173 protein-coding genes, 1 tRNA gene, 1 other RNA gene, 3 pseudogenes and 1 other annotated feature are annotated in these 195731 nt (G+C 55.9%); of the genes and pseudogenes, 76 read left to right on the top strand and 102 right to left on the bottom strand.

All coding sequences use genetic code 11. From position 1 onward, the window contains the following. Positions 1-135 precede the first annotated feature (135 nt). The 5 genes from ACOTZP_RS08225 to budA form a co-directional block, all read right to left on the bottom strand. Positions 136-834, bottom strand: coding sequence for a GNAT family N-acetyltransferase (locus ACOTZP_RS08225; RefSeq protein ID WP_271074490.1), 699 nt, complete (start codon positions 832-834; stop codon positions 136-138). 107 nt (positions 835-941) lie between these two features. Beyond that, positions 942-1415 (bottom strand): cold-shock protein, encoded by a 474-nt coding sequence (locus ACOTZP_RS08220; protein WP_022647360.1) that lies wholly within the window; start codon positions 1413-1415, stop codon positions 942-944. A 130-nt stretch (positions 1416-1545) separates the two neighbouring features. Beyond that, a complete protein-coding gene (locus ACOTZP_RS08215) occupies positions 1546-2316 on the bottom strand; it encodes a (S)-acetoin forming diacetyl reductase (RefSeq protein WP_022647359.1) in 771 nt (256 codons plus the stop codon). A 20-nt stretch (positions 2317-2336) separates the two neighbouring features. After that, positions 2337-4058, bottom strand: coding sequence for an acetolactate synthase AlsS (alsS, locus tag ACOTZP_RS08210; RefSeq protein WP_416347027.1), 1722 nt, complete (start codon positions 4056-4058; stop codon positions 2337-2339). Next, entirely contained in the window at positions 4030-4809 is a 780-nt protein-coding gene (gene budA / locus ACOTZP_RS08205; protein WP_088581799.1) for an acetolactate decarboxylase, read from the bottom strand. The genes alsS and budA overlap by 29 nt, the downstream gene beginning before the upstream one ends. A gap of 105 nt (positions 4810-4914) precedes the next feature. Here budA and ACOTZP_RS08200 point away from each other — a divergent pair, with 105 nt between their 5' ends. After that, positions 4915-5811, top strand: coding sequence for a LysR family transcriptional regulator (locus ACOTZP_RS08200; protein WP_023305644.1), 897 nt, complete (start codon positions 4915-4917; stop codon positions 5809-5811). Between the two features lie 226 nt (positions 5812-6037). Here the strand turns inward: ACOTZP_RS08200 and cspE are convergent, their stop codons facing one another. Further along, on the bottom strand, positions 6038-6250 hold the full coding sequence (gene cspE / locus ACOTZP_RS08195; RefSeq protein ID WP_022647355.1) for a transcription antiterminator/RNA stability regulator CspE: 213 nt from the start codon (positions 6248-6250) through the stop codon (positions 6038-6040). Between the two features lie 702 nt (positions 6251-6952). Between cspE and ACOTZP_RS08190 the strand changes: the two genes are divergently transcribed. After that, a complete protein-coding gene (locus ACOTZP_RS08190) occupies positions 6953-7408 on the top strand; it encodes a hypothetical protein (RefSeq protein WP_063146550.1) in 456 nt (151 codons plus the stop codon). A 225-nt stretch (positions 7409-7633) separates the two neighbouring features. Further along, the gene (locus ACOTZP_RS08185) at positions 7634-8611 is read left to right on the top strand and encodes an HNH endonuclease (protein WP_063146551.1); all 978 of its coding nucleotides are present in this window, start codon (positions 7634-7636) and stop codon (positions 8609-8611) included. Between the two features lie 134 nt (positions 8612-8745). On the opposite strand, the gene ACOTZP_RS08180 is transcribed toward ACOTZP_RS08185, so the two are convergent. The 8 genes and pseudogenes from ACOTZP_RS08180 to ACOTZP_RS08145 all read right to left on the bottom strand — a co-directional run bounded on the left by ACOTZP_RS08180 (position 8746) and on the right by ACOTZP_RS08145 (position 18388). Further along, positions 8746-9795, bottom strand: a complete 1050-nt coding sequence (locus tag ACOTZP_RS08180; protein ID WP_271074487.1) for an HNH endonuclease — start codon at positions 9793-9795, stop codon at positions 8746-8748. A 195-nt stretch (positions 9796-9990) separates the two neighbouring features. Further along, entirely contained in the window at positions 9991-10836 is an 846-nt protein-coding gene (locus ACOTZP_RS08175; protein ID WP_271074486.1) for a hypothetical protein, read from the bottom strand. A 271-nt stretch (positions 10837-11107) separates the two neighbouring features. Continuing rightward, positions 11108-11770: a P-loop NTPase fold protein gene (locus tag ACOTZP_RS08170; protein WP_271074485.1), complete on the bottom strand. Its 663-nt coding sequence runs from the start codon at positions 11768-11770 to the stop codon at positions 11108-11110. Further along, positions 11757-12001 (bottom strand): annotated as a pseudogene (locus ACOTZP_RS08165) (tyrosine-type recombinase/integrase); the annotation flags it as partial. The gene ACOTZP_RS08170 and the pseudogene ACOTZP_RS08165, both read right to left, overlap by 14 nt. Positions 12002-12168: 167 nt before the next feature. Beyond that, entirely contained in the window at positions 12169-12714 is a 546-nt protein-coding gene (locus tag ACOTZP_RS08160) for an SMI1/KNR4 family protein (protein WP_271074484.1), read from the bottom strand. Continuing rightward, a complete protein-coding gene (locus ACOTZP_RS08155) occupies positions 12708-16925 on the bottom strand; it encodes an RHS repeat-associated core domain-containing protein (protein WP_421633687.1) in 4218 nt (1405 codons plus the stop codon). The genes ACOTZP_RS08160 and ACOTZP_RS08155 overlap by 7 nt, the downstream gene beginning before the upstream one ends. Positions 16926-16942: 17 nt before the next feature. Then, the gene (locus tag ACOTZP_RS08150) at positions 16943-17380 is read right to left on the bottom strand and encodes a DcrB-related protein (protein ID WP_048965638.1); all 438 of its coding nucleotides are present in this window, start codon (positions 17378-17380) and stop codon (positions 16943-16945) included. 117 nt (positions 17381-17497) lie between these two features. Beyond that, on the bottom strand, positions 17498-18388 hold the full coding sequence (locus ACOTZP_RS08145; RefSeq protein WP_271074482.1) for an oxidoreductase: 891 nt from the start codon (positions 18386-18388) through the stop codon (positions 17498-17500). A gap of 105 nt (positions 18389-18493) precedes the next feature. Here ACOTZP_RS08145 and ACOTZP_RS08140 point away from each other — a divergent pair, with 105 nt between their 5' ends. Beyond that, positions 18494-19615: a YbdK family carboxylate-amine ligase gene (locus ACOTZP_RS08140; protein WP_271074481.1), complete on the top strand. Its 1122-nt coding sequence runs from the start codon at positions 18494-18496 to the stop codon at positions 19613-19615. Here ACOTZP_RS08140 and ACOTZP_RS08135 read toward each other — a convergent pair. The 3 genes from ACOTZP_RS08135 to ACOTZP_RS08125 form a co-directional block, all read right to left on the bottom strand. Continuing rightward, positions 19545-22700: an efflux RND transporter permease subunit gene (locus ACOTZP_RS08135; RefSeq protein ID WP_421633686.1), complete on the bottom strand. Its 3156-nt coding sequence runs from the start codon at positions 22698-22700 to the stop codon at positions 19545-19547. The two genes, ACOTZP_RS08140 and ACOTZP_RS08135, sit on opposite strands and share 71 nt — an antisense overlap. Before the next feature lie 9 nt (positions 22701-22709). Further along, the gene (locus ACOTZP_RS08130; RefSeq protein ID WP_271074479.1) at positions 22710-23774 is read right to left on the bottom strand and encodes an efflux RND transporter periplasmic adaptor subunit; all 1065 of its coding nucleotides are present in this window, start codon (positions 23772-23774) and stop codon (positions 22710-22712) included. A gap of 111 nt (positions 23775-23885) precedes the next feature. Then, positions 23886-26594, bottom strand: a complete 2709-nt coding sequence (locus tag ACOTZP_RS08125) for a cation-transporting P-type ATPase (protein WP_271074478.1) — start codon at positions 26592-26594, stop codon at positions 23886-23888. A gap of 488 nt (positions 26595-27082) precedes the next feature. On the opposite strand from ACOTZP_RS08125, the gene ACOTZP_RS08120 reads away from it, so the two are divergent. Continuing rightward, positions 27083-27331, top strand: a complete 249-nt coding sequence (locus ACOTZP_RS08120; protein ID WP_003858875.1) for a DUF1158 domain-containing protein — start codon at positions 27083-27085, stop codon at positions 27329-27331. On the opposite strand, the gene ACOTZP_RS08115 is transcribed toward ACOTZP_RS08120, so the two are convergent. Continuing rightward, the gene (locus tag ACOTZP_RS08115; protein WP_421633685.1) at positions 27317-28885 is read right to left on the bottom strand and encodes an alpha/beta hydrolase-fold protein; all 1569 of its coding nucleotides are present in this window, start codon (positions 28883-28885) and stop codon (positions 27317-27319) included. The genes ACOTZP_RS08120 and ACOTZP_RS08115 overlap by 15 nt on opposite strands. A gap of 123 nt (positions 28886-29008) precedes the next feature. Here ACOTZP_RS08115 and ACOTZP_RS08110 point away from each other — a divergent pair, with 123 nt between their 5' ends. After that, positions 29009-31153, top strand: coding sequence for a TonB-dependent siderophore receptor (locus ACOTZP_RS08110; protein ID WP_146877025.1), 2145 nt, complete (start codon positions 29009-29011; stop codon positions 31151-31153). A gap of 106 nt (positions 31154-31259) precedes the next feature. On the opposite strand, the gene ACOTZP_RS08105 is transcribed toward ACOTZP_RS08110, so the two are convergent. Both ACOTZP_RS08105 and ACOTZP_RS08100 read right to left on the bottom strand, forming a co-directional pair. Further along, entirely contained in the window at positions 31260-31601 is a 342-nt protein-coding gene (locus ACOTZP_RS08105; RefSeq protein WP_017694370.1) for a RamA family antibiotic efflux transcriptional regulator, read from the bottom strand. 32 nt (positions 31602-31633) lie between these two features. Next, positions 31634-32737 carry a RomA family MBL fold metallo-hydrolase gene (locus ACOTZP_RS08100; RefSeq protein ID WP_146877024.1) on the bottom strand — a complete coding sequence of 368 codons (1104 nt, stop codon included), beginning with the start codon at positions 32735-32737 and terminating at the stop codon, positions 31634-31636. A 192-nt stretch (positions 32738-32929) separates the two neighbouring features. On the opposite strand from ACOTZP_RS08100, the gene ACOTZP_RS08095 reads away from it, so the two are divergent. The 3 genes from ACOTZP_RS08095 to nfsB all read left to right on the top strand — a co-directional run bounded on the left by ACOTZP_RS08095 (position 32930) and on the right by nfsB (position 34652). Beyond that, a complete protein-coding gene (locus ACOTZP_RS08095; protein ID WP_271086587.1) occupies positions 32930-33520 on the top strand; it encodes a TetR/AcrR family transcriptional regulator in 591 nt (196 codons plus the stop codon). Continuing rightward, complete coding sequence (locus ACOTZP_RS08090; protein ID WP_022647330.1) at positions 33510-33878, top strand: MmcQ/YjbR family DNA-binding protein; 369 nt, start codon at positions 33510-33512, stop codon at positions 33876-33878. The genes ACOTZP_RS08095 and ACOTZP_RS08090 overlap by 11 nt, the downstream gene beginning before the upstream one ends. 120 nt (positions 33879-33998) lie before the next feature. Beyond that, positions 33999-34652, top strand: coding sequence for an oxygen-insensitive NAD(P)H nitroreductase (gene nfsB, locus ACOTZP_RS08085; protein ID WP_003858884.1), 654 nt, complete (start codon positions 33999-34001; stop codon positions 34650-34652). 27 nt (positions 34653-34679) lie between these two features. On the opposite strand, the gene ACOTZP_RS08080 is transcribed toward nfsB, so the two are convergent. Both ACOTZP_RS08080 and ACOTZP_RS08075 read right to left on the bottom strand, forming a co-directional pair. Next, on the bottom strand, positions 34680-35282 hold the full coding sequence (locus tag ACOTZP_RS08080) for a hypothetical protein (RefSeq protein WP_421633684.1): 603 nt from the start codon (positions 35280-35282) through the stop codon (positions 34680-34682). A gap of 153 nt (positions 35283-35435) precedes the next feature. Beyond that, positions 35436-36305 carry a helix-turn-helix transcriptional regulator gene (locus ACOTZP_RS08075; protein ID WP_022647328.1) on the bottom strand — a complete coding sequence of 290 codons (870 nt, stop codon included), beginning with the start codon at positions 36303-36305 and terminating at the stop codon, positions 35436-35438. A 107-nt stretch (positions 36306-36412) separates the two neighbouring features. Between ACOTZP_RS08075 and ACOTZP_RS08070 the strand changes: the two genes are divergently transcribed. Both ACOTZP_RS08070 and ACOTZP_RS08065 read left to right on the top strand, forming a co-directional pair. Continuing rightward, positions 36413-37849: an MFS transporter gene (locus ACOTZP_RS08070; RefSeq protein WP_045307906.1), complete on the top strand. Its 1437-nt coding sequence runs from the start codon at positions 36413-36415 to the stop codon at positions 37847-37849. Between the two features lie 67 nt (positions 37850-37916). Beyond that, entirely contained in the window at positions 37917-39161 is a 1245-nt protein-coding gene (locus ACOTZP_RS08065; protein WP_022647326.1) for a mechanosensitive ion channel family protein, read from the top strand. Here the strand turns inward: ACOTZP_RS08065 and ACOTZP_RS08060 are convergent, their stop codons facing one another. From ACOTZP_RS08060 to ACOTZP_RS08015, 10 genes are all read right to left on the bottom strand, one after another. Continuing rightward, positions 39162-40133 (bottom strand): LacI family DNA-binding transcriptional regulator, encoded by a 972-nt coding sequence (locus ACOTZP_RS08060; protein ID WP_045621287.1) that lies wholly within the window; start codon positions 40131-40133, stop codon positions 39162-39164. Between the two features lie 75 nt (positions 40134-40208). Continuing rightward, positions 40209-41351 (bottom strand): Gfo/Idh/MocA family protein, encoded by a 1143-nt coding sequence (locus ACOTZP_RS08055; RefSeq protein ID WP_271074477.1) that lies wholly within the window; start codon positions 41349-41351, stop codon positions 40209-40211. Next, positions 41344-42369 carry a sugar phosphate isomerase/epimerase family protein gene (locus ACOTZP_RS08050; protein WP_332976451.1) on the bottom strand — a complete coding sequence of 342 codons (1026 nt, stop codon included), beginning with the start codon at positions 42367-42369 and terminating at the stop codon, positions 41344-41346. Before ACOTZP_RS08050 ends, ACOTZP_RS08055 begins: the two co-directional genes overlap by 8 nt. Before the next feature lie 15 nt (positions 42370-42384). Further along, positions 42385-43620, bottom strand: coding sequence for an MFS transporter (locus ACOTZP_RS08045; protein WP_023299501.1), 1236 nt, complete (start codon positions 43618-43620; stop codon positions 42385-42387). A gap of 316 nt (positions 43621-43936) precedes the next feature. Further along, the gene (pheP, locus tag ACOTZP_RS08040) at positions 43937-45322 is read right to left on the bottom strand and encodes a phenylalanine transporter (protein ID WP_023305623.1); all 1386 of its coding nucleotides are present in this window, start codon (positions 45320-45322) and stop codon (positions 43937-43939) included. Positions 45323-45424: 102 nt separating this feature from the next. After that, complete coding sequence (locus ACOTZP_RS08035) at positions 45425-47398, bottom strand: PhoX family protein (protein WP_271074475.1); 1974 nt, start codon at positions 47396-47398, stop codon at positions 45425-45427. 127 nt (positions 47399-47525) lie between these two features. After that, positions 47526-49709 (bottom strand): TonB-dependent receptor, encoded by a 2184-nt coding sequence (locus ACOTZP_RS08030; RefSeq protein WP_045621281.1) that lies wholly within the window; start codon positions 49707-49709, stop codon positions 47526-47528. A 199-nt stretch (positions 49710-49908) separates the two neighbouring features. Further along, entirely contained in the window at positions 49909-50184 is a 276-nt protein-coding gene (yahO, locus tag ACOTZP_RS08025) for a DUF1471 family periplasmic protein YahO (RefSeq protein ID WP_022647318.1), read from the bottom strand. A 149-nt stretch (positions 50185-50333) separates the two neighbouring features. Further along, positions 50334-51053, bottom strand: a complete 720-nt coding sequence (locus tag ACOTZP_RS08020) for a lipopolysaccharide core heptose(II) kinase RfaY (RefSeq protein WP_171932198.1) — start codon at positions 51051-51053, stop codon at positions 50334-50336. A gap of 10 nt (positions 51054-51063) precedes the next feature. After that, complete coding sequence (locus tag ACOTZP_RS08015) at positions 51064-51492, bottom strand: glycine zipper 2TM domain-containing protein (RefSeq protein WP_045621279.1); 429 nt, start codon at positions 51490-51492, stop codon at positions 51064-51066. A 308-nt stretch (positions 51493-51800) separates the two neighbouring features. Between ACOTZP_RS08015 and ACOTZP_RS08010 the strand changes: the two genes are divergently transcribed. Beyond that, on the top strand, positions 51801-52091 hold the full coding sequence (locus tag ACOTZP_RS08010; RefSeq protein WP_022647314.1) for a hypothetical protein: 291 nt from the start codon (positions 51801-51803) through the stop codon (positions 52089-52091). Positions 52092-52220: 129 nt separating this feature from the next. Here ACOTZP_RS08010 and ACOTZP_RS08005 read toward each other — a convergent pair. Continuing rightward, positions 52221-52297: transfer RNA gene (locus ACOTZP_RS08005), tRNA-Arg, on the bottom strand. 303 nt (positions 52298-52600) lie between these two features. Between ACOTZP_RS08005 and ACOTZP_RS08000 the strand changes: the two are divergent. The 3 genes and pseudogenes from ACOTZP_RS08000 (at position 52601) to fimZ (ending at position 55443) form a co-directional block, all read left to right on the top strand. Further along, positions 52601-53263: pseudogene (locus tag ACOTZP_RS08000) on the top strand (EAL domain-containing protein). A gap of 24 nt (positions 53264-53287) precedes the next feature. Beyond that, positions 53288-54004 (top strand): response regulator transcription factor, encoded by a 717-nt coding sequence (locus ACOTZP_RS07995; RefSeq protein WP_023305615.1) that lies wholly within the window; start codon positions 53288-53290, stop codon positions 54002-54004. Positions 54005-54810: 806 nt separating this feature from the next. Beyond that, positions 54811-55443: a fimbria biosynthesis transcriptional regulator FimZ gene (gene fimZ, locus ACOTZP_RS07990; RefSeq protein WP_022647311.1), complete on the top strand. Its 633-nt coding sequence runs from the start codon at positions 54811-54813 to the stop codon at positions 55441-55443. A gap of 50 nt (positions 55444-55493) precedes the next feature. Here fimZ and sfmF read toward each other — a convergent pair whose 3' ends face one another. From sfmF to fimA, 6 genes are all read right to left on the bottom strand, one after another. Next, positions 55494-56015, bottom strand: coding sequence for a fimbria assembly protein (sfmF, locus tag ACOTZP_RS07985; RefSeq protein ID WP_023299488.1), 522 nt, complete (start codon positions 56013-56015; stop codon positions 55494-55496). 9 nt (positions 56016-56024) lie between these two features. Then, the gene (fimH, locus tag ACOTZP_RS07980; RefSeq protein ID WP_022647309.1) at positions 56025-57032 is read right to left on the bottom strand and encodes a type 1 fimbria D-mannose specific adhesin FimH; all 1008 of its coding nucleotides are present in this window, start codon (positions 57030-57032) and stop codon (positions 56025-56027) included. Further along, entirely contained in the window at positions 57025-59583 is a 2559-nt protein-coding gene (locus ACOTZP_RS07975) for a fimbrial biogenesis usher protein (RefSeq protein WP_032624720.1), read from the bottom strand. The genes fimH and ACOTZP_RS07975 overlap by 8 nt, the downstream gene beginning before the upstream one ends. A gap of 14 nt (positions 59584-59597) precedes the next feature. After that, positions 59598-60290 carry a type 1 fimbria chaperone FimC gene (fimC, locus tag ACOTZP_RS07970; RefSeq protein ID WP_022647307.1) on the bottom strand — a complete coding sequence of 231 codons (693 nt, stop codon included), beginning with the start codon at positions 60288-60290 and terminating at the stop codon, positions 59598-59600. A 34-nt stretch (positions 60291-60324) separates the two neighbouring features. Further along, positions 60325-60867 (bottom strand): type 1 fimbrial protein subunit FimI, encoded by a 543-nt coding sequence (gene fimI / locus ACOTZP_RS07965; protein WP_421633683.1) that lies wholly within the window; start codon positions 60865-60867, stop codon positions 60325-60327. 69 nt (positions 60868-60936) lie between these two features. Further along, positions 60937-61500 (bottom strand): type 1 fimbrial major subunit FimA, encoded by a 564-nt coding sequence (gene fimA / locus ACOTZP_RS07960; protein ID WP_022647305.1) that lies wholly within the window; start codon positions 61498-61500, stop codon positions 60937-60939. Positions 61501-61810: 310 nt separating this feature from the next. Between fimA and folD the strand changes: the two genes are divergently transcribed. The 5 genes from folD (at position 61811) to ACOTZP_RS07935 (ending at position 66325) form a co-directional block, all read left to right on the top strand. Continuing rightward, positions 61811-62677 (top strand): bifunctional methylenetetrahydrofolate dehydrogenase/methenyltetrahydrofolate cyclohydrolase FolD, encoded by an 867-nt coding sequence (gene folD / locus ACOTZP_RS07955; RefSeq protein WP_008499332.1) that lies wholly within the window; start codon positions 61811-61813, stop codon positions 62675-62677. A 2-nt stretch (positions 62678-62679) separates the two neighbouring features. After that, positions 62680-62892 (top strand): ribosome-associated protein YbcJ, encoded by a 213-nt coding sequence (ybcJ, locus tag ACOTZP_RS07950; protein ID WP_022647303.1) that lies wholly within the window; start codon positions 62680-62682, stop codon positions 62890-62892. 235 nt (positions 62893-63127) lie between these two features. Continuing rightward, positions 63128-64627 carry a PTS transporter subunit EIIC gene (locus ACOTZP_RS07945; RefSeq protein ID WP_003858916.1) on the top strand — a complete coding sequence of 500 codons (1500 nt, stop codon included), beginning with the start codon at positions 63128-63130 and terminating at the stop codon, positions 64625-64627. Positions 64628-64710: 83 nt separating this feature from the next. Next, positions 64711-65727 carry a Mal regulon transcriptional regulator MalI gene (gene malI, locus ACOTZP_RS07940; protein ID WP_271074473.1) on the top strand — a complete coding sequence of 339 codons (1017 nt, stop codon included), beginning with the start codon at positions 64711-64713 and terminating at the stop codon, positions 65725-65727. A gap of 73 nt (positions 65728-65800) precedes the next feature. Next, positions 65801-66325, top strand: coding sequence for a metal-dependent hydrolase (locus ACOTZP_RS07935; RefSeq protein ID WP_271074472.1), 525 nt, complete (start codon positions 65801-65803; stop codon positions 66323-66325). Positions 66326-66410: 85 nt separating this feature from the next. Here the strand turns inward: ACOTZP_RS07935 and cysS are convergent, their stop codons facing one another. Continuing rightward, a complete protein-coding gene (cysS, locus tag ACOTZP_RS07930; protein ID WP_022647300.1) occupies positions 66411-67796 on the bottom strand; it encodes a cysteine--tRNA ligase in 1386 nt (461 codons plus the stop codon). Positions 67797-67971: 175 nt separating this feature from the next. Between cysS and ppiB the strand changes: the two genes are divergently transcribed. The 5 genes from ppiB to mnmH all read left to right on the top strand — a co-directional run bounded on the left by ppiB (position 67972) and on the right by mnmH (position 72039). Beyond that, a complete protein-coding gene (gene ppiB, locus ACOTZP_RS07925; protein ID WP_000256009.1) occupies positions 67972-68466 on the top strand; it encodes a peptidylprolyl isomerase B in 495 nt (164 codons plus the stop codon). A 3-nt stretch (positions 68467-68469) separates the two neighbouring features. Beyond that, positions 68470-69192: a UDP-2,3-diacylglucosamine diphosphatase gene (gene lpxH / locus ACOTZP_RS07920; RefSeq protein WP_022647299.1), complete on the top strand. Its 723-nt coding sequence runs from the start codon at positions 68470-68472 to the stop codon at positions 69190-69192. 118 nt (positions 69193-69310) lie between these two features. Continuing rightward, the gene (purE, locus tag ACOTZP_RS07915) at positions 69311-69820 is read left to right on the top strand and encodes a 5-(carboxyamino)imidazole ribonucleotide mutase (protein ID WP_006809824.1); all 510 of its coding nucleotides are present in this window, start codon (positions 69311-69313) and stop codon (positions 69818-69820) included. Further along, a complete protein-coding gene (gene purK, locus ACOTZP_RS07910) occupies positions 69817-70884 on the top strand; it encodes a 5-(carboxyamino)imidazole ribonucleotide synthase (protein ID WP_271074471.1) in 1068 nt (355 codons plus the stop codon). Before purE ends, purK begins: the two co-directional genes overlap by 4 nt. An 84-nt stretch (positions 70885-70968) precedes the next feature. Then, a complete protein-coding gene (gene mnmH / locus ACOTZP_RS07905; protein ID WP_271074470.1) occupies positions 70969-72039 on the top strand; it encodes a tRNA 2-selenouridine(34) synthase MnmH in 1071 nt (356 codons plus the stop codon). A 122-nt stretch (positions 72040-72161) separates the two neighbouring features. On the opposite strand, the gene ACOTZP_RS07900 is transcribed toward mnmH, so the two are convergent. From ACOTZP_RS07900 to ybbA, 3 genes are all read right to left on the bottom strand, one after another. Then, positions 72162-73307, bottom strand: coding sequence for a porin (locus tag ACOTZP_RS07900; RefSeq protein ID WP_022647296.1), 1146 nt, complete (start codon positions 73305-73307; stop codon positions 72162-72164). A 182-nt stretch (positions 73308-73489) separates the two neighbouring features. Continuing rightward, a complete protein-coding gene (ybbP, locus tag ACOTZP_RS07895; protein WP_271074469.1) occupies positions 73490-75904 on the bottom strand; it encodes a putative ABC transporter permease subunit YbbP in 2415 nt (804 codons plus the stop codon). Beyond that, the gene (ybbA, locus tag ACOTZP_RS07890) at positions 75901-76587 is read right to left on the bottom strand and encodes a putative ABC transporter ATP-binding protein YbbA (RefSeq protein ID WP_271074468.1); all 687 of its coding nucleotides are present in this window, start codon (positions 76585-76587) and stop codon (positions 75901-75903) included. Before ybbA ends, ybbP begins: the two co-directional genes overlap by 4 nt. On the opposite strand from ybbA, the gene tesA reads away from it, so the two are divergent. Genes tesA through ACOTZP_RS07875 form a run of 3 tightly spaced genes read left to right on the top strand, consistent with a single transcriptional unit; the run spans position 76558 to position 78893 of the window. Next, positions 76558-77190, top strand: a complete 633-nt coding sequence (gene tesA / locus ACOTZP_RS07885) for a multifunctional acyl-CoA thioesterase I/protease I/lysophospholipase L1 (protein WP_271074467.1) — start codon at positions 76558-76560, stop codon at positions 77188-77190. The genes ybbA and tesA overlap by 30 nt on opposite strands. Further along, the gene (locus ACOTZP_RS07880; protein WP_271074466.1) at positions 77171-77980 is read left to right on the top strand and encodes an SDR family oxidoreductase; all 810 of its coding nucleotides are present in this window, start codon (positions 77171-77173) and stop codon (positions 77978-77980) included. The genes tesA and ACOTZP_RS07880 overlap by 20 nt, the downstream gene beginning before the upstream one ends. A gap of 58 nt (positions 77981-78038) precedes the next feature. Continuing rightward, complete coding sequence (locus ACOTZP_RS07875; protein ID WP_022647291.1) at positions 78039-78893, top strand: co-chaperone YbbN; 855 nt, start codon at positions 78039-78041, stop codon at positions 78891-78893. Between the two features lie 49 nt (positions 78894-78942). On the opposite strand, the gene fetB is transcribed toward ACOTZP_RS07875, so the two are convergent. Further along, positions 78943-79725, bottom strand: coding sequence for an iron efflux ABC transporter permease subunit FetB (fetB, locus tag ACOTZP_RS07870; RefSeq protein WP_108367263.1), 783 nt, complete (start codon positions 79723-79725; stop codon positions 78943-78945). Then, positions 79718-80389: an iron efflux ABC transporter ATP-binding subunit FetA gene (gene fetA, locus ACOTZP_RS07865; protein WP_023305606.1), complete on the bottom strand. Its 672-nt coding sequence runs from the start codon at positions 80387-80389 to the stop codon at positions 79718-79720. Before fetA ends, fetB begins: the two co-directional genes overlap by 8 nt. A gap of 142 nt (positions 80390-80531) precedes the next feature. Between fetA and ACOTZP_RS07860 the strand changes: the two genes are divergently transcribed. The 3 genes from ACOTZP_RS07860 (at position 80532) to ACOTZP_RS07850 (ending at position 82904) form a co-directional block, all read left to right on the top strand. Further along, on the top strand, positions 80532-81386 hold the full coding sequence (locus tag ACOTZP_RS07860) for a hypothetical protein (protein ID WP_271074465.1): 855 nt from the start codon (positions 80532-80534) through the stop codon (positions 81384-81386). Positions 81387-81540: 154 nt separating this feature from the next. Beyond that, positions 81541-82455, top strand: coding sequence for an SPFH domain-containing protein (locus ACOTZP_RS07855; protein WP_003858941.1), 915 nt, complete (start codon positions 81541-81543; stop codon positions 82453-82455). Continuing rightward, positions 82452-82904 (top strand): NfeD family protein, encoded by a 453-nt coding sequence (locus ACOTZP_RS07850; protein WP_032624729.1) that lies wholly within the window; start codon positions 82452-82454, stop codon positions 82902-82904. Before ACOTZP_RS07855 ends, ACOTZP_RS07850 begins: the two co-directional genes overlap by 4 nt. Here ACOTZP_RS07850 and cueR read toward each other — a convergent pair. Beyond that, the gene (gene cueR, locus ACOTZP_RS07845; protein WP_017383222.1) at positions 82901-83311 is read right to left on the bottom strand and encodes a Cu(I)-responsive transcriptional regulator; all 411 of its coding nucleotides are present in this window, start codon (positions 83309-83311) and stop codon (positions 82901-82903) included. The two genes, ACOTZP_RS07850 and cueR, sit on opposite strands and share 4 nt — an antisense overlap. A 108-nt stretch (positions 83312-83419) precedes the next feature. On the opposite strand from cueR, the gene copA reads away from it, so the two are divergent. The 3 genes from copA to ybaK all read left to right on the top strand — a co-directional run bounded on the left by copA (position 83420) and on the right by ybaK (position 87494). After that, positions 83420-85918 (top strand): copper-exporting P-type ATPase CopA, encoded by a 2499-nt coding sequence (copA, locus tag ACOTZP_RS07840; protein ID WP_032624730.1) that lies wholly within the window; start codon positions 83420-83422, stop codon positions 85916-85918. 103 nt (positions 85919-86021) lie between these two features. Further along, positions 86022-86816 carry a TraB/GumN family protein gene (locus tag ACOTZP_RS07835; RefSeq protein WP_421633682.1) on the top strand — a complete coding sequence of 265 codons (795 nt, stop codon included), beginning with the start codon at positions 86022-86024 and terminating at the stop codon, positions 86814-86816. Between the two features lie 198 nt (positions 86817-87014). Then, the gene (ybaK, locus tag ACOTZP_RS07830) at positions 87015-87494 is read left to right on the top strand and encodes a Cys-tRNA(Pro)/Cys-tRNA(Cys) deacylase YbaK (protein ID WP_010428207.1); all 480 of its coding nucleotides are present in this window, start codon (positions 87015-87017) and stop codon (positions 87492-87494) included. A 121-nt stretch (positions 87495-87615) separates the two neighbouring features. On the opposite strand, the gene ushA is transcribed toward ybaK, so the two are convergent. Beyond that, a complete protein-coding gene (ushA, locus tag ACOTZP_RS07825) occupies positions 87616-89268 on the bottom strand; it encodes a bifunctional UDP-sugar hydrolase/5'-nucleotidase UshA (RefSeq protein ID WP_023305601.1) in 1653 nt (550 codons plus the stop codon). Between the two features lie 164 nt (positions 89269-89432). Between ushA and ACOTZP_RS07820 the strand changes: the two genes are divergently transcribed. Then, complete coding sequence (locus ACOTZP_RS07820; RefSeq protein WP_022647282.1) at positions 89433-90653, top strand: MFS transporter; 1221 nt, start codon at positions 89433-89435, stop codon at positions 90651-90653. A gap of 232 nt (positions 90654-90885) precedes the next feature. Further along, positions 90886-92562: a YbaL family putative K(+) efflux transporter gene (ybaL, locus tag ACOTZP_RS07815; protein ID WP_022647281.1), complete on the top strand. Its 1677-nt coding sequence runs from the start codon at positions 90886-90888 to the stop codon at positions 92560-92562. A 106-nt stretch (positions 92563-92668) separates the two neighbouring features. Here ybaL and ACOTZP_RS07810 read toward each other — a convergent pair whose 3' ends face one another. The 9 genes from ACOTZP_RS07810 to ACOTZP_RS07770 form a co-directional block, all read right to left on the bottom strand. Continuing rightward, positions 92669-93973 carry an inosine/guanosine kinase gene (locus tag ACOTZP_RS07810; RefSeq protein ID WP_271074464.1) on the bottom strand — a complete coding sequence of 435 codons (1305 nt, stop codon included), beginning with the start codon at positions 93971-93973 and terminating at the stop codon, positions 92669-92671. Positions 93974-94035: 62 nt separating this feature from the next. Next, complete coding sequence (hemH, locus tag ACOTZP_RS07805; protein WP_017383216.1) at positions 94036-94998, bottom strand: ferrochelatase; 963 nt, start codon at positions 94996-94998, stop codon at positions 94036-94038. Between the two features lie 124 nt (positions 94999-95122). After that, entirely contained in the window at positions 95123-95767 is a 645-nt protein-coding gene (gene adk, locus ACOTZP_RS07800) for an adenylate kinase (RefSeq protein WP_022647279.1), read from the bottom strand. 229 nt (positions 95768-95996) lie between these two features. After that, on the bottom strand, positions 95997-97871 hold the full coding sequence (gene htpG / locus ACOTZP_RS07795) for a molecular chaperone HtpG (protein WP_015571245.1): 1875 nt from the start codon (positions 97869-97871) through the stop codon (positions 95997-95999). A gap of 110 nt (positions 97872-97981) precedes the next feature. After that, positions 97982-98587 (bottom strand): recombination mediator RecR, encoded by a 606-nt coding sequence (recR, locus tag ACOTZP_RS07790; protein WP_006809843.1) that lies wholly within the window; start codon positions 98585-98587, stop codon positions 97982-97984. Continuing rightward, the gene (locus ACOTZP_RS07785) at positions 98587-98919 is read right to left on the bottom strand and encodes a YbaB/EbfC family nucleoid-associated protein (RefSeq protein WP_003858972.1); all 333 of its coding nucleotides are present in this window, start codon (positions 98917-98919) and stop codon (positions 98587-98589) included. The genes recR and ACOTZP_RS07785 overlap by 1 nt, the downstream gene beginning before the upstream one ends. Before the next feature lie 53 nt (positions 98920-98972). Beyond that, the gene (gene dnaX, locus ACOTZP_RS07780) at positions 98973-100901 is read right to left on the bottom strand and encodes a DNA polymerase III subunit gamma/tau (RefSeq protein ID WP_023299467.1); all 1929 of its coding nucleotides are present in this window, start codon (positions 100899-100901) and stop codon (positions 98973-98975) included. Then, positions 99579-99643, bottom strand: a sequence feature (DnaX frameshifting element). (Overlaps the previous gene by 65 nt.) Before the next feature lie 88 nt (positions 100902-100989). Next, positions 100990-101541, bottom strand: coding sequence for an adenine phosphoribosyltransferase (gene apt / locus ACOTZP_RS07775; protein WP_000127359.1), 552 nt, complete (start codon positions 101539-101541; stop codon positions 100990-100992). Between the two features lie 151 nt (positions 101542-101692). After that, positions 101693-102070 carry a DUF454 family protein gene (locus ACOTZP_RS07770; RefSeq protein WP_023299466.1) on the bottom strand — a complete coding sequence of 126 codons (378 nt, stop codon included), beginning with the start codon at positions 102068-102070 and terminating at the stop codon, positions 101693-101695. A gap of 50 nt (positions 102071-102120) precedes the next feature. On the opposite strand from ACOTZP_RS07770, the gene priC reads away from it, so the two are divergent. After that, positions 102121-102648 (top strand): primosomal replication protein N'', encoded by a 528-nt coding sequence (priC, locus tag ACOTZP_RS07765; protein WP_058646028.1) that lies wholly within the window; start codon positions 102121-102123, stop codon positions 102646-102648. 12 nt (positions 102649-102660) lie between these two features. Further along, a complete protein-coding gene (gene rsmS, locus ACOTZP_RS07760; protein ID WP_022647275.1) occupies positions 102661-102855 on the top strand; it encodes a pleiotropic regulatory protein RsmS in 195 nt (64 codons plus the stop codon). A 33-nt stretch (positions 102856-102888) separates the two neighbouring features. On the opposite strand, the gene mscK is transcribed toward rsmS, so the two are convergent. Continuing rightward, entirely contained in the window at positions 102889-106266 is a 3378-nt protein-coding gene (gene mscK / locus ACOTZP_RS07755; RefSeq protein ID WP_271074463.1) for a mechanosensitive channel MscK, read from the bottom strand. Between the two features lie 113 nt (positions 106267-106379). Continuing rightward, the gene (gene acrR / locus ACOTZP_RS07750; protein WP_032624732.1) at positions 106380-107033 is read right to left on the bottom strand and encodes a multidrug efflux transporter transcriptional repressor AcrR; all 654 of its coding nucleotides are present in this window, start codon (positions 107031-107033) and stop codon (positions 106380-106382) included. A gap of 141 nt (positions 107034-107174) precedes the next feature. Between acrR and acrA the strand changes: the two genes are divergently transcribed. The 6 genes from acrA (at position 107175) to ACOTZP_RS07720 (ending at position 114039) form a co-directional block, all read left to right on the top strand. Beyond that, on the top strand, positions 107175-108368 hold the full coding sequence (gene acrA, locus ACOTZP_RS07745) for a multidrug efflux RND transporter periplasmic adaptor subunit AcrA (protein ID WP_022647272.1): 1194 nt from the start codon (positions 107175-107177) through the stop codon (positions 108366-108368). A gap of 22 nt (positions 108369-108390) precedes the next feature. Beyond that, a complete protein-coding gene (acrB, locus tag ACOTZP_RS07740; RefSeq protein WP_023299464.1) occupies positions 108391-111537 on the top strand; it encodes a multidrug efflux RND transporter permease subunit AcrB in 3147 nt (1048 codons plus the stop codon). Positions 111538-112046: 509 nt separating this feature from the next. Beyond that, positions 112047-112421, top strand: coding sequence for an Hha toxicity modulator TomB (gene tomB, locus ACOTZP_RS07735; protein WP_006809850.1), 375 nt, complete (start codon positions 112047-112049; stop codon positions 112419-112421). Between the two features lie 28 nt (positions 112422-112449). Beyond that, positions 112450-112668: an HHA domain-containing protein gene (locus ACOTZP_RS07730; RefSeq protein WP_015571250.1), complete on the top strand. Its 219-nt coding sequence runs from the start codon at positions 112450-112452 to the stop codon at positions 112666-112668. 235 nt (positions 112669-112903) lie between these two features. Next, positions 112904-113455, top strand: a complete 552-nt coding sequence (gene maa, locus ACOTZP_RS07725; protein ID WP_023305596.1) for a maltose O-acetyltransferase — start codon at positions 112904-112906, stop codon at positions 113453-113455. Positions 113456-113571: 116 nt separating this feature from the next. Further along, positions 113572-114039: a YlaC family protein gene (locus ACOTZP_RS07720; RefSeq protein WP_022647269.1), complete on the top strand. Its 468-nt coding sequence runs from the start codon at positions 113572-113574 to the stop codon at positions 114037-114039. Here the strand turns inward: ACOTZP_RS07720 and ACOTZP_RS07715 are convergent. Next, complete coding sequence (locus ACOTZP_RS07715) at positions 114011-115471, bottom strand: PLP-dependent aminotransferase family protein (protein WP_023299463.1); 1461 nt, start codon at positions 115469-115471, stop codon at positions 114011-114013. The two genes, ACOTZP_RS07720 and ACOTZP_RS07715, sit on opposite strands and share 29 nt — an antisense overlap. Before the next feature lie 102 nt (positions 115472-115573). On the opposite strand from ACOTZP_RS07715, the gene ACOTZP_RS07710 reads away from it, so the two are divergent. Beyond that, the gene (locus ACOTZP_RS07710) at positions 115574-116284 is read left to right on the top strand and encodes a GNAT family N-acetyltransferase (protein WP_271074461.1); all 711 of its coding nucleotides are present in this window, start codon (positions 115574-115576) and stop codon (positions 116282-116284) included. Here the strand turns inward: ACOTZP_RS07710 and ykgO are convergent. Both ykgO and ACOTZP_RS07700 read right to left on the bottom strand, forming a co-directional pair. After that, entirely contained in the window at positions 116281-116421 is a 141-nt protein-coding gene (gene ykgO, locus ACOTZP_RS07705; RefSeq protein WP_003859006.1) for a type B 50S ribosomal protein L36, read from the bottom strand. The two genes, ACOTZP_RS07710 and ykgO, sit on opposite strands and share 4 nt — an antisense overlap. Before the next feature lie 2 nt (positions 116422-116423). After that, on the bottom strand, positions 116424-116684 hold the full coding sequence (locus ACOTZP_RS07700; RefSeq protein WP_015571255.1) for a type B 50S ribosomal protein L31: 261 nt from the start codon (positions 116682-116684) through the stop codon (positions 116424-116426). Positions 116685-116897: 213 nt separating this feature from the next. Here ACOTZP_RS07700 and ACOTZP_RS07695 point away from each other — a divergent pair, with 213 nt between their 5' ends. Further along, on the top strand, positions 116898-118457 hold the full coding sequence (locus ACOTZP_RS07695; protein WP_058676947.1) for an EAL domain-containing protein: 1560 nt from the start codon (positions 116898-116900) through the stop codon (positions 118455-118457). Positions 118458-118508: 51 nt separating this feature from the next. On the opposite strand, the gene ACOTZP_RS07690 is transcribed toward ACOTZP_RS07695, so the two are convergent. The 3 genes from ACOTZP_RS07690 to ACOTZP_RS07680 all read right to left on the bottom strand — a co-directional run bounded on the left by ACOTZP_RS07690 (position 118509) and on the right by ACOTZP_RS07680 (position 123459). After that, positions 118509-121598 (bottom strand): beta-galactosidase, encoded by a 3090-nt coding sequence (locus ACOTZP_RS07690; RefSeq protein ID WP_421633681.1) that lies wholly within the window; start codon positions 121596-121598, stop codon positions 118509-118511. A 103-nt stretch (positions 121599-121701) separates the two neighbouring features. Beyond that, the gene (locus ACOTZP_RS07685; protein WP_271074459.1) at positions 121702-122772 is read right to left on the bottom strand and encodes a LacI family DNA-binding transcriptional regulator; all 1071 of its coding nucleotides are present in this window, start codon (positions 122770-122772) and stop codon (positions 121702-121704) included. A gap of 75 nt (positions 122773-122847) precedes the next feature. Then, positions 122848-123459, bottom strand: a complete 612-nt coding sequence (locus ACOTZP_RS07680) for a YczE/YyaS/YitT family protein (RefSeq protein WP_271074458.1) — start codon at positions 123457-123459, stop codon at positions 122848-122850. A gap of 84 nt (positions 123460-123543) precedes the next feature. Between ACOTZP_RS07680 and ACOTZP_RS07675 the strand changes: the two genes are divergently transcribed. Beyond that, positions 123544-124965: a PLP-dependent aminotransferase family protein gene (locus ACOTZP_RS07675; RefSeq protein ID WP_271074457.1), complete on the top strand. Its 1422-nt coding sequence runs from the start codon at positions 123544-123546 to the stop codon at positions 124963-124965. Positions 124966-125035: 70 nt separating this feature from the next. Here ACOTZP_RS07675 and ACOTZP_RS07670 read toward each other — a convergent pair whose 3' ends face one another. The 3 genes from ACOTZP_RS07670 to ffs all read right to left on the bottom strand — a co-directional run bounded on the left by ACOTZP_RS07670 (position 125036) and on the right by ffs (position 125843). Further along, positions 125036-125251, bottom strand: coding sequence for a hypothetical protein (locus ACOTZP_RS07670; protein WP_006809861.1), 216 nt, complete (start codon positions 125249-125251; stop codon positions 125036-125038). Continuing rightward, entirely contained in the window at positions 125248-125499 is a 252-nt protein-coding gene (locus ACOTZP_RS07665) for a hypothetical protein (RefSeq protein ID WP_022647261.1), read from the bottom strand. The genes ACOTZP_RS07670 and ACOTZP_RS07665 overlap by 4 nt, the downstream gene beginning before the upstream one ends. A gap of 247 nt (positions 125500-125746) precedes the next feature. Beyond that, an RNA gene (ffs, locus tag ACOTZP_RS07660) (signal recognition particle sRNA small type) lies at positions 125747-125843 on the bottom strand. Between the two features lie 170 nt (positions 125844-126013). Here ffs and ACOTZP_RS07655 point away from each other — a divergent pair. Then, complete coding sequence (locus ACOTZP_RS07655) at positions 126014-126325, top strand: MGMT family protein (protein ID WP_271074456.1); 312 nt, start codon at positions 126014-126016, stop codon at positions 126323-126325. A 37-nt stretch (positions 126326-126362) separates the two neighbouring features. Here ACOTZP_RS07655 and ACOTZP_RS07650 read toward each other — a convergent pair whose 3' ends face one another. After that, entirely contained in the window at positions 126363-126890 is a 528-nt protein-coding gene (locus tag ACOTZP_RS07650; protein ID WP_022647259.1) for a YbaY family lipoprotein, read from the bottom strand. A 203-nt stretch (positions 126891-127093) separates the two neighbouring features. Here ACOTZP_RS07650 and tesB point away from each other — a divergent pair, with 203 nt between their 5' ends. Continuing rightward, positions 127094-127954 carry an acyl-CoA thioesterase II gene (gene tesB, locus ACOTZP_RS07645; protein WP_022647258.1) on the top strand — a complete coding sequence of 287 codons (861 nt, stop codon included), beginning with the start codon at positions 127094-127096 and terminating at the stop codon, positions 127952-127954. Between the two features lie 93 nt (positions 127955-128047). Here tesB and amtB read toward each other — a convergent pair whose 3' ends face one another. From amtB to ACOTZP_RS07620, 5 genes are all read right to left on the bottom strand, one after another. Further along, a complete protein-coding gene (amtB, locus tag ACOTZP_RS07640) occupies positions 128048-129334 on the bottom strand; it encodes an ammonium transporter AmtB (RefSeq protein ID WP_271074455.1) in 1287 nt (428 codons plus the stop codon). A 35-nt stretch (positions 129335-129369) separates the two neighbouring features. Then, positions 129370-129708: a P-II family nitrogen regulator gene (glnK, locus tag ACOTZP_RS07635; protein ID WP_006809867.1), complete on the bottom strand. Its 339-nt coding sequence runs from the start codon at positions 129706-129708 to the stop codon at positions 129370-129372. A 211-nt stretch (positions 129709-129919) separates the two neighbouring features. Continuing rightward, positions 129920-131701 carry a SmdB family multidrug efflux ABC transporter permease/ATP-binding protein gene (locus ACOTZP_RS07630; protein WP_032624739.1) on the bottom strand — a complete coding sequence of 594 codons (1782 nt, stop codon included), beginning with the start codon at positions 131699-131701 and terminating at the stop codon, positions 129920-129922. After that, on the bottom strand, positions 131694-133448 hold the full coding sequence (locus ACOTZP_RS07625) for a SmdA family multidrug ABC transporter permease/ATP-binding protein (protein ID WP_045307882.1): 1755 nt from the start codon (positions 133446-133448) through the stop codon (positions 131694-131696). The genes ACOTZP_RS07630 and ACOTZP_RS07625 overlap by 8 nt, the downstream gene beginning before the upstream one ends. 30 nt (positions 133449-133478) lie before the next feature. After that, complete coding sequence (locus ACOTZP_RS07620) at positions 133479-133937, bottom strand: Lrp/AsnC family transcriptional regulator (protein WP_022647254.1); 459 nt, start codon at positions 133935-133937, stop codon at positions 133479-133481. A 115-nt stretch (positions 133938-134052) separates the two neighbouring features. On the opposite strand from ACOTZP_RS07620, the gene ACOTZP_RS07615 reads away from it, so the two are divergent. Beyond that, on the top strand, positions 134053-135099 hold the full coding sequence (locus ACOTZP_RS07615; RefSeq protein ID WP_023299455.1) for a PLP-dependent cysteine synthase family protein: 1047 nt from the start codon (positions 134053-134055) through the stop codon (positions 135097-135099). 41 nt (positions 135100-135140) lie between these two features. Here ACOTZP_RS07615 and cof read toward each other — a convergent pair whose 3' ends face one another. Beyond that, positions 135141-135959, bottom strand: a complete 819-nt coding sequence (gene cof, locus ACOTZP_RS07610) for an HMP-PP phosphatase (RefSeq protein WP_023299454.1) — start codon at positions 135957-135959, stop codon at positions 135141-135143. A gap of 101 nt (positions 135960-136060) precedes the next feature. Here cof and ACOTZP_RS07605 point away from each other — a divergent pair, with 101 nt between their 5' ends. Beyond that, the gene (locus ACOTZP_RS07605) at positions 136061-137761 is read left to right on the top strand and encodes an SgrR family transcriptional regulator (protein ID WP_271074454.1); all 1701 of its coding nucleotides are present in this window, start codon (positions 136061-136063) and stop codon (positions 137759-137761) included. Between the two features lie 66 nt (positions 137762-137827). Next, positions 137828-138523: a 7-cyano-7-deazaguanine synthase QueC gene (gene queC, locus ACOTZP_RS07600; protein ID WP_271074453.1), complete on the top strand. Its 696-nt coding sequence runs from the start codon at positions 137828-137830 to the stop codon at positions 138521-138523. Positions 138524-138585: 62 nt separating this feature from the next. Here the strand turns inward: queC and ACOTZP_RS07595 are convergent, their stop codons facing one another. The 9 genes from ACOTZP_RS07595 to bolA all read right to left on the bottom strand — a co-directional run bounded on the left by ACOTZP_RS07595 (position 138586) and on the right by bolA (position 148950). Further along, a complete protein-coding gene (locus ACOTZP_RS07595; protein ID WP_017694410.1) occupies positions 138586-138984 on the bottom strand; it encodes a YbgC/FadM family acyl-CoA thioesterase in 399 nt (132 codons plus the stop codon). A 97-nt stretch (positions 138985-139081) separates the two neighbouring features. Next, a complete protein-coding gene (locus tag ACOTZP_RS07590) occupies positions 139082-139462 on the bottom strand; it encodes a helix-hairpin-helix domain-containing protein (RefSeq protein ID WP_038415510.1) in 381 nt (126 codons plus the stop codon). Between the two features lie 148 nt (positions 139463-139610). Further along, positions 139611-141482: a peptidylprolyl isomerase gene (gene ppiD / locus ACOTZP_RS07585; RefSeq protein WP_023299452.1), complete on the bottom strand. Its 1872-nt coding sequence runs from the start codon at positions 141480-141482 to the stop codon at positions 139611-139613. A 212-nt stretch (positions 141483-141694) separates the two neighbouring features. Then, entirely contained in the window at positions 141695-141967 is a 273-nt protein-coding gene (gene hupB / locus ACOTZP_RS07580) for a nucleoid-associated protein HU-beta (protein WP_002444653.1), read from the bottom strand. 210 nt (positions 141968-142177) lie between these two features. After that, a complete protein-coding gene (gene lon / locus ACOTZP_RS07575; RefSeq protein WP_006809878.1) occupies positions 142178-144532 on the bottom strand; it encodes an endopeptidase La in 2355 nt (784 codons plus the stop codon). 184 nt (positions 144533-144716) lie between these two features. Further along, positions 144717-145991, bottom strand: coding sequence for an ATP-dependent protease ATP-binding subunit ClpX (gene clpX / locus ACOTZP_RS07570; RefSeq protein ID WP_006809879.1), 1275 nt, complete (start codon positions 145989-145991; stop codon positions 144717-144719). Between the two features lie 127 nt (positions 145992-146118). Next, positions 146119-146742 carry an ATP-dependent Clp endopeptidase proteolytic subunit ClpP gene (gene clpP, locus ACOTZP_RS07565; protein ID WP_006809880.1) on the bottom strand — a complete coding sequence of 208 codons (624 nt, stop codon included), beginning with the start codon at positions 146740-146742 and terminating at the stop codon, positions 146119-146121. A gap of 260 nt (positions 146743-147002) precedes the next feature. Further along, a complete protein-coding gene (tig, locus tag ACOTZP_RS07560) occupies positions 147003-148301 on the bottom strand; it encodes a trigger factor (protein WP_006809881.1) in 1299 nt (432 codons plus the stop codon). 331 nt (positions 148302-148632) lie between these two features. Continuing rightward, complete coding sequence (bolA, locus tag ACOTZP_RS07555) at positions 148633-148950, bottom strand: transcriptional regulator BolA (RefSeq protein WP_003859051.1); 318 nt, start codon at positions 148948-148950, stop codon at positions 148633-148635. Positions 148951-149253: 303 nt separating this feature from the next. Between bolA and ACOTZP_RS07550 the strand changes: the two genes are divergently transcribed. From ACOTZP_RS07550 to cyoE, 7 genes are all read left to right on the top strand, one after another. Further along, the gene (locus ACOTZP_RS07550) at positions 149254-149832 is read left to right on the top strand and encodes a lipoprotein (RefSeq protein ID WP_022647246.1); all 579 of its coding nucleotides are present in this window, start codon (positions 149254-149256) and stop codon (positions 149830-149832) included. 45 nt (positions 149833-149877) lie between these two features. Further along, positions 149878-151353: a muropeptide MFS transporter AmpG gene (gene ampG, locus ACOTZP_RS07545; protein WP_022647245.1), complete on the top strand. Its 1476-nt coding sequence runs from the start codon at positions 149878-149880 to the stop codon at positions 151351-151353. 478 nt (positions 151354-151831) lie between these two features. After that, the gene (gene cyoA, locus ACOTZP_RS07540; protein ID WP_006809886.1) at positions 151832-152779 is read left to right on the top strand and encodes a cytochrome o ubiquinol oxidase subunit II; all 948 of its coding nucleotides are present in this window, start codon (positions 151832-151834) and stop codon (positions 152777-152779) included. A 16-nt stretch (positions 152780-152795) separates the two neighbouring features. Beyond that, entirely contained in the window at positions 152796-154787 is a 1992-nt protein-coding gene (gene cyoB, locus ACOTZP_RS07535) for a cytochrome o ubiquinol oxidase subunit I (RefSeq protein WP_006809887.1), read from the top strand. Next, positions 154777-155391, top strand: a complete 615-nt coding sequence (locus ACOTZP_RS07530; RefSeq protein ID WP_022647243.1) for a cytochrome o ubiquinol oxidase subunit III — start codon at positions 154777-154779, stop codon at positions 155389-155391. The genes cyoB and ACOTZP_RS07530 overlap by 11 nt, the downstream gene beginning before the upstream one ends. Continuing rightward, entirely contained in the window at positions 155391-155717 is a 327-nt protein-coding gene (locus ACOTZP_RS07525) for a cytochrome o ubiquinol oxidase subunit IV (RefSeq protein ID WP_006809888.1), read from the top strand. Before ACOTZP_RS07530 ends, ACOTZP_RS07525 begins: the two co-directional genes overlap by 1 nt. Before the next feature lie 11 nt (positions 155718-155728). Further along, the gene (gene cyoE / locus ACOTZP_RS07520) at positions 155729-156616 is read left to right on the top strand and encodes a heme o synthase (protein ID WP_022647242.1); all 888 of its coding nucleotides are present in this window, start codon (positions 155729-155731) and stop codon (positions 156614-156616) included. A gap of 40 nt (positions 156617-156656) precedes the next feature. On the opposite strand, the gene fucU is transcribed toward cyoE, so the two are convergent. Genes fucU through fucI form a run of 3 tightly spaced genes read right to left on the bottom strand, consistent with a single transcriptional unit; the run spans position 156657 to position 160309 of the window. Further along, positions 156657-157085, bottom strand: a complete 429-nt coding sequence (gene fucU / locus ACOTZP_RS07515) for an L-fucose mutarotase (protein WP_271074452.1) — start codon at positions 157083-157085, stop codon at positions 156657-156659. After that, the gene (fucK, locus tag ACOTZP_RS07510) at positions 157078-158481 is read right to left on the bottom strand and encodes an L-fuculokinase (RefSeq protein ID WP_271074451.1); all 1404 of its coding nucleotides are present in this window, start codon (positions 158479-158481) and stop codon (positions 157078-157080) included. Before fucK ends, fucU begins: the two co-directional genes overlap by 8 nt. A 49-nt stretch (positions 158482-158530) precedes the next feature. Continuing rightward, the gene (gene fucI, locus ACOTZP_RS07505; RefSeq protein ID WP_271074450.1) at positions 158531-160309 is read right to left on the bottom strand and encodes an L-fucose isomerase; all 1779 of its coding nucleotides are present in this window, start codon (positions 160307-160309) and stop codon (positions 158531-158533) included. A gap of 407 nt (positions 160310-160716) precedes the next feature. On the opposite strand from fucI, the gene ACOTZP_RS07500 reads away from it, so the two are divergent. From ACOTZP_RS07500 to ACOTZP_RS07470, 7 genes are all read left to right on the top strand, one after another. Then, positions 160717-162216, top strand: a complete 1500-nt coding sequence (locus ACOTZP_RS07500) for a sugar ABC transporter ATP-binding protein (protein ID WP_404348941.1) — start codon at positions 160717-160719, stop codon at positions 162214-162216. Positions 162217-162218: 2 nt separating this feature from the next. Then, entirely contained in the window at positions 162219-163202 is a 984-nt protein-coding gene (locus tag ACOTZP_RS07495; protein ID WP_022647237.1) for an ABC transporter permease, read from the top strand. A gap of 46 nt (positions 163203-163248) precedes the next feature. Continuing rightward, on the top strand, positions 163249-164199 hold the full coding sequence (locus ACOTZP_RS07490; RefSeq protein ID WP_000858088.1) for an ABC transporter substrate-binding protein: 951 nt from the start codon (positions 163249-163251) through the stop codon (positions 164197-164199). A gap of 11 nt (positions 164200-164210) precedes the next feature. Then, positions 164211-165800 (top strand): FGGY-family carbohydrate kinase, encoded by a 1590-nt coding sequence (locus ACOTZP_RS07485; protein ID WP_032624754.1) that lies wholly within the window; start codon positions 164211-164213, stop codon positions 165798-165800. 60 nt (positions 165801-165860) lie between these two features. After that, positions 165861-166856, top strand: coding sequence for a LacI family DNA-binding transcriptional regulator (locus ACOTZP_RS07480; protein WP_023299444.1), 996 nt, complete (start codon positions 165861-165863; stop codon positions 166854-166856). 28 nt (positions 166857-166884) lie between these two features. After that, a complete protein-coding gene (gene fucA / locus ACOTZP_RS07475; RefSeq protein ID WP_017383181.1) occupies positions 166885-167532 on the top strand; it encodes an L-fuculose-phosphate aldolase in 648 nt (215 codons plus the stop codon). 114 nt (positions 167533-167646) lie between these two features. Then, on the top strand, positions 167647-169008 hold the full coding sequence (locus ACOTZP_RS07470) for an MFS transporter (RefSeq protein ID WP_022647234.1): 1362 nt from the start codon (positions 167647-167649) through the stop codon (positions 169006-169008). A gap of 32 nt (positions 169009-169040) precedes the next feature. On the opposite strand, the gene ACOTZP_RS07465 is transcribed toward ACOTZP_RS07470, so the two are convergent. Next, complete coding sequence (locus ACOTZP_RS07465; RefSeq protein ID WP_022647233.1) at positions 169041-169532, bottom strand: YajQ family cyclic di-GMP-binding protein; 492 nt, start codon at positions 169530-169532, stop codon at positions 169041-169043. A gap of 125 nt (positions 169533-169657) precedes the next feature. Between ACOTZP_RS07465 and panE the strand changes: the two genes are divergently transcribed. Together panE and yajL are read left to right on the top strand one after the other, a co-directional pair. Next, on the top strand, positions 169658-170569 hold the full coding sequence (gene panE / locus ACOTZP_RS07460) for a 2-dehydropantoate 2-reductase (RefSeq protein WP_032624757.1): 912 nt from the start codon (positions 169658-169660) through the stop codon (positions 170567-170569). After that, positions 170532-171122 carry a protein deglycase YajL gene (yajL, locus tag ACOTZP_RS07455; protein ID WP_271074447.1) on the top strand — a complete coding sequence of 197 codons (591 nt, stop codon included), beginning with the start codon at positions 170532-170534 and terminating at the stop codon, positions 171120-171122. The genes panE and yajL overlap by 38 nt, the downstream gene beginning before the upstream one ends. An 87-nt stretch (positions 171123-171209) precedes the next feature. Here the strand turns inward: yajL and thiI are convergent, their stop codons facing one another. Further along, positions 171210-172658, bottom strand: coding sequence for a tRNA uracil 4-sulfurtransferase ThiI (gene thiI / locus ACOTZP_RS07450; protein WP_271074975.1), 1449 nt, complete (start codon positions 172656-172658; stop codon positions 171210-171212). Positions 172659-172836: 178 nt separating this feature from the next. On the opposite strand from thiI, the gene xseB reads away from it, so the two are divergent. From xseB to ACOTZP_RS07430, 4 genes are all read left to right on the top strand, one after another. Next, on the top strand, positions 172837-173079 hold the full coding sequence (gene xseB / locus ACOTZP_RS07445; protein WP_003859094.1) for an exodeoxyribonuclease VII small subunit: 243 nt from the start codon (positions 172837-172839) through the stop codon (positions 173077-173079). Next, positions 173080-173979 carry a (2E,6E)-farnesyl diphosphate synthase gene (gene ispA, locus ACOTZP_RS07440; RefSeq protein WP_038415485.1) on the top strand — a complete coding sequence of 300 codons (900 nt, stop codon included), beginning with the start codon at positions 173080-173082 and terminating at the stop codon, positions 173977-173979. 24 nt (positions 173980-174003) lie between these two features. After that, a complete protein-coding gene (dxs, locus tag ACOTZP_RS07435; RefSeq protein WP_022647228.1) occupies positions 174004-175866 on the top strand; it encodes a 1-deoxy-D-xylulose-5-phosphate synthase in 1863 nt (620 codons plus the stop codon). 62 nt (positions 175867-175928) lie between these two features. After that, positions 175929-176903, top strand: coding sequence for an aldo/keto reductase (locus tag ACOTZP_RS07430; protein WP_271074976.1), 975 nt, complete (start codon positions 175929-175931; stop codon positions 176901-176903). A gap of 69 nt (positions 176904-176972) precedes the next feature. Here the strand turns inward: ACOTZP_RS07430 and thiL are convergent, their stop codons facing one another. From thiL to nrdR, 5 genes are all read right to left on the bottom strand, one after another. Then, complete coding sequence (gene thiL / locus ACOTZP_RS07425; RefSeq protein WP_126291275.1) at positions 176973-177944, bottom strand: thiamine-phosphate kinase; 972 nt, start codon at positions 177942-177944, stop codon at positions 176973-176975. Between the two features lie 77 nt (positions 177945-178021). Beyond that, positions 178022-178441: a transcription antitermination factor NusB gene (nusB, locus tag ACOTZP_RS07420; protein ID WP_006809908.1), complete on the bottom strand. Its 420-nt coding sequence runs from the start codon at positions 178439-178441 to the stop codon at positions 178022-178024. Between the two features lie 21 nt (positions 178442-178462). Further along, complete coding sequence (gene ribE, locus ACOTZP_RS07415) at positions 178463-178933, bottom strand: 6,7-dimethyl-8-ribityllumazine synthase (RefSeq protein ID WP_003859098.1); 471 nt, start codon at positions 178931-178933, stop codon at positions 178463-178465. Between the two features lie 87 nt (positions 178934-179020). After that, positions 179021-180124 carry a bifunctional diaminohydroxyphosphoribosylaminopyrimidine deaminase/5-amino-6-(5-phosphoribosylamino)uracil reductase RibD gene (ribD, locus tag ACOTZP_RS07410; RefSeq protein ID WP_045307868.1) on the bottom strand — a complete coding sequence of 368 codons (1104 nt, stop codon included), beginning with the start codon at positions 180122-180124 and terminating at the stop codon, positions 179021-179023. 4 nt (positions 180125-180128) lie between these two features. Then, positions 180129-180578, bottom strand: a complete 450-nt coding sequence (gene nrdR, locus ACOTZP_RS07405; RefSeq protein WP_003859099.1) for a transcriptional regulator NrdR — start codon at positions 180576-180578, stop codon at positions 180129-180131. 152 nt (positions 180579-180730) lie between these two features. Between nrdR and ACOTZP_RS07400 the strand changes: the two genes are divergently transcribed. Further along, entirely contained in the window at positions 180731-181270 is a 540-nt protein-coding gene (locus ACOTZP_RS07400; RefSeq protein WP_003859100.1) for a DUF3251 domain-containing protein, read from the top strand. Between the two features lie 268 nt (positions 181271-181538). Further along, positions 181539-182423 carry a nucleoside-specific channel-forming protein Tsx gene (locus tag ACOTZP_RS07395; RefSeq protein WP_032621817.1) on the top strand — a complete coding sequence of 295 codons (885 nt, stop codon included), beginning with the start codon at positions 181539-181541 and terminating at the stop codon, positions 182421-182423. An 88-nt stretch (positions 182424-182511) separates the two neighbouring features. Here ACOTZP_RS07395 and ACOTZP_RS07390 read toward each other — a convergent pair. The 6 genes and pseudogenes from ACOTZP_RS07390 to queA all read right to left on the bottom strand — a co-directional run. After that, positions 182512-182622: pseudogene (locus ACOTZP_RS07390) on the bottom strand (DNA-binding transcriptional regulator); the annotation flags it as partial. Between the two features lie 71 nt (positions 182623-182693). Next, positions 182694-183665: a protein translocase subunit SecF gene (gene secF, locus ACOTZP_RS07385; protein WP_003859105.1), complete on the bottom strand. Its 972-nt coding sequence runs from the start codon at positions 183663-183665 to the stop codon at positions 182694-182696. A 10-nt stretch (positions 183666-183675) separates the two neighbouring features. Next, on the bottom strand, positions 183676-185523 hold the full coding sequence (secD, locus tag ACOTZP_RS07380; RefSeq protein WP_032621613.1) for a protein translocase subunit SecD: 1848 nt from the start codon (positions 185521-185523) through the stop codon (positions 183676-183678). 27 nt (positions 185524-185550) lie between these two features. Continuing rightward, positions 185551-185883, bottom strand: coding sequence for a preprotein translocase subunit YajC (gene yajC, locus ACOTZP_RS07375; protein WP_003859109.1), 333 nt, complete (start codon positions 185881-185883; stop codon positions 185551-185553). Positions 185884-185905: 22 nt separating this feature from the next. Further along, positions 185906-187033 carry a tRNA guanosine(34) transglycosylase Tgt gene (gene tgt / locus ACOTZP_RS07370; RefSeq protein WP_003859110.1) on the bottom strand — a complete coding sequence of 376 codons (1128 nt, stop codon included), beginning with the start codon at positions 187031-187033 and terminating at the stop codon, positions 185906-185908. A 53-nt stretch (positions 187034-187086) separates the two neighbouring features. Beyond that, positions 187087-188157, bottom strand: a complete 1071-nt coding sequence (queA, locus tag ACOTZP_RS07365) for a tRNA preQ1(34) S-adenosylmethionine ribosyltransferase-isomerase QueA (RefSeq protein ID WP_022647221.1) — start codon at positions 188155-188157, stop codon at positions 187087-187089. Positions 188158-188249: 92 nt separating this feature from the next. Here queA and acpH point away from each other — a divergent pair, with 92 nt between their 5' ends. Both acpH and ACOTZP_RS07355 read left to right on the top strand, forming a co-directional pair. Further along, positions 188250-188831, top strand: coding sequence for an ACP phosphodiesterase (gene acpH, locus ACOTZP_RS07360; protein WP_022647220.1), 582 nt, complete (start codon positions 188250-188252; stop codon positions 188829-188831). Positions 188832-188958: 127 nt separating this feature from the next. Next, complete coding sequence (locus ACOTZP_RS07355; RefSeq protein ID WP_003859113.1) at positions 188959-189561, top strand: peroxiredoxin C; 603 nt, start codon at positions 188959-188961, stop codon at positions 189559-189561. A 49-nt stretch (positions 189562-189610) separates the two neighbouring features. On the opposite strand, the gene ACOTZP_RS07350 is transcribed toward ACOTZP_RS07355, so the two are convergent. The 3 genes from ACOTZP_RS07350 to malZ all read right to left on the bottom strand — a co-directional run bounded on the left by ACOTZP_RS07350 (position 189611) and on the right by malZ (position 195504). Next, on the bottom strand, positions 189611-190990 hold the full coding sequence (locus tag ACOTZP_RS07350; protein ID WP_271074978.1) for a DUF3999 domain-containing protein: 1380 nt from the start codon (positions 190988-190990) through the stop codon (positions 189611-189613). Beyond that, a complete protein-coding gene (locus ACOTZP_RS07345; RefSeq protein WP_271074979.1) occupies positions 190987-193596 on the bottom strand; it encodes a DUF2339 domain-containing protein in 2610 nt (869 codons plus the stop codon). Before ACOTZP_RS07345 ends, ACOTZP_RS07350 begins: the two co-directional genes overlap by 4 nt. Before the next feature lie 90 nt (positions 193597-193686). After that, a complete protein-coding gene (malZ, locus tag ACOTZP_RS07340) occupies positions 193687-195504 on the bottom strand; it encodes a maltodextrin glucosidase (protein ID WP_271074980.1) in 1818 nt (605 codons plus the stop codon). Positions 195505-195731 lie beyond the last annotated feature (227 nt).

Here is a 195731-nt window from a genome sequence, read left to right as displayed (position 1 = left end):
GCCTCAGCGATTTACAGCCGGACCAGGGCATCGCTGACAGCCCTCAGTCATTTAGAAAGCACCTTTATTGCTTCTGCATAAAAAAATTACTGGGGATCCCTCAGCCCTTTGGGAGAGGGTTAGGGTGAGGGGAAATTATTTTCGAAATTCCTCTAACCGCCTGACCTGCCGCCCTTCCGCGTCAAAATTCTCCGCCGCCAGCCACGCGCGCAACGCCGCGTCCCTTTCCGGCCACTCGCCGTCAATAATAGAGAGCATGTCGCTGTCGCGGTTGCGCCCTTTACGCACCAGCCTCTGGCGCAGGCGCCCTTCCCAGACAAACCCCAGCCGCTCCGCCGCGTTGCGTGAGGCGGTGTTCATCGAATCGCATTTCCACTCCAGCCGACGATATTTATGCTCAAAGGCATTTTTCAGCAGTAGCCACACCGCTTCGGTACCCACGCGGGTGCCTTTCATCTTGCGCGACCAGGTGACGTGGCCAATTTCCACCGATCCCAGAAAGCGTTCAATCGCCATATAGCTCACCAGCCCTACCGCCTTTTCGGTGCGCAGATCGATAACGGCAAAGGGCACCAGGTCGTCATCCAGCACCTTTCCGAGCACCCAGTGCGCAGTAGCCTCAACGCTCACAGGCTGGGTGCTGGCAAGCCACGTCCAGTCGCTGTCATCGCCCAGTGTGTAAGCTTCAAACAGATCCGCCGCGTGGCGTTCTGCGTCCAACGGTTCCAGACGACAATACTGGCCGGTTAGCGGCGTGCGAGTTAGCGCTCGGGCACATTTCCAGTCGGGGACGATATCGTTAACGGTTTGACCATGTTGATTGATTTCGGGCACGGCGGTGACTCCCTGCAAGGTAAGGAGTTTGTTATAGCAGGTTAAAAAGCGGTCGAAAAGGAAGAACGTGCAGGCCGGGTAACGCGTAGCCGCCACCCGGCATAAAATTACTTCAGCAGCTTAACCGTCGCGTCGATGTCGATTTCATCTTCGGTGAAGATCATCGTCGTGTTCTGGAAGGTGGTGATCGCCAGCTTCTTCACCGTGCGCATCTCGCCCGGTTTTTTCTCACTTTTTGGCTTGATGCTGTTCATCAGTAGCCCCACCGACAGCACCGCGTTCTCTTTGTCGATTTTGGTCTCAACGGGCTCTTCTTCGCTGAACACCACGAAGGATTTGATCGAGGTGAGCTTCACGCGCTCGCCCGCGATATAAAGATGCTTGCTCTCCGGGATCACCTTCACCGCATACGCGGAAAGGCCTTTGGTGTTTGTGGTGGGTTCGAAGGTCACCGCAGCGTCTTTCTTAATCAGATCAGGGTTGGCGACCTTAATCACGTGAAAATAGCGGTTGTCGCCGTTTTCATCTTTGATAAATCCGAAGCCTTTATCTTTAAACCACGTTGTGATTGTACCGTTCATCGCTGTTACCGCCTGTCAAATCTTAAGACTAAAGTTTTGCAGCGCGCAGTGTAATGCACAATGGCTGAGGAGACAAAAAAAAGCCCCTGCACGGGAGCAGGGGAAAGTTCATGTCAGAGCTTATTAGAATTTAGTTGAACACCATCCCACCATCAATCAGCAGCGACTGACCGGTCATGTAGTCGGAGTCTGGTCCGGCGAGGTAAGAGACGCAGGCGGCCACATCTTCCGGTTCGGACAAACGGCCAAGCGTGATGCGTTTGGCAAAGGTTTCCGTTCCGTAGCCGAGCGGTTTACCCGCCGCCTCGGAGACCTGACGGTCGATTTCCGCCCACATCGGCGTTTTGACGATGCCCGGGCAATAGGCGTTAACGGTGATCCCCAGCGGCGCGAGATCCCGCGCGGCGGTCTGGGTTAAACCGCGCACCGCGAACTTGCTGGAGCTGTACACCGCCAGTTCCGGGTTGCCGGTATGGCCCGCCTGGGAGCAGGCGTTAATGATCTTGCCGCCGTGCCCCTCTTTACGAAACGCGTCAATCGCGGCCTGAATGCCCCAGATCACCCCTTTCACGTTGATGTTGTAGACCTTGTCGACAATTTCCGGCGTGATGGATTCGATAGGGGTAGACGGCGCCACCCCGGCGTTATTGACGATGACGTTGAAGCCGCCCAGCGCGGTGCGGGCTTTTTCCACCGCCGCAAACACCTGGTCGCGGTCAGAGACGTCCACCTTCACGGCGACGGCTTTCCCGCCGTTGCGGGTGATCTCATCCGCGACCGCTTTCGCCGTCTCTTCGTTGTAATCCGCAATAGCGACGGCAAAGCCGTCCTTCACCAGGCGAAGCGCGATCGCTTTGCCAATCCCCTGGCCGGAGCCGGTTACGAGAGCCACTTTTTGCATTTCTCTGTCCTTATATTGATTCACAAAATCTGGCTGAGATGGAGCTGGCCCATCAGCAGCGGGTTATCGCTGTAGTCGACGGGAATGGCCACCACGGCCGGGCCATCGACATCCATTGCGGCACGCAGCGTCGGTTCGAGCGCGTCGGCGCTCTCGACGGCAAAGCCTTTCGCACCGAAGGCGTCGGCATAGGCTTTAAAATCGACCGGGCCAAACTCCACGCCGGAGAGACGCTGGTATTTTTTCTCTTCCTGGATCGCCACCATGTTGTAGGCGTTATCCACCCAGATGATGTGCAGCACGTTGGCATTGAGGCGCACAGCGGTTTCCAGCTCCATGCTCGACTGCAAAAATCCGCCGTCCCCGGAGACCGACACCACCTTGCGCCCCGGGTTGACCAGCCACGCGCCAATCGCCCACGGCAGCGCCACGCCCATGGTCTGCTGACCGTTGGAGATCATCACCTGACGCGCGCGGAAGCTGTAGAGGTAGCGGGCGATCCAGATGTGGAAGCTGCCCATATCGACGGTGAGCGTTACGTCGTTATTCACGATGTCCTGCATGGCGCGCACGATGCGCAGCGGATGCAGGGCAAACTGGTTTAGCGATGCGCCGCGACGGTCGAGGAGGTCACGCTGATGCTGGCGATCGACAAGAATTTCCGAGGCGCGCTGGCTGAGTTCAAGTTTGTGCTCGATTCGGCTGGCAAGCAGATTCAGCGTGGCGGCAATATCCCCGACCAGTTCCAGATCGGGAACATACTTGCGCTCCTCATAGGCGGGCAGCACGTCAATGTGCACCAGCGTCGCGTCGCCGCTGTTCCACATGGACGGCTCGTATTCCACCGGGCTGTAGCCGATGCAGATAATCAGATCCGCCAGATGCAGCAGCCGATCTCCGGCCTGGTTGTTGAACAGGCCGACGCGTCCGGCGAAGCGGGTGAAGTGCTCCTGATTCACCGCCCCGGCGGCCTGATAAGTGCTGGTGACCGGAATGCGGCTTTTCTCCAGCAGCGTGCGCAGCGCGGCGCTGTTGGCGGGCTGGCTGGCCATCAGGCCGAGTAAAATGACCGGGTTTTTGGCGTTCTCAATAAGCTTCGCCACGTCGTTAATGGCGGACTCCGGTGCCGGGCCCATCAGCGCCGGGCCGCTGGCGGGTAAAATCGCCCCCATGGTGGGCTGGTCGACAATATCCTGCGGCAGGCTGACAAACGCCCCGCCCGGCCTGCCCTGCTCGGCAGCGCGAAACGCGTTCGACACCACCTCGGCAATCGCGTCCGGGGAGTTCACTTCTACGGCGTATTTGGTCACCGGGCTGAACATGGCGACAGTGTCCATGCTCTGGTGCACCAGCTTGGCTTTATCCGCCCGCTTCACCGCCCCGCCCAGCGCGACGACCGGGTCGCCTTCGCTGTTGGCGGTGGCGATGCCGGTGATCAGATTGGAGCAGCCCGGCCCGGAGGTGACCAGCGCGACTCCGGCCTTGCCGGTTAACCGCCCTACCGCTGCCGCCATAAACGCCGCGTTCGCCTCGTGACGCACCGGGATGATCTCGAGGGAGGAGTCCAGCAGAGAGTCAAAGACCTTGTCGATCTTAGCGCCCGGGATCCCGAACACCTGCTTCACGCCCTGCGCTTCCAGCTGGCCGACAACCATATCGGCGCCGTGCGCCCACTGACGTGACTGTTTCTCACTGTTCACGGTAGTTCTCCTGTTAGTTTTCGACGGCGCGGATAGCCGCATCAAGGTTGCTGGGGTGCAGGTTGGCCTGTAAAAACGCGCTGTCGGCGGGCAGGTCAATCATCAGCTTGTGGATTTCGCCAAAGGTGAGCACGCCGCTCTCCAGCTGATAGTCGAGCAGATGGCCGCCGCCCTGACGGTCGTCGGTGATAAAGTGCTCGTGATAGCCCGCCACGTTGATGCCCTGCATATGCTGCGGGGTGCGGAACCCGACCAGCACGCCCTCGCGCTGGTTAAAGCGGAACACCGGCTGGTCGTCCAGCACGTCGGTCATCGCCCGGTACGGCGGCGTCTGGCGCGGAACGGTGCGGGTATGCGCATGGCGGAAGTTGCCATCGATGCGCAACGCGCAGAACAGGTTATCGGAGGGGATCTGCTGGTCGATCACGTCGTGGATCTGCTGACGGCTGACCGGACCGTTAAAGGTTTTGCGGTACTGCGGCTGGAACCAGGTCATCACCGCGAACGGCGTTTTTTGCTCCGGCTTCGCGGCGCGGGCGCTGCCGTCGGCGCGCAGCTGGTACACCTGGCTGCTGAAGGCAATCATTTCACCGTCCAGCTCGTTAAAGGTGCCGAGACCAAAATCACCGTGTGCCAGCAGGTCGGCGATCGTCGTCTCCCCTTCGTAGACGCCGCTTAGCAGGGCGCTCATTAGCGATGTCTGATAGATCACGCTGTCAGGATGCTGAGCCGAGAACCCACGCAGGGTCTCACATAAACTCGCCTCACAGTCGCATGCAGATGAATGCATCATCATGCCCGTCCTCTTCAACTTTATTTATAAAGGTTAAATAAATGTTGACCCGATTCAGCAGAGAGTTCCAATATAGAATCCATGCTGGTTTGAGACGTTTTTGATATGGAACTTCGTTATCTGCGCTATTTTGTCGCGGTTGCACGCGAGCGACACTTCACCAGGGCGGCCAAAGCGCTGGGTATTTCACAGCCTCCACTGAGCCAGCAGATTAAACGGCTTGAGGAGGAAGTGGGCACACCGCTGTTCAGGCGCCTGACGCGGGGCGTGGAGCTGACCGAGGCGGGAGAGGCCTTCTATGAGGACGCCTGTAAGATCCTGGCGCTGAGCGACGCCGCGCTGGAGAAAGCCCGGGGCATCGCGCGCGGCCTGAATGGCAGCCTGTCGATTGGCATCACCAGCTCCGACGCCTTTCATCCCAAAATTTTCGCGCTGATTCGTCAGTTTCAGGTGCAGAACATGGCGGTGCAGGTTCACCAGGTGGAAGCCAATATGTCTTCGCTGACGACAATGCTGGCGGAGGGTGAACTGGATATCGCCTTTGTGCGCCTGCCGTGCGAAAGCAGCAAGGTGTTCGAGTTGAAAATCCTCGACCGGGAGCCGATGGTGGTGGCGCTGCATCGCGATCATCCTCTGGCTGCGTGCGATTCGCTGGCGTTAGAGCAGCTTCGGGATACACCGGTGGTGCTGTTCCCCCAGGAGGTCGCGCCGGGACTGTATGACCGCGTTTACGGCAGCTGCGAGCGGGCCGGAGTCGATATGCAACACACGCTGCAATCTTCACAACTTTCCTCTTCTCTGAGCATGGTCTCCGCTGGCGGCGGGTTCGCGCTGGTGCCGAAATCGATGGCCGCTATTTCTCCGCCGAATGTCACCTACCACGCGCTGAGCTCACCGGAGCTTTATACCGATATCGCGCTCTGCTGGCGGCGCTTTGAACGCTCACGGACGGTGAAACGGTTTCTGGCGATGATGAGCGAGGGGGAACGGGAGCAGGGATGAACCTTTTCAGAAACTGCGGACTGTATTGATGCTCAATTTATTGCGAAGCAGTTTTTGAGGCTGAATTTGAAGGGAGTATGGGCAGGCTGCCATATAAAACTCAGTACCATTACCCTTTAAAAATAAAAAACCCGCACAGGTGCGGGTTAATTTTTATCAGTACAGCTTAACTGCTCGGACTATTGTCTTCATCGCTATCGTACGCCGCACTGATATTTAGCGCGGGTTACAGTGGAGAAACGTTTCCAGCTGCTGGACCTTTTGCGCCATTCTCAATGGTAAAGGAAACTTTCTGACCTTCATCAAGCGTTTTGAAGTTGTCGCTCTGAATTGCAGAGAAATGTACGAATACATCTTTGCTGCCGTCGTCAGGGGTGATAAAGCCAAAACCTTTATCTGCGTTGAACCATTTTACTAAACCAGTCATTTTATTAGACATAGATAAATCCTTAATTTATGAGCCACTTAAGCGCGGCGATGATGGCCTGTATTTCGAGAGTTACTTATTTGGCACTTAGGAGGAGGCTCACGAAGAAGGAGTATCTACTGATAACACCTGAACTGAGGACTGCTTTACTAAAACTGCTTTCATAAGGTCTGTATTCCAAACCGATGACGCTATTAAGACACAGCGAAATTTATTGCGCAATGATTATTATTATTTATTTTAACCATTTAAACGCCCGGATGGCTGGTCGCGGTGCCAGACATCGTTCTGGCTTGAGGTCTACCATGTACTACAAAATGTCTACGCTTTCACTGTGCCGGGAGTTTGGGGTGTTTTGTTCACAGGCGGGAAAATCCTCCCGCGCGACGCAGACATCATTAGAAGGGATGCTCAAAATGAAAAGGTCTGCGTAAGACGTAACCGCAGTGCAAACTGTGCCCGGGGGCGCTGCGCTTGCGCGGGCCTACGGGTCGTATCGCGGTGGTTTTGGAGGCCGGGTCGGGCGTAGCCGCCACGCGGCAATCCCCTTCTGGAAGCCGCCTCGCAAACCTGCAAGCAACCTTATGTAATTCAGGGGTATCCCTTTTCATCCTTTCTTCGCGGTTTTAAAGTGCCTGCGTTGCGGCACATCCGCAGCCGGGCGTAGGAACCCGTTAGCATAACATGACATTTTTTGGACAACGAGGATGCTAAATGGCGACTACCCCTGGATTTTCATACGTACACGCTGAAGAAAGCGCTCTTCATCACCTTCTTCATCTGCAACTTCCCTATTCTGCGGATCTCTTTGAACTGGCTGACACCTGTGCGGCATACGTGAGCGTACTGGTGGACACGGACGATGCGGTGAAATTTGCCACGCTCTGTAAGCAACTGCTGGCAGCGCTGAAGCGGCTGCGGGAATGCTGCGATGCCGAACTGCCTTCGTATCTGGTTGAACAGCTGATCGCAGGGGAAAAGATCGCCTCCTGTGTGCCGGACTGCTGGCAGGATACGGCGTTGCAGGTGGACTATGCCGTAGCGTTAACGCTGGCGGTGATGGGCGGGACGTTGCCTGTGAGCGTGGCGAAAGAACTCACCGGGCTACTGCATGATATGGTCTGGCTGCTGGCGGAGTTTGTGAAAGAGCCTTACATAACGGCGCACTGAGGCGGGTGATGGGAGGCCGGAATACTGCTGGGTGAGAAGCGGGATTTCGGCCTTATGCAAAGGACAACGTTGTTTGATAAATGTCCATTAGGAGCGAGGAGCAGACATTAGAAGCTATCATCTATAGTTGAAGTGCTACAGAAGATCATAAACTGTACACCTTGTTTTCAACACTCCATAATTGCTTTATGATTCAATTGTAATTTTTATGATGGAATCAAACGGATGAATCAGAAAGCATGGTCTTTTAAAGCAATAGGTAATGATGATCTCCGGTACTTTGGGAATAATGGTTATCACGATGACTCAACTAGTTTTTACCAATATGACAACTTTGTCCCAAATCATAAGCAAGTCAAAAAAGGTGATATTGTCATAGTAACTGATAGGAATAACGTTCTGGGAATATCAGTTATAGATAATTTAACATGTACCTCGTATCTAAAATCTCGTAACCGATGCCCATATGAGAATTGCACACCAGCAAAGTTGACCCTTCGAAAATCAAAAAATCCAAAGTGGCGATGCAGCAATGATCATGAATTTGAGCAGCCTAAAGTAGAAAACGTGCCGGCACTCAAATTTAAAGCTGAGTATAAGCAAAACTTTATACCCATTACTTCTATCTCCCTGATGGATTTAATATCTCACACCCCGCGTTACAACGTTCAAAGTTCAATTCAAGAAATTGATTTTGAATGGGCGAGTAGCCTATTCAATGGCATCATTCAGTTGAAGCCTTCTGAAGCAGACACTGATGATACTCCCTTCGATGTAGATGATCAGCGTAAGGCGGTTCTACGGCAAATTAAGCAAAGGCGCGGGCAAAAAAGTTTCCGTGACAATTTGTTAAATCAAGAAGCAAAATGTGCAGTAAGTGGCTGTGAAATCGTTGATATCCTCGAAGCGGCACATATCACTGCATACAAAAACGATACACATAATCATGTAAGTAATGGACTATTGTTGCGTTGTGATATGCATACTCTTTACGATCTGGACCTATTTGCAATCGAACCGGATTCCTTCGTAATTTACTTCGCCCCACAGATCAAAGATAAAGAGTACGTAAGATATCATGGTAAAAAGCTACATGTAACCTATAAAATTAACCACGGAGCTCTTGTCGAAAGATGGAAAAGGTTTACTAAAAAATTTGATTTGAATGAAGTGAGCTCGCTAAATTTTATCATACATAGTTAAAAAACAATCTCACAAATTTTATATTTAATTAAGCAATTATCATGCTTATAGTCCACTCTTAACCAAGAGTGGACTTGATTTAATTCCATCAATTCCGCAAGGAGCGAGGAAGGTACGTTTCTGGATTAAGTGCATCAACCCTCATTATATTTATCACTCCAATATTGCCGATGATTTTGCAAATGAGTGATTAACGGCCAGTCTTTCTTATCTTTTGGTAATCTTAAGTACCTGCCATCTAACCCTGCATATTCCGTCCCAGTCAGCTGTTCTGATATGCTTATTTTTAGTTCGTCATCAATCCAGAGCAAACCACGATCAAATAAAGTATGAATATCTGTTTTCAATAATAAACCATGCTGGGCGCGGGTATGCCAGGAACCGGCATAAGGTGTTATATGAGCAGCCTCTAGTAACACCTGGATAGAACAACCTGTTACCGCACATCTGCCGTCATAAGCTTCGATTAGTTTTCTTCTAAATGCGGGTTGTCCTTCCCGAATAATAACTTCACGTAAAGCCTTTAGACGGATGTCGTCTTCATCCTCCGGCGACTCCGTGAATAATTCATCCTTCATTTCAAGTACTAACCGATCATATGGCCTTGGGACAGCAATCTGAACTGGCGTTTTCCCATCATCACCAATATCCCATATACCGTGCAGTTCTTGGATATACAGTTCATACCGTGTATTTCGTAGGTTTCCTGTACGAAACAACACGTCGTATGGATTGCCTTGGTCAGTACGTGCGTTTTTACGGCTACCAAGATATCGATACCGTGAATTGCTATTAACAGTTAATGCATCCAATTGAATGCGAATCTCGGTTTCTTTCAGAGTGGCGTTGCTGTTACGGATCCACTTAACAATATTTGCAGCAGAGGCGGAACCGAGTTGTGTCACGGCATACCATACACGTAGGTATTGTGGATAGTGCATTTCTTCAGGGATGATACCCGGCTCACTAGCAACAAATGTTGAGAAATTATGATGGCGCATCCACTCTCCCCATTGGCGAGAATGTGTACTAACACCTATGCGATGTGGTTCACGTTTACCAATTTCGTCATTAAATTCCTGGCGGGAGGGGGCTCGGCCTAGTTTCTCATAAAGTTCATCACAGCACTCCCATACAGCCCGTACCAACGGACCTTGTGGATATCCATCTTTGCGCAGATTCAAAATTATTCTCCGTCAATAAACATATCTTGATATAAGTGATATCCAACTCTGACATACAACTCGCAACAATTCATCAGACTTCTGTGAGCAAGAAGACGACTAACCCGATCAGTGCCTACCTGTCACCTTGATTTAATAAACGAGTCTCAGGAAGTCGCTTCAACACTTTGCGACATTTTTTAAGAGGGACCTAATTTACAGCCCCATCAACAATCTTGAAATTCTCAACTTGTCGATACCAGTTCCCTTAGATGCGCGATATCTAAGATTCATTTTGACAAACTTTAGCCATCTTCCCTCGTCCTCTAAATCACCATGCAATGATCCGCCAGAGTATCGATTTATTAAGGCTGTTCTAACACTATGCCATTTTGACATATCAATACTAAGCCAGAGATCAACAAATTCATGAGGTTTGAAACTTGCCAAAATCGGAATATAACCATATATATTTATCTCTCTGAGGCCATTTCTAGAAATTTGTTCACAAAACTTTCCGGTATCTTCCTTTAAATTTATTTTCAGCTCACCTCTAAAAAGTGGATATTTTTTTCTTAAGGATATTTGTCTATGCTCCATTAATATCTTGTACAATTTCGCTGAGTATTGTCTATAAGAATCATTTATCCAAAATCCATATCCATAAGCTGAATCACGAATTGGATCATATTCTGTGAAGAGATCAGCAGGTAGGAATTTATCATTAGATTGTAATTTTTTAACGTAATCTAAAAAAAATGAATATATTTCATCAAAACTTTTATCAATATGTTGAGCATCTGATAATAAAAACAATACATTAATGGAATGCTGGATTTCACCGTTTTCGACTAACTGCATATTCTCAAAGCGAGCATAAAGTTCTTCTAACGCTTTATCTACCTCTTCCGTTTTGCATGAATCGAAGCTCAAGATAGTAAACCAAGGTCCATAGCTCTCTGGTTTCATAAAATGACGACTTTTACTTATGCAGTCATGGATTTGCTCTTTAATATATACGCCATTAATAATCGTATTGATTAAAATTTCATTTGAAATCAAATCACTTTCAATATTTAAGAGGACTTCGTTTTTTTATAATTCTCTTTTATTGTATCAAATATGTCTTCTGTATTTTTGTCCTTATTCATGTAATAATAAATAGAGTTTCTTGATTCAATGTCTTTATCTCTTAGTTGGCCTAGCCTAAAGTTTATATCTATTGCGGTAAATAAGATAAATAATTCTGACAGTAATCTTTTATCATTATATAAGGATTCAGGAATACAAGGTAGGAATCTTGCACAATCATTAATTACGTAATCTAATACTCTTAATGATTTACATTGCGAAGCAATAAAAGATTTATAAATAATGTCTTTAACCCTTTCAAAAGCTTTTGGTGCCTTGCTTCTTTTGATAAATTGATTAAAGGCGTCCTGAATACTGGTGAGACTTTTAGAATTTGCCCGAAGATTTTCTCTTTTTTATCTGTCAAACCTTCCTGTAATTTTTTATCATGCGCAATTACAATCACTTTGCATTGATGGTGTTCGATGTATTTATTTATTGCACCAAATATATCTTCCTGATCTATTTTACACCTTTCCAAATCATCAAAAATGATTGATTTGGAGTTATCAACTTTTTCTTTTATAAGAGCATTTGCTATGTTTCCGACTAATGGTCCTAATGCGAGTGTTAAGTCATTAGCTTTCATACTGGAGTTTCCAAACCAGTTGAAGAATTTCCTAATCCGAGATCTATTGGGATACATTTTAACAAAAACTGCTGAGTGTACTTCTGGTATTGTTGTTAATCCAAATAAACTTACATAAACGTTTGGTTTTTCTTTGAAAATTTCATTGATAAGATGGGTTTTACCTACCCCCCACTCACCATCAACTAGCACAGCATACTTGGGATTTGTTAAGCCAGTATAATACTCAAGGTATGTTCTCAAATGTTCATTAAGGGGTTCATCATTTTTTGTCATCTTTTTCACCATAATAATTTAATAGCTTTAACTTTAACGCTTCTTCAAGATTATTAGGTGCACAATGAGCGTATCTCATCGTCATTTTTATATTGGTATGACCGAGTTTTTTTGCAACATCCATATATTGTCGTCATTCATCTCAAAATGAGAAGCAAAGGTGTGCCTAAGTACGTGAGTTAACTGTCCAGCCGATAATTCAATCCTAGCTCTCCCTAGTACAGTTCTGAAATCAGAATCACTTATGATGGAAAAGATCTCCATTATTTCTCTTTAAAAGCAAAATATATATTTCTTGCATAGCGAAGCGGCTGTTGATGCTGTGATATGCTGCACCAGCTACACCCACCTTACAGCAATAGATGGGCTTCGCCAGGTTCACCGCAAGTACACTTTTATTAAAAATCAAGATCGACTTTAACTACCCCTGATGCATCTATTTTATCATCCTGAGTAGTAAGCATATCAACAAACTCGTCGAAGGAGTTTGCTATTTTCGTCAGCCCGGAGGTCACTACCGAATCATTGAATATTGGATCAGACTCGTGATCCCAAAACCAGATCTCTCCCGACATACCTCCCTTGAGGCAAAGACAGATTTGATTATCACCAGACGAGGCTCCTATCGGTAACCATTGATCGCGAAAATCACTCCGGTATGTATCAGCCATTTCAAAGACAGTATATTCTTTACCCGATTCTGCAAGGCCGTACAAAGACTCAAGCGTATCATTTCCTTGCTCATCAGACCACGGAGATGGTTGTAACGCCTTGAAAACAATATTTACATCAAAAAGAACAGAAACGCCAAAATGAAGTAAATAGGCACGATAACTTTCAGGAATAGGCCCTATTGATGTTTCTAATGTATTTAAATTTTTTTTCAGTTCATCTAATGGTAATGATGTCGGTTTCGCTCCAAAGCGCTCTAATTTTTTCAACATTTTCCTTTCCTCCTCATATCTGATGCGGAGCCAATATGTGGCACATTGCCATGAAGATCTCTTGGGACAAGAATTATAGTATTCGCACTCAGATGATGTGGAGTAAGCATTTTTTCCCTTAACAAATTCTGAGCCGCTTTCTGTGTAATGCCTTTTTTCTCTGCAATGGCACTATATACTTTTGAAAAATCTTTATCCGTCCCATTCAGCACACCATCTTCGAAAGTAAGTGTACCTTTTGACCACGCAGAAAAATCAGGCCTTCCTTCACTGAAAGGTATAGGCTGGTTCGATGTAACTGCATTAACTTTGTCATTATATGAATACCAGTTACTTTCTCCTGGTATACCGTCCCAATGGCCATTATTTCTTGGGAGCCTGACACCTGCTAACCCCCACGGATCAATCCACCCCAACGGATTCGGCGCATACTGATAAAGGTTCCACCCGCCATTCAGCCCAATCGGATCCTGCACAATAAACCGCCCGACCTGCGGGTCGTAGTAGCGGAACAGGTTATAGTGCAGTCCCGTCTCACCGTCAGCGTACTGCCCGGCATAGCGAAGCGGCTGGTGTGCCATCGCCGTGCGATTCACCAACCGTGAGAACCCTTCGCTCTGATGGCGCACTTCGCCAAAGCTGCCGTACTGGCCGCTCCAGCGCACCGCGCCGCGCTCGTCGGTCACCTCCAGCGGCGCGCCGTTCAGATCGGTATTGAACCAGTAAATCTCACCGCTGCTCTGGTCACGAAGGTGATCCACCCGTGCCAGCGGGCTCCAGGCCTCATTCGGGTCGTAGATATAGGTGCTGCGCAGCCCGCTCTCCTGCTGCTCCTGCAGCAGGCGGTAGCCCTGCCACAGGAAGCGGGTGTTGGTGGTGCCGTGCGTCGTGGTGACGATTTTGCGCGTGCGGCGGCCCAGCGCGTCGTAGTGATAGCGCGCCTCAAACCGTCCTTCCGGCCCGGTTCCCCGGGCGGACACCAGACGGTTCTCGGCGTCATACGCGTAATGCTGCTCATACAGCCCGTTGCGGCGGCTGACCAGGTTGCCCCAGTGGTCGTATTTCATAAACAGCGCCTGCCAGTGCTGCAGGCGGTTATCCGTGACCGGTGCCGCAGCGTCACTGGCGGCGAGGTTATCCGCGGCGTCGTAGCTGAACTGCGCGCGGCTGTGTCCCTGTCGGGCCTCGTAGTGCTTCAGCAGACGCCCTTCGGCGTCGTAGCCGTAATCCACCTCACCGCGCAGGGTGTCGCTGACGCCGGAAAGCTCGCCGCGTGCGGTGTAACGATACAGGCGTTCCAGTAGCGCCTGCTCCGGCAGGGTCACGTCCGTGCTTAGCTCGCTGCGCTGCAGGGTGCGTCTGCCGAGGCTGTCATACTGGCGGAGCTGCTCGCGCGCGCCCTGAGTGCGGCGTACCTCACGGTGCAGGCGGTCGCGGGTGAACTCGGTCACCAGCTGCTGCCCGAAGCGGATGGCGCTGACGTGGCCGGAGCCGTAGTGCAGCCAGGCCAGCTTTTGCCCGCCGGGCAGCGTCAGGCCGGTCAGGTTGCTCAGGGCATCCCATTCGTAGCCCACCGCGCCGTTAATGCCGGACTCGCTCAGCACGCGCCCGGCGGCGTCGTGGCGGTAAGCGATCTCATCGCTTTCGATACCCAGGGCAACGCCTTCGGCCGTCGGCGTGCGGCGAATGCGGGTAATCTGGCCGCTCAGGTCGCGGAAGTAGCGGTACTCCGCGTGGCGCTGAGTGCGCCCGATCAGCAGCCCGCTGTCGTCATAGCTGAACTGCTGGACGCGACGGGCGATACCGCCGTCGGCGGCAGGCCGGCCGTTTTCTTCGAGCGCGCAGAGGAACCCTCGCGCGTCCCATTCCATATGGCGCACGGTCTCGTCCGGGCGCGTTTCGCTGAGCGGGCGGCCCACGGCGTCATAGGTGAAGCGGTATTCCGCCCCGTTGCCGTTATCGAGTCGCAGCAGGTTACCGCGCGGGTCGTAGCGCCACTGGCGCACGCGGCCAATACGGTCGGTAAGGCTGACCGGGAGGCCGAGCGCGTTATAGGCCCAGCTCACCTCGCTTTCCAGCGGGTCGCGCCAGCCCGTGAGCTGGCCGCGTTCGTTCCACACCAGCGACTCGCGGCTGCCGTCCGGATGGATCACGACGCTCAGCAGCCCGGCACGGCTCCACTCCCGCCGCGTGATATTCCCTTCTGCATCTTCGCTGGCAATCAGTTGCCCGAAGCGGTCGTAGGTGAAGCGGGTGACGCTGCCGGAGCAGTCGGTGCGCTGCGTCAGCAGCCCCTGGTGGTTCCAGACCAGGCGCACCACGCCGCCGATAGCGTCGGTGATGCTCTCCGGGAGGAATTCTTCATCATCGGGATAGCGATACGCGGTGGTGCTACCGGCCGGATCCGTCTCCGACAGCAGGCGACCGCGAAGGTCGTACATGGCCTGCGATGAGGTACCGTCCGGGTAAACCGTGCGGGTGATGCGGTCGGTCAGGCGATGCCAGTGATACTCCGTGCGGCGGCCCGCCGGGTCCGTCTCGCTGGTCATGCGGCCGTATTTGTCCCACGTGCTGCGGCGCATCGCCCCGCCCGGCAGAATGACGTGGCAGAGCTCGCCGTCGCGGTAGACAAACGTCGTCTGGCGACCGTCGTAATCCGTGAAGCGCGCGACGTTGTCGTCGTCATCCGCCAGCCAGTGCGCCTGCGCGCCGTCTTCGCGGGTCGCGCGGCGGGTGCCGTTCTCAAAATCGTATTCGAACGTCAGCCGTTCGCCGCCGCTATGGCGGAAGCCGACCACGCGCGGCAGGCCGTCAATCTCCCGCCAGCGGTATTCGCTCAGCAGGCCGTTGGCGTCCTCATGAGCGCTCATCAGCCCATCCTGCCAGCTGAAGCGTCGGCGCACGCTACCGCCCCGGCCGGTCACGGAGACCAGCTGGCGCTGTTCATCATAAGCGTAACTGACCAGGCAGATCTCGTCATCCAGCCAGGCGCCAACGAGCCTGTCGCGGTCGTAGCGGCAGACCACGCGCTGGCCCGCACAGTCGGTCAGGGCATGCAGGGTATTATCCGCATTCCACTCAAAGAGGATATCGTTGCCGCAGGGTTCGGAGAGGCGCAGGAGCAGCGACGGGGCATCATCCCGCAGCGGCGCATAGTGCCAGCGCTCGCCGCTGACGTCATACACCGACCAGCTGTCGTCCTGGTGATGTTCAAGCCAGTTTTTTTCGCTTTCGCAGTAGGAGCGCATCCCTTTCGGGACCTTTGGGAAGGCGACGTAATCGCCGGACGGTGCGCGCCACACCAGGCCGTCCTGATAAGGCTCCAGGCGGCTTTCCCAGAACAGGCTCCATCCGCGGCCCAACACGCTGTCGCCGGGATTGCCGCTGCGCCAGTAGCGCTGCCAGCGCACCGGAAGACGGGAAGGCAGGACGAAGTCCAGCTCATCATCCCCGCTGAGAAACTTCTGTCCGCTGACGATATCCACCGGGCGGGCGATGATCCCCGCGGCCGCCACGCCGGTCATCAGCGTGCCGGCGCGACAGGCGATACGGGCCAGCTTGTTGATGCCGGGGATTTTGCCCAGCAGCTTAGAGAGCGCCCCGACTTTGCCAGCGGCGCCGCCCCAGCCGCCGAGAAGCCCGGCGAACAGCAGGGTAAGATCGGAGACCTTGTAGAGCCACTCGGGCACTTCAGACTGAATGGGCAGGGTTTGCTGCGGATCGCCGCCGATAATGACGTTGTCCGAACCGGTCATCACCTTCGCGTCGCAGGTGGTGCGATCCCCGATGCGTGACGCAGGCTGGCTGTTAATGGAGACTCGCTTAGAGCCTTCGGCCATCTGCTGCGAGCCGTCGTCAGAACAGTCGACGGTGCTATCGGTGGCAAGCGCGGCGGGTTTACCGTTGATAAATACGTTGGGCGAGCCGGAGGTGATGACGCCTTTCTTCGTCATGCTGGATGCCCCGGCGTCGGCGATGCTGTCCCTGGCGGCAGTCGCCAGCTCCCCGGTGTAATATCCCACGGCCAGGCTGGCGCCGACGAGCAGGACGCCCACGCCAAGACAGGATGCGCCGAGACCGGCAATAAACATGGCCCCCGCCAGAATGCCCCCGGCTGCGGCAATCAGGCCACCGACAATCGTTCCGGCAATCATCCCGGCCAGCGCACCGGAGTGGCCGATATCATCACCAACGCGTGCTGCTTCAAACATAACAACGGTCCCTGAAGTTAATGGTGGAAGCGGAAGCTCCTGAGAAGATCGCCAAACAGCGCTCCGTCGGCATCGCCCAGCGCGCGGGTGCAGGTCATAGTGAACACCAGGATTTTATCGCCGTCGACGTTAAACACGGCCTGCTGCTGCCAGATGCGTTTCCCGTCGCGCAGGTAGCTGGCATGGACGGTTTCACCCTGTAAAAGGCTGTCGCCCAGCGTAGCGGCGCTGCGCTCACCCTGCTTCCAGCCCTTGATGTGCTTTGCCATCAGGGCGAGCTGGCGATCGATATACGCGGCAAGCGCTTCGCCGGGGTTGAGGGCATCGCGGGAAATGTTGAACGCGGGCGCATCCGCTGCAGGCGGCGCGAAGACATTGACGGTACGGTCCTGATAGCCCTCTGGAAAAGCAATCATTCCTTCATTAAACAGGCACTGCGAAGATGGTTCTGACATTGAGCGGGTCCCACCACATTTTTTCAGAAGCGGTAAGTTTCGCATATGTGTTTAAGGCTGACTATCCCCAGATTATTGCTCCACCGTCACGCTCGCCGAACGGAAAAACAGCGGCCGTTAGCCCGGCCCCTCGCTCCCCGCCGCCAGCAGCGGCACCACCACGTCGCTGATGGGCACCGCAATACCATGCCTGCGGCCATAGCGCTGGATCACGCCGTTACGAATATCCCACTCCATCGGGCGATCGGCCTGACGGTCGGCAAGGATTGACGTGCCTAAATCCTCGGGCGCGCGCTGGAAGTTCGCCAGAATCTCCTGGGCCACCGCATCGTCCAGCTTCGCCCCTTCGGCGCGGGCGACGGCAAGCCCCTCGCGCAGGTAGGCCAGGGCCAGCTCGCTGATATCCTCGCGTCTGAACATCCCGGCGCGGCGGTTGGCCAGCACCATCAGCCCGGCGACCGCGTTTTGCAGCAGCTTGCGCCAGGCGACGGTGGTGAAATCTGTCGAGAGCTCAACATCACAGCGCGTCCCGCGAAGCGTCTCGACCACCCGCTGCGCCTGCGGCACGTCCGGTAGCGTCAGACGCGGTTTTGCCCGCAGCCAGACGGAGGCGTCCGGCTCGCGCTGCGCCGGGAACCAGACCACCGACGGCAGCACCGTTGCGCCGTTGACCAAAGGCGCAAGCTGGGCTTTCTGCTCCACGCCGTTTTGCAGCGCGCAGACCACGGTGTTTTCATCGCACAGGGCGCGCAGCCACCCGGCGCTGTCGGCATTTTGCGTCGTTTTTACCGCCACAAAAACGAGGTCTACGGGGCGCGTAATGACGGTGGGATCGGTGAGTACCGGACCGGGCACCACAGTTTCATCCTCATCGTGACGCAGGCGTAATACCGGATGCGCGGTGCGACCGCACAGCAGCGGCGTACGGCCCGCGTCATGCAGCACCGCGGCAACGGTGGTGCCAATCGCACCGGGACCAATCAGCGCAATGGTTGGATAGTCAGACATGGGTCACTCCCCTTTTGCTAAGCCTGCTATCAGTTATACCACCCTGAAAAGAGCGCGCCACGCCCATTGTCTATACTCAACACATAACAGACAACGGAGTGCGCCATGCCCTTACCCGATTTCAAGTCCTCTGAACCTTATACCCTCGGCATTGAGCTCGAACTCCAGGTGGTTAACCCGCCGGGTTACGATCTGAGCCAGGACTCCTCTGCCCTCATCGCCGCCGTCAAAGACGACATCAAAGGGGGCGAAGTCAAACACGACATCACCGAAAGCATGCTCGAAATCGCCACCGGTGTATGCCAGACCATCGACCAGGCGGCGGCGCAGTTCTCCGTGATGCAGCAGAGCATCCTGCGGGCGGCGTCGGAGCAGCACATCCAGATCTGCGGCGGCGGCACGCACCCGTTCCAGAAATGGCAGCGGCAGGAGGTGTGTGACGACGAGCGCTATAACATAACGCTGGAGCGCTTTGGCTATCTGATTTTGCAGGCGACGGTGTTCGGCCAGCACGTGCACGTGGGATGCCGAAACGGGGACGACGCGATTTACCTGCTGCACGGCCTGTCGCGCTTCGTGCCGCACTTTATCGCCCTCGCCGCGTCGTCGCCTTATATGCAGGGCACGGACACCAAGTTTTCCTCGTCGCGGCTCAACATATTTTCCGGATTCCCGGATAACGGCCAGATGCCGTGGGTCAACAGCTGGCAGGAGTTCGAGGGGCTGTTCCGCCGCCTGAGTTCCACCAGCATGATCGACAGCATTAAGGATCTGCACTGGGACATCCGCCCCAGCCCGCACTTTGGCACCGTGGAGGTGCGGGTGATGGATACGCCGCTGACGCTCGGTCACGCCATTAACATCGCCGGGCTTATTCAGGCGACGTCGCACTGGCTGCTGACTGCGCGGCCCTATAAGCATCAGGAACAGGATTTTCTGCTGTACCGCTTTAACCGTTTTCAGGCCTGTCGCTACGGGCTGGAAGGCATTCTGACGGACGTGCATACCGGCGAGCACAAAACCGTGGCGGAGGATATCGCCTGGCTGCTGGAGCAGGTTGCACCGTCGGCCGAGAAACTCGGCGCGACGAGCGCCATCAAGGAAATTGCCCTGCTGTTAAAGCAGGGCAAGAGCGAGGCGCAGCGCATGCGGGACTTTATCGCCGATGGCGGCTCGCTGATTTCTCTGGTGCAGAAGCACTGTGAGCTGTGGGCGACGAGTCCGTAAGGCCATGCCCCCACTCGCGAAGGCGCTGGAACAGCACGAACAGCGCCGGGATGAACACTATCCCCACCACGGTGGCTACCAGCATGCCGCTGAACACCGTGGTGCCGATAATGCGGCGGCTCTGGGCACCGGCTCCGGTCGCCAGCATCATCGGCAATACGCCGATGATGAACGATACGGCGGTCATCATTACCGCGCGGAAGCGGCGCGATGCCCCTTCCCGCGCGGCATCGACAATCGCCATTCCGTCCATACGCCGGGCGCGGGCAAACTCCACGATCAGGATCGCGTTCTTGGCGGCGAGGGCTATCAATAGCACCAGACCAATCTGCACGTACACGTCGTTGGCATAGCCTGCCAGCCACAGCCAGACCAGCGCTCCGCCGATGGCGAACAGCACCGAGAGCATCACGCTCGCCGGCAGCGTCCAGCTCTCATACTGGGCGACGAGGAACAGCCACGCCATCACCACCGCCGCCAGCACAATCCATATCGCCTGATTCCCGGTCTGCTGCTCCTGATACGACATGCCGCTCCAGGCGTAGTCGTACCCGGCTGGCAGGTTTTCCGCCAGAATCTCGCCCATCGCCGCCATTGCGGTGCTGCTGCTCACCCCTTCCGCTGCCGAGCCGCTCACCGATACCGACGGGAACTGGTTGTACTGCTGAATAAATGGCGCGCCGACGGTCGGCGTGATGGTGACGAGGTTGCTCAGACGCACCCGCTCGCCGCTGTTGCTGCGCACGAACAGCTCGCTGATTTGCTCTGCGCGCTCGCGCCACTGCATCTCGTTCTGCATCACCAGGTGGTAGACGCGGTTGTTGACGCTGAAATCCCCGGCGCGCGTGCCGCCAAAGGCGGTTTGCAGGCTGCTGAAGATGCGCGACACCGGCACGTCGAGGCGGGCCGCGCGCTCACGGTCAACGGTGAGCGTCATCTGCGGCACGTTGCTGCTCCAGGTGGTGAACACGCGGCTCAGCTGCGGGTGCTGGTTGGCTTTCGCCAGCACCTCGCGAGTTACGCGCTCCAGCTCCGCCGGGCTTTGCCCCGCCTGTGCATGAATGCGCAGATCGAAGCCGGAGGCGTTGCCCAGCCCCGGCAGCGTCGGCGGTGCAAAGGTCATGATGGTGGCTTCCGGCAGGGCCAGCAGCTGGCGCTGAAGGGTGCCCATCACCTCATCCAGCGGCGGACGCTCGCTCCAGTCTTTGAGCATGATGGAGATAAACCCGCCGTTCGATGCGCTGGTGCCGTTGAGGATGTTAAACCCGGAGACCTGAATCACGTCTTCCACCGCCGGGTTTTTAGCGATCAGCTCGCGCGCGGTGGTCATCACCGCTTCGGTGCGCTCCAGCGAGGCTGCCTCCGGCAGCTGGACGCTGGCGAAGAAGTAGCCCTGATCCTCCCGAGGCAGGAAGCCCTTTGGCATCGACATAAAGCTGAATATCACCACCGCCGCCGCGCCTGCGGTGGCCAGCAGCGCCAGCCACGGACGGAGGTTGAACACGCTCACGATCCAGGTGTAAAGCGTGCGCGTGGCGTCCAGCCCGCGGTTGAACCCACGGAAAACGGCGGCGGGCTGTGCCGGACGCGGGCGCAGCAGCATCGCGCAGAGCGCGGGCGTCAGGGTCAGCGCCACGAGGCTTGAGAGCGTAACGGCGGTCGAGAGCGTCACCGCGAACTGGCGGTACAGCTCGCCCACGATCCCCGGCAGGAGCGCCACCGGTACAAACACCGCCAGCAGCACCAGCGTGGTGGCAATCACCGGCCCGGCAATCTGACGCAGCGCCAGCGCGGTCGCCGCCGTGCGGCTCTGCCCTTCCGCCATCAGCGTTTCGACACTCTCCACTACCACGATGGCGTCATCCACCACCATGGTCAGCGCCAGAATGATGGCGAACAGACTGAGCGTGTTCGCGGAGTAGCCGAGCGCGTAGAGCACCGCAAAGGTGCCCACCAGCGACACCGGAATGGCAAGGGCGACAATCAGCGTCGCGCGCCAGCTTTGCAGGAACAGGGACACCACGACCACCACCGCCAGCATCGTCAGCGCCAGCGAGACGCCAATCTCTTTGATGGTAGCGGCCACAAACGAGGTGGTGTCGAATTTGACTTCATAGACCAGATCGTCCGGGAAGCGCGTGGATAACCGTTCCAGCTCCGCGCGCACCGCATCGGCCACGCGCAGGGCGTTAGCGGACGGCGTCGGGTAGATGCCAAGGTAGGCGGAGTCATGCCCGTTCAGCTGCGCGCCCGAGCTGTAGCTGCGCGAGCCAAGCTCAATGGTGGCGACGTCCTTCAGGCGCACCAGCTGGCCCATCTCCCCGGTGCGGATAATGATGTTGGCAAAGTCGTCGGCCTGGTTTAAGCGCCCTAGCCCGTTGATGGTTAGCGTCTGCTGCTGGCCGTTAAACACCGGCGGCGTGCCGACCTGGCCTGCCGCCCCCTGCACGTTCTGCTCGCGCAGCGCCTGCGCCACGTCATCGCTGGTCACGTTCAGGGCATTCATGCGGTCCGGACGCAGCCAGATGCGCATGCTGTAGTCGCGCGCGCCAAACATCTGTACCTGCCCGACGCCCGGCAGTCGCGACAGCGCCTCGCGCACCTGGGTGCTGGCGTAGTTGCTGACGAACAGCGGCGTGTGAGTGTTATTTGGTGAGTAAAGGCTTACCCCCATCATCAGGTTGGTGGCGCGCTTGCGCACCTGCACGCCGTTTTGCTGTGCCTCGGTCGGCAGCTGCGCCATGGCCTGCGCCACGCGGTTCTGCACGTCGATGGCGGCGAGATCCGGATCGGTGCCCGCCGCAAAGGTGATGTTCAGGCTGTAAGAGCCCTCATCCGAACTGGTGGACTCCATATAGAGCATATGATCCACCCCGTTCAGCTGCGTCTCCAGCGGCGTGGCGATGGCCTCCGCCACGTCAGCCGAGCTGGCGCCCGGCCATGACGCTGACACATTCACGACCGGCGGTGTGATCTGCGGGTACTGCTCCACCGGAATAATCCTCAGCGCGATGGCCCCCAGCAGGGTGATGACCAGCGCAATCACCATCGCAAAGCGCGGGCGTTTGATGAAAAACGTCAGCATGATGGCTCCTTAATTCAGTATCTGAACGGCAGCGCCTGGCTGCACGCGCTGCGCACCGTCAGTAATTGCTCGCTCACCGGGCTTAACGCCGGAGGCAATCTGGAACTGCTGGCCCATCTGCCCGGCGACCTTAAGCGGACGCATTTCGGCTTTATCCTCGGCGTTAACCACCCAGGCGAAGAACCCGTCGCCATTCTGTTGTACCGCAGCGGCGGGCAGGGTCAGGACAGGCTGCTCGCTTGCCGGACGCAGGTAGACGTTCACATTGCCGCCGGGCAGCAGCTGATGGCGCGGGTTGGCGAACTCGGCGCGCAGCATCACGCTGGCGGTACGCGGGTCGATGCGGTTGTCCACGGAGGTGAGTTCCCCGCTGACGCGCTGGCCGTTGCTGTCAATCAGCGCCTGCCAGGCCTGCTTCATGGCGCTGATATCCGCATGCTGTCCGGCTTTGGTGGCAAACGCGCCCTCTTCCAGCGCAAAGGCGATGCGGATCGGATCGAGCTGGACCACCTCCACCAGCACACCGCTGGCAGGATCCACCAGGCTGCCGACGTGAAAGTTGCTGTGCCCCACGCGTCCGTCAATCGGTGAGCTAATGCGCGTGTAGTTGAGGGTGACGCTGCGGGTGTCGAGACGGGCTTTCGCCTGCTCCAGCGCGGCGCTCGCTACGTCGCGCTGCATGCGGGCGTTGTCCACATCGTGGCGGCTGATGGCGTTGCTGCTGCCCAGGCTTTCGAAGCGGGACAGCTGCTGTTGCGCCTGACGCAGCGTGGCTTCGGCGCTTTTCACCTCGGCCTGCGCCAGGCGCAGGGCGGCGCGCGGCTCGGCGTCGTCCAGCTCGAACAGCACGTCACCTTTTTTCACGTACTGGCCGTCGCGGAAGTGGATTTTGGTAATGACGCCTTCCGTACGCGCGCGCAGTTCAACGGTGTGAATCGCTTCAATGCGACCCGGGATCTGACGTTCGGCGGCGTGGGCGGTTTGCTCCACGGTGGCGACACGCACGGGAATGACTACGGCGAATGCGGGCGGCAGGGTAGCGGCGAGGAGTATGAGCAGGAGCGGGAATTTCATGGGAGTACCTCAGTATTTTCCCCTCACCCTAACCCTCTCCCCAAAGGGGAGAGGGAACTTGAACACCCTCTCCCCTTTGGCGAGAGGGCAGGATGAGGGGTAAGGTTTTGGTTATGCAGCCTTACGGAACCTGCGGGTCAGTCGCTTCTCGATTTCGACGACGAAGAACATCACCCCCGCCACCGCCAGCGTCACGAACCAGTAGCGCAGCGGCAGCGCTTCGGTGCCGAACAGCATCTGCATAAACGGCAGGTAGATGATCGCCGCCTGGAGCAGGAACAGTACGCCCGTTACCAGCCAGATCCCTTTGTTCGCCAGCAGGCCGCGGTTCAGGGAGAACCCTTCGGTGTTGCGGCAGTTAATCATGTACACCCACTGGGCGCAGACCAGCATCTGGAGCAGCACGGTGCGGATGAACTCCGCGCTGTGCCCGCGCGGGGCCAGCCAGGCTTCCAGCGCAAAGGCGGCGATGGCAATCATGGTGCCGACGAAAGCCACGCGCCATACGGCGTAGGCGTCCATCACGTGCTGCCCGGTCTTACGCGGCGGGCGGCGCATGATGTTGCGCTCGGCGGCCTCGAAGGCCAGGCCGAAGGAGAGCGTGGCGGAGGTCGCCATGTTCATCCACAGGATCAACACCGGCGTCAGCGGAATGATGTTCCCCGCCAGCAGCGCAATCACAATCAGTAGCCCCTGCGCCAGGTTGGTCGGCATGATGAACAGAATGGTCTTCTTCAGGTTGTCGTAAACGCGACGCCCCTCTTTCACCGCGCTGGCGATGGTGGCGAAGTTATCGTCCGTCAGGACCATGTCCGCCGCCTCTTTGGTGACTTCCGTGCCTTTGATGCCCATCGCAATACCCACATCCGCCTGACGCAGCGCTGGCGCATCGTTCACGCCGTCACCGGTCATGCCGACGATTTCGCCTTTGTCCTGTAACGCTTTCACCAGGCGCAGCTTATGCTCCGGGCTGGTACGGGCGAAGATGTCATACTTCACCGCCGCTTCGGCCAGCTCGGCGTCATCCATCTTCTCCAGCTCATAGCCGGTGACCGCCTGCTCGCTGTTGGTTATCCCCAGCATCTGGCCTATGCTCATCGCCGTCTGCGGGTGATCCCCGGTGATCATCTTCACGCGGATCCCCGCCTGCTGGCAGGCGTTAATCGCCTCAATCGCTTCCGGACGCGGCGGATCCATCATCCCGGCAATGCCGAGGAAGATCAGGCCGTGGCTCAGGTCGTCGTGAGTCAGTGCCTGCTCACCGTTCGCTGGCCTGAACGCCGCGGCGACCATGCGCAGCCCCTGACGCGCATAGCGCTCCATCTCCGTTTCCCAGTACGCGCGGTCAAAGGCTTGCGCACCGTTGCGGGTCTGCTGCTGCTCACACAGGGCGAAAATCACGTCCGGCGCGCCGGTGATCAAAATCTGCTCCTCACCGCCAATCTGGTAGTGGGTGCTCATGTACTTGTACTGCGAGTCGAACGGGATCTTGTTGACCAGGGTGGTCTCGACCGGTGCGAGGTGGGCTTTTGCCGCCAGCACCTTCAGCGCGCCCTCGGTCGGGCCGCCGGTGATGCCCCACAGGCCGCGCTCGTCCTGAATCAGCTGGCTGTCGTTACACAGGTCGATGGTGCGCAGGTACTGCTCCAGCACGGTGCCCGGCTGGATCTGAACCGGCTCGTCGCTGCCTTCGAGGTAGAGGTTGCCCACAGGCTCGTAGCTGTTGCCGTCCACGCGATAGCACGCATCGGCGGTAATGATGGCTTTCACCGTCATCTCGTTCATGGTCAGGGTGCCGGTTTTATCCGAGCAGACCACGGTCATCGCGCCCAGGGTTTCAACCGTCGGCAGCTTGCGGATAATCGCCCGCTTACGCGCCATCGCCTGTACGCCCAGAGAGAGGATGATGGAGATAATCGCCGGCAGACCTTCCGGTACGGAGGCTACCGCCAGGCTAATCAGGGAGAGCAGCAGCTCGCCCATCGGGATCTCGCGGAACACCAGGCTGAAGACAAACAGCGCGGCCATCATCGCCAGAATGATGGCAAAAATCGCTTTGCCCAGCTTGTCCATCTGCACCAGCAGCGGGGTGCGGTGCTTTTCAATGCCCGCCATCATCTGGTTGATGTGGCCGAGCTCCGTATCCTTACCGGTCGCGGTGACCAGGCCAACGCCACCGCCCGCGCTTACGGTCGTCCCGGAGAAGACCATATTGGTGCGGTCGCCCAGCGGCAGTTCACCGCTCAGCGGATTAATGTGTTTATCCACCACGGTGGATTCGCCGGTCAGAATTGCCTCTTCCACGCGTAAATTATGCGCTTCAATTAAGCGCATATCCGCCGGAATACGATCTCCTGCGCGCAACACAATAATATCGCCCGGGACGATTTCCGTCGTCGGGATGGTTTCATGGTTATTATTACGAATTACGCGCGCCTCGCTGGAGAGCATATTGCGAATACTCTTCAGGGATTTTTCTGCGTTACTTTCCTGAATGTGGCCAATTAAGGCATTGATTACCGCCACACCCAGGATAACCAGCGTATCAACCCAGTGTCCCATTACAGCCGTTAATACGGCGGCCGCCAGCAGGACGTAAATCAGGACATCGTTAAAATGCGCGAGAAAACGCAGCCAGCCCGGCTTGCCTTTTTTCTCCGGCAGCGCGTTCGGGCCATGCTTCTGCAAACGTGCCTGCGCCTCGGTGCGGTCCAGGCCATTCGCCTGGCTCTGCGCCTGAGCAAGCACCTGCTCTACGGTCTGCTGGTACGCCTGCCCGCCTGCGGGTGGCATATTCTGCGAGAAATTTTTTTTGGTCATGGTATTTTTCCTTCAATATCCGGTGGACGGAAGCCGGAATTCCTTTCTGGCTTTAAATAATTCATTTTTAAGTCTTGCGGGTTAAATTGATCTACCGCAATATATTGACTACCCGGTTATTCAAAACTGATTAAAATTATTTCGACGCGTTGATTTTTACAAAATATTTCTAAACCAACACTAAACGAGGAGGAAGCATGTTTGGTATTTATCGCGGGCGGCGCCTGGCGTTATACATTGTCGCAGCCATTGTTATTGCGACGTTAATTGGATATAGCACCTATAGCTTTGTAAAATTATTTTCGTGAAAAAGACGTTTATTTACATTACGCGATATTAATTTAATCGCCCCGGAAATATTATCTATTTTCCGTTATTAACTCACAGAATAACGGTGGCCTTTTACTCAATTTTGCCAGTGGGGATGATATTGCTTTACGTTTCAGGATGCCGGACAATGACATTTTTAACTCACGATTAACATTACGATGAAACACCCGTTAGAATCGCTGCTCACCGCAGGGGGCATTTTGCTGATGGCCCTGCTCTCCTGTCTGCTGTTACCTGCGCCGTCGCTGGGTCTGGTGCTGGCGCAGAAACTGGTTCAGACCTTTCATATGGTCGATCTGAATCAGCTGTACACCATTCTGTTCTGTCTGTGGTTTTTGGTGCTCGGCGCCATCGAATTCTTTATCCTGCGTTTCATCTGGCGCCGCTGGTTTTCACTGGCGTCGTAAGCCAGTGAGATCGCGCATCCCGTGGATCAGCGCTTCACACCAGGCCGCATAGTCGTGGCCGCTGGATGAGGGGTGGAAGCTGACGCGATAGCCTTTTTCCTTCAGCACGTGTTCAAAATCCTGCGTGGTGCGATAAATGCCGCCGCCCGGCCCCGTGGTTTCAAACTTTCCGGCCTGTAACCAGAAGCGCACCGGATACGGCGGCGACTGCTGGTACTGACGCGTCAGCCAGCCGGGGGCGTCACCTTTCGGCGCCCACCAGTAGGAGCCGGAAAGGCTCAGCACGTTGCCAAACAGACGCGGATAGCGCAGCGCCACCCATGACGAGGCAATTCCCCCGTAGCTCGACCCCGCCAGCACCGTTTTCTGCCGCTGCATGCCGATGCCCTGCCCGCGCAGCCACGGCAGCAGCTCGTGCGCCATAAAGTCAGCAAATTCCGGGTTCGGCGGCAGCTCGTTGCCGCGACGGGCGTGATCGAGGCTGTCGATAAACACCACGTTAATCGGTGGCAGGTGATGCCGGGCAATCAGACCGTCCAGCACGTTGGCAAAATGGTATTCGTCCTGATAAATCTGCCCGTCGAACAGAATTAACGTCCAGCGTGCGGGCTGTGCGCCGCGCGGTTTGTAGATCATCACGTCGCGGGCGTTACCGAGGATGTGGCTGGAAAAACTCTGACGGCTCAACGTCCCGTGCACCAGCGGCTTTGCCGTGGCCTGAACGGAGCAGTAGCGCGCCGGGCTGAGATCGAGCAGCGAGTAACGGTTCCATCGATCCGCCTTCTGCTCCCCAAAGGTGTTCGGGTTAAGCGGATCGGCCTGTGCGCTCACCAGGATGGCACGGCGTTGATCGCGGGCAGAGCCTTCAACGATCGGCACATCGGGGGCGAGCTTATATTGCATCACCGTATCAGCGGGGACCACGTAGCTGCGGAACCAGACGTCGCTGTTGCCCAGGCGGAACAGCGGATCGTGATCCCCCGCCGGAGAGCCGAGAATGAAGACGTTATCCCGCGCGCCGCGCCACAGAAAGGTCACGCGCTTATGGCTCGCATCTACTGGTTCCACCATTGGCGTTCCCTGTCGACGCTGCGCCTGCCAGAACGCCTCGGTACTTCCACCGGCAGAAATGACGTTTGCCAGCGCCTTTAGCGTCGGGCTTTCTGGCGCCAGCATCTGCACGCGTGGTAACGGAGAGGTCTCTTTCATCCGCCACTGAAAACGCCACGGCTTACCGGCTTCGCCGTGTAGCACCAGCGAGGTGTTCTGTTTCACCGGCAGGGCAAACAGCAGCGTGTGTTCCCCGTCCGCAGGACCATTTTCGATCAGCGTGCGGATGCGGCGGTTTTGCCCATCCAGCAGGCGCGCATCCGTCACGCCATTCAGCGTGGCGGAAACGTAATTTTCACCCAGTTCAGGCAGGGAGAAGCAGACTTCGCCGCTGGCATCAAACTTTCCCTGAACATCGCCCTGCCGGGACGACTGCTCGCACGTTGCCGCCACGGCGGGCAGCGCGCCGATCCCCAACAGCAACCCACTCCATACCCTCTTCATTACCGCTTGTTCCCCAACGAAATTTGTTAACAACGCTAATGCAAATGGTAATAATTTGCAATATCATCAACGGCGATTTACCGGTGTTTTTATGGCGATAGCAACCAAGGACGTTCAATAAAAATGTTTAAAAATAATAAGATAATGCAGCTCTGGCTGCTGAGTCTGGCGACGACCAGCGTCGCGGCTCAGGCAGAAACGAAAGAAGAAACGATTACGGTGACGCAGGGCGTGAGTGAAGAGCCCACTGCGCCCGTAAAAGGCATTGTGGCGACGAAAACGCTCTCCGCCACCAAGACCAGCGCGGAGATTGTGAAGACGCCGCAGTCGGTATCGGTGATCACCCGCGATCAAATGAACATGCAGGACGTCACATCCGTTTCGCAGGCGCTGCGCTACTCGGCGGGCGTGTTTACCGAATACCGGGGCTCGTCTAACCGTAACGACGAGGTGTTTGTGCGCGGCTTTAGCTACGTGCCAAAATTCCTCGACGGCTTAAGCTTTGGCGCAACGGCCTCATCACAAACGGGCACAGTTGACCCGTGGCTGCTGGAGCGCGTGGAGCTGGTGCGCGGCCCGGCGTCGGTCCTGTTTGGTCAGGTGAATCCTGGCGGGTTAATCAGCATGACCAGCAAGCGCCCGACGGCGGAGGCCATTCACAACGTGCAGTTCCGCACCGGCAATAACGATCTCGCCGAAGGTGCGTTTGATTTCGGCGGCAGGCTGAGCGACGACGGCCGCGTACTGTATCGCGTGAACGGTATCGCCCGTACGCAGCATAATCAGGTGGACGATTATAAAGAGACGCGGATGGCGATCGCCCCGGCGATCACCTGGTATCCGAACGATCAGACCCGCTTTACGCTGCTGACCAGCTACCAGAAAGATCCGGATGCCGGATACCGCAACTTCCTGCCCGCGTATGGCACGGTGAAAAGCGTCGACGGGAAGTACATCCCGCGCGACTTTAACGTCAGCGATCCGAATTACAATCAGTCCTGGCGCGAGCAGACGATGATTGGCTACGAGCTGGAACACCAGTTCGCCGACAACCTCACCTTCCGCCAGAACGCCCGTTACGCCACCATCAAGCAGAAATACCGTTATCTGGTTTACGCCAACAGCGCGGCCAACAGCACGGTGTTGACCCGTCGCGCCCAGCGTGAAGAGCGCACGACCAATGAATTTGGCCTCGATAACCAGCTGGAATATCTGCTGGAGACCGGGAGCGTCAGCCATACCCTGCTCGGCGGGTTTGATTACAAGACCAGCAAGGATAAACAGCTGCTAGCGCGCGGGAGCGGCTCACAGTATGACCTCGACTGGACAAACCCGGTTTACGGCGTAAACGTGGATGAAAGCACCTTCAAAACGGCCTCCGACGAGCAGCAAAATCTCGACCAGATGGGGCTGTATCTTCAGGATCAGATGAGCTGGAACAACTGGGAGTGGCTGGTTTCCGGGCGCTACGACTGGAGCGAAGTGCGTACCAACGACTTCACCGATAATAGCTTTACGCAGCAGAACGACAGCAAATTTACCTGGCGCACTGGCCTTCTGTACGCGTTCGATTTTGGCCTCTCGCCGTACATCAGCTACAGCACGTCGTTTGAGCCGAACCTGCAAACCAACCGTGCGCCGGGCGTCGCGCCATTCAGGCCAACTACCGGTGAGCAGACCGAGATTGGCCTGAAATATCAGCCGGTCGACACCACGCTGATGACTCTCGCGCTGTACGATTTAACTCAGGACAACGTAGCGACCTATAACAGCGCTGAAGGCTGGTTCGAAAATGCGGGCAAGGTGCGTTCGAAAGGCGCTGAAGCGGAAATCCACGCCACGCTGATGGATAACATCAACCTGATTGGCTCCTACACTTACACCGATGCAAAAACCGAAAGCACCACGGTGGCGGGCACCGAGGGCAAGACCCCGGCGCGTATCCCGACGCATATGGCGTCTGCGTTTGCCAGCTATACCGTTCCGGGCGGGGCGCTCAAGAGCCTGACCGCTGGCGTGGGGATGCGCTACATCGGCACCAGCTACGGCGATGCGAAGAACACCTTTAAGGTGCCATCGGTGGATCTGTATGACGCGATGCTGCGCTATGATCTGGGCGAGATGAACCGCAGCCTGAAAGGGGCAAGCGTGCAGTTCAACGTCAATAACGTGGCGGACACGAAGTATGTGGCGTCATGCGCAAGCGATACGGCGTGCTTCTACGGGATTGGCCGGACGGTGACGGCGACGGTGAATTATCGGTGGTAAGTGATTTGTAGGCCCGGTAAGCGCAGCGCCACCGGGCAATTACGGGCACCGAGCCCACAAAAAAGCCGGGTGGCGGCTACGCCTTACCCGGCCTACACGCGACATGTTAATGTGTCTGGCTATGGTTCTCTTTGCGGTACGCCCCGGGCGGCTGGTTGAAGGTGCGGGTAAAGATGCGGGTAAACGTCTGCTGCGAGTCAAACCCGTAGCGCAGGCAGATATCGTACACGCGCTCGTCTGACTCACGTAGATCGCGCGCCGCCATCAGCAGCTTGCGTTCGCGGATGTAGCGCCCCAGACTTTCGCCTTTGTACTGCATAAACAGCCGCTGTAAATGCCATTTTGAGTAACCCGCATGGCGGGCAATCTCTTCGATGCGTAACGGCTGGTGTAGGTTGTCATCGATCCATTCGACAATCGTATCAATGACCTGAGCGGAAATCGTCATACTGCTCTCCCCCTCTGCTTCTCGCTTAAACATTATTCCCACCACTCGCGAAATTGTTGCGTGGTATCACTCACCCGCACGGGCTCGCCCAGCTCCGGTGTCAGCAGCCGGTAGTTTTTATCCTTACTGGCTTTCGCCAGCTGGATCAGTGGATCGTTCCAGGTATGTTTCGCCAGCACAAAACGCCCGTTATGTCCCGGTACGACCGCTCTGGCATTGAGATCTGCCGAGGCCTGCGCCGTTTCCGCCGGATGCATATGGATGTACTTCCAGTCCTGGTCGTACTGGCCGTTTTCCATAATGGCTAAGTCAACTCCGCCAAACTGCTCGCCAATTGCTTTGAAGTGCGGGCCATAACCGGAGTCTCCGCTGTAGTAGACCTTCTGCTCCGGAGAGACAAACATAAAGCTGCCCCACAGGGTCTGGTTACGCTTAATGCCGCGCCCGGAAAAATGGCGCGCCGGCAACACGTGAACCGTCAGCGCATCGCTGATACGTACCGACTGGTTCCAGTCCCGCTCGTCGATAATCTCAGGGTTCATCCCCCAGTAGCGCAGATGCGAACCCACGCCCAGCGGGGTGACCACGCGCTTAACCTTCGGCAGCAGCGCCTTGATGGTGGCGTAATCCAGATGGTCATAGTGATCGTGGGAGATAATCAGCAGGTCGATCTCCGGCATGCTCTCCGCACGCCACGGGTACTCCCCCGCAAAGGCTTTATTGAGGAAGGAGAACGGTGCGGCGTAGTTACTCAGAACCGGATCGATCAGGATTCGTTGCCCCGCCAGCTGCATATACCAGGAGGAGTGGCCGAGCCACACCAGCGTGTCCTGCTCAGGCGGCAGGCTCGCCAGATCGGTTTTCACCAGCGGCAGCGGCTGCGCAGGACGGGCGTTTTCGGTTTTACGGGTAAGAAACTGCCACCACGCCACCAGCATATTTTGTTGCCCGGTAAAGCCCGGGGTAGGGAGCGTGTTATGGAATTGCCCGTCGCGATAGTGCGGAGAGGCCTCCACTTCAGAGAGCTGCGCACCCTGCGGTGGCTGGCCAAATCCGGCATTCAGTACAAACGGTAAACTGGCAGCTGAAGCAATAATCATAACTAACACCACGCAGATGAATAGAGGCTTTTTCATTATCCTGACCCGCCAACGCGCCCTGTCCGATAGTTTGCGCGGGTTGAACTTGATTATGAGTGAGTAAGCACTCATTATAGATAGGATGATTACGCCGTCAAGAAGGTTTTCGATCTTTGACATTCCGCGTTGCAGCGTGGCAAAGCACGTGTTTCAATCAGGGTTTTTACAATTGACGGGAGGAAAAATTTAGTGGCACGTCCGAAGAGTGAAGATAAAAAACAGGCCTTACTGGAAGCAGCAACGGCTGCGTTTGCGCAGTCAGGTATTGCCGCCTCAACGGCGTTAATTGCCCGTAATGCGGGCGTCGCTGAAGGGACACTGTTTCGCTACTTTGCTACCAAAGACGATCTGCTGAATGCCCTCTATCTGCATCTGAAGCAGGATCTTTGCCAGACCATGCTGGCGAACCTCGATCGCACCATCACCCAGCCAAAAGAGCATACCCGTAATATCTGGAATAGCTATGTGGACTGGGGCATTCGTAACCCCCTGGCGCATGCGGCTATCCGCCAGATTGGCGTCAGTGAAAAGCTGAACATTGAAACCGAGCAGGCGGTGAAAGACATGTTCCCGGAAATACACGAACTGTGTCACCGCTCGGTGCGCCCGGTGTTTATGTCTGACGAGTTTAAGACCTTCGGTGATGCAATATTCTTATCGCTGGCTGAAACCACCATGGAGTTTGCCGCGCGCGATCCGTCCCGTGCCGTCGATTTTGAAGCGCTGGGCTTTGAAGCCATGTGGCGCGGGCTTGCTGAGGAAGAGAGCCATGGACAGTAAAGCCTTGCAGGAACATGCCAGACGCGTCGCGCTGGAGATGCCTTTTACCGAACATTGCTGGCCGTTTGGCCCGGAGTATGACGTGTTTAAGGTGGGCGGGAAAATTTTTATGCTGATGGCGACCGCTCACGGTCGGGCCCACGTCAGCCTGAAATCCGATCCGGAAAAATCGCTGCTCAATCAGCAGATCTACCGTGGCGTGGAGCCTGGCTACCATCTGAATAAAAAACACTGGATCTCCCTTTATGGCACGGACGACATCACGCCTGAACTGGTCACCGACCTGATTACGGATTCGTGGAATCTGGTCGTTGATAAACTGCCGAAAAAAGATCAGAAGTGGATTCGGCCAGCCTGATTGTTCGTCTGAGACGAACAGAATAAGCGCTCGAATCGCACTTATCTTTTCCCGCTTCGCGCGGTAATCTGCTTTCCTTTCACGCCCGCCCGCGGGCGAATTTCATCACCAGGAGTTGTTATGGATATTATTTCTGTCGCCCTGAAACGCCACTCTACCAAGGCGTTCGACCCAGCCAAAAAACTGACCGCAGAAGAAGCGGAAAAAATCAAAACGCTGCTGCAATACAGCCCGTCCAGCACCAACTCCCAGCCGTGGCACTTTATTGTTGCCAGCACTGAAGAGGGTAAAGCGCGCGTGGCAAAATCCGCGGCGGGCACCTATGTGTTTAACGAACGCAAAATGCTGGATGCCTCTCACGTGGTGGTGTTCTGCGCGAAAACCGCGATGGACGATGCCTGGCTTGAGCGCGTCGTCGATCAGGAAGAGGCTGACGGCCGTTTCGCCACGCCAGAAGCAAAAGCCGCGAACCACAAAGGCCGGTGCTATTTTGCCGACATGCACCGCGTGGATCTGAAAGATGACGACCAGTGGATGGCGAAGCAGGTTTACCTGAACGTCGGCAACTTCCTGCTGGGCGTGGCCGCGATGGGCCTGGACGCAGTGCCGATTGAAGGCTTCGATGCCGCAATCCTCGACGAAGAGTTCGGCCTGAAAGAGAAAGGCTTCACCAGCCTGGTGGTGGTGCCGGTTGGGCATCACAGCGTTGAGGATTTCAATGCCACGCTGCCGAAGTCTCGCCTGCCGCTGAGCACGATTGTGACTGAATGCTAATGAAAATGGGCCGCTGCATGCGGCCCGTTACGCTTTACTGATGACAAGCCTGCGATGCGGATGGACCTCACGATCGTTTCCCCAGGCAAAAGCAATCCAGCGCTCTTCCAGCTCAGCGTAGGAATTTACGGGCGTTAACGTCCACTCTTCTCCCACCGTACCGTCCGCCACGCTAATGCGATAGTTCATGGTAAACGCCCAGTCGATCATGCGCAGCCAGAACCGTTGCCCGTCTCCCGTTTGTTCGCTGTCAGAGACAACGATGTCGTATTCGCTTAGCACCCACTGAAAAAAGAGTTGTGGCAACCCGCTTATCACGCGTTGATGAACGGCACGTGGCGTACGCCACACCATCACCTGCGTGGCGGCACCGTGGGGAAAGGTAATTTCTTTATGAAATTTAAGCTTTACGGCATACGCCGTATAAGGTTTGCCGTCATCGGTGGTCACGAGACGATATTCATCATCATAACGCGATTTCAGGAGCCGGTATCCCACAGGCAGCAGAAACCCCGGCAGATGAAAATCCGCCGTACCTCGTGCCAGGAACGCTTCGGTGTGTTCGACGTTTCGGGAGATAAGGCCGAGTTTTTGGCTGAAGTCTGCGGAATCAATCATCAGTGGCGACATTTGTTGTTTCTCATGGCGTGAGTATAGTCGACTTAATCCCTCATCGAAATGATGTCGATTCAGTCGGTTGATTTAAGTTAAACGCCACCTTATACCTGTCTCATCCGCTTAGCAGAGCCAGCTCTTATTCCCTGAAAGCCCCTCGCAAAAAACTTATTTCCCCTGCGCCTCCAGCCACGCCATCGCCCTCTCCCCCGCCTCGTCCACCGGTAAATAGACCAGCAGCCGCGATCCGTTTCGCGGCGCAGAGTACCAGTACATCTGCTGGAGATGAAAATCCCCCAGCTCGGGATGGGTGAACAGCTTGAGCTGGTTCTCCACGCCGCGCACGTCGTTGCGCTGGTGCCACAGGGTTTTGAACTCCTCGGACACCGCAAAAAAACGCGCCAGCTTCGCTTCCCAGAGCGGGTCGCCACGGTGCTCAGCCATTGCCGCGCGGAAGTAGGAGACGAAAATCGGCAGCACGTCGTCACGTTTGCCGAGCCGCGCGCGCCACGCCGGATGGGTGAGGAACAGGTAAATACAGTTGCGATCTTCCGGCGGGATAGCGTTGAAATCGACGCCCATCAGGTGTCCGAAGCTGTCGTTCCACGCCACGATATCGAAATTCGGTTTCTGAATACTGGCAGGCTTCGGCATCAGGGTATCCAGCAGGCGACGCGTGCCTTCGCTGATCCCCTCACAGCACACCGCCTGCGGGGCTTCGCCCGGCGGCAAACCGGCAAGCACAAAAAGATGCCGGGCTTCGGTCGGGGTGCATTGCAGCGCTTTTGCAATGGCAGCCATCACCGCGCTGGACGGATTGACGTCCCGGCCCTGTTCCAGCCAGGTGTACCAGGTCACACCGACATCCGCGAGCATCGCTACCTCCTCCCGGCGCAGGCCCGGCGTGCGGCGACGGCCGCTGCGCGGTAAGCCGAGCCGCTGCGGATCGAGGCTTTCGCGCCGGGCACGCAAAAACGCGCCCAGCTGCTTGCGGGTGTCATCCTGGAGAGAGGTGACAGGTTCAGACATCAGCGCCATAACATCTCCTGCATGGTAGTACCAGTACCAGTATAAGTAAGAACTGGTACCCGTTTATCAGATGGTTGATGCTACGACTCTACGCTGTTTGACGCAATGGAGTCACCATGAATACGTCAGTTGTTTCACCGGGTCGTGCGGGCCTGATATTGCTATTAACCGGCCAGATGCTGCCGCTGATTGATACCTCGATCACCAACGTGGCGCTGGATTCCATCACCCATTCGTTACACGCCACCGCCACCGAACTGGAGCTGATCGTCGCCCTCTACGGCGTGGCCTTTGCCGTCTGTCTGGCCCCCGGCAGCAAGCTGGGCGATAACCTTGGCCGCCGTCGCTTGTTTATGTGGGGCGTGGCGAGTTTTGGCCTGGCCTCGCTGCTGTGCGGCATAGCGGGCAATATCGAACAGTTGCTTGCCGCGCGCATTATCCAGGGCGCGGGCGCCGCGCTGATCATGCCGCAAATTCTCGCGACGTTGCACGTGACGTTAAAAGGAACGGCACACGCCAAAGCGATCAGTCTGTTCGGCGGTATCGGCGGTATTGCGTTTATCGTCGGCCAGATGGGTGGCGGCTGGCTGGTGTCGGCGGACATCGCCGGGCTTGGCTGGCGTAACGCCTTCTTTATCAACGTGCCGATTTGTCTGGTGGTGCTGGCGTTGAGCCGTCGCTACGTACCGGAAACCCGCCGCGACACGCCGTCGCGCATTGACTGGACCGGTACTGTCCTGCTGACGGCGATACTGTGCTGTCTGCTGTTCCCGATGGCGCTCGGCCCGCAGTGGCACTGGTCGTGGCCGCTGAAGGCCGCGCTGCTGGCGATTGTGCCGCTGGTCTATTTGATGGTGTTAAACGCGCGTAAGAAAGAGCGAGAAGATGCCCACCCGCTCATCGCGCCGCGCCTGTTGCAGCTGCGCAGCATCCGTTTTGGCGTGCTGATCGGGATACTCTTTTTCAGCGTTTGGTCCGGGTTTATGTTCTGTATGGCGCTGACCATGCAAAGCGGTCTGGGGATGGCGCCGTGGCAGTCCGGGAACAGCTTTATCGCGCTCGGCGTCACCTATTTTATTTCCGCCTGGTTCGCCCCACGCCTGATTGCCCGCTACAGCACCAGCGCCATCCTGCTGACCGGGCTTGCGATTCAGCTTGTCGGCCTGGTGGCGCTGATCGCCACGTTCCGTCACTGGGGAATGCAGAATACCGCGCTGACGTTGGCCCCGGCCACCGGGCTGGTGGGTTACGGGCAGGCGCTGATTGTAAACAGCTTCTACCGTATCGGGATGCGCGATATCCAGCCTGACGACGCAGGGGCCGCGAGCGCGATTTTAAGCACGCTGCAACAGGCTGCGCTGGGGCTTGGCCCGGCCATTTTCGGCGCGATTTTGCTGCACGGGCTGCAAAATCATCACGGAGATTACACCCAGGCAGTCAACGTCTTCCTGATGGTGGAAACGGCCATGATGGGAGTGCTGGCGCTGGCCACGCTGCGTATGCGCCATCGTCTGTGTTTACCGGTCGTCAAGGCCTGTCCGGCGACAAAATAAAACTGCCTGAATTTGCATAATAGATCCGCAGCCGCCATTATGGGGCTGCATCAATACAGGAGACGTTATGCAGGAATTAATTGCTCAGGTTGAAGAGTTAGGGATTGAAATTAATCACACCACCTCTTTAGTGATTATCTTTGGTATTATTTTTCTTACAGCCATTATCGTTCATTTTATTCTGCACAAAGTGGTGCTGCGCGCCTTCGAAAAACGCGCGCAGGCCAGCAGCCATTTATGGTTGCAGATCATTACGCAGAACAAGTTATTTCACCGTCTGGCGTTTACCCTCCAGGGGATAATCGTCAACGTTCAGGCGGTTCTGTGGCTGCAAAAAGGCAGCGAAGCGGCGGAAATGCTCACCACCTGCGCAAAATTGTGGGTGATGGTCTATGCCCTGCTCTCCTTCTTCTCGCTGCTGGATGTGATTTTTAATCTGTCGCAGAAAATGGCCACCGCATCACAGCTGCCGCTGAAGGGGATATTCCAGGGCATCAAGCTTGTGAGCGCCATTCTGGTGGGAATATTAATTATCTCCCTTCTGATCGGTCAGTCACCCGCCATTCTGATAAGCGGCCTGGGTGCGATGGCTGCCGTTCTGATGCTGGTCTTTAAAGACCCGATACTGGGCTTAGTGGCCGGTATTCAGCTCTCCGCCAACGACATGCTGAAGCTCGGGGACTGGCTGGAGATGCCGAAATACGGCGCCAACGGCACGGTGACCGACATCGGCCTGACCACCGTTAAAGTGCGCAACTTCGATAACACCATCACCACCATCCCGACCTGGGCGCTGGTGTCCGACGCGTTCATCAACTGGAGCGGCATGTCAGCCTCCGGTGGTCGCCGCATCAAGCGTAGCCTGAATATCGATACCACCAGCATTCATTTCCTCGATGAGCAGGAGCAGCAGAAACTGATTCAGGCGAAACTACTGAAGCCGTATCTGGCCGCGCGTCATGAGGAAATTAACCTGTGGAATCAGCAGAACGGCGAAGGGGAATCGGTATTAAACCTGCGCAAGATGACCAATATCGGCACCTTCCGTGCCTATCTGAATGAATATCTGCGTAACCACCCGCGTATTCGTAAAGATATGACGCTGATGGTGCGCCAGCTCGCGCCAGATGCCAACGGGCTGCCGATTGAAATATATGCCTTTACCAACACGGTGATCTGGGCGGAATACGAAGATATTCAGGCCGACATCTTCGATCATATTTTCGCGGTGGTGGATGAATTTGGCCTGCGTATTCACCAGTCGCCAACCGGAAACGATATTCGCTCGCTGGCTGGCGTCATCGCCAGATAATCAGGTGCTGGCGCGGGAAATAAAGCGCCAGTCCATCATGACCCTTTCCGTGGGCGCATCCGGGTTGTCGATCTTATTTAACAGCAGATTGACCGCCTTGCGCCCGATATCCCGCGACGGTTGTTCAATGGTGGTGAGAGAAATCATCTCCGCCAGCTCGGTGCCGTCAAAACCCACCACCGCGATATCTTCTGGCACCCGCAGCCCTGCCTGCTGAATGGCGCGCAGCGCCCCCGCCGCCAGCGTATCAGAAACGGCAAACACCGCATCCGGCGGGTTTGCTTTTAACAGATTTTGCATCGCCGCCATGCCCGCACTGGAGCTGAGCTCACTGGCGTACTCCACCGCCTGATAGTCCAGATCCCGCAGGTGTATGACGCTCTTATAGCCGCGCTCGCGCAAACGGGAATATTTGTAGCTGAGGTCGTGGTTGATGAGCGCAATGCGTTTGCGGCCCCCGTCGGCAAGCTGGCTGACAACATGCTGAGAGGCATCAACATCATTAATCCCCACGCAGGAGACCGCGCCCGCATCGGCGTATTCGGCGCACTGCACCCACGGCGCGTTGCCAATCAGCGCGGCCAGCTCCGGCAGCTTCGAGAACGCATCCATAGTGATAATGCCATCGACGATTTTGCCGGAGAGCAGGCTTAAGCCCGAGCGGGAGCGCTCAATATCCGAGCCGGAGTTGCACAGCAGAATGCGGTAGCCGTTTTTCTCCGCCTCGGCTTCGATGCCCTTCACCACTTCGGCACAGAACGGGTTGGCGATGTTCGAGACCATCACCAGGATCATATAGCTGCGGGCGGTGCGCAGCTGACGCGCCAGCAGATTGGGCTGGTAGTTACTCTCCTGGATCGCCTGCAAAACGCGCTCGCGGTTTTTCGCCTTCACGGTATCGCTGTTATTCAGTACGCGAGAGACCGTTGCCACGGATACCCCGGCCAGTTGAGCGATTTTCTGAATTGACATAGCGACGATACATCCTGCGGTTAGCGTTTTGTGCAGGCTACCATAAATTGGTTGCCCGGCGAACCGGGCAATGCGTCAGTATTCCACACGCACCCAGCGCTGCTGCTGATGGCTTTTCACAATCGCATCAAGGATATACATCACACTGGCGCCATCGTGGAAGGTGGCAAACTGCGGATTATCCGGCATCGCTCCCGCCTGCACGGCACGGTAAAATTGCGCCATCATATTTTTAAAGGCATCCGGCCAGCCTTCAATGTGTCCGCCGGGGAAATGGGCGCTGTCGGCCACATCACGGTTCATCAAACCCGGATCGTCGCTGAGCGTCTGGTTTGCCCGGGTGCGATGGCCGATCCACAGCTGCTGCGGGGTTTCCTGATCCCACGCCACCGACTGCTCGCTGCCGTTAATTTCAAAGGTCAGGCGGTTTTTTCGCCCCGCGCTCACCTGCGAGACGCTAAAGCTGCCCTTGCTGCCGTCGTCAAAACGCAACAGCACCGAGCCGAAGTCTTCGGTAGTGACCAGTTTATCTTCATAGTGAGCATGTTCGTCGTGCGTAAACGTCTGACTGCCCGCCACGTTAGCCTTGCGCGTCGGCCAGACGATGGATAAATCAGCCATCACCTCAGTAATGCGCCTGCCGGTGACATACTGCACCGTATCGCACCAGTGGGAGCCGATATCCGCCACCGCCCGCGATGCGCCGCCGAGCGCGGCATCCACCCGCCAGTTGTAGTCGGTTTCCAGCAGCATCCAGTCCTGTAAATAGCTGCCGTGCGAGGCAAACAGCCGCCCGAGGGTGCCCGCGCGCATCATGCTCGCCGCCTGGCGCACCATCGCAAACTGACGATAGACAAAGCTCACGCCATGCACCACGCCAGCCTGCTCTGCCAGCGCCACCAGCTCGCGCGCCTCGTCCGGCGTCATGCACAGCGGCTTTTCGGAAAACACGTGCTTGCCCGCGCGCAGGATCTGGCGGTTAATCTCCGCGTGCAGGTGGTTCGGCGTGCAGTTGTGCACCGCATGCAGATTAGGGAGCGCGAGCAGTTCTTCCACGCTGGCGTAAGCATGCGGCACATTTAGCTGGCGCGCCTTTTCCTGCGCCTTAACGAGCGAACCGTCGCAGAGCGCGACCACCTGCACAAACCCGAGACGCCTGAGCGCCTCGATGTGTGCCGGGCCAATAAACCCGCTGCCGATAATCCCGACGTTAATCATGGCTGCCCCCTGCGGCGAAATCATCAAACGCCCGTCCGGAAACGGGAATAATGTGGCGGCGGATAAATTCGCTGCCTTCACTCGCGCCAGTATCGCCATCCTTCAGGCAGCACTCCCACTCCAGCACCGCCCAGCCGTTGTAGTCGTACTGGGTCAGCTTGCTGAAGATGCCCTTAAAGTCGATCTGCCCGTCACCCAGCGAGCGAAAACGTCCGGCGCGGTTGATCCACGGCTGGTAGCCGCCGTAGACGCCGCTGCGCCCGCTGGGGCGGAACTCCGCGTCCTTGACATGGAACGCTTTAATGCGCGCATGGTAGAGATCAATAAAGGTCAGGTAATCCATTTGCTGAAGCAGCATGTGGCTCGGGTCGTAGAGTATGTTGCAGCGCGGATGGTTATCCACCAGCGCCAGAAAACGCTCGAAGGTTACGCCGTCGTGCAGATCTTCCCCCGGATGCAGCTCAAAGCAGACGTCCACGCCCTGCTCGTCGAAGGTATCCAGTATTGGCCGCCAGCGGGTTGCCAGCGCCTCGAACGCCTCCTGAAAACGCTGCTCGTTGTGCGGCGGCCACGGATAGAAAAACGGCCAGGCCAGCGAGCCGGAGAAGGTGGCGTGCGCTTTCAGGCCTAATCGGGCCGAGGCGACCGCCGCCTGCTTCAGTTTTTCCGTTGCCCACGTCTGACGCGCCGCATCGTTATCGCGCACGGATGCGGGTGCGAAGTGGTCAAACGCCTCGCTGTAAACCGGGTTCACCGCCACAAGCTGCCCTTCCAGATGGGTCGACAGCTCGCTGATGACCAGCCCGTGCGCGGCCAGCTTAGCGGTGATGTCGTCGCAGTAGGCCTGACTCTCTGCGGCTTTCTCCACATCAAAGATATGCGGATGGTTGCAGGGGATTTGCACCGCTCTGTAACCCTTCGACGCCGCCCATTCTGCCAGCCCGTCGAGCGTGTTGAAGGGCGCTTCCCCGCCAATAAACTGCGACAGAAAAATGCCCGGTCCTTTCATTGTCCTCATACCACCTCCAGAACATTACGCCTTGTCATCGTCATACTTAAACGTGAGAAGGAAAATCAGCGCGATCGCCGCGGCAGCCACCGCCGGGATCCACCAGAATGTAACCCACGCCTGCGGCACGGTCTGCCCTGCCACCAGGCGGTTGTAAAGCGCCCCTGAAATCTGCGAGCCGAGCAGCATGCCGATGCCGTAGGTGAACATCACGATCATGCTCTGCGCCTGGCCTTTGACCTTTTCTCCCGCCACGCGGTCGGTGTAGATAAAGCCGACGACAAAGAAGAAATCGTAGCAGACGCCGTGCAGCAGAATGCCCAGATACAGCAGAATGCGCCCCTCCTCGCTGACACCCAGCGCGAACATGGCATAACGTACGAACCACGCCAGCATGCCGATCAGCAGCATATATTTCACGCCCAGGCGGCGGAACAGCAGCGGAATAACCAGCATGAAGACGATCTCAGACATCTGCCCGAAGGACATGGCGGTGCTGACGTCGGCAATGCCGGCATCCGCCAGATACGAGGCGGTGTAGGCGTAATAGGTGCCGAGCGGGACGGAGATCAGCATTGCGCAGACGGAGAAGACGAAGAAGTGGCGGGTTTTGAGCAGCGCGAAGGCGTCCGCGCAGAAGAGATCGCGCACCTTCACAGGCAGGCCTTTCGCCGGTGCTGGCGTGTGCGGCAGCGTCAGGCTATAGAGCGCCAGCAGCACGGAGCTGACCGCCGCTACCTGGAAGATGGTCACGCTGGACGCCACGCCGGTGACGCCGATAAAAATGCCCGCCACGATCCAGCCGATGGTGCCAAACACACGCACCACCGGGAAAGTTTTATCCACGTTTGCCAGGCTGTGGAACGCGATGTTGTTGGTCAGCGCCAGCGTTGGCATGTAGCAGAGCGTGTAGCCAAACAGCAGGCCAATCAGCAGCGCGCCGTTCTCAGCAATCAGCGCCCCCGGCACGAACCAGAGGATCGCCGCGCCCGCGAGGTGCATCACCGCCATCACCTTCTGTGAAGCGAAGAAGCGGTCCACCAGCATCCCGAGCACGAACGGCGAAAGAATGGAGGCGATGGGTCCGGCTGAGAACGCGTCGCCAATCAGCAGTGACATGTTGTGCCGGGTCATCACCAGGCCAAGCGTGACCGACCAGCTACCCCAGATAAAAAATTGCAGAAACATCATCAGCGACAGACGCGGCACCAGCAGCCGGTGCTGCGTTATTGCCTTTTCACTACTCTCAGTTGACACCATGATAAGCCTCACCCGGAAAAAGTAATCGATTACAAATTAGCTCAAATAAAAAGTAATCGATTACAAAACAAAGATCCTGTGGATCAAAACAGAATTGGGAGAGGGGTCACGATAATGGTGAAGCGGAGGTGCCGGGTGGCGGCTTCGCCTTACCCGGCCTACTAAATAACGTCCCCGAACATGTAGGCCCGGTAAGCGCAGCGGTGCCGGGCGTGAAGGCGGGTAGTGTGGTGCGGTCTGGTGCCCTCACCCCGGCCCTCTCCCACAGGGAGAGGGTGCAAACACTAAAAACGGCAACCTGGTTGCCGTTTTGCTTTTACCTTCGAGAGAGTTTAAAGGCAACAAACAGGAACACCACCCACACCGGCAGCAGCATCGCTGACAGGCGCATCTCATCCATGGTGCACATCAGCACCAGAATCAGGCCGAGGAAGGCGATACAGATGTAGTTCCCCGCCGGATAGAGCAGCGCCTTGAACTGCGTCTCGCGCCCCTTGCGGCGCATCGCCGCGCGAAAGCGCAGGTGCGCCAGGCAGATCATGATCCAGTTCAGCAGCAGCGTGGCGACAACCAGCGCCATCAGCAGGCCAAACGCCTCTTTCGGCAGCAGATAGTTGATCAGCACCACCAGCGAGGTGATAGCGCCGGAAAGGAACAGCGAATTGATCGGTACGCCGCGACGGCTGACGCGGGTAAGGAACTTCGGCGCGTTGCCCTGTACGGAGAGGCCAAACAGCATGCGGCTGTTGGAGTAAACCCCGCTGTTGTACACCGACAAAGACGCCACCAGAATGACGAAGTTCAGCGCGGAAGCCACCACGTTGCTGTTCAGGTCATGGAAGATCATCACGAACGGGCTGCTGTCAGATTTTACTTCCACCCACGGATAGAGCGCCAGCAGCACCACCAGCGAGCCGATATAGAACAGCAGGATACGGTACACCACCTGGTTGACCGCTTTCGGAATGCTTTTGTGCGGATCGCGCGCTTCGGCAGCGGTAATACCTATCAGCTCCAGACCGCCAAAGGAGAACATAATGACCGCCAGCGAGAGGATCAGCCCTTTCCAGCCAGTCGCCAGGAAGCCGCCGTGCTGCCACAGGTTGTCGATCGATGCACGCTCGCCGCCGTGGCCGGAGAACAGCAGCCACAGGCCAAAGCCGATCATGCCGATAATCGCCAGCACCTTGATCAACGCAAACCAGAACTCGGTCTCACCATACAGGCGCACGTTCACAAGGTTAACGGCGTTAATGATGATGAAGAAGGCCGCCGCCCAGATCCACGTTGGCACGTCCGGGAGCCAGTACTGCATATAGATGCCTGCGGCGGTCAGCTCCGCCATGCCCACCAGCACGAACATCACCCAGTAGTTCCAGCCGGAGAGGAAGCCTGCGAACGGACCCCAGTATTTATAGGCAAAATGCGCGAAGGAGCCGGACACCGGCTCTTCAACAACCATCTCGCCGAGCTGGCGCATGATCAGGAAGGCGATAATCCCTGCGAGAGCGTAACCCAGCAGAACCGCCGGGCCAGCCATTTGAATGGCGGGGCCGATGCCGAGAAACAGCCCGGTACCGATCGCGCCGCCAAGGGCAATTAACTGAATATGTCGATTTTGCAAACCACGTTGCAGCGTCGGACTCTGATCCGACGAAGCTTCAGCGCTACCATGGCCTGAAGCGGATGACGCGTCTTTCACGCCCTACCCCTGTCTCTTTTTTAGAAGGGGCACGTTTTAACACTTCATGCTGGTGGTAGCAAGCTTAACGCCGGGCCAGCGCATGCGCCCGGCTGATAAACGTCACGACCCGATGATCCCGCCGTCTGCTTTGACGATCACCACCGTTGACGATCGTGGACGCCCGTTCGGGCTCGCGTCTGGCCAGCTGGAAACAGCGCGAGGGTTGGCCGGGTCGGTAATATCATCCCCGCCCTCCCCCGGATGCTGAATGTTGATAAACAGCGTCCGGTTGTCTGGCGTAAATGCAATGCCGGTGATTTCGCACCCGCGCGGCCCGGTCAGGAATCGGCGATACTCGTTGGTGCCTGGAATGGTAGCCACCATCTGGTTATTGCCCATCCCCTCGTACGCTTTCTTATTGATGGTGCTGGAGGAGACATCGGTCTGGATCCACAGGACGCCCTGATGGTCAAACGACAGGCCGTCCGGGCTGCCAAATTCCGCGCCCTGCATCGAGCCTTTGGCCTTCGGATCGTCGCCGTCGGTGCGCCCGGCCATGACCAGAATATCCCACTTAAAGCGTGCGGCGGCAGGATCGGCCCCCTCTTCGAGCCAGTGCATAATATGCCCGTACACGTTGTTGGCGCGCGGGTTAGCAGCATCGACCGGTGCCTTGCCCTCTTTCCCGCGATCGCTGTTGTTGGTGAGCGTACAGTAGACGCTGCCGTTGGCGTGCGGATCGACGGCTATCCACTCGGGGCGATCCATCTTCGTTGCCCCCACCACGTCGGCCGCCAGACGGGTTTTAATCAGCAGATCGCCCTGGCTTGCAAAACCGTTGCTTTTATCCAGGCCATTTTGCCCGAAGACAAGCGGCAGCCAGTCGCCGCTGCCGTTTTCGTTGAACCTGGCGACGTACAGCGTGCCGGACGTCAGCAGCTGCATATTGGCTTCGCGGTTCGCGGGATCGTATTTTTTATCCGAAACAAATTTATAGATGTACTCAAACTTTTGGTCGTCACCCATATAAACCACCACGCGATTATCGGCGGCGAGCGTGACGGCTGCCCCCTCATGCTTGAAGCGGCCCAGCGCGGTGTGCTTGCGCGGGGTGGAGGTCGGGTTGTAGGGATCGATTTCCACGACCCAGCCGAAACGGTTGGGTTCGTTAGGGGTTTTATCGACGCTGAACCGCTCATCCACCTCGTTCCAGCGGTACGATTCATCGCTGTCGCTAATGCCGTAGCGTTTTTCCAGCGGGTTGAGATCGGCTTTTTTCACAAATATGTCCGACCAGTTCTCCTCGCAGGTGAGATAGGTCCCCCACGGCGTGTGGCCGTTGGCGCAGTTCTGCATGGTGCCCAGAACGCGTTCCCCCTGCGGATCGGCGGCGGTTTTCATTAAGTCCTGATGCCGCGCCGGGCCGGTAAGCTGCATCGGCGTATTGACGGTAATACGGCGGGCGAACGAAGACGGACGCACCACCTCCCAGCCGTTGCCCGTTTTTTTCACTTCCACCACCGACACGCCCATCGCGTTCTGCCCCTTGCGGGCTTTGTCGAGGCTCCAGTTCGCCGTACCGTCCGTAAACAGCATTCCGTTGTCGATGTATTCATGGTTCAGCGCCAGCAGGCCATGCTCCGGGCTTTGCCCCCCCTGCGGCAGGCTAAACCACGCCATGCCGTCGTGGTGCATGCCCGCCTGCACGGCCTGCTCGTCTGTGGTATTGCTGGCGTTCGGTTTAAACGCCGGCATGTTGTTTTTGATGCCTGTCGGATCGCCCCAGCGATAGAACGGGCGGGCAATATAACCTTCCGGCACCCTGACCGTATCTTCCGTGGAGACGTCAATGCTGGTAAAGCCCAGGGAAACCGCTTTTGCCAGCGCGGACGGTTTTGAGACCGCGGCAATCGCATTCTCGGGTGTGATCAGATACGGGAATGATACGGCTGCCCCCGCTACGGCCCCCATCTGAAGAAAACGGCGGCGGGAGAGGAACACCTCTGCCACCTCGGAGAATACCGGGTTAGCGCTGCGGTTACTGATATCGTCGCGATGTTCTTTTTTAAATACGGATTTGAGGGGTCTGCCCATAGCGGCTTCCTGTCATTGGCCAAGAGGTAAGGATGTGGCGACCAGTGTAAGAAGCTTTTATTACAATTTTATAACACAACAACGAAGGGATTGGGGCGTCCCTGCCCCGGATAACGAGGTGGAACGCTTAGAACTCGTAGCCAACCGAGACCTTAAAGGTACGCGGCTCGCCCTGAGTGATGTAAGTACCGGAATCATCCACGCTTGACCAGTAGTTCTCGTTGGTCACGTTGTCGATGCCTGCGCGCACGGTCATCTGGTTTTCATTGTGGTTCACCGCGAAGCGATAGCGCATGCCCAGATCCAGCGTGGTGTAGCTGTCCAGCTTTTTGGTATTCGCCAGGTCAGCATACTGCGTGCCGGAGTGGTTAACGCGCGCGGTCGCCGTCAGGCCCTCAATCGGCTTGATATCGTATTCTGCCCCCAGCACGGCGTAGAAGCTCGGAATACCGATCGCGTCGTTCCCCTGGTTCACGCCGTTTTTAGTTTTGGTCAGCTCGGCCTGAAGCCAGGTGGCGCTGGCGTTCAGACGCATCCCAAGCATTGGCTCGCCGAAAACGTTCAGCTCCACGCCACGGTTACGCTGTTCAGCGTCCAGGCCGTAGTGGCCGCTGTCGTCGAGGATAGCCGACGGCATTTTGATCTCAAACAGTGCCAGGGAGCCGCCCACGCGGCCAAAGTCCGCCTTTACACCCACTTCGTTCTGCTTAGAGTGCACGATACCGGTGCTCTGGCCGTAGTTGTTTGCTGAGCGAGGCGCAGTTTCACCGGGCTGTAACGCCTCGGTGTGGTTGGCGTAGAGGGAAATTTCCTCCCACGGCTTATAGACCACGCCGTAGGTTGGCATCCAGCGGCTACCGTCAAAACCGTCCGCGTCGTTTTCCGCACCGGTAATTTTGTTGTACCCGCGAATCACCACTTTCTGATGGCGTGCGCCTGCGGTAAACAGCAGTTTGTCGTCCAGCACGCCCAGGGTATCGCTCAACAGCCAGCCCTGCGTGCGGGTGCGCCCACTGGTCAGCGGATCGCTGTATTTGCCGCCTGAGCCGCTGAAGTTGCTGCTGTCCGGCATAGCAACGCCAGTGTTGTGGTAGATGTTGGTGGTCGGGTTATCCGCCGCGGCAGACATTTTCCACGCGATTTTTTCGTTTTTGGTCATCGCCGAATACCCGACATTCACCTTGTGCGAGACGAAGCCGGTCATGAAGTTACCGCGAATGCCCGCCATGCCGCTGACGGAATCGCTGATGCGGTTGGTATCAAGGCGGCTGACCGTCGCATTACCGCTTTTATCCAGGAGCTTCGGCGCGCTGTAGATCCCCTCTTCGTGCGCGTGCTGTGCGCCGAGGCCGGTATAGGCCGTCCAGCTATCGGTGATGTCGTACTCGCTGCGCCACATGCCGAATTCGTTTTCGATATCGCTGTAGGCCCACTTCTGCGAGAAGTTGCGATCGTTCTTCGGTGGTTCAGGCACGAAGTCCACCGCCGAGATGTTGACGCTGGTCGGGCTGCCGTGGAAGGTTTTTTTCTGATAGCCCAGGTCCAGCGAGGTGCGGAAACGGTCACCTTTGTAATCCAGACCGGTGGAGAGCAGCGTGGTGCGGCGGCGGTCGTTCGGCACGCCGGTTTCGCCTTCACGATGCACAAGGTTCACCCGCGCGCCGAACTGGTCGTTATCGCCAAAGCGACGCCCCGCATCCAGCGTGGTGCCAATCTGGGAATCCGAGGTGTAGTCGACGCCCACTTTCGCCTGCGGGATGTCGCCCGCGTGTTTTGGCTCAAGGTTGATCATCCCGCCCACGCCCGAGCTGGCCGCGCCGTTCATCAGGGAGTTGGCCCCTTTGAAGATCTCGATGCGGTCAACCATCTGGGCATCCACCACCTGACGCGGCAGTACGCCGGACAATCCGCCAAAGGTCATATCGTCGCCGTCAAACTTCAGGCCGCGGATACGGAAGGTTTCCGCGCTGTTGCCGTACCCCTGAACGAACTGCACGCCCGCGTCGTTAGCGACCACGTCAGCAATGGTTTTCGCCTGCTGATCTTCCACCAGCTTCGAGGTGTAGCTAATGATGTTGAACGGCACGTCCATGGCGTTCTGCTGCCCGAGCATCCCCATACGTCCGCCGTTAGCCACCTGGCCGTCGAGGAAGGCCGGAAGCAGTTGGTCACCGCCGGGTTTGAAATCACTCCCCGCCGTGGACTGGACCACGATGGTGTCCTCTTTTTTCTCTTCCGCCGCAAAGGCGGAGTGTGTAACCGCGCCGATGGCAATCGCCAGCAGCGTTTTGTGCATTGTGGTGTTGTTCATAATGAGCTCTTAACGTGCGCGCAAAAATGGCCCGTTGTCGGGCCTTAGTATTTATCAAATGAAATGCAAATGAGAACTATACGCATTATGCATACGTAATCAAGCGTCAACGAGGAGCACTGCGCGAGAAGAGGTTAAAAACGATGTGGGGGAGAAGTACGGCGCACAACCACCCCAGACAGGGGTGGTTGCTAAAGCATTATTTTTTCTTGTAAATATCGGCGGTGCCGTGAATTTTGTTGTTTGTATTACCGGAAGTCAGCACCAGCACATCAGCACCTTCTTTATCGGCCTTTTCGACCAGCTCTTTTTTCGCATCGTCGACAGAGACTTCGTTAGCCGTGCTCACGGTACCGATTTTTTCGTACTGAGACTCAACTTTTTCGAATTCGTTTTTTGTCATCATTTCAGCCGCAAAGGCGTTGGTGGTAAACAGAAACGCGGTGCCCAACAAAATAGCAGTCGTTTTTTTCATAAACTTTTTCCTTAAGATTAATGAGCAACTACGAAAAGCCCCCACGCGAAACGGTGAGGTGTAATGAGCATGGTAGAGGATTGGCGAAAATGCCATATACCAGGGAAAATTCTTTTATAACAGGCTGTTGTCCTGCATGAATAAAGGGTTTAAGCGGTATTTGAACGCGCCAGATACTTCCTCTGGACGATTTTATGGTGTCGTCTGATTTTTTTTGCGATCAGGCGTTTTTCCCAACGCCGGTGGGATTCAATGGGAATACCAATGCGCAGGCTGGCCGTCACGTTGTCTTCAACAATCCTTTTCGCGTTACAACGCTTCCCGGACAGATCGATGATCCTTATTCCTTTTTCACTCAGGATGAAGTTCCCGCCGTGCGCATCGCCGGAAATGATTTTCAGATTGTGCATTTTCTGCATACTGTGTCTGATTTCACGCTTTATGTCCGGCGTGATCGCGGGAAGAACGCGTAACTCCGGACCGGGGACATACTCAAACAACATGAGCGAGATTTTTGCGAATCTGAAAATCCGGCGTTCAGCCAGGAGATAAAAATCATTCGGGAAGGTATGACCTTGCCTGCCAGCATAGTCGATCCGCTCAATCAAATTTTCGTTGGGGTTGGGCGTAAAAAACGATTTGAAAAATTTTTCTATCCTTTTTTTCCTGGGGGAGTAAATCTTTAATACAAACTGTCCGTAGGGGGTATTCAGTAAAGAGACGTGGGTATGCGGAAGGCTTTTAAATACCATCTTAACGCTGAGTCGTTTTACATTACAGGACAATATATCGTCCAGTATTTCCAGGTATCGTGTATCGTTATTTTTATAAAAGACGTGAAAACCACGGTATTTCATTTTTGTAATCATAATAATGTGCTTAGTATGATTTTTCCACGGTGGTATTAGAACCCGTTGTGATGATACGAACTTTGTCGCCAGGGTTAAATGTCAAACCATTATTGTGCTGCACCACCTGAATAGTCTGCCCGGATTGAGTCTTGATAAGTAACTTCACTTCCTGTGCTGCCAATTCGTAAGACTGCCGGTTATGAGAAGCCGCCGCCCCGGCTGTTGCACCGGCTACCGTCATGGCGGTTTTCCCTTTGCCGTTACCGAACTGGTGACCCACTACGCCACCAATCGTGCCCGCGGTTAAGGTACGCAACGGATGATACCCTTCTCGGGTATGCGTAATAATTTGGCTCTGCAGAACCGTGCCATCCTCCACCAGCGATCGGATGCCAGCGTAACTCGCCGGACTGGTGATAGCCAGAAAGCTCAACGCGATGAGTAAATATTTTTTCATTTTAAGCCTTTCTTATACATTGAAGGTGACACTATTCTGCCCGGCGAAAAACCCTCTCCTTTAGCTAAATATGCTTTACCAGGCAAATAATTTATTTTTACACAAAACGACCATAAATTTAAAAATAAACAATTTAAAACTGGAAAGGTATATTGACTTCAATTATCAATAACGTGTTTTCCAGATACATTGTCAGAGTATTTGATTCAGACGAAGCAATATCCATTGCACAATTCTCAATAAGTACCAATCATCGTTATTAAAATAATGGTCCCTGTCCATACAGGGAAAACATCAGGAGTTATATTATGAAAAAAGTCATTCTCGCTCTGGCTTTCACTGCGGCATCATTTTCTGCATTTGCAAATCATCCGGTAGCCCGTGCGACTGCCGTCGCCTCCGCCGATCATCCTGTTGCCGTTGCGGCGGCCACCGGTGAAGGTAACCATCCTGTCGCCCGCACCACGGCGGTGGTATCTGCCGATCACCCTGTCGCCGTCGCAGCCGCAACAGACGGTAGTTATCATCCCGTCGCCCGTGCAACCGTGGTCGCTAACGCTGACCATCCGGTCGCCGCCGCGGCCGTTACAGGGCACTAATGGCGCTCTCCCCCGGCAAGGAAGCTGGGGGAAAAGTCAATGTGTCGTATGACCCTGGAAGGCCAGTTATTAAAGGTAATGAAAACACGATTCAGGCTGGTCAGGAACGGCTGAGTGCCGGAGGGTTAATGGCACGCCCTGTAGGATTCGAACCTACGACCTACGGCTTAGAAGGCCGTTGCTCTATCCAACTGAGCTAAGGGCGCACGGAGAAGAGTGTACTTCGCGGTGGTGAAACGCCTGGAATTATACGGTCAATGCGTAGTGAGTCAATGCCTTTTCCACCTTCTCTGCCGTTAATGACTAGCTGATTGTAAATACGGCTGTTTTTTCAACATTTATCCCTCTTTTACGGGCTGCGAAAAGGCTTAGCCGCTTTTAAGTAACGCCTGCTGTTTTCCTGTTTACTTCCCCTTCACACTGTCCTGCGGTATCCCGGCCGCCTGGAGGCTGGAAATGAACAGGACGACGGAGTGACAGCGCCAGACCATACAGGTTTCCCCTCGTGCGTGCAGCACATCTCACACGACATTACAGGCATCAAGCTTGAACCCATTGTCGCCCTCTCCTCTTCGCGCACGGTAGGGGCTGAAGTGCTCAGCGTGCTGTCACCGCATCAGCAAAGCGAAGGCTTTTTTCACGACTGGTCCGCCGCCCGGGCGCTTATGCTGCTGGAAGCACAGATCGCTGCGTTAAAAAAACCCTTTCCCTGCGACAACCTTTTCATAAATTTGCCGATAACCGTTCTGACCATACCGGAAATGTTCCAGCGTTTACTGCAACTTAACAGCCCACCGCTGAACATTGAACTCGTGGAGCCTGCTTCCTTCTTTTCTCTCTCAGACCCGGCACGTCTGAGGGTGAGTTGTGCGCTTCAGCAGTTGACGGCGCAAGGACATCGGATCTAGTTGGATGACATTGATGAAGCGTCAGGGCGCGCGTTTTTATCCTGCCGCATGCCGTTAAGCGGAATAAAAATCGATAAGATCGCTTTCTGGCGTTTACGTGCAACGCCAGCGCTGGCAAACCTGGTCACGCTTTGTTCAAAAATTGCTGAAAATGTACTCATAGAAGGCATTGAAACAGAAACGGATCGTAAGTTTGCGCTTCAGGCTGGCGCGCGCTTCGGTCAGGGATATTATTGGCCATCCTGGAGATGGCAGGAGGACTGAACGGTCATCGCCAAGAGGGAAGCTATGCGAATGACAGTACGCCGTTACCGGCGTCGTCGGACAGGAAGTGATTCACCGGGTTCAACGCACTCGCCTTTTGCTCTCCCATTTTTTGATCGTCTCGAATATTTGAGCCAGTCAATCAACCAGACCCGCAAAACCGATGCTCCCTTTATCGTTCTGGTCACACAGGATAACTTTTTCCGTTCCGGTTTTCTGAGCGGGCACTCTCCCCTGAGCAATTGCTGTGACTATTCCACCCTGGAAGCCGCCCTCAGCGATCTGAATCAGTGGCCTTCATCACGTCTGGTGGTAGATGTAGAAAGCCGCGCCTCGCCGCTTATTGACCTGCTGGACCGATTACGACGCCACAGCCTGTTCGCCCCCTACCTGACACCCTACCTGCTCATCCGCGCCGATGATTACGATACACGCCTGTTTTGCAAAGCGGCTGGCCCTTTTCATGTGATTGAACGGCAACTTACGCCGCGGGCGTTGCAACAAACCTTGCTGGAAACGCCGTCACCCGCCGGCCACCGGAAAGAGTGGTTTTCACGTGATGAATGGCCGATCCTGCAGGCGCTATCGCAGGGTAGCACCCTGCGACAGATTGCTCAGTTACAGAACCGCCCCTATAGCCGCATTATTTACCGTCTCAGCTGCATCCTGGCGAAACTTGGGCTGAATCATCGTCATGAGTTGCTACATCTTCTCAACAACCTTTCAGATTTCACGTATTAACGTATTCAGTAACCCCTTAATTCCTAAAGACCTTTAAGAAAATACTTAGGATATATGTTAATTTTTTGTGTTTTTTAACAAAACTTTCGATTTTATAACTATTCCTAATTCTTCATCTTAAACCATGCGAAATGCTGCCTGTACGCTAAACGAGAGTCGTTTTATCCATGCGTTAAGTTTCTGACGTTTCCGTTAACAGGATGATAATGGTGTAAAAACAAGCGATTTATCTGTAAATAAAAGCGATGAGAGGTGAAGAAAACAGCAGATAGTGCTGTTTTGACGAAGGGATCATCCTCCTGGCCTGAGGTGTTAGAAATGAGGCGATGACGCGCTAAAGAGCGGACATCAGAGGTAGCGGACAGGCGGAAAACACTTTGTCACGACCTGCGCATTGTTAACATTTGATCAACATACAGTAAGATCGTTTATTTTTTGTTATTACATAAAGATGAAACTGTGTGGTAAATGCAATATCAGGACATTTTTGCTAATTTTAAAAAGTTAGCGATTCAGATACAGAAGATAATAATCATCAATATATGGACATTAATTTACAGGCTTTTCGGACAATACTTAAACGGTATAATAAGACGTGTTTGACACGCGAATAAGAAAAATCATTTTGCCATAACAGCCTTATGAGATAACTGCGCTCAGGCATTGATATCACCACTACGTAAACAAGGATGCTTTCGCTCTTCCCAGGGATCTACCGTACAAGGATCTGCGTAATTATCCTTCCGGCTTTTCGAGAGTTTTAACAAAACTCAGCATAACGCTTTTAACAATCTGAGGCATAAAAAATGAAACCGGCATCCGTTATCATTATGGACGAACACCCTATCGTCAGAATGTCGATAGAAGTCCTGCTACAGAAAAATAAAAACATCCAGGTCAAACTGAAGTCAGGCGACAGCCACGAAGTGCTTGACTGTATACGCAACCACCCCATCGACCTGGTCATTCTCGATATCGAAATGACAGGCACGGACGGCTTCGTATTATTGAAAAGAATCAGAAACTTAAATAAAGATATTAAGATTCTCTTCCTCTCTTCGAAATCTGAAGCCTTCTACGCAGGGCGCGCCATCCGCGCCGGGGCAAATGGTTTTGTCAGTAAGCGGAAAGATCTGGGGGAAATTTATAACGCGGTGGAAATGATACTGACGGGCTATTCTTTTTTCCCGTCAGAAACATTGAGTTTTATAAACCATATAGGCTCCCGGACAGGCGCCGCTGTGGATATGCCATTATCGAATCGTGAAGTGACGGTTCTGCGATATCTGGCGAACGGATTATCTAATAAAGAGATTGCGGATCAATTATTACTTAGCAACAAAACAATTAGCGCTCATAAGTCTAATATCTTTTCCAAGCTGGGCGTACAAAGTATCGTTGAATTAATTGATTACGCGAAAGCGCACGAATTACTGTAATCCTTCCCTCTCCCTGCAACATATAACCGTTACAGGGAGAGGGGATACGATTAATTATAATTAATCATGAAAGTTGCATCGGCATCAGCCCGGCCCGGCTGCGGGTTATCCGCCGTGGCGATATAATTGGCATAAAACGACAGTTCGGCATTTCCCTGCGCATCCACGGACACCGTCTGGCTGGCCTGCTGCAACGCGAGGCGCGTTTTATCCCGGTCGAGGATCTCCACGGCCACGTTACTGGCCGCGCTGGCATCATTCAGCGCCAGCAGGCTGTTATCATGCCCGTCCATCTTCCCCGTAAATGTGATCGAAGCCGCCCCCGGCGGGCATCCGGTCAGCTTCAGGGTGAACGGTACAGGCTGCGTCCGGCTTCCCGTTGTGCGGAGCTGTTTCGTGGGCCAGGTGCCGAGCGTGACGGTTTTATTGCTGTCGTCCCCCTCCGCCACGCAGGTAAAATCCACGATATTGCCATAGAGCTGAATGTTAATTTCCCCAAGCGCCGTCTCTGCGTGCGCAGGGGAGCAAAGCGCAAAGAGCGCGACGGCTAAATACCGCATTCCGTTTCGCATACCTGCTCCTTAGTCATAGTCGACGCGTAAATAGCCGCGAGAGGTAAAACGCCCCTCGGCAGGTTTTTTACCGGTCACGCTGACGGGCCACGCGCGGATCCCCACCTGTGCCTGTGCGCTATCGTCCAGACGGAACGGGATTTTGCTGGTCAGGTTGTTCGGCGTCAGCGGTACACCATTACTGTTGGCAATCACAAAACCCACATCCGCGTTATCAGAGACCAGCGTACTGCCTGAAACCTTCTCCGCTTCAACACGCATTGTGAGCATGGCGTTCGCCTCGACGTTGGTGCATTTTATGCCGATGGTTTTGCTTTGCGCTGAGATCCCCTCCGGCTTATTTCCGATGCCCGCTTTACTGAACAGAGAGGCGCCGATGTCTCCGAAATCGAACTCCACCACATTTCCGGCATTAATCTCACAGCTCTGAGGCACCTGAATGGTCCCGCTGTAGCTGATGGTATAAACCGGCGTGGTGAGCGGATCCGTGGAGGTCGTGGTGACGTAAACCCGGAACATGATTGCCCGGGGGATCACCACCATATTGATAAAGCGTCGGGTCACCTTAAGCCGAAAGACGAGGCTGGAATCCTGTACTCCAAACGGTTTGTTTTTAGACACGTTCGGATGGCTCCCCATCTGAATGTACTTTCTGGGTGGATAGAACGTGCCAGCGTAGCTGTCGGTGATTTTCATCGCCCCGTCCAGATAGTCGTTTAGCTTCAGATACTGGTAGCCATCGCTGGTGCCTGTGACCGGGAATTCGGTCACATAGCTACGCTTGGTGGTGTTCCCGGACGTTCCCTTAGGGCAGACGGCGTTGACGCCCACCCACTGGGACTTCTCGCTGAGTGTAACAATCTGCCCCACCTGGTTATTGGAGCTGTTGAATTTATCCGTCAGGTCGTAATACACCTCCGTCGGCACGCCATTTTCATTGACGCAGACGGTGGCGAACGCCTCAGATAGCGGCAAAAATGCCAGAAGGGATAGCCCCAGATAATGGATTTTATTCACAGCGGATCCCCTTAAGTGTGATCGCCTGTTGCAGGCTCTGTTCTGGCAGGCTGTAGGGCGCACGACACTGGGACTGCTTCCCGTCTCCCCACTGAATCAGCAGTTCCCCGCTCAGCGGCAGCCCGCTCAGGTAAATCTGCCCGTCATCGCCCACCATGCTGGTTACGCCGCTCTGCGTCTCACGCACCACCGCCCCAAACGGCACAGGCTGGTTATCACGCTTAACGGTGAGCAACGCACGCACGCCGATGCGGGTGTCAAAACTGGCGCGCACCAGCGCACCGTTCGTCGGCACGACGCTGGAAACGTTATTTTCAATGTCGGTGTTGTTGCTCATGGTGTTAGTGTCGAGCGCCACGCGGTTGTAACGGTACACCGTGGCGTACGGCATCACCGCATAGCCACGCCAGTCTGTTTTGACGCCGGTCTGGTTTTCGACGCTCACGCCTGACGCGCCCGGCGCTTTGATCAAGACGTTGGTATCGCCCAGCGGCTGACTGAATGTGATGCCGTCTGAATGCCCTACCACGCCGCCGGAGAGCTGCCAGTTGAGGTCGTGCTGATCCCGCGTGTAGTTGTAGCCCACACCCAGCGTACCGTACGTTGCCTGCCAGTTGGCGCTGGCGCTGCCGCTGGCACCGTTATTGCTGGTGTGACCCTGCGTGACGCTGTAGTTCAGGTTACGATCCTGGAGCAGCGTTCCGCTGATCCCGGTCTGCCAGCTGGTATCACCGTCGCTGTTGCGGCTGGCTGAGGCCGTGGCATAGGCCCGGTCGATCGCGTTATCGCGACGGTAGCCGTGACGGGTGAACAGGCTGAACGGGACGGAGACGTTAAACGAGGCGATCCGGTCAGTTCCTTCAATGCCGACGGCCTTGTTCCATGACCAGGATAAGGCGTAGCTGACCCCTTTCACCCCGCCTGCGTAGCCGAGCTGATACCAGACGTTGGACTCGCTGGTGCCCCAGTAACTTTGCTGGCTGCCCGACACGTACACCGAGCCGTAATCGCCAAGAGACTGGGAGATATTGAGCTGGAAACGTCCTTTTTTATTCAGCGTCAGGTTGTGATAGCTCTGCACGTCCTGCACGCCGTCATCGTCCTGATCGTCGCCATACTGGTAGCCTTCCATTGTGCGCCAGGCCACATCGTCGAGGGTGTAGAAGCCTTTGGTCGAGTAGCGATAGCCCAGCAGCTGGAAGTTGGTGCCGAATCCGTTAAGGGATTTTGCGTACAGGAACCGCAGGGACTGCCCTTCATGGCGGCTGTCATCGGCAAGCTGGCTGCGGGCATGGGTGAGGTCAAGTGACACCGCCCCCCAGTCACCGAGGTTTTTTCCCGCGCCAATGGCGATGGCGGTATAGCGCGAGGCCAGCTGCGTTCCGCCGTACAGCGTGTAGCCGTCGGCAAGACCCGCAATCATCGTACCCTGAGTAAAGAACGGCGTGTCCTGCTCGCTGTTGCCGCTGCGATAGTCCCCTGCCACCAGATCGTATTTCCAGCGTCCTTCACGCTGAAGCAACGGAACGGTGGAATACGGGACGGTGTAGCGCTGCTGGCTGCCGTCCTTCTCTTCCACCGTCACCTCCAGGTCACCGCTTGAGGAGGTCGGGTTAAGGTCAGTTATCGCAAAAGCCCCCGGCTGTACATAGCTTTGGTAAATCACGTATCCGTTCTGGCGGATCACCACTTTGGCAGGGGTGCGGGCGATTCCGCGTACGGTAGGCGCGTAGCCTTGCAGGCTGTCCGGATACATGCTGTCGGACGAATAGAGCCGACCACCGCGAAAACCGACGCTGTCGAAGACATCGTTACCGGTGTTGCTGTCGCCGAGCACCAGCTCGCTTTTTAGCGGAATGACCGTACGCTGCGCCCAGGTGCCAATATTTTGCCAGCTGCTGTGCCGCTGGCCGTTGCTTTCGGTATAACGCCACGCGCCGTTATTGCGTAATCGCCAGGCGCCATAGTTCAACCCGCTTTGCAGGTTCAGATAGTAGCTGTCGTCGTCGCTGCCCCGGTTGCCGGTGAAGCTGTAGTTCAGCAGCGCGGCGGGGATGCCTTCATCCCACTGTTCAGGCGGAATATACCCGCGGGCGCTGTTTTGCATCGCCACCTGAGGCAGACTGACGTTAAGGCGCAAGGAGGCGAAGTTGAACGCCGTTTCGCTGCCCGGAATAGCCGTGGTGAGCGGAACGCAGGTCTCGCCCTGCACGTTGCTCAGTTCCGGGAAGGCGGCGATATTGACGCCAAAGCGATCGAGCATCGCGCGCGTAATGCACGGCGACAAACCGCCCGCGACCGGCGGCGTGTTGTCGGCTTGCTCAAACCGCACGTCCTGGGTGCCGATAAACTCATCGTTACGCCAGATATCGACGCGATAGACGCCCGGTGCCTGCTGGTGGCCTTTCTCAAAACGCGACAAATCCGCCACGTTCGCCGCGTCATCGGAGAGAAACGCCGGGTTAAAGTAGCTTTCACCCCAGCCAGCGTGTGGCCAGAGCGTTGCCATCAGTGCCAGCGCAACCGGGCAGTAACGCCATTGAGTGTTCATCGCCCTGTCTCTGCTCACAGGCTGACGCTACGCGCCGGCGTAATGGCACCGTAGTCATTCACACTCTGCCAGGAGAGCGTGCCGCTCGCTGCGGCAGGCAGCACCTGCTGCGCCGAGCTTTTAGGGGCAACCATCAGGTTCTCCAGCGTCTGACCGCCGAGCTTCAGATTGACCAGCGTGACGTAATACGGCGAGGCATTGCTCACCTTAAGATGGTTGCCGACGCGCTCAAAACGCAGCTGTGAGAGCGCCTCTTCCGGCGGCATCGCCAGGTTAGCCGGGCGAACAAACAGCTTGATGCGTGACAGAATGGCCAGTTGCAGGACGTTGTTGCCGTCCTGATGTTTTTTGCTGACGGAGGGAATCGCTTTGACGTTCATGTAAAAGAGTGATTCGCGATCGGCAGGCAGCGCCGGGCCTGCGTAGATAATGCGCAGGGTGTTTTCGCTGGCCGGCTCGCTGACAAACAGCGGCGGCGTGACGGCAAAGGTTTTTTCCTTTTGCCCGTTGGCATTTTCTATCCACGCGTTAATTAAATAGCGCTCTTGTTTATTGCTGTTGGTGATCGCCAGCGACGTTTGTTTTGCATCGGCCGGATAAATAACGCGCGTCGCGCCCAGCGCAATTCCGCCGGATGCATTCGCGCTGGCAGAAACCATCATCAAAATAAAAGTTAAAAACAGTCCAGGTTTAATCAGGGTGTTCATCACAACCGTACCTTTAATAATTAGTTCGCAGGCGTCAGGGATAAATCAACGTAAACCAGACATTCGACTGAATAGTGTCTGGTACAAGGTGTTCGGAAATAGCCCGGTAGCGGGCGCTGAAATGAAATACCAGCTCGCGGGTGTTAATGGGTAACCAGCTCACTGCCGTCGCGTTCGGGATGATCTGACGTTGCTGTTCGTCAAAAAGCGCCAGTCCGACACCACTGCTGACCGCATTTTCCCCCGGCCGCGATGTCGCCAGGAAAACCTGCGGGTCTTCTGCCGGTGTCACTCCCTGGAACTGGATCCCCACGGTGCGGGAGACGTCCACGCTGCAATCCAGCAGACGTACGGTGAAAGGCACATTAACCGTGGAAAAGCTGCCGACGCCGGAAAAGGCGTTTGTGCGGTATTGCCCCATATCCACGCGCATATTCTGGCTGTCCGGGGCCACGGCGCAGCCGCCGTTAACCAGCTCTCCCCTGAGGTGTACTTTGCCGCCGTCTATGACAACGGTATGTGCGTTTACCGCTGAGGCAATCGCAAGGGCACACAGCAGTATCCCAGTCCTTGTCATCCTTCGCTCCCGGTATAGGCGATCAAAAGACCTCTTCCCTGAGGCCAGCCACATCCCTGTACTCAGGCATTACTCGTATTTCATTACGAATGTTGCGTCCGCGTTTGCCTGGCCTGGCGCGGTGGTCGCCGCCGTGGCTTTATAGCGCGCGGTGAAGTTCAGGGTGTTAGTCCCTTCAATCAGGTTCTGCGCCGCAGAGAAGGTTGCACCGTCCGGGGTCAGCGTGGAGGATTTGCTGTCGAGGATCTCAATGCCTACGCCCTTCGCGGAGTTGTCGTTGTTACCGGAGCTTACCGCCAGCAGCGTTTTGTCGGTGGCGTCGATTTGGCCGGTAAACGCGACAGCAGCGGTTTTCGCTACCGCAGGATCGCAGTCGTTCAGTTCGATGGTGAAGGGAATATTGGAGGTGGTGTCACCCACTTTAGTGAATTTCGCGGTACGGTACTGGCCGAGATTAACCGTCTGCTCTGAAGAGTCAGTATTCACTGAACACGCGGCATTCACTAATTCACCTTTAAAATGCACCGTACCACCGTTTACAGATACAGGTGCTACCGGATCTTCTGCGTGAGCGGCACCCGCGACCAGGGCCAGAGTTGCAATAACAGTAGAAGCAATGTTGCTGAGTTTCATGTCTATTCCTTTAAAATGTAAATAACCCTTCCCGCGCATATTCGGGAATAAGAAATACGTTCAATTAAAAAATTGAAGGCTTATTTCGGAGAGGACAAAGTAGCTCAGGAATCTATTTTGTAATATGTCAAAACGCTGCCATTTTGCCAGGTCACATCCTAATCGCCTCTAAGAAATTGACCATGCCCTGAGAAGGGGTTTTGCGGGCCATCGATGAAATCTCGTAAAGGGTGACTGACAGCGGCGCTCGCTTCTGACAAAATACAGGTAATCCCCCCTTTCTAACGTTACAGACGGAATCTTCTCTCTGATGGCAGCAAAGATTATTGACGGTAAAACGATTGCGCAGCAGGTGCGCTCTGAGGTTGCGGAAAAAGTGAAGGCGCGTAAAGCTGCCGGAAAACGCGCTCCAGGGCTGGCCGTAGTGCTGGTTGGCAGCAACCCGGCCTCGCAAATTTATGTCGGCAGCAAACGCAAAGCGTGTGAAGAGGTGGGGTTCGTCTCCCGCTCTTACGATCTGCCGGAAACCACCAGCGAAGCGGAACTGCTGGAACTGATTGACACCCTGAATGCCGATAAAGAGATCGACGGCATTCTGGTTCAGCTGCCGCTGCCTGCGGGCATCGACAACGTGAAGGTGCTGGAGCGTATCGCGCCGGACAAAGACGTTGACGGTTTCCATCCGTATAACGTGGGCCGCCTGTGCCAGCGCGCGCCGCGCCTGCGTCCGTGCACCCCGCGCGGCATCGTGACGCTGCTGGAGCGTTATAACATCGACACCTATGGCCTGAACGCCGTGGTGATTGGCGCCTCCAACATCGTGGGCCGCCCGATGAGCATGGAGCTGCTGCTGGCGGGCTGCACCACCACCGTCACCCACCGCTTCACCAAAAACCTGCGTCATCACGTCGAAAACGCCGATCTGCTGATCGTTGCGGTCGGCAAGCCGGGCTTTATTCCGGGCGAGTGGATCAAAGAGGGCGCAATCGTCGTGGACGTGGGTATTAACCGTCTGGAAAACGGCAAAGTGGTTGGCGACGTGGTGTATGAAGATGCCGCAGCGCGCGCCTCCTATATTACTCCGGTCCCGGGCGGCGTAGGCCCGATGACGGTAGCAACACTGATTCAGAATACCTTGCAGGCGTGCGAGGAGTATCACGACGTAGAGGACGCGTAATCATGGCAACTTTTTCTTTAGGTAAACATCCGCACGTTGAGCTGTGCGATCTGCTGAAGCTGGAAGGCTGGAGCGAAAGCGGTGCGCAGGCGAAAATCGTCATCGCCGACGGGCAGGTAAAAGTAGACGGCACGGTGGAAACCCGCAAGCGCTGCAAAATTGTCGCGGGCCAGACCGTGAGCTTTGCAGGTCAGAGCGTGACCGTGACGGCCTGAGCTGTCTGATGCCCTCACCCTAACCCTCTCCCACAGGGAGAGGGGATAAACATCCCCTCACACCCATCACGGTTAATTATCGATCAACTTCAAATAATCACTATTCCCTCTGGCGAAACGTGAAAATTATGTTGCGCGATTTTCAGACTTTCCCCACGATAAGTAGAACGTTCTACTAAAACGTTCTACTTACAATAACAGCGCGAAAAAAGCGCTACTCGGGGGGGAAATCAGCATGAGTCTGATATCAGGGTTTGTTAAATCGCTGTCTAAGTTATCGATGATTGGTCGCGCCTTAATGCTGCCGATTTCACTGCTTCCCGCTGCGGGCCTGCTGCTGGCCTTCGGCGATAAGTTCCACCTGCCGCTGATGATGAACGCCGGCGGGGTTATCTTTGATAACCTGCCGATGCTGTTCGCCATCGGCTCTGCCGTCGGTCTGGCTTCGGAATCCGGCATTGCGGCACTCTCTGCGGCGGTCTCGGTGTTTGTCACCAACATCACCATCAGCACCGTGCTGAGCATTACGCCGGAAATGGCCTCCCAGGGCGGGAAATACGCCATGGTCGTCGGCATTCCGACGTTGCAAATGGGCGTCTTTGGCGGCCTGATCTGCGGTATTCTCGCGGCCTGGTGCTACAACCGCTTCCACACCATGCAACTGCCGGAATTCCTCGGCTTCTTCTCCGGGAAGCGTTTTGTGGCGATTGCGACGGCATTTCTGTCGTTCCTGCTCGGCCTGCTGCTGCCGTACGTGTGGCAGCATATTCAGTCCGGGATCGACGCCCTGTCCGTGGTGGTGAACGGCGATAACCAGGCGGCCTCGACCTTTATCTTCGGGCTGGTGGAGCGCGCGTTGATCCCGCTCGGCCTGCACCACATCTGGTATCCCTCCTTCTGGTATTCGTTCGGGGATTACACCACCCAGGCGGGTCAGGTGATCCACGGCGACCAGACCATCTGGTTCAAGATGCTCGAAGAAGGGGTGAAATCCTTCAGCAGCGATACCTACCAGAACGCCGGGAAATTCATGCAGGGCGAGTTCCCGCTGATGCTGTTCGCGCTGCCTGCAGCGTGCCTTGCGATGTACCATGAAGCGCATACGAAGAATAAGAAAATTGCGGCCGGTATTCTCTTCTCCGCCGCCCTCACCTGCTTCCTGACGGGCATCACCGAGCCGGTAGAGTTCACCTTTATCTTCGTGGCGCCAATCCTTTACGTCTTCAACGCCATCATGGCGGGCCTGGCGTACATGACCATGTACCTGCTGCATGCGCACATCGCCAAGTCGTTCTCGGCGGGCTTTATCGACTACCTGTCGTTCGGGATCCTGCCGTCGTTTAACGGCTATCAGACCAACTTCCTGAGCGCCATTATCATCGGTATCCCTATGGCCCTGATTTACTACTTCACGTTCCGCTTCGTGATCCGCCGTTTCGACGTGAAAACGCCGGGCCGCACCGAAGTGACCGCCAGCGCGAATGACAAGTCCGATTCCGAACTTGCCACCGAAATCATCGGCCTGCTGGGCGGTGCGCAGAACATTGATTCTGTCGGCTCCTGCATCACGCGTCTGCGTCTGGAAGTGGCGAAGAGCGAAGCGGTGGACCGGGACGGGCTGAACGGGCTGGGCGCGCGCGGCGTGGTGTTTGTTGGCGACAACGGGATACAGGTGATTTTCGGGGCCAGAGCACAGTTTATCGCCCAGACCATGTCCACGATGATTGGCAAATAATAAGATGCCTGAAGGAGGCGTCTCCTGTACGCTGGGGTACGCCTCTTATCTGGCTGATAATCGGTAAATTTCAGGGAGCGGTTTTGAAGAAAGTCAGCATTATTGATGTTGCAAAGCATGCGGGCGTGTCGGTTTCTACCGTGTCGCTGGTGCTGCGCCAGAAAGGGAAAATCTCAGAGGCGACGATCGGGAAGGTCAATGCCGCCATCACAACGCTGGGCTATGTTCATAACGTCGCCGCTGCCAACCTTCGCGCCAACACCTCCAACTTAATCGGCCTGATCCTGCGGGACTTCAGCGACAGCTTTTCCATCAAAGTGATGGCGAGCATCGTTCAGGAGCTGGAGAAACAGGGTTATATGGTTTTTCTCGGTCAGCCGCTGAACGACGACGAACATCTTGAGCGTACCCTGCTCTCATTTAAGCAGCAGGGCGTGGCGGGCGTCATCTATCTGGCGTCGGACACCCGCGCCGCCTCTCTCCCGGAACACATTCGCCAATGCCCGCTGCCGCTTGTGGCGGTTTCGCAGTCGTTGCTGGAAGAGAAATGCAATCTGGTGATGCGCGATAACCGCCAGGCGGCGAACCTGGCCGCGCGTTATCTTATCGAGCGCGGGCACCGCACCATCGCCTACATGGGCGGGCGCGACGGGTGCCGTATTCGCGAGCAGCGCCTGCTCGGTTTTCGCAGCGCGATGACGCAGAACGGCCTGGTCTGGCGTGAGGAATATTCTCCCGCCTGCACCGATGATACGCAGGCGGCGGCCATGGCGACTCGCCAGCTGCTGGAGAAGAACAACACGATTACCGCCCTGCTCTGCCATTCGCCGGACGCGATGATCGGTTCGATCTCCGGCATTCACCAGGTGGGGCGCACGGTGGGCAAAGACGTGTTTTTAACCCAGCAGGTGGCGCTGATTGGCTTTGAAGATATGCTCCACGTAAACCTCACGTCGCCGTCACTGACTTACGTTTCGTCTGCCAGCGAAGAGACCGGCCGCCAGGCGGCAGGGCTGATGATCCGCAGGCTGAAGGAGCCGGATCTGCAAACGCAGCGTATTACCCTCTCCGGCCAGCTTATCGCGCGGGAATCGGCGTAAATTCAGAATTTAGCATGGGTCTTATAGCGCGTGATGACTGCTATATTTCCATGATTTGCCATGGATAAATGCAATGCCTACCGTTATCACCCACGCTGCCGTACCTCTGTGTCTGGGCTTAGGGCTCGGAACCAAAGTCATCCCACCCCGCCTGCTGTTTGCCGGGATCGTCCTCGCCATGCTGCCTGACGCTGACGTACTGGCGTTTAAATTCGGTGTCGCCTACGGGAATATTTTCGGCCACCGCGGTTTCACTCATTCGCTGCTGTTTGCCTTGGTAGTGCCCATACTTTGCGTGCTGGCTGGGCGTCGATGGTTCCGGGCCAGCCTGTCGCGCTGCTGGCTGTTTTTAACCGTGTCGCTGCTGTCGCACAGCCTGCTGGATTCGATTACCACCGGCGGGAAAGGCGTCGGCTGGCTGTGGCCCTGGACAGATGAGCGCTTCTTTGCACCGTGGCAGGTGATTAAGGTCGCGCCGTTTGCACTGTCGCGCTATACCACGCCGTACGGGCATCAGGTGATTATCTCGGAACTGCTGTGGGTGTGGCTGCCGGGAATCGTGCTGATGGGAGTATTATGGTGGAAGAAGAGAAGGTAAAAAAAACCGGGTGGCGGCTACGCCTTACCCGGCCTACTTTCACCTGTAGGCCCGGTAAGCGTAAGCGCCACCGGGCATTACGGACTTACTTACGACGCCAGGTGGTGCCCTGCGGGCCGTCTTCCAGAATAATACCCATCTCGGTCAGACGGTTACGCGCCGCATCCGCCGCCGCCCAGTCTTTCGCCTGACGCGCTTCCAGACGCGCTTTAATCAGTGCTTCAATTTCCGCTACTTCACCGTCGTCCGCCTGCGCGCCGCTTTGCAGGAACACGTCCGGCTCCTGCTCCAGCAGGCCGAGCACGGAAGAGAGCTTACGCAGATGCGACGCCAGCGCATTCGCCGCCGCCATATCTTCTGACTTCAGGCGATTCACCTCACGCGCCATGTCGAACAGCACGGAGTAGGCTTCCGGCGTGTTGAAGTCGTCGTTCATGACCTCAACGAAGCGGGCTTCGAACGCCTCGCCGCCAGCGGCCGGAACAGACCTGTCGGTGCCGCGCAGTGCGGTATACAGACGCTCCAGCGCAGCGCGCGCCTGCTTCAGGTTCTCTTCGCTGTAGTTCAGCTGGCTGCGATAGTGGCCGGACATCAGGAAGTAGCGCACGGTTTCCGCGTCGTAATACTTCAGCACGTCGCGCACGGTGAAAAAGTTACCCAGCGATTTCGACATCTTCTCGCGGTCAACCATCACCATCCCGGAGTGCATCCAGTAGTTCACGTACTCGCCGCCGTGAGCACAGGTGGACTGCGCGATTTCGTTTTCGTGGTGCGGGAACATCAGATCCGAACCGCCGCCGTGAATGTCGAAATGGTTGCCCAGCTGTTTGCAGTTCATCGCGGAACATTCAATGTGCCAGCCCGGACGCCCTTCGCCCCACGGGGATGGCCAGCTCGGTTCGCCCGCTTTGGACATCTTCCACAGCACGAAGTCCATCGGATTACGCTTCACGTCAACCACGTCCACGCGTGCACCGGCCTGGAGCTGGTCCAGATCCTGGCGGGAAAGCGCACCGTAGGTTGGGTCCGTCGGCACCGAGAACATCACGTCGCCGTTGTCCGCCACATAGGCGTGACCGCGCTCGATCAGCTTTTGGGTGATCTCAATGATTTCATGAATATGGTGGGTCGCACGCGGCTCGCTATCCGGGCGCAGAATATTCAAGGCATCAAAATCCTTGTGCATTTCGGCGATCATGCGATCCACCAGCGCGACAAAGCTTTCGCCATTTTCATTAGCACGTTTAATGATTTTGTCGTCGATGTCGGTGATGTTGCGCACATACTTCAGGTTATAGCCCAGGAAGCGCAGGTAGCGGGACACCACGTCGAACGCGACAAAGGTACGGCCATGGCCGATATGACAGAGATCGTAAACCGTAATACCACACACGTACATGCCGACTTCCCCGGCATGGATAGGTTTAAATTCCTCTTTTTGGCGCGTCATTGTATTAAAGATTTTTAACATCGAAGATTCCATGTAAACACGTGTGTGGATTGTTTGTTCCTTATAATACCCATAATTCGGAGCACGGTCAGCACACAATGCAAGGTGATCGTGTCCTGTGGTTATGCTATAACAAGCCCCTATATGTGACCCGAGCACGGGTTGACGCACCACAATAACGGAACAGGATGCAAAAATGGTTACTTTCCACACTAATCATGGCGATATCGTAATCAAAACCTTTGATGACAAAGCGCCTGAAACAGTTAAAAACTTCCTGGACTACTGCCGCGAAGGTTTCTACAACAACACTATTTTCCACCGTGTGATCAACGGCTTTATGATCCAGGGCGGCGGTTTCGAGCCTGGCATGCGCCAGAAAGAGACGAAAGAAGCGATCAAAAACGAAGCGAACAACGGCCTGAAAAACACCCGCGGTACGCTGGCAATGGCCCGTACTCAGGCCCCGCACTCTGCTACCGCACAGTTCTTCATTAACGTGGCGGACAACGACTTCCTGAACTTCTCTGGCGAAAGCCTGCAAGGCTGGGGCTACTGCGTATTCGCAGAAGTGGTTGAAGGCATGGACGTGGTCGACAAGATCAAAGCCGTTTCTACTGGCCGCAGCGGTATGCACCAGGACGTTCCTAAAGAAGACGTTGTGATCACAAGCGTGACCGTCAGCGAGTAATTCGTGGCGACACTCTTTATTGCGGATCTGCATCTGCAAACAGAAGAACCGGCGATAACCGCCGGTTTTCTGCGTTTTTTACGCGGTGAAGCGAAAAGCGCCGATGCGCTGTACATTCTGGGTGACCTGTTTGAGGCCTGGATAGGCGACGACGATCCGAACCCGCTGCACCGTGAGATGGCAGCGGCCATTAAAGCGCTGGTGGATTCCGGCGTCCCCTGCTATTTCATTCACGGCAACCGTGATTTCCTGATCGGCCAGCGCTACGCCCGCGAGAGCGGCATGACGCTGCTCCCGGAAGAGCAGGTGCTTGACCTCTATGGCCGCAATATTCTGATCATGCACGGCGACACGCTCTGCACTGACGATACCGGCTACCTGGCGTTTCGCGCCAAAGTTCACACCCCGTGGATCCAGAAAGTGTTCCTCGCCCTGCCGCTGTTTATTCGCAACCGCATCGCCGCCAGAATGCGCGCGGGCAGCAAGGCCGCCAACAGCAGCAAATCGATGACCATCATGGACGTCAACCCGCAGGCGGTGGTGAACGTGATGGAGAAGCATCGCGTTCAGTGGCTGATCCACGGCCATACCCATCGTCCCGATGTGCATTCCCTTATCGCCAACGGCGAGCCCGCCCATCGCGTGGTTTTAGGCGCCTGGCACAGCGAAGGATCGATGGTCAAAGTCACGCCGGAAGGTGTGGAACTGATCGCCTTCCCGTTTTAACCCTCCTCGTTTTTTCGCTCATTTCCCGACCACGCAACCGTTTTCCTTGCCGGTATTACATGCTATTCTCTGTGCCCTCGAAAGCAGTGTGTTCCGCACCACAGGAGTTTTAAGACGCATGTCTTCCCGCAATAATCCGGCGCGTGTCGCCATCGTGATGGGGTCCAAAAGCGACTGGGCTACCATGCAATTCGCCGCCGAAATCTTTGAAATCCTGAATGTTCCGCACCACGTCGAAGTGGTTTCCGCGCACCGTACGCCGGATAAACTTTTCAGCTTCGCCGAAAGCGCCGAAGAGAACGGTTACGAGGTGATCATTGCCGGTGCGGGCGGCGCAGCACATCTGCCGGGCATGATTGCCGCCAAAACCCTGGTGCCGGTACTGGGCGTGCCGGTACAGAGCGCCGCGTTAAGCGGGGTTGATAGCCTGTACTCTATCGTCCAGATGCCGCGCGGTATCCCTGTCGGTACGCTGGCGATTGGTAAGGCGGGTGCCGCAAATGCCGCCCTGCTGGCCGCGCAGATCCTCGCGACGCATGATAAAGACTTACATCAACGTCTGGCGGAGTGGCGTAAAGCCCAGACCGACGAGGTGCTGGATAACCCGGATCCGCGGGGTGCAGCATGAAGCAGGTTTGCGTTCTTGGTAATGGTCAGCTTGGCCGGATGCTACGTCAGGCCGGTGAGCCGCTGGGTATTGCCGTCTGGCCCGTCGGGCTGGACGCCGAGCCGGAAGCCGTGCCGTTCCATCAGAGCGTGATCACCGCCGAAATTGAACGCTGGCCGGAAACCGCCCTGACCCGCGAGCTGGCGCGCCATAACGCCTTTGTGAACCGCGACGTCTTCCCGATCATCGCCGACCGTCTGACGCAAAAGCAGCTGTTCGACAAGCTCGGCCTTGCGACCGCGCCGTGGCAGCTGTTGTGCGACAAAAGCGAGTGGAATGACGTCTTCGCCATGCTGGGCGATCTGGCGATCGTGAAGCGTCGTGTCGGCGGCTACGACGGTCGCGGGCAGTGGCGCCTGCGCGCGAACGACACCGCCGAGCTGCCGGACGACTGCTACGGCGAGTGCATCGTTGAGCAGGGCATAAACTTCAGCGGTGAAGTGTCGCTGGTGGGCGCGCGCGGGCATGACGGGCACACCGTTTTTTACCCGCTAACGCATAACCTGCATCAGGACGGGATTCTGCGCACCAGCGTCGCCTTCCCGCAGGCCAATGCTGACCAGCAGGCGCAGGCGGAAGAGATGCTCTCTGCCATCATGCATGAGCTGGGCTATGTGGGCGTAATGGCGATGGAGTGTTTCGTCACGCCATCGGGTCTGCTGATCAACGAACTTGCGCCGCGCGTGCACAACAGCGGCCACTGGACGCAAAACGGTGCCTCCATCAGCCAGTTCGAGCTGCACCTGCGCGCCATCACTGACCTGCCGCTGCCGCAGCCGGTGGTGACCAGCCCGTCGGTGATGATCAACCTGATCGGCACCGATCTGAACTACGACTGGCTGAAGCTGCCGCTGGTGCACCTGCACTGGTACGACAAAGCGGTGCGCCCGGGTCGTAAGGTCGGCCACCTGAACCTGAACGATACCGACACGGACCGCCTGAGCGCCACGCTGGAAGCGATTGTTCCCCTGCTGCCGCCAGAATACGCGAGCGGGATTGTCTGGGCGCAGTCAAAACTGAAGTAAGTAACCCCCGCCGGGGAGTTGACCTTCCCCTTCCCCGGCGTACAATTCCCGCCCATTGCTGCTTAGCTTTCTTCTGGAACCACCATGAACGATGGAACGGACTATCGCGCGATCCTCGCGTCCGATACCCCTTTAATCGACGTTCGCGCGCCGATCGAATTTGTCCAGGGTGCGATGCCCGCCGCACTCAACCTGCCCTTAATGAACGACGACGAGCGTGCCGCCGTCGGCACCTGCTATAAACGCCAGGGTCCGGACGCCGCACTGACGCTCGGCCATAGCCTGGTCAACGGCGAGACGCGAGAGGCGCGCATCAACGCCTGGCGCGAAGCCAGCCTGGCCCATCCTGAGGGCTACCTTTGCTGCGCGCGCGGTGGCCAGCGCTCACATATCTCCCAGGCCTGGCTTAAAGAGGCGGGAATCGATTATCCGCTGATCCGCGGCGGCTATAAGGCCCTGCGCCAGACGGCAATTCAGGTGACGATTGAGCAGTCACAAAAACCGATGGTGCTTATCGGTGGCTGTACCGGAAACGGCAAAACGCTGCTGGTGAAGCAGCATGCGCAGGGCATCGATCTGGAAGGGCTGGCGCACCATCGCGGCTCGTCATTTGGCCGCACGCTCACCCCGCAACTTTCTCAGGCGAGCTTCGAGAATCACCTTGCCGTCGAGCTGCTAAAAAAAGATGCCGCGCGCTGGGTGCTGGAGGATGAGGGCCGGATGATTGGCTCTAACCACCTGCCGGAGTGCCTGCGCGACCGCATGGCGGAAGCGCCTGTCGTGGTGGTCGAAGATCCGTTTGAGATCCGTCTTGAGCGCCTGCGCGAAGAGTATTTCGACCACATGTGGGCCGACTTTTTTGCCGCCTACGGTGAAGAAGCGGGCTGGAAAGCCTACAGCGAATACCTGCATCACGGCCTGTTCGCCATCCGCCGTCGTCTGGGGCTGCAACGATTCGCGGAATTTACCGCGCTATTAGATTCCGCGCTGCTGGAACAACAGCGCTCTGGAAGCACTGACGCGCACTTCAGCTGGCTTGTGCCGCTGCTGAAGGACTATTACGACCCGATGTACGGCTATCAGCTGGAGAAGAAAGCGGAGAAGATTGTTTTTCGCGGGACGTACAAAGAAATTGCCGAGTGGCTTGATCGCTGAAAAAAGCCGGGTGGCGAGGTAAAAGCAAAACGGCAACCTGGGTTGCCGTTTTTAATGTTTTTTCCCTCTCCCCGTGGGAGAGGGTCAGGGTGAGGGCATCAGGCCGCACCCTACATGACAACTTAGAAGTCGTAACGCAGACGCACCAGGTTCATGTCGCCCAGGTTGTCGGTGCTGGAGGTGAACACGTGTTCGTAATCCACGCGGAAACCGTAGTCCAGCTGGACGCTGATACCTACGCCGTTGTCGATGCGCTGGTAGTTACGGCCGTTCACGTACTCAATGCGGTCGCCCATGAAGTACGGCTGAATGGATTTCACCGCATACTGACCGACCGGGAATTTGTATCCTGCGAAGTATTCAATACCCCATGCATCACCGGCGAAGTAGTCGTTAACGGACACTTTTTTGGTGGTCATGAAGTTCTGATACCAGCCGCCGCCTGCGGAGAAGGTCCAGTTATCCGGCGTCCAGCTCAGTGCGGTGCCGAGAATGTTCTGGTCGTAGGATTTGCTGTCGCCGTTGTCCGGATTACGCATGTCCGCGCGGGTGTAGTTCCACGCTGCGCCCCAGGTCAGATCGGTGGTCAGGTGGTAATCGATACCCAGTGAACCGCCGCCTTTGCGCTTGTAGCGCAGGCCGTTGCCCGGCAGGTATTCGCTGTCTTCAAACAGGTAAGAGGCGTAGATGTCAGCATCGCCCACGGTTTTCTTGTACTTCAGCATCTGGCGTGAACGGTAAGAGCCGTCGTAGTCGCCGTTGATCCCGTTACCCGACGCCTGACCAATCATGTCGTAGTCCCAGATATCGGTTTTCGCGCCCACCACGTCATAGTACACGCTGTTCTGCTGGCCGAAGGTAAGCGTACCCCAGGTGTCGCTCTTCAGACCGGTGTAGAGCATACGGCGTGAGGTGTCGTGCGCGCCGTCGGCGTAGTGGTTATCCCAGTTAAACTGCGCCGGAATGTTCACACCCAGCTCGTAGTAGGTGATCCAGCTGATGTCATCGAACAGGTAGTAGTCTGCCGCGAAACGGAAACGGGTACCGCCGTCAAAACCGTTACGCTTGTAGCCGTTTTTGCCGTCATCACCGGTCATGTTCTGGAACTGAGGACGGATGCTGCCGCCAACGGTGAAGTTCAGACGGCTCAGCGGGTTACCCGCCTGCGGATCCTGTTTCAGAAGGGTGATTTCCGCCTGAGATGCGAAAGAAGCCAATGCCACTGCTGCGCCGATCGTTGTCGCCAGCGCTGTTTTTCTTATAGTCATTCTTTTTCCTTGATAGACACGCTGCTAAATATTTAGCTGGTGAATATTAACCGGAAAAATTCGGGATGTGTGGGCGGGTTTTTAATGTTTTGTGCTACTAAATACATGGGTATTAACGATTTGTGCTATTAAGTGATGACACACCAGCAGGAATGCCGGTGTGTCATCATCACGCAAGTAAACTAGCTGACAAACTGGCGGAACAGCGCTTTACCTTTCAACAGCCGCGTCCCGAGCCAGCCACCGCACAGGGACAGCAGCACCGCGCCGCAGACGGGCAACGTTAACCACAGCCGCCAGTCAGGCTCCCATGGAAAATCAAAGACTTTCGTCTGAAGCACCGCCAGTGCGGTTTCCGCCCCGATGGCCGCCACCAGGCCCGCCACCAGCCCGAGCAGGGCAAATTCGCTCCACAGCGTGGCGCGCAGTAGCCGTTTACTGGCCCCCAGCGTGCGGTAGACCACCAGCTCCTGATGACGCTGACGCATGCCGACCTGCACCTGCGCCAGCAGCAGCAATAGGCCGCAGACGGTCACCAGCACCACCATCACCTCCAGGGCGCGGCTCACCTGTTCCAGCACCTGCCCGACCTGTTTGAGGATCGCGCCGATATCCAGCAGGCTCACCGTCGGAAATTCCCGGTTCAGTTGCGTCAGCATGCCGTTGCCGTTTTCCCAGCGGAAGCTGGTCAGCCAGCTCTGGGGCTGTCCGTCCAGCGCGCCCGGCGGGAAGATGAAGAAGAAATTTGGCCGCAGGCTTTCCCAGTCCACTTTGCGCAGGCTGGTGACTTTGGCGGTGAAATCCTGGGTATCACCGGTAAAGGTCACGCTATCGCCGAGCTTCACGTTCAGGCGTGTCGCCAGCCCCTCCTCCATCGACACTTCCCCCGCTTTCGGCGGCCAGGTGCCGGCAACGATCGGGTTATGGTCCGGACGTTTCGCCTGCCAGGTCAGGTTGAGCTCGCGGTTGAGCGATTCATCCTTATTTCCCTCCGTGGACTGGCCGTTGATCTGCGTCAGGCGGGCGCGCACGATCGGATAGAACGATTCCGGAATAATGTGATGCTCAGACAGGAACCCCTTCAGCGGCGTCACCTGTTCGGGAGCAATGTTGATCAGGAAATAGTTCGGGCTTTCCGGCGGAAGCTGCTGCTGCCAGCGATCCAGCAGATCCCCGCGCAGCACCAGCAGAAGCGCCAGCAGCATAAACGACAGCGAAAATGCCGAGAGCTGGCTGAGGGTAGACCACGGCTGGTGCAGCAGTCGGTTAACCGCTAACCGTATGGGGAGTGATTTAACTGTCAGCTTACTCAGCACATTAAGCAGTACCCAGCCCACTACGCCGCACAGCAGCGCCAGCACCACCGCGCCCGCCAGCACCGCCCACAGCAGCGTACTGCCGCCCATCAGCCAGGCCAACAGCCCGACTGCCACCGCAATAATCACCGGCAGATAGAACTTCAGCGGCCAGACGCTGGCCACCACATCCCGGCGCAGCACGCGCAGCGGCTGGGTGGCGAGCAGCAGCCGGTAGGGGCGTAACCCCACCAGCAGGGAGATCGTCGTCATCGCGCCGATGGCCCACAGCCACGGCCAGAGGCTGGCAGGCGGCAGCGCAGCGGGCAGTACCGGTTTGAGCAGCACCATCAGCAGCTTTTCAAACAGCAGCCCTATCGCCCCGCCGGTCAGAGCCGACAGCGCCAGCACCATCAGCCACTGGCCGACAATCAGCTTGCGCAGCTGTGCCCGGCCCGCGCCGAGGGTTTTGAGTATCGCCACCAGATCGTAACGGCTGCGGCAGTAGTGCCCCATTGCCACGGCAACGGCCGCAATGGCCAGCAGCAGGGTTAACAGCGCCGACAGCAACAGAAACTGCTGAGAACGCTCGAGGGATTTGCCGAGCGCCCCGTCATCCTGCTCCAGCCCGTACCAGCGATGTTCCGGCCTGAGCTGAGGCAGGAGCCATTTTTCATACGCCTCCAGTTGAGCAGGCGTCCCGCCAAACTTATAGCGCCATGTGACGCGGCTACCCGGCTGGACGGCGTTGGTTTTCGCCACATCAGCGGTGTTCATCAGCAGGCGCGGCGCGAGCTGGAACGGATTAAATCCGGAGTCGGGTTCCTGCACCACTTCCCCGGCAATTTTGAGGGTCGCGTCGCCGACGTCGATACTGTCGCCGGGTTTCAGGTTCAGCAGCGCCATCAGACGCGAAGCCAGCAATACCGTACCGGAGGCCGGTTTTAGCCCCGGCGGACTGGTTTGTAAATCACCATACATCGGGTAGATGTCATCCACGGCTTTTACGCTGGCAAGCTGTGGCGTGTCGCCCGCAAAGGTCATGGTCTGGAAGGTGATTTGCTCTCCCACCTTCAGCCCCTCTTTGCGCGCTTCCTCAATCCAGCCCGGCGGCACGGGGCGAGAACTTTGCAGAGCCCGGTCCCCCGCCATAAATTCCCGACTCTGCTGGCTAAGCCCTTTCTCCATACGATCGCTGACGCTGCCGAGCGCCAGCACGCAGGCCACCGCCAGGCTCAACGCCAGCCAGACAATCAGCAGAGAGGGCGAGCGCCATTCGCGCCAGAACCAGCGGGCAATCATGCTTCCTCCTGAAGAACACCGTTCACCAGCCGCAGGCGGCGGTCGCAGCGGGCGGCCAGCTGCGGGTCGTGGGTAACCAGAATCAGCGTGGTGCCGTGTTCGCGGTTGAGTGAAAACAGCAGATCGGCAATTTTGTCCCCGGTTTTACGGTCGAGATTGCCCGTGGGCTCATCGGCAAACAGCACTTCCGGGCGCCCGTTAAACGCCCTGGCCAGCGCCACGCGCTGCTGCTCACCGCCGGAAAGCTGCGCCGGAAGGTGGTCGAGACGTTTTCCCAGCCCCAGCTGTTCCAGCAACGCTTTGGCGTGATCGCGGCTTTCGCGGGTATTTTCACCGCGCAGCAGGCCGGGCAGCTCAACGTTTTCCAGCGCGTTGAGGGTTGGGATCAGCATGAATGACTGAAAGACAAACCCGATATGCCGGGCACGCAGCGCGGCGCGCGCCTCTTCATCAAGCGCGTGGAGGGGCTGGCTGACCAGGTTCACTTCCCCGCTGCTGCCATCGTCCAGCCCGGCGAGAATGGCCAGCAGCGTGGACTTACCGGAACCGGATTCGCCAATCAGGGCGATGGTTTCGGCACGTTTGACAACGAGTTCAACTCCGGTGAGGATGGAAAGCTCGTGTTCTCCCTGACCGACGGACTTATTAAGACGATGAACTTCAACAATGTTTTCCGCTGGCATTTGCCCTTCCTGTTTTTGATGCTGATGACCTTCCGCGCGGCGGCTGCGGACACGTTATTGATTCTGGGCGATAGCCTGAGCGCGGGCTATCGTATGGCCGCCAGTGCGGCCTGGCCCGCCCTGCTCAATGATAAATGGCAGTCCCGGGCGTCTGTCGTTAACGGCAGCATCAGCGGCGATACGTCGCAGCAAGGCTTATCGCGCCTGCCTGCCCTGCTTAAGCAGCATCAACCGCGTTGGGTGCTGGTCGAACTGGGCGGTAATGATGGTTTGCGCGGCTTCCAGCCACAGCAAACGGAGCAAACGCTGCGGACTATTTTGCAGACCATTAAGGCCGCTAACGCCCAGCCGCTGCTGATGCAAATTCGCCTGCCCGCTAACTACGGCCGTCGGTATACTGAGGCGTTTAGCGCGATCTATCCTAAGCTTGCCAAAGAGTTTGATATTCCGCTGCTGCCATTTTTCATGGAAGAGGTCTATCTGAAACCCCAGTGGATGCAGGATGATGGCATTCACCCCAATCGCGATGCCCAGCCGTTCATTGCCGACTGGATGGCAACCCGGCTGGCTCCTTTAGTAAAACATGACTCGTCAAACAGCTGAGAACCTGACAGGTAAAGTTATGCAAAAATCGGTCTTAATAACAGGATGTTCCAGCGGAATTGGCCTTGAAAGCGCCCTTGAACTGAAACGTCAGGGGTTTTGGGTGCTGGCAGCCTGCCGCAAACCCGAGGATGTCGAACGCATGCGAGGGCTGGGATTTACCGGCATTCTGCTGGATCTCGATTCGCCAGAGAGCGTGGAGCAGGCCGCCGATGAGGTTATCGCCCTGACCAACTACCGGCTTTACGGCCTGTTCAACAATGCGGGCTATGGCGTATACGGCCCGCTACAGACCCTCTCACGGGAACAGCTGGAGCAGCAGTTCTCCGCAAACTTTTTTGGGGCGCATCAGCTCACCATGCGCCTTCTCCCCGCCATGCTGCCGCACGGCGAAGGGCGGATTGTCATGACCTCCTCGGTGATGGGCCTGATCTCCACGCCGGGACGCGGGGCTTACGCTGCCAGTAAATATGCGCTTGAAGCCTGGTCCGATGCGTTGCGCATGGAGCTGCGCCACAGCGGCATTAAGGTCAGCCTGATTGAACCGGGCCCCATCCGCACCCGCTTTACGGAAAACGTTAACCAGACGCAGGCGGACCAACCGGTCGAAAATCCCGGTATCGCGGCGCGTTTTACGCTTGGGCCAGAAGCCGTGGTTGCTAAAGTGCGCCACGCATTTGAGAGCGATACCCCTAAAATGCGCTATCCGGTGACGCTGGTGACCCATGCCGTCGGCTGGTTGAAACGCCTGCTGCCGGGGCGGATGATGGACAAAATTTTGCAGGGTTGAGTTGAAGCGACGACGCTTACCCCCATGTAAAGAGTAAACCGATAAAAGAGAATGCCGCATGTCCGTACAGAATATCGTCAACATAACTGAAGCTAACCTGCAACAGACACTCGAACAGTCAATGACTACACCGGTGCTGTTCTACTTCTGGTCTGAACGCAGCCAACACTGCCTGCAGCTGACGCCGGTCCTGGAAAGCCTTGCCGCGCAGTACAACGGTCAATTCATTCTGGCGAAGCTGGATTGTGACGCCGAACCGATGGTGGCTTCCCAGTTTGGCCTGCGTGCGATCCCAACCGTCTACCTGTTCCAGAACGGTCAGCCGGTGGATGGCTTCCAGGGGCCGCAGCCGGAAGAGGCGATCCGCGCCCTGCTGGATAAAGTCCTGCCGCGCGAAGAAGAGCTGAAAGCGCAGGAAGCCATGGCGCTGATGCAGGAAGGCAAGTACGACGAGGCGCTGCCGCTGTTAAAAGACGCGTGGCAGCTGTCGAACCAGAACAGCCAGATTGGTCTGCTGCTGGCAGAGACCCAGATTGCGCTGCACCGCCCCGAAGACGCGGAAGCCGTGCTGAAAACGGTGCCGATGCAGGATCAGGACACCCGCTATCAGGGCCTGGTGGCGCAGATTGACCTGCTGAAACAGGCGGCGGATACCCCTGAAATTCAGCAACTTCAGCAGCAGGTTGCGGACAACCCGGCGGATGCCGCGCTGGCAAGCCAGCTGGCGCTTCAGCTTCACCAGGTGGGGCGTAATGAAGAGGCGCTGGAGCTGCTGTTTAGCCACCTTCAGAAGGACCTGGGCGCCGCAGACGGTCAGGCGCGAAAGATGTTCCAGGAGATCCTGGCCGCGCTCGGCACCGGTGACGCGCTGGCGTCTAAGTATCGTCGTCAGCTGTACGCATTGCTTTACTAACAAAAATGCCCGGTGGCGCTAACGCTTGCCGGGCCTACAGAAGCCGATATTACCCCGTCTTTTTCAACTGCGTCACCACCAGCTGGTGGCGCGCGTTGTAAAACTTCCGATAGGTCAGATAGCAGGCAATAATCGTCGACAGGCTCGCGGTAGAGAGCAGCATAAACGTCACCATAATCTGGTATTTAATCGCTTTTACCGGATCGATACCGGCAAAAATTAGCCCCGACATCATGCCCGGCAGGCTCACCAGACCCACGGTTTTGGCGGAATCCACCGTTGGGATCAGCGAAGAACGAATGCTGTCGCGGATCAACCGCGCCGAGGCCACCTTCGGTGTCGCGCCCAGGCTTAGCTTCTCCTGAAGCTGTTGCTGTTCACTGCTGAAGCGTTGCCCCAGATTGTTGTAGCATAACCCGACCGCCACCATCGCATTGCCCGCAATCATCCCGGAAATGGGGATCACCTGCATTGGCGTAAACTCTATCGAGCCGGAGAGCACCAGTACCGCCAGCGTTAACGCGGTCCCGGTAGTGATGGCAATAAACGACGAGAGGAACGCATTATCGATGTATTTACTGCGTTTCTGCGCGTTCCATGCCGCGTTAAAGCAGATAAACAACACCATCAACAGGGTCAGCACGGCATGATTGACGTTGAAGATGTATTTCAGCACATAGCCGACGATGATGAGCTGAATGACCGCGCGAACGATACTCCACAGAATATCTTTTTCCAGCCCCAGCTTCTCCCGGTAGCTGACCACAATCGCCACCAGCACCAGGACCATCGACAGCGCCAGCGATTCGTTGGTTATGTTATGTTCACCCACGGTGAGCCTCCTCCATTTTCCCGCCCTGCGGCCTGAGCGTGATGACATCATCCGCATGGCTAATTTCATTTGAATCGTGCGTCACCCACAGCACGGCAATATCCTGTTCACGGACGTAGCGATGAATAATCTCATTGACGTTGCGCTTGTTAGCGTCATCCAGCGCGCTGGTGATTTCATCCAGCAAAAGCACCTTCGGCAGGAATTGCAGGTTACGGATCAGCGAGACGCGCTGCTTTTCCCCGCCTGACAGTTCGGCAGTCGATTTGGTCAGCGTCTCCGGCGGAAGCCCAAAACGGGTCAGATCGTCCGCAAACTTTTTCGGATCGGGTGTTTGGTTGCGGATGTGCCAGGGGAAAACCAGATTGTCGTACACCGTGTCGCCAAACAGGGATGGCGTTTGCACGCAGTATGACACCTGCTGGCGATAGCTTTCCGGTGTAAGCGTGGCGATATCTTTCCCTTCAAACAGGATGGTTCCCTCCGTTGGACTCAGTAGCGAAGCCACGATTTTCAGGAGGGTGCTTTTGCCGCAGCCGGAGGGGCCGGTTATGAGTTTAAATTCGCCCGGAGAGAGACAAAAATCGACGTGCTGAAGGATGGTGTTATCACCCACACGAAAGCCAACATCCCTGATATCCAGAAGATTTTTTTTATTATTCATTCCGATTCCGTTAACCGCTGTGATAAGAACAGCCTTTAGCATAATCCTTTCCGCTACGCTGCGCGAATAGCCTTAACCTATCGCAAGTGTTAAACTTTTTGTTCGGTAATTGTCACCTCTATAACTACAGGAAGTCAGCAACATGACACATATCTTTTATGAGTTCTCTTCCCTGAAGCCTGGTGTTCCAGATGTGGAAACATTAATGGAAGTCATCAATTCTTCTGAACTCACGCGTTTTGTCATGGGTGCAGAGGTGGTCGATTTTGTTAAGAAGGCGCTCATCGTTAACACCACAATCGGTAGCTTTAAAAACTGCTATTTTGCTTTCGATGATGGGGCTTACTTTCTCGAGTTTGACGGCAAGGGTAAATCCAGACGCTTTACTGAGGTGCCGGACTGGTTCGTTTCCCCCGCGGAATTTGCCCGCTCGCAATGGCTGATTAACCATGACCTGGCCGATGTGAAGGCGACGGCGTTTATTGACGTGCTAATGTCCTACCCGCTTAAAGAGCGCCGGGCGCACTGCAATCTGCTGTTTGGTCTGGATCTGCATAAGGTCAATGTGGTTCCGGCGCCTACAGCCCCTGCCGGAAAAATGGGCAATAAAAACGGAAAAACCACCAAGCCTCGCGTCACGGATCTCGGCTCTTTTGAGCTTTTTACCGCGTTCTTTGCACGCATGAAAACCGCCGTCAATGCAAATGAGTTCCCCACCTTACAGGTGCTGACAGGCCAGGAGGATCTTACAAAAGCGCCGCACAGCTTAAAGCAAGGGATCAGAACCTGGTTTAAGGGGATTACCGGCGATCTGCCGCCGAACAACAAACGTGTCGGAGCGGGCAATGCAGTACTGTTCTGCGCGCCCGTTCGCGAGCAGATCCAGCAGATAGAGGCCATCGGCCTGGAAAAATACTATCAGGGCTTATCGAAAGCCATCGCTGACGCCGGGGATGGGTTTATCACCGACTTCAGCTATACCTGGTCTGAAGAGTAACGCTATGCGCCCCGCTCTCCTGGCGGGGCGTTTTAATTTTACCAGTCCGGTTCCCACCTCTTTACAGGGGCGAAATCCCGCCCGTTAACCGATATACTTACGTTCAACAAATACGCAATTTTTCTCGTTACGGCATGCAAAACAGGAGGTTTTTATGCTCATCGTTGTTCCTGTCCTTATTTTCGTTGCGCTGGTTATCGTGGGCGCAGGCGTCAAAATTGTCCCGCAGGGTTACCAGTGGACCGTCGAACGTTTCGGTCGCTACACCAATACCCTTCAGCCGGGTTTAAGCCTGATCGTCCCCTTCATGGACAGAATTGGGCGTAAAATCAACATGATGGAGCAGGTGCTGGATATTCCTTCCCAGGAAGTCATCTCTAAGGATAACGCCAACGTCACCATCGATGCGGTGTGCTTTATTCAGGTGATTGATGCGCCGAAAGCGGCCTATGAGGTGAGCAACCTGGAGCTGGCGATCGTCAACCTGACGATGACCAACATCCGTACCGTGCTTGGCTCGATGGAGCTGGACGAAATGCTCTCCCAGCGCGACAGCATTAATACCCGCCTGCTGCACATTGTTGATGAAGCCACCAATCCGTGGGGGATCAAAGTGACCCGCATTGAGATCCGCGACGTGCGCCCACCGGCAGAGCTGATTGCTTCCATGAATGCGCAGATGAAGGCCGAGCGTACCAAACGCGCCTATATTCTTGAAGCCGAAGGGGTGCGTCAGGCCGAAATCCTGAAAGCGGAAGGGGAAAAACAGTCGCAGATCCTGAAAGCCGAGGGCGACCGTCAGTCTGCCTTCCTCCAGGCAGAAGCGCGTGAACGCTCGGCAGAAGCGGAAGCCCGCGCGACGCAAATGGTTTCCGAGGCGATTGCCGCCGGGGATATCCAGGCTGTGAACTACTTCGTCGCGCAAAAATATACCGATGCGCTGAAGGAGATCGGCTCTGCGAACAACAGCAAAGTGGTGATGATGCCGCTGGATGCCAGCAGTCTGATGGGATCTATCGCCGGAATTGCCGAGTTGATCAAAGACGGCGGAAACGAGCGTAAAAAATGATTGAGCTCATCGTTGCACATCCTCATGCGTTCTGGCTAAGCCTTGGCGGCTTGCTGCTGGCCGCCGAGATGCTTGGCGGCAACGGTTATCTGCTGTGGAGCGGTGTTGCCGCTGTGATTACCGGGCTGGTCGTCTGGCTGCTGCCTGTCGGCTGGGAGTGGCAGGGCGCGCTGTTTGCCGTGCTGACGCTGCTGGCCGCCTGGCTGTGGTGGCGCTGGCTGAACAAACGGGTGAAGGCGCAGAAGCCGGTCGACGCGCATCTCAATCAGCGTGGGCAGCAGATCGTGGGTAAACGTTTTACGCTTGATAACGCGCTGATCAACGGACGCGGTCATGTGCGTGTGGGGGACAGTTCATGGCCGGTGGTGGCCGATGATGACCTCAGCGCCGGCACGCGGGTTGAGGTCATTGCGGTAGAAGGCATTACCCTGCGGGTTAAAGCCTGTTAGGCGTGGGTTTTACGGTGGCAGCAGCCGGAAAGATTGTCGATAATCGGGCACTCGGCGCTGTCATCTCCCGGGCAGGATTCTGCCAGCTGTAGCAGTTGCTCACGCATCGCCTGTAATTCGATGATATGGCGTTCGATCTCCGCCACTTTTTCCAGCGTACGTTTTTTCACGTCGGCACTGTGGCGTTTCGGATCGTTAAACAGGTTAACCAGCTCGCCGCACTCTTCAAGGTTAAATCCTACCTGTCTTGCCTGGCGCAGTAACGTCAGTTCATCAAGATGCAGCTGCGTATAGCTGCGGTAGCCGTTCTCACTGCGCAACGGTGGCGTCACCAGCCCTTTTTCCTCATAAAAGCGAATCGCTTTGCTGGTTAAGCCGGTTTTTTTCGCAACATCGCTGATATTCACATTTCCCCCTTGACCTTCCCCTTGATGGAAGGTTTAACCTTCATAACAGTTAGCGAAAAGCAGAGTGAAGGTCAACAATTGACCAGAACATTATACGGGAGTTTTGTTATGTCTCACACTATTGACCTGACACTGGACGGCCTCTCCTGCGGCCACTGTGTCAAACGTGTTAAAGAAAGCCTGGAGCAGCGTCCTGATGTGGAAAGCGCTGAGGTGACTATCGATCATGCCGCCGTGACCGGCAGCGCCAGCGCCGACGCGCTGATTGATACCATTAAACAGGCCGGTTACGGGGCGGAGTTAAGCCACCCAAAGGCTAAACCGCTGGCAGAGTCATCATCCCCGTCGGAAGCACTGACAGCGGCCACTCCTGAGCTTCCGGTAGCTGATGATATTGATGACAGCCAACAGCTGCTGATCAACGGCATGAGCTGCGCCAGCTGTGTCTCCCGGGTACAAAACGCCTTACAGGCGGTACCGGGCGTCGCACAGGCACGGGTAAACCTGGCGGAGCGTACTGCGCTGGTGATGGGCAGTGCCTCCGCCGCAGATTTAGTGCAGGCCGTGGAGAAAGCGGGCTACGGGGCGGAGGCCATCGAAGATGATGCCGAGCGCCGCGAGCGCCAGCAGGAAACGGCTGTCGCCACCATGAAGCGCTTCCGCTGGCAGGCGATCGTCGCCCTGCTGGTCGGTATTCCGGTGATGGTGTGGGGCATGATGGGTGACAACATGATGGTCACCGCAGACAACCGCACCCTGTGGCTGGTGATTGGTCTGATTACCCTTGCGGTGATGGTGTTTGCAGGCGGACATTTCTATACCAGCGCCTGGAAGAGCCTGAAAAACCGCACCGCGACGATGGACACGCTGGTCGCGCTCGGGACGGGTGCGGCGTGGCTGTATTCGATGAGCGTTAACGTCTGGCCGCAGTGGTTCCCGATGGAGGCGCGCCATCTCTATTATGAAGCGAGCGCGATGATTATAGGTCTGATTAACTTAGGCCATATGCTCGAAGCCCGCGCGCGTCAGCGCTCGTCGAAAGCGCTGGAGAGATTACTCGATTTAACCCCGCCGACGGCCCGCGTGGTCACCGACGATGGGGAAAAAAGCGTTCCGCTCTCAGAGGTACAACCCGGTATGACGCTTCGTCTCACCACCGGTGACCGCGTGCCCGTCGACGGTGAAATCACCCAGGGCGATGCCTGGCTTGATGAAGCCATGCTGACCGGTGAGCCGATCCCCCAGCAGAAATCTCAGGGCGATGCGGTGCATGCGGGTACGGTGGTACAGGACGGCAGCGTGCTGTTCCGCGCCAGCGCCGTTGGCAGCCATACCACACTGTCACGCATCATTCGGATGGTCCGCCAGGCGCAGAGCAGTAAGCCGGAAATTGGTCAGCTTGCCGATAAAATCTCCGCCATTTTTGTGCCAGTGGTGGTCGGTATTGCCCTGCTGAGCGCGGCAATCTGGTATTTCTTCGGCCCGGCGCCGCAGATTGTCTACACCCTGGTGATCGCCACCACGGTACTGATCATCGCCTGCCCTTGTGCCCTTGGTCTGGCCACGCCGATGTCGATTATCTCTGGCGTCGGACGCGCCGCCGAATTTGGCGTACTGGTCCGTGATGCTGACGCCCTGCAACGGGCAAGCACGCTGGACACCCTCGTCTTTGACAAAACCGGCACGCTCACCGAGGGCAAACCGCAGGTAGTGGCCGTTAATACCATTGGCTGTACGGAGACGGATGCCCTGCGCCTGGCCGCCGCGCTGGAACAAGGCTCCAGTCACCCGCTGGCGCGCGCCATCCTTGAGAAAGCCGGTGATGCCCGTCTGCCGCAGGTAAGCAACTTCCGCACCCTGCGCGGTTTAGGGGTCAGCGGTGAAGCAGAAGGCCATACGCTGCTGCTGGGTAACCAGGCACTGCTAACTGAACACGGTGTTGATACGTCCGTGCTGGACGCTGAGCTGAACGCGCAGGCCTCTCAGGGCGCGACGCCGGTTCTGCTGGCGAAAGATGGTCATGTGGCGGCGCTGCTGGCCGTGCGCGATCCGTTACGCCAGGACAGCGTGGATGCCTTGCAACGCCTGCACCATGCGGGCTATCGCCTGGTGATGTTAACCGGTGATAACCCGACTACCGCTAACGCCATCGCCAGAGAAGCCGGGATTGATGAGGTGATAGCCGGCGTGCTGCCAGATGGCAAAGCGGACGCCATCAGGAAATTGCAACGTGATGGTCGTCAGGTGGCGATGGTCGGCGACGGCATCAACGACGCCCCGGCGCTGGCGCAGGCTGACGTAGGTATTGCGATGGGCGGCGGGAGCGATGTCGCCATTGAAACCGCGGCAATCACCCTGATGCGCCACAGCCTGATGGGTGTGGCGGATGCGCTGGCGATTTCGAAAGCCACGTTGCGCAACATGAAGCAGAACCTGCTGGGGGCCTTCGTCTATAACTCGCTCGGCATTCCGATTGCCGCCGGGATTTTGTGGCCGCTGACCGGTACCCTGCTGAACCCGGTTGTTGCGGGTGCGGCGATGGCGCTCTCGTCAATTACCGTGGTGAGCAACGCTAACCGTCTGCTGCGGTTTAAACCGAAAGCGTAGAATCCCGGAAGCAGGCCGGGTAAGCGCAGCGCCGCCCGGCTTTCGCCTATTGCGCCCCCCTTCCCCACGCGCTAGCATGAACCTTTCCGTTTATGGAGCGCGTATGGGTCTGTTTAATCGTATAAAAACATCGTTTCGCGCCCTTTTTCCCCGCCGTTATGCCTGGCCCGGTATGGATATTTCGCTTCCGGGTGGGCAGCAACTGCACATGGTGGGAAGCATTCATATGGGCACGCAGGATATGTCCCCCCTGCCCTCCGGCCTGATTAAACTACTGAAGCGCGCCGACGCGCTGATCGTCGAAGCCGACATCTCCGGCCATGAATCGCCGTTTGCCGGGCTGGAAAGCGACCGCCCCCTGGCTGAACGTCTTAACGAGACGCAGCTGGCTGAGCTTACCCGTCTTGCGGATGAGTCCGGCGTCTCGCTCTCAATGCTCGACACCCTGCCCCTGTGGCAAATTGCCATGGTGCTACAGGCAACCCAGGCGCAGCGCCTGGGGCTGCGCGGCGATTACGGTATCGATTATCAACTGCTGAATGCGGCAAGGGCGTGCAACCTGTCCGTCATTGAACTGGAAGGCACGGACAGCCAGATTGCGCTTCTTCGCCAGCTTCCTGATGACGGCAAGATGCTGCTGGATGATACCCTGACCCACTGGCACACCAACGCGCGTCTGCTGCAAACGATGATTGGCTGGTGGCTGGATGCGCCGCCCGCAGACGGTAAGCTGGCGTTACCGTCGACGTTCAGTGAATCGTTGTATGATGTGCTGATGAACGCGCGCAACCAGGCGTGGCGGGAGACGCTGTATGCCCTGCCTGCCGGTCGTTATGTTGTCGCGGTTGGCGCGTTGCATTTGTACGGAGAAGGGAATTTGCCGTCGCTGCTGAAATAAAAAAATGGCCAATATTTCTATTGGCCCGTCAAAGAGGAATTTCATCGTTTTTATTATACCGAAGTGACCTTCGGCTACGCCGATTGTCGCTCAAAGTAACCATCACTGCCAATACTATTGCGCAAGATGGTGCTATTTTTTAGACAAACGTCAGGCGTATGCTGCTGGCATGAACCGTCTGTCGTAAGAAGGATAGCCATGACTCCCGCCGTTAAATTACTCGAAAAAAACAAAATTTCTTTCCGGATCCACACCTACGATCACGATCCGAACGAAACCAACTTTGGTGATGAAGTGGTGCGCAAGCTGGGGCTGAACGCGGACCAGGTTTACAAAACGCTGCTGGTCGCGGTGAATGGCGATATGAAGCACCTCGCCGTGGCAGTGACGCCCGTCGCCGGACAGCTTGATCTGAAGAAAGTGGCCAAAGCGCTGGGAGCGAAAAAGGTCGATATGGCAGACCCGATGGTTGCGCAACGCACTACGGGTTATCTGGTCGGCGGGATCAGCCCGCTCGGCCAGAAAAAGCGTCTGCCGACCCTGATCGATGCGCCTTCGCAGGAATTTGAGACGATCTATATTTCTGGCGGCAAACGCGGGCTGGATATCGAACTGGCCGCAGGCGATCTGGCGAAAATGCTGGACGCGAAATTTGCGGATATTGCGCGCAGGGATTGAGAAAATTGCCCGGTGGCGCTGCGAGGTAAAAGCAAAACGGTAACAGGCGTTACCGTTTTTTGTGTTCGCGCCCTCTCCCGGTGGGAGAGGGTTTGGGGTGAGGGCATCAGGCCGCACAACACTACTGCCAGCTCACCTCGCCCTTCGGCTCATACGCGTTCACGTCAATCGGTGAATTTTGCTGGATAAACTGCTTCAACACTTCCGCATCAATAAACCCGGTATTTACATAGCCCGGTTTGTTATCGATATGCGGATAGCCGTCGCCGCCGGTGGCGTTAAAGCTTAACGTTGCCAGGCGGTAGGTTTTCGCCGGATCAACAGGTTCGCCTTTGATTTTGAGATCGTTGAGCTTACCGTCCTTCGCGACGAAGCTGACGTTAGCAAACTGCGGATACGCTCCGGAGTCCGGCTTCATCTGCGCCACGGCGGTCAGGTAGTCAATCACCTCTTTCCCGCTCATGTCCGCGTACACCACCACGTTGCCAAACGGCTGCACTTTGAGCACGTCTTTATAGGTGATGTTTCCGCCTTCGATGGAATCACGAATACCGCCGCCGCTCATCACGCCGAAATCCGCATTCGTGCGCGCCATCTGCGCGGCCAGCACCAGACGCCCCATGTTGGTTTGTACGAAGCGGACTTTGCTGCGGTCCCCTTCCAGTCGTCCGTTAAGCGTGCCAATCTTCACGTCCAACTGCGCTTTCCCTTTGCTCTGGAACGGCGTCAGCAGGGAGAGCATCTGCTGGTTTTCAGCGATCTCTGGCGTGTAGAGTACCCGCTCGCTTTTGCCGTCCGGGTAGGTTACTTTCTTCTTCAGGTTGACCGGGATGAGCTGATAGTGCACCAGCTTCATCTCGCCGTTACGGAATTCGAAATCCGCACGGCCTACGTATTTACCCCACTCGTGGGCCTGTACAATCCAGATCCCGTTCTGACGATCCGGCGCGCACGGCGTGCCGGGCACATAATCTACCTGCTTTTTATTCTCAGAAGCCATGCAGACCGGATCCTGTGAGTGACCGCCCACAATCATCGCCAGCGAGCCCGCAGGAAGGCTGCGCGCCATCTCCACGTCGCCCGGCGCGTTAGAGCCGTGCTGACCGTTGTCGTAATGCCCCATGTGGGTGGTAGCGATAATCACATCCGGTTTTTCATTCTGCTGCAACTCCTGGATCACCAGCTTCGCTTCGTCCGCCGGTTTACGGAATTCGATGTCGGTGAAAAATTCAGGGTTGCCAATTTTGGCCGTATCGTCGGTGGTTAAGCCGATGACCGCGATCTTCAGATCCTGACGCTTAAACAGCGCCCACGGTTTAAACAGGCGCTCGCCGGTGCTTTTCTGATAAATATTGGCGGAAAGGAACGGAAATTTGGACCACTTTTCCTGCTGGCGCAATACGCTCAGCGGGTTATCAAACTCGTGGTTTCCGACCGCCATCGCGTCGTAACCAATTAAATTCATGCCGCGGAAATCAGGCTCGGCATCCTGCAAATCAGATTCCGGTACGCCGGTATTAATATCCCCGCCCGACAGCAACAGCACGCTGCCGCCCTGAGCCGAGACCTCTTTACGAATGCCGTCCACCAGCGTTTTTTGCGCCGCCAGGCCATATTCACCGTATTCGCTGCGCCAGAAATGGCCGTGATGATCGTTAGTATGCAGAATGGTAATTTTATAGGTTTTATCTTTTTCATACGCCTGCGCGGGCAGGCTTGTCAGCCCCCATGCGGCGATGAGCGCCAGCGCGACGCCACGCTTTATTAACTTCATCTTCTCTCTCCCTGACCCATAGACAAACGCAAAAATTACAGTGACTCACAAGAATAGACAAATAAGTTTTCAGAATTGCGACTTTCTTCAAATGTCACGGACGGGTATGTTAGTCGGATAATAATTACTCCCTGCATCTCTAATTACAAATTGACGTGGTATTTATGGCAATCAGTGAATCAACCCAGCCTGTTCAGGGCGTTCCGGCGTCGCCGCCGAAATCGCGCACTTCCTTCAAAGTATTAGGCGCAATCAGTCTCTCTCATCTGCTCAACGACATGATCCAGTCGCTGATTCTGGCGATCTACCCGCTGTTGCAGTCTGAGTTCTCATTAACCTTCGTGCAGATCGGGATGATCACCCTGACCTTCCAGCTGGCCTCTTCGCTGCTACAGCCGGTGGTGGGCTACTGGACGGACAAATACCCGATGCCATGGTCGCTGCCCATTGGGATGTGCTTCACCCTGAGCGGGCTGGTGCTGCTGGCCATGGCGGGCAGCTTTGAGGCGGTACTGGTTGCCGCGGCGCTGGTGGGAACCGGTTCATCGGTGTTCCATCCGGAATCGTCCCGCGTGGCGCGTATGGCCTCCGGCGGACGCCACGGGCTGGCGCAGTCTCTGTTCCAGGTGGGGGGGAATTTTGGTAGCTCCCTCGGTCCTCTGCTGGCGGCGGTAATTATCGCGCCTTACGGCAAAGGCAACGTGGCGTGGTTTGTGCTGGCCGCGCTGCTGGCGATTGTCGTCCTGGCGCAAATCAGCCGCTGGTATGCCGCGCAGCATCGCGTAAATAAGGGAAAACCTGTCGCAAAGATAACCAATCCCCTTCCGCGTAATAAGGTGATCCTTGCCGTCAGCGTGCTGCTGGTGCTGATTTTCTCGAAATATTTCTATATGGCGAGCATTAGCAGCTATTACACCTTCTATCTGATGCAAAAATTCGGATTATCGGTACAAAACGCCCAGTTCCATCTCTTTGCCTTCCTGTTTGCGGTGGCGGCAGGCACGGTGATTGGCGGGCCTGTGGGAGATAAAATCGGACGTAAATATGTGATTTGGGGCTCTATCCTCGGCGTTGCGCCGTTTACGCTTGTTTTACCGTACGCAACGCTGGAATGGACCGGAATATTGACAGTGATTATAGGTTTTATTCTCGCGTCGGCGTTTTCAGCCATTCTGGTCTATGCGCAGGAGCTGCTGCCGGGACGTATCGGTATGGTTTCCGGTCTCTTTTTCGGTTTTGCCTTTGGCATGGGCGGCCTTGGCGCCGCCGTGTTAGGGATGGTTGCAGACCACACCAGCATCTTCCTGGTCTATAAAATCTGCGCTTTCCTGCCACTTCTGGGGATGTTGACCATATTCCTGCCTGACAACCGTCATAAAGCGTAACTTCATGGCTGCCAAAGTTAAACTTTGGCAGCCGGATAACCTGATGCCATAAGGCTTTCCTCTCCCTCCCCTCAGCAAATTTATCAAAATCTGCCTTTTTTCGCGCTTATTGCCTTTTTATTGTGATTTCAACAATTATTCATAAACATAAGCGTAAAAATTGTCATAAACTATTAATCGGCTTTTTGGTATTTGCACCAAAAATGGATCACCCATCGCGAAAGGAGACGGAATGCACCACGCCACACCGCTTATCACCACCATTGTTGGTGGACTTGTGCTCGCTTTTATCCTCGGCATGATTGCCAACAAACTGCGTATTTCGCCCCTGGTAGGCTATTTGTTAGCGGGCGTGCTGGCAGGACCCTTTACGCCGGGTTTTGTCGCAGATACCAAACTTGCACCGGAGCTGGCGGAACTGGGCGTTATCCTGCTGATGTTTGGCGTCGGACTGCATTTTTCCCTGAAGGATCTGATGGCGGTAAAGTCGATCGCCATACCGGGAGCGATCGCCCAGATAGGGGTGGCGACGCTGCTGGGCATGGCGCTTTCGGCGGTGCTGGGCTGGTCAATCATGACCGGTATCGTATTTGGGCTGTGTCTTTCAACCGCCAGTACCGTGGTGCTGCTGCGCGCGCTTGAAGAGAGGCAGCTGATAGACAGCCAGCGCGGGCAAATCGCGATTGGCTGGCTGATAGTTGAAGATCTGGTGATGGTGTTGACGCTGGTACTGCTGCCCGCCGTCGCCGGGATGATGGAAAAAGAGAATATCGGCTTCGCTTCGCTGGCGCTGGATATGAGCATTACCATCGGTAAGGTTGTGGCGTTTATTGCCATCATGATGCTGGTGGGCCGCCGTCTGGTGCCGTGGATCATGTCCCGCAGCGCCGCCACCGGCTCGCGTGAACTGTTCACGCTTTCGGTCCTTGCGCTGGCGCTGGGCATTGCCTTTGGCGCTGTCGAGCTGTTTGACGTCTCCTTTGCGCTGGGCGCGTTCTTCGCCGGGATGGTGCTGAACGAGTCCGAGCTGAGCCACCGTGCCGCGCACGATACTCTGCCACTACGTGATGCGTTCGCGGTGCTGTTCTTTGTCTCCGTCGGGATGCTGTTCGACCCGATGATCCTCATCCAGCAGCCGCTGGCCGTGCTGGGTACGCTGGCAATTATCATCTTTGGTAAGTCCGTTGCCGCCTTCTTCCTGGTGCGGATGTTCGGTCACTCGCCGCGCACGGCGCTGACCATCGCCGCCAGCCTGGCGCAGATTGGCGAGTTCGCCTTTATTCTGGCTGGTCTGGGAATGGCCCTGAATCTGCTGCCACAGGCTGGGCAAAATCTGGTGCTGGCGGGGGCGATCCTCTCCATCATGTTGAACCCGGTATTGTTTGCCCTGCTGGAGAAATATCTCGAGAAGACCGAAACCCTCGAAGAGCTGACGCTGGAAGAGGCGACAGAAGAAGAGAAACAGATCCCGGTGGATATCTGCAACCACGCGCTGCTGGTCGGTTTTGGCCGCGTCGGCAGCCTGCTGGGTGAAAAACTGATGGCTCAGGGCATTCCACTTGTAGTGATTGAAACGTCACGCACTCGCGTCGACGAGCTTCGCGAGCGCGGCATCCGCGCGGTGCTGGGCAACGCTGCTAACGAAGAGATTATGAATCTGGCGCATCTGGACTGCGCTCGCTGGCTGCTGCTCACTATCCCGAACGGTTACGAGGCTGGCGAGATTGTCGCCACAGCCCGTGAAAAATGCCCGCATATCGAAATCATAGCCCGCGCCCATTATGATGACGAAGTGGAGTACATTACCGAGCGCGGCGCGAATCAGGTGGTGATGGGTGAGCGTGAGATTGCGAATACGATGCTGACAATGCTGACGAAGCCGCCGGTTGAAGAGGCGGTGACGGGGTAAATTTTGTGCGGCCTGGTCCCCTCACCCCAGCCCTCTCCCCAAAGGGGAGAGGGTGTTCAAGTTCCCTCTCACCTTTGGGGAGAGGGCCAGGGTGAGGGGTCTTCTTTTACCTGTCCCAATACGCCTCTTCGAGGCTGTCTTCCCGTTCCGGCAGCCCACGCGTTAAGCGCGGTGAATGCTGGTTCAGCACCTGATAACTCACGCGGTTCGCGTACTTGCACACCTGCGCCAGCGAGGAATAGGTCAGCCAGTTGAAGGTGTGTTTGCTGGAATTCGGCACATTGGTTTTGTGGTAGGCGTTAGCGGTGATGTCGTGCAGCAGCGCGGCCAGCGCGCCGTCGCCCGCGCCGTTGGTGTTCATGATCTTCTCGGGGCCACCCATATACGGTGCAATGTGGGAGAAGATACGCAGCGGGTTGATGCAGTCTTTATGACGCATGGCGCGGCTGAACTCGTACTGGTTAAATTCGGCGATAGCGCCCGGCAGCAGCGGGTGCTGGGTTTTCCGCTTGCTCTCTTCTTCCGTGAAGCCCGCCATGTACAGCCCGACCGGCCCGGCGGTGCAGAGCACCAGATCCACCCAGTCCAGCGCCTTATCAGACGCCAGCAGCGGATCGCTTTCGCCGGTCAGCGCTTCGGCTTCTTCTTCATTCATCGCCAGAATCGAGACGTGTTCTTTCAGGAAGGCCTGCCACCACTCCGGGTTGTCGGCAATCACGAATTTGGTGCCCAGCGTCAGAACCACAGGCACGTTGTATTTCTTCGCATACTCAATTGCCTTCATGGTTGCGTCCGGCATTGGTTCGCCCGGCTTGCAGCGCACCAGATAAGACGTCAACACCAGCGCAGACGCGCCCGCGATCACCTCTTCCGGGATACTTTCAGCGCGTAGCTTGTTCATATGGCCGGGGCTGATGGCAAAGGTACGCTCGCCGGAATCGCTTATCAGCGTAAAGCAACGACCAATCGGCCCGTCAACGCCCTGCAAATAGTTCAGATCGGTGCGGCTGGAGGTATTGCACAGGTAGCGGTAGGCGTAGCCACCGATTTCGATATTGCTGCACATCACGCCAAGCAGTACCGAGCGGTCGTCTGCCAGAACGGAGTAGTTGTGCATGGTGTTACCGATGGTGCCGCCAGCAAACTGGTGGGTGATAAGATTTTCGCGCATCAGTTCCTGATACAGCGCTTCGGCAAGGTCATCCTCAATCACCAGCGAGTGCCCGGCGCTCAGACCGTAACGTGCGACAAACGCATCATCCACTTTGGCTTCAATGTCCACCAGCGTCTGATCGATACCGACCACCCAGGCAGCGCTGGTTTCGCTTTCCTGCTGAATTTGCTGTAACAGCGGATCGCGGGCATCGACGGGGAAATAGTGTTTGGACTTACGTTTACCGGGAAATTTCATGGTCTGAACTGTGCAAAGAATACGGGCCGGGAATGGTAGCACAAACCCGGCCCGTAACGCGATCAGCGGCGGGTGGTGACCAGTGACACCATCATATCGATGTGTTCAGGGGAGTCGTTAAGCGCAGGAATGTATTCGTATTTCGTTCCGCCGGCCTCCATGAAGAACTCTTTGTTCTGGACGGCAATCTCTTCCAGCGTTTCCAGACAATCCGCCGAGAAGCCCGGCGACATAACCTGAATGTGCTTCACGCCCTTCTCGCCCAGCATTTTTAGCGTTTCATCAGTATACGGGGTCAACCACGGTTCACGGCCGAAGCGCGACTGGAAGGTCATCATCACCTTCTCAGGCGGCAGGCCGAGGGCGGAGACCAGTTCACGGGTGGTATCGCGGCAACGCTGGGGGTAATCGTCCCCTTCGTTCGCGAAACGCTGCGGAATACCGTGATAGGAGAGCAGCAGCAGATCCGGCTCGCCGTGTTTTTCAAACGACGCGCGCGCGCTGCTGGCAAGCGCCTGAATGTACAGCTCGTTATCGGCGTAGTCGCGGATAAAGGTGATGCCCGGTATACGGCGGCGGGTCGCCAGAATGCGTGCCAGTTCGTCCCAGACGGCAGCCACCGTGGAGCACGAATACTGCGGATAAAGGGCCAGCACCACAATGTGTTCAACGCCCTGCGCCAGAAGAGAGTCGACGGCGCTTTCCAGGGATGGCTTACCGTAGCTCATACCGAGCGCAACGGGCATGTCCGGCAGACGGGCGGCCAGCGCCTTCTCCTGACGACGGCTGTAGACCATCAGCGGCGAGCCTTCTTCCATCCACACGGACTGATAGAGCTTTGCTACACGCGGAGAACGAATCGGCAGAATGACACCACGCAGCAGTGGCCACCACAGCAGTCTTGGGGTATCCACGACGCGCGTGTCGCTTAAAAATTGTCGCAGGTAGCGTTTTACCGCCGCTGGAGTAGGTGCTTCTGGGGTGCCCAGATTGGCAAGCAGGATGCCGGTTTTCGCCTGACTCATTCACGCCTCTTAACCATTTGATAGGCTGTCAATTGTAGCGGAAATGCGTTTAAACGAAACCCATTGCTGTAATAGGTAAGATGAGAATTTTTCTCACCCGGGGCTCCGGGTGAGAGAGGTGCGCTTAGCCGAGGATTTTTTCCAGCTCTGCACGTACGTCAGCCACGGCTTTGGTGCCGTCAACTTTCGCGTATTTGGTGTTACCCGCCTGCGCCTCTTTGGAGTAGTAGCCGATCAGCGGTGCGGTCATCTGATGGTATTCCACCAGGCGTTTACGCACGGTTTCTTCCTGGTCGTCTTTACGGGTGGTCAGCTCTTCGCCGGTCACGTCGTCTTTGCCTTCAACCTTAGGTGGGTTGAATTTGATGTGGTAAACGCGGCCAGAGGCAGCGTGCACGCGACGGCCAACGATACGGTCAACGATCAGTTCGTCCGGTACATCGAACTCCAGCACGTAATCCACGTTGATGCCCGCTTCTTTCATGGCGTCAGCCTGAGGAATGGTGCGCGGGAAGCCGTCCAGCAGGAAACCATTGCGGCAGTCTTCCTGAGCAATGCGCTCTTTTACCAGCGCGATAACCAGTTCGTCGGTCACCAGCTTGCCTGCGTCCATGATGTCTTTAGCTTGTTTGCCCAGCTCGGAGCCAGATTTAACAGCGGCACGCAGCATGTCACCAGTAGAGATTTGCGGAATACCGTATTTCTCCATGATGAACTGAGCCTGAGTTCCCTTACCCGCGCCCGGAGCGCCAAGCAGAATAATACGCATTGCGAAAATCCCCTCAAATGTCGATTCAATTTTTCAAAAGCGCTAAACAATACCACCAGAACGGGTATCGCTCAAGGAAGGCGGGGAGGCTGAAACGGTTAACGGGGGGAGATTATTTGGGTTAGTGCGAGAATGCCCCCTCACCCTAACCCTCTCCCCAAAGGGGAGAGGGGACGATTAAACCCTCTCCCCTTTGGGGAGAGGGCCAGGGTGAGGGGTAGGTTTTGTATTACGCCAGCAGCAGCGCATTCACACGTTTAATGAACAGGTTAGGATCTTCCAGGGTGCCGCGCTCGGCCAGCAGGGACTGATCCAGCAGCAGTTCAACCCACTCCGCAAAGCGGGCGTCGTCCTGGGTATCCGCCGCGCGTTTCACCAGCGGATGATCCGGATTAAGCTCAAAGATATATTTCACTTCCGGCACGGCCTGGCCCGCCGCCGCGAACAGTTTCGCCATCTGGGTGCTCATTTCGTCCGCATCGGTGGTGACAATGGCTGGCGTATCGGTCAGACGGTGCGTGAAGCGCACCTCTTTCACGCGGTCGCCCAGCAGGGTTTTCACGCGCTCAACGAACGGCTCCAGCGCCTTCTCGGCTTCCTTCGCGCTGTCGTCCACTTCATCCGCCAGCTTATCGATAGACTCGTCGGCTTTAGCAACGGACTGGAAGGATTTACCGTCGAACTCGGTCAGGTAGTTCATCATCCACTCGTCGATGCGGTCAGACAGCAGCAGCACTTCGATGCCTTTCTTACGCAGCAGCTCCAGATGCGGGCTGCTCTTCGCTGCCGCATAGCTGTCGGCGGTGATGTAGTAGATCTTCTCCTGCCCTTCTTTCATGCGGGAGACGTACTCTTCCAGCGATACGGTCTGGGCGGAGGAGTCGTTGTGCGTAGAGGCGAAGCGCAGCAGTTTAGCGATAGCTTCCACGTTCGCGGTGTCTTCCGCCGGGCCTTCTTTCAGCACCAGGCCGAACTGTTTCCAGAAGGTCTGGTATTTTTCCGCATCGTCTTTCGCCAGTTTTTCCAGCATCTGCAACGCTCGCTTGGTCAGGGCGTTACGCAGGTTACGGGTGACGGTGCTGTCCTGGAGAATTTCACGGGAGACGTTCAGCGGCAGATCGTTGGAATCTATCAGGCCACGCACAAAGCGCAGGTAGTTCGGCATGAACTGCTCGGCGTCGTCCATGATGAAGACGCGCTGCACGTACAGCTTCAGGCCGTGCTTGTGATCGCGGTTCCACATGTCCCACGGCGCCTGCGCCGGAATGTACAGCAGGCTGGTGTACTCCTGCTTCCCTTCCACACGGTTGTGGCTCCAGGTCAGCGGGTCGGTAAAGTCGTGGGCGATGTGCTTGTAAAACTCGTTGTACTCGTCGTCTTTAATTTCAGCTTTGTTGCGCGTCCACAGCGCCTGCGCCTTGTTGATTTTCTCCCAGGAAACCACGGTTTCGCCGTCTTTCTCTTCCTGTTTTTCAATCTCAACCGGCAGCGCGATGTGGTCAGAATATTTGCTGATGATGGAGCGTACGCGCCAGTCGTTCAGGAAATCGTCTTCGCCTTCGCGCAGGTGCAGAGTGATTTCGGTGCCGCGATCCGCTTTGGTGATATCATCAACGGTGTATTCGCCTTCCCCTTTGGATTCCCACAGCACGCCGTTTTCGGCGCTGTCGCCCGCGGCGCGGGTGCGCACGGTGACTTTATCCGCCACGATGAATGCCGAGTAGAAGCCTACGCCGAACTGACCGATCAGCTGGCTGTCTTTCGCCTGGTCAGAGCCCATGGACTCGAGGAACGCTTTGGTGCCGGATTTAGCGATGGTGCCGAGATGGTCGATCACCTCGTCGCGGTTCATCCCGATGCCATTATCGGCAATCGTCAGGGTGCGGTTCTCTTTATTAAAAGAGACGCGCACGCGCAGTTCGCCATCGCCTTCGTACAGATCCGGGTTGGACAGCGCGCGGAAGCGCAACTTGTCCGCCGCATCGGAGGCGTTGGAAATCAGCTCACGCAGGAAGATTTCTTTGTTGGAATACAGGGAATGGATCATCAGGTGCAGAAGCTGTTTTACTTCTGACTGGAAACCACGGGTTTCTTGTCCTTTCATCTAAGTCGACCTCAACAATGCCATTTAATGGGGTTGTAAAACGTTGAGTGAGAGATGGGGATAAGGGGGGGAATTTTCAAGCGGAGGCCGCGCACGCAGCCTCCGTTTGGTCAGAAAATAATCTTGTGTCGTCCGGCCAGCGAGTGCGACAGCGTGGTGCCGTCGACCATCTCCAGCTCACCGCCGACCGGCACGCCGTGGGCAATGCGGCTGGCGTCAACGCCGTACTGCGCGCACAGCTCGGCGATGTAGTTGGCGGTTGCCTCCCCTTCCACCGTCGGGTTGGTGGCGAGGATCACCTCTTTGATTGTCTCGGACTCAAGACGCTGTTCAAGACGATCGAGACCGATATCATCCGGACCGATGCCGTCCAGCGGGGAGAGATGCCCCATCAGCACGAAATAGCGGCCGGAAAACTGCCCGGTTTGTTCGATGGCGTAGATGTCCGCCGGACTCTCCACCACGCAAATCTGACCGTTTTCCTGACGACGCGGGTTCGTGCAGATGTTACAGACGTCCTGCTCGGTAAAGGTCCGGCAATCCGCACAGTGACCAATTTCTGACATGGCGCGGGTCAGAGCCTGCGCCAGGCGCATCCCGCCGCTGCGGTCGCGCTGCAATAGCGTAAACGCCATACGCTGCGCCGACTTCGGGCCAACGCCCGGCAGGCAGCGCAGTGCTTCCATTAACTGCGTGAGCAGCGGACTGGTTTGCATCAGAATGGCATCTTAAAGCCCGGCGGCAGTTGCATACCGCTGGAAACAGAGGCCATTTTCTCTTTCTGGGTTTCGTCGATACGGCGAGCGGCATCGTTAAACGCGGCTGCAACCAGATCTTCCAGCATCTCTTTGTCGTCTTCGAGCAGGCTCGGGTCGATTTCAACGCGACGGCAGTTGTGCGCACCGTTGATGGTCACCTTGACCAGACCGGCACCCGATTCACCCGTGACTTCCAGCTGAGCGATCTCTTCCTGCATCTTCTGCATTTTTTCCTGCATCTGCTGCGCCTGCTTCATCAGGCCACCCAGACCGCCTTTTCCACCAAACATAGGCTTCTCTCTTCTTTCACGTTAAGGATTACAACCGTAAGTCAGACTCACGATCAAAGGGGGCGAATACTCTCTTCATCCAGATCGGCGTCGAAGAACCGGCGCAGGGTCTGGATGTTGTTATCCGCGATAATCGACTCGCGCGCCTGCGCGAGCTTCTCTTCATAAATCGCCTGTCGCCACTCGAGCGGCGTTTTCACCGCCGGATTATCATCTTCAATGATAGTCAATTCAACCGGCACACCCTGTAAGGCGGTAAGCGCCTCGGCCAGCGCCTTTTGCGCGCCAGGGGAGTTGAGGTGCCGCTGGCCAGGGCGCAGGTGCAGACGCACCTGATTGCCTTCCTGCTCTTTCCAGGCATTCAGCGCGACCTGCTCCACCAGCTTCGGCAGCTGAAGTTTGCTGACCTCAGCGGCCCAGGCGTCGCGCTCGATGGACTCTTCCGCGAGCTTCGCGGACAGCTCCGGCGTTTTTTCATGCTCAAGCGCCTTTTTCAGCGCTTTTGGCGTGGCGACCACTTCCTTGACCGTTTCAACAACGGTAGTCGCCTTCCAGCGGTATGCCTCTTCTTTCGCCGGGGCTTTTTGCTCGAGCGCGGACGGTGCCGGACGCGACTGCACGCGCTCCGTTACCGAGGCCAGTCGTTCAAGCGCGGCGTTGTTCACCGGCCGCGCTCTTGCAGGCGCTGCCGGTTCACTCTTTTTTGGTTTGGTTGCTCCCTGCGCACGTTGCAACTGGCTTCGTGCGGCAAGCACCGAACTGGTGGCATCTGACAGCGGCACGTTCTGCGGCGGCGGCGATGCCGGTTGCGGTGGCACCTGCTGCGGTGACATTACCGCGGTCGGCGCAACCGGCGCAAAGGACTGCCGGGGCGTTTCCGGCTCCGGCAATGGCTTGCGCGGATGGAAGGCCAGCGCGCGCAGCAGCGTCATTTCAACGCCCATCCGGCGATCCGGTGCAAACGGCAGCTCTTTGCGGCCAATCAGCAGCGTCTGATAATAAAGCTGAACATCAGCCGGCGGCACGGTGCGCGCAAGTTCACGCATCCGCTGTTCAATGGTCGCCATGTCCGCGCCAATGGCCGACGGAGACAATTGCAGCATCGCCACGCGATGCAGCAGGCTGAGCATCTCGACCAGCAGCGCTTCCCATTCAATGCCACGGGCGGCGGCATCGTTGACGAGGGTCATTACCCGCTCACCGTTGGCGGCAATCATCGCTTCGATAAGCGACAGCGCCTGATCGTCATCCAGCGTGCCGAGCATGGTGCTGACCGCGTCAGTGGAAAGCTTACCGTCACCGCTGGCAATTGCCTGGTCAGTCAGGCTCAGCGCATCACGCAGGCTGCCGTCCGCCGCGCGGGCCAGCAGCTGCAGGGCGCGCGGCTCGTGAACGATCTTCTCTTCATCAAGAATGTGTTCAAGCTGTGCGCGGATCTGCTCAACGTCCAGCGCCTTCAGATGGAATTGCAGGCAGCGCGACAGGATCGTGACCGGCAGCTTTTGCGGATCGGTGGTCGCCAGCAGGAATTTGACATGCGCAGGCGGCTCTTCCAGCGTTTTCAGCAGGGCGTTGAAGCTGTGGCGCGACAGCATGTGTACTTCATCGATCAGATAGACCTTGAAGCGGCCGCGCGCCGGGGCGTACTGCACGTTGTCGAGCAGATCGCGGGTGTCTTCCACCTTGGTGCGCGAGGCGGCGTCGATCTCGATCAGATCGACAAAACGCCCCTGCTCGATCTCCCGGCAGTTGTCACATACGCCGCACGGGGTGGCGGTGATCCCGGTTTCGCAGTTCAGACCTTTTGCCAGCAGACGGGCAATAGAGGTTTTACCGACGCCGCGGGTGCCGGAGAAAAGATAGGCGTGATGGATGCGACCTAGCGACAAGCCGTTCGCCAGGGCCGTCAGCACATGTTCCTGACCGACAACGTCAGCAAAGGTTTGTGGTCGCCATTTACGGGCTAACACCTGATAACTCATGGGCAGGCTCTGCAACGCTGGAAGGTGAATTAATGGAGGGGAATGCTATCACAACCTCACCCATTGAGCGAGGTTGTGAGATACGGGATTAATGTCCCGGGAAAGGCACCAGGCTGTAGCTGGTAATACCCTGTTTTTCCAGGCGCTGCTCGCCGCCAAGATCGAACAGGTTGATGATGAATGCCGCGTCGGTCACTTCCCCGCCCAGACGGCGGATCAGCTTCACGGTCGCTTCGATGGTGCCGCCGGTTGCCAGCAGATCGTCCACCACCAGCACTTTGTCGCCTGGCTTGATGGCATCAACGTGAATTTCCAGCTGATCGGTGCCGTATTCCAGCTCATAGCTCTCAGCAATGGTTTCACGCGGCAGTTTGCGCGGCTTACGCACCGGCACAAAACCCACGCCCATCGCCAGCGCAACCGGTGCGCCGAACAGGAAGCCACGGGCTTCGGTACCTACTACTTTGGTGATCCCGGCGTTTTTATAACGCTCAACCAGCAGTTCAATGCTGAGGGCGTACGCTTTCGGGTCTTCCAGCAAGCTGGTGACATCACGGAAAAGAATGCCAGGCTTTGGATAATCCTGGATACTTTTGATGCTATTTTTCAGATATTCAAGCTGCTGTGCAGTTGCGGTCATCGGTTTGTGCCTAAATGAAACAGTGTTACTCACGGCGCGCGACGAGTCGGTCAAAGTAACAGTTGTTTAACCTTTGACCAGGCGCACCTGTGCTCGAAAACGGTCGAATTTACTGGCTGTGCGCCATAATTGCAACCGCCATGATGAGGCTTCAGTGCTTTTGTTGCTTTTCATCAACCACGGGGATCCGCCACATGAAGATCAGCAGGCAGACCAGGATCGCCAGCAGCAGAATGCGCACCCACATCATTTTCACCAGCCATAACGAGACGGCGAAGGTGATCAGGATGAAGGCAATGGCGCGCGGCTTGGCCCCGGGCGGCATGGCCCGGTGTTTTTGCCAGTGCCGCAGGTAGCCGCCAAACCACGAACGGTACAGGAGCCAGTGGTGAAAACGCGGCGACGAGCGGGCGAAGCACCAGGCGGCCAACAGGATGAACGGGGTGGTCGGCAGCAGGGGCAATACGATGCCCAGCGTACCCAGCACTACCGCGAGCCAGCCAATGATGATTAAAATAGTACGCTGCATAATGCGAATCGTTATCAAACTGAACGGCTACTTTACCACTGGAGAGCGCATTGAAAACAGCACTGCTTCTTGAGAGGCTGCAAAATCAGCTGATCGCGCTGCGGGCGCAGGCCACACCGCTGATGGGACATGCTACGCTGAAACCGCGCTTTGACCGGCAGCTCTTCCGCACCCGCAGTACCGTCATTCAGGATTACCTTGCTGAAATGCAGACCAACCTCGACGAGCTTCGCCACGCGGTTGAGAGTGAACAGCAGGAACAGGTGGTGTGGCTTGCGGAGCATCTTACCGAGCAGATCACCGCCCTGCACCGCGAAATCGCCGCCTGGCCGCTACGGGCGTGGGACAGCGCCTCGCCTGGGCTCGGAAAATGGCAGCGCAAGCGGCTGGAGAACCAGGAGTTTGAGCGGCGTCTGTTTGAGATGAAGTGTGAGCGCGAAGCCCGCCTGACCACCAGCGAAACGCTGCAACAGCAGCAGTTATTAATGCGTGAAATCAGCGCGCTGGAAGGCCGCATCGTCCGCTGCCGTCAGGCGCTGGATGAGATTGAACGCGTCATTGAACGCCTGACCCGTTAAAAGGAGCCACTAATGTCACTGGAAAATGCCCCCGACGAGGTCAAGCTGGCCGTCGATTTAATTATGCTGCTGGAGAATCACGAGATCCCGGCGGAGACGGTGCTGAAAGCGCTGGAGATTGTGCGGCGGGATTTTGAGGGAAAGGTGAAGGCCGGTTGCCCTCACCCTCACCCTAGCCCTCTCCCTGGAGGGAGAGGGGACCGTTAGGTGCGGTTTGAAAGATCTGCCCTGATTCGCTTTTTACCCTCTCCCCTCTGGGGAGAGGGCAGGGTGAGGGGCGGAGTTTTCGTCACCCTTAATCTCGCGCTTCACTTCCGTATGTTCGTCACCTTTCTCGTTACGCAGGTGAACTTCAAGCTGGTTGAAGGCGATATTAATGTTGTTTTCACGGCACAGACGGTCAATGGTGCGGTTCAGCTCATCGACAGTGTAGCTGCGATCGCGTAGTTCGCGTACGTACAGGCGCAGCTCATGATCCAGCGTGCTTGGCCCGAAGGTGGTGAAGAACACGTCAGGCGCAGGATCGTGCATCACTTTAGGATGTGATTTCGCGGCTTCCAGCAGGACCTCTTTCACTTTATCCAGATCTGAACCATAGGCCACCCCGAGTCGGACCACCACGCGCGTCGTAGTATCCGAAAGCGACCAGTTGATCAGTCGCTCGGTCACGAAGGCTTTGTTCGGGATGATCACCTCTTTACGATCGAAGTCAGTGATGGTGGTCGCACGAATACGGATCTTGCTGACGGTCCCGGAGAAGGTGCCGATGGTGACGGTATCGCCGATACGCACCGGACGTTCGAACAGGATTATCAGGCCAGAAACAAAGTTACCGAAGATCTCCTGCAAGCCGAAGCCCAGACCTACCGACAGCGCCGCCGCCAGCCACTGGAGTTTATCCCACGAGACGCCCAGCGAGCCGAATACCGTCATCGCCCCGACAATAATAATGACGTAGTTCAGGATGGTGGTAATGGCATACGACGCCCCCTGACGCAGGTTCAGCCTTGAGAGCACCAGCACTTCCAGCAGACCAGGCAGGTTGCGGATCAACGCCCAGGCCACCACCGACGACACCAGCGCAAAGAGCAGGCTGCCCATGGTGACGCTTTTCATTACCGCAGCGCCCGCTTCGGTACCGTTGTATTGCCAGAGGGTGATACTGTCGAGGTAGGCGAAGACGGTAATTAAATCAGACCAGATGGCCCAGAACATCACCGCAAACAGCGCAATCATCACCAGCATGGTAATACGCATCGTTTGCTGGTTGACCTGCTCCAGGGCAATGGTCGGCTCTTCCTGCGGCTCAGCCCCTTCAGCCCCCTCTTTAACCTGATGCTGTCGACGGGCAACAGCGCGACGATACGCAATGCGGCGCGCCGCCACGCTCAAACCGCGCAGCACGGTCTGGAACAGCAGGTTCCACAGGATCACCAGATACACGGTTTCAATCCAGCGGCCTGACAGACGAAGCGTGGTATAGAAGTAACCCGTTGCCGTCAGCACCATCAGCGCCAGCGGAATGATCGCCAGCACCGTTACGGTAACCAGACGAAGATTGTGGGACTCTTTATCACGCCAGCTGTCGCGGCACATCGGCCACATCAGGACGGCTATCAGCAGCAGGTTCAGCATAATTACCAGCTGTCCCAGCACGTCATCCATCAGATGCAGCGGCGAAAGCTCGGCCACAACGGACCAGAAGTGCAGCGGCAACAGCGCGAGGCTGATACGTTCAATCTGGCGACGCCAGTGGCTGGTGAGTTTCTCCGGCATGTTGAAGTGTCGGACCGCGACGCCGTCTTTTTCCAGCACTTTCCAGCACAGACCAAACACCAGCCAGAACAGCGCCAGCTTTTTGCTGAACGCCCACAGCAGGTCGCTGATATTGAGCTGCATGGTCAACAGGATCAGGCCGACGGCGAGGATCAGCAGGCAGACCGGCAGAGCACGGATCAGATCGATCAGGATCGCTTTCGGTGTGTGCAGCTGGCTGTCGTTACGCAGTTGCCCCACTTCCGAGGCCAGCTTCGCCTGGTACTGCTTCAGCCATTTCAAACGCCAGCGTATTACTCCGGCGATGAGCAGCAAAGGCAGACCCGCAAGGAAGGCAATCATTACCGCAGGCCAGGCTTTCTCCCAGTTCACGGTAATTTTCATGCTTTTGATCTGGGATTTCAGCGTTTCAGGGAAAGATTTAAACCAGTCCCAGTCCATGGGTTTGTTGCTGTTCACCCAGAAAATCTGCTGGGTCAGGATCTCCTGGAGGCTTTTAGACACGCTCACCAGCTGCTGCTGGTTGATTTGCAGGTTAATCGCCATCATCAGCTGGTTGCCCAGCTGCTTATTAAGCTGATCGAGCAGTTCGCGGCGCATATCCACAACCTGCAACAGCGCGTCGTGAACTTCACCGTTTACTTCACTTGAATGGCCTTCTTCCACTTTGGCAACAAACGTATCGCTCTGGAACAGGGCATCGCGCTGCTGGTTAACGTCAAACTGTTCAAGACGCAAATCAGCAATGCGGTTGGTCATGTCTTCCAGCTCGTCGGCGGACGGCAGCGTCTGCTGCTGCTGGTAAAGAATGCGCGACAGCAGCAGGCTTCCCTTCAGGACGGCAATCTGCTCTTTGACATTGCGCTCAGCCTGCAAAGCGCGATCCAGCCAGTTTTTGACTTTAATATTCTGCTGCACCAGCGCGCTGCCGCTTTCAGTCGCCTGAATCAGGCGCTCGCTCAGCTGATGGTTAATTTCCAGCTCCTGCTTCACCAGCGGATTGGCCTGGATACGCGCCGTTTCGTCTGGCGAGACCGCTTCCTGCGCCGTTTTTTCGGTCAGCGTCAGGCGCTTGCTGTTCACCGCCTCCTGCAACAGCTGAAGCTGATGCTCGAGCCGGTTGATATTCGCGTTCACGTAGTCACGCTGTTTTTGCAGCGCATCCTGCAACACCGTGTTGCCTTCCAGACTCTTACGCTGCTGTTCAATCTCCGCGTTCAGCAGCGTCTGCTGGATGTTCAGCAGCGTTTGCTGGGTCGGTCGAAGCGCCCCTTCCCCCACGGTAATGCCATTCAGACGGTTACGTATCTGCTGTAGCTGTTGCGATGCAGAATACATGGCGTTCTGCACGCGCTCAGGCTGGGTTTGCAGCGAAACCAGCTGGCTGTTATAGGTCGAGAGATCGGACTGCGCCGTTTGCAGATCGTCCAGCAGCTGCGCCACGCGCGACTCAAGCTGGCGCAACGAAAGCGTGGCAAGCGTTTTTCGGGTTTCATCGTCGTTATCAACGTCGCTAAGCGCGTTCAGGGCCTCCGTTGCTTTACGCATGTTCTCCGGCGCCTGAGCGACCTTCTGCCGCAGCTGGGTCGTTTCGGCTTTGATGCGATCGATCTTATCCAGCGTATCCAGGGTTTCCGTCAGGTCCTGCTGAACGAGCTTTTCCTGGGCGGAGAGATCTTTTTGTTTATTCAGGGTGTCGAGTTGCGACTGAACCTCGGCACGCGTCGGGACGTCACTGCCGTTGTCTGCACGGGCCCAGGAATGCGGTGCGGCTGCAAAGAAAAACAGCAGGATCAAAAAAACGGCCAGAACAGAATGTGTCGAGCGATAGGTGTGCAGCATAGTCGTGAATGTGATCTGAGAAATGACCGAAAATAGTCGGGCGTGAAGAATATCACGCCGGGCTAAAGCAGAATAGCGGGAAGGTAATCCTCTAAGACATTTCCTGGAAAGATTCAGGCAGTAAGCGGCGCTCCCTCGCTGCGGAGGGTCGGGCAAAGCTGGCACATCTCCAGGAAAATCGCGACGTAGCTGCGCGCCTCTGATTTCAGATCGAACGACTGCGGGGCGAAAAGCCAGTTTTCCATCAGGCCGGAAATATAGCTGCGCATCAGGATCGCCGCCCGGCGCGTTAACAGCGTAGCGGGAAGCATGTCGGCCTGCATACATTCCTTAAGAACTTGCTCGATGCGATCGTAGCTTTCCAGACACAGGTCGCGCTGCGCCTGCTGAACCACCGCCATTTCGCCAACAAACTCACATTTATGGAAGATGATTTCCATCATCAGACGTCGGCGTTCTTCCACAACAGTCGCTTCAAGGATATATACTAATATTTCTCTTAATACTGAGAGTGGATCGTGAGGGAATTTTGCCCGATACTCACTCTCAAGATCGCTGATGCTGGACTCTGAAAGCTCCCAGATTTCACCAAACAGATCTGACTTGTCTTTAAAATGCCAGTAAATCGCTCCCCGCGTGACGCCCGCGGCCTGAGCAATCTGCGCCAGCGAGGTTGCCGAAACACCCTGCTGTGAGAACAAACGCATTGCCACATCCAGAATGTGTTGTCGGGTTTCCAGCGCTTGTTGTTTGGTTTTTCGTGCCATACGTTGATGAATTTACAGGAGTCAGATTTACATACATTTATGAATGTATGTACCATAGCATGACGATAATATAAACGCAGCAATGGGTTTTTAGACTCAGGACCCTTGATCAATTTGAAATCGGACACTCGAGGTTTACATATGAACAAAAACAGAGGGTTAACGCCTCTGGCGGTCGTTCTGATGCTCTCAGGCAGCTTAGCGCTTACAGGATGTGACGACAAAGAGGCTCAACAAGGAGCTCAGCAGGTGCCAGAAGTTGGCGTCGTGACGCTCAAATCCGAACCTCTCCAGATGACAACAGAACTACCGGGCCGCACCAGCGCCTATCGCATTGCAGAAGTACGTCCGCAGGTGAGCGGTATCATCCTGAAACGTAACTTCACCGAAGGCGGTGATGTGAAAGCAGGTGAGTCTCTTTATCAGATTGATCCAGCAACCTATCAGGCGTCTTATGAGAGCGCTAAAGGCGATCTGGCGAAAGCAGAAGCGGCAGCCAAAATTTCGCAACTGACGTTGAATCGTTACAAGAAACTGCTCGGCACGCAGTACATCAGTCAACAGGATTACGATTCTGCCCTGGCCGATGCACAGCAAGCCAATGCAGCCGTTGTGGCGGCGAAAGCGGCGGTAGAAACCGCGCGTATTAACCTCGCCTACACCAAAGTGACCTCCCCTATCAGCGGTCGTATTGGTAAATCAGCCGTCACCGAAGGTGCGCTGGTGCAGAACGGTCAAACCAACGCGCTGGCCACCGTGCAGCAGCTTGACCCGATCTACGTTGACGTTACACAGTCCAGCAACGATTTCCTGCGTCTCAAACAGGAGCTTGCCAGCGGACAACTGAAACAGGAAAACGGTAAAGCCAAAGTTGAACTGGTTACCAACGACGGTATCAAGTTCTCACAGACAGGCACACTGGAATTTTCTGATGTGACCGTCGATCAGACCACCGGCTCTATCACCATCCGGGCTATTTTCCCGAATCCGGATAAAACCCTGCTGCCGGGTATGTTCGTACGCGCCCGTCTTGAAGAAGGGACTAACCCAAGCGCCATTCTGGTTCCGCAGCAAGGTGTGACCCGTACGCCACGCGGCGATGCGAGCGCGCTGGTTGTGGGTGCCGATAACAAAGTCGAAACACGCAATATCACTGCAACGCAGGCGATTGGCGACAAGTGGCTGGTAACGGAAGGTCTGAAAGATGGCGATCGCGTGATTATTACTGGTTTGCAAAAAGTTCGTCCTGGCGCGCAGGTCAAAGCTCAGGAAGTGAAATCTGACGACAAACAACAAGCATCGGCCGCTGGCCAGTCAGAACAAACCAAGTCTTAACTTAAACAGGAGCCGTTAAGACATGCCTAATTTCTTTATCGATCGCCCCATATTTGCGTGGGTGATCGCCATTATCATCATGCTGGCCGGGGGACTTGCGATCCTTAAGCTGCCTGTTGCGCAATATCCAACGATTGCGCCGCCGGCAGTGACGATCTCCGCAACCTACCCGGGCGCTGATGCCAAAACGGTGCAGGACACCGTTACGCAGGTTATCGAACAGAACATGAACGGTATCGATAACCTGATGTACATGTCCTCAAACAGTGACTCAACCGGTACAGTTCAGATTACCCTGACCTTTGAATCCGGTACGGATGCGGACATTGCGCAGGTTCAGGTGCAGAACAAACTGCAGCTGGCGATGCCCCTGCTGCCGCAGGAAGTGCAACAACAGGGTGTGAGCGTCGAGAAATCGTCCAGTAGCTTCCTGATGGTTGTCGGCGTGATTAACACCGATGGCACCATGACGCAGGAAGATATTTCCGACTATGTGGGCGCCAACATGAAGGACGCCATCAGCCGTACGTCTGGTGTGGGTGACGTTCAGCTGTTCGGTTCACAGTACGCGATGCGTATCTGGATGGATCCGAATAAGCTGAACAACTTCCAGCTGACCCCGGTTGACGTGATCAGCGCAATTAAAGCGCAAAACGCCCAGGTTGCAGCCGGTCAGTTAGGCGGCACGCCGCCGGTGAAAGGCCAGCAGCTTAACGCGTCTATCATCGCGCAAACGCGTCTGACCTCGGCGGATGAGTTCAGTAAAATTCTGCTGAAGGTGAATCAGGACGGTTCGCAGGTTCGCCTGCGTGACGTGGCGAAAGTGGAGCTGGGTGGCGAGAACTACGACGTTATTGCGAAGTTCAACGGTAAACCGGCTTCCGGTTTAGGTATCAAACTGGCGACTGGGGCGAACGCCCTGGACACCGCGACGGCTATCCGTGCAGAACTGAAGAAGATGGAACCTTTCTTCCCGTCAGGTCTGAAAATTGTTTACCCGTATGACACCACGCCGTTCGTTAAAATTTCGATTCACGAAGTGGTAAAAACCCTGGTTGAGGCGATCATCCTCGTCTTCCTGGTAATGTACCTGTTCCTGCAAAACTTCCGCGCAACGCTGATCCCAACCATCGCCGTGCCGGTTGTACTGCTCGGCACCTTCGCGGTTCTGGCGATATTTGGCTATTCGATAAACACCCTGACGATGTTCGGGATGGTGCTCGCCATCGGCCTGCTGGTGGATGACGCCATCGTAGTGGTCGAAAACGTTGAGCGTGTGATGGCGGAAGAAGGCCTGCCGCCGAAGGAAGCAACCCGTAAATCAATGGGCCAGATCCAGGGCGCGCTGGTCGGTATCGCGATGGTTCTGTCTGCGGTATTTATCCCGATGGCCTTCTTCGGGGGTTCAACCGGTGCGATTTACCGTCAGTTCTCTATTACCATCGTTTCCGCGATGGCGCTGTCGGTGCTGGTAGCCCTGATCCTGACGCCAGCCCTGTGTGCGACCATGCTGAAGCCGATTAAGAAAGGTGGCCACGGCGAGCACAAAGGGTTCTTCGGCTGGTTTAACCGCATGTTTGATAAGAGTACGCATCACTACACCGACAGCGTGGGGAACATCCTGCGCAGCACCGGTCGTTATCTGCTGCTCTATATCATCATCGTGGTGGGCATGGCTTTCCTGTTTGTTCGTCTGCCAAGCTCGTTCCTGCCAGATGAAGACCAGGGCGTGTTCCTGAGCATGGCTCAGCTTCCGGCGGGTGCGACGCAAGAACGTACGCAAAAAGTGCTGGATGAGATGACCGACTACTTCCTGACCAAAGAGAAAGACAACGTCGAATCCGTGTTTGCGGTTAACGGCTTTGGCTTCGCGGGTCGTGGTCAGAACACCGGTATTGCCTTCGTTTCTCTGAAAGACTGGTCCGAACGTCCGGGTGATGAGAACAAAGTTGAAGCCATTACCAACCGGGCCATGGGTACCTTCTCACAGATTAAAGATGCGATGGTCTTCGCCTTTAACCTGCCAGCGATTGTTGAACTGGGTACGGCGACCGGCTTCGACTTCCAGCTGATTGACCAGGGCGGTCTGGGCCACGAAAAACTGACTCAGGCGCGTAACCAGCTATTTGGCGAGGTGGCTAAACACCCTGACCTGCTGGTGGGCGTGCGTCCTAACGGTCTGGAAGATACGCCGCAGTACAAGATCGATATCGACCAGGAAAAAGCACAGGCGCTGGGTGTGTCCATCAGTGACATCAATACCACGCTGGGTGCAGCCTGGGGTGGCAGCTACGTCAACGACTTCATCGACCGTGGTCGCGTGAAGAAAGTGTACGTCATGTCCGAAGCGCAATACCGTATGCTGCCGAACGATATCAACAACTGGTACGTTCGCGGCAGTGATGGCCAGATGGTGCCGTTCTCCGCCTTCTCAACTTCGCGCTGGGAATACGGTTCGCCGCGTCTGGAGCGTTATAACGGCTTGCCATCGATGGAGATCCTCGGTCAGGCGGCGCCGGGCCGAAGCACCGGTGAAGCCATGAACCTGATGGAAGAGTTGGCCAGCAAACTGCCTGCGGGTATTGGCTACGACTGGACCGGTATGTCCTATCAGGAACGTCTGTCCGGTAACCAGGCCCCTGCCCTGTACGCCATTTCACTGATTGTGGTGTTCCTGTGTCTGGCGGCATTGTATGAGAGCTGGTCGATTCCGTTCTCCGTTATGCTCGTGGTTCCGCTGGGGGTTATCGGTGCGCTGCTTGCCGCAACCTTCCGAGGGCTGACTAACGACGTTTACTTCCAGGTGGGCCTGCTGACAACCATTGGCTTGTCGGCGAAGAACGCGATACTTATCGTCGAATTCGCCAAAGATCTGATGGAGAAAGAAGGTAAAGGCCTGATTGAAGCAACGCTTGAAGCCGTTCGTATGCGTCTGCGTCCAATCCTGATGACGTCCCTGGCGTTTATCCTCGGCGTTATGCCGCTGGTTATCAGCTCAGGCGCAGGCTCCGGCGCACAGAACGCGGTAGGTACCGGTGTAATGGGTGGTATGGTCACTGCGACCGTTCTCGCCATCTTCTTTGTACCGGTGTTCTTCGTGGTGGTACGTCGCCGCTTTAGCCGCAAAAATGAAGATGTGGAGCACAATCATTCGGTAGAACATCACTGATACCGGTTTCACATGATAAAAAGGCCGCATTTGCGGCCTTTTTCATTTTCAGAAAAATTCATAAAATAGTCTTATTGTCGTTTTATTTATTTTCACCCGTCCTGATAAGACTTATCATAATAATCCGATAAGCTAATCGTAGAATTCAGCATTCTTTTAATATCAATTCATCGCCTAAAATATTCGGACAAATCCTAAATCATCGTAAATGCCGAAGACATCTGAATCCGGACTTCAAATGAAACATTGCGCTAACTCAATGAATCTTAAGGAACGGATTAAAAAAAGGGTTTCTCTCGATAAAAGTGTTCGCGTCAGAGGTCACATTTGCGTAAGCGCTCGCAAGGAAACGTTTTAATTGTAATTTTTCGTAATAGCGCGGTGAAATCCTGATCAGAGTGGCTTATAGTTAGAGTTATCAGGAACACAGCTCCCGTGTGGCTAAGCAAGTTGTATCCATCCCGACATGATGTTCGGTGAGTAAAAAATCACTCAGAAGGGGATGCGCTATGGACGAGTACTCGCCAAAAAGGCATGATATCGCGCAGTTGAAATTTCTCTGCGAATCCTTGTACCATGACTGCCTTGCCAATCTTGAAGAAAGTAACCATGGCTGGGTGAACGATCCAACGTCTGCTATCAATTTACAGCTTAATGAGCTGATCGAGCATATCGCAACCTTCGCACTTAATTATAAAATTAAGTACAATGAAGATAATAAGTTGATAGAGCAAATTGATGAATACCTGGACGACACCTTTATGTTGTTCAGCAGCTACGGCATTAACGCACAGGATTTGCAGAAATGGCGTAAATCAGGAAACCGTCTATTTCGCTGCTTCACGAATGTCAGCAGAGCTAATCCGGTTAGTCTTTCCTGTTAAAATTATTACAAATACTAAGGTGAATTTTATGTCTGATAAACCATTAACTAAAGTCGATTATTTGATGCGCCTGCGACGCTGTCAGTCAATTGACACGCTCGAACGAGTTATTGAGAAAAATAAATACGAGCTGTCTGATAATGAACTGGCGGTATTTTATTCAGCTGCCGACCATCGTCTTGCTGAACTGACCATGAATAAACTCTATGACAAGATCCCCTCTTCGGTATGGAAATTTGTTCGTTAGTCGTTGAAGAGAGACTTTAAGGCACTACGCCCTGAAGAGAGACTTTAAGGCACTACGCCCGTTGTTAAGCTGAATTTACCTTTCGTATTACGCTTCAAGTGCAAACGCCAGGTCCCCGTATAAAACGTATTTATACGCAAGAATGTTGTGACTCCCGTCACAGCCACTTTTAGGGAACGTTCCCTTTCTGGCTAATCCTCTTTACGCTACGTAAAACGATTCCAGAGAGGTTCCCATGAGTGAAGAAAAACAGAAGATGATTGCCGGTGAATATTATCGCCCCGGCGATGACACGCTGAGGGCTGACCGTTTACGCGCTCGTCATATTGTTCACCGCTATAACCATACCGCACCCGATGAGAAGGCCGAACGTCGCGCCTTATTATCTGACCTGCTGGGTCAAAGCGAAGGCGCTTATATTGAGCCGAGTTTCCGCTGCGACTACGGCTATAACATCTATCTGGGCAACAATTTTTACGCCAACTTCGACTGCGTCATGCTGGACGTCTGCCCTATCCGCATTGGCGATAACTGTATGCTCGCACCGGGGGTGCACATTTATACGGCCACGCATCCTCTGGACGCGACCGAACGTAACAGCGGGCTGGAGTACGGTAAATCGGTCACCATAGGCCATAACGTCTGGATCGGCGGACGCGCGGTGATTAATCCGGGCGTGACCATTGGCGATAATGCGGTTATCGCTTCCGGCGCGGTAGTGACCAAAGACGTGCCGGCCAATGCGGTAGTGGGCGGGAATCCGGCGAAAATCATTAAAATGATCTAAGCGCATCCTGAGTAACTGTTATGCTTTTTCCTGGCATAACTGTTACTTTCATCGCATAAACCCCTCTCATAAAATAGGCAGATCACCTGTATTTTTAACAATCATAAAGGCAAAAAATGACAGAGATACAGCGCCTGCTTACCGCCACCATCGACGAGCTCAATACCCGCGAAAAGCGCGACAATCGTCCGCGCTTTAGCATCAGCTTTATTCGCAAACATCCCGGATTGTTCGTCGCCATGTACGCCGCCTGGCTGGCAACGCTTATCGTCATGCTGAAGTCTGAAACGCTGGTCGATTCCGTCTGGCTGCTGGTTGTGCTGTTCGTGGTGTTTAACGCGTTTTTCTTTTTCGACGTCAATCCGCGTTACCGGTATGAAGATATCGACGTACTCGATTTCCGCGTCTGCTACAACGGGGAGTGGTACAACACGCGTTACGTGCCGAAGGAGCTGATCGACAGCATCCTGCACTCGCCGGCTGTTGAAGCCGGGCAAAAAGAGAAGTTGCAGAAAATGGTCATCACCAAGGGCCAGCTCTCTTTTTATGATGTCTTTACCCTTTCCCGCCCCGCTGCTGTGTAATGAGCGCCTGAAGACGTCGAATACCCGGCGCAAACTGCGAAGCAGAGGTATTGCCGTAACCTAAAACCAGACCGGTTTGCCCCTGCGTCGTCTCAAGGTAGTACCCGCTCAGTGCAGCGGGTGCCAGCTGAAACGCTCTTGCCTGCTCCACCAGCCGCTGGTCGTCGATACCGTCAATTGCCAGCGCCAGGTGCATCCCTCCTTCTCCGGCAAGAACACGGTGCGGCGTATGAAGCTCTGCGCTTAGCACCTCCCGCAGCTGGCGGTATCGCTTACGATAAAGTCGGCGCATGGCGGCAAGATGTCGCGCATAGTGGCCTTCCTCAATAAATAGCGCCAGGGTGCGCTGTTCAGCGCGATGCCCGCCGCGCAGCAGCGAGCCGATGGCCGGACGCGCCGCCTTCGCCAGCGCTGGCGGTAATACCATGAACCCCATTCTGAGCGACGGAAACAGCGTTTTGCTGAACGTCCCCAGATACACAACGGGCGCATTGTTGACCATTCCCAGCATCGCCGGTACTGGCTCACCGGCATAACGGAATTCGCTGTCGTAATCGTCCTCAATGATCCACGCGCTGTGCTGCCGGGCCAGTTCCAGCAGCGCCAGACGCCGCCGCGCGCTGAGCACGCTTCCGTAAGGGAACTGATGCGATGGCGAGGTAAAAATCAGCGTGGGTGAAGGCGCACACAACCCTTCCCAGCACATCCCCTCGTCATCAACCGGTATGCCGCTCATCGCCAGGCCGGTTTTGACGAAAGCGCTTTTAGCACCGCTATAGCCGGGATTTTCAACCCAGGCGACATCCCCCGGCTCGCTTAACAGCATCGTGCACAGATTGACGCCCTCCAGTGCCCCTTCGGTTATCACAATCTGGCTGGCATCGCAGTCAATGCCGCGGGAGAGCGCAAGATGGCGGGCAATGGCGGCCCGTAGCGTCGGCTCGCCGGCCGGGTCGCCATACCCTAACAGGGCGCTCCCCTCCTCGCGCAGGACGCGATCGTATAACCGCCGCCACAGCGGCAAGGGGAAATAGTTGATGGCAGGCGTTCCTGGCGTAAATGCCATCACCGGAGTGTCGCGCGGCACAGGCGCGGGCAGCAGGGCAACACGTTTTGTCAGCCTGACGTCCGGGTCCGGTAATGTCCGGGCAATCGTACGATGAGCGAATTGCCCCACCCGCGTACCCTGGCGGCTACGCAGCAAATAACCTTCGAGCGTGAGCTGGTCCAGCGCCGCATTAACGGTGTTTCGGGACACCGAGATCTGCTGCGCCAGCGTTCGCGAGCCGGGCAAATGACTGCCGGACCGAAGCCTTCCGCACAGTATGGCCTCCCGCAAAGCAAGGTAGAGCGCGCGCTGGAGCGTTTCTTCCCCACGTTTTTTCAGCGCAGCATGGAGCAGGGTGTATAGCTCATCACCCGGTATATTCATCTTTACCTCCTCGTGGTACCAGCAAAACATAGCCTGGTGGTTCTTTTTAAGGAACCAGTAATTCACTAATCTGGAGATCTTTTCAACATCGTGGTAATAAAGATGAGTATATTCAATGAGTTTGGACAACCTGTAGGGGAAAGCCTTGCCGACTGGCAGCCTCGCCCGCCCCCGTCCCGGGTGGTACTTCAGGGTCGCTATTGTCGGCTTGAGCCGCTGCGCGTGGAGCATGCCCACGCGTTGTTCTCTGCGTATTCCCTGGCCGGAGATACCCGAAGCTGGACGTGGCTGCTGCGTGAACCCGATGCCACCGCAGAGGAGTTTGCCGAATGGGTGGCGAGCGTGAGCAAATTATCCGATCCCATCCACTTTAGCGTTATCGATAACCAGACCCAATCTCCTGTCGGGACGCTGTCCCTTATGCGGATCGATCCTAAAAACGGCGTTGTAGAAGTGGGACATGTTCACTTCTCGTCACTGTTAAGCCGCACGCCCATGTCGACAGAAGCGCAGTATCTGCTGATGCGGTACGTGTTCGATACCCTGGGCTACCGACGTTATGAATGGAAGTGCAACAGCCTGAACGAACCCTCCCGCAAAGCGGCCCTGCGTCTTGGGTTTCAGTTTGAAGGGCGTTTTCGCCAGGCGCTGGTCATTAAAGGCCGAAACCGGGACACCGACTGGTTTTCAATTCTCGACAAAGAGTGGTCAGCGCTGGCGAGCGCGTTTGAAAGCTGGCTTGCCACCGACAATTTTACCGTCGATGGCAAACAGAAAAGATCCCTGGAAAGCTGGCGAGAAACGCGCGTCTAGCGTCTTTTTTTACGCCCCTGCACCGCCTTAAAGCGCGGGTTAGATTTGCAAATCACGTATAAGCGTCCCTTGCGTTTGACTATCTGGCAATCCGGGTGACGCTGTTTTGCACTGCGCAATGAGTTAAGCACCTGCATGATTAGCCTCGCTTCGCATCAAGAAAGCCACCAAAACGCTTGCGGAAGCGTGCCGCGCTGCCATCCGTCGAGAAGGTCTTCTGCTTCCCGGTATAAAACGGATGTGATTTAGAGGAGACATCAAGAGTAACGTAGGGATACGTTTTCCCCTCAAGTTCAATTTCACGGTCTGTCTTAATCGTTGAGCCAACTTTAAAATATTCATTAGCCGTGGTGTCGTGAAACACAACGGTGCGATAGGTTGGATGGATATTCGGTTTCATCTCTGGCCTTCATGTATTGTTATAACATAACAAAATACTATCTGAGCTTTGCTGCAAAAACAACCCCTGTGACGCACAGCCTGTTTTTGAAAGGTTTTCAAATACTGCGAGAGACTGTTACATGCTATAACTATATCATTTAGCGATAAAAAATTTTTCATCTGGCGCGCAAACTCCATGCCCTGGTCGGGCATATGGAAAGGATACAGCAGCATGCGAACCCGACATCTGGTCAGCCTGGTGACAGGCGTACTGATCTTCTCTGTGCTGGTCCCTGTGTGCCTCAGTATCTGGCTGGCGCATCGTCAGGCAGAGGCGAAATTTGTGGATGCACTGGACAGATATGCCTCGCGCGCCCTGATCCGTACCGACAGAGTCGTTGCGCAGGCAAAACAGGCGCTCACGCACCTACAGTTGTTCAACGCCCCGCCCTGCACTCCTCCGCACTTACGCGAAATGCGTCGTGTCGCGTTCTCATGGCGCTATATTCAGGAAGTGATGTATATCGATAACCTGAAGCCGCTCTGCTCCTCTCTGGAACAATCCAGTAATACGGCGATCTTACCGCCCCCGATGCGGATCACCGCAGACGGATATAGCGCGTGGCTCACCTCGCAAAACGACCTCGGCATTCACCGTTATATGGCCGTTCTGGGGAAAGGACATTATCTGGTAATGGTCGATCCGGAGTCGCTTGTGGATGTTGTCCCGTTCGGTGACATTTCGATGGATGCCGCCCTGGTGGGAAGCGAAACCCATCGGATATTTGCCAGAAGCAATATTCTCGACCCGTATATTCTTTCTGTCGTTAAGGAGCAGCAGGACGTTAAGCGCGTGCAATACAACGGCTCGATGTACGTGTTGAAACCGGTGCCAGAACTGGGGCTTACGGTTATTGCCTGGGCATCGTTAAAACCGCTCGCGGCATCCTGGCATCAGCAGCTGATCATCTGGCTACCGGCAGGCATACTGATAAGCCTGGTTGCAGCCCTTATTGTGCTTCGCATCCTCCGCCGTTTGCTTTCCCCGCGTAACCGGCTGATCGACGCGATCAACAACCGGGAGATCGAGGTTCACTATCAGCCCATTGTGGCGCTATGCAGTGGAAAACTGGTGGGTGCAGAAGCGCTGATGCGCTGGCCGCAGCCAGATGGCAGTGACCTGTCGCCTAATCTCTTTGTTCCCCTGGCGGAGCAGACGGGGCTTATTTCAACGCTGACACAGCTGGTGGTGAATAAGGTGTTTGAGGATTTAGGTGCCTGGCTGCATCATCACCCGGAACTGCACATTTCTGTCAACCTTTCGCCAGCCGATTTAACGTCCCCCGAGCTGCCTCGCCTGCTGAGTCAATTGCTCAACAAATGGGGCGTCCACCCGCGCCAGATCGCCCTTGAATTGACCGAGCGCGGCTTTGCCGATCCTGCCGTCAGCGCCCCTGCCATCGCTGCGTTTCGGCGCTCCGGGCATGCCATCTACATTGATGATTTTGGTACGGGTTACTCCAGCCTGAGCTATTTGCAGGATCTTGATGTCGATACCCTGAAGATTGATAAATCCTTTGTGGACGCGCTGGAGTATAAGAACGTGACTCCCCACATCATCGAAATGGCCAAATCGCTTAAGCTGGCGATGGTCGCAGAAGGCATTGAAACTGAAGGGCAGCTCGAATGGTTGCATCGCCACGGCGTGCAGTACGGACAGGGCTGGTATTTCAGCAAGGCGCTGCCTAAAGAAGATTTCATTCGCTGGGCCGAGCACAACCTCAGGAAATAAACCCATTACGCGGTGTTACGTGCGGCCACGGCAGTGGCCGCACGTATCGGCTCAGCCGTTCTGCTGCCAGCAAAACGTGTAGCGCAGCCGACGGTTTTGCAGAATGAAGGCGGGAGCTACGCTCGGGCTCCATGAGTCGTCCCCCCCCACGCCCATGTGGAAGGCATCAAGATTCAACCAGCAGCCAGCCTCTTCCCGCAGCAAGTGCTGATGCGTTGTCGTATGCAGTTGCTGCTGGCTGTAACGGCTCAGGGAGAAATGGAACTGTCCCTGGAAGTGATGTGAGCCAAACGTCAGCTCACGGGTGTCGCAGCGTAAACCGTTCTCCGTCGGGAAGATATACGGCGTCTGCATGGCGTCCAGCGGTAACGCCCAGCGCCCCTGCTGCGCCGCCAGTTTTCTGTCCGGATAATTCTCCAGCGGGCCCAGCCCCAGCCAGCGCACCGTTTGCGGGATATCCGCCAGCATAACGCTCAGGCCCACGCGAGCGGGCTCAGGAATGTCAGACGCCACCGTCACCTGCACATCACCGTGCAGTAACCCGTGGTCATCAATCCGCCAGACCTTGTAGCTGATAAACAGCGCTTTACCCTGATGCTCCCAGACGTGCTGCGTGGTCACCACCACCTCACGGGCATGCTGTTCCGCTTCACACTGGATAAGGCGCGAGGATATCTCATACATCCCTGCCGCTTTCCAGCGTTCCACCCACGCGTTCGGATCGATGCGGGTCGCCTCGCTGACGCCAATGTCATTATCCAGCGGCGCGCGGGTAAAGTTATCCGTTAGCGGGGAACGGAGCGTTTCAGCGCCCGCGTTCCACCACTGGGTCAGGTTGCCGGTGAGACGGCTAAACTGCCAGCGCTGCTGCTGATGAGTGATGTCCAGCACCTCTTCCTGCACCGTTAACTGTGGTGGGGTTCCGTCTGCTTTCGGTGGCGTAAGGTACAGCGGAGCCGGGAGCGGCCACTGATCCCAGGCACAACGGTGGCCGGACGGCGACCACGGCGTGGCCTGCGGCTGAACGATCTCCACGTTGAGCCAGACCTCGCACGGTTCAGCGCCGAATTCAGTCTGCGGGATCTCAACGCGCTGTGTTCCCTGGGGCGCAACAGAAAGGGTTATTTCGCCGGAAGCCAACACCGCACCGTCACGCGCCACCGACCATAGCAGACTCTCGTTGTCAGTATGACGGAACAGATAATCGCTCTGGATATCGACGACCAGCGGAGCGGTGCTCACCAGCGTAAAGGTAAAGAACTGCTGGGCACGCTGTGCCTCGTAAAGGGCGGGATGCGGGGTGCGATCGGGAAACACCAGCCCGTTGAGGCAGAACTGACGATCGTTGGGCTTATCGCCAAAATCGCCGCCGTAGGCCCAGAATGCCGTGCCGTCTTCCGCTTTTTTCGTCAGTGCCTGATCGACCCAGTCCCAGACAAAGCCGCCCTGCAACCGGGGATGGCTGCGGAATGCCTGCCAGTAGCTGGCAAAGCCGCCAAAGCTGTTACCCATCGCGTGGGCATACTCGCACAGGATCAGCGGACGGGTTTCGTCCGGCATACCAATCCATTTTTTAATCGACCACTTTGGCACCGCCGGGAACGGCTGATCCTGATCGACGCGGGCATACATCGGGCAAATAATATCGGTTGCCGCCGTACTGGCCCCCCCGCCTTCGTACTGCACCGGCCGCGTGGGATCGGTGGTTTTCAGCCAGCGGTACAGCGCATCGTGATTCGCCCCATGCCCGGACTCATTCCCCAGGGACCAGATGATGATGGACGGATGATTCCGGTCCCGCTGCACCATACGCGTTACGCGTTCGCTCATGGCAGGCAGCCAGCGCGGATCGTCCGCCAGGCGGCTCATCGGCACCATGCCATGGGTTTCAATATTCGCCTCATCGACCACGTACAGGCCGTAGCGATCGCAAAGCGTGTACCACAGAGGGTGATTCGGATAATGCGAGCAGCGCACGGCATTGAAGTTATGCTGCTTCATCAGTTGGATGTCGAGGCGCATGGTCGCCTCATCCATCACCTGCCCCTTCTCAGGATGATGTTCATGACGGTTCACGCCGCGGATCAGCAGCGGTTTGCCGTTAAGCTTCAGCAGGCCGTTGCTGATTTCGACGCGTCTGAAACCGACATCGCAGGCTTCAGTCTCCAGCATGTTGCCCTGCACATCCCGAAGCGACATGGTCAAACGATAGCGTTCCGGTGTTTCAGCGCTCCACAGCGCGGGATTGTTCACGGGTATCGCCACCGTGAGCCGCTCCGCCCAACTGCCGCGTTCGTCCACGATGGCCGATCCGGGCTGTTGCGTGATTTGCGCGCAGGCTTCGCCGTTACGCCACAGGGTAAACGCCACCTCGCATTCGGCATAGCGTAAGCCTTCCAGCGCAACGTCAACCCGGAGCAGCGCCCGATCGCATTCGGCATTCAGATCGGTCACGATCTGATAATCGGCAATCTGCGTTTCCGGCTTGTGCAGCAGCGAGACGTCACGGAAAATGCCGCTCATCCGCCACATGTCCTGATCTTCCAGGTAGCTTCCGTCGCACCAGCGTAACACCATCACCGCCAGGCGGTTCTGCCCCGGTCGCAGCACCGCGCTGAGGTCGAACTCCGCAGGCAGACGGCTGTCCTGGGAATAGCCCATCCACTGGCCGTTACACCACAGATGAAAAGCTGAATTCACCCCATCAAAGATAATGCGGGTTTGCCCGCTGAGCAGCCAGGCATCATCCATCTCAAATGTGAGCGAGTAACAACCGGTTGGGTTTTCAGCCGGTACATAGGGCGGGTTCACATTTATCGGATAGGTGACGTTGGTGTAGATGGGGGTATCGAATCCCTCCATCTGCCAGTTCGACGGCACGGGCATCTCAACGGCATCAGACAGATCGTCCGTTACCCATGCCTCGGGCACTTGCTCTGGTGCCGGGAAAAAGCTGAATCGCCAGATGCCGTTAAGCAGACGCTCGCTCAGCGAAGGCTTATCCTCCCGGGCGAGGGTTTCATCGCGCCAGCTATGAAAAGGCGCGTGTGCGGCCAGACGATTCCACTGCGTCACGCCCGGGTTTTCCCAGTCACGACGAGCCAGAATTGCGCTGAGGGTCAGCGGCAATGTGGAAGACATATCAACCTCTTTACGAAGCGCTCACAATTTTAGTCAACATGCCCTGGTAAACGGTGGCGGTAAAGACTTTGATCGTCACCAGGCGAGCACGATCACAAAAGTGCTAGCTGCGCGCCAGTTTCTCCGCCAGCAGCGCCAGCGTTCTTAGCTGTTGCGCCAGCTCTTCACGATCGGCCTGTTGTACGGCGCGCGGCGCGGTGGAATGACGAACGATCAACGTAACAGGAAGTTGTTGTTGCCAGGGTTCGGCGTGACGGGCAGTTGCCAGGAGCCACTCCACGCTGCGTTCACCGGCCTCGCGGAACGCCTGCCGAACGGTGGTCAGCGGAGGGGAAAACCACGCGCTGTCAGCCGTATCATCAAACCCAACAACCGAGATCTGCCCCGGTACCGCAACGCCTTTTTCCGCACAGGCGCGTAAAACGCCAAGCGCCATCTGATCGTTCGCCACAAGGATCGCCTCCGGCAGCTGCGCGCCCGCCAGGAGCTGATGCCCTTTCTCGTAGCCTGAAGCCGCGCTCCAGTCGCCCTGCGCCACCGCAAACGCCTCCACGCCAGCCTGAGCCAGCGTAGTTTTCCATCCCGCCAGGCGAGCCCGGGCAGAGACAGAACTTTCCGGCCCGGCGAGCAGCGCAATTCGCCGGTGCCCCAGCGAAAGCAGATGCTCCGCCCCCAGGCCAGCGCCCTGTTCAGCATTGAAAACGAGGCTGTTAACCCGAGCTGTGGGGGAAACATCAAGAAAAAGAACCGGGGTCGGCGAGGCCATTTCCAGAAGCATTTCTGCCTGAGCATCTTCCAGCGGAACGTTCACCAGCAGCGCCTCCACGCGCTGCGCCAGTAACTCCTGCAAAGCAGCCTGACACTGCGCGGGCTGCTCCACCATAGAGATGAGCACGCCAGCCCCCTGCTCCACTGCCCGGGATTTTACAGCTGAGGCGATTTGCGACGGCGCATGCAGCGCCAGATCGCTGGTCATCAGCCCCAGCGTGCGGGTGCGTTTTCCGGCCAGCTGCTGCGCGCCACGGTTAGGTACATAGTGTAGCGCCGCCATGGCCTGTCGGACCTTTTCCCGCGTACTGGCAGAAACGTGTTCCGCGTCGTTAATCACCCGGGAAACGGTCTGATAAGAAACGCCCGCTACGCGGGCAACGTCATAAAGAGTGATCGCTTTCATAGATTCTGGCGTCGTAAAAGGTAGTCACTATTCTGACACAGTTACGCCATTATAGCCTGTGAGCGCTTCGCAAAATTAAGCAATCCGCTCCGGCTGCGCGGCTTTCTGCATGCGCGGTCTCTGGCGAAACCACGGCAAACAAAGCTGGATCAGCGGGCCGATGGTTAACGCATATAGCACGGTTCCGACGCCAAACGCTCCCCCGAGGAGATAGCCGACGATCAACACGGTCACCTCGATTGCGGTACGCACACTGCGGATCGACCAGCCCAGCCGGGCGTGTATGCCGGTCATCAGACCGTCGCGCGGGCCTGCGCCAAAACCCGCGCCGATATACATTCCGGTGGCAAGGGCGTTAACCACAATGCCGGAAACCAGCAGGGTGATGCGCACGGGCAGCGAGGTGAGTTCCGGGATCAATGCCATTGACGCATCTGCCGCCAGGCCAATACAAATCACGTTACTGACCGTACCCAGCCCCGGAAGCTGACGCAGCGGGATCCATAGCAGCAGCACCGCAGCCCCGGTTAAAATCATCACCGTGCCGATGCTCACTCCGGCCTGGATGGCGACGCCAAGGTGAAAAACATTCCAGGGATCAACACCCAGATCCGAACGAATAAACATCGCGGTTGAAAGTCCGTAAAGGGCTAAACCGACATAAAGTTGTACCAGACGACGCACCATTTTCTCTTCTCCGAAGAACCAGCTTCCATCTTCGCTGAAAATGGCACTATGATTAATGTCCAGTTTTCAAATAGTGGACTGCACATGTCATCACGTCGTTTTGGAAGCCAGTCTCTGGTTCGCCTGTTAGGGCACTGGCAACAAACCTCTTCCCGCACCCCGCGGTGGCGCCAGCTGGCTGACGCGTTACGCCTGTTAATTCTGGATGGCAGGCTGGCGCTAAACACGCGCCTGCCCGGAGAGCGGGAACTGGCCGCCGCACTGGACGTCAGCCGCACCACCATCAGCAGCGCGCTGGCGCATCTGCGTGAAGAGGGTTTTCTGGAGAGCCGTCACGGCAGCGGTTCCCGGGCGATCCTGCCAGACAGCCGGGCCGTGCCCACGCTTTCCACTGCCAGCGCGGCGCTGGATCTCTCAACCGCCGCGCTCAACGCGGGGCCAGAGATCCATCAGGCCTACACCCACGCGCTGATGACCATTACGCCGAATCTGGCGCTGACCGGGTACGATCAGCTTGGGCTTCCAGCGCTGCGTGAAGCTATCGCCGCCCGCTACACCGCACGCGGTCTGCCCACCCGGGCAGACGAAGTGATGGTGGTGAACGGTGCCGTCAGCGGCTTCGCCCTGATCTTAAGAATGATGACCGGGCCCGGGGATCGCGTGGTGGTGGATCATCCCACCTACCCGCTGGCGATAGCCGCGATTCAGGGGGCGCAATGCCGGCCCGTGGGCGTCTCGCTGCCAGAAACGGGCTGGGATACCGATGGTTTTGCCGCAACGCTTGCCCAGACAGCCCCGCGTCTGGCCTATCTAATGCCGGATTTTCATAATCCGACCGGGCGCTGCATGGATGCCGCGACGCGTCAGACCATAACCGACATCGCCGCGCAAACCCGCACCACGCTGGTGGTGGATGAAACCATGGTCGATCTCTGGTTCGATGCTCTCCCGCCGCCGCCGCTGGCCGCCTTTAACCCGGAGGCCGCAGTGATTACGCTGGGTTCCGCAGGCAAAAGCTTCTGGGGTGGGCTTCGTCTCGGCTGGATCCGCGCCTCGTCCCGCACTATCGCCACGCTCGCACAGACGCGCGATACGCTGGATCTGGGCTCTCCGGTGCTGGAACAGCTGGCCACGCTGTGGCTTATCGAAAACAGTGAAACCTTCCTGCCTGCCCGGCGGCAAATGCTGGCAGAACGGCGTGACCGCTGCGGCCAGATGTTACGGGAGCATTTCCCCGAATGGCGGTTTCAGGAAGCGGAGGGAGGACTTTCATACTGGATTGAACTACCCGGCATGCTGGCGACTCAACTGGCGGCACGTGCGGAAACGACAGGCATCATTATGGGCACCGGCACGCGCTTTGGGCTTTCAGGCGCGTTTGACCGCTACCTGCGTATGCCCTTCTCACTCAATTCGCCAGAACTTGAAGAGGCATTACTGCGTATCAAACCGCTGTGGCTTGCCTTAAATAAAAGTACACCGCCAGTAAAACGGAGCCTAGTGTAAATTATTCGCCAGAAACAATAAAAACAGCTGACTGTAACGCATGCAGTCAGCTGTTTTCATGAAGAACAACTTAATGTTGAGGAGGAATCGGGAAGCCTTTCAGCGAAATAATGAAATTTTCACCTTCTTTCTTTATTTTCGCACCGGTATCACACCAGTCAGACGCAATTCGAAAGAACTCATCACTTCCTACATTCCAGCCAAGACGAACATGTTTCACATAGCCCGAACGTAACAGATTGCAGGCCTCGTTGTAATCGCTGGCTGTCGATAGTTGTTGTTTCATTTTCTCTTCTTCAGAAGTTTACGTAGTGCTTTGATTTCTTTAGGAGTAAATGGATTTACGCTCTCTTCTTCCGTATGCTGATTATCAACATCCTCTTCCGATACTCCCGCCTCTTCTACTGCTTCAAATGCCAGCAGCAGCAGTTTCTCTGTGGTCACGCTTAAATTCTCATTATTGTCTTCCGCATAGTGGCGGAGTCTTTCTTTTAGCGCTTCATCAATTTTAACGTTTAAAACCGCAGTTACCATGATTGTCACATCCTTTCGGAACACGTGTTTAATTTAATACACGAAGATAAGTTTGTTATCCAGATATATATTTTTTTACTTATGACAACAAAAAGACGCCCGATAATAAAATGACAGTCTATTATTACAGGTTTATGACATTATTATTTCAGTTCAATGAAGGATATATTGCACGAACAAAATAGGCACATAATTGAGAAGGTTTATATAGGGGGAAACTTCAGAGAAGAACACAAATGGGTGGGGGCCCTGCCAGCTACATCCCGGCACCCACGTCGTCTGCCCTGGCTGCTTCCTTCCGGACCTGACCTGGTGAACAGAGTAGCGTTGCGGGAGAACCAACAGAGCCCCCATTGAGAGCGTTGATAACCAACGCGCTGGCGCATTATCCCTGTGGAGCACCTCAATTGCAAGCCGCTGGCAACTGGATGCTGGAATATTGCGCAAACTGACCCGACAATCTTCTTTATCTTCGTATAACATTACCCTTCGCTGAATTCCCGCTGGAGAAACAATGGACGAACACGACTCTTTCCCACAGCGAGTGTGGCAAATCGTGGCCTCGATTCCGGAAGGCTGTGTTACGACCTATGGGGAAGTCGCCCGACTGGCGGGCTCTTCGCGCGCAGCGCGTCAGGTTGGCGGCGTGCTAAGAAGGCTTCCGGAGGGAAGTACGTTACCATGGCACCGGGTCGTTAATCGCCATGGTGCCATTTCCCTCACCGGGCCAGACTTGCAGCGCCAGCGTCAGGCATTACTCTCAGAAGGGGTGCAGGTGTCCGGGACGGGACAGATAGATATGCAGAAGTATCGCTGGGAATACTGACGCCCTCTCCCGTCAAGATGAAGAGGGCGAAAGAAAGTTACAACTGTGTTGGCGGTGTAGGCAAGGTCGGCTGATTGGTCTGCGTTGCCACAGGCACTTCAGTCTGCTGCACCGGGACCAGGGTCAGGTCGATTTTGGTGCCCCCTTTGTTGACCGCTTCCTGCACGGTATCGGTGATAAAGACCAGCTTATCGTTGATCGTTACCGCCGCGCTCAGGAGGATACGCGCGTTAGGCTGAACGTCAGACGGGTTGTACGGCAGCACGAAGCTGAACGGCGCCTGTTTACCCTCTGTACGAACTGCACGCTGTGCAAGGACTTTAGACGGTGCATCCGCCAGAGACGCATCGGATAACGTGACCGTTAAAACCGCGTCCGGCGGCAGAGCGACTTTCTGTTTGATCCAGATGGTACCGGACACGTTAGGCTGTCGAATAGCTTGCTGTGAAAGGGTGTTAATCCCGTTTGGGGTCGCCGTTGGTACCGCTACATCGGCACTCTTATCCGCACAGGCGGACAACGCCACCGCCATTGCAACACCGCTTAACATAGGCACGAGTTTCATTGAAGTCTCCTTATCATCAATGCACCGGCGGGATCGATCCCATCCGATGTCGTTTTATTCACATAACGTAAACAAGTGTGGCACAAATCACGGATTTATGCCTAATTTTGCCCAGGTATTAAGATAATTCTACCCATCGGACCACTATCGTTTCTGCGTTATACTCAGCGTATCTTTCGCCACGGCGTTTATTGAGGACCACTATGAGTCAGGCACTGAACAATCTGCTGACATTGCTGAACCTGGAAAAAATAGAAGAAGGGCTTTTTCGCGGACAGAGCGAAGATTTAGGCTTACGCCAGGTTTTTGGGGGCCAGGTCGTGGGGCAAGCGCTATATGCCGCTAAGGAGACCGTTCCGGCAGACCGTCTGGTGCACTCATTCCACAGCTACTTTTTACGCCCCGGTGACAGCGCTAAACCGATTGTGTACGACGTGGAAGTTCTGCGTGACGGCCAAAGCTTCAGCGCTCGCCGTGTGGCGGCCATCCAGCATGGGAAACCCATCTTCTACATGACCGCCTCCTTCCAGGCGCCAGAGCCGGGCTATGAGCATCAAAAACAGATGCCGTCTGCCCCATCGCCGGACGATCTGAAATCGGAAACCGAAATTGCCCGCGCACTCGCACATCTGCTGCCGCCGCAGGTAAAAGAGAAGTTTCTGTGCGATAAACCGCTGGAGATCCGCCCGGTCGAATTTCATAACCCAATGAAGGGGCATACTGCTGAGCCCACCCGCCAGGTGTGGATCCGCGCCAACGGCAGCGTACCGGCAGACTTGCGCGTGCATCAGTATCTGCTGGGTTATGCGTCGGATTTCAACTTCCTGCCGGTTGCGCTACAGCCGCACGGCGTGGGATTCCTGGAAAAAGGGATGCAGGTCGCCACGATTGACCATTCCATGTGGTTCCATCGTCCTTTCGATATGAACGAGTGGCTGCTTTACAGCGTAGAAAGTACCTCTGCGTCCAGCGCACGCGGTTTTGTTCGCGGGGAGTTTTACACCCAGGATGGTGTGCTGGTGGCTTCTACCGTGCAGGAAGGTGTGATGCGTAATCGCGGGTGAGGTAAAAAGCCCGGTCGCTACGCTTACCGGGCCTGCAAATTTCACTTTTTCAGGCCGGGTAAGGCGAAGCCACCACCCGGCAAGGCACTCAAATTATGCGTTGTACGCATTCTCGCCGTGGCTGTTGACGTCCAGACCTTCGCGCTCCTGCTCTTCCGGTACGCGCAGCCCCACGGTCATATCGGCCAGCTTGTAGCCGATAAAGGCTACAACGCCCGACCAGACAACCGTAATCGCGATACTTTCAAGCTGGACCAGCACCTGATGCATCATGGTCACGCCTTCAGCATAACCCACGCCGCCCAAAGATTGTGCAGCAAAGATACCGGTCATGATACAGCCGATAATGCCGCACACACCGTGTACGCCGAATACATCACACGGATCGTCAACGCGCAGAATACGTTTCAGTGCGGTAACGCCCCACAGCCCCGCCAGACCCGCGACGATACCGATCAGCAATGCGCCGCCCACGCCCACGTAACCGCATGCTGGCGTAATACCTACCAGACCGGCAATCGCCCCAGAACAGGCACCCAGCAGGGATGGCTTGCCGCGAACGGCCCACTCGCCAAATACCCATGAGAGGATGGCCCCGGCAGTTGCCACCACGGTATTCACGAAGGCCAGCGCGGCGATTTCGTTAGCGGCGCTGGCTGAACCTGCGTTGAAGCCGAACCAGCCAAAGTAGAGGATGGCGGTGCCGGTAAAGACCATCGGCAGGTTGTGCGGCTTAAATGCTTCTTTCCCGAAGCCCACGCGCTTGCCAATCAGGTATGCGCCTACCAGGCCGGCTACGGCGGCGTTGATGTGAACAACGGTGCCGCCCGCAAAGTCCAGAGCGCCATGGGAAGCCAACAGACCACCGCCCCAGACCATATGCGCAATCGGGACATAGGAGAGCGTCAGCCAGACCACCACGAAAATCAGTACCGCTGAGAAGCGGATACGCTCAGCCAGCGCGCCCACAATCAGCCCCACGGTGATGCACGCGAATGAGCCCTGGAACGCGACATGAATATACTGATAGAAGCTGCCCATTACCGCGGTCAGTTCGATATTTTTCAGCATCGCCCAGTTAACGTTGCCGAAGAAGGCGTTACCCTCCCCGAAGGCCAGCGAGTAACCGTAAACCACCCACAGCACGCACACCAGCGCGAACGTGACGGCAACCTGCGTCAGCATGGAGAGTACGTTCTTGCCGCGGATCAGGCCTCCGTAAAACAGCGCGATCCCCGGAATCGTCATGAACAGCACCAGCGCGGTGCAAATCATCATAAAGGCATTATCGGCTTTTTCTGCCACAGCAGGTGCAGCCATTGCCAGGCCCGGCAGCAGTGCCAGCGAACCCAGACCTGTTTTCATTGTTGCTTTCATCATTTTCTCGATCCCTATCACTGTGTGCCAGGAGTTACTTACAACGCCGCTTCGTCAGATTCGCCGGTACGGATGCGAATGACGCGCTGTAGTTCGGCAACGAAAATTTTGCCGTCGCCAATTTTTCCGGTGTAGGCCGCTTTGCTGACGACATCAATCACCTCATCAAGCTGATCGTCGGCAATCGCCACATCAATCTTCACTTTTGGCAGGAAGTTAACGCTGTATTCCGCCCCGCGATAAAGCTCGGCATGACCTTTCTGACGCCCAAAGCCTTTCACTTCGGTGACAGTCAGCCCCTGAATACCCATGGAAGACAGCGCTTCACGCACGTCTTCGAGTTTGAATGGTTTGATTACCACCGTAACCAGCTTCATATATCCCCTCCAGTCAGAATTCGGTAATGGCCGCAGCTAACACGAGAGGGATATTGCAAAGGGTGTGCCAGAAGTGAAATGTGAGGAGGAAAGCGCCGCGGCGCGCATGCGCCGCGAAGGGGTGAAAAAAAACGCACCATGGCAGTGCAGGGTGCGTTTCAGTTTTGCACCAACGGTTAAGACTGTTAGCGCATTGCCTTGTTATGGTGCATCAGGCGCTGAGCGACTCCTCCTCGCGCACGCTGGCGGCCAGCTCGTCGCCTGCCAGCTGCAACTGATACATCTGCCAGTAGCGTCCTTTCGCCTCGAGCAGCGCTTTGTGCGTACCCCGTTCAACGGCCTGGCCACGGTGCAGCACCAGAATGGTATCGGCATCGACGATCGTTGAGAGGCGGTGAGCGATCACCACCAGCGTAGTGCGATCCCGCACGGCAGCCAGCGCCAGCTGGATCGCCTGTTCGGTACCGGAGTCGATGCTTGCGGTCGCTTCATCCAGAATCAACACCTGCGGCGTCTCAATCAGCACGCGCGCCAGCGCCAGGAGCTGCTTTTGCCCGACAGAGAGGTTATTGCCTTGCTCGCCCAACCGGGTATTGATCCCCTCGCTTAACCCGCGCGCCAGATCTGCCAGCTGCACCGTTTCCAGCACCTCCCATACCTGCTCAGGCGTGAAAGATCGTCCCAGCGTCACGTTGGCATAAAAGGTATCCGCCAGCACTACCGGATCCTGCTGCACCATCGCGACGCCTTTACGCAACGCGTTGTGGCTAAGCGCGGAAAGAGGCCGTCCATCCAGACGGATCTCCCCCTGCGTCAACGGATAGTAGCCCATCAGCAAACTGGCGAGCGTGCTTTTGCCGCTGCCGGTATGCCCAACCAGTGCGACAAAACCGCGCGACGGTACCTCGAGGTTGATATCCTGCAAGACAAGCTGATCGTCGCGGTAGGCAAACGAGACATGATCAAACGCTATGGATCCACTTTCCAGCGGACGTTCATCATCGCCATAGGTCTGACGCGGCCTGTCCATCAGCTCAAACACACGCTCACCCGCGACTACCGCCTGTTGCAGCATCGATTGCTGCGTAGTGAGTTCAATCAGCGGTTCGTTAAGACGGCCAAGGTAACTGATAAACGCGTACAGCACTCCCACCTCAATGGTTCCACGCGTCGTCAGGCCAAACAGCATCAACATCCCGCACAGCACCAGCGCAGAGAAGAGGCTCAGCAGCGGGCGTAACAGGAAGCCGTCCAGACGTAACGTCTGCATCCGCGCCATATAGTGCGAACGGCTGGCTTCTCCCATCCGCTCGCCAAAACGCGCCTGCTGGCGAAACTGCTGGATAACGCTCATGCCGTTGATCACTTCGTTGAAGCCATCATTGATGTCTGCAAGGTAAGCGCGCACGCGACGAACAATCGGCGTGCTGTAGCGCTGGTAAATTACCATCACAATCAGCACCGCCGGGAAAATAGAGATCGCCACCAGCGCCATCCGCCAGTCCAGACTGAACATCGCCACCAGCATCGCGCCAATCAATGCGGCACTGCGCAGAACCGTTGCGACAACGGTCACATAAAGGTCGCGGATCACCTCGGTGTCATTGGTGACGCGCGAAATAACCTGCCCGACCGGCTGGGTATCAAACTCGCTCAGCGGCTGGCGCAGCGCGGCATCCATCACATCCGTGCGTAGCTGCTGGACCACGCCCACGGCGGCCCGGTTAAACAGCAGCGACTGCGCATAGTGCAGCCCCGCCGCCGTCAGCTGTAGCCCGACATACGCCACACCCAGCCCCGCCACCAGCCCCAGCGGCAGATAGCTTTTCGCCACCATGTTATCGATAAAATAGCTGATAAGCAGCGGACCGGTCACCTCCGCAATCGCGGCGATCCACAGTAACAGTACGGCGATGGAAAGCGGTTTGCGCCACGGTGAGCCATAGGCGAGCAGCCGTTTTAACGTCGGCCACATCTGTCCAAACTTACGCATCGGTGACCTCCTCATCCAGCGCAGCTTCAAGCTGTTGATAGCGGTACATATCCCGATACCAGCCGGCCTGCCCGGCAAGCTGCTCATGCTGACCACGCTGAGCAATATGCCCGTGCTGAAGCACCAGAATTTCACTGGCTTCGGTAAGGGCCGACAGACGGTGCGCGCTGATGATGACCGTGCGCCCCTCCCCCCACTGGCGAAGGTTATGCAGAATTTGATGCTCGGTACGTCCATCAACCGCGGACAGCGCATCATCCAGAATCAGGATCTCAGCGTCCAGCAGCAGCGCGCGGGCAATAGAGATACGCTGTTTTTGTCCACCGGAGAGCATAACGCCCCGCTCACCCACTTCTGTGTCGTAGCCCTGTGGCAGGCGCAGAATATCCTCATGGACGCTGGCTAAGCGCGCCACATGCTCGATCTGGTCCTGTGTCGCCGTCGGGCACCCGAGCGCGATATTGTTGGCTATGGTGTCTGAAAACAAAAACGGCGTCTGGCTGACGACCGCCAGGCGGCTGCGCCAGTCATCCAGCAGCAGACGTGGCAGGGGGACGTCATGGAAACGGATATCGCCTTCGCTCACGTCAAAATGGCGCTGAATCAGTGACAGAATGGTGCTTTTACCGGAGCCCGTCGGGCCGCAGATGCCCAGCATCTGACCAGGACGCAGCGTGAAACTGACGTTTTCAAGCACCGGATGTTCCGTTTGCGGGTAGATAAAGACGCGGATATCAGCCTTCAGAACACCCGGACCTTCCGGTACCGGCTCGCTGCCATCGTTCACTACCGGCACTTCCGCCAGCATGGCGCGGATACGGCTGTAGGCGGCGCTCCCACGTTCAACGATGTTAAACATCCAGGCCAGCGCCAGCATCGGCCAAATCATCAGCCCGAGGTACATCGCAAAGCTGGTTAACTGCCCGAGGGTCATGGTGCCTCGCACCACCATCCAGCTGCCGCCGCCCACCGCCAGCAGGTTCGCCATGCCAATCGCAATATAAATTGTCGGATCAAAGCGGGCGTCTATACGCGCCACGCGCATGTTTTTCGCACCGGTATCGGCGGCGTCGGCCGCAAACAGCGCGGACTGCCTGTCTTCCAGACCAAACGCTTTGATCATGCGGATGCTGGTCATGCTCTCCTGGGTGCGATCGTTTAACGACGAGAACGCCGCCTGCGCCAGCTTAAAGCGTTCATGGAGCTGCTCGCCGTAGCGGTTAATCGCCAGCGCCATCAGCGGCATCGGCAGCAACGCCAGCAGCGTGAGCTCCCAGCTAATTTGCGTAGACATCACAATCAGTACCGCACAGCCCATCACCAGGGAATCCACCAGCGTTAACACCCCTTCACCGGCGGCAAACACCACACGGTCCACATCGTTAGTGGCGCGGGCGATGAGATCCCCGGTACGGTGACGCAGATAAAACTCAGGGTGCTGGCGGCTCAGCTGGCGGTAAAAGTCCTCGCGCAGCTCAACGGCAAGCTGATAGGACGCGCCGAACAGCAGCACGCGCCAGACATAACGCAGCAGGTAAACCACCACGGCCGTCAACACCAGCGTACCGACCCACATCATCACCCGTGCGGCGGTGTAATGTTGTTCCGTAACACCATCCACGACGTATCCCACCACTTTGGGCGGGATCAGTTGCAAAATGGCAATGATAATAAGCAGGGCCACCGCGCCGAGGTAGCGTTGCCACTCCCGACGAAAGTACCAGCTTAATTGGGCAAATAATCGCACGCGGTCTTTTCCTGAAGATATTTTATGAAGTTATTCAATGGGTAACGCTGTGGTGTATTTAATCTGTTCCATGGCGAAACTGGAGGTGACATCGGACAAGCCCGGTACGCTATTGACCAGCCGCTTGTAAAAATCATCGTAGCGCTTCATGTCTGCCACCTGAACACGCATCAGATAGTCGTATTCCCCCGCCATGCGCCAGAAGCCGAGCACCTCGGGCATGTCGGAAACCTGGGTGACGAAGCGGCTGTACCATTCGCTGCTGTGATGCTGCGTTTTTATCAGGACGAAGGCGGTCAGTCCAAGCCCCAGTTTTTCGGGGTCCAGCAGCGCCACACGTCCCAGCAGAATGCCATCGTCTTCCAGCTTCTTGAGGCGCTTCCAGCACGGTGTGGTGGTCAGATTAACGGCATCTGCCAGCGCCTGCAAAGAGAGGGTGCAGTCGCTTTGCAGCAAAGAAAGCAGCTTGCGGTCAATTTTATCTAGCATATCCACCTCCCAGAGAAAATTATTCTCCTTACATTCTATTTTAAAGGCCAGATAGCAACAATTTTTTCTGTGCTTTTCGCTATGCTGGGCACAAAATGACAAACGGATAACTACGATGAATAGCACCTGGGTTAAACATGCCATCAGCGAAATAAATGCCGACTATCAGCGCTCGGCAGATACCCATTTGATCCGCCTGCCTTTGCCTGGATTTCCCGGCATTCAGCTTTACCTGAAGGATGAAAGTACCCATCCTACCGGCAGCCTGAAGCATCGCCTGGCGCGTTCACTCTTTTTATACGGTTTATGTAACGGCTGGATTAAAGAAGGCACCACGATTATTGAATCGTCGTCCGGATCAACTGCCGTCTCAGAGGCCTACTTTGCCCGCCTGCTGGGCCTGCCGTTTATCGCTGTGATGCCCTCCTGCACGGCGAAACGTAAAGTTGAACAGATCGAATTTTACGGCGGACGCTGCCACTTTGTGGAAAGCGCCTGCGAAATATATGCGGCCTCCGAAATGCTGGCCCGCGAACTAAATGGTCACTATATGGACCAGTTCACCTTCGCCGAGCGCGCCACCGACTGGCGCGGCAATAATAACATTGCGGACAGCATTTTCCGCCAGATGACCCACGAGCCACATCCCGTCCCCTCTTACATTGTCATGAGCGCGGGCACGGGCGGAACCTCCGCCACCATCGGACGTTATATCCGCTGTCAGGGTTATGATACGCAGCTGATGGTGGTTGACCCTCAGAACTCGGTGTTCCTTGATTACTGGCAATCTCGCGATGCCAGCCTGCGCAGCCCTGTGGGGAGCAAGATCGAAGGAATTGGTCGCCCGCGCGTCGAACCCTCGTTCATTCCGGACGTTGTGGATGAGATGCTCCGCGTGCCGGACGCCGCCAGCGTCGCGACGGCGCACTGGCTGGAGACACAGCTTGGCCGTAAGGTCGGAGCCTCTACCGGCACCAATATGTGGGGGGCGCTACAACTGGCCGCGAGAATGCGTGAAGAAGGCCTTAGCGGCTCTGTCGTCACGCTGCTGTGCGACAGCGGGGAGCGCTACCTGGACACCTATTACAACGCAGAATGGGTGCAGGCCAATATTGGCGATGTTGAGCCGTGGAAAGCGCAGATTTTGCATCTGGTGAAATAAAAAAAAGCCAGGCTTTAGCCTGGCTTGCTGGAAGGATCTCGCTATTCGGGGGAATATGGGAGGTTATTTTTGTCCAGCCAATGCGTCAAAAAATGGGACACCGCTTCGTTACGACAGTGTCCGATAACCGGTAAATGCGGGAGCGCGGCGATAAGTTGCGGCATCGCGTTCCCCATAATCAGACCACGGCCTACGCTGCTCAGCATCTCGTGGTCGTTCATGGCGTCACCAAAGGCCATACAGTCCTGCATCGTCAGCCCCAGACGATCGCTCAGCACCGCCAGCGCAGATCCTTTGTTACAGCCCACCGGCAGCACTTCAAGACAGTCCACCGCCGAGAAGGTCAGGTGCGCCCGGTCGCCCAGCGCCTCGTTAAGCTGAATACGCAGGCGGCAGAGATCGTCGTGATCGCCGCAGAAGCAGATCTTGGTTACCTTGTGTGCCGGAATGCGGCGCAAATCGATGAGCTGATATTTAAAGCCACTGTAAACGTGAGCGTGCAGCAAGGCCGGGATCTCACGCCCGGTAAACCAGCCTTCATCGTTAAAAACATGCACGCTGGCCTGCGTATCCCAGGTGCTGTGCAGGACGATGTCCGCCACTTCCGGATCAAGATCCTGACGGTGCAGCACATCGCCCTCGACGGAGTGAATGCGCGTCCCGTTGCCGGTGATCAGGAACGCATCGAGGGCAAATGTTCCCAGCAGATGGCGCATCTCCAGCACATGACGACCAGTGGCAAACGTCAGGGTGACTTCACGCTCGCGCAGGCGCTTAAGTGTGTTCAGGGTTTTCTCCCCTAAACGGTGATCCGGCATTAACAGCGTGCCGTCCATATCAAATGCAGCGAGCCGAGCCATAATTACTCCCGAAATGTGATGCGGTTAACTTGTGCATCAGTATTACGTGAGATATACGGAAGTAATAGTGAATAGATGATAATTATTGTTCCGGGTTTTTCATGCGCCAGCTTAACCGTCTTAACCAGTATCAGCGTCTGTGGCATCCCTCCGCCGGCGCAGCGCAGCAGGTGACCATCAGTGAACTTGCCAGCCGCTGCTTTTGCAGCGAGCGACATGTACGCACCCTGCTGCGCCAGGCGCAGGAGGCGGGCTGGCTAAGCTGGCACGCCCGCTCCGGACGAGGAAAGCGTGGGGAATTACGCTTTCACGTCACCCCGGATTCGTTGCGTAATACGATGATGGAAGAGGCCCTGAAAAGTGGACAGCAGCACAACGCGCTGGAGCTGGCCCAGCTCGCGCCTGAAGATTTGCGATCGCTGCTGCATCCGTTTATGGGCGGGCAATGGCAGAACGATACGCCGACGCTGCGTATTCCCTACTATCGCTCGCTGGAGCCGCTTCAGCCGGGGTTTCTCCCTGGCCGGGCGGAGCAGCATCTGGCGGGACAGGTATTCTCTGGTTTGACGCGTTTTAATGGTAACAGCAGTGAACCCACGGGCGATCTGGCGCATCACTGGGAAGTCTCTGCTGACGGCCTGCGTTGGCATTTCTACATACGCTCCACCCTGCACTGGCATAACGGCGATAAAATAGAGACGGCACAGCTCAGGCAAAGCCTGACGGCGCTGCTATCGCAGCCCGGCATGGACACGCTTTTCCGCAGCGTGTTACGTATCGAAACCACGCATCCGCAAAGCCTGACGTTTATTCTCCATCAACCTGACTATTGGCTGGCGCACAGGCTGGCAACCTACTGTAGCCGTCTGGCGCATCCTGATTACCCCGTGGTGGGCAGCGGTCCCTTTCGGCTGAGCGTTTTTGAGCCTGAACTGGTGCGTCTGGAAAGCCACGAGCAGTATCACCTTGGTCATCCGTTACTTAAGGCTATCGAGTACTGGATCACGCCCCAGCTTTTTGACTACAGTCTGGGCACCAGCTGTCGCCACCCGGTGCAAATCGCCATTGGCGAGGCCGACGAGCTGGCCAGCCTGCGGCTGGTGAGTAACAGCACCAGTCTGGGCTTCTGCTACCTCACGCTGAAACAAAGTCCGCGTCTGAGCGAACTTCAGGCAAAGCGGCTGATTAATATCATTCATCTCTCAACGCTGCTTCACACGCTTCCCCTGAACGAAGGGCTCATCACTCCTACCGAAGAACTGCTTCCCGGCTGGGCGATCCCCCAGTGGACTGATTTAACCGACGTTGTGCTGCCAGAGGCATTGACGCTTGTCTACCACCTGCCGGTTGAGCTTCACACCATGGCCAGTCAGTTAAAAGCATACCTTGCGCGACAGGGGTGTGAACTGACCGTCATCTTTCACGACGCCAAGACGTGGGACGGTTGCCAGCAGCTTGCCGATGCAGACATCATGATGGGAGACAGACTGATTGGCGAAGCGCCAGCGTACACCCTTGAGCAATGGCTCCGCTGCGATGCGCTCTGGCCGCATCTGCTGAGCGCACCGGCATACGCCCATTTGCAGGCCACGCTGGATGCGGTGCAGACGCAGGCCGACGAACGTGACCGACACGCAGGACTTCAGGCTATCTTCAGCCGATTAATGGAGACAGCCGTCCTGACACCGCTCTTTAACTACCAGTATCAAATCAGCGCGCCTCCGGGGGTCAACGGCATACGCCTTAACACTCGCGGCTGGTTTGACTTCACCGAAGCCTGGCTTCCTCCACCAAACGCGTGAAGAAGCTGGTCGCCGCTTTAGCCAGGCGTTAACATGACGCTTTTACCGTAACTGTCGAGATGATCTATGAAACGTGCCGTCGTCGTGTTCAGCGGAGGACAAGATTCCACAACCTGCCTGATTCAGGCACTTCACCAGTATGATGAAGTGCACTGCGTCACTTTTGATTATGGTCAGCGTCATCGCGCTGAAATCGATGTCGCTCGTGAACTGGCCCTCAAACTGGGCGCCCGCGCTCATAAAGTGCTGGACGTGACGCTGTTAAATGAACTGGCCGTCAGCAGCCTCACCCGCGACAGCATTCCGGTGCCTGATTACGAACCGGATGCCAGCGGCATTCCGAATACCTTCGTACCTGGGCGTAATATTCTCTTCCTGACCCTGACGGCAATCTATGCCTACCAGGTGAAAGCCAAAGCGGTGATCACGGGCGTGTGTGAGACCGACTTCTCTGGCTACCCGGACTGCCGGGATGAATTCGTGAAAGCGCTCAATCACGCCGTGGATCTGGGAATGGCAAAAGAGACCCGCTTCGAAACGCCGCTGATGTGGCTGGATAAAGCCGAAACCTGGGCGCTGGCCGACTACTGGGGCAAGCTGGATGTCGTTCGCAACGAGACCCTGACCTGCTACAACGGCATTAAAGGGGACGGCTGCGGGCAGTGTGCCGCCTGTAACCTGCGCGCGAACGGTCTGAATCATTATCTTGCGGATAAAGCGGGCGTGATGGCCGCGATGCAGAAAAAGACCGGTCTGAAATAAGGGCTAACTGTCCGCGCTGTCGTACAACAGGAGTCGACAGCGCGGGCATTCCTGAATATTACTTATGCGATCATCAGCTCCAGCTTTTCGCGCAACTCCCCTTCCAGCGGCAACGCTTTCTGGGTTTTGAGATCGATACAGACAAAGGTGATCAGCGCATCGGCCACCACCTGCCCTTCTGGCTCAAGCGTGACGACCTGGCTCAATACACCACTTTTGCCATTCAGTTGTTGGACCTCACTGGTCACGGTGAGCACATCCCCAAGCACAGCCGGGCGGCGGTAGTTAATGTTGATGTTGACGACCACAAACGCGATGTTGTGTGCGGTCAGCCACTGGAAGCTTTCGCTGTTCTCCAGGCCATCCCAGCGCGCCTCTTCAAGAAATTCAAGGTAGCGGGCGTTATTGACGTGCTGGTAAACATCGAGGTGATAACCACGGACTTTGATTTGTGTCTGCATAGCGCAATAGCCTTTCGTTGTTATAGGTTCAGAGGTCATAACTGGTATGACCTCTTTATCCTGGCAAATTTTTGCCGCAGTGCAAGTGATTACGCGATTACAGCGTCAGGTGTGCGAGATTGCGCTCAACCAGCGCGCTGCCCATACCCGGCACCTGCTTGAGATCGTCAAGGGTTTTGAAAGGACCGTACTCCTCGCGGTAGCTAACAATGGCCTGGGCTTTTTTAAGTCCCACACCGTTCATCACGCGCGCGAGCTCTTCTGCCGATGCCGAATTGATGCTGACTCGCGTACCGTCATCCTCTGCACTTTTACCGGCATCAGTCGCTTTTGATTGCGTATAAGCCTGCGCAGCTGAGTCTGTTTTGGTCTGTGCAGCCTGCGCTTTAGCCGAGGGCGACGCCGCCAGCGCGCCCGCACTCATCCCGGAAGTGGCAATAGCCAGTGTAATTAACAGTGCTTTGATTCCACATTTCATGCTGTTTTCTCCTTGTTTGTTGACAGCCACGCCACGATAGCCGTACGAGAAAACAGGGACAAACAGCAGATTGCAGAAATGGAAAAGGCCGCGAAAGCGGCCTTTAGTTTTTGCAGAGCGTTACGAAAATCTGCGAGCAGGTACGTAATTATTGCTCCTGGGTCACCACATCACCCAGCTTGATTTTGGCTTCTTTACGCAGGTTGCTCATCATCGCTTCGAAAGCAATCTGGGCATTATTCTGGGTAATTCCCTGAACCATGGCCTTCTTCTGCGCGTCTGGCAGCGTGCCGGCTTTGACTTCATCCAGCGCCAGAATCACCACGTTACCCTGCATATCGGTCGTGGTGCCAAAGACAGGTTTGTCTTTCGCCGGCAGGCTCAGACCAAACGCCGCCTGGCTGACAGGATCCTGACCGGTACGGCTCAGCGTTTTGGCTTCGCCAAAGTTCAGGCCAGCCGCTTTCAGTGCATCGTTCTTACCGGCTTTCAGATCGGCCAGAATTTTCTCTGCATCCAGTTTTGCCTGCTGTGCCGCTTTGTTGTGTTTGACCAGCGCCACCACCTGATCTTTCACTTCCGCCAGGGGCTTCACTGCCTCGGCTTTGTGCTCGCTGACGCGCAGTACGAACGCACGGTCACCGTCAACGGTAATGATGTCTGAGTTGCTGCCCGGCGTACCGTTCTCACCTACCAGACCACCATTGAAAATGGCATCTGAAACCGGTTTGAAGTTCAGTTCTTCCGGCAGATTTTCATGGCTGAACCAGCCCGTCTCAACCGCTTTCACGCCAGCAGCCTGCTCAGCGCCCGCCAGTGATTCGTTGTCGTTGCTTGCGGCATCGCTCACTTTCTGTTGCAGAGCATAGAAGGCGTCCAGCGCTTTCTCCTGCTTCACTTTCGCAGCGATATCATCACGAACGTCAGCCAGCGGCTTGGTTTTCGCCGCCACGACATCGTCCAGACGCGCCACCAGGAAGCCAACGGAGGATTTGATTACACCAGACAGTTGGCCTTTCTCTTTAAGACCCGCATTTTTCAGCTCGTCCGGGGTAGTGGAATCTTCCAGCCAGCCCATATCACCGCCGTTTTTGGCAGAAATAATGTCGGTGGATTTTGCTTTCGCCACGGTCGCGAAATCAGCGCCTTTGTTCAGCTCGTCCAGCACGGCTTTTGCTTCTGCTTCCGTTTTGGTCTGGATCACGCTGTAACGGTTACGCTGCGGCTGAGTGAACTGATCCTGATGCTGGTCGTAATAAGACTGGATCTCGGCGTCAGTCGCGTTTTTCTGCATCGCAGCTGCATCCAGCTTGATATAGCTTACGCGGAACTGTTCAGGAGAGATGAAGTTGTTCTTGTTTTGCTCATAGTAAGCATTAACTTCAGCGTCGCTAACCTGCTGTTTCGCCGCCAGTGCATTGACATCAATCGTCGCTTCACGCACCACGCGTTGCTGCGCCACCAGTGCCGCCAGCGCTTCAGTTTCGCCTTTCAGCATGAAATCGGTGCCCACCACCGCGTTGATCAGCTGTTGCGTGGTCAACTGGTTACGCAGCGCCTGTGCGTACTGGTCAGCCGTCATCCCCATCTGGTTAACAATGCTGTTGTAACGCGCGTTGTCGAACTTCCCATTAGACTGGAAAGCCTGCGTCGAGAAGATGGCTTTTTTAACCTGCTCATCGCTGATGCCCAGACCGAGGCTTTTCGCGTACTGGTCCAGCAGCGCTTCGTCGATAAGGCGGTTCAGCGTCTGCTGACGCAGGTTTTTCATATAGCCTTCGTTGGCTGCAAGTTCAGAGTATTGGTCGCCCAGCTGTTGCTGCATGCGGTTACGTTCACCAGCAAAAGCGTTCTCGAACTGCCCACGGCTAATTTCCTGGCCATTCACTTTTGCGGCGTAGTTCGCGCCACCGCCAATGAGGTAACTACTCACACCGGTCAATATGAACGACACGATAATGATACCGAAAATAATCTTGAGCACGAGACTGTTAGCAGCCGTGCGTAAGCTGTCCATCATGGTGTAACAACACTCCGCTGTAGGTGACTGGTTACCTGACGCTGACGGAAAATCCTGACCGTCGCGCGTAAAGGCGTATTGTGACAAGAAAACAGGGCAATTGTCAGCCCACAACTCGCATAAACTCGCACAAATCAGGTCTGGACAAACAAAAAAGGCACATCAAACGATGCGCCCTTGTACTTTTCAGCTTCCCTGGAGCGGGAAAGCAATCAATTTACTGCGTCTTTCAGCGCCTTACCTGCACGGAAACCCGGCACTTTAGCGGCAGCAATGGTGATCTCTTTACCGGTCTGCGGGTTGCGGCCAGTACGGGCAGCACGCTCTTTAACCGCAAAAGTACCGAAGCCTACCAGTGCAACGTCGTCCCCAGCTTGCAGAGATTCAGTAACAGAAGCAATTAAAGCATCTAAAGCACGTCCAGCTGCAGCTTTAGAAATATCAGCACCCGCAGCAATTTTGTCAATCAGTTGAGATTTATTCACTGTTCTCTTCCTCTCTTTATAATTTATATCGCACCTGAATCCTTCACAGCGCGACCGCGCAGCAGTTATATCAGTCCTGCTATGACCTTACAACACCCGTTGTTGATGGCTAACCCAATCAGCAATCTAAATTAGCTATACAAAAAAAGGCTGGCAAGTACGAAATGACTTACCAGCCTTGTTTTTATTAGCGCTCTTTGCGCGAGGTCACTATTTTGCGGTTACAACCTGCATTCCGGACGGTTCATTTTGCAGTGCGAGAGTCAGAACTTCCTCAATGCGTTTCACCGGATGGATCTGCAAATCGGCAATAACGTTGTCCGGAATCTCTTCCAGATCGCGTTTATTCTCGTAAGGAATCAATACGGTTTTGATCCCACCACGGTGTGCCGCCAGCAGTTTTTCTTTTAACCCGCCGATGGGCAGTACCTGACCACGCAGCGTAATTTCACCAGTCATGGCCACATCAGCACGGACCGGGTTCCCCGTCAGGCAGGAAACCAGCGCCGTACACATAGCAATACCCGCGCTTGGGCCATCTTTCGGCGTCGCCCCTTCCGGAACGTGAACGTGAATGTCGCGTTTTTCGTAGAAATCCGGGTTAATACCCAGTTTTTCCGCGCGCGCACGCACCACGGTCAACGCCGCCTGGATGGACTCCTGCATCACTTCACCGAGCGAGCCAGTGTAGGTCAGCTTGCCTTTACCCGGTACACAGGCGGTTTCAATGGTCAGCAGATCGCCACCCACTTCCGTCCACGCCAGTCCAGTCACCTGACCAACGCGGTTTTCGTTGTCCGCACGGCCATAGTCGAAGCGCTGAACGCCGAGGTAAGCATGCAGATTGTCGCCGTTAATCACGATGTGCTTCAGGCTCTTATCCAGCAGCAGCTGCTTAACCGCCTTACGGCACAGTTTAGAGATCTCACGCTCAAGGCTACGCACGCCCGCTTCACGGGTGTAGTAACGAATAATGCCGACAATAGCGCTGTCCTCAACGGTCAGCTCGTTAGCTTTCAGCGCGTTACGCTCAATCTGCTTCGGCAGCAGGTGCTGCTTAGCAATGTTCAGCTTCTCGTCTTCGGTATAACCGGACAGACGGATCACTTCCATACGGTCCAGAAGCGGTGCCGGAATGTTCATGGAATTCGACGTCGCCACGAACATCACATCGCTCAGGTCGTAGTCGACTTCCAGGTAGTGATCGCTGAACGCCACGTTCTGCTCTGGATCAAGCACTTCCAGCAGCGCCGACGCCGGATCGCCACGCATGTCCGAAGACATTTTGTCGATCTCGTCGAGGAGGAACAGCGGGTTTTTGACGCCCACTTTCGCCATCTTCTGGATCAGCTTGCCCGGCATAGAACCGATATAGGTACGGCGGTGACCGCGGATTTCCGCTTCATCACGCACGCCGCCCAGCGCCATACGGATGTACTTACGTCCGGTCGCTTTGGCGATGGACTGGCCCAGAGAGGTTTTACCCACCCCTGGAGGCCCTACCAGGCACAAGATTGGACCTTTGATTTTGTTCACACGGCTCTGTACCGCGAGGTACTCAAGAATGCGGTCTTTCACACGTTCCAGGCCATAGTGGTCGGTATCGAGGATTTCCTGTGCCTGACGCAGGTCTTTTTTGACCTTGCTGCGGGCATTCCATGGAACCTGAACCATCCACTCAATGTAGCCGCGTACAACGGTCGCTTCCGCCGACATCGGAGACATCATTTTCAGCTTCTGCAACTCAGCTTCGGCTTTCTCTTTCGCCTCTTTCGGCATCTTCGCCGCGTCGATCTTACGCTTCAGCGCTTCGTTTTCATCCGGCGCATCGTCCATCTCTCCGAGCTCTTTCTGAATGGCTTTCATTTGCTCGTTCAGATAGTACTCACGCTGCGATTTTTCCATCTGCTTTTTGACGCGGTTGCGAATGCGCTTCTCAACCTGGAGCAGATCGATCTCAGACTCCATCATCGCCATCAGGTATTCCAGACGTTCGTTAACGTCGGACATTTCCAGCACGGACTGTTTGTCAGCCAGCTTCAGCGGCATGTGCGCAGCGATGGTATCCGCCAGACGTGCAGGATCGTCGATGCTGTTCAGCGACGTCAGCACTTCAGGTGGGATTTTCTTGTTCAGCTTGATGTAGCCTTCAAACTGGCTGATCGCGGTGCGTACCAGCACTTCCTGCTCGCGCTCATCAAGTTCCGGTGAATCAAGGTACTCTGCCTTCGCAGAGAAGTGCTCGCCATCGTCTGACAGAGTGGTAATACGCGCGCGCTGTAAGCCTTCCACCAGCACCTTCACGGTGCCATCTGGCAGCTTCAGCATCTGCAAAATAGAGGCCACGGTCCCGACGGTGAAAAGATCGTTTACACCCGGCTCATCCGTTGATGCTTCCTTCTGCGCAACCAACATGATTTTTTTATCATGATCCATGGCGGCTTCGAGGCAACGGATAGATTTTTCCCGCCCTACAAATAAGGGTATGACCATGTGCGGATAAACCACCACATCGCGCAACGGCAATACGGGGATTTCAATGCGTTCAGAACGCTCAGGATTCATAGAGCTCTCTCTTAGTTTAGTGTCCGCCAGGTAAACTGGTCATGTAACTGTGCTTCACACAACCATTAACATGTAATCCAGTATATGGGGATGTTTCCCATACATTCAACGCCATGAATACGGAAAAAGTAAAGGGGAGATAAAATCCCCCCTTTTTGATTAACTGATTGTATGAAATGGTGAATTATTCGCCAGATGCCTGCTGCGCTTCCGGTTTACCGTAAATCAGTAACGGCTTGGTCTGGCCACCAATGACGGACTCGTCGATCACGACTTTTTCGACATCTTCCATAGAAGGGAGATCGTACATCGTGTCGAGCAATGCTGCTTCCACGATAGAACGCAGGCCACGGGCACCGGTTTTACGCGCCATCGCTTTCTTGGCAATTGCGTCCAGTGCTTCGTCACGGAATTCCAGCTCAACGCCTTCCAGATTAAACAGCGCCTGATACTGCTTGGTCAGCGCGTTTTTCGGCTCTTTCAGGATCTGAATCAGCGCGTCTTCGCTCAGTTCGTTCAGGGTCGCCACAACCGGCAGACGGCCGATAAATTCCGGAATCAAACCAAATTTGATCAGATCTTCCGGTTCAACCTGCGCCAGCAGCTGGCCTTCGTTTGGTTTTTCAGACGTAGCTTTCACCGTTGCGCCAAAACCAATGCCGGAGCCGGTTTCCACACGGTGTGAGATCACTTTATCCAGGCCTGCAAACGCACCACCACAGATAAACAGGATCTTGGAGGTATCAACCTGCAAGAATTCCTGCTGCGGATGTTTACGCCCACCCTGCGGTGGAACAGCCGCAACCGTACCTTCAATCAGCTTCAGGAGCGCCTGCTGCACGCCTTCGCCCGAGACGTCACGGGTGATGGATGGGTTGTCTGATTTACGGGAGATTTTGTCAATCTCATCGATATAGACGATCCCGCGCTGGGCTTTCTGTACGTCGTAATCGCACTTCTGGAGCAGCTTCTGGATAATATTTTCAACGTCTTCGCCCACATAACCGGCTTCGGTCAGGGTGGTGGCATCCGCCATGGTGAACGGAACATCCAGCAGGCGCGCCAGCGTTTCCGCCAGCAACGTTTTACCGGAACCCGTAGGCCCGATCAGCAGAATATTACTTTTGCCCAGTTCCACGCCATTGCTGGTATCGCCGTTACGCAGACGCTTGTAGTGGTTGTATACCGCCACCGCCAGCACTTTTTTCGCCTGCTCCTGACCAATGACATAGTCGTCCAGGTGGTGGCGAATCTCGTGTGGCGTTGGTAACGCGCTGCGCTCACGGTGCGGCGCGACTTCTTTAATCTCTTCGCGAATGATGTCGTTACATAAATCGACGCATTCGTCGCAGATATACACGGACGGCCCGGCAATCAGTTTACGCACTTCATGCTGGCTTTTGCCGCAAAAAGAGCAGTACAGCAGTTTGCCCGAACCATCTTTGCGTTTATCTGTCATGAGTCCAAACCTCTTTTTAAGTTCTATGTGCCGCACATGACGACGCAAATGCCATACTCAGACGCAAGCTGCTTACAGGCAACGTGCCGCCCTAAATTAGTATAGCGGCACACTCGCGTCGCAGGCATCAATTACGATGGGTCAAAATGGAGTCGACTAAGCCGTACTCAACTGCCTCTGGTGCAGACAGGAAGCGATCGCGCTCGGTATCGCGCTCGATCTGCTCGAGTGGTTGACCCGTATGCTGCGCCATAAGTTCATTCATGCGCGCTTTTACTTTCAGAATTTCTCGGGCGTGGATTTCAATATCCGTCGCCTGGCCCTGGTAACCACCCAGCGGCTGGTGAATCATCACGCGGGAGTTAGGCAGGCAGAAACGCTTACCTTTCGCCCCTGCGGTTAACAGGAAAGCCCCCATGGACGCCGCCTGTCCCATACAGATGGTGCTGACATCCGGCTTGATGAATTGCATGGTGTCATAAATAGACATGCCCGCCGTAATCACACCGCCCGGCGAGTTGATGTACAGGTAAATGTCTTTTTCCGGGTTTTCCGCTTCCAGGAACAGCATCTGCGCCACGATCAGGTTAGCCATATGGTCTTCCACCTGGCCGGTCAGAAAGATAACGCGTTCCTTGAGCAGACGGGAATAGATATCGAAAGATCGCTCACCGCGTGAGGTCTGTTCAATAACCATTGGCACCAGCGCCATATGGGGTGCAAAGTTATCTCGTTCGCCACTGTATGACATTTCCGTCTCCTGGTTCAAAATTGAAAACACCTGCTGTACTGATTGTAACCTTATGGACGGATTATCAGCCAGTCTCAATCATCGTGATTACATACTAATGGGGGTCGCCATGCCCTATTTCAAGCATAACAACGTTTTGTTGTAACGCTAACACTGAAAGGGCGTTTTAGCACCCTTCCAGGACTAAAGCTGTGATAAAAAAAACCCGTCGCCGGAGGGCAACGGGTTTTTTGTTCAAACTTTAAACCGTTGGGGCGAAATTACGCCTGCTGGTTCATCAGTTCGGTGAAAGAGGTCTCTTTTTCGGTTACTTTCGCTTTCGCCAGTACCGCTTCAACAGCCTGCTCTTCCAGTGCAACGTTGCGCATGTTGTCCATCAGCTCTTTGTTCTTACCGTAGAACTCGATCACTTCTGATGGATCTTCATATGCAGAAGCCATCTCTTCGATCAGGCCTTTCACACGCTCTTCGTCAGCTTTCAGCTCGTGGGTACGAATCACTTCACCCAGCAGCAGGCCAACAACAACGCGACGTTTCGCTTGCTCTTCGAACAGCTCGCGTGGCAGTTCCATCGCTTGCTGCTGGTTGCCACCGAAGCGCTGTGCAGCCTGACGGCGCAGAACGTCGATTTCGCTGTCGATCAGGGCAGCAGGAACGTCGATGTCGTTCGCTTTCACCAGACCTTCAATCGCCTGAGACTTCACGCGGTTACGTACAGCGCCGTTCAGCTCGCGCTCCATGTTTTTACGCACTTCAGCACGCAGACCCGCAACAGAACCATCTTCCACGCCGAAACGCTTGATGAATTCTTCAGTCAGTTCTGGCAGTTCGCGCTCTTCAACTTTCTTCAGGTTGATGACGAACTTCGCTGCTTTACCTTTCAGGTTTTCAGCGTGGTATTCTTCAGGGAAGGTCACGTCGATGGTGAACTCTTCGCCTGCTTTGTGGCCTTTGATACCGTCTTCGAAGCCTGGGATCATACGACCCTGGCCCATCGCCAGTACGAAATCAGACGCTTTACCGCCTTCGAACTCTTCGCCGTCTACTGAACCGGTGAAGTCGATGGTTACGCGGTCTTCCGCGTCAACAGCGCCTTCTTTCTCTTTCCAGTTCGCCTGCTGCTTACGCAGGGTATCCAGCATGCCGTCAACGTCTTCGTCAGTCACGGAAACGATCGGTTTTTCAACTTCGATTGATTCCAGACCTTTCAGCTCAACTTCCGGGTACACTTCGAACTCTACGGAATAGGTGAAGTCTTCGCCCTGCTTGTATTCACCTGGAACGTAGTTTGGCGCGCCGGCTGGATTGATTTTTTCTTTGATGATCGCGTCGATAAAGTTGCGGCTCATCAGTTCACCCAGCACATCCTGACGCACGGAAGCGCCATAACGCTGAGCAACAACATTCATTGGTACTTTGCCCTTGCGGAAGCCGTCAATACGTACTTTTTTTGCTACGTTGACCAGCTCGCTTTTCACAGCAGTTTCGATGCTGTCAGCAGCGATAGTAATCGTTACACGGCGGCCAAGGCCTTGAGTGGTTTCAACTGAAACTTGCATCTTGTTACCTCAAAAAAATCACAGTGCTCGGTCAACTCTGAATCTGTCTGTTATACCGGGATGCTCTCTTATGTGCAGATTCACATTCCCTGTCGCCAGAATCATCCCGAAGACATTCAATAAGACGCGGCATTATAGCGGCATCACTTAGGTGAGTCGAGAACGGTTGGAGCAGGTTGCTGCGGCTTTTTTCACACTTTAAGGCTATTTTTAGCCTTAAAAACGCGCCATCCGCTCAAAACTCAGACAAAACAAAACGGCCCGAAGGCCGTTTTGACGAAATCTGTAAGCAACATACTGGAAAAACTCCGGCGGTTGCAAATCCGATTTATCAGGCGATGGTGCCTGCACCCCGACAAGGCGGTGATGCGAATACCGTATCCTGCAGCCCTTCCCATTCCTTAATGGTGTAGGTATGCAGCGCCAGCGCATGTACGGTTGTGGAGAGTTCTTCCGTCAAGGTGCTGTAGATCAAGCGGTGTCGGTTCAGGAAACGTTCTCCCGTGAAGCGATCGCTGACCAGAACCACTTTGAAGTGGCTTTCAGAACCTGCCGGCACGTTATGACGATAGCTTTCGTCGACAACTTCGAGAAACACAGGGTTGAACGCTGCCCTTAATTTTTCTTCTATCTGTTCACGTATCATCATGAAATCACTCCTCCGACAACGCTAAGATGTCACCCATCCCTTTAAATATTAGCCGCTTTTACCGGTTCCATTACACCGTGACAACAAATATTTAGCTTTCGTCTGATTTTCTCATCCAAACGGATGAAGTTCACTATGAGGTTCATACGTTTTGTCACTTACAGGCAGAGAAAAGCGGAAAGATGGTCAGTTTTCGGACAAGGCGATGAATTTACATGCGTTGACCACTTCCCCTGGCCGTTGGCGATGTTATGATGGCGGCAATTTTTCTCTCTTTGCTTACGATTCGTTGAGAACCCGAAAATGTTAAAAAAAATCTTCTTTCCGTTGGTAGCACTCTTTATGCTCGCCGGTTGCGCAACCCCGCCGACGACCATTGACGTTTCACCAAAAATTACCCTGCCTCAGCAGGATCCAAGCCTGATGGGCGTGACGGTCAGCATTAATGGTGCCGATCAGCGTCAGGACCAGGCGCTGGCGAAAGTGACTCGCGACAACCAGCAGGTTACGCTGACCGCTTCCCGCGACCTGCGCTTCCTGTTGCAGGAAGTACTGGAAAAACAGATGACCTCCCGTGGCTACATGATTGGCCCAAGCGGCGCGGTTGATCTGCAAATCATCGTGAACAACCTGTACGCTGACGTCTCCCAGGGTAACGTTCGCTACAACATTGCGACCAAAGCCGATATCTCCATCATCGCTACCGCGAAGAACGGCAACAAGATGAACAAAAACTACCGTGCAAGCTATTCCGTTGAAGGCGCATTCCAGGCCTCCAACAAAAATATCGCTAACGCGGTTAACAGCGTGCTGACTGACACCATTGCCGACATGGCACAGGACACCAGCATTCACGACTTCATCAAGCAGAACGCACGTTAATCCTGCTGACTGACCCGGTGCTTCACCGGGTCAGTTCATAAGAACATGTCCAGTCACTACTTACGCATTTTCCAGCAACCGAAATCAGCTATTCTGCTGATCCTGGGTTTCGCCTCCGGTTTACCCCTTGCGCTCACCTCCGGCACGTTACAGGCGTGGATGACGGTTGAGAACATCGATCTTAAAACTATTGGTTTCTTCTCGCTCGTCGGCCAGGCTTACGTCTTTAAGTTCCTGTGGTCGCCAGTGATGGATCGCTATACCCCACCGTTCCTCGGGCGCCGTCGCGGCTGGTTAGTGATGACGCAGGTGCTGCTGTTGCTCGCCATTGCCGCAATGGGTTTCCTTGAACCTTCAACGCAGCTGCGCTGGATGGCCGCGCTTGCGGTGGTCATCGCCTTCTGCTCCGCCTCGCAGGACATTGTTTTTGACGCCTGGAAAACGGACGTCCTGCCAGCGGAAGAGCGTGGCGCCGGTGCGGCAATCAGCGTGCTCGGCTACCGCCTGGGTATGCTGGTTTCCGGCGGACTCGCACTGTGGCTTGCTGACCGCTATCTCGGCTGGCAGGGCATGTACTGGCTGATGGCCGCACTGCTGATCCCCTGCATTATTGCCACCCTGTTCGCGCCTGAACCGAGCGATGTGATCCCGGTTCCACGCTCGCTGGAGCAGGCCGTCGCCGCACCGCTGCGCGACTTCTTTGGTCGCAATAATGCCTGGCTGATCCTGCTGCTTATTGTCCTTTATAAGCTTGGCGACGCTTTCGCCATGAGTCTGACCACTACCTTCCTGATCCGCGGCGTCGGGTTTGATGCGGGCGAGGTCGGCGTGGTGAACAAAACCCTGGGGCTGTTTGCCACGATTGTCGGCGCGCTGTACGGCGGCGTATTGATGCAGCGCCTGACGCTGTTCCGCGCTCTGCTGATATTTGGCATCCTTCAGGGCGCATCGAATGCCGGTTACTGGCTGCTGTCGATCACCGACAAGAATATGATCAGTATGGGGACGGCGGTATTCTTTGAGAACCTGTGCGGCGGTATGGGCACTGCGGCATTTGTCGCCCTGCTGATGACGCTGTGCAATAAGTCATTTTCCGCTACCCAGTTTGCGCTGCTCTCTGCCCTTTCCGCCGTCGGGCGCGTATATGTTGGCCCCGTCGCGGGCTGGTTTGTTGAAGCCTACGGTTGGCCGACCTTTTATCTCTTCTCGGTGGTGGCGGCCGTGCCGGGGATTTTATTGCTGCTGGTCTGTCGCCAGACGCTGGAATATACCCAGCGGACGGAACACTTCATGCCGCGCACGGAATATCACGCTGCCTATCGGTTTGCCCTGCGTCTGCTAATGGCAGGTTGTCTTGCCCTGGTAGGGTGGCTCACGGTGCTCATCATGAATGCGACTACCGACTTGTCACTTCCTTTTGAAACCCTTCTGCTTGATGCAGGTGTGTTTCTCGCTCTGGCGGGGATCCTGACGGGTGGGATGCTGGATTTCATGTCATTACGAAAGACGCAGATGACATGAAGTAAAAAGCGAAAGGTTATTTCCCGTTGTAATAACAGCCCGAAATTATAACGGTGAAATAACCGCCATCGACAAAAAAAATATTTGTTGTTTTGTGCGGGATAGCATTCGGAAATTATTGGAGCTTATTTCGCTACGCTATTTTTCATTAAACGATTCAGCATTCGAAACATTGAATTTTCGTTTTTTAGTTGTCTTTTTATTGATAATTAATTGTTAACTAATTGTGTTTTTTCCGCAATGGTTATACCAATTGTCCCTTTTGCGGTATGCTGGGACACCCTTTCGTTATAACGCCCACTCCGTGCGGCTTCCGTCTGGAAACGCGACATAATTTGCAACACTTGTGACATGTGCGGCAGAACCCGGTAACACCTTCCTGACACAGGGCTAATGATGTTTACAGTAATGTAACCTTCCCGTAAAATGCCCCCACACTTTAAACGCCACCAGACTCCCGTGGAATTGAGGTCGTTAAATGAGACTCAGGAAATACAATAAAAGTTTGGGATGGTTGTCATTATTCGCAGGCACTGTATTACTCAGTGGCTGCGATTCTGCACTACTAGACCCCAAAGGACAGATTGGACTGGAACAACGTTCATTGATACTGACGGCTTTTGGCCTGATGTTGATTGTGGTTATTCCTGCCATCTTGATGGCTGTTGGTTTCGCCTGGAAGTATCGTGCGAGCAATAAAGATGCGAAGTATAGCCCTAACTGGTCACACTCCAATAAAGTGGAAGCTGTGGTCTGGACGGTACCTATTCTGATCATCCTGTTCCTTGCTGTACTGACCTGGAAAACCACTCACGCACTTGAGCCGAGCAAACCGCTGGTTCACGATGAAAAACCCATTACCATTGAAGTGGTCTCCATGGACTGGAAATGGTTCTTCATCTATCCAGAACAGGGCATTGCTACCGTGAATGAAATCGCCTTCCCGGCGAACACTCCGGTTCAGTTCAAAGTGACCTCCAACTCCGTAATGAACTCCTTCTTCATCCCACGTCTGGGCAGCCAGATTTACGCGATGGCCGGTATGCAGACTAACCTGCATCTGATTGCGAATGAAGCAGGCACCTACGACGGTATCTCCGCCAGCTATAGTGGCCCGGGCTTCTCGGGTATGAAGTTCAAAGCTATTGCTACGCCAGACCGCGCGACTTTCGACCAGTGGGTTGCAAAAGCGAAGCAGTCTCCAAACACCATGTCTGACATGGCGGCGTTCGAAAAAGTGGCTGCACCTAGCGAATACAACAAGGTGGAGTACTTCTCTAACGTGAAACCGAATCTGTTCAAAGATGTTATTGGCAAATTTATGGATCACGGCATGAGCATGGACATGACCCAGCCTGAAGGCGAGCACAACACGCACCAGGGTATGGAAGGCATGGACATGAGCCACGCGGAAACCGCTCACTAAGGGGCCGAGGAAGAAAATGTTCGGAAAATTGACATTGGATGCGGTGCCGTACCATGAACCCATTATCATGGTTACGATTGCTGCAATTATCATTGGTGGCGCGGCCTTAGTTGGCCTGATCACTTACTTCGGTAAGTGGAGCTACCTGTGGAACGAGTGGCTGACTTCGGTTGACCACAAAAAACTCGGCATCATGTACTGCATCGTCGGTATCGTCATGTTAATTCGTGGCTTTGCGGATGCAATCATGATGCGTAGCCAGCAGGCGCTTGCGTCTGCGGGCGAAGCCGGATTCCTGCCACCGCACCACTACGATCAGATCTTTACCGCTCACGGCGTTATCATGATCTTCTTCGTGGCGATGCCGCTGGTAATCGGTCTGATGAACGTTGTCGTTCCGCTGCAAATCGGCGCGCGCGACGTTGCGTTCCCGTTCCTGAACAACCTGAGCTTCTGGTTCACCGTTGTCGGCGTTATCCTGGTTAACCTGTCACTGGGTGTGGGCGAATTTGCTCAGACCGGCTGGCTGGCCTACCCGCCACTTTCGGGAATTGAGTACAGTCCGGGCGTGGGCGTTGACTACTGGATTTGGGCGCTTCAGCTCTCCGGTGTCGGTACCACCCTGACCGGTATTAACTTCTTCGTGACCATCCTGAAGATGCGTGCACCAGGTATGACGATGTTCAAGATGCCAGTATTTACCTGGGCATCTCTGTGCGCCAACGTCCTGATTATCGCGTCGTTCCCAATTCTGACCGTCACCATCGCGCTGCTGACCCTGGATCGCTATCTGGGTACCCATTTCTTCACGAATGATATGGGTGGCAACATGATGATGTACATCAACCTGATTTGGGCCTGGGGTCACCCGGAAGTGTACATCCTGGTTCTGCCGGTGTTCGGTGTGTTCTCCGAAATCGCGGCAACCTTCTCGCGTAAACGTCTGTTTGGTTACACCTCTCTGGTGTGGGCAACTGTGTGTATTACCGTCCTGTCGTTCATCGTCTGGCTGCACCACTTCTTCACCATGGGTGCGGGCGCCAACGTAAACGCCTTCTTTGGTATTACCACTATGATTATCGCGATCCCGACCGGGGTTAAGATCTTCAACTGGCTGTTCACCATGTACCAGGGCCGTATCCAGTTCCACTCAGCGATGCTGTGGACCATCGGCTTCATCGTGACCTTCTCCGTAGGTGGGATGACCGGCGTGCTGCTGGCGGTTCCGGGCGCTGACTTTGTCCTGCACAACAGTCTGTTCCTGATTGCGCACTTCCATAACGTTATCATCGGCGGCGTCGTCTTCGGCTGCTTCGCAGGTGTGACCTACTGGTGGCCAAAAGCGTTCGGTTTCACCCTGAACGAAAAATGGGGCAAACGCGCGTTCTGGTTCTGGATCATCGGCTTCTTCGTGGCGTTTATGCCGCTGTACGTGCTGGGCTTCATGGGGATGACTCGTCGTCTGAGCCAGCAGATCGATCCGCAGTTCCATCCGATGCTGATGATTGCAGCGGGCGGCGCCGCGCTGATTGCCTGCGGTATCCTGTGCCAGCTGATTCAGTACTACGTGTCTATCCGTGACCGTAACCTGAACCGCGACCTGACCGGTGACCCGTGGGGTGGCCGTACGCTGGAGTGGTCTACCTCTTCTCCACCTCCGTTCTATAACTTTGCCGTAGTGCCGCACATTCATGAGCGTGACGCATTCTGGGAAATGAAAGAAAAAGGTGAAGCGTACAAGCAACCTGAACATTACGAAGAGATCCATATGCCGAAAAACAGCGGTGCGGGCATCGTGATTGCCGCCTTCGCAACGGTATTTGGTTTCGCAATGATCTGGCACATCTGGTGGATGGCGATTGTTGGCTTCGCTGGCATCGTAATCAGCTGGATTGTGAAGAGCTTTGACGAGGACGTGGACTACTACGTACCAGTCCGTGAAGTTGAAAAGCTGGAAAACCAGCATTTTGACGAGATTTCTAAAGCGGGGCTGAAAAATGGCAACTGATACTCTGGCGCACTCGACTGCCCACGCGCATGAACATGCGCACCATGATACAGGACCGACGAAAGTCTTCGGTTTCTGGATCTACCTGATGAGCGACTGCATCCTGTTCTGCTGTCTGTTCGCAACCTATGCCGTTCTGGTGAACGGCACAGCGGGCGGCCCGACCGGTAAGGACATCTTTGAACTGCCGTTCGTTCTGGTTGAAACCGCACTGCTGTTATTCAGCTCCATCACCTACGGCATGGCGGCTATCGCCATGTACAAAAACAACAAAAGCCAGGTTGTTTCCTGGCTGGCGTTGACCTGGTTGTTTGGTGCTGGCTTTATCGGGATGGAAATCTATGAATTCCATCACCTGATTGCGGAAGGCTTTGGTCCGGATCGCAGTGGCTTCCTGTCAGCGTTCTTCGCGCTGGTCGGCACCCACGGTCTGCACGTGACCTCGGGTCTGATCTGGATGGCAGTGCTGATGTTCCAGATCTCCCGTCGCGGCCTGACCAGTACTAACCGTACCCGTATCATGTGCCTGAGCCTGTTCTGGCACTTCCTGGACGTGGTATGGATCTGTGTGTTCTCTGTTGTCTATCTGATGGGGGCGATGTAATGAGTCATTCTAACGATCATGGCGCTTCCCACGGCAGCGTAAAAACCTACATGACAGGTTTCATCCTGTCGATCATCCTGACGGTGATCCCGTTCTGGATGGTGATGAACGGTTCTGCATCTAAGCCGGTTATCCTGGGCGCAATCCTGGTGACCGCGGTGATTCAGATTCTGGTGCATCTGGTTTGCTTCCTGCACATGAACACCAAGTCCGATGAAGGCTGGAACATGACGGCCTTTATCTTTACCGTGATTATCATCGCTATCCTGGTAGTCGGTTCCATCTGGATTATGTGGAACCTTAACTACAACATGATGGTTCACTAAGAGCGGCGAGTATGTTTAAGCAATACCTGCAAGTCACGAAACCAGGCATCATCTTTGGCAACCTGATCTCCGTAATCGGAGGGTTCCTGCTGGCCTCTAAAGGCAGCATTGATTACACCCTCTTTATTTACACGCTGGTCGGTGTGTCACTGGTGGTTGCGTCCGGTTGTGTATTTAACAACTACATCGACATGGATATCGACAAGAAGATGGAAAGGACCAAAAATCGGGTGCTGGTTAAAGGCCTGATTGCTCCTTCCGTCTCGCTGGTGTACGCCACCTTGCTGGGTATTGCTGGCTTTATGCTGCTGTGGTTTGGTGCTAACCCGCTGGCCTGCTGGCTGGGGGTGATGGGGTTCGTGGTGTATGTAGGCGTCTACAGCCTGTATATGAAACGCCACTCCGTCTACGGCACGCTGATTGGTTCTCTCTCCGGCGCTGCGCCGCCGGTGATTGGCTACTGCGCCGTCACGAACGAGTTCGACAGCGGTGCGCTGATCCTGCTGGCTATCTTTAGCCTTTGGCAGATGCCGCACTCCTACGCCATCGCGATTTTCCGCTTTAAGGATTATCAGGCAGCGAACATTCCGGTTCTGCCGGTCGTGAAAGGCATCTCAGTTGCCAAAAACCACATCACGCTGTACATCATCGCTTTTGCCGTGGCAACGCTGATGCTCTCTCTGGGCGGTTACGCCGGATATAAATATCTGGTGGTGGCCGCTGCGGTGAGCGTCTGGTGGCTCGGCATGGCTCTGCGCGGTTACAAAGTGGAAGATGACAAGGTCTGGGCACGCAAGCTGTTTGTGTTCTCGATTGTCGCCATCACCTCCCTGTCCGTGATGATGTCCGTAGACTTCATGGTGCCAGATTCACAAAGCCTGCTGACGTACGTCTGGTAAGAAGACTGAAGTGAAAACGCCGGGTTTAACCCGGCGTTTTTTATTGGTACGGCGTAACCCCTTTCTTTAACAGTATATTGCCGTATTTCGCTGTCTCGCCTGTCACCACAATGGCGTACGCTTTCTGTGCCCGCGCATAAAACGCATAACGGTCAATACGCATAATCCCCTCCCCTTCCGCCTCACCAAAGAGTGCGTTGCGATAGCGTGCTTCTACCTGTATATCGAGCGTATCCCCGTCGACAGGGGCCATCATCACCAGCGGTGGCGCATAGCTGTCGAGTTCAAACAGCGGTATCACCGCGGCCAGCAAATCGCTGATGAGCAGGCCATCCGCGCGGATCGTCTTTGGCCCCAGGCTGTGCGCGGGAAAGTGAGCGTCTGCAAAAATAATCTCGTCACCATGGCCCATCTCTACCAGCGTTTTCAGCAGCTCGGGTGAAATCAGTGGGGATATCGTTTTAAGCACGGCTTTGCTCCTCAGGATAGAAATAACGGTAACGATAGTGGACCCGATCGCGAGCAGCCTCAGCGCTGGCCGTTTCTCCGACGCCCCACCATCCGTACAAAGACGCCCCCAGCACGGTCGTATCTGCATCTTCAAGAACCTTCACCGGGATCCCAAGCGCATTGGACTTGAGCTGATTCCACAGCATATTGCGGCTACCTCCCCCCACCAGCAGGAGTTCACGCGCCTTAAATTGCGCGATCGCCTCCAGCGCCTGGAGTTTTTCTTGCAGATGCACCGTGAGTCCTTCCAGGGCTGCGCGGTAAAAATGGGCTGGCGTGGTGGTGAGCGTAACGCCCTGCCAGCCAGCGAGCGGAGAATCGAGCAACTGGGTATTCATCGTGACGCCATCCGCCCCGTACGGAATTGCCGCCGCCTGAGCCAGAATAGTGTCCCAGTTGACATCAGGCGACCAGAACAGCGCGCGGATCCACTCCAGTACGCCAGACGCCAGATATTGCATTCCCGGATTATAGAGCCCCGTCCGGCTATCCAGTTCGCAGGTCGCGCCCGGGTATTGCCCCAGTAAAGCGGTATCAACCTGCGAGGTGCGCACCATTAAAATCTCCCAGGTTCCCGAAGAGAGAACCGGCTCATTAATTCCCGCACCGGCGCCAAAAAGGGCAAACTGCGTATCGTGCCCGGCAGAGATCACCGGCACACCGCAAGGCAATCCGAGTCTGGATGCAGCGTCGGGCTGCAGTTCACCCATCATCTCTCCGGGGGAAACCAGCGGCGGGAAAAGGGAATGAGGCACGCCGATCTTGCTTAAGATCGTTTCGCTGAAGCACCGCTGATGCAGATCGAACATCTGACTGGTACCGGCCATCGTGAGATCGGTCGTCATTTTTCCGGTCAGGCGATGGTTGATTAGCGAGGAGATAAAAAGCCAGGCGTGAGCACGCTGTAACAGATCGGGATGGTTGTCCTGAAGCCAGCCTAGCTTATACAACGTGTTGAAACTAAACTGCCCAACGCCGGTGATCTGCTGTAGTTCAGCCGGGGAGCATAAACGGGCAACCGCTTCCATCACCGGCACGGTTCGTGGACATTTCCAGCTGATGATCGGGTAAAGCAGTTCTCCGCGCTCATCTACCAGCGCGCCATCCACGCCAAAGGTCGTCACAATCATTCCGCACAGTTGATGCTTGCTCAGCACTGCGCTGATTTTCTGACAACAGACGGCAAAACGTTGCATGATGGCGTCGAGCGACCACTGGTGCCAGGCCGGATTTTCAGCGGCACTTTCGCTTTCGTTCGCCACCGAGGCTCGCGCCACAATATTCCCTTCAGGATCCAGCGCAATGGCGCGCACGTTCGTCGCGCCACAATCGAGAACCAGAAAACATTTTTTCATTGCGGTCCCCACAGGCTGCCAGTCCGCCGGAGCAGGCTGGCAAACCGGCTTATTGTTTGTATAACGGTCCGTAATTTTCACAGGCGCGGTAATCCTGCCCTTCCGGATCCATACCGTGAGCGCCCCAGGCCGTCGGCCGATAAATCAGCGCCTCCGGTACGTTATGCATGCACACGGGAATGCGCAGCATGGACGCCAGGGTGATGAAATCAGCACCGACGTGCCCGACGGTTAGCACCCCGTGGTTAGCCCCCCAGTTCGCCATCACTGAATAGACGTCGCTGAACGGGCCTTTACCGGTCAGACGTGGGGCAAACCAGGTGGTGGGCCAGGTTGAATCGGTGCGCTTATTCAGAATGTCATGTACTTGTTCCGGCAGCTCAACACTCCAGCCTTCCGCTATCTGTAATACCGGGCCCACCCCCTTGATGAGGTTTACGCGGGTCATGGTAAATGGCACGCCACCTCGGGTGAGGAAGTTTGATGAGAAACCGCCCCCGCGAAAGTATTCATGCACCGCCGGACACCAGTGGGTTGCGGCCAGGCACGCGTTGGCTTCCTGCTCAGTAATGTCCCAGTGTGGTTTCAGGGTCGGTTTCCCCTCGGCATCTTTCTGCTCCGCTGTACCGTCCAGTGCCGCCGAGCCGGAGTTGATCAGATGAATAATGCCCTGCTCAGCCCGTCCAGTGAGTTTCTGGCCGGTAACACGCTCAACCGACTCTGGCGACCAGTAGGTGCGCACGTCGGCAAAGATTTGCGCTGTACCGGTCATCAGATGTCCAAACAGCATTGCTACCCCGTTCAGGCTGTCATTTTCCGTCGCCACCACCAACGGCTGGCGAATACCGTTCCAGTCAAAGGAGCTGTTCAGCAGCGCCTCTGCGGTATCGCCATTTGGATACTGATCCGTCCAGTGGCGCTGTCCCTGGAACCCGGACGCGATGGCGTTATAGCCCAGAGATTCCTCCACGCGGCCCATCGCAGCGAGTTTTGGGTTACCCTGCATCATGTCGCGGATGCACATCGCCATCAGCAGACTCTCCCGCAGGATCGCGGCATTCTCCTGTTCATTGCGACGATACTGCTCCGCGTTTTTATCCTCGCCGAAACGGAAATGTGCTTGCGCCCAGTCCAGGGCCAGCTCAAGTTCTTGCTCGTCGTAAATCTTATGATCGATGCGGCGACGCAGTTCGGTCATATCCACCGCCTGCACCTTCATCCCCAGCCAGGATTCAAAGAAGTTGTGATCGACAATCGAGCCCGCAATCCCCATCGAGACGCCGCCCACCGACAAATAACTTTTCCCCTTCATGCTGGCGACCGCCAGGCCCGCGCGGGCGAAGCGCAACAATTTTTCCTCAACGTCTGCCGGGATGGTCTCGTCGCCCGCATCCTGTACATCGTGGCCATATATGGAAAACGCCGGGATCCCTTTCTGGTTATGCGCCGCCAGTGCCGCCGCGAGATACACTGCCCCCGGACGCTCGGTGCCGTTAAAGCCCCAGATCGCTTTCGGACGCAGCGGATCCATATCAATGGTTTCACTCCCGTAACACCAGCAGGGGGTGACGGTGATCGTCAGACCAACGTGGCACGTGCTGAACTTCTCTTCGCAAGCAGCGGCCTCCGCCATTCCGGCAATGCAGCTATCGGCAATTACGCACTCAACGGGCGTACCGCAGGGGTGGCGTAATTTTTCACTGAGTAGCGCCGCCGTGGCTTTCGCCATGTTCATGGTCTGCTCTTCCAGAGACTCGCGTACGCCCATTCGGCGGCCATCAATAACAGGTCGAATGCCAATACGGGGTAACGTTTTTATCGTTTTCATAGCCCTTCCTCACGTTGGTTAACCTATCCGTCTCAGGGGCATAGCCGTGAAAAAGCGCCCAGGCAGCGCCGTGAACGGAAAGTGGTGAAATTTGCTAACTCGAATTAGCTTAGGGTTCACACTAAAAATGAGACAAGATAAATGTGCAGGATCTGTGAGCAGTTTCACGATGAGAGGTCAAAATTCGATCAGCGTCAGGTATTACGATTCAGCAAAAATTAAACATATCGTTTAAATTCAATTAAATAACAAAATACCTTTGCACGACGTCACAATTTGAATACAAATGATTTGGCTAAATTATAACCCTAAAATAGCTTTTAAGGACGAAAGCTAAGTCGAGTTAGCTTATTAACTAAATCACTGTGGCTTGTGATTCATTGCCTTTCCAACACAGGAATTTTGCAATGTCAGAGACTCTTATTCAGATGACGTGCATTACCAAACGCTTTCCCGGCGTGCTGGCGCTGAATCAGGTTGAATTCGATTTACGCTGCGGCGAAGTTCATGCCCTCTTAGGTGAAAACGGTGCCGGCAAATCGACGCTGATGAAAATTTTATCCGGTGTTTACCAACCTGATGCCGGTGAAATTCGCTTTGAAGGGCAATCCGTATCATTCAGCGATCCGCTAAGTGCTCAGCATGCAGGTATTACGATTATCCATCAGGAATTTAATCTCTTCCCCGATTTAACCGTGGAAGAGAATATCTTTATTGGCCGTGAATTCTGCAAAAATAGTCGCTGGCAGTTAGATAAACGCGCCCAGCGACAGGCGGTTGAGAAAATACTGCACACGCTGAATTTAAAAATCGCCCCGGACGCCCGCGTCAGTGAATTAACCGTAGCCCAGCAGCAGATGGTGGAAATTGCCAAAGCGATTTCGGTCAATGCCAAAGTGCTAATCATGGATGAACCCACCGCCGCGCTGACCGAAAGTGAAATCGAGAGTTTGTTTGACGTCACGCGGATGCTCAAGGCTCAGGGCACGGGGATTGTCTACATCTCGCACCGTCTGGAAGAGCTGGCGCTGATCGCCGATCGCGCGACCGTCATGCGCGACGGACAATACATCGCCACCGTAGATTATGAAACGGTTCAGATCGGCGAGCTTATCGCCATGATGGTTGGCCGCAATCTCGATAACATCTACCCAAAACGCCCGCCGCATCAGCGCAGAGAAAAAGTGCTGGAGGTGAACGGCCTGACGCGTAATGGTGTACTGCATGACATCAACTTTACCCTCTGGCGCGGTGAGATCCTCGGTCTCGCTGGCTTAATGGGCGCAGGCCGAACTGAACTGGGCCGGGCCCTGTTTGGCGCCGATGCGATCGACGCTGGCACCCTGACGCTGAACGGCACCCCCACACGTATTAAAGACGTGGCTGATGCCATTGAGAAAGGCATCAGCTATTTAACAGAAGACCGCAAAAAAGAGGGACTCGCCCTCGGCCTTTCTGTTGAGATGAACATTATGCTCGGCAATTACCCGGACTACGCTGGCGCCGCGGGTAATGTTGATGAAAAACGCTGCCGGGAGTCCAGCCAGAAACTGGTGGATACGCTGCGAATAAAAACGCCACATCTGGAACAGGCGGCACTGAATTTAAGCGGCGGTAATCAACAGAAGATTATTATTGCCCGCTGGGTCTGCAAAGACACCGATATTTTAATTTTTGATGAGCCAACCCGGGGAATTGACGTTGGCGCCAAGCTGGAAATCTACGAATTAATGAATCGCCTTGTCGCTAAAGGTAAATCGATCATCATGATTTCATCCGAACTGCCGGAAGTATTAGGAATGTGCGACCGCATACTCGTGATGCGCAGCGGCCGCATTGCCGGCGAAATAGCGGCTGAGCACGCCACCCAGGAAAAAATCATGCAATACGCCACGCTGGAGGATTAATCATGTCCGTTACCGTTCCATCGCCGCAAAGCGGAAGTCATACGATGAAAATAAATAAAGCGCTCCTGATGCGTCTGGCGCCTCTTTTTAGCCTGGTATTGCTGGTTCTGTTTTTCAGCTTCAGCTCTCCGTTCTTCTTTAATACTGAAAATATCATGACTATCGCCCTGCAAACGGCGGTGATTGGCATCATGGCCATTGGCGTGACCTTTGTGATTATTACCGCCGGGATCGACCTGTCACTCGGATCGGTGGTGGCGTTCTCAGGGGTTGCGGTGGGCATCGCCGCCGGGTTTGGTATGCCGTTGCCGGTCTGTATTCTGGCAGGCGTGCTCGCAGGCGGACTTTGCGGCTATGTGAACGCGTTTCTGGTCACCAAAATGACCATACCACCGTTTATTGCCACCCTCGGCTTAATGATGTCGGTACGCGGCATCAATATGGTGATGACCGATGGCCGCGCGATTTATTTTTCTGACTACCCGCAGTTCAAGCTGCTAGCACAGGGTCGCCTGTTCGACGTTCTGCCTTATCCGGTGTTCTACCTGGTCATCGTGGCACTGATCGCCATGTGGATCCTGAAGAAAACGGTGATGGGCCGCTATATCTACGCTGTCGGCAGCAATGAAACGGCGGCACACCTTTCCGGGATCAAAGTCCAGCGAGTGAAAATTTTCGTTTACGCCTTCTGCGGCCTGTTAACCGGCGTGGCCGGGGTGATCCTCGCCTCTCGTCTCAACTCAGGCCAGCCAACCGTGGGCGTGGGTTATGAGCTGGAAGCCATCGCGGCGGTAGTGATCGGCGGTACCAGTCTGATGGGCGGCGTGGGCACGATTGGCGGCACCATCATAGGCGCGTTCATTATGAGCGTGCTGAAAAACGGCCTCAATCTCATGGGCGTGTCCCAGTTCTGGCAGATGGTGGCGATGGGCGTGGTCGTCGTTGCCGCCGTCTACCTGGACACGTTACGTAAAAGAATGCGTTAGGTTCTCGATACAACAAGCCCTGCCAACCCTACAACGGAGCAAAATAATGAAAACCAGCCATATCCTGAGCGCCCTGTCGCTCGTTGCCATCCTGTCCAGCAGCGCGCTGGCAAAAGATTTAAACCTGCCGGTGGTCAGTAAAGGTTACCAGCACGAATTCTGGCAGACGGTCAAAATGGGAACGGAAGCTGCCGCAAAAGAGTTGGGTGACAAAACCAGCTACGTTGGCCCTGCCGATGAAACGCAAATCGCCGAACAGATCCAGTTAGTCGAAAACACCATGGCACAAAAACCAAACGGCCTGTTGCTGGCCGCACTTGATGCAAACGCCCTTGCCCCGCTGGTCGAAACCGCCAACAGCCGGGGGATCAAAGTGGTGACCTTCGACTCGGGCGTGAACTCGGATATCCCGGCCAGCTTTGTCGCCACCAATAACCGTAAGGCGGGCGCACAGGCTGCGGATGCGCTGGCAGAGCAGGTAGGCCAGAAGGGGAAAGTGGGTATTATCGCCCACGTAGCCGGGACGACGTCCGCCATTGAGCGCTCTGAAGGGTTCAGCGAGCGGATGAAAGAGAAGTACCCGAATATTCAGGTACTGCCGGTGCAATACAGCGATGGCGACCCGCAAAAAGCGATGGATAAAACCATTGATATGGTTCAGGCCAACCCGGATATCGCCGGTATTTATGCCACCAACGAAGGCTCAACCCTGGGCGTTGCGAACGCTATCGACAGCCAGAATCTGAAGGGCAAAGTAAAAGTCATCGGTTTTGACAGCACCGAAGCCATCATTAACTTCCTTAAAAACGGTGTGATTCAGGGCTTCGTGGTGCAGGACGCCTATCAGATTGGTTATCAGGGCATAAAAGCGCTGAACGCGGTGATTTCCGGACAGACGGTGGCCAAAGAAATTGATATTCCAGTGAAATATGTCAATGCGCAGAATATCAACACGCCTGAAATTGATAAACTGCTGCATCCGTTTGGTAAAAAATAAGGAAGTTCATGATGAGTGACGGCTATTTCCTCGGGGTAGATGTAGGTTCAGCCAGCGTTCGTGCAGGGCTTTACTCTGCGCAAGGCGAGCGTTTGAGCTTCGCGACCCGTCCGATTTCGCAGTTTCACGCCAGCAACGCGCGCGTGGAACAATCCTCTGTGGAAATCTGGCAGCAGGTTTGTGCGGTGGTGCGGGAAGCCGTCGACTCCTCTGGGATTTCACCTGACGCCATTCGTTCGATTGGCTTCGACGCCACGTGCTCGCTGGTCGCGCTGGATGCTGACGGTAACGGCCTGAGCGTCTCCCCGGACAGTCCGGCATCGCAGGACATCATTATGTGGATGGATCATCGTGCTCACGAAGAAACCGTTCACATCAATGCCACACGCGATCCGGCCCTGTGCTACGTGGGCGGCGAGGTCAGCATCGAGATGGAGTTGCCAAAACTGCTGTGGTTGCAGCGGCATCATCCTGAAACCTGGAATCAGGCCTGGCGCTTTTACGACCTTGCCGATTTTCTGGTCTGGAAAGCGACGGGCCAGGACGTCGCCAGCCTGTGCACCCTCACCTGCAAATGGAACTACCTTGCGCATGAGGCGCAGTTCAGCGAATCGCTGCTCAGGGCGGTGGGGCTGGAAAACTTACTGACAAAAATTCCCGGCACTATTCTGGACGTCGCTGAATGCGTCGGAAAACTCAGCCCGCAGGCAGCGCAAGCTCTGGGTTTGTCTGAAGAAGTGGTTGTGGCAAGCGGCATGATCGATGCCCACGCGGGTGGCGTGGCGCTGACGGGCTCACACCCGGAAGGCACGCTGGCGCTCATCAGCGGAACCTCGAACTGCCATATGCTTGCCAGTCAGACGGAGATCCATACGCCCGGCGTCTGGGGACCTTACTGGAGCGCCATGCTGCCGGGCTACTGGCTGACGGAAGGCGGGCAAAGTGCTGCCGGGGCGCTGGTCGACTGGACGTTGCGCGAGCACGGAGTCAGCGCAGAGCTGTTTGCAAAAGCGGAAGCGGCGCAATGCCATCCGGTGGCATTACTCAACGACTGGGTAGCCGCACTTGAACAGGAAGAAAAATATCCCACCCGCAACCTGCACATTCTGGCCGATCACCACGGCAACCGCTCGCCGCGTTCGCGTCCTGATGCCCGGGGCAGCGTTGTCGGTCTGACATTAGAGACCGGTGAGCGCGCGCTGGCGAGGCTCTATCTGGCTACGCTACAGGCCATTGCCTACGGCACACGACACATTATGGATACTCTGAAACATCATGGGCACACCTTGTCGCGCATTGTCATTTGTGGTGGGGCTACTCATAACCGGCTCTGGCTGCGGGAGTATGCCGATGCCACAGGCTGCGATATTCACCTTTTAGCCGAAGAAGATGCGGTCACTCTCGGCGCGGCCATTTGCGGCGCTGTGGCGAGCGGTGCATGGGCAACGCTTACCGACGCCACCCGGGAAATGGTCAAAGCCGGCGATATCATCACCTGTCGGCCGGAAACCGCGGCCTTCCACCGGCAAAAATATGAGGCGTACCTGATGCTGTGGACCCAGCAACAGGCGCTTAATCTCCTGATGCAGCAGGAAATGTAATGGCAGGATGCGTATGCTTTATCAGCAGTTTTTACGTACGTTAAGGATTGAGGCGTAGCGATGGCCAAAACAGTTGAACAGATAGCGAAGGATCTGAATTTATCCGTCACCACCGTGCGGCTGGTACTGAGCGGGAAAGCCGAACAGTATCGGATCAGTGTGAAAACACAGTCCCGAATTAATGAACACGTCGAGCGCTTCGGCTATACCCTCAACCATTCGGCGCGCAGTCTGAAGTTAAACAAAACCGAGACGCTGGGGCTCATCGTGCCCAACATCTCAAACGTGTTCTTTGCAACGCTCGCCGAGAAACTCGAACTGCGCTGCCGCCGTTCGGGTTACCAGCTGATGATCAGCTGTACTTACAACGATGTGGATTACGAAAACAAGCTGGTAAAAGCTCTGATGGCGCGCAACGTGGACGGCTTATTTATCGTTCCCTCGACGCTGGAAAATCAGCAGCATCATTTGCGGCAGATCCAAAAGCCACTGGTGCTCCTTGACCGGGATTTTGGCTTTACTGACAACGCGCTGGTAGAGAGTCATAACGAGGCTGGGGGGGATGAACTGGCCCGCAATATGCTGGAAGAGTGCAAAACGCCGCTCTGGTTCCTTGTGGGCGATACCGCACTGCCCAGCATTACGGACCGTCTGAACGGCTATTTGCAGGCCTTGAAAACAGCCGGTATTCACCATCGCGAGTGGGTCATCGAAGGGCCGGACAATACGCCGGAGGGGGGATATGCCCTGATGGATTCGCTTATCGACAGCCAGGGTGTTCCGCAGGCGTTTATCGCCTCATCGTTACCCGTCCTGGAAGGGGCAATCGAAGCCCTGCGGACGCGTACCGGTACCGTGCCTCAACACATCAATATTGGTACCTTCGATGAGCACCCCATGCTGGGGTTCCTGCCTAACAGCGTCTGGTCCATGCAGCAGGATGAAGATACCTGGGCGGAAAAAGCGTTTGAACTGATGCAGCGAGCCATCGACGGCGAAGCGGTCAACGAGACGGCGAAAGTCGATATGAAGCTGGTCAAACGTTCCCGCCAGTAAAAATAAAACTGTACCCGGAGAATAAAAAATGGAACGAGCCCGATTAGCCAGAGACATTATCGACACCTGCCTTGAGATGACCCGCATGGGATTAAATCAGGGCACCGCCGGGAATATCAGCGTTCGCTATCGCGACGGTATGCTGATTACGCCGACCGGAATTCCCTACGAGCATCTGACCGAAGAGAGTATCGTCTATGTCGATGCACAGGGGCGACACGAAGAGGATAAACTGCCCTCCAGCGAATGGCGTTTTCATCAGGTTGTGTATCAGACCCGCCCGGATGCTAACGCCGTCGTCCATAACCATGCGGTTAACTGTACCGCCGTCTCGATACTCAACCGCCCCATTCCTGCTATTCACTATATGATTGCCGCCGCCGGGGGAAACTCCATTCCCTGCGCGCCTTACGCGACCTTCGGGACGCGCGCGCTGTCAGAGCATGTCGCGGTCGCGTTACGCGATCGCAAAGCGACGCTATTACAGCACCACGGCCTGATCACCTGCGAAGAAAATCTTGAGAAGGCACTGTGGCTGGCGCAGGAGGTAGAGGTGCTGGCAAAACTCTACCTGGCCACGCTGGCGATCGTGGATCCCGTTCCGGTACTCAGTGACGATGAAATTGCCATTGTTCTTGAGAAATTTAAAAGCTACGGGTTGCGCGTCGAGGCGTAATTTTTTATCCGGGGGTGCTTTTATCACACCCTCGTAATATCTCTTAAACAAACACCTATTTACCGCACTTATCACCCCGCCTAAACTATGGCCTGCTTTTTGGTAGAGGTGGTAATGAACGATTATAAAATGACGCCAGGTGAACTGCGTGCGACCTGGGGTTTAGGGACTGTTTTCTCGCTGCGGATGCTTGGCATGTTTATGGTCCTGCCCGTTCTGACCACATATGGCATGGCGTTACAGGGTGCCAGCGAAGCGCTGATTGGTCTGGCTATCGGTATCTACGGCCTGGCGCAGGCGATATTCCAGATCCCCTTTGGCCTGCTCTCCGACCGCGTGGGTCGCAAACCGCTGATTGTCGGCGGGCTGCTGGTGTTTGTACTTGGCAGCATCATCGCCGCCCTCTCCCACTCCATCTGGGGAATTATTCTTGGCCGCGCCCTGCAAGGTTCCGGGGCGATTGCCGCCGCCGTGATGGCGCTGCTGTCAGATTTAACCCGCGAGCAAAACCGCACCAAAGCCATGGCGTTTATTGGCGTCAGCTTCGGCGTCACGTTTGCCATTGCCATGGTGCTGGGGCCGATTATTACCCATTCACTCGGCCTGCACGCCCTGTTCTGGATGATAGCCGTGCTGGCAACCATCGGGATCGCACTCACGCTGTGGGTTGTGCCGGACAGTAAAAACCATGTCCTGAACCGTGAATCCGGGATGGTCAAAGGCTGCTTCAGCAAAGTCATCGCCGAGCCGCGCCTGCTTAAGCTGAACTTCGGCATTATGTGCCTGCACATTCTGCTGATGTCCACCTTTGTCGCCCTGCCCGGTCAACTTGCCGCAGCAGGTTTCCCGGCGGCAGAGCACTGGAAAATTTATCTGGTCACAATGCTGATCTCGTTTGTCTCCGTTGTGCCCTTCATTATTTACGCCGAAGTGAAGCGCAAAATGAAACGCGTCTTCGTGGGCTGCGTGGCGTTACTGTTGATTGCCGAGATTGTGCTGTGGGGCGCCGGCCCTCATTTCTGGGAGCTGATCGCAGGCGTACAGCTGTTCTTCCTGGCGTTTAATCTGATGGAAGCCCTACTGCCGTCGCTTATCAGCAAAGAGTCTCCGGCAGGATACAAAGGCACCGCGATGGGCATTTACTCCACCAGCCAGTTTCTCGGCGTGGCGATCGGCGGGTCCCTCGGCGGCTGGGTGGACGGCCTTTTTGATTCTCAGACCGTGTTCCTCGCCGGTGCGCTACTGGCGATGCTCTGGCTGTTTGTTGCCAGCACCATGAAAGAGCCGCGCTATGTGAGTAGCCTGCGGGTAGAAATTCCCGATGACGTGGCAATCGGTGACGCGTTACAACAGCGTCTGGAAGCGACAGAGGGCGTGAGCGAAGTGCTGATTGTCCCGGAAGAGCGCAGTGCGTATGTCAAAATTGACAGCAAAGTGACTAACCGCTTTGAGGTAGAGCAGGCGCTGAAGGCCTGAAAAAATGCCCGGTTTAGCCGGGCATAATTGTCTTAATCGCGGAAGTTTTTAAACTGGAATGGCTGACCGAGATCGCCGCCACGCACCAGCGCCATCACGGATTGCAGGTCATCACGGGATTTTCCGGTCACGCGGATTTCTTCCCCCTGGATCTGCGCCTGCACTTTCAGCTTACTGTCTTTGATAAGCTTAACGATTTTTTTCTGTACCGCGCTTTCAATCCCCTGCTTCAGCTTCGCTTCTACAAACCAGGTTTTTCCGCTGTGAACAAAATCTTCCGGTACATCAAGTGAGGTCCCTTCAATGCCGCGCTTGAGCAGCTTGGCGCGCAGGATATCCAGCAGTTGGTTGACCTGGAAATCAGACTCACTCAGGACTTTGATTGTCTTGTTCGCGTCGTTCAGTTCAATGGTCGCCTCAACGCCACGAAAATCGAAACGTGACTCCACTTCACGAATAGCATTATCTACGCCGTTACGCGCTTCCTGCAGATCAACTTCAGAAACAATATCGAAAGATGGCATCTTTTCTTCTCCCTTCATTTTTGTTGCGTTGCATAATACCTGCAACGAGGCATAACGAGAAGCTTAGCTGATGGCGCTATACTTAGCGTCTTAGCACCTGGCGCAGTTGCAGGTGAGGAGGAACAATGAAAGTAACAGTGCTTGGATGCGGCGCCCTTGGTCAACTCTGGCTCAGCGCGCTATGCAAACAGGGACACGACGTTCAGGGCTGGCTGCGAATTCCCCAACCCTATTGCAGTGTGAATGTGATGGGTACAGACGGTTCAATTTTTAACGAGTCTTTGACGGCAAACGATCCGGAATTTCTCGCGAGCAGCGATCTGCTGCTGGTCACGCTGAAGGCCTGGCAGGTCTCCGATGCGGTGAAAAGCCTGGCCGCCCAATTACCTGAAAGCACGCCAGTCCTGCTGATTCACAACGGTATGGGTACCATTGAAGAGCTAAAGTCTGTCCGGCAACCGCTGCTGATGGGAACAACCACCCACGCGGCACGCCGCGACGGTAACGTCATTATTCATGTTGCCAGTGGCATCACCCATATCGGCCCGGCGCGTGAACAGCCCGGCGATTACAGCTATCTTGCGGATACCCTGCAAAGCACGCTGCCTGACGTCGCCTGGCACAATAACATTCGCGCAGAACTGTGGCGCAAACTGGCGGTCAACTGCGCGATCAATCCGCTGACTGCCCTGCTGGATTGCCCTAACGGTGATCTGCGCCAGCATCCCGATCGGTTAGCGCTGATTTGCCGGGAAGTTGCCGCCGTCATTGAACGCGAAGGCTACCACACCTCAGAGTCTGATTTACGTTATTATGTCGACCAGGTCATTGAGAGTACGGCAGAAAATATCTCCTCAATGCTGCAGGATATCCGGGCTATGCGGCATACCGAAATTGATTACATTACCGGTTATCTGTTAAAACGCGCCCGGGCACACGGCATTACCGTTGCGGAAAACAGCCGTCTGTTTGAGTTAGTAAAACGAAAGGAGAGTGAGTATGAGCGCATCGGCACTGGTATGCCTCGCCCCTGGTAGCGAAGAGACAGAAGCGGTCACCACCATTGATTTGATGGTACGTGGTGGTATTAAGGTTACCACCGCCAGCGTCGCCAGCGACGGAAGTCTGGCGATTACCTGCTCGCGTGGGGTCAAGATCCTGGCAGATGCACCGCTTGTACAGGTGGCGGACGGTGATTACGACATTATCGTGCTGCCGGGCGGTCTGAAGGGCGCGGAGTGTTTCCGCGACAGCCCGCTGCTGGTTGAAACCGTTCGTCAGTTTCATCTTTCCGGGCGTATCGTCGCGGCAATCTGTGCGGCCACAGGTACGGTACTGGTTCCGCACGACATTTTCCCCATCGGCAATATGACCGGCTTCCCAGGCCTGAAGGATACGATTCCGGAAGACCAGTGGGTGGATAAACGCGTGGTCTGGGATCCGCGCGTTAACCTGCTCACCAGCCAGGGGCCGGGTACCGCCATTGATTTTGGCCTGAAGATTATTGACCTGCTGGTCGGGCGCGAAAAAGCGTACGAAGTGGCGTCATCGCTGGTGATGGCGGCAGGGATTTATAACTACTACGAGTAAAAAAAGCCGGGTGGCGGCTACGCCTTACCCGGCCTACAAGTGTACGGTACCGTAGGCCCGGTAAGCGAAGCGCCACCGGGCAATAGGCTACGGGCGATACACCTTCACGTTCGCGAAGCCCTGCTCGCGCAGGTACAGCGCCTGTAAACGGCTCATCACCCCGCGCTCACACCACAGCAGATACGTTTTGCTCTGGTCGAGATCGCCAAACTGGGTGCTCAGCTTGTAGAACGGCAGCGAAACCACCTCCACGCCTTCCACCTGCAACGGCTTGTCATCCTGCTCATCAACAGAACGTATATCCAGAATCGTATCGTTAGCACCGAAGCCGCTGACCGTCTCCACCTCAACCACGTCCTGCTCGGTCTGCTGGGCGATCTCACGGATATCGATGTTGGACGCTTCCGCCACCACTTTTTCCAGGATGCTGAAATCGAAGTTCTCTTCTTCCGCTTCGATCTTCGCCTTCACCGCTTTAATGGTTGGACTTTTTGAGATCACGCCGCAATATTCCGGCATGGTGCGGGCAAAATCTTCAGTACCGATTTTACGCGCCAGATCGATGATGTGCTCTTTATCGTGAGAGATCAGCGGACGCAGGATCAGCGTATCAGACACGTTGTCGATAAGACGCAGGTTGGTCAGCGTCTGGCTGGAGACCTGCCCCAGTGCTTCACCGGTGACCAGCGCTTGCACGCCGTAGCGCTCAGCCACTTTGGACGCCGCACGCACCATCATACGTTTCAGGACCACGCCCATCTGGCCGTCATCCACTTTCTCAAGAATTTCGCCGACCACCGGCTCAAAGTTGATCGCCACGAAACGCACGCGGTGAGAGCTGCCGAAGCGGTTCCACAGGTAATGCGCCACCTGACGTACGCCGATTTCGTGCGCCGCGCCGCCCAGATTAAAGAAGCAGTAGTGCACGCGGCAGCCGCGACGCATCAGCATATAGCTGGAAACGCCGGAGTCGAACCCGCCGGAGATCAGCGATAGCACATCTTCTTGCGTGCCGATCGGGAAGCCGCCAATACCTTCATAACGGCCCTTAACCAGCAGCAGGCGATCGTTTTCGATCTCAAGATTAACGGTAACGTTCGGATTAGTCAGGCGCACGCGCGCCGTCTCAACGTGCTGGTTCAGACCGCCGCCGACATAGCGCTCAACGTCAATGGAGCTAAACTCATGCTTACCACGGCGCTTCACGCGTACGCAGAACGTTTTCCCTTCGATCTGATCGCGGTACTGTACCAGCGCCTTTTCGAAGATATCGTGCATATCGGTGAAGGGAACGTCTTCCACTTCCAGAATATGGTGAATACCCGGGATACGGGTCAGCGCGTCGCGAATATCAAGACGTTTGTTTTCGTCTTTCGCGCGGACTTCAACGTGGTCCCAGTGACGCACCACGGCGAGCGTTTCGTCGTAGTGTTTTAATACGTTACGAATGTTCCCGGTGAGAATTTTAATAAAGCGCAAACGCACGGATTGGCTTTTGATGGTGATTTCAGGGAACAATTTAATGATAAACTTCATGGCGGCAATGTTTCTTAGGCAAGCTTATAAAGGCTTGTAGTGGAAAATGATACAGCAGCCCACACCCGTGGCTGCATCCAGGCGCGCAAGTATACCACCATCGCGCCACTCGCGTTATTTGATAATTGCCCCGAGTCCGTTACCATGTCAGGGCGAAAAATTTAAGAGTCAATTCACTATGCCGAAGAAAAACGACGCACCGGCCAGTTTCGAAACTGCGCTGAGTGAACTGGAGCAGATCGTTACCCGTCTTGAGAGCGGCGATCTTCCGCTGGAAGACGCGCTCAACGAATTTGAACGCGGCGTGCAGCTCGCGCGCCAGGGGCAGGTAAAACTCCAGCAGGCCGAGCAGCGTGTGCAGATCCTGCTTTCCGACAGCGAAGACGCTAAAACCACGCCATTCACACCGGACGCCGAGTAAATGGATTTCTCCAACGCGCTTCAGGCGCGCGTCATCCGCGCCAACGACGCGCTGCGCCGTTTCATTGAGCCGCAGCCTTTTCAGAACACTCCTCTGGTTGAAGCCATGCACTATGGCGCACTCTTGGGGGGTAAACGCCTGCGTCCGTTCCTGGTGTATGCCACGGGCAACATGTTCGGTATCAGCGATAACACGCTGGACGCCCCGGCAGCCGCCGTGGAGTGTATCCACGCCTATTCGCTGATCCACGATGATTTGCCGGCCATGGACGATGACGATCTGCGTCGCGGTCAGCCGACCTGCCACATTAAGTTCGGCGAAGCGAATGCCATTCTGGCGGGTGATGCGCTGCAAACCCTGGCGTTCTCTATTCTGAGCGATGCGCCGATGGTTGAAGTGAGCGATCGCGATCGTCTGGCAATGGTGTCCGAACTGGCAATGGCCAGCGGCGTCGCCGGGATGTGCGGCGGCCAGGCGCTGGATTTAGAGGCTGAAGGTCGTCAGGTAACTCTGGAACAGCTGGAGCGCATCCACCGTCACAAAACGGGCGCCCTGATTCGGGCAGCCGTTCGTCTGGGCGCGTTGAGCGCGGGTGAACGCGGGCGTAAAGCCCTGCCGGTTCTGGACAGATACGCAGAAAGTATCGGTCTGGCATTCCAGGTTCAGGATGACATTCTGGATGTGGTGGGCGATACTGCAACATTGGGAAAACGCCAGGGTGCGGATCAGCAGCTTGGCAAAAGTACCTACCCCGCCCTGTTGGGCCTTGAGCATGCCCAACGTAAAGCCCGGGATCTGATAGACGATGCCCGCCGGTCACTGAATGAGCTGGCCGCGCAATCGCTGGATACCTCGGCACTGGAAGCGCTAGCGGACTACATAATCCAGCGTAATAAATAAACTATATATCTCGATGAGCCTTTGATGAGTTTTGATATTGCCAAATACCCGACACTGGCGTTAGTTGACTCCACTCAGGAGTTACGTCTGTTGCCGAAAGAGAGTCTGCCGAAGCTGTGTGACGAGCTGCGTCGCTACCTGCTCGACAGCGTTAGCCGCTCCAGCGGCCACTTCGCCTCCGGACTTGGCACGGTTGAGCTGACCGTGGCGTTGCATTACGTCTATAACACGCCGTTCGATCAGCTGATCTGGGATGTTGGCCACCAGGCCTATCCGCACAAAATTCTGACCGGACGTCGCGATAAGATTGGCACCATTCGCCAGAAAGGCGGCCTGCATCCGTTCCCGTGGCGCGGCGAGAGCGAGTTTGACGTGTTAAGCGTCGGCCACTCTTCCACCTCCATTTCTGCGGGCATTGGTATTGCCGTTGCCGCCGAAAAAGAGAATAAACAACGCCGTACCGTCTGCGTGATTGGCGACGGGGCGATCACCGCCGGGATGGCTTTTGAGGCCATGAACCACGCGGGCGATATCAAACCGGACATGCTGGTGATCCTCAACGATAACGAAATGTCGATCTCCGAGAACGTCGGCGCGCTGAATAACCATCTGGCGCAGCTGCTGTCCGGTAAGCTTTACTCCTCACTGCGCGAAGGCGGGAAAAAAGTCTTCTCCGGCGTACCGCCGATCAAAGAGCTGCTTAAGCGTACCGAAGAACATATCAAAGGCATGGTCGTGCCGGGTACGCTGTTTGAAGAGCTGGGCTTTAACTATATTGGCCCGGTGGACGGCCACGATGTGTTAGGTCTGGTGACGACGCTTAAAAACATGCGCGACCTGAAAGGCCCGCAGTTCCTGCATATCATGACCAAAAAAGGGCGTGGTTACGAACCGGCGGAAAAAGATCCGATCACCTTCCACGCGGTGCCCAAGTTCGACCATACCAGCGGTTGTCTGCCGAAAAGCAGCGGCGGGATGCCGAGCTACTCAAAAATCTTCGGCGACTGGCTGTGCGAAACGGCGGCGAAAGACAACACGCTGATGGCGGTGACGCCTGCCATGCGTGAAGGCTCCGGCATGGTCGAGTTTTCCAAAAAATACCCGGACCAGTATTTCGACGTCGCCATTGCCGAGCAGCACGCGGTAACCTTCGCAGCGGGCCTGGCGATTGGCGGCTACAAGCCGGTGGTAGCGATTTACTCTACCTTCCTGCAACGCGCCTACGATCAGGTGATCCATGACGTTGCCATCCAGAAGCTGCCGGTGCTGTTTGCTATCGACCGTGCGGGCATCGTGGGGGCTGACGGCCAGACGCACCAGGGCGCATTTGACCTCTCCTTCCTGCGCTGCATCCCGGACATGGTGATCATGACGCCAAGCGACGAAAACGAGTGTCGTCAGATGCTGTATACCGGTTACCACTATCAGGACGGTCCCTGTGCGGTACGTTATCCACGCGGCAATGCCCTTGGCGTTGAATTACGGCCGCTGGAAAAACTGGATATCGGTAAAGGTCTGGTGAAACGTCGCGGTGAAAAAGTGGCGATCCTGAACTTTGGTACGCTGATGCCGGAAGCGGCAAAAGTCGCTGAAACCCTGAATGCGACGCTCGTCGATATGCGATTTGTGAAGCCGCTCGATGAATCTCTGATTCTGAGCATGGCGGAAAGCCATGAGGTGCTGGTCACGCTGGAAGAGAACGCCATCATGGGTGGCGCGGGTAGCGGCGTGAACGAAGTGCTGATGGCGAACCGTAAAGTCGTTCCGGTGCTTAATCTCGGCCTGCCGGACCACTTCATCCCGCAAGGCACTCAGGACGAGGCGCGCGCCGACATTGGCCTGGACGCCGTCGGTATCGAAGCTAAAATCCGCACCTGGCTGGCCTGATCCCTCCCCTTTTCTGCTCCTGCTATGCTTAAACGTATTGTTTAAACAGCAGGAGCGGAACCATGCAATACACGACATTAGGAAAAACAGACCTCAAGGTGTCCCGGCTTTGCCTGGGCTGCATGACGTTTGGCGAGCCTGACCGGGGAAATCACGCCTGGACGCTGCCGGAAGAGAGCAGCCGCCCTATCATTAAGCGCGCCATTGACGGCGGCATCAACTTCTTCGATACCGCCAACAGCTACTCCGACGGCAGCAGCGAAGAGATTGTGGGCCGCGCCCTGCGAGATTTTGCCCGTCGGGATGAGATTGTGGTCGCCACCAAGGTGTATTACCCGTCAGGCGATCTGGCGGAAGGGCTTTCTCGCACGCAAATCCTGCGATCCATTGATGACAGCCTCAGACGCCTGAACATGGATTACGTCGACCTGCTGCAAATTCACCGCTGGGATTACAACACGCCGATCGAAGAGACGCTTGAAGCGTTGAACGACGTCGTGAAAGCCGGTAAAGCGCGCTACATCGGCGCATCGTCCATGCATGCCTCACAGTTTGCTCAGGCGCTCGATCTCCAGGCGCAGCATGGCTGGGCGCGCTTTGTCACTATGCAGGATCACTACAACCTGATCTACCGGGAAGAAGAACGCGAGATGCTGCCGCTCTGCTACCAGGAAGGCGTGGCGGTGATCCCGTGGAGCCCGCTGGCGCGCGGAAGGTTAACCCGTCCGTGGGGTGAAACTACCGCCCGGCTGGTATCGGATGAAGTAGGTAAAAATCTGTATGACGATACAGAAGCCAGCGATGCGTTAATTGCCGAACGATTAGCCGGGCTCGCCGACGATATCGGTGCAACGCGCGCGCAGGTAGCGCTGGCGTGGCTGCTGAGCAAGCGCGGTGTCGCCGCGCCGATTGTGGGCACATCGCGGGAAGAACAGCTGGACGAGTTGTTGAGTGCGGTGGACTTATCGTTGACGCCGGAGCAGATTGCCGAGCTGGAGACGCCGTATCAGCAACATCCGGTGGTAGGGTTTAAATAAACAATTCAGGGAACAAAATCCGTAGGCCGGGTAAGCGCAGCGCCACCCGGCAATACAGAGCGCACAAAATTACGCGAAGTGATCGTATCCTTTCCAGTCAAGCGTAACCGGGGCGCCGTCGCGGACAAACAGCAGCCCTTCACTTTCCGGCATCACCTGCCCGATGCAGGTAAATTTCGCCCCCAGATGCGCTAACGCCACATCCAGCGTCCCGCGATTCAGCTCGGGAACGGTAAAGCACAGCTCATAATCTTCCCCACCGGATAGTGCCCAGCGCAGCGCCTGTTCAGGATCGGCATGGCGACGCAACGGCTCTGACAGTGGGAACAGATCCAGATCGATCCGTGCGCCCACGCCACTGGCCTTCAGGATATGGCCGAGATCGGAGATCAGCCCGTCAGAGAGATCGATAGCAGAACTGGCCCGCTCGCGCAGCGCCTGACCGTGCAAAATACGCGGTGTGGGCCGCAGGTGGCGCTTCACCAGGTACGCCGCATCGTCAGCATCTACAACTGCTAAACGGTTCTGAAGGATCGCCAGCCCGGCCGCGCTATCCCCCGGCGTACCGGTCACGTAGATCCAGTCGCCCGGTTTTGCGCCCGAACGCTTCAGCGCGCGCCCCGCTGGCACATAGCCGTGGATTGCCAGGGTCATCGACAGCGGCCCGGCGGTGGTATCACCGCCAATCAGCTGCATATCGTAATAATTCAGCTGTTCAAACAGGGCATCGCTGAAGGCTTCAAGCCAGGCTTCATCCACCTCCGGCAGGGTCAGAGCCAGCGTCAGCCAGGCCGGGTCGGCGCCCATTGCCGCCAGATCGCTAACGTTTACCGCCAGCGCCTTATACGCCAGGTCGGCAGGATCGATATCGGGCAGGAAGTGACGCCCACATACTAAGGTGTCGGTGCTGATTGCCAGCGTCTGTTTTTCGGGAATATTGAGAAGTGCGCAGTCATCGCCAATGCCGGTTTCAACATCAAGACGAGAGGTTCTGACACGGTCGAAATAACGGGCAATCAGGGAGAATTCGCCGCATGCCATACGTTATGCCTCAGCAAATAAAAGAAAAAACCGGAGCCGCACTGCCAAAAAGGCAATGCAAGACTCCGGTTTGCGGATCACTTTTTGTGGGGACGGATCGCAGGTGCGGCTTTATCCAGCACGCCGTTTACAAACTTGTGGCTGTCTTCAGCGCCGAAGGTTTTTGCCAGTTCGATCGCTTCGTTGATGGCCACTTTGTACGGCACATCATCACGTTTAGACAGCTCAAACAGCGCGATACGCAACACTGCTTTTTCGACCTGGCCCAGCTCTTCGAGCAGACGGGACAGGTATGGCTTCATCAGACCATCGAGATACGCGCTATTAGTCGCCACTCCCGACAGCAGTTCACGGAAGTACAGAACGTCAACGTCTTTCACGTCCTGTTCTGACAGGAACTGGTATTCAACATCAGCGATGTCGTTCTGGGACAACTGCCAGGAGTAAAGTGCCTGGACGGCACATTCACGGGCGCGGCGACGAGCAGCAGGTTTCACGGAATTCCCCTTACAAAAAAATCAGGCCTTGATGGCTTTCAATACATTGATCATTTCAAGCGCGGTCAGTGCAGCTTCTGCACCTTTGTTACCGGCTTTGGTGCCAGCACGTTCGATGGCTTGTTCAATACTTTCGGTAGTCAGTACGCCGAACGCGACAGGAATTTCAGCATCCTGTGCAACGTGCGCCAGACCATTGCTTGCACCGCCCGCAACGTATTCGAAGTGCGCAGTGCCGCCACGAATAACGGTACCCAGTGCAATCACCGCGTCGTATTTACCGGTTTTCGCCAGCGCGCCCGCTGCCAGTGGCAGTTCGTAAGCACCTGGTACCCAAACGACGGTAATGTTGTCATCTTTAACCTGGCCGATACGTTTCAGGGCGTCAACCGCACCTTCCAGCAGGCTGTCGTTGATGAAGTTGTTGAAACGCGCAATGGTGATGGCGACGCGAGCGTCCGGGGTAGCTACAGCAGCTTCAATAATGTTCATACTCTTCCTTTACGGGTTCATTTGGCCCCGCAGGGGGGCGGATTTTATCATAATACTTTGCGCACTGCTTCCCTATTTCAGGAGCAATTACGCTGTCGTTAAATGGAGGCAGACATCCGGGCCTACCGGACGAATCTCGCTGAATGAGAGTTGCGGCGCATCGGCCAGTTTTTCAAGGCCGGGCAGCACAAACAGGCCGCGCGCGTCGTTACCTAACAGTTTAGGCGCAACGTAGACCAGAAGCTCATCCACCAGCCCTGCCTGGAGCAGCGCGCCGGCGAGCGTCGGACCGGCTTCAACCCAGATGCTGTTGACCTGCTGTTTACCCAGCAGCATCATCAGCACCACCAGATCGAGATGCCCGTTGTGCTCCGGTACCATAATGCTGCGCACGCCTTGCGGCCATTCGCGCGTATCTTCTTTGGTGCGGGCAATCCAGGTTTCCCCCGGCTGCTGCACGATACGGTGTTCCGGCGTCACGCGGTTCTGGCTATCAATAATAATGCGCAGCGGCTGACGCAGGTTCTCCTGCGGATAGAGTGCCTGGGTATCGGCATTCAGCTCATCCCAGCGCACGGTAAGGGCCGGATCGTCAGCCAGCACCGTTTCACTGCTGGTGAGAATAGCATGGCTTTGTGCGCGCAGACGTTGCACATCGCGCCTTGCCTGTGGCGAGGTGATCCACTGGCTCTCGCCGTTCGCCATCGCCGTGCGGCCATCCAGTGACGCGCCAAGCTTAAGCTGGATAAACGGGAAACCGGTGCGCATACGCTTCAGGAAGCCTTTGTTGATGGCTTCGGCATCCTGCATCATCAGGCCGTGACTGACGTCGATCCCTTCCTGTTGCAGACGATACAGCCCGCGGCCCGCCACCTGCGGGTTAGGATCCTGCATGGCGGCGACAACGCGCGAGACTCCCGCCGCAATCAGTGCTTCGCAGCACGGAGGCGTGCGCCCGTGATGACTGCATGGCTCCAGCGTCACGTAAGCCGTCGCGCCACGCGCCCTCTCCCCCGCCATGCGCAGGGCATGCACTTCAGCGTGCGGCTCGCCTGCGCGGTAGTGAAAACCTTCACCCACGATCTCGCCATCTTTAACAATGACGCACCCGACATTAGGGTTAGGGTGAGTGGTAAACCGACCGCGCTGTGCCAGCTTCATGGCTCTCGCCATGTACATCTCGTCCTGCATAGGCTCAATCCTGTAAGCGGGCGATCTCTTCGCCAAACTCTTTAATGTCTTCGAAGCTGCGGTAAACGGAGGCGAAGCGAATATAGGCGACTTTATCGAGCTTTTTCAGCTGTTCCATCACCAGGTTACCAATCATTTTGCTCGGCACTTCGCGCTCACCTAGCCCCCGCAGATAAGATTTAATATGATTTAACGCCATTTCGACGTCATCGGAGCTGACGGGCCGTTTTTCCAGCGCCTTGAGCATCCCGCTACGCAGTTTTTCTTCATTGAACGGTTCGCGCACATCGTTACTTTTTACCACGCGCGGCATTACCAGCTCTGCCACCTCGAAGGTGGTAAAACGCTCGTTGCACACCAGACACTGCCGACGACGACGCACGGAAGACCCTTCGCCTACAAGACGTGAGTCGATGACTTTGGTATCCACAGCGGAGCAAAATGGGCAATGCATACGATGTCCCTGTTATCTGGTTAACTGATTTCTATTTTACCCTGAACTGGCCCGACAACAAAGGAAGAGCTTTTTGAGACAAAGGATCTATGCCTGACGCCACTATCCTGTCTACCATTGCAGCAATGTGTGATTTCAAGGAATTAAACGCAATGACAAGACGTTACCTGAAAATAGTGCTGGTTGGGAGCCTGTTCACGCTCAGCGCCTGCGCACAGCAAAGTGAAGTTCGCGAGATGAAACAAAGCGTGAATACGCTCAATGTGGCGATGGACAAACTTAATAAAGAAACCGTGAAGATCACCCAGCAGAACGCGCTGAATGCCAAATCCAGCAATGGCGTTTATTTATTGCCGGGCGCAAACACGCCCGCGCGTCTGAACAGCCAGATTGGCACGCTAAAGATGTCTCTGGTGAATGTTGCAGCGAATGCCGATGGTACGCGCGCAACATTACGCATTCAGGGTGAATCCAACGATCCGCTTCCCGCCTTCAGCGGCACCGTAGAGTGGGGCCAGATTCAGGGCACCACGGAGAGCTATCAGGAGGTGAATGTGAAGAATCAGCTCTTCACCGCCCCCGCCAGCACGCTGGCACCGAGCGATGTTGATATCCCGCTCCAGCTGAGCGGACTGACGCCAGAACAGTTGGGCTTTATCCGCATTCACGACATTCAACCTGCCGCGCAATAACCCGCCCTTTTAGCGGAGTGAAATGTCACTCCGCTAACATTTACATTTCGTATGGATTGGCAACATAAATGATTGCCGCTACAATCCCGGCCGTTTAAAGTACGCAAACGTGAACGCAATCGATTACGTATGTGAGAGATATGTGAAACAACACATATTTTTGTGAGCAAGGATTCCTATAATAGGCTCCGCAGAAACACGAAATATTTAGAAACGCAATTCGCGCATTTTTCACTCCCGGAAGGGAATTTCAATCAGTGGCATGATTATGAAAAAAACATTACTCGCAGCTGGCGCCGTGCTGGCACTGTCCTCCTCTTTCACTGTTAACGCAGCGGAAAACGACAAACCACAATACCTCTCCGACTGGTGGCACCAGAGCGTTAACGTGGTAGGCAGCTACCACACCCGTTTCGGGCCGCAGATCCGCAACGATACCTACCTGGAATACGAAGCGTTTGCCAAGAAAGACTGGTTTGATTTCTACGGCTACGTCGATCTGCCGGTATTCTTCGGCGGTAACTCCGATGCGAAAGGTATCTGGAACAATGGCTCCCCGCTGTTCATGGAAATCGAACCGCGTTTCTCTATCGACAAACTGACCGGCACCAGCCTGGCGTTTGGTCCGTTCAAAGAGTGGTACTTCGCGAACAACTACATCTATGACATGGGTCGCAACGATTCTCAGGAACAGAGCACCTGGTATATGGGTCTGGGTACTGACATCGAAACCGGCCTGCCAATGAGCCTGTCACTGAACGTGTATGCGAAATACCAGTGGCAGAACTATGGCGCATCAAATGAGAACGAGTGGGATGGCTACCGTTTCAAAGTGAAATACTTTGTGCCAATCACTCAGCTGTGGGGCGGTAACCTGAGCTATATCGGCTTCACCAACTTTGACTGGGGTTCAGACCTGGGCGACGATAACTTCTATGACAACAACGGGAAGCATGCTCGTACCAGTAACTCCATCGCCTCCAGCCACATCCTGGCGCTGAACTACGATCACTGGCACTACTCTGTTGTTGCGCGTTACTGGCACAACGGTGGCCAGTGGAACGACGACGCCAGCCTGAACTTCGGCAACGGCGACTTCAGCGTTCGCTCTACCGGTTGGGGTGGTTACCTGGTCGTGGGTTACAACTTCTAACCTGTGCGGACTTCGCCCGGTGGCGCTGCGCTTGCCGGGCCTACGATCCGAATGTAGGCCGGGTAAGGCGTAGCCGCCACCCGGCTTTTTACTGCTTCACCTTCCGCAAAAAATCTGCCAGAGCTCTGTCCGCACTTTCGCTAAAGCGTCTCTCCGTCTGCACAATATTGAGGCACCTGTCGAGCCGGAAGCAGCGGTATGCATACTGTCAGGAGTAGACAAAAAAAAATCCCGGCCAGCAGGCCGGGATTTCGATACCGCATAAGACTCTTACGGCAGAATGGACGGCTGATCCGCCCCTTCTTTCTCGACTTTCTGCTGGATCAGATGTTCGCGCTTCATGCCCAGCTTCAGCGCCAGCGCGGACGCGACGTAGATAGACGAGGCCGTACCGATAGACACACCGATCAGCATGGTCAGCGAGAAGCCTTCCAGCACCGGGCCACCGAACAGGAACAGCATCAGGATCACCATCAGGGTGGTGCCGGAGGTGATCAACGTACGGTGCAGCGTCTGGGTCAACGACACGTTAAAGATTTCGTACGGCGTGCCGCGACGGATCTTACGGAAGTTTTCACGAATACGGTCAGATACCACGATACTGTCGTTCAGTGAGTAACCGATAACGGACATCAGGGATGCCACAATCGTCAGGTCAATCTCAATGTGGAAGAGAGACAGTATGCCCATGGTGATCACCACGTCGTGCGCCAGAGCGATAACCACGCCTGCCGCCAGTCGCCACTCAAAGCGGAAACCGACGTAAATCAGAATCGAGATCAGCGCCACCAGCAGCGCCATCGCACCGGTCTGTGCCAGGTCAGCACCAACGCTCGGGCCGACAAACTCAATACGCTTAACCGTTGCATCCTGGCTGGTCGTTTCGTTAATAACCTGAACGACCTTGCTGCCCAGCTCCTGGCTGCCGTTGGCATCGTGTACCGGCGGCATACGCACCATGATGTCGCGGCTGCTGCCGAAGTTCTGTAGCAACGGCTCTTCAAAGCCCGCTTTTTGCAGAGACTCACGCATCTGGTCCATATCGACCGGTTTTTCCAGGGTAATTTCGATCACCGTACCACCGGTGAAATCCAGACCCCAGTTAAAGCCTTTCACGCCCATAATGACGATGGACAAGATCAGCAGAAAACCTGAAATGCCGAAGGCCCAGTAGTCCCAGCGCATAAAGTCCCAGACTTTACGGCCGTGGTTCAATTGTTCAACAGTATATTCCTGTGCCACAACGCACTCCTCAGATAGACAGCTTTTTGACGCGCTTGCCGCCGTACAGCAGGTTCACGATGGCACGGGTGCCGACAATAGCGGTAAACATCGACGTTGCGACACCGATACCGGTAGTAATCGCAAAGCCTTTGATCGCGCCAGTACCCACTGCATACAGGATAAGAACCTTAATCAGTGTTGTTACGTTCGCATCGAAGATGGAGCTGAACGCCCCTTTGTAGCCTTCTTCAATCGCCTGCTGTACAGAACGACCGTTGCTCAGCTCTTCTTTAATACGTTCGTTTATCAGTACGTTGGCGTCGACCGCCACCGCAAGGGTTAGAACGATACCCGCGATACCCGGCATGGTTAGCGTCGCCCCCGGCAGCAGGGACATGATACCGATGATCAGCACCAGGTTGGCAATCAGCGCGGAGGTCGCAATCAGGCCGAACTTCTTATAGAAGAAGATCATGAAGATGATGGACACCGCCAGACCGGCCAGACACGCTTCCAGACCCTGCTTGATGTTCTGCATACCCAGGGTTGGACCGATGGTACGCTCTTCAACAATCTGAATTGGCGCAATCAGCGCACCGGCACGCAGCAGCAGAGAGAGCTGACGCGCTTCGTTCGGGTTGCTGATACCGGTAATACGGAAGCTGTTACCCAGACGAGACTGGATGTTGGCGATGTTAATCACCTCTTCCTCTTTCACCAGCACAGCACGGCCATTGGCATCTTTCTTACCGCTGTCTTTGTACTCCACGAACAGGGTCGCCATCGGCTTGCCGATGTTGTCCTTGGTGAAGTTAGACATGATGTTGCCACCTGCGCTGTCCAGCGAGATGTTAACCTGCGGCTGGTTGTACTCATCCTGGCTTGAAGTGGAGTCGGTGATATGGTCACCGGTCAGGATCACGCGTTTGTACAGCACAACCGGCTGGCCTTCGCGGGTCTGTTTCACTTCGGAATCGCCCGGCACACGGCCTGAAGCCGCAGCAGCCTGGTCAACGTTGGCGTTAACCAGACGGAACTCCAGAGTCGCCGTCGCGCCCAGAATCTCTTTCGCACGGGCGGTATCCTGGATACCTGGCAGTTCGACCACGATACGGTCAGCACCCTGACGCTGTACCAGTGGCTCAGCCACGCCCAGCTGGTTTACACGGTTACGCAGAATGTTAATGTTCTGCTGAACGGCGTACTCACGTGCTTCACTCAGACGCGCGTCGGTCATTACCGCACGCAGCTGGTTGCTGCCCTGAGAGGTGATCACCAGATCGCGGTGACGTTGAGACAGATAGGTCACAGCCTGATCGCGTGCCGCGCTGTCGCGGAACGTGATGCTCATGCCGTAGTTATCTTCTTTACGTACGGTGGTGTACGGAATGCCTTTATCGCGCAGATCGCTGCGCAGGCTGTCGATATTCTGTTCCTGTAGCTTGCCGAGCGCGGTATCCATATCCACTTCCATCAGGAAGTGAACGCCGCCACGCAGGTCAAGACCCAGTTTCATTGGCTCTGCGTTCAGCGCAGCCAGCCAGCGTGGGGTTGCAGGAGCAAGGTTAAGCGCCACGACATATTTATCACCCAGCACGCCCATCAGCGCTTCACGTGCGCGGAGCTGCGTGTCGGTGGTGTCGAAGCGAGCAAGAATTGCGCCCTCTTCCAGTGCCACAGACTTAGCGGTAATTTTTTCTTCTTGTAACGTTTTCTGGACCTGGATCAGCGTTTGCTCACTGGCGGCGACACCGCGCGCGCCAGTGATTTGAACGGCCGGATCCTCACCATACAGGTTGGGAAGCGCGTACAGCAGGCCGACGATAATCACGACGACCAGCATGATGTACTTCCACAAAGGATAACGATTTAACACGGCAGTTCCCTTTGGGAAAAGTTGGGATTACAGCGCCTTCATGGTGCCTTTCGGCAGAACGGCAGCTACGAAGTCACGTTTGATAACCACTTCAGTGGTGTCGTTCAGGGCGATAGCAATGTAGCCGTTTTCCGCTACTTTGGTTACGCGACCCACCAGGCCACCATTGGTCAGGACTTCATCGCCCTTCGCGATGGAGTTCATCAGGTTTTTGTGCTCTTTAGTACGCTTCTGCTGTGGACGCAGGATCATGAAGTAGAAGATCAGACCGAACACAACCAGCATCAGAATCAGAGACATCGGGCTGCCCTGCGCTGGTGCACCCGTTGCTGCTACCGCATCAGAAATAAAAAAGCTCATTCAAATTCCCTCATTATTAAAATTAATCAACGTTCAACGGTGGAACATCCCGCCCCTGACGTTGGTAGAAATCGGTCACGAAGCTCTCTAATTTACCCTCTTCGATAGCCTTACGTAAACCAGCCATTAAGCGCTGATAATAACGAAGATTATGAATGGTATTGAGACGCGCCCCCAAAATCTCGTTGCAACGATCGAGATGATGCAGATACGCGCGAGAATAATTGCGACAGGTATAGCAATCGCACTCGGAATCGAGCGGGCTGGTGTCACTCTTATGCTTCGCGTTACGGATTTTCACCACGCCATCGGTAACGAACAGATGACCGTTACGTGCGTTTCGGGTTGGCATAACGCAGTCGAACATATCAATGCCGCGACGTACGCCTTCCACCAGATCTTCTGGTTTACCCACACCCATCAGGTATCGTGGTTTATCCGCCGGGATTTGCGGGCAGACATGCTCCAGAATACGGTGCATATCTTCCTTCGGCTCACCCACAGCCAAACCGCCGACAGCGTAGCCATCAAAGCCTATCTCTACCAGACCTTTAACCGAGATATCGCGTAAATCTTCGTAAACGCTGCCCTGGATAATGCCGAACAGCGCATTTTTGTTTTGCAGGGAGTCAAAACGGTCGCGGCTACGCTTCGCCCAACGCAGGGACATCTCCATGGAACGTTTGGCATAGTCCCAGTCCGCCGGGTATGGCGTACATTCGTCGAAGATCATCACGATATCGGAGCCGAGATCGTACTGAATCTCCATAGACTTTTCCGGATCGAGGAAGATTGGATCGCCGTTGATCGGGTTACGGAAGTGTACGCCCTGCTCGGTGATCTTACGGATATCGCCCAGGCTGAAGACCTGGAAACCGCCGGAGTCGGTGAGGATGGGGCCTTTCCACTGCATGAAGTCGTGCAGGTCGCCGTGGAGCTTCATGATCTCCTGGCCTGGACGCAGCCACAGGTGGAAGGTGTTGCCGAGAATAATCTGTGCGCCAGTGGCTTCAACTTCTTCCGGCGTCATTCCTTTTACGGTGCCGTACGTGCCCACAGGCATAAACGCGGGGGTTTCTACCACGCCGCGATCAAACACCAGGCGACCGCGACGCGCGCGGCCATCGGTGGTATCGAGTTCAAATTTCATTTTTTCTCCGACGTCAGAAAAACAGTCCAACGTTGTAACACGGTGCCGCGGACTTATTCCCCGACACGCTCATTCAAAGCCTGCGGATTGTACGTGATAAACATCGCGTCACCGTAGCTAAAAAAGCGATATTTTTGTTCTACCGCAGACTTGTAGGCGTTCATCGTATGCTGATACCCCGCAAACGCGGAGACCAGCATAATCAGCGTCGATTCAGGCAGATGGAAGTTGGTCACCAGCGCATCAATGACTTTGTACTGATAGCCCGGGTAGATAAAGATCTGCGTATCGCCAAAGAAGGGCTCAATCAGCTCTTTTTTCGCGGCCTGCGCAGCGCTCTCAAGGGAACGTACCGACGTTGTACCGACGGCCACGACGCGGCTACCGCGCGCTTTCGCCGCCAGCACCGCATCCACAACCTCCTGCGGCACTTCGGCATACTCAGAGTGCATGATGTGGTCTTCGATGCTGTCCACGCGCACCGGCTGGAACGTCCCCGCGCCGACGTGCAGCGTCACGAAGGCCATCTCAATACCCTTGGCGCGCAACTTTTCCAGCAGCGGTTCATCAAAGTGCAGGCCCGCCGTTGGCGCCGCCACTGCGCCAGGCTTCTGGCTGTAGACGGTCTGATACAGCTCGCGGTCGGCTTCTTCATCCGGGCGTTCAATGTACGGCGGCAGCGGCATGTGGCCGATGGCGTTGAGGATATCAAGCACCGTGCGCTCGTCGTTAAACTCCACCTCGAACAGCGCGTCGTGACGCGCGGTCATGGTCGCTTTGATGCTCTCGTCATCACCTAGCAGCAGTTCAGCGCCCGGCTTCGGCGCTTTGGATGCGCGAATATGTGCCAGAATACGTTTATCATCGAGCATACGTTCGACCAGCACCTCAATCTTGCCGCCGCTGGCTTTACGGCCAAACAGACGCGCTGGGATCACGCGGGTATTGTTAAAGACCAGCAGATCGCCAGGGTTGAGCTTGTCGAGCAGATCGGTGAAAGTACCGTGCGTCAGCGCGCCCGTTGGCCCGTCCAGTGACAGCAAGCGACAGCTGCTACGCTCAGGCATGGGGTAGTGAGCAATCAGGGATTCAGGTAGTTCAAAGGAGAAATCGGCGACGCGCATGACGTATACTCGTGACTTAAAAACAGGCGGCATAGTCTAGTGCTCCCACCCATTTGCTGCAACAACTAGCCGCCACCGGACAAATAAAACGCATGAATTTTCTCGCTCACCTGCATCTCGCTCACCTCGCGGACAGCTCCCTCTCCGGCAATTTGCTGGCCGATTTCGTACGCGGCAACCCCGCGGAAGATTATTCCCCCGAGGTTATCGACGGGATTTTTATGCACCGCCGCATCGACGTGCTGACCGATAACCTGCCGGAAGTGACGGAAGCCAAAGCCTGGTTCCGCCCCGAAACGCGACGCGTGGCGCCGATCACGCTCGACGTCATGTGGGATCATTTCCTGTCGCGCCACTGGTCCCAGCTGTCGCCTGATATGTCGCTGCCTGAGTTTGTGCGCTACGCCCACGCGCAGGTGTCGATCATTTTGCCGGACTCCCCACCGCGCTTTGTGAATCTGAATAACTATCTGTGGTCTGAACGCTGGCTGGAGCGTTACCGCGAGATGGATTTCATTCAGAACGTGCTCAACGGCATGGCCAGCCGTCGACCGCGTCTGGACGCGCTGCGCGACTCCTGGCACGACCTGGACAAACATTATGACGCGCTGGAAACGCGCTTCTGGCAGTTCTACCCGCGCATGATGGCGCAGGCGAAAAATAAAGAACTGTGATGCCGGTTCGATTGATAGGTAAAAGCTGGTGGAACGATTGTTACCACCTCTTTGTCTTATTCCCGCGCTGCCTCTATACTGGCCCGCGTTGCGTTCCAAATAACCTTAGTATCTACAGGAGAATCATATGGTTCTGGTAACTCGTCCGGCTCCGGATTTTACAGCTGCCGCCGTTCTGGGCAACGGTGAAATCGTTGAAAACTTCAACTTCAAACAGCACACCAACGGTAAAGCGACCGTTCTGTTCTTCTGGCCAATGGACTTCACTTTCGTTTGCCCGTCTGAGCTGATCGCGTTCGACAAACGTTACGAAGAATTCCAGAAGCGTGGCGTGGAAGTGGTTGGCGTCTCCTTCGACTCTGAATTTGTACACAACGCATGGCGTAACACCCCTGTCGAAAACGGCGGCATCGGTGCGGTGAAATACGCGATGGTTGCGGACATCAAACGTGAAATCCAGCAGGCTTACGGTATCGAACATCCGGACGCTGGCGTTGCGCTGCGTGGTTCTTTCCTGATCGACGCGAACGGCATCGTTCGTCACCAGGTTGTGAACGATCTGCCGCTGGGTCGTAACATTGACGAAATGCTGCGCATGGTTGACGCGCTCCAGTTCCACGAAGAGCACGGTGAAGTGTGCCCGGCTCAGTGGGAAAAAGGTAAAGAAGGTATGGCGGCTTCCCCAGACGGCGTAGCTAAATACCTGTCTGAGAACGTATCCAGCCTGTAATCGGCACGGTTTACGAAAAAACCCGCGACTACGCGGGTTTTTTTATGGCTTATGCTGCGCCGTCTTTTTTTACCTCGCGCCAGATGCGCCATGCCATACCCGCAAGCACCATCACCCCGACGATCAGTACGCCCCAGACCATCAGCGTTTTCATTCTGCTTTCCTGCTCAGCCGCAGACGTCGCGGTTAAACGCGCCTCGCCGCCCAGCGGGACAGGTTCCAGCGTATCCGCCATCGGCAGGGCTGCCAGAGCGTAGGTTTTACGCAGTTCGGTCGGGATCAGCATATCCGTCTCCACGCTTGCCGGTTTCGCAGCCCCGTTCCCCCATGCAAGCAGATACGGCCCCTTCCCCTGCGCGTTGAACACCAGATCATAGCGCACGCGTTGCCCGATCACGCCCGGCAGGTTCTCTGGCAAACGCGCATTGAAGGTCTTGATTTTTACCGCCTCGACCAGCCCGCCCGGGAGCGGCACAGGTTCAGACGTTTTGCCGCCGAGCTGGTAGATCACCTCTTTTTTCAGCGTATGCCACCGATCCTTGTCCGCCCCCCGCCAGGCTATTTCTGCCGGGAGAACGCCGTCGCCATTCAGCATGAAGGCTATCGCACTCAGAGGCTGCGGATGCGTCCAGCGCCACACGGCTTCGCTATCGGATAGCCGCTCCCCCTCTCCCGCCAGGCTAATGTGCTCTGATTCCGGCTGCGCAGGAGCGTTAATCGCGTTGACGCCGGTTAACGTCAGGGCTGAACGCCCCGTGTTCAGCACCAGCAGCAGATAGCGATTCGCCTCAGGAGATAACACCAGATCGGTATCGATGCGGTCGAGCTTCAGGCGATCCTGTCCACTCATCACGTCCAGCAGGGGCATCTCTTCGCGCAGGGTATACCAGTTTTTTAGATCCTCGCTGTAATAGACCGATGCCGTCCCCTGCCACGAGCCCTGCGGCGTGTCCCAGAAAAGCTGGAGCTGAGAGAGCGGAACCTCCGTCGCGTTTTCCGGCAGGGTCAGCAGATAGTGCTGTCCGGCAGCCGCCGCGTGTTGCCCTTCCAGCACAATCTCCACGCCGTTTCTGGCACGTAACATAATTTTATCGCCACTGCCCTCTTCCCCGCCCGTCGAGGCGTTAAGCGCAAAGAGGCGCAGCGCCGTGGTGGTCGGTGCTGGCTGCGGACGCGTCGTGGTAACCAGGCTGAACGGTACCGGCTCGCCCGACTGATTAAACACGCGCACGTCGCGCAGATCGGGCGATGTGCTCTGCTGATAAACCGCCAGCGGCAGCATGACCCGATACCACGGCGAAGAGGCAGAGGTATCAAGGGACAGGCCATAGGCATAATCCCGCGGGGATTCCACCAGCGCGCCCTCGCTGAATGCCGGACCGGCGACGGCCAGCAGTGCCGCACAAACAACCGATTTCATCCATTTCATTTTTCTTCTCCTGCTTTAGGCGGTAGCGGCGAGAAATAGCCCACAATCAGGACCAGGATCGCCACGCCAATAAACGCGACAGCACGCGCCAGGCCGCCACCGCCCGCGCTGTCCACCAGCATCAGTTTGAGCATGACCACCCCCAGCAGCACCGCACCGGCAAGCCACTGCTGACGGGAGGCCTGACGGGTGGCGCGGATCATGACCACCAGCGCGCAGAACATCCAGAACAGGGCAAAGGTGGTCTGGATAAGCCGCGAATGCCACAGCGACTCCATATTCCAGGCCACCTCGCCGTACCACGCCAGTGCGCGCAGCAGCGCGCCGTTTAGCCACCAGAAGCCAAGCGCCATCAGCACAACGGCGGGCCACGGTCGGGACTGAGCAAGCGATGCCGGATAGTGGCGATCCACTGCCCGATAAAACACCACCAGCCCCAGCAGCGCGAACGCCGCCCCTTCCTCAAGCGGGTTCACCAGCGGCAGCCAGGTCTGTCGATAGACTACCCCGTCCTGGAAATTAGTCACGACCAGCAATACCACCAGCGCCACAACCACAGGGATCACGGCAAGGCAGGCGTAGAGCGCAGGCCATACCCGGAACGGCCACCCGCGACGCCGTACGGCCGCGGAGAGCGCCATAATCACCCCACCGCCGACAGCCATCGCAATGCCGCTTCCCCAGGCCGCCATGCCCCATGGCAGGGAGCGGGCAAACCAGTAAAGCTCGGCGGCCATGGCGAGTAAAATCATCCACAACAGCGACAGATGCAACCCCATTGCGATGCGCGGAAGAAGTTTATCTTCGTCGCGCCGCAGCATCATCAGGGCGGCAGGCAGCGCAATAGCCCAGGCCAGATTTGCCCAGCCGGCTGCCAGGATCTGCTGTTGCCAGACCTGATAAAGCACCATCAGCAGCATCACCGGCCACAGCAGCCATTTGCTGGCATCCAGCTCCCGCCATGCCAGACGAGCGGCAGCCTGCCGCCATCCCCAGGCCGACACCGCCGTCAGCGCCAGCACGCCCGCAAGAACCGATAATTCTGTCTTGAGGATCAGTTGCGACGCACCCAGTTGCGCCACTAACCAGAACAGCAGCCCACCGACCACCAGCGCCCAACTACCCGGCAGAGAGATTTTTCGCCACAACCAGGCCGCTGCCAGCCAGCAAAGACTGAGCACTGCGAAAATAAGCAGCAGGCTCAGCGAGGTGACGCCGTCCATCTGCGCCCATATCGCGCTGCCGAGCGCCAGCACCAGCAGCGCCGTCCCGCTATAGCTCATACGCCGCTGCTGCTGTTGCACGCCCAGCCAGAGGATACCCAGCCCCTCCAGCGCCCAGACCATCGCCGTCCAGCGCGCCGAAAGCGCCAGCGGAATGGCAAGCGTGGCAAACCCGCCGCCAATCGCCAGCGCCGCCATAATCAGTGGTCGCCCAATGGAGGGGTAACGTCGCAGCGCGAGGAACGCCAGTGAGAGATAAAACGCACCATAACCCAGCGCGCTGAGCGCCGGGCCGTACGTCCAGTGCGACGTCATGCCGTACTGCATCCCAAAACCAATCAGCGGCGGGGCAAACAGCAGTACGCCGTCAATAATCTGTTTACCTTTTTCCTGCGCCCGCAGCGACAGCGCTACGCTAAACACGCCAAAAATAAGCGTATTGGCAATCAGGAACAGCTGACAGATAACATAGTTTTCAGGCTGGTAGTCGCTCAGCCCCCACACTCCGCCAACGCCAAACGTGAAGAACAGCCCGAGCAGGTTGAGCTCGCGCCAGTGCTGCCAGATGCTGATGACGAGAATGCCGATGGAGAGCAGAAGATAGAAGGAGAACAGCGCCACAAAGCTACCGCCCCCGGTAGACAGGAGCAGCGGCGCAAGATATCCGCCCAGGCTCGCCAGCATGGCAAGGCTCAGCGCCTTTTGCAGCACGGCCAGCCCGACGCTCGCCGCGCAAATCACTACCAGCAGCGCAAACGCCAGCGTCATCGGCAGCATCTGCCACAGCCGGAATGCGCCAAAGACGGTCAGGTAAAGCACGCCGGTCGCCCCGCCCTGGAGGATCAGCGCGTAGATCCGTTGCCTGTGCCGCAGCCGCCATCCAACGGCCAGCAGACCCATGGCAAACAGCGCCGTGGCGGCAAGACGCAGCTCAAGCGGAAACAGTGAATGTTCAACGGTATAGCGCAGCAGGAAAGAGAGGCCGAGGAAGAGCAGTACAATCCCCAGTTTTGCCAGCGGATTGCCCTGCATAAACCAGCGCGTCAGCGAGGACAGGATGCCGCCAAAGGCGGAAGGCCGTTTTGCCGCCGGGACAGGCGCAGGTTCTGCTTCAGTGACGGGCGGTTCGGGACGCCAGGGATCGACAGGTGCGTTAACGGCCTCTGGCACCGGCGCTGGTGTCTCCACTGGCGCGGCGGTCTGCACCGGCTCCGGCGCTTTCTCAGCTACACCGTGCTGCTCAAGCGCCTCAATGCGCTGGCGAAGCCGGGCGATCTCCTGCCGCGCCGCCGTGCTTCGATTAAAGCCTATCACCGCAAGCACGGGGGCCACGCCCAGCGCAAAAACCAGGAACAAACAGCCAAGGATGTAAAGCTCGTCCATGTTTCCACCTTCACCGTAAAAGATCCGTTAAGATTGACACAAATAGTTGCATTTGCACCATCTAAAAGGTGAAAACCATGCTGCCTGCGCTTAGCTGCCGAACCAGACCGCAGCGGAGATCGCGGGCAGCGTGAGCACGCTCTCATGGAACGTCGCTTTACCCTCTTTGATCTTCCACGTTTTACCGGCCAGCAGCGGTGAATCTTCCAGCACCACTTCACACGCCTCACCCCGGTTGATCGCCACCAGCACGCGCTGCTGGTTGTAGACGCGGACAAACACCACCACATTATCTTGGGCGTACATCACCTGACAGCCCCCGTAGCGCAGGGCCTGGCTCTGCTTGCGTAGTGTCGCCATACGCTGGTACAGGCTGAACAGATCCTGATCCTGCTTTTCAGGCTCCCATGGGAAGGTTTTGCGGCAGAACGGATCGTTGTTACCGTCCAGCCCCACTTCATCTCCGTAATAGATGCAGGGTACGCCCGGCCAGGTGAAAAGCCAGGTCACCGCCAGCGGCAGACGCGCCACATCTTTACCCAGCAGCGATTTAAAGCGCGCGGTATCGTGGCTGTCGAGCTGGTTAAACATCCGAAGCTGCTGCTGATGAGACAGGCCAGCGCGATAGTTCTCCATCCACGCCATGCAGGTTTCGGCGTCAATATGCTGCGGATCGTAAGAGATATCGGTGTTAGCGAGGAAGCCCCACAGCGGGAAGGTGAAGCCGCGATAATTCATCGACGCGTCTTCTGCATCTGCCTGCAACCACTGACGCGCGTCGCCAAAGTGCTCCCCGAAGACGAATGCTTCCGACCGGGCCGCTTTTGCCGACCGGGTAATGGCGGCGACATGCTGAAGGTTATTCCGCGCCCCGCCTGCTTCACCCAGCATATGCACCACGTCCAGCCGCCAGCCGTCCATATTCCACGGCGCTTTCAGCCAGTGGCGCACGATGCTGTCTTCGCCGCCGTAGATTTCATTCACAAGCGTTGACGACTGGAAATCGAGCTTCGGCAGGCTCGGGTAGCCCAGCCAGTCCAGGGCGCGGCCATTCTCGTCAAAACTGTACCAGTCACGCTGGGGGGAATCCGGATTATGGCATGCGCCGCCCATCGACTGATTGTGGCGGTCGAACCACGCATGAGAATCACCGCTGTGATTGAACACGCCATCAAGGATCAGGCGCATACCTTCTTTTTGCGTGTTGTGGCGCAGCCGCAGCAGCGCCTCGTCACCGCCAAACTGCTCGTCAACGTGGCGGTAGTCCTGCGTATCGTATTTGTGAACGCTTGGCGCTTTAAACACCGGGTTCAGGTACAGCGCCGTCACGCCGAGCTTTTTCAGGTACGGCAGTTTTTCGCTGATACCGTCGAGATCGCCGCCGTAAAAGGTCGATCCCCCCGCCTGGGCGGTCAGCGGCTCGTCCCATTTTTTCAGAATGATGTCGTGACCGACCGCATGATGGTAATAAACCTTGTCCTGGTCGGCGGTGCGCTTTTCACTGCGCGCAAAGCGGTCCGGGAAAATCTGGTAAAAGACCTGATCGTTAACCCACTGCGGGCCGTTATCCGGGTGATCCACGGCAAACTGCTCCAGCCTGGCCGGAGGGAAACGGCTGAAGCCCTGCGGGGTAAACCACAGCTGGCGGTTGTTCCACAGCAGCTTGAAGCTGTAGCGGCGACGCGGCTGTCCGCTGCGCAAATCGATATTCGCCCGCCATGCCGTAATACCCGGCTGAGGCTGGCTGCGCACCTTGTGCATTTTCAGCGATGTCTCTTCGTTATCCACTTCGGCGCGCAGGGTCACACGTTCAGGCTGATTTTCCCCTGCCAGCCAGAGCGTAATCACAAGGTTGTCTTTGTTTTGCTTAACAAATGGGGCAACCGGAAGGTGCCAGGCGTTTAACATCACGAATCCCCTTTGATGAAATTGACGTCACCTTGCCACAGGGTTGTTAAGGATAGCTCACCATGATGGGATTTATTGGGGGAGGAGGACGGGGGAGGAGGCATCAGTGCGGCCTGATGTCCTCACCCTAACCCTCTCCCACGGGGCTGAGGGATCCCCAGTAATTTTTTTATGCAGAAGCAATAAAGTTGCTTTCTAAATGACTGAGGGCTGTCAGCGATGCCCTG

Origin of the sequence: Enterobacter cloacae complex sp. SYL001 (genome assembly GCF_049237025.1) — a bacterium.
GTDB classification, from domain to species: Bacteria; Pseudomonadota; Gammaproteobacteria; order Enterobacterales; family Enterobacteriaceae; genus Enterobacter; species Enterobacter intestinihominis.
Note: the sequence above shows the minus strand (reverse complement) of the source record. Positions and strands in the feature narration are given on the sequence as shown.

Excerpts from the sequence above, each read along its gene's own strand:
- sfmF (WP_023299488.1), bottom strand. The coding sequence starts at position 56,015 with ATGCGAAACGGAATGCGGTATTTAGCCGTCGCGCTCTTTGCGCTTTGC.
- fimI (WP_421633683.1), bottom strand. The coding sequence starts at position 60,867 with ATGACAAGGACTGGGATACTGCTGTGTGCCCTTGCGATTGCCTCAGCG.
- ybcJ (WP_022647303.1), top strand. The coding sequence starts at position 62,680 with ATGGCAACTTTTTCTTTAGGTAAACATCCGCACGTTGAGCTGTGCGAT.
- ushA (WP_023305601.1), bottom strand. The coding sequence starts at position 89,268 with ATGAAGTTAATAAAGCGTGGCGTCGCGCTGGCGCTCATCGCCGCATGG.
- ACOTZP_RS07995 (WP_023305615.1), top strand. The coding sequence starts at position 53,288 with ATGCGAATGACAGTACGCCGTTACCGGCGTCGTCGGACAGGAAGTGAT.
- ACOTZP_RS07670 (WP_006809861.1), bottom strand. The coding sequence starts at position 125,251 with ATGAAACAACAACTATCGACAGCCAGCGATTACAACGAGGCCTGCAAT.
- rsmS (WP_022647275.1), top strand. The coding sequence starts at position 102,661 with ATGTCACTGGAAAATGCCCCCGACGAGGTCAAGCTGGCCGTCGATTTA.
- tesA (WP_271074467.1), top strand. The coding sequence starts at position 76,558 with ATGAACTTCAACAATGTTTTCCGCTGGCATTTGCCCTTCCTGTTTTTG.
- ppiD (WP_023299452.1), bottom strand. The coding sequence starts at position 141,482 with ATGATGGACAGCTTACGCACGGCTGCTAACAGTCTCGTGCTCAAGATT.
- ACOTZP_RS07650 (WP_022647259.1), bottom strand. The coding sequence starts at position 126,890 with ATGAAACTCGTGCCTATGTTAAGCGGTGTTGCAATGGCGGTGGCGTTG.
- ACOTZP_RS07345 (WP_271074979.1), bottom strand. The coding sequence starts at position 193,596 with ATGGACGAGCTTTACATCCTTGGCTGTTTGTTCCTGGTTTTTGCGCTG.
- maa (WP_023305596.1), top strand. The coding sequence starts at position 112,904 with ATGAGTGAAGAAAAACAGAAGATGATTGCCGGTGAATATTATCGCCCC.
- ACOTZP_RS07880 (WP_271074466.1), top strand. The coding sequence starts at position 77,171 with ATGACTCGTCAAACAGCTGAGAACCTGACAGGTAAAGTTATGCAAAAA.
- ACOTZP_RS08150 (WP_048965638.1), bottom strand. The coding sequence starts at position 17,380 with ATGTCAGAACCATCTTCGCAGTGCCTGTTTAATGAAGGAATGATTGCT.
- nrdR (WP_003859099.1), bottom strand. The coding sequence starts at position 180,578 with ATGCATTGCCCATTTTGCTCCGCTGTGGATACCAAAGTCATCGACTCA.
- yajL (WP_271074447.1), top strand. The coding sequence starts at position 170,532 with ATGAGCGCATCGGCACTGGTATGCCTCGCCCCTGGTAGCGAAGAGACA.
- ACOTZP_RS07615 (WP_023299455.1), top strand. The coding sequence starts at position 134,053 with ATGAATAGCACCTGGGTTAAACATGCCATCAGCGAAATAAATGCCGAC.
- acrA (WP_022647272.1), top strand. The coding sequence starts at position 107,175 with ATGAACAAAAACAGAGGGTTAACGCCTCTGGCGGTCGTTCTGATGCTC.
- ACOTZP_RS07355 (WP_003859113.1), top strand. The coding sequence starts at position 188,959 with ATGGTTCTGGTAACTCGTCCGGCTCCGGATTTTACAGCTGCCGCCGTT.
- ybaL (WP_022647281.1), top strand. The coding sequence starts at position 90,886 with ATGCACCACGCCACACCGCTTATCACCACCATTGTTGGTGGACTTGTG.
- ACOTZP_RS08090 (WP_022647330.1), top strand. The coding sequence starts at position 33,510 with ATGGACAGTAAAGCCTTGCAGGAACATGCCAGACGCGTCGCGCTGGAG.
- acrB (WP_023299464.1), top strand. The coding sequence starts at position 108,391 with ATGCCTAATTTCTTTATCGATCGCCCCATATTTGCGTGGGTGATCGCC.
- ACOTZP_RS07875 (WP_022647291.1), top strand. The coding sequence starts at position 78,039 with ATGTCCGTACAGAATATCGTCAACATAACTGAAGCTAACCTGCAACAG.
- ACOTZP_RS07900 (WP_022647296.1), bottom strand. The coding sequence starts at position 73,307 with ATGACTATAAGAAAAACAGCGCTGGCGACAACGATCGGCGCAGCAGTG.
- ACOTZP_RS07715 (WP_023299463.1), bottom strand. The coding sequence starts at position 115,471 with ATGAATATACCGGGTGATGAGCTATACACCCTGCTCCATGCTGCGCTG.
- ribE (WP_003859098.1), bottom strand. The coding sequence starts at position 178,933 with ATGAACATTATTGAAGCTGCTGTAGCTACCCCGGACGCTCGCGTCGCC.
- ACOTZP_RS07850 (WP_032624729.1), top strand. The coding sequence starts at position 82,452 with ATGATTGAGCTCATCGTTGCACATCCTCATGCGTTCTGGCTAAGCCTT.
- ACOTZP_RS07685 (WP_271074459.1), bottom strand. The coding sequence starts at position 122,772 with ATGAAAGCGATCACTCTTTATGACGTTGCCCGCGTAGCGGGCGTTTCT.
- ACOTZP_RS08185 (WP_063146551.1), top strand. The coding sequence starts at position 7,634 with ATGAATCAGAAAGCATGGTCTTTTAAAGCAATAGGTAATGATGATCTC.
- ACOTZP_RS07700 (WP_015571255.1), bottom strand. The coding sequence starts at position 116,684 with ATGAAACCGAATATCCATCCAACCTATCGCACCGTTGTGTTTCACGAC.
- amtB (WP_271074455.1), bottom strand. The coding sequence starts at position 129,334 with ATGATGAAAGCAACAATGAAAACAGGTCTGGGTTCGCTGGCACTGCTG.
- ACOTZP_RS07860 (WP_271074465.1), top strand. The coding sequence starts at position 80,532 with ATGACACATATCTTTTATGAGTTCTCTTCCCTGAAGCCTGGTGTTCCA.
- ybaK (WP_010428207.1), top strand. The coding sequence starts at position 87,015 with ATGACTCCCGCCGTTAAATTACTCGAAAAAAACAAAATTTCTTTCCGG.
- cyoB (WP_006809887.1), top strand. The coding sequence starts at position 152,796 with ATGTTCGGAAAATTGACATTGGATGCGGTGCCGTACCATGAACCCATT.
- yajC (WP_003859109.1), bottom strand. The coding sequence starts at position 185,883 with ATGAGCTTTTTTATTTCTGATGCGGTAGCAGCAACGGGTGCACCAGCG.
- ACOTZP_RS08020 (WP_171932198.1), bottom strand. The coding sequence starts at position 51,053 with ATGATTACAAAAATGAAATACCGTGGTTTTCACGTCTTTTATAAAAAT.
- ACOTZP_RS08015 (WP_045621279.1), bottom strand. The coding sequence starts at position 51,492 with ATGAAAAAATATTTACTCATCGCGTTGAGCTTTCTGGCTATCACCAGT.
- ACOTZP_RS08115 (WP_421633685.1), bottom strand. The coding sequence starts at position 28,885 with ATGAAGAGGGTATGGAGTGGGTTGCTGTTGGGGATCGGCGCGCTGCCC.
- copA (WP_032624730.1), top strand. The coding sequence starts at position 83,420 with ATGTCTCACACTATTGACCTGACACTGGACGGCCTCTCCTGCGGCCAC.
- panE (WP_032624757.1), top strand. The coding sequence starts at position 169,658 with ATGAAAGTAACAGTGCTTGGATGCGGCGCCCTTGGTCAACTCTGGCTC.
- ACOTZP_RS07430 (WP_271074976.1), top strand. The coding sequence starts at position 175,929 with ATGCAATACACGACATTAGGAAAAACAGACCTCAAGGTGTCCCGGCTT.
- ACOTZP_RS07785 (WP_003858972.1), bottom strand. The coding sequence starts at position 98,919 with ATGTTTGGTGGAAAAGGCGGTCTGGGTGGCCTGATGAAGCAGGCGCAG.
- ACOTZP_RS07935 (WP_271074472.1), top strand. The coding sequence starts at position 65,801 with ATGCCTACCGTTATCACCCACGCTGCCGTACCTCTGTGTCTGGGCTTA.
- ykgO (WP_003859006.1), bottom strand. The coding sequence starts at position 116,421 with ATGCAGGTGCTTAACTCATTGCGCAGTGCAAAACAGCGTCACCCGGAT.
- ACOTZP_RS07630 (WP_032624739.1), bottom strand. The coding sequence starts at position 131,701 with ATGCGTAAGTTTGGACAGATGTGGCCGACGTTAAAACGGCTGCTCGCC.
- ACOTZP_RS07530 (WP_022647243.1), top strand. The coding sequence starts at position 154,777 with ATGGCAACTGATACTCTGGCGCACTCGACTGCCCACGCGCATGAACAT.
- ACOTZP_RS07525 (WP_006809888.1), top strand. The coding sequence starts at position 155,391 with ATGAGTCATTCTAACGATCATGGCGCTTCCCACGGCAGCGTAAAAACC.
- ACOTZP_RS07395 (WP_032621817.1), top strand. The coding sequence starts at position 181,539 with ATGAAAAAAACATTACTCGCAGCTGGCGCCGTGCTGGCACTGTCCTCC.
- ACOTZP_RS08030 (WP_045621281.1), bottom strand. The coding sequence starts at position 49,709 with ATGAACAACACCACAATGCACAAAACGCTGCTGGCGATTGCCATCGGC.
- tomB (WP_006809850.1), top strand. The coding sequence starts at position 112,047 with ATGGACGAGTACTCGCCAAAAAGGCATGATATCGCGCAGTTGAAATTT.
- ACOTZP_RS08140 (WP_271074481.1), top strand. The coding sequence starts at position 18,494 with ATGCCCTTACCCGATTTCAAGTCCTCTGAACCTTATACCCTCGGCATT.
- acrR (WP_032624732.1), bottom strand. The coding sequence starts at position 107,033 with ATGGCACGAAAAACCAAACAACAAGCGCTGGAAACCCGACAACACATT.
- ybbP (WP_271074469.1), bottom strand. The coding sequence starts at position 75,904 with ATGATTGCCCGCTGGTTCTGGCGCGAATGGCGCTCGCCCTCTCTGCTG.
- ACOTZP_RS08080 (WP_421633684.1), bottom strand. The coding sequence starts at position 35,282 with ATGTCGCCACTGATGATTGATTCCGCAGACTTCAGCCAAAAACTCGGC.
- fucA (WP_017383181.1), top strand. The coding sequence starts at position 166,885 with ATGGAACGAGCCCGATTAGCCAGAGACATTATCGACACCTGCCTTGAG.
- ybbA (WP_271074468.1), bottom strand. The coding sequence starts at position 76,587 with ATGCCAGCGGAAAACATTGTTGAAGTTCATCGTCTTAATAAGTCCGTC.
- purK (WP_271074471.1), top strand. The coding sequence starts at position 69,817 with ATGAAGCAGGTTTGCGTTCTTGGTAATGGTCAGCTTGGCCGGATGCTA.
- ACOTZP_RS07695 (WP_058676947.1), top strand. The coding sequence starts at position 116,898 with ATGCGAACCCGACATCTGGTCAGCCTGGTGACAGGCGTACTGATCTTC.
- malZ (WP_271074980.1), bottom strand. The coding sequence starts at position 195,504 with ATGTTAAACGCCTGGCACCTTCCGGTTGCCCCATTTGTTAAGCAAAAC.
- ACOTZP_RS07770 (WP_023299466.1), bottom strand. The coding sequence starts at position 102,070 with ATGCAGCGTACTATTTTAATCATCATTGGCTGGCTCGCGGTAGTGCTG.
- ACOTZP_RS07730 (WP_015571250.1), top strand. The coding sequence starts at position 112,450 with ATGTCTGATAAACCATTAACTAAAGTCGATTATTTGATGCGCCTGCGA.
- fimA (WP_022647305.1), bottom strand. The coding sequence starts at position 61,500 with ATGAAACTCAGCAACATTGCTTCTACTGTTATTGCAACTCTGGCCCTG.
- ACOTZP_RS07620 (WP_022647254.1), bottom strand. The coding sequence starts at position 133,937 with ATGCTAGATAAAATTGACCGCAAGCTGCTTTCTTTGCTGCAAAGCGAC.
- adk (WP_022647279.1), bottom strand. The coding sequence starts at position 95,767 with ATGCGTATTATTCTGCTTGGCGCTCCGGGCGCGGGTAAGGGAACTCAG.
- ACOTZP_RS08045 (WP_023299501.1), bottom strand. The coding sequence starts at position 43,620 with ATGGTGTCAACTGAGAGTAGTGAAAAGGCAATAACGCAGCACCGGCTG.
- ACOTZP_RS07690 (WP_421633681.1), bottom strand. The coding sequence starts at position 121,598 with ATGTCTTCCACATTGCCGCTGACCCTCAGCGCAATTCTGGCTCGTCGT.
- apt (WP_000127359.1), bottom strand. The coding sequence starts at position 101,541 with ATGACCGCAACTGCACAGCAGCTTGAATATCTGAAAAATAGCATCAAA.
- fimZ (WP_022647311.1), top strand. The coding sequence starts at position 54,811 with ATGAAACCGGCATCCGTTATCATTATGGACGAACACCCTATCGTCAGA.
- mscK (WP_271074463.1), bottom strand. The coding sequence starts at position 106,266 with ATGCTGCACACCTATCGCTCGACACATTCTGTTCTGGCCGTTTTTTTG.
- ACOTZP_RS07465 (WP_022647233.1), bottom strand. The coding sequence starts at position 169,532 with ATGCCATCTTTCGATATTGTTTCTGAAGTTGATCTGCAGGAAGCGCGT.
- purE (WP_006809824.1), top strand. The coding sequence starts at position 69,311 with ATGTCTTCCCGCAATAATCCGGCGCGTGTCGCCATCGTGATGGGGTCC.
- clpP (WP_006809880.1), bottom strand. The coding sequence starts at position 146,742 with ATGTCATACAGTGGCGAACGAGATAACTTTGCACCCCATATGGCGCTG.
- ACOTZP_RS08055 (WP_271074477.1), bottom strand. The coding sequence starts at position 41,351 with ATGATTAACGTCGGGATTATCGGCAGCGGGTTTATTGGCCCGGCACAC.
- folD (WP_008499332.1), top strand. The coding sequence starts at position 61,811 with ATGGCAGCAAAGATTATTGACGGTAAAACGATTGCGCAGCAGGTGCGC.
- ACOTZP_RS07400 (WP_003859100.1), top strand. The coding sequence starts at position 180,731 with ATGACAAGACGTTACCTGAAAATAGTGCTGGTTGGGAGCCTGTTCACG.
- ACOTZP_RS08075 (WP_022647328.1), bottom strand. The coding sequence starts at position 36,305 with ATGGCGCTGATGTCTGAACCTGTCACCTCTCTCCAGGATGACACCCGC.
- ACOTZP_RS07675 (WP_271074457.1), top strand. The coding sequence starts at position 123,544 with ATGTCATCACGTCGTTTTGGAAGCCAGTCTCTGGTTCGCCTGTTAGGG.
- ACOTZP_RS07495 (WP_022647237.1), top strand. The coding sequence starts at position 162,219 with ATGTCCGTTACCGTTCCATCGCCGCAAAGCGGAAGTCATACGATGAAA.
- ACOTZP_RS07820 (WP_022647282.1), top strand. The coding sequence starts at position 89,433 with ATGGCAATCAGTGAATCAACCCAGCCTGTTCAGGGCGTTCCGGCGTCG.
- fucK (WP_271074451.1), bottom strand. The coding sequence starts at position 158,481 with ATGAAAAAATGTTTTCTGGTTCTCGATTGTGGCGCGACGAACGTGCGC.
- ACOTZP_RS08190 (WP_063146550.1), top strand. The coding sequence starts at position 6,953 with ATGGCGACTACCCCTGGATTTTCATACGTACACGCTGAAGAAAGCGCT.
- tesB (WP_022647258.1), top strand. The coding sequence starts at position 127,094 with ATGAGTCAGGCACTGAACAATCTGCTGACATTGCTGAACCTGGAAAAA.
- budA (WP_088581799.1), bottom strand. The coding sequence starts at position 4,809 with ATGATGCATTCATCTGCATGCGACTGTGAGGCGAGTTTATGTGAGACC.
- acpH (WP_022647220.1), top strand. The coding sequence starts at position 188,250 with ATGAATTTTCTCGCTCACCTGCATCTCGCTCACCTCGCGGACAGCTCC.
- ACOTZP_RS07810 (WP_271074464.1), bottom strand. The coding sequence starts at position 93,973 with ATGAAATTTCCCGGTAAACGTAAGTCCAAACACTATTTCCCCGTCGAT.
- ampG (WP_022647245.1), top strand. The coding sequence starts at position 149,878 with ATGTCCAGTCACTACTTACGCATTTTCCAGCAACCGAAATCAGCTATT.
- queC (WP_271074453.1), top strand. The coding sequence starts at position 137,828 with ATGAAACGTGCCGTCGTCGTGTTCAGCGGAGGACAAGATTCCACAACC.
- ACOTZP_RS08145 (WP_271074482.1), bottom strand. The coding sequence starts at position 18,388 with ATGTCTGACTATCCAACCATTGCGCTGATTGGTCCCGGTGCGATTGGC.
- tig (WP_006809881.1), bottom strand. The coding sequence starts at position 148,301 with ATGCAAGTTTCAGTTGAAACCACTCAAGGCCTTGGCCGCCGTGTAACG.
- ACOTZP_RS07655 (WP_271074456.1), top strand. The coding sequence starts at position 126,014 with ATGGACGAACACGACTCTTTCCCACAGCGAGTGTGGCAAATCGTGGCC.
- tgt (WP_003859110.1), bottom strand. The coding sequence starts at position 187,033 with ATGAAATTTGAACTCGATACCACCGATGGCCGCGCGCGTCGCGGTCGC.
- ACOTZP_RS08160 (WP_271074484.1), bottom strand. The coding sequence starts at position 12,714 with ATGTTGAAAAAATTAGAGCGCTTTGGAGCGAAACCGACATCATTACCA.
- thiI (WP_271074975.1), bottom strand. The coding sequence starts at position 172,658 with ATGAAGTTTATCATTAAATTGTTCCCTGAAATCACCATCAAAAGCCAA.
- queA (WP_022647221.1), bottom strand. The coding sequence starts at position 188,157 with ATGCGCGTCGCCGATTTCTCCTTTGAACTACCTGAATCCCTGATTGCT.
- bolA (WP_003859051.1), bottom strand. The coding sequence starts at position 148,950 with ATGATGATACGTGAACAGATAGAAGAAAAATTAAGGGCAGCGTTCAAC.
- ACOTZP_RS08070 (WP_045307906.1), top strand. The coding sequence starts at position 36,413 with ATGAATACGTCAGTTGTTTCACCGGGTCGTGCGGGCCTGATATTGCTA.
- dnaX (WP_023299467.1), bottom strand. The coding sequence starts at position 100,901 with ATGAGTTATCAGGTGTTAGCCCGTAAATGGCGACCACAAACCTTTGCT.
- recR (WP_006809843.1), bottom strand. The coding sequence starts at position 98,587 with ATGCAAACCAGTCCGCTGCTCACGCAGTTAATGGAAGCACTGCGCTGC.
- ACOTZP_RS08125 (WP_271074478.1), bottom strand. The coding sequence starts at position 26,594 with ATGACCAAAAAAAATTTCTCGCAGAATATGCCACCCGCAGGCGGGCAG.
- ACOTZP_RS07835 (WP_421633682.1), top strand. The coding sequence starts at position 86,022 with ATGGGTCTGTTTAATCGTATAAAAACATCGTTTCGCGCCCTTTTTCCC.
- ACOTZP_RS08120 (WP_003858875.1), top strand. The coding sequence starts at position 27,083 with ATGAAACACCCGTTAGAATCGCTGCTCACCGCAGGGGGCATTTTGCTG.
- htpG (WP_015571245.1), bottom strand. The coding sequence starts at position 97,871 with ATGAAAGGACAAGAAACCCGTGGTTTCCAGTCAGAAGTAAAACAGCTT.
- ACOTZP_RS07665 (WP_022647261.1), bottom strand. The coding sequence starts at position 125,499 with ATGGTAACTGCGGTTTTAAACGTTAAAATTGATGAAGCGCTAAAAGAA.
- ACOTZP_RS07720 (WP_022647269.1), top strand. The coding sequence starts at position 113,572 with ATGACAGAGATACAGCGCCTGCTTACCGCCACCATCGACGAGCTCAAT.
- cyoA (WP_006809886.1), top strand. The coding sequence starts at position 151,832 with ATGAGACTCAGGAAATACAATAAAAGTTTGGGATGGTTGTCATTATTC.
- cysS (WP_022647300.1), bottom strand. The coding sequence starts at position 67,796 with ATGTTAAAAATCTTTAATACAATGACGCGCCAAAAAGAGGAATTTAAA.
- clpX (WP_006809879.1), bottom strand. The coding sequence starts at position 145,991 with ATGACAGATAAACGCAAAGATGGTTCGGGCAAACTGCTGTACTGCTCT.
- ACOTZP_RS07710 (WP_271074461.1), top strand. The coding sequence starts at position 115,574 with ATGAGTATATTCAATGAGTTTGGACAACCTGTAGGGGAAAGCCTTGCC.
- mnmH (WP_271074470.1), top strand. The coding sequence starts at position 70,969 with ATGAACGATGGAACGGACTATCGCGCGATCCTCGCGTCCGATACCCCT.
- ACOTZP_RS07590 (WP_038415510.1), bottom strand. The coding sequence starts at position 139,462 with ATGAAATGTGGAATCAAAGCACTGTTAATTACACTGGCTATTGCCACT.
- yahO (WP_022647318.1), bottom strand. The coding sequence starts at position 50,184 with ATGAAAAAAACGACTGCTATTTTGTTGGGCACCGCGTTTCTGTTTACC.
- ACOTZP_RS08065 (WP_022647326.1), top strand. The coding sequence starts at position 37,917 with ATGCAGGAATTAATTGCTCAGGTTGAAGAGTTAGGGATTGAAATTAAT.
- ACOTZP_RS07680 (WP_271074458.1), bottom strand. The coding sequence starts at position 123,459 with ATGGTGCGTCGTCTGGTACAACTTTATGTCGGTTTAGCCCTTTACGGA.
- ppiB (WP_000256009.1), top strand. The coding sequence starts at position 67,972 with ATGGTTACTTTCCACACTAATCATGGCGATATCGTAATCAAAACCTTT.
- ACOTZP_RS07975 (WP_032624720.1), bottom strand. The coding sequence starts at position 59,583 with ATGAACACTCAATGGCGTTACTGCCCGGTTGCGCTGGCACTGATGGCA.
- ACOTZP_RS08110 (WP_146877025.1), top strand. The coding sequence starts at position 29,009 with ATGTTTAAAAATAATAAGATAATGCAGCTCTGGCTGCTGAGTCTGGCG.
- ACOTZP_RS07480 (WP_023299444.1), top strand. The coding sequence starts at position 165,861 with ATGGCCAAAACAGTTGAACAGATAGCGAAGGATCTGAATTTATCCGTC.
- ACOTZP_RS08050 (WP_332976451.1), bottom strand. The coding sequence starts at position 42,369 with ATGAGGACAATGAAAGGACCGGGCATTTTTCTGTCGCAGTTTATTGGC.
- ACOTZP_RS08135 (WP_421633686.1), bottom strand. The coding sequence starts at position 22,700 with ATGCTGACGTTTTTCATCAAACGCCCGCGCTTTGCGATGGTGATTGCG.
- fucI (WP_271074450.1), bottom strand. The coding sequence starts at position 160,309 with ATGAAAACGATAAAAACGTTACCCCGTATTGGCATTCGACCTGTTATT.
- cspE (WP_022647355.1), bottom strand. The coding sequence starts at position 6,250 with ATGTCTAATAAAATGACTGGTTTAGTAAAATGGTTCAACGCAGATAAA.
- ACOTZP_RS08010 (WP_022647314.1), top strand. The coding sequence starts at position 51,801 with ATGAAAAAAGTCATTCTCGCTCTGGCTTTCACTGCGGCATCATTTTCT.
- ACOTZP_RS07595 (WP_017694410.1), bottom strand. The coding sequence starts at position 138,984 with ATGCAGACACAAATCAAAGTCCGTGGTTATCACCTCGATGTTTACCAG.
- xseB (WP_003859094.1), top strand. The coding sequence starts at position 172,837 with ATGCCGAAGAAAAACGACGCACCGGCCAGTTTCGAAACTGCGCTGAGT.
- ispA (WP_038415485.1), top strand. The coding sequence starts at position 173,080 with ATGGATTTCTCCAACGCGCTTCAGGCGCGCGTCATCCGCGCCAACGAC.
- cof (WP_023299454.1), bottom strand. The coding sequence starts at position 135,959 with ATGGCTCGGCTCGCTGCATTTGATATGGACGGCACGCTGTTAATGCCG.
- ACOTZP_RS07605 (WP_271074454.1), top strand. The coding sequence starts at position 136,061 with ATGCGCCAGCTTAACCGTCTTAACCAGTATCAGCGTCTGTGGCATCCC.
- ACOTZP_RS07485 (WP_032624754.1), top strand. The coding sequence starts at position 164,211 with ATGAGTGACGGCTATTTCCTCGGGGTAGATGTAGGTTCAGCCAGCGTT.
- ACOTZP_RS07470 (WP_022647234.1), top strand. The coding sequence starts at position 167,647 with ATGAACGATTATAAAATGACGCCAGGTGAACTGCGTGCGACCTGGGGT.
- cyoE (WP_022647242.1), top strand. The coding sequence starts at position 155,729 with ATGTTTAAGCAATACCTGCAAGTCACGAAACCAGGCATCATCTTTGGC.
- ACOTZP_RS08220 (WP_022647360.1), bottom strand. The coding sequence starts at position 1,415 with ATGAACGGTACAATCACAACGTGGTTTAAAGATAAAGGCTTCGGATTT.
- ACOTZP_RS07490 (WP_000858088.1), top strand. The coding sequence starts at position 163,249 with ATGAAAACCAGCCATATCCTGAGCGCCCTGTCGCTCGTTGCCATCCTG.
- ACOTZP_RS08155 (WP_421633687.1), bottom strand. The coding sequence starts at position 16,925 with ATGTTTGAAGCAGCACGCGTTGGTGATGATATCGGCCACTCCGGTGCG.
- hemH (WP_017383216.1), bottom strand. The coding sequence starts at position 94,998 with ATGAGTCAGGCGAAAACCGGCATCCTGCTTGCCAATCTGGGCACCCCA.
- ACOTZP_RS08060 (WP_045621287.1), bottom strand. The coding sequence starts at position 40,133 with ATGTCAATTCAGAAAATCGCTCAACTGGCCGGGGTATCCGTGGCAACG.
- nfsB (WP_003858884.1), top strand. The coding sequence starts at position 33,999 with ATGGATATTATTTCTGTCGCCCTGAAACGCCACTCTACCAAGGCGTTC.
- alsS (WP_416347027.1), bottom strand. The coding sequence starts at position 4,058 with ATGCGGCTATCCGCGCCGTCGAAAACTAACAGGAGAACTACCGTGAAC.
- thiL (WP_126291275.1), bottom strand. The coding sequence starts at position 177,944 with ATGGCATGCGGCGAATTCTCCCTGATTGCCCGTTATTTCGACCGTGTC.
- ACOTZP_RS08170 (WP_271074485.1), bottom strand. The coding sequence starts at position 11,770 with ATGACAAAAAATGATGAACCCCTTAATGAACATTTGAGAACATACCTT.
- ACOTZP_RS07855 (WP_003858941.1), top strand. The coding sequence starts at position 81,541 with ATGCTCATCGTTGTTCCTGTCCTTATTTTCGTTGCGCTGGTTATCGTG.
- ACOTZP_RS08130 (WP_271074479.1), bottom strand. The coding sequence starts at position 23,774 with ATGAAATTCCCGCTCCTGCTCATACTCCTCGCCGCTACCCTGCCGCCC.
- dxs (WP_022647228.1), top strand. The coding sequence starts at position 174,004 with ATGAGTTTTGATATTGCCAAATACCCGACACTGGCGTTAGTTGACTCC.
- fimC (WP_022647307.1), bottom strand. The coding sequence starts at position 60,290 with ATGAACACCCTGATTAAACCTGGACTGTTTTTAACTTTTATTTTGATG.
- ACOTZP_RS07945 (WP_003858916.1), top strand. The coding sequence starts at position 63,128 with ATGAGTCTGATATCAGGGTTTGTTAAATCGCTGTCTAAGTTATCGATG.
- fetA (WP_023305606.1), bottom strand. The coding sequence starts at position 80,389 with ATGAATAATAAAAAAAATCTTCTGGATATCAGGGATGTTGGCTTTCGT.
- ACOTZP_RS07550 (WP_022647246.1), top strand. The coding sequence starts at position 149,254 with ATGTTAAAAAAAATCTTCTTTCCGTTGGTAGCACTCTTTATGCTCGCC.
- ACOTZP_RS07350 (WP_271074978.1), bottom strand. The coding sequence starts at position 190,990 with ATGAAATGGATGAAATCGGTTGTTTGTGCGGCACTGCTGGCCGTCGCC.
- ACOTZP_RS08200 (WP_023305644.1), top strand. The coding sequence starts at position 4,915 with ATGGAACTTCGTTATCTGCGCTATTTTGTCGCGGTTGCACGCGAGCGA.
- glnK (WP_006809867.1), bottom strand. The coding sequence starts at position 129,708 with ATGAAGCTGGTTACGGTGGTAATCAAACCATTCAAACTCGAAGACGTG.
- ribD (WP_045307868.1), bottom strand. The coding sequence starts at position 180,124 with ATGCAGGACGAGATGTACATGGCGAGAGCCATGAAGCTGGCACAGCGC.
- ACOTZP_RS08100 (WP_146877024.1), bottom strand. The coding sequence starts at position 32,737 with ATGAAAAAGCCTCTATTCATCTGCGTGGTGTTAGTTATGATTATTGCT.
- ACOTZP_RS08035 (WP_271074475.1), bottom strand. The coding sequence starts at position 47,398 with ATGGGCAGACCCCTCAAATCCGTATTTAAAAAAGAACATCGCGACGAT.
- ACOTZP_RS07500 (WP_404348941.1), top strand. The coding sequence starts at position 160,717 with ATGTCAGAGACTCTTATTCAGATGACGTGCATTACCAAACGCTTTCCC.
- lon (WP_006809878.1), bottom strand. The coding sequence starts at position 144,532 with ATGAATCCTGAGCGTTCTGAACGCATTGAAATCCCCGTATTGCCGTTG.
- ACOTZP_RS08215 (WP_022647359.1), bottom strand. The coding sequence starts at position 2,316 with ATGCAAAAAGTGGCTCTCGTAACCGGCTCCGGCCAGGGGATTGGCAAA.
- ACOTZP_RS08105 (WP_017694370.1), bottom strand. The coding sequence starts at position 31,601 with ATGACGATTTCCGCTCAGGTCATTGATACGATTGTCGAATGGATCGAT.